The sequence below is a fragment of the Nitrospira sp. genome, from assembly GCA_029194535.1.
In the GTDB taxonomy this organism is placed as follows: domain Bacteria; phylum Nitrospirota; class Nitrospiria; order Nitrospirales; family Nitrospiraceae; genus Nitrospira_C.
This window is the reverse complement of record JARFXR010000001.1, coordinates 2,300,057-2,495,250: the sequence shown is the minus strand read 5'-3', so window position 1 is coordinate 2,495,250 and position 195,194 is coordinate 2,300,057. Positions and strand designations below refer to the sequence as shown.

At 59.5% G+C, this 195,194-nt stretch carries 165 protein-coding genes and 1 tRNA gene; 82 read left to right on the top strand and 84 right to left on the bottom strand.

The features are described 5' to 3' along the window. Positions 1-651: 651 nt before the first annotated feature. Entirely contained in the window at positions 652-1,362 is a 711-nt protein-coding gene (locus tag P0111_11430) for a lipid-binding SYLF domain-containing protein (GenBank protein MDF0644637.1), read from the bottom strand. A gap of 357 nt (positions 1,363-1,719) precedes the next feature. Here P0111_11430 and P0111_11425 point away from each other — a divergent pair, with 357 nt between their 5' ends. Next, positions 1,720-3,225 (top strand): M48 family metalloprotease, encoded by a 1,506-nt coding sequence (locus P0111_11425; protein MDF0644636.1) that lies wholly within the window; start codon positions 1,720-1,722, stop codon positions 3,223-3,225. Between the two features lie 14 nt (positions 3,226-3,239). Here P0111_11425 and P0111_11420 read toward each other — a convergent pair whose 3' ends face one another. The 3 genes from P0111_11420 to P0111_11410 form a co-directional block, all read right to left on the bottom strand. Next, positions 3,240-3,686 carry a response regulator transcription factor gene (locus P0111_11420; GenBank protein MDF0644635.1) on the bottom strand — a complete coding sequence of 149 codons (447 nt, stop codon included), beginning with the start codon at positions 3,684-3,686 and terminating at the stop codon, positions 3,240-3,242. Between the two features lie 93 nt (positions 3,687-3,779). Beyond that, positions 3,780-4,427 carry a response regulator transcription factor gene (locus tag P0111_11415; protein ID MDF0644634.1) on the bottom strand — a complete coding sequence of 216 codons (648 nt, stop codon included), beginning with the start codon at positions 4,425-4,427 and terminating at the stop codon, positions 3,780-3,782. Between the two features lie 33 nt (positions 4,428-4,460). Continuing rightward, a complete protein-coding gene (locus P0111_11410) occupies positions 4,461-5,870 on the bottom strand; it encodes a PAS domain-containing protein (protein ID MDF0644633.1) in 1,410 nt (469 codons plus the stop codon). 379 nt (positions 5,871-6,249) lie between these two features. Between P0111_11410 and P0111_11405 the strand changes: the two genes are divergently transcribed. From P0111_11405 to P0111_11350, 12 genes are all read left to right on the top strand, one after another. Further along, on the top strand, positions 6,250-7,755 hold the full coding sequence (locus tag P0111_11405) for a DUF4403 family protein (protein MDF0644632.1): 1,506 nt from the start codon (positions 6,250-6,252) through the stop codon (positions 7,753-7,755). 58 nt (positions 7,756-7,813) lie between these two features. Then, positions 7,814-8,212, top strand: a complete 399-nt coding sequence (locus tag P0111_11400) for a SemiSWEET family transporter (GenBank protein MDF0644631.1) — start codon at positions 7,814-7,816, stop codon at positions 8,210-8,212. Between the two features lie 9 nt (positions 8,213-8,221). Continuing rightward, positions 8,222-9,877 (top strand): phosphoglucomutase (alpha-D-glucose-1,6-bisphosphate-dependent), encoded by a 1,656-nt coding sequence (gene pgm, locus P0111_11395; protein MDF0644630.1) that lies wholly within the window; start codon positions 8,222-8,224, stop codon positions 9,875-9,877. Between the two features lie 68 nt (positions 9,878-9,945). Next, a complete protein-coding gene (gene pgi, locus P0111_11390; protein MDF0644629.1) occupies positions 9,946-11,589 on the top strand; it encodes a glucose-6-phosphate isomerase in 1,644 nt (547 codons plus the stop codon). Between the two features lie 200 nt (positions 11,590-11,789). Then, the gene (locus P0111_11385; GenBank protein ID MDF0644628.1) at positions 11,790-12,737 is read left to right on the top strand and encodes an SMP-30/gluconolactonase/LRE family protein; all 948 of its coding nucleotides are present in this window, start codon (positions 11,790-11,792) and stop codon (positions 12,735-12,737) included. Positions 12,738-12,796: 59 nt separating this feature from the next. Then, positions 12,797-12,967, top strand: coding sequence for a hypothetical protein (locus P0111_11380; GenBank protein ID MDF0644627.1), 171 nt, complete (start codon positions 12,797-12,799; stop codon positions 12,965-12,967). 91 nt (positions 12,968-13,058) lie between these two features. Further along, positions 13,059-15,893: a glucosidase gene (locus P0111_11375; GenBank protein ID MDF0644626.1), complete on the top strand. Its 2,835-nt coding sequence runs from the start codon at positions 13,059-13,061 to the stop codon at positions 15,891-15,893. A 42-nt stretch (positions 15,894-15,935) separates the two neighbouring features. Beyond that, positions 15,936-17,408: an alpha-amylase family glycosyl hydrolase gene (locus P0111_11370; GenBank protein MDF0644625.1), complete on the top strand. Its 1,473-nt coding sequence runs from the start codon at positions 15,936-15,938 to the stop codon at positions 17,406-17,408. 15 nt (positions 17,409-17,423) lie between these two features. Next, positions 17,424-18,623: a hypothetical protein gene (locus P0111_11365; GenBank protein MDF0644624.1), complete on the top strand. Its 1,200-nt coding sequence runs from the start codon at positions 17,424-17,426 to the stop codon at positions 18,621-18,623. A gap of 18 nt (positions 18,624-18,641) precedes the next feature. Next, entirely contained in the window at positions 18,642-19,427 is a 786-nt protein-coding gene (locus P0111_11360) for a hypothetical protein (protein ID MDF0644623.1), read from the top strand. A gap of 245 nt (positions 19,428-19,672) precedes the next feature. Further along, the gene (locus P0111_11355) at positions 19,673-20,416 is read left to right on the top strand and encodes a lipid-binding SYLF domain-containing protein (protein MDF0644622.1); all 744 of its coding nucleotides are present in this window, start codon (positions 19,673-19,675) and stop codon (positions 20,414-20,416) included. Between the two features lie 45 nt (positions 20,417-20,461). Next, a complete protein-coding gene (locus P0111_11350) occupies positions 20,462-21,445 on the top strand; it encodes a hypothetical protein (GenBank protein MDF0644621.1) in 984 nt (327 codons plus the stop codon). A 158-nt stretch (positions 21,446-21,603) separates the two neighbouring features. Here P0111_11350 and atpG read toward each other — a convergent pair whose 3' ends face one another. Continuing rightward, positions 21,604-22,500 (bottom strand): ATP synthase F1 subunit gamma, encoded by an 897-nt coding sequence (gene atpG / locus P0111_11345; GenBank protein ID MDF0644620.1) that lies wholly within the window; start codon positions 22,498-22,500, stop codon positions 21,604-21,606. A gap of 341 nt (positions 22,501-22,841) precedes the next feature. Here atpG and P0111_11340 point away from each other — a divergent pair, with 341 nt between their 5' ends. From P0111_11340 to P0111_11265, 16 genes are all read left to right on the top strand, one after another. Further along, positions 22,842-25,379, top strand: coding sequence for a phosphoketolase family protein (locus P0111_11340; GenBank protein ID MDF0644619.1), 2,538 nt, complete (start codon positions 22,842-22,844; stop codon positions 25,377-25,379). A gap of 58 nt (positions 25,380-25,437) precedes the next feature. Further along, the gene (gene ppk2 / locus P0111_11335; GenBank protein MDF0644618.1) at positions 25,438-26,247 is read left to right on the top strand and encodes a polyphosphate kinase 2; all 810 of its coding nucleotides are present in this window, start codon (positions 25,438-25,440) and stop codon (positions 26,245-26,247) included. A 29-nt stretch (positions 26,248-26,276) separates the two neighbouring features. Further along, positions 26,277-29,012 carry a glucosidase gene (locus tag P0111_11330; protein MDF0644617.1) on the top strand — a complete coding sequence of 912 codons (2,736 nt, stop codon included), beginning with the start codon at positions 26,277-26,279 and terminating at the stop codon, positions 29,010-29,012. 167 nt (positions 29,013-29,179) lie between these two features. Further along, complete coding sequence (locus P0111_11325; GenBank protein MDF0644616.1) at positions 29,180-29,485, top strand: hypothetical protein; 306 nt, start codon at positions 29,180-29,182, stop codon at positions 29,483-29,485. Then, positions 29,482-30,441: a hypothetical protein gene (locus P0111_11320; GenBank protein ID MDF0644615.1), complete on the top strand. Its 960-nt coding sequence runs from the start codon at positions 29,482-29,484 to the stop codon at positions 30,439-30,441. Before P0111_11325 ends, P0111_11320 begins: the two co-directional genes overlap by 4 nt. A gap of 344 nt (positions 30,442-30,785) precedes the next feature. Then, on the top strand, positions 30,786-32,597 hold the full coding sequence (locus P0111_11315) for a mechanosensitive ion channel family protein (GenBank protein MDF0644614.1): 1,812 nt from the start codon (positions 30,786-30,788) through the stop codon (positions 32,595-32,597). Between the two features lie 111 nt (positions 32,598-32,708). Then, positions 32,709-34,163 carry a patatin-like phospholipase family protein gene (locus P0111_11310; GenBank protein ID MDF0644613.1) on the top strand — a complete coding sequence of 485 codons (1,455 nt, stop codon included), beginning with the start codon at positions 32,709-32,711 and terminating at the stop codon, positions 34,161-34,163. A gap of 74 nt (positions 34,164-34,237) precedes the next feature. Further along, positions 34,238-35,545, top strand: a complete 1,308-nt coding sequence (locus P0111_11305; protein MDF0644612.1) for an outer membrane protein transport protein — start codon at positions 34,238-34,240, stop codon at positions 35,543-35,545. A gap of 78 nt (positions 35,546-35,623) precedes the next feature. Beyond that, the gene (locus P0111_11300; protein ID MDF0644611.1) at positions 35,624-36,400 is read left to right on the top strand and encodes a hypothetical protein; all 777 of its coding nucleotides are present in this window, start codon (positions 35,624-35,626) and stop codon (positions 36,398-36,400) included. 42 nt (positions 36,401-36,442) lie between these two features. After that, positions 36,443-38,815, top strand: coding sequence for an arylsulfatase (locus P0111_11295; GenBank protein MDF0644610.1), 2,373 nt, complete (start codon positions 36,443-36,445; stop codon positions 38,813-38,815). After that, the gene (locus tag P0111_11290) at positions 38,812-39,249 is read left to right on the top strand and encodes a hypothetical protein (protein ID MDF0644609.1); all 438 of its coding nucleotides are present in this window, start codon (positions 38,812-38,814) and stop codon (positions 39,247-39,249) included. Before P0111_11295 ends, P0111_11290 begins: the two co-directional genes overlap by 4 nt. A 100-nt stretch (positions 39,250-39,349) precedes the next feature. Next, entirely contained in the window at positions 39,350-40,183 is an 834-nt protein-coding gene (locus tag P0111_11285) for a hypothetical protein (GenBank protein ID MDF0644608.1), read from the top strand. Between the two features lie 52 nt (positions 40,184-40,235). Beyond that, the gene (locus tag P0111_11280; GenBank protein ID MDF0644607.1) at positions 40,236-44,270 is read left to right on the top strand and encodes a hypothetical protein; all 4,035 of its coding nucleotides are present in this window, start codon (positions 40,236-40,238) and stop codon (positions 44,268-44,270) included. A 169-nt stretch (positions 44,271-44,439) separates the two neighbouring features. Further along, positions 44,440-44,916: a hypothetical protein gene (locus P0111_11275; protein MDF0644606.1), complete on the top strand. Its 477-nt coding sequence runs from the start codon at positions 44,440-44,442 to the stop codon at positions 44,914-44,916. Between the two features lie 382 nt (positions 44,917-45,298). Further along, positions 45,299-46,171 carry a universal stress protein gene (locus P0111_11270; GenBank protein MDF0644605.1) on the top strand — a complete coding sequence of 291 codons (873 nt, stop codon included), beginning with the start codon at positions 45,299-45,301 and terminating at the stop codon, positions 46,169-46,171. A 151-nt stretch (positions 46,172-46,322) separates the two neighbouring features. Continuing rightward, positions 46,323-46,766, top strand: coding sequence for a hypothetical protein (locus tag P0111_11265; GenBank protein MDF0644604.1), 444 nt, complete (start codon positions 46,323-46,325; stop codon positions 46,764-46,766). Positions 46,767-46,799: 33 nt separating this feature from the next. Here P0111_11265 and P0111_11260 read toward each other — a convergent pair whose 3' ends face one another. After that, positions 46,800-46,997, bottom strand: coding sequence for a hypothetical protein (locus P0111_11260; protein MDF0644603.1), 198 nt, complete (start codon positions 46,995-46,997; stop codon positions 46,800-46,802). 339 nt (positions 46,998-47,336) lie between these two features. On the opposite strand from P0111_11260, the gene P0111_11255 reads away from it, so the two are divergent. Then, on the top strand, positions 47,337-48,425 hold the full coding sequence (locus tag P0111_11255) for a DUF1254 domain-containing protein (GenBank protein ID MDF0644602.1): 1,089 nt from the start codon (positions 47,337-47,339) through the stop codon (positions 48,423-48,425). A gap of 80 nt (positions 48,426-48,505) precedes the next feature. Continuing rightward, positions 48,506-50,074: an arylsulfatase gene (locus P0111_11250; GenBank protein MDF0644601.1), complete on the top strand. Its 1,569-nt coding sequence runs from the start codon at positions 48,506-48,508 to the stop codon at positions 50,072-50,074. Positions 50,075-50,351: 277 nt separating this feature from the next. Here the strand turns inward: P0111_11250 and P0111_11245 are convergent, their stop codons facing one another. The 3 genes from P0111_11245 to P0111_11235 form a co-directional block, all read right to left on the bottom strand. Continuing rightward, a complete protein-coding gene (locus tag P0111_11245) occupies positions 50,352-50,768 on the bottom strand; it encodes a type II toxin-antitoxin system VapC family toxin (GenBank protein ID MDF0644600.1) in 417 nt (138 codons plus the stop codon). Between the two features lie 8 nt (positions 50,769-50,776). Next, entirely contained in the window at positions 50,777-51,079 is a 303-nt protein-coding gene (locus P0111_11240) for a type II toxin-antitoxin system Phd/YefM family antitoxin (protein ID MDF0644599.1), read from the bottom strand. A 136-nt stretch (positions 51,080-51,215) separates the two neighbouring features. Next, a complete protein-coding gene (locus P0111_11235) occupies positions 51,216-51,491 on the bottom strand; it encodes a hypothetical protein (protein MDF0644598.1) in 276 nt (91 codons plus the stop codon). A 145-nt stretch (positions 51,492-51,636) separates the two neighbouring features. On the opposite strand from P0111_11235, the gene P0111_11230 reads away from it, so the two are divergent. After that, positions 51,637-53,340 (top strand): arylsulfatase, encoded by a 1,704-nt coding sequence (locus P0111_11230; GenBank protein MDF0644597.1) that lies wholly within the window; start codon positions 51,637-51,639, stop codon positions 53,338-53,340. Positions 53,341-53,431: 91 nt separating this feature from the next. Here P0111_11230 and P0111_11225 read toward each other — a convergent pair whose 3' ends face one another. Both P0111_11225 and P0111_11220 read right to left on the bottom strand, forming a co-directional pair. Continuing rightward, positions 53,432-53,824: a type II toxin-antitoxin system VapC family toxin gene (locus P0111_11225; protein ID MDF0644596.1), complete on the bottom strand. Its 393-nt coding sequence runs from the start codon at positions 53,822-53,824 to the stop codon at positions 53,432-53,434. Beyond that, a complete protein-coding gene (locus P0111_11220) occupies positions 53,821-54,051 on the bottom strand; it encodes a hypothetical protein (GenBank protein ID MDF0644595.1) in 231 nt (76 codons plus the stop codon). The genes P0111_11225 and P0111_11220 overlap by 4 nt, the downstream gene beginning before the upstream one ends. Before the next feature lie 246 nt (positions 54,052-54,297). On the opposite strand from P0111_11220, the gene P0111_11215 reads away from it, so the two are divergent. Then, entirely contained in the window at positions 54,298-54,885 is a 588-nt protein-coding gene (locus tag P0111_11215) for a hypothetical protein (GenBank protein MDF0644594.1), read from the top strand. A 14-nt stretch (positions 54,886-54,899) separates the two neighbouring features. On the opposite strand, the gene P0111_11210 is transcribed toward P0111_11215, so the two are convergent. The 4 genes from P0111_11210 to P0111_11195 form a co-directional block, all read right to left on the bottom strand. Continuing rightward, entirely contained in the window at positions 54,900-55,334 is a 435-nt protein-coding gene (locus P0111_11210) for a type II toxin-antitoxin system VapC family toxin (protein MDF0644593.1), read from the bottom strand. After that, on the bottom strand, positions 55,331-55,579 hold the full coding sequence (locus P0111_11205) for a ribbon-helix-helix domain-containing protein (protein MDF0644592.1): 249 nt from the start codon (positions 55,577-55,579) through the stop codon (positions 55,331-55,333). The genes P0111_11210 and P0111_11205 overlap by 4 nt, the downstream gene beginning before the upstream one ends. A gap of 159 nt (positions 55,580-55,738) precedes the next feature. Next, entirely contained in the window at positions 55,739-56,041 is a 303-nt protein-coding gene (locus P0111_11200; protein MDF0644591.1) for a HigA family addiction module antitoxin, read from the bottom strand. Positions 56,042-56,050: 9 nt separating this feature from the next. Beyond that, complete coding sequence (locus P0111_11195) at positions 56,051-56,329, bottom strand: type II toxin-antitoxin system RelE/ParE family toxin (GenBank protein MDF0644590.1); 279 nt, start codon at positions 56,327-56,329, stop codon at positions 56,051-56,053. A 105-nt stretch (positions 56,330-56,434) separates the two neighbouring features. On the opposite strand from P0111_11195, the gene P0111_11190 reads away from it, so the two are divergent. The 10 genes from P0111_11190 to P0111_11145 all read left to right on the top strand — a co-directional run bounded on the left by P0111_11190 (position 56,435) and on the right by P0111_11145 (position 64,936). Next, a complete protein-coding gene (locus tag P0111_11190; GenBank protein MDF0644589.1) occupies positions 56,435-57,436 on the top strand; it encodes an HAD family hydrolase in 1,002 nt (333 codons plus the stop codon). A gap of 205 nt (positions 57,437-57,641) precedes the next feature. After that, complete coding sequence (locus P0111_11185; protein MDF0644588.1) at positions 57,642-58,292, top strand: outer membrane beta-barrel protein; 651 nt, start codon at positions 57,642-57,644, stop codon at positions 58,290-58,292. A gap of 73 nt (positions 58,293-58,365) precedes the next feature. Further along, positions 58,366-58,794 carry an IS200/IS605 family transposase gene (gene tnpA / locus P0111_11180; protein MDF0644587.1) on the top strand — a complete coding sequence of 143 codons (429 nt, stop codon included), beginning with the start codon at positions 58,366-58,368 and terminating at the stop codon, positions 58,792-58,794. A gap of 382 nt (positions 58,795-59,176) precedes the next feature. Further along, positions 59,177-59,794, top strand: a complete 618-nt coding sequence (locus P0111_11175; protein ID MDF0644586.1) for a hypothetical protein — start codon at positions 59,177-59,179, stop codon at positions 59,792-59,794. 173 nt (positions 59,795-59,967) lie between these two features. After that, the gene (locus P0111_11170) at positions 59,968-60,588 is read left to right on the top strand and encodes a BON domain-containing protein (GenBank protein MDF0644585.1); all 621 of its coding nucleotides are present in this window, start codon (positions 59,968-59,970) and stop codon (positions 60,586-60,588) included. Between the two features lie 20 nt (positions 60,589-60,608). Further along, on the top strand, positions 60,609-61,592 hold the full coding sequence (locus tag P0111_11165; GenBank protein ID MDF0644584.1) for an HAD family hydrolase: 984 nt from the start codon (positions 60,609-60,611) through the stop codon (positions 61,590-61,592). Between the two features lie 42 nt (positions 61,593-61,634). Further along, a complete protein-coding gene (locus P0111_11160; protein MDF0644583.1) occupies positions 61,635-62,630 on the top strand; it encodes a hypothetical protein in 996 nt (331 codons plus the stop codon). 252 nt (positions 62,631-62,882) lie between these two features. Beyond that, complete coding sequence (locus P0111_11155) at positions 62,883-63,950, top strand: formylglycine-generating enzyme family protein (protein ID MDF0644582.1); 1,068 nt, start codon at positions 62,883-62,885, stop codon at positions 63,948-63,950. Next, positions 63,947-64,450 carry a hypothetical protein gene (locus tag P0111_11150; GenBank protein MDF0644581.1) on the top strand — a complete coding sequence of 168 codons (504 nt, stop codon included), beginning with the start codon at positions 63,947-63,949 and terminating at the stop codon, positions 64,448-64,450. The genes P0111_11155 and P0111_11150 overlap by 4 nt, the downstream gene beginning before the upstream one ends. A gap of 60 nt (positions 64,451-64,510) precedes the next feature. Then, positions 64,511-64,936, top strand: coding sequence for a hypothetical protein (locus tag P0111_11145; GenBank protein MDF0644580.1), 426 nt, complete (start codon positions 64,511-64,513; stop codon positions 64,934-64,936). A gap of 40 nt (positions 64,937-64,976) precedes the next feature. Here P0111_11145 and P0111_11140 read toward each other — a convergent pair whose 3' ends face one another. The 15 genes from P0111_11140 to P0111_11070 all read right to left on the bottom strand — a co-directional run bounded on the left by P0111_11140 (position 64,977) and on the right by P0111_11070 (position 89,434). Beyond that, on the bottom strand, positions 64,977-66,410 hold the full coding sequence (locus tag P0111_11140) for a sigma-54 dependent transcriptional regulator (protein ID MDF0644579.1): 1,434 nt from the start codon (positions 66,408-66,410) through the stop codon (positions 64,977-64,979). Between the two features lie 81 nt (positions 66,411-66,491). Continuing rightward, positions 66,492-68,813 (bottom strand): ATP-binding protein, encoded by a 2,322-nt coding sequence (locus tag P0111_11135; GenBank protein ID MDF0644578.1) that lies wholly within the window; start codon positions 68,811-68,813, stop codon positions 66,492-66,494. 11 nt (positions 68,814-68,824) lie between these two features. After that, positions 68,825-69,820 (bottom strand): ABC transporter substrate-binding protein, encoded by a 996-nt coding sequence (locus P0111_11130; GenBank protein MDF0644577.1) that lies wholly within the window; start codon positions 69,818-69,820, stop codon positions 68,825-68,827. A gap of 31 nt (positions 69,821-69,851) precedes the next feature. Further along, complete coding sequence (locus tag P0111_11125; GenBank protein MDF0644576.1) at positions 69,852-72,236, bottom strand: PAS domain S-box protein; 2,385 nt, start codon at positions 72,234-72,236, stop codon at positions 69,852-69,854. A gap of 179 nt (positions 72,237-72,415) precedes the next feature. Further along, on the bottom strand, positions 72,416-72,781 hold the full coding sequence (locus P0111_11120) for a hypothetical protein (GenBank protein ID MDF0644575.1): 366 nt from the start codon (positions 72,779-72,781) through the stop codon (positions 72,416-72,418). Then, a complete protein-coding gene (locus tag P0111_11115) occupies positions 72,778-72,957 on the bottom strand; it encodes a hypothetical protein (protein MDF0644574.1) in 180 nt (59 codons plus the stop codon). The genes P0111_11120 and P0111_11115 overlap by 4 nt, the downstream gene beginning before the upstream one ends. A 336-nt stretch (positions 72,958-73,293) precedes the next feature. Beyond that, on the bottom strand, positions 73,294-74,094 hold the full coding sequence (locus tag P0111_11110) for a DUF928 domain-containing protein (protein MDF0644573.1): 801 nt from the start codon (positions 74,092-74,094) through the stop codon (positions 73,294-73,296). Positions 74,095-74,151: 57 nt separating this feature from the next. Then, the gene (locus P0111_11105; protein MDF0644572.1) at positions 74,152-74,940 is read right to left on the bottom strand and encodes a DUF928 domain-containing protein; all 789 of its coding nucleotides are present in this window, start codon (positions 74,938-74,940) and stop codon (positions 74,152-74,154) included. 9 nt (positions 74,941-74,949) lie between these two features. Continuing rightward, positions 74,950-77,280, bottom strand: coding sequence for a CHAT domain-containing protein (locus P0111_11100; GenBank protein MDF0644571.1), 2,331 nt, complete (start codon positions 77,278-77,280; stop codon positions 74,950-74,952). A gap of 206 nt (positions 77,281-77,486) precedes the next feature. After that, positions 77,487-79,286 carry a ShlB/FhaC/HecB family hemolysin secretion/activation protein gene (locus tag P0111_11095; GenBank protein MDF0644570.1) on the bottom strand — a complete coding sequence of 600 codons (1,800 nt, stop codon included), beginning with the start codon at positions 79,284-79,286 and terminating at the stop codon, positions 77,487-77,489. A 1,283-nt stretch (positions 79,287-80,569) separates the two neighbouring features. Next, positions 80,570-80,896, bottom strand: a complete 327-nt coding sequence (locus P0111_11090) for a hypothetical protein (GenBank protein ID MDF0644569.1) — start codon at positions 80,894-80,896, stop codon at positions 80,570-80,572. A gap of 413 nt (positions 80,897-81,309) precedes the next feature. Continuing rightward, positions 81,310-85,530, bottom strand: coding sequence for a filamentous hemagglutinin N-terminal domain-containing protein (locus P0111_11085; protein ID MDF0644568.1), 4,221 nt, complete (start codon positions 85,528-85,530; stop codon positions 81,310-81,312). Between the two features lie 153 nt (positions 85,531-85,683). Beyond that, a complete protein-coding gene (locus P0111_11080) occupies positions 85,684-86,559 on the bottom strand; it encodes a DUF3015 family protein (protein MDF0644567.1) in 876 nt (291 codons plus the stop codon). A gap of 304 nt (positions 86,560-86,863) precedes the next feature. After that, a complete protein-coding gene (locus P0111_11075; GenBank protein MDF0644566.1) occupies positions 86,864-87,412 on the bottom strand; it encodes a hypothetical protein in 549 nt (182 codons plus the stop codon). A 39-nt stretch (positions 87,413-87,451) separates the two neighbouring features. Next, positions 87,452-89,434, bottom strand: a complete 1,983-nt coding sequence (locus P0111_11070) for a hypothetical protein (protein MDF0644565.1) — start codon at positions 89,432-89,434, stop codon at positions 87,452-87,454. A 492-nt stretch (positions 89,435-89,926) separates the two neighbouring features. On the opposite strand from P0111_11070, the gene P0111_11065 reads away from it, so the two are divergent. The 3 genes from P0111_11065 to P0111_11055 all read left to right on the top strand — a co-directional run bounded on the left by P0111_11065 (position 89,927) and on the right by P0111_11055 (position 91,607). Next, the gene (locus P0111_11065) at positions 89,927-90,145 is read left to right on the top strand and encodes a type II toxin-antitoxin system HicB family antitoxin (protein MDF0644564.1); all 219 of its coding nucleotides are present in this window, start codon (positions 89,927-89,929) and stop codon (positions 90,143-90,145) included. A 759-nt stretch (positions 90,146-90,904) separates the two neighbouring features. Beyond that, positions 90,905-91,168, top strand: coding sequence for an AbrB/MazE/SpoVT family DNA-binding domain-containing protein (locus tag P0111_11060; protein ID MDF0644563.1), 264 nt, complete (start codon positions 90,905-90,907; stop codon positions 91,166-91,168). Continuing rightward, positions 91,158-91,607, top strand: coding sequence for a PIN domain-containing protein (locus tag P0111_11055; GenBank protein ID MDF0644562.1), 450 nt, complete (start codon positions 91,158-91,160; stop codon positions 91,605-91,607). Before P0111_11060 ends, P0111_11055 begins: the two co-directional genes overlap by 11 nt. 195 nt (positions 91,608-91,802) lie before the next feature. Here P0111_11055 and P0111_11050 read toward each other — a convergent pair whose 3' ends face one another. Further along, positions 91,803-91,997: a hypothetical protein gene (locus tag P0111_11050; protein MDF0644561.1), complete on the bottom strand. Its 195-nt coding sequence runs from the start codon at positions 91,995-91,997 to the stop codon at positions 91,803-91,805. Further along, positions 91,985-92,482 carry a hypothetical protein gene (locus P0111_11045; protein MDF0644560.1) on the bottom strand — a complete coding sequence of 166 codons (498 nt, stop codon included), beginning with the start codon at positions 92,480-92,482 and terminating at the stop codon, positions 91,985-91,987. The genes P0111_11050 and P0111_11045 overlap by 13 nt, the downstream gene beginning before the upstream one ends. A 482-nt stretch (positions 92,483-92,964) precedes the next feature. Between P0111_11045 and P0111_11040 the strand changes: the two genes are divergently transcribed. The 3 genes from P0111_11040 to P0111_11030 all read left to right on the top strand — a co-directional run bounded on the left by P0111_11040 (position 92,965) and on the right by P0111_11030 (position 94,526). Next, a complete protein-coding gene (locus P0111_11040; protein ID MDF0644559.1) occupies positions 92,965-93,189 on the top strand; it encodes a DUF433 domain-containing protein in 225 nt (74 codons plus the stop codon). A gap of 853 nt (positions 93,190-94,042) precedes the next feature. Then, entirely contained in the window at positions 94,043-94,228 is a 186-nt protein-coding gene (locus P0111_11035; protein ID MDF0644558.1) for a hypothetical protein, read from the top strand. Next, on the top strand, positions 94,209-94,526 hold the full coding sequence (locus P0111_11030; GenBank protein MDF0644557.1) for a type II toxin-antitoxin system PemK/MazF family toxin: 318 nt from the start codon (positions 94,209-94,211) through the stop codon (positions 94,524-94,526). The genes P0111_11035 and P0111_11030 overlap by 20 nt, the downstream gene beginning before the upstream one ends. A gap of 79 nt (positions 94,527-94,605) precedes the next feature. Here P0111_11030 and P0111_11025 read toward each other — a convergent pair whose 3' ends face one another. The 3 genes from P0111_11025 to P0111_11015 form a co-directional block, all read right to left on the bottom strand. Then, complete coding sequence (locus P0111_11025) at positions 94,606-97,647, bottom strand: filamentous hemagglutinin N-terminal domain-containing protein (protein MDF0644556.1); 3,042 nt, start codon at positions 97,645-97,647, stop codon at positions 94,606-94,608. Positions 97,648-98,233: 586 nt separating this feature from the next. After that, positions 98,234-99,679, bottom strand: a complete 1,446-nt coding sequence (locus P0111_11020) for a S8 family serine peptidase (GenBank protein MDF0644555.1) — start codon at positions 99,677-99,679, stop codon at positions 98,234-98,236. Between the two features lie 241 nt (positions 99,680-99,920). Then, positions 99,921-100,043, bottom strand: coding sequence for a hypothetical protein (locus P0111_11015; GenBank protein ID MDF0644554.1), 123 nt, complete (start codon positions 100,041-100,043; stop codon positions 99,921-99,923). A gap of 360 nt (positions 100,044-100,403) precedes the next feature. Between P0111_11015 and P0111_11010 the strand changes: the two genes are divergently transcribed. Further along, positions 100,404-100,640 carry an antitoxin family protein gene (locus P0111_11010; protein ID MDF0644553.1) on the top strand — a complete coding sequence of 79 codons (237 nt, stop codon included), beginning with the start codon at positions 100,404-100,406 and terminating at the stop codon, positions 100,638-100,640. After that, positions 100,640-101,059: a type II toxin-antitoxin system VapC family toxin gene (locus P0111_11005; protein ID MDF0644552.1), complete on the top strand. Its 420-nt coding sequence runs from the start codon at positions 100,640-100,642 to the stop codon at positions 101,057-101,059. Before P0111_11010 ends, P0111_11005 begins: the two co-directional genes overlap by 1 nt. 484 nt (positions 101,060-101,543) lie before the next feature. Here P0111_11005 and P0111_11000 read toward each other — a convergent pair whose 3' ends face one another. The 10 genes from P0111_11000 to P0111_10955 all read right to left on the bottom strand — a co-directional run bounded on the left by P0111_11000 (position 101,544) and on the right by P0111_10955 (position 115,801). Next, positions 101,544-101,666: a hypothetical protein gene (locus P0111_11000; protein MDF0644551.1), complete on the bottom strand. Its 123-nt coding sequence runs from the start codon at positions 101,664-101,666 to the stop codon at positions 101,544-101,546. 257 nt (positions 101,667-101,923) lie between these two features. Beyond that, positions 101,924-102,115 (bottom strand): hypothetical protein, encoded by a 192-nt coding sequence (locus P0111_10995; GenBank protein ID MDF0644550.1) that lies wholly within the window; start codon positions 102,113-102,115, stop codon positions 101,924-101,926. A gap of 19 nt (positions 102,116-102,134) precedes the next feature. Then, positions 102,135-103,580, bottom strand: coding sequence for a hypothetical protein (locus P0111_10990; protein MDF0644549.1), 1,446 nt, complete (start codon positions 103,578-103,580; stop codon positions 102,135-102,137). A 536-nt stretch (positions 103,581-104,116) separates the two neighbouring features. Continuing rightward, complete coding sequence (locus tag P0111_10985; GenBank protein ID MDF0644548.1) at positions 104,117-104,647, bottom strand: DUF6036 family nucleotidyltransferase; 531 nt, start codon at positions 104,645-104,647, stop codon at positions 104,117-104,119. A gap of 1,123 nt (positions 104,648-105,770) precedes the next feature. Then, positions 105,771-107,930 carry an ATP-binding protein gene (locus P0111_10980; protein ID MDF0644547.1) on the bottom strand — a complete coding sequence of 720 codons (2,160 nt, stop codon included), beginning with the start codon at positions 107,928-107,930 and terminating at the stop codon, positions 105,771-105,773. 183 nt (positions 107,931-108,113) lie between these two features. Then, complete coding sequence (locus tag P0111_10975; protein MDF0644546.1) at positions 108,114-109,481, bottom strand: outer membrane protein transport protein; 1,368 nt, start codon at positions 109,479-109,481, stop codon at positions 108,114-108,116. A 9-nt stretch (positions 109,482-109,490) separates the two neighbouring features. After that, entirely contained in the window at positions 109,491-112,550 is a 3,060-nt protein-coding gene (locus tag P0111_10970; protein ID MDF0644545.1) for a Dyp-type peroxidase, read from the bottom strand. Between the two features lie 14 nt (positions 112,551-112,564). Next, positions 112,565-113,218 (bottom strand): hypothetical protein, encoded by a 654-nt coding sequence (locus P0111_10965; GenBank protein ID MDF0644544.1) that lies wholly within the window; start codon positions 113,216-113,218, stop codon positions 112,565-112,567. 66 nt (positions 113,219-113,284) lie between these two features. Further along, positions 113,285-114,052 carry a hypothetical protein gene (locus tag P0111_10960; protein MDF0644543.1) on the bottom strand — a complete coding sequence of 256 codons (768 nt, stop codon included), beginning with the start codon at positions 114,050-114,052 and terminating at the stop codon, positions 113,285-113,287. Positions 114,053-114,571: 519 nt separating this feature from the next. Continuing rightward, positions 114,572-115,801 carry an IS110 family transposase gene (locus P0111_10955; GenBank protein MDF0644542.1) on the bottom strand — a complete coding sequence of 410 codons (1,230 nt, stop codon included), beginning with the start codon at positions 115,799-115,801 and terminating at the stop codon, positions 114,572-114,574. A gap of 672 nt (positions 115,802-116,473) precedes the next feature. Between P0111_10955 and P0111_10950 the strand changes: the two genes are divergently transcribed. The 3 genes from P0111_10950 (at position 116,474) to sixA (ending at position 118,387) form a co-directional block, all read left to right on the top strand. Beyond that, positions 116,474-116,767: a type II toxin-antitoxin system prevent-host-death family antitoxin gene (locus tag P0111_10950; protein MDF0644541.1), complete on the top strand. Its 294-nt coding sequence runs from the start codon at positions 116,474-116,476 to the stop codon at positions 116,765-116,767. Positions 116,768-117,226: 459 nt separating this feature from the next. Next, the gene (locus P0111_10945) at positions 117,227-117,814 is read left to right on the top strand and encodes a hypothetical protein (GenBank protein ID MDF0644540.1); all 588 of its coding nucleotides are present in this window, start codon (positions 117,227-117,229) and stop codon (positions 117,812-117,814) included. Between the two features lie 36 nt (positions 117,815-117,850). Further along, entirely contained in the window at positions 117,851-118,387 is a 537-nt protein-coding gene (gene sixA, locus P0111_10940; GenBank protein ID MDF0644539.1) for a phosphohistidine phosphatase SixA, read from the top strand. Here sixA and P0111_10935 read toward each other — a convergent pair. The 3 genes from P0111_10935 to P0111_10925 are packed head-to-tail and all read right to left on the bottom strand — an operon-like array spanning position 118,384 to position 121,377. Continuing rightward, the gene (locus tag P0111_10935; GenBank protein ID MDF0644538.1) at positions 118,384-119,103 is read right to left on the bottom strand and encodes a thymidylate kinase; all 720 of its coding nucleotides are present in this window, start codon (positions 119,101-119,103) and stop codon (positions 118,384-118,386) included. The two genes, sixA and P0111_10935, sit on opposite strands and share 4 nt — an antisense overlap. Next, complete coding sequence (gene tmk, locus P0111_10930) at positions 119,081-119,830, bottom strand: dTMP kinase (GenBank protein ID MDF0644537.1); 750 nt, start codon at positions 119,828-119,830, stop codon at positions 119,081-119,083. The genes P0111_10935 and tmk overlap by 23 nt, the downstream gene beginning before the upstream one ends. Continuing rightward, positions 119,827-121,377: a Ppx/GppA phosphatase family protein gene (locus P0111_10925; GenBank protein MDF0644536.1), complete on the bottom strand. Its 1,551-nt coding sequence runs from the start codon at positions 121,375-121,377 to the stop codon at positions 119,827-119,829. Before P0111_10925 ends, tmk begins: the two co-directional genes overlap by 4 nt. Positions 121,378-121,538: 161 nt before the next feature. Here P0111_10925 and P0111_10920 point away from each other — a divergent pair, with 161 nt between their 5' ends. Beyond that, positions 121,539-122,417: an SDR family oxidoreductase gene (locus P0111_10920; protein ID MDF0644535.1), complete on the top strand. Its 879-nt coding sequence runs from the start codon at positions 121,539-121,541 to the stop codon at positions 122,415-122,417. 79 nt (positions 122,418-122,496) lie between these two features. Here the strand turns inward: P0111_10920 and P0111_10915 are convergent, their stop codons facing one another. The 5 genes from P0111_10915 to P0111_10895 form a co-directional block, all read right to left on the bottom strand. Continuing rightward, complete coding sequence (locus P0111_10915) at positions 122,497-122,931, bottom strand: hypothetical protein (protein ID MDF0644534.1); 435 nt, start codon at positions 122,929-122,931, stop codon at positions 122,497-122,499. A 157-nt stretch (positions 122,932-123,088) separates the two neighbouring features. Further along, on the bottom strand, positions 123,089-124,279 hold the full coding sequence (locus tag P0111_10910; GenBank protein ID MDF0644533.1) for a hypothetical protein: 1,191 nt from the start codon (positions 124,277-124,279) through the stop codon (positions 123,089-123,091). A gap of 4 nt (positions 124,280-124,283) precedes the next feature. After that, on the bottom strand, positions 124,284-124,496 hold the full coding sequence (locus P0111_10905; GenBank protein ID MDF0644532.1) for a hypothetical protein: 213 nt from the start codon (positions 124,494-124,496) through the stop codon (positions 124,284-124,286). A 97-nt stretch (positions 124,497-124,593) separates the two neighbouring features. Next, entirely contained in the window at positions 124,594-125,241 is a 648-nt protein-coding gene (locus tag P0111_10900) for a hypothetical protein (GenBank protein ID MDF0644531.1), read from the bottom strand. Positions 125,242-125,318: 77 nt separating this feature from the next. Further along, a complete protein-coding gene (locus tag P0111_10895; protein MDF0644530.1) occupies positions 125,319-126,041 on the bottom strand; it encodes a chlorite dismutase family protein in 723 nt (240 codons plus the stop codon). 345 nt (positions 126,042-126,386) lie between these two features. Here P0111_10895 and P0111_10890 point away from each other — a divergent pair, with 345 nt between their 5' ends. The 3 genes from P0111_10890 to thpR are packed head-to-tail and all read left to right on the top strand — an operon-like array spanning position 126,387 to position 128,964. Further along, on the top strand, positions 126,387-127,019 hold the full coding sequence (locus P0111_10890) for a hypothetical protein (protein MDF0644529.1): 633 nt from the start codon (positions 126,387-126,389) through the stop codon (positions 127,017-127,019). A gap of 27 nt (positions 127,020-127,046) precedes the next feature. After that, positions 127,047-128,342, top strand: coding sequence for a competence/damage-inducible protein A (locus P0111_10885; GenBank protein MDF0644528.1), 1,296 nt, complete (start codon positions 127,047-127,049; stop codon positions 128,340-128,342). Positions 128,343-128,358: 16 nt separating this feature from the next. Further along, entirely contained in the window at positions 128,359-128,964 is a 606-nt protein-coding gene (gene thpR / locus P0111_10880; protein ID MDF0644527.1) for an RNA 2',3'-cyclic phosphodiesterase, read from the top strand. Between the two features lie 159 nt (positions 128,965-129,123). Here the strand turns inward: thpR and P0111_10875 are convergent, their stop codons facing one another. Further along, the gene (locus P0111_10875) at positions 129,124-130,215 is read right to left on the bottom strand and encodes a response regulator (GenBank protein MDF0644526.1); all 1,092 of its coding nucleotides are present in this window, start codon (positions 130,213-130,215) and stop codon (positions 129,124-129,126) included. A 39-nt stretch (positions 130,216-130,254) separates the two neighbouring features. On the opposite strand from P0111_10875, the gene P0111_10870 reads away from it, so the two are divergent. The 11 genes from P0111_10870 to P0111_10820 all read left to right on the top strand — a co-directional run bounded on the left by P0111_10870 (position 130,255) and on the right by P0111_10820 (position 142,099). Next, on the top strand, positions 130,255-130,731 hold the full coding sequence (locus P0111_10870; protein ID MDF0644525.1) for a hypothetical protein: 477 nt from the start codon (positions 130,255-130,257) through the stop codon (positions 130,729-130,731). 171 nt (positions 130,732-130,902) lie between these two features. Next, complete coding sequence (gene recA, locus P0111_10865) at positions 130,903-131,997, top strand: recombinase RecA (protein ID MDF0644524.1); 1,095 nt, start codon at positions 130,903-130,905, stop codon at positions 131,995-131,997. Between the two features lie 111 nt (positions 131,998-132,108). Next, on the top strand, positions 132,109-132,615 hold the full coding sequence (locus tag P0111_10860; GenBank protein ID MDF0644523.1) for a RecX family transcriptional regulator: 507 nt from the start codon (positions 132,109-132,111) through the stop codon (positions 132,613-132,615). Then, entirely contained in the window at positions 132,596-135,232 is a 2,637-nt protein-coding gene (gene alaS, locus P0111_10855) for an alanine--tRNA ligase (GenBank protein MDF0644522.1), read from the top strand. Before P0111_10860 ends, alaS begins: the two co-directional genes overlap by 20 nt. A gap of 4 nt (positions 135,233-135,236) precedes the next feature. Next, a complete protein-coding gene (gene ruvX / locus P0111_10850) occupies positions 135,237-135,800 on the top strand; it encodes a Holliday junction resolvase RuvX (GenBank protein ID MDF0644521.1) in 564 nt (187 codons plus the stop codon). After that, positions 135,736-136,749 (top strand): endolytic transglycosylase MltG, encoded by a 1,014-nt coding sequence (mltG, locus tag P0111_10845; protein ID MDF0644520.1) that lies wholly within the window; start codon positions 135,736-135,738, stop codon positions 136,747-136,749. The genes ruvX and mltG overlap by 65 nt, the downstream gene beginning before the upstream one ends. A 52-nt stretch (positions 136,750-136,801) precedes the next feature. Next, entirely contained in the window at positions 136,802-137,479 is a 678-nt protein-coding gene (deoC, locus tag P0111_10840) for a deoxyribose-phosphate aldolase (GenBank protein ID MDF0644519.1), read from the top strand. 52 nt (positions 137,480-137,531) lie between these two features. After that, positions 137,532-138,683 carry a phosphopentomutase gene (locus P0111_10835; GenBank protein ID MDF0644518.1) on the top strand — a complete coding sequence of 384 codons (1,152 nt, stop codon included), beginning with the start codon at positions 137,532-137,534 and terminating at the stop codon, positions 138,681-138,683. A gap of 90 nt (positions 138,684-138,773) precedes the next feature. Further along, complete coding sequence (locus tag P0111_10830; GenBank protein MDF0644517.1) at positions 138,774-139,232, top strand: RidA family protein; 459 nt, start codon at positions 138,774-138,776, stop codon at positions 139,230-139,232. Between the two features lie 214 nt (positions 139,233-139,446). Next, the gene (locus P0111_10825; GenBank protein MDF0644516.1) at positions 139,447-141,120 is read left to right on the top strand and encodes an IPT/TIG domain-containing protein; all 1,674 of its coding nucleotides are present in this window, start codon (positions 139,447-139,449) and stop codon (positions 141,118-141,120) included. 4 nt (positions 141,121-141,124) lie between these two features. Continuing rightward, a complete protein-coding gene (locus P0111_10820; protein ID MDF0644515.1) occupies positions 141,125-142,099 on the top strand; it encodes a YCF48-related protein in 975 nt (324 codons plus the stop codon). A gap of 464 nt (positions 142,100-142,563) precedes the next feature. On the opposite strand, the gene P0111_10815 is transcribed toward P0111_10820, so the two are convergent. The 9 genes from P0111_10815 to P0111_10775 form a co-directional block, all read right to left on the bottom strand. Next, the gene (locus P0111_10815; GenBank protein ID MDF0644514.1) at positions 142,564-143,301 is read right to left on the bottom strand and encodes a 16S rRNA (uracil(1498)-N(3))-methyltransferase; all 738 of its coding nucleotides are present in this window, start codon (positions 143,299-143,301) and stop codon (positions 142,564-142,566) included. A 29-nt stretch (positions 143,302-143,330) separates the two neighbouring features. Further along, the gene (dnaJ, locus tag P0111_10810; protein MDF0644513.1) at positions 143,331-144,458 is read right to left on the bottom strand and encodes a molecular chaperone DnaJ; all 1,128 of its coding nucleotides are present in this window, start codon (positions 144,456-144,458) and stop codon (positions 143,331-143,333) included. Between the two features lie 76 nt (positions 144,459-144,534). Further along, positions 144,535-146,460, bottom strand: coding sequence for a molecular chaperone DnaK (dnaK, locus tag P0111_10805; GenBank protein ID MDF0644512.1), 1,926 nt, complete (start codon positions 146,458-146,460; stop codon positions 144,535-144,537). Positions 146,461-146,495: 35 nt separating this feature from the next. Then, positions 146,496-147,080, bottom strand: coding sequence for a nucleotide exchange factor GrpE (gene grpE, locus P0111_10800; protein MDF0644511.1), 585 nt, complete (start codon positions 147,078-147,080; stop codon positions 146,496-146,498). Between the two features lie 99 nt (positions 147,081-147,179). Beyond that, positions 147,180-147,977, bottom strand: coding sequence for a type III pantothenate kinase (locus P0111_10795; GenBank protein ID MDF0644510.1), 798 nt, complete (start codon positions 147,975-147,977; stop codon positions 147,180-147,182). An 11-nt stretch (positions 147,978-147,988) separates the two neighbouring features. Further along, a complete protein-coding gene (locus tag P0111_10790; protein MDF0644509.1) occupies positions 147,989-148,846 on the bottom strand; it encodes a biotin--[acetyl-CoA-carboxylase] ligase in 858 nt (285 codons plus the stop codon). 3 nt (positions 148,847-148,849) lie between these two features. Further along, positions 148,850-149,728, bottom strand: a complete 879-nt coding sequence (gene nadC / locus P0111_10785) for a carboxylating nicotinate-nucleotide diphosphorylase (GenBank protein MDF0644508.1) — start codon at positions 149,726-149,728, stop codon at positions 148,850-148,852. A 2-nt stretch (positions 149,729-149,730) separates the two neighbouring features. Further along, a complete protein-coding gene (locus P0111_10780) occupies positions 149,731-152,499 on the bottom strand; it encodes a valine--tRNA ligase (protein MDF0644507.1) in 2,769 nt (922 codons plus the stop codon). Positions 152,500-152,804: 305 nt separating this feature from the next. Next, positions 152,805-153,947 carry a response regulator gene (locus P0111_10775; protein MDF0644506.1) on the bottom strand — a complete coding sequence of 381 codons (1,143 nt, stop codon included), beginning with the start codon at positions 153,945-153,947 and terminating at the stop codon, positions 152,805-152,807. 112 nt (positions 153,948-154,059) lie between these two features. On the opposite strand from P0111_10775, the gene P0111_10770 reads away from it, so the two are divergent. Then, positions 154,060-154,779: an HAD-IA family hydrolase gene (locus tag P0111_10770; protein MDF0644505.1), complete on the top strand. Its 720-nt coding sequence runs from the start codon at positions 154,060-154,062 to the stop codon at positions 154,777-154,779. Here P0111_10770 and P0111_10765 read toward each other — a convergent pair. Continuing rightward, the gene (locus P0111_10765) at positions 154,774-155,493 is read right to left on the bottom strand and encodes an NAD-dependent deacylase (GenBank protein ID MDF0644504.1); all 720 of its coding nucleotides are present in this window, start codon (positions 155,491-155,493) and stop codon (positions 154,774-154,776) included. The two genes, P0111_10770 and P0111_10765, sit on opposite strands and share 6 nt — an antisense overlap. Before the next feature lie 91 nt (positions 155,494-155,584). Here P0111_10765 and P0111_10760 point away from each other — a divergent pair, with 91 nt between their 5' ends. Beyond that, a complete protein-coding gene (locus tag P0111_10760; GenBank protein ID MDF0644503.1) occupies positions 155,585-156,946 on the top strand; it encodes a 2-dehydropantoate 2-reductase in 1,362 nt (453 codons plus the stop codon). Between the two features lie 5 nt (positions 156,947-156,951). Here the strand turns inward: P0111_10760 and P0111_10755 are convergent, their stop codons facing one another. Continuing rightward, positions 156,952-158,277, bottom strand: a complete 1,326-nt coding sequence (locus tag P0111_10755; protein ID MDF0644502.1) for an MATE family efflux transporter — start codon at positions 158,275-158,277, stop codon at positions 156,952-156,954. 60 nt (positions 158,278-158,337) lie between these two features. Here P0111_10755 and P0111_10750 point away from each other — a divergent pair, with 60 nt between their 5' ends. Beyond that, entirely contained in the window at positions 158,338-159,861 is a 1,524-nt protein-coding gene (locus P0111_10750) for a DUF2779 domain-containing protein (protein MDF0644501.1), read from the top strand. Between the two features lie 61 nt (positions 159,862-159,922). Here the strand turns inward: P0111_10750 and P0111_10745 are convergent. Beyond that, a tRNA-Ser gene (locus P0111_10745) sits at positions 159,923-160,012 on the bottom strand. Between the two features lie 361 nt (positions 160,013-160,373). Here P0111_10745 and P0111_10740 point away from each other — a divergent pair. The 3 genes from P0111_10740 to P0111_10730 are packed head-to-tail and all read left to right on the top strand — an operon-like array spanning position 160,374 to position 172,111. Beyond that, positions 160,374-169,661 (top strand): amino acid adenylation domain-containing protein, encoded by a 9,288-nt coding sequence (locus tag P0111_10740; GenBank protein ID MDF0644500.1) that lies wholly within the window; start codon positions 160,374-160,376, stop codon positions 169,659-169,661. Further along, on the top strand, positions 169,658-171,328 hold the full coding sequence (locus P0111_10735) for a cyclic peptide export ABC transporter (protein ID MDF0644499.1): 1,671 nt from the start codon (positions 169,658-169,660) through the stop codon (positions 171,326-171,328). The genes P0111_10740 and P0111_10735 overlap by 4 nt, the downstream gene beginning before the upstream one ends. Before the next feature lie 15 nt (positions 171,329-171,343). Next, positions 171,344-172,111: a 4'-phosphopantetheinyl transferase superfamily protein gene (locus P0111_10730; protein MDF0644498.1), complete on the top strand. Its 768-nt coding sequence runs from the start codon at positions 171,344-171,346 to the stop codon at positions 172,109-172,111. 35 nt (positions 172,112-172,146) lie between these two features. On the opposite strand, the gene tadA is transcribed toward P0111_10730, so the two are convergent. The 10 genes from tadA to P0111_10680 all read right to left on the bottom strand — a co-directional run bounded on the left by tadA (position 172,147) and on the right by P0111_10680 (position 179,252). After that, positions 172,147-172,620 (bottom strand): tRNA adenosine(34) deaminase TadA, encoded by a 474-nt coding sequence (tadA, locus tag P0111_10725; protein ID MDF0644497.1) that lies wholly within the window; start codon positions 172,618-172,620, stop codon positions 172,147-172,149. Positions 172,621-172,713: 93 nt separating this feature from the next. Then, positions 172,714-173,733 carry an anti-sigma factor gene (locus tag P0111_10720; GenBank protein MDF0644496.1) on the bottom strand — a complete coding sequence of 340 codons (1,020 nt, stop codon included), beginning with the start codon at positions 173,731-173,733 and terminating at the stop codon, positions 172,714-172,716. Then, positions 173,730-174,332, bottom strand: coding sequence for a sigma-70 family RNA polymerase sigma factor (locus tag P0111_10715; GenBank protein ID MDF0644495.1), 603 nt, complete (start codon positions 174,330-174,332; stop codon positions 173,730-173,732). Before P0111_10715 ends, P0111_10720 begins: the two co-directional genes overlap by 4 nt. A gap of 151 nt (positions 174,333-174,483) precedes the next feature. Beyond that, a complete protein-coding gene (locus P0111_10710) occupies positions 174,484-175,563 on the bottom strand; it encodes a hypothetical protein (GenBank protein ID MDF0644494.1) in 1,080 nt (359 codons plus the stop codon). A 192-nt stretch (positions 175,564-175,755) separates the two neighbouring features. Next, the gene (locus P0111_10705; protein ID MDF0644493.1) at positions 175,756-175,956 is read right to left on the bottom strand and encodes a hypothetical protein; all 201 of its coding nucleotides are present in this window, start codon (positions 175,954-175,956) and stop codon (positions 175,756-175,758) included. Between the two features lie 18 nt (positions 175,957-175,974). Beyond that, on the bottom strand, positions 175,975-176,292 hold the full coding sequence (locus tag P0111_10700) for a tetratricopeptide repeat protein (GenBank protein ID MDF0644492.1): 318 nt from the start codon (positions 176,290-176,292) through the stop codon (positions 175,975-175,977). A gap of 217 nt (positions 176,293-176,509) precedes the next feature. Continuing rightward, on the bottom strand, positions 176,510-177,256 hold the full coding sequence (locus tag P0111_10695) for a hypothetical protein (GenBank protein ID MDF0644491.1): 747 nt from the start codon (positions 177,254-177,256) through the stop codon (positions 176,510-176,512). Between the two features lie 9 nt (positions 177,257-177,265). Next, positions 177,266-177,886, bottom strand: coding sequence for an acyloxyacyl hydrolase (locus P0111_10690; GenBank protein ID MDF0644490.1), 621 nt, complete (start codon positions 177,884-177,886; stop codon positions 177,266-177,268). 147 nt (positions 177,887-178,033) lie between these two features. Then, the gene (locus P0111_10685) at positions 178,034-178,795 is read right to left on the bottom strand and encodes a tetratricopeptide repeat protein (protein MDF0644489.1); all 762 of its coding nucleotides are present in this window, start codon (positions 178,793-178,795) and stop codon (positions 178,034-178,036) included. Between the two features lie 34 nt (positions 178,796-178,829). Next, entirely contained in the window at positions 178,830-179,252 is a 423-nt protein-coding gene (locus tag P0111_10680) for a hypothetical protein (protein ID MDF0644488.1), read from the bottom strand. A 182-nt stretch (positions 179,253-179,434) separates the two neighbouring features. Between P0111_10680 and P0111_10675 the strand changes: the two genes are divergently transcribed. After that, positions 179,435-181,138 (top strand): SagB/ThcOx family dehydrogenase, encoded by a 1,704-nt coding sequence (locus P0111_10675; GenBank protein ID MDF0644487.1) that lies wholly within the window; start codon positions 179,435-179,437, stop codon positions 181,136-181,138. A gap of 24 nt (positions 181,139-181,162) precedes the next feature. Beyond that, the gene (locus tag P0111_10670) at positions 181,163-182,017 is read left to right on the top strand and encodes a hypothetical protein (GenBank protein ID MDF0644486.1); all 855 of its coding nucleotides are present in this window, start codon (positions 181,163-181,165) and stop codon (positions 182,015-182,017) included. Positions 182,018-182,033: 16 nt separating this feature from the next. Here P0111_10670 and P0111_10665 read toward each other — a convergent pair whose 3' ends face one another. Together P0111_10665 and P0111_10660 are read right to left on the bottom strand one after the other, a co-directional pair. Beyond that, positions 182,034-182,483 carry a VanZ family protein gene (locus P0111_10665; GenBank protein ID MDF0644485.1) on the bottom strand — a complete coding sequence of 150 codons (450 nt, stop codon included), beginning with the start codon at positions 182,481-182,483 and terminating at the stop codon, positions 182,034-182,036. Positions 182,484-182,552: 69 nt separating this feature from the next. Next, a complete protein-coding gene (locus P0111_10660; protein ID MDF0644484.1) occupies positions 182,553-182,915 on the bottom strand; it encodes a response regulator in 363 nt (120 codons plus the stop codon). Positions 182,916-183,179: 264 nt separating this feature from the next. Between P0111_10660 and P0111_10655 the strand changes: the two genes are divergently transcribed. Next, positions 183,180-183,743: a DUF882 domain-containing protein gene (locus P0111_10655; protein ID MDF0644483.1), complete on the top strand. Its 564-nt coding sequence runs from the start codon at positions 183,180-183,182 to the stop codon at positions 183,741-183,743. Between the two features lie 46 nt (positions 183,744-183,789). After that, positions 183,790-184,335 (top strand): peptidylprolyl isomerase, encoded by a 546-nt coding sequence (locus P0111_10650; GenBank protein ID MDF0644482.1) that lies wholly within the window; start codon positions 183,790-183,792, stop codon positions 184,333-184,335. A 5-nt stretch (positions 184,336-184,340) separates the two neighbouring features. On the opposite strand, the gene glgB is transcribed toward P0111_10650, so the two are convergent. Continuing rightward, on the bottom strand, positions 184,341-186,548 hold the full coding sequence (gene glgB / locus P0111_10645) for a 1,4-alpha-glucan branching protein GlgB (GenBank protein MDF0644481.1): 2,208 nt from the start codon (positions 186,546-186,548) through the stop codon (positions 184,341-184,343). A gap of 106 nt (positions 186,549-186,654) precedes the next feature. Here glgB and P0111_10640 point away from each other — a divergent pair, with 106 nt between their 5' ends. After that, a complete protein-coding gene (locus P0111_10640; protein ID MDF0644480.1) occupies positions 186,655-187,992 on the top strand; it encodes an ArsB/NhaD family transporter in 1,338 nt (445 codons plus the stop codon). 53 nt (positions 187,993-188,045) lie between these two features. On the opposite strand, the gene P0111_10635 is transcribed toward P0111_10640, so the two are convergent. The 5 genes from P0111_10635 to P0111_10615 form a co-directional block, all read right to left on the bottom strand. Beyond that, positions 188,046-188,273 (bottom strand): hypothetical protein, encoded by a 228-nt coding sequence (locus P0111_10635; GenBank protein ID MDF0644479.1) that lies wholly within the window; start codon positions 188,271-188,273, stop codon positions 188,046-188,048. A 111-nt stretch (positions 188,274-188,384) separates the two neighbouring features. Next, on the bottom strand, positions 188,385-188,672 hold the full coding sequence (locus tag P0111_10630; protein MDF0644478.1) for a hypothetical protein: 288 nt from the start codon (positions 188,670-188,672) through the stop codon (positions 188,385-188,387). Between the two features lie 67 nt (positions 188,673-188,739). Continuing rightward, on the bottom strand, positions 188,740-190,995 hold the full coding sequence (locus P0111_10625) for a caspase family protein (GenBank protein MDF0644477.1): 2,256 nt from the start codon (positions 190,993-190,995) through the stop codon (positions 188,740-188,742). Between the two features lie 121 nt (positions 190,996-191,116). Then, on the bottom strand, positions 191,117-191,794 hold the full coding sequence (locus P0111_10620; GenBank protein ID MDF0644476.1) for a zf-HC2 domain-containing protein: 678 nt from the start codon (positions 191,792-191,794) through the stop codon (positions 191,117-191,119). After that, entirely contained in the window at positions 191,791-192,372 is a 582-nt protein-coding gene (locus tag P0111_10615; protein ID MDF0644475.1) for a sigma-70 family RNA polymerase sigma factor, read from the bottom strand. Before P0111_10615 ends, P0111_10620 begins: the two co-directional genes overlap by 4 nt. A gap of 178 nt (positions 192,373-192,550) precedes the next feature. Here P0111_10615 and P0111_10610 point away from each other — a divergent pair, with 178 nt between their 5' ends. Further along, positions 192,551-194,131: a DUF4384 domain-containing protein gene (locus P0111_10610; protein MDF0644474.1), complete on the top strand. Its 1,581-nt coding sequence runs from the start codon at positions 192,551-192,553 to the stop codon at positions 194,129-194,131. Positions 194,132-194,135: 4 nt separating this feature from the next. Continuing rightward, a complete protein-coding gene (locus P0111_10605) occupies positions 194,136-195,044 on the top strand; it encodes a hypothetical protein (protein MDF0644473.1) in 909 nt (302 codons plus the stop codon). Positions 195,045-195,194 lie beyond the last annotated feature (150 nt).

Here is a 195,194-nt window from a genome sequence, read left to right as displayed (position 1 = left end):
AAGAAGGCTAGGCTATGGGCTGGTTCGCACAAATAGACGTAGTGGTGTTGGGATATGAGGACCGTTTCGTGCTGCCTTTTGCTGATACTAGCGGTACTTTCCGATTCCGCACGCACGATCAGGAGCTTTTTCCCCCTCGAAGGGTGTCGCCAGTTGACAGAATTGAACGGGCGACATCAGCCGTTGCGGAAATGCAGCCGCGAAGGTTGGGAAAGGCCGTGTGTGAAAGTCCCCCTTGGTAAAGTGTTCACCAGATGTTCACCAAGAAGCCGGAACTGGTCGGTTTCGGCGGGAACAGATCGGATCTCGCGAAACAAGGGACCGCGCTAGGAGCCGCGATTCTATTGGAGAATGTGGAGTTTTGCGGGTGAAGGGGAGAAATGAGACTCGGCTTATGAGTCCGCTGCTCTACCAACTGAGCTACACCGCCATGTTGAGCGAGGGAAGCGAGAAATCGAATCTTGTTTATACCATTCGGATACTGATCTCGTAAAGGCGGCTAAGTGTGTCACTCCCGCGGAGACGGGAATTCAGTCAAAGCCTCCTCCTCAGCACTGATTGATCCAGGAGTAGATGCCCGCCTTCGCGTGCATGACGCGAAAGGAAGCCGTCCCCGCGACCGATCGGCGATGTGTGTAAACGATTTCTGGTCTACGGGATCAATCTGCCGAGCGTGGCACGGAGGCTGTCCGCGCCGGGATTGGTCACGGTCTTGTTGGCGAGAATCTCTTCAGGGTTGACCGGCGTCCCGTAATAGATCCGATTATCTTTGGAGGAGGCCGTAATGGCGAATCCCTGCAGGGCGAACCCCATGAACGCGCCCTTCGACCAGGCGAATGAGATCACGTCGAGCGCGGTGGTCCCCCCTTCCCCGAAGGCGCCGACTGTAAAGCCGCCGTCGACTCCCAGTCGTGCCGTGCCCTTTCCCGAGAAGCGCTCGAGAGCGGCAAAAGTCTGGACGATGAGAATCAGCTCCGACGAGTCCACCCCGACCTGGGGTCCGAAACTGGTCGAGCTCATCGTATAGAAGGCCGGCGGCGACCATCCCCCTTTTACGAGATCCCGCGCCAACAGCACGCCACGACCGCCGGATCCGCCGACGACCACGGCGCCGCGCCACAATTTAGGAACGATAAACACGGCCTTCATGCTGTCGGGTTTGAGCCGATAACCGGCGGCAAGGCCCGGTTCGGCCAGGAACCGTTCGAACGTCGATGTCGCCTGATCGACCAACTGTTGCTGCTCGGCGCTCTCCTCACTCGAATCAAGGGCAGCGCTGTTGCCCGGCCAGCTCACACAGAGCAGCAAGGCGATCATCGAGGCAGGGATAGTCGAGCATTTTGTAATCAGGCCGAATTTCACGCGGCACCTCCGGGCAAGCAAAGGGGCCAAGACTACCAAACAGATTTCACCCTCGCAAGGGCTGGACAGGACTTCTCCTCCTGTCATGGCGCATAAACGATTGAAGGAGGACAACAGATAGGGTCGTGGGTCAGTTTCCTCTTGCGTCATGCCCGCGAAGGCGGGCATCTACTCCTGGATCAATCAGTGCTGATGAGAAAGCCTTGACTGGATTCCCGCTTCCGCGGGAATGACAAACTTCGATGCTTCGGGTGGCAAACTGACCCATTACCAAAGTGACGCTTCGTCGTGAACAACATCGGTCAACTATGTTAGACTGCGGGCCGCTCTGAAGACCGGTCCATTCTGGAAGGTGGCATGAAGATGATGATGACGTCGTTATTCCGTTCGGCGCGGGGTATCTGTTTCGGCAGCTTGGCCATGGTTCTGCTGTTGATCGGGTCGAGCGCCTGTACGATCAACCCGGTCAGCGGATGGCCGGAGTTCACGCTGATTACCGCTGGACAGGAAAAACAGATCGGCGCGGAGGAAGCGAAAAAGGTCGAAGATGAAATGGGACTGCTCGATGATCGGGCCTTGACCGGGTATCTGGATCAGGTCGGACAGCGATTGGCGAAGGAGTCGCCGCGCCAGAACCTCGACTATCACTTCCACGCCGTCGATATGATCGAGCCTAATGCGTTCGCGCTTCCCGGAGGCTATATCTATGTCTCGCGCGGACTCTTGGCGCTGGTCAATTCGGAAGATGAGCTGGCCGGAGTCGTCGGACATGAGATCGGCCACGTCGCGGCCCGGCACAGTGTCCAGAAGATCTCGCGTCAGGGGCCCTTTGCGTTGATCACCAACTTCGTGTCCGGCATAACCGGCTTTTTCGTGCCGTTCGTCGGCAATGTGCTCGGAGGGATCGGCAACTTTGCGCAAAGCCTGGTGTTCTCCCCCTACAGCCGGTCGCAGGAATCCGAGGCGGACAAGGTCGGGCAAGAAATGGCGGCCAAGGCCGGTTGGAATCCTGAAGGTTTGGCGATCTTCCTGAATACGTTGGGGAGGGAAGAATCGTTGTTGAACGATGGACCTCGCAGGCCCAGCTTTTTTGATTCCCACCCGGCGACGCCCGATCGGGTCGAGAATACGACCAAATGGGCCAAAGACTTCAAGCAAGCGCCGCGTGACCCGATCACGCCCACTCACGATGCATTCCTGAAGCGATTCGAGGGACTCGTCGTGGGCCAGCGGGCCGCCAACGGCGTCATACACGGGCGCATCTTCCGCCATCCGGACCTGAATTTCTTCGTCGAATTTCCGGATCAATGGCAGGTGGAAAATACGCCGGTTCAGTTGGCGTCCGCGCCGAAAGAAGGCAACATGGGCATCCTCATTCGGGCGGTCGGAGAGGGGACCGATCCGATGGACGGCGCCCGCGCGTTGGAGAAAGCCGGCAAGTCTCCGGTCGTGGATAAAACGCGGCCGACCAGAGTGAACGGCCTCCCGGCGGCCACAGCGAAACTCGGAGACTCCAAGGTGACGGCGGACATTACCTGGATCGCGCACGGAGGGCTGATCTATCAGATCGTCGGGATCACCGAGACGAAACATTATGACGCGACGCATCCCGCCTTTGACGCCGTGACCCGGAGCTTCAGGCCGTTGCAGCCGGACGAGCGGGCGAGCATTCGCGAAAAGCGGTTGCGTCTCGTCACAGCACGGGCCGGGGAGACGCTCGAGGCGCTGGTAGAAAGATCCGGATCCAGCTGGAAACCCAAGCAAGTCGCGGTCGCCAATAATTTGCAAGAGACCGAACCGCTGCGCGACGGGCAACTCGTCAAGATCACGGTGGAAGAACCCTATGTCGGGAAACGGAAGTAGGCAACATTCCAGCGTCAGCCGAACCCGACCTGCGAAGGCGGCCGCATCGGCGACACGAAGGTGCGCCCCATCAAGGCTTCACGGACGGCCACCGGAAGGTCGGTGGCCAGTCGCGGTTTAACGACATATCCCATCGCTCCCGCCACAAAAGATTCTTCCACAAATTCCCGCTCCTCATGCACCGTCAGGATGACGATCTTCGCGTCGCGGTGCTCATCGGTCAGCAGCCGGGCGGCCTCCAGACCGTCGAGAGACGGCATCGAGATATCCACGATCAGCACGTCCGGTTGCAGTTCCGCCGCAGCCCGGATCAGATCGCGGCCGTTTCCCACCGTGCCGACGATATGGAATTCAGGCTCCAGGACGCGGACCACGATTTCGAGCATGGCCGGATTGTCGTCGGCCAGCACGATACGGGGGGCCGCCTTGCCGGGCTCAGCCGGTTGGTGAAATGAAGCCATCGGGACAGACTCATTGCGTAGTCGGGACGCAACTGATGTGTAACACCGACGAGCACCGGAGGAAACTGGCAAAACTGACAGGGCGGCAGGATTTTAATTGCGCCGGGAGGAGGGGACGAGGCTCTGTTTGAGCGCAAATTGATACAGCTCGGCGTTGTTCTTCACCTGAAACTGCTCCATGATCCGATACTTATGAAACGCGACGGTGCGGGGAGTCACGTCGAGTATGCCCGCCGCTTCCTTCATCGAATAGCCTTCGGCGAGAAGCTGGAGCACCTCACGCTGGCGCAGCGTCAGTCGGCTTGCCATCGGGCGGTGACCGGTCTCGACATCGGCCTCGACCATCCCGCCGGCCGCTCCCGAGCCGATGTAGACCTTGCCTTCCATCGCCGCGTGGATAGCGCTCGACAATTCTGAGGCGGTCGAGCTCTTGAGGAGATACCCCGAGGCGCCGATATGGAAGGCCTCCGTCATGAGATCCGGATCCTCGTTCATCGTGAGGAAGACGAGCTTGACCTCCGGCATCATGGTTTTCAGCCGGCGCCCGGCATCCAAGCCGTTGAGCAACGGCATGCCGATGTCCAGCACCACGACGTCCGGACGGAGCTTGCGCGCCGTGAGCAGCAGCGCGCGGCCGTCACCCACGGATCCCGCGATGTCGCACTCCGGTTCCAGCAACTTGGTGCAGGCCTCGACGAGGAGGCGGTGATCATCGGCGAAGAGGACTCGCGGCCGTTGCATGGCCAGCTCCTTTCCGTAGGCCGCCGGCCGCGGCTACATCGCGATTTGGACGACGATTCTGGTTCCGCGGGACGGCGAAGATTCGATCGAGATCCGTCCACCGGCCGTCCGCACGCGTTCCTGCATGCTGATCAGCCCCAGCCGTCCCTTGGCCGACGCCGCGTGCGGATCGAATCCCGCTCCTGCGTCCGACACGCACAGATGCAGCGCGCCTCGGTTCCCGATCAACTCGAGCTTCCCGTTCCGGACGCCGCTGTGTTTCACGAGATTGCTGAGCGCCTCCTGCGCGACGCGGAAGAGACAGAGCGCGGCCTCCTTGGGGATCGCGCGGGGCACGTCCCGGTGCAGACAGTCGATGCGCACCCGATGCTGTTCCGACAACTCGCGACAGAGTCCGTTGATGGCCGCCACCAGACCCAGGTGCTCGAGCTTGGCCGGATGGAGCCGGTGCGACAACCGATGGACATCCGACGCGATTTCCTGGGTCAACTTGTGCAGGCCTTCGACCTGCGCCGCCGGTTCGGCATTCGGGGACAGGTTCAGACGCTGCAGACCGATGGCCAGCAGCGCCAGCCGCTGGTTCAAATTATCATGCAACTCCCTGGCGATTCTGCGGCGCTCTTCCTCCTGCACGCCGAGGAGACGACCGGTCACTTCCTTGAGCGACGTTTCGGTGCGCTTGTAATCGGTGATATCGACCATGACGCCGATCAATTCCTTCGTCTGTGCGCCCTCGGCAATCACGTGAATCGCATTGCGCAGCCACACGGTGGTCCCTTCGGCCGTGACCATTCGGTAGTCCAGAGTCTGGTGCCGCTTTTCCTCGACCGAGCGACGGCAGGAGGCCAAGATCTTCAATTGATCGTCGGGATGAAGATGAGTCGCCCAGAAGTCCTGCCGATACCATTGCTCGCGGGAATACCCAAGGATGGCTTCAGCCTGCTTGCTGACGAACGTGAACCGAAGCGAGGCCGGCTCGGCTTTCCAGACGATCGCTTCGAGAGATTCGATCAAGGATCCGTAGCGCATGTCCTCCAGCTTGCGCGTGGTGATGTCGAGATGGGTGAGGACCGCTCCCCCTTCCTTTCGCCGGAGCGGCACGGCGGTCACGAGGAACCACTGCGGCCCCGACGATGACGACCACATGTATTCGAATTCGAACGAGGGCGAGGTTCCTGTGAGGACGTTCCGAACCCCGGCCCGGACCTGGGCATCCTGGTGTGATCCGGTCCGGGCGGATTCATGCCACCGATCAAGGCAGTTCACGCCGGTTTCGACAGCGGTGTGAGGGCAGCCCTCATTGGAGCGGGTGAACTCCCGCCAGGCCTCGTTGACTGCGACAATGGTCCCCTGCTCGTCGAGCACGGCCAGACGCTGTCCGAGGCTGGCGAGGATCGTCGAGGCCCACCCTTCGCCGGCGCGACGCGCGGAGCCGTCGTCCATTTCGCGAGCAGTCTCCGGCCGGGGACCGGGCTCCGTTGAGGGAAAACATGCCGAGCGACTTGCCGCGAGCTCCGGCGCTTTCCGGCGAGATGCAGTCATGCCCATCCATCGACCCCGTTGATCAGTCATTGGACTCGCGCGGCGCCTCACGAGGAATGAGGAAACGCCGGTGTGTCAGGGCACTATGAAGCCAAGCATGACCAAGTCATGCCGGGCAGTCAATAGAGAACCCGTAGGAATTATTTCTCTGTCGGGAAGCTTCTTCCTCCTACTGTCAGATTTGACAGTATTCCGTCGCAGGCCGCCCCTGTATAAGTAGTCAAATAATGTTGTAAATTCGGCTCTCGGAGGATCTACACAGACTATGGGAGGGCGGAACGTGAAACCACAGGGAAACCTTTTCGACATCGTGCACCGCTGTCGGAGATCGCGAGGGCAAATCTCGGCATGGCCGTTGAGCCTGCGCCGCATGCTGGTGGCGGCCGCATCTCTCGTCATCCTGGGGGGGCCGCCGGCCAAGGCCGACGACTATCTCGACATTCCGAAGCCGACCGACAAACTTGCGCCGCCGCCTCCTCCGCCGCAGGTCGGGGCGTCCGTCCTTTCGATCCCTGCCAAGGTCTCGCTTCAGGACTTGCTCGTCATCGCGGCGGATTCCTTTCCCGAAGTCATCGAGAACGAGGGGGAATGGCACGAGGGGCCGTCGGTCGAAGGCCAGCCTCCCTTCCAGTGGCAGTATCGGCTCCATCGAGGCCCGGTTCAGGTGCAGGTCGAGAACAACGAATTGGAGATGCTGTTCCCCGACATCCGATATCGAATCGCCGTGCGACGCACCAAGCCGAGCGGGGAGATCGAGGATTCCATCTGCGGATACAAGCCGGATGAGCCGCGACACATGAGCATGAAAGGCCGGTCGCACCTGCAATGGGCCGACGACTGGACGGTACGTTCGGCTACCAAGTTCGAAGAGCCGGTGTTTCCCGATCCCTGTGTCTCGACCGCCGCGGGCGCCGACGTCAGCACGATTGTGAAGACGACGGTGCAGGCGAGGCTTCCCGTACTGAGCAAGAAGATCGACGACAGGATTCAGGAGGGCAGCCGGCAGCGCCGCGGAGTAGAAAAGGCCTGGCGAACGCTGCTGGCGCCGACCGAACTGGCCCCGGAGCTGTGGCTGAATCTGCGGCCGGGACAAATCGCGGCCGGACCCATTATGGGAAACGAGGATCAGCAGGTCGTGGCCTCGCTCAATCTGCGGCTGGAGCCGATCGTCACGAGCGGGGCGATGCCGTCCGTCGGGGAGCGGCCCTTGCCCCCGCTCCAATTGGCGACCGGCGCGGCCGACGGGTTCCACCTCGCGATGCCGATGATGGTGGACTATGACTGGCTCAATGTCAGGGTCCGGAGGCAGCTCGTGGGACAGACGATCCCGGTGAGGATCGGCGACCCGGTCTCCATCACCTCCGCGCGGCTGTACGGCAGCGGAGCGAACCTGATTCTGGCTCTGGGCGTGACGGGAAGCGTGAAGGGGACGCTCTACGCCGCAGGGAAACCGGTGATCGACCCGACCACGCACGTTCTCAGGTTCGACGGATTCGACTTCACCATGGATACGCGGAACATTCTCGTCCGCACGGCCAATTGGCTGCTACGGGACGAAATCCTGGAGACCATCGAGCCGCAGACCAGGGTGGACCTCTCCGACCAGATGGCCTCGATGCGCCGCGCGTTGGACAAGGCCCTGCATCGTGAAGTGCTGCCCGGAGGTTGGCTCAACGGGATTGTGACCAAGGTCGAGCCGAGGGGTATCTATCCGATCGAGGGAGGAGTGGAAGCGCAGGTCGTCGCGGACGGAACGATCGAGCTCTTGCTGCCGCCGGCGCGATGAGGCGTTGTCGCGGTTCAGCGGGTCTGGTACTCTTCCTCCTCACAAAGGAGTCTCCTTCGTGATCCGCTTCAACCTGTCCGCCGTCTTGTTGGCGACGACCTACGCCTTTTCGGCCGGCACCGGACTGGCCGGTCAGGATATAGAGTCGGACGTCGAGGCCTTGGCCTCCTCCGCGATCACGATGAAGGAAGTGGTCGGCTTCATCGCGGGGTTCGGGACCACCTTTGCGGCGGTACCGGACCTCATCGTCATGCTCAAGCGGCGGTCCACCGTGGGAATGAATCCGACGATGGCGGCCATCATGGGCACGTTTCAATTCGTCTGGGTCTACTATGGGTTCCTGATCGCCTCCAGACCGGTCATCATCTGGAACATCGTCGCGGTCGTGATCAATTTCATCATGGTCGGAGCCTATTACTATTTTCTCCGGGGCGAACGGGCCCAAGTCGAAGGGTGACGGTGGCACATGGCACTCTCTCCATTGGCAGGCAAGCCGGCTCCCGGCGACATGTTGATCGACGTGGCCGAGCTCGAACGGCAGTATGAGGCGCGCCGGCCCGACGTCGACGACGGCAACCAGCTGGTGAGTTTCGGGACCAGCGGGCACCGCGGCTCGCCGTTGCGCGGTTCGTTCACCGAAGCCCACATTCTGGCCGTCACCCAAGCCATCTGCGAATTTCGCCTGCGGCAGGGAACGGACGGGCCCCTTTTCATGGGCAAGGATACGCATGCCGTGTCGAGTCCCGCCCAACGCACCGCCCTGGAAGTCCTGGCGGCCAATCGGATCGACACGGTGATCCAGCCCCAGGACGGAGTGACGCCGACTCCGGTCGTGTCGCGCGCGATTCTCTCTTACAATCGGAACCGCTCGGCCCATCTGGCCGACGGCATCGTCGTCACACCGTCGCACAATCCGCCGGAGGACGGCGGATTCAAGTACAACCCTCCCACCGGCGGGCCGGCGGACACGGACGTCACCGCGTGGATCCAGGATCGGGCCAATGCCCTGCTTCGAGCCGGCAACGCGGACGTGAAGCGAATGCCGTTCGAGCGGGCGATCAAGGCGCCGACCACGCATCAGGAGGATTTCATCCTGCCGTATGTGCGGGACTTGAGCCATGTGCTGGACATGGAGGCGATCCGCGCAGCGGGCATCCGGATCGGTGTGGATCCCCTCGGCGGCGCCGGCGCTCCGTATTGGGAGCCGATCGCCGCGCTCTACAAGTTGGATCTCTGCGTGGTGAATCCGACGATCGATCCGACCTTCGGATTCATGCGCGTCGATCATGACGGCAAGATCAGAATGGACTGCTCGAGCCCCTATGCGATGGCGGGGTTGGTCGGGCTGAAAGATCGATATCGGATCGCGTTCGCCAACGATCCGGACGCGGACCGTCACGGAATCGTGACGCCCGCGGCCGGCTTGCTGAACCCCAATCATTACCTGGCCGTGGCGATTCACTATCTGCTGACCCATCGCCCGCTGTGGAACGCGCAGGCCGGCGTGGGGAAGACGCTGGTCAGCAGCAGCCTGATCGACAGGGTGACCAAACGGTTGGGCCGGCGTCTCTACGAAACCCCGGTCGGGTTCAAATGGTTCGTCGCCGGGCTGTTCGACGGATCCTGTTGCTTCGGCGGAGAAGAGAGCGCCGGGGCGAGCTTCCTGAGGAAGGACGGAACCGTGTGGACCACGGACAAGGACGGCTTGATCATGGACTTGCTTGCGGTCGAGATGACGGCCTGCACGGGCAGGGATCCGGGAGAGCTGTACCGGGACTTGACGAAGGAGTGCGGGGCCCCGAGCTACACGCGGATCGACGCCCCTGCCACGCCCGAGCAGAAGGCCAGGCTCGGCAAGCTTTCGTCGGAGGCCGTGACGGCGACGGTGCTGGCCGGCGAGCCGATCACGGCGAAACTGACCAAGGCCCCTGGCAACGACGCGCCGATCGGCGGCCTCAAGGTCGTCACCGACAACGGATGGTTCGCCGCGCGCCCGTCCGGGACGGAGAATATCTATAAGATCTACGCCGAAAGTTTTCGCGACGACCGCCATCTCGCCGCAATCGTGACCGAAGCCCAGCAGATCGTGGACAAGGCGTTGGCGGCTCCGATCACGGCCTGATCCGCAGGCCGAACGACGGGGCGGATCCGAACTGAATCGCAGTGCAACAGAGAGGGAGAACAGGTGTCATGGCGACTACGATCCCATCCGTCGCTTCGCGCCCGGCATGGAAAGCTCTTGAGGCGCATCATCGGACCATGCGGGACATGCATCTCCGGACGTTGTTTGCGAACGATCCCGGCCGAGGCGAGCGTCTGACGGCCGAAGCGGCCGGCGTGTTTCTCGACTACTCCAAGAATCGCATCACCGACGACACGCTTGAGCTGCTCTGTGCGCTGGCGGACGAATGCGGCTTGCGCCGGCGGATCGATGCCATGTTCCGCGGCGAGCGAATCAATGAAACCGAACAGCGCGCGGTGTTGCACACGGCGCTTCGCATGCCGAAGGGCTCGTCCGTCGTAGTTGACGGAGTGAACGTCGTGGCCCAGGTCCATGCCGTGCTGGACCGGATGGCGGGATTTTGTACCGGCGTTCGGAACGGCGCTTGGAAGGGGCACACGGGGAAACGCATCCGCGCGATCGTCAACATCGGCATCGGCGGCTCAGACCTGGGCCCGGTGATGGCCTACGAGGCGCTGCGGCAGTACAGCGACCGGGACATGACCGTTCGGTTCGTCTCCAATATCGACGGCACGGACTTCGTCGAAGCGGTACGCGATCTCGATCCGGCGGAGACCCTCTTTATCATCTCTTCCAAGACGTTTACGACATTGGAAACGATGACGAACGCGCACAGCGCCCGCGCCTGGCTGTTGGCCGGTCTGGGCGGCGACGCCAAGGCCGTCGCCAAGCATTGCGTGGCCGTGTCGACCAATGCGGCGGAGGTGGCCAAGTTCGGTATCGATCCGGCCAACATGTTCGAGTTCTGGGATTGGGTCGGAGGGCGGTACTCGATGGACTCGGCGATCGGCCTGTCGACGATGCTGGCAGTCGGACCCGAACGGTTCCACGCGATGCTCTCCGGGTTTCACCAGATGGACGAACATTTCCGCACTGCGCCGTTCCGGCAGAATCTTCCGGTCTTGATGGGCCTGCTGGCGGTCTGGAACGGCAATTTCTTCGGCGCGGAAACGGTCGCGGTGTTGCCGTACGATCAGTATCTGAAGCGGTTTCCGGCGTATCTTCAGCAGTTGACGATGGAAAGCAACGGCAAGCATGTGACATTGGAGGGGATCAAGACGACGTACCAAACCGGCGCGGTTTACTGGGGCGAGCCGGGCACCAACGGGCAACACTCCTTCTACCAGTTGATCCATCAGGGGACGAAGCTGATCCCCTGCGACTTCATCGCCTGCATGAAGCCGCTCAATCCGCTGGGGCGGCACCATGATCTGCTGATTGCGAACGTGTTTGCGCAAAGCGAGGCTCTGGCGTTCGGCAAGACGGCGGAGGAGGTCCGGGCGGAAGGCGCGGCCGACCGCCTCGTGCCCCATCGAGTATTCGAGGGAAACCGGCCCTCCAATACGATTCTGTTGGAGCGACTGACACCGGAGGCCTTGGGTAAACTCGTGGCCCTGTACGAGCACTCCGTGTTCACTCAAGGAGCCCTGTGGGGGATCAACTGCTTCGATCAGTGGGGTGTCGAACTCGGCAAGGCTTTGGCGCAGCGCATCGCCCCGGAGTTGGAACGCGCGGAGGCCCCGGCGCCCGCCCACGACAGCTCGACCAATCATCTCATCCGCCGGTATCGGGCCGCGAAGACATCGCCGTAGCCGGGGGAAGACAAACTGTTTGCGAGGGGACTGTCGCCCTTCGGATCGACGACTGTCCCCGTTGCCCTTGGAGACCGGGACAGACGCCCGGCTTCGCCGGGCTACGGCGAGAGCCAGTCCCCCGCGGGCTTCCGATCGACGCGAGATCTCAGCTGGAGGATTGTTTCAACATCCTGATAGCCGGAAACGTAACGTTCGTGATGCGCCCAAATAGAGAGAAGCGGACGGAACGGCCGCATCGCGCCGGCGGCGCGGCCGTGATGAGCTGCGTAGTGACGCTCGTGGCCGGTATGGCCGTGGCATGGGCTGAGGACAGCGTCGTGGCGCCTGGGGCAGTTCTGCGGAAACTGGCCGGCGACTTTGAATTCACGGAAGGGCCGACGTGCGATGCCGAGGGCAACGTCTTTTTCACCGATCAACCCAACGATCGAATCATGCGGTGGAATGCGGAAGGCGGCCTCTCGACGTTTCTTCAGCCGGCCGGCCGCGCCAACGGCATGTATTTCGATTTCAAGGGGAACCTTATCGCGTGCGCCGACGAGAGAAATGCGCTCTGGTCCATCGCCCCGGACGGTCAGGTCACGGTCGTGCTCAGCGAGTATCGCGGAAAATCCCTCAATGGCCCCAACGATGTCTGGGTCCGTGCCGACGGGGCGATCTATTTTACCGATCCGTTCTATCGTCGGCGCTGGTGGAAACACGACAAGATGCCGCAGGACGGTCAGCACGTCTACTTTCTTTCGGCCGATCGCCGGCAACTGGTGCGGGTGACGGACGATCTGCAGCAGCCCAACGGCCTCATCGGGACGCCGGACGGAACAACACTCTATGTGGCGGATATCGGCGCCGGCAAGACCTATCGATACGACATGGAGCAGGACGGGCGATTGCGCGGGAAAAGATTGATCGCCGAGTACGGCTCCGACGGCATGACGTTGGACGAAGAGGGTCATCTCTACTTGACCGGCGACGGGGTACGGGTGGTGGACCGCGACGGGCGGCAGGTCGAGCAGATCGTCGTGCCGGAAGAAGCCTGGACGGCCAATGTCAGCTTCTGCGGACGGGACCGGCGCATGTTGTTCATCACAGCCGGCAAGGGGCTGTACGGTATCAAGCTGCGCGTCAGCGGCGCGAACGGTGCGAAGTGACAAACGAAACCGCCGGCCGGCGGGACCTCCATCAAGCAAGTGAGTGAGTGGTATTGGCGATGAAGGCCATCACGGTCGAACCCTCAAAGCCGGATTCCGCCCGGCTGCGTGACGTGCGGGAGCCGGACGAGCGTCTCGGTTCGGTGCTGGTGGAAGCCATTGCGGTCGGTCTGTGCGGCACGGATTTGGAGATCGTCCAGGGGAACTTCGGTCGTGGTGCAGTTCTCTAACGCGTGAATTCCGGTCGTCGGCTTGAATCGACGCAGAATGCGTCGGAGGAGCGGGAGACGGCGACCGATGATGAGGGAGGAGAATCGGAGCATGAGCGGGAGCAAATCGCGGGGAAGTGAGAAGAAAACCGTCGAGAAAAAGACCGTCTCGCAGACGGCGGATCGAGGCGCCCTGACACACGAGCATGAGCGGCTCGAAGCGGCGCGGACGCATAAGCTGGCCTGGAAAAAGTGGGGGCCCTACCTGAGCGAGCGGCAGTGGGGCACGGTGCGGGAGGATTACAGCGAATCCGGCAACGCCTGGGACTATTTTACGCACGACCAGTCACGGTCGCGCGCCTACCGTTGGGGAGAGGACGGGCTGGCCGGAATCTCCGACGACAAGCAACGGCTCTGTTTCGCCTTGGCGCTCTGGAACGGCCGTGATCCGATCCTGAAGGAGCGTCTGTTCGGCCTGACCAACAGCGAAGGCAACCACGGCGAGGATGTGAAGGAGTACTATTTCTATCTGGACAGCACACCGACGCATTCCTACATGAAATATCTCTACAAATACCCGCAGGCCGCCTATCCGTACGACGCGCTGGTCGACACCAACCGCCGGCGAGGACGGCAGGAGATGGAATACGAGCTGATCGATACCGGCGTGTTCGACGAAGACCGGTACTTCGACGTGTTCGTCGAATACGCCAAGGAAACCCCCGACGACATCCTGATCAAGATCAGCGTCAGCAACCGGGGCCCGGAGGCGGCGCCGCTGCACGTACTGCCGACATTGTGGTTCCGCAACACCTGGTCCTGGTCGAAGGGCGCCGCGAAACCGAGCATCGAGCAGCTGACCGGCTCCAAAGGCCTGACCATTGCCATGGCCGCGCACGAAGAATTGGGCAAACGCTATCTCACCTGCGAGGGCGACGTCCCGCTGCTGTTCACGGAAAACGAAACGAACATGCAGCGGCTGTTCAACAAGTCGAACGCCGGTCCCTATGTGAAAGACGGCATCAACGACTATCTCGTGGGCGGCCAGCAGGCGGCCGTCAATCCCTATCGGACCGGCACCAAGGTCGCCGCCGCCTACCGGATCGACGTTCCCGGCGGAGAGACGACGGTGATTCGCTTGCGGCTTTCGCACGCGGCGCCGCAGGACAATGCCGCCGCCGCCAAGTCCTTCCTGGTCCGCTTCGACAAGGTCGTGAGCGAGCGTCTCACTGAGGCGGATCAGTTCTATGCCGCCATTACTCCGGGAAAACTGAGCCGGGAAGAGGCCCTGGTGATGCGGCAATCCCTGGCGGGTTTGTTGTGGACCAAACAGTATTACTACTTCGATCTGGACAAGTGGTTGGAAGAACACGGGGTGGATCCGTTGATGCCGGCGAAGGCGCCGAATCTGCGTAATCGGCAATGGTTTCACATGCTCAACGACGATGTCATCTCCATGCCGGACAAATGGGAATATCCTTGGTACGCGGCCTGGGATCTGGCGTTCCACTGCGTGGCCCTGACGGCCGTGGACGCCGATTTCGCCAAGCAGCAACTGGACTTGATGCTCCACGACCTGTACATCCACCCCAACGGACAGGTTCCCGCCTACGAGTGGAACTTCGGAGACGTCAATCCTCCGGTGCATGCCTGGGCCACCTGGTTCGTCTACCAGGCCGACAAGCAGATCAGCGGACAGGGAGATCTGCAGTTCTTGAAGAACGGGTTTCAGAAGCTGGTTCTGAACTTCACCTGGTGGGTGAACCGGAAGGATCCCGGCGGGCGGAACGTGTTCGAAGGAGGCTTTCTGGGGTTGGACAACATCGGTGTCTTCGATCGGAGCGCGCCGCTGCCCACGGGCGGCTCGCTCGAGCAGGCGGACGGCACGGCCTGGATGGCGCTGTTCTCCCAAAACATGCTGGACATCGCGCTCGAGCTGGCGGCGCACGATCCGATCTATGAGGAAATGGCGCTCAAGTTCCTGCAGCATTTTCTGTGGATCGCCGCCGCGATGGATCGCATCGGCGAGCATCGCGATGAAATGTGGGATGAAGAAGACGGGTTTTTCTACGACTTGCTCAGGCTTCCCGACGGCCGGGCGACCAGGCTGAAAGTCCGGTCGATGGTCGGGTTGCTGCCGCTCTGCGCGTCGACCGTCTTCGACATGGACGTGGAAGCAAAGTTTCCGGACCTCCTCGAACGGGCGAGACAATTTCTCCGGCGGCATCCCGAGCTGATGGCCACCATCGCTCCGCCGAACAAGCCCGGCGTCAAGAATCGCCGGATTCTCTCGATTCTGGACGAACCGAAGCTGCGGCGCGTGCTGGAGAAGATGCTCGACGAGAATGAATTTCTGAGCCCGTTCGGGATCCGCTCTCTCTCGCAATACCACCGCGATCATCCGTATGTGTTCACGGTGCACGGTGAAGAGTATCGGGTGAACTATTTGCCCGCCGAATCGGACAGCGGCATGTTCGGCGGCAACTCCAATTGGCGCGGGCCCGTCTGGATGCCCGTCAACGTGTTGATCATCAGAGCCCTGCTGAACCTCTACGGGTACTACGGTAATGAGTTCACCGTGGAGTGTCCCGCCGGATCGGGCCGTCGGATGACGCTCTTCGAAGTGGCGCAAGAGATTACCAGGCGGTTGAGCCGGATCTTCGTCCGAGACAAGGAAGGGCGCAGGGCCGTGTTCGGCGGGGTCGAGAAATTTCAGAACGACCCGCACTGGCGGGATTGCCTCCTCTTTTACGAATACTTTCACGGAGACAACGGCGCAGGCCTCGGGGCGAGCCATCAAACCGGCTGGACCGGCCTCATCGGACGTCTGCTCCAAATCTACGGAGAGGTCAAGGCCGAGGACGTCCTCGAACAAGGTAAGCTCGGCACCTCGAGCCGCGTCGCCGGGTTGGCCCAAGGTCGAAAAAAGACCGGTCCGAAGACATGACCGGGACCGTGGATCGCATCCTGTGAACGAAAGGAGACGACGATGAAGACAGGCTGGCCGAGACGACCGGTGATCTATGAGATCAACACCTGGGTGTGGCTCTACGAGCTGAGTCGAAAGCACGGCAAGCCCGTCACGCTTGCCACCGTCCCTGACGCGGAATGGGACGGCCTCGGCGCCTACGGGTTCGATGCGGTCTGGTTCATGGGCGTGTGGGAACGCAGCCCGGGCGGTATCGCGATCTCCATGAAGAACGCCGGGCAGTTGGCGGATTTTCGCAGGGCCCTGCCTGATTTTTCTCCCGAGGACAACGTGGGATCGCCCTATTGCGTGCGCCGCTACGTCGTGGACGCCCAACTGGGAGGCCCGGAAGGATTGGCCGCCGCGAGAAAGAAACTGGCCGCCCGCGGGCTTCGGCTGATCTTGGATTTCGTGCCGAATCATGTGGCGCCGGATCATCCATGGGTGAACGAGCATCCCGAGTACTTCATTCAAGGAACCGACGACGACGCGGCCAGGCAGCCGGATGCGTTCGTGCGGCTGGAGGGCAAGGTCCTGGCCTGCGGACGCGATCCCTATTTTCCCGCTTGGTCCGACGTGCTGCAGTTGAACGCCTTTGATGCCGGATTGCGCAAGGCGGCGGTCGATACGGTCAACTCGATTGCCGATCAATGCGACGGCATGCGCTGCGACATGGCCATGCTCCTGATGAATCCCATCTTCGAGCGGACGTGGGGGGCGCGGGCCGGCGCCAGGCCGGCAACCGAGTATTGGCCGGAGCTGATCGCGGCGGTCCGAAAGCGTCATCCCCAGGTGTTGTTCATCGCCGAGGCCTACTGGGATCTGGAGTGGGACCTGCAACAGCAGGGGTTCGATTACTGCTACGACAAGCGACTCTACGATCGGCTGGAACACAACGCGGCCGAGACGGTGCGGTTGCATCTCTGCGCCGATCCGGCCTATCAGGAGCGACTCGTCCGCTTCGTCGAAAACCATGACGAACCGCGGGCTTCGGCGGCGTTCGAGACGGGCAAGGTGGAGGCCGCTGCCCTGACGGCGGCCTGCTTGCCGGGAGCCAGGCTGTTTCACGAAGGGCAGTTCGAGGGGCGCAGGGTGAGACTTCCGGTATTTCTCCGCCGCAGGCCGGATGAACCGACCGACCAGCGGCTGCAGCGCTTCTATCAGGCGCTCGTACGGTTGCTGCGCGCGGACGATCTGAGAAACGGGGAGTGGTCCTTGTGCGAGCGCCGAGGGTGGCCGGACAACCAGAGCTTCATGAACCTTCTGGCCTGGTGCTGGCGCAAAGGCGACCTGCGGCATTTGATCGTGGTGAATCTCTCTCCCGCAGCCGCGCAGGGAGATGTCTTGCTGCCGTGGAACGATCTCGCGGGTCGTTCGTGGAAGCTCAAAGATGTCGTCAGCGGCGACGTGTTCGACCGTCACGGCGACCAGCTGAGCAAAAGCGGGCTCTATGTCGATCTGAACGCGTGGAAGTTCCACGTGCTGACGTTCTGAGGAGATCGCCCCCTGATGTCCGACGCTCAGCCTGCCGTGTCCGATCGCTGCACTCCCTATACGTTGTTCGACGATGGACCCGCCCATCGTGTTGAAGAGAAGCTCGGCCTGTTCCGAGGCGGCCGCAGGCAGACAGGACGTCGTGTGTCGTTCGCCCTGCTCGTGGCATGGCTGCCGATGCTGTTGTTGGCTGCGGCACAGGGGTTGGCGATCGGACCGACGCGTCTGGAATCCTTTCTGATGGACTTCATCATCAACGTGCGGTTTCTGATTACCGTGCCGGTGTTGCTCCTCGGAGAAACCATTTGCGAAGGGCAACTCCGCAGCGTCGTGGGCCAGTTTATTGATGCGCGCCTGGTGAAGGACGAGGCGCGGAGGCAATTCGACGAGATCGTGCAACGCACCGTGCGCGTGAGCCGCTCAGGCCGTACGGACAGCCTCCTGGTGGGGGTGGCCTATCTGCACGGCCTGACCGCCCTCATCGTGCATCTGTATGGTCTCCATCACCCGACCTGGCGCGCGCCCATGATCGACGGGCATATCGCGATCTCGCTGGCCGGGTACTGGTACCTTCTGGTGGCCTTTCCCCTCTACGCCTTTCTCCTCTGGCGATGGCTGTTGCGTATCGGTTTGTGGTGGTGGTTCTTGCGTCAAGTGTCGAAACTCGACTTGCAGATTACGCCAAGCCATCGAGATGGAGCCGGAGGACTGGGCTTCTTGAGTGATTCCTTCCAGGCGTTCGCCCCCTTCGTGTTCGCCGAGGGAGCGATCATCGCGGGAACGGTGGCGGATTTCGTCATGTACGAGGGGGATACCCCGCTGCAATACCAGTGGCACGTCATCGGATTCGTCGTCGCCATGCTCATCCTGATTGTGGGGCCGTTGTTGACGTTCATGCGCCCGTTGTACAAGGCCAAGGAAGAAGCCATGCTGCGATACGGGGCCCTGGCGTCGCGCCTGATCCACATCGTCGAAGGCAAATGGGTTCAGGCGGCTCCAATGCGGGAGGACCTCGAATCGAGCATGCCGGACTTCCGTGCCGTCACCCACCTGGGGCAGTCGGTGACCGCGGTCCGCAACATGTCGATCCTTCCACTGCAGAAGGACGACGTGCTCAAGCTGATCGTGATGGCGTTGCTCCCGGTCCTGCCCGTGGCCGTGACCCAGATCCCGATGGGAGAGGTCTTCTCCCTGTTGATGAAGTTGGTGCTTTAGGAGCGAAGTGAGAGACCAATGATGAAACAGCTTGCATGGCATGGTGCCCTGGCGATCGTTCTCCTCTGTCTCACCGGCTGTCCTGGATCGGTCTATCTATGGGAAGTGAGAACCGAGTCGACGAGGAAGCCTCCCGAGTTTTCGGTCGCGGTGTTGAGGCGTGAACCGCTCGGCATCTTCGAAGCGCTCACGTCACCGGGACTCCACGGCAATGAGGTCGGTCTTGCCCTTTCTCTCAAGCGCGTGGTTGAGCGAGTGGCTCCGACCATGAATCTGGTATCTCCCATTGAGGTGGCCTCCCGCATCAATCGGCACGGCCTAGCGGGCGAGTATACCCGCATGAGGATGGACTACGAACAAAGCAATATACTTGACCGTGACCCTCTCAAGAAGATCGGACAAGTGCTGGGAGTCCGCTACATTCTCCAGCCTCGTCTGGCCGCCTTCACGCAGACCCTGTACGATCGGTGGAAGGTCCCGGCCTTGGAAATCAACGTCATACGGATTCGTTCGAGCATTCTGAGGCTCAGTTTGCAGATATGGGATACAGAGACAGGCGATCTCGTATGGGCGTCAACCGCGGAGGGCTCGTTTCAGGAGGAAGCGCTCTCGGAGGATCCGGTCTATTTGAGGGAAGCGGGCAGAATCACATGGGGCAGCATCATCTCGGATTTCGCGCGCGACAGAACGGCCTCCCGGTACTCTCCGACGAACAATCTTGTGGATTCGCTGATCGGGCCGGATATCGAGGAAGAATCGCACGCCGACGAGTCCGCCGCTTCCGCGCCGCCGGCGGGGCAATAGGGATCACGGACTGAGCGCGCTCGACGGTCGTCCGTTTGAACTGACCTTGCTTTTTGTGTATTGTGCGATGAGCGGTCTTGTCCGCTGGTGTTGCGTCCCAGAAGTTCCGGTACTAATCCGTTCGCCCTGAGCCTGTCGAAGGGCGCCCACTTTCAAAGAGTTCCGTTCATGGTTCGACAGGCTCACCACGAACGAACTTCTGGGACACAACGCTAGACGTCCGGAGATCGATGGATGGAATCAGGATGATTAACCAACAGGAGGTGATTGCCATGACGACAGGTTCACGACGGCTCGCCGTGCGGTTCAGATCGGTCGCGGCCGGTGCCGCGTTGTTCGGGATGCTGTGCGCATATGGCGCGACCGCGGCCGTGGCCGCCGACGCACCGGAGCAGCAAATGCTGGTGGACAAGGCGCTCCTGACGGTGGAGTCCTTTGCGGCGGACGACGGCATGAAGGGAGCGCTGAAAGAGTTGGGGAAGGAGGCCAAGGCGCTGTTCATCGTGCCGCAATTCATGCGGGGCGCCTTCATTTTCGGCGGGGCAGGGGGGAGCGGGGTGCTCTTGGTGAAAGATGACAAGACCGGAAAGTTCGGCGATCCCGTCTTCTATAACATCGGCTCCGCCAGCTTCGGACTGCAGATCGGCGCCGACGTTTCTGAAATGGTTCTCGTGGTGAGGACCCAAAAAGGGCTGGAAGAATTCTATACGAACGATTTCAAGCTGGGTGCGAATGCCGGAATCGCCGCCGGCCCGGTCGGCGCGGGAGTCTCGGCGAAAGGTATTTCTGCAGACATTGTGGCCTATGCGAAAAAGAAGGGCGTCTTCGGCGGACTCGCCGTGGACGGATCGGGCATCACGGTCTCGAACGATTCGAACAAGGCGTATTACGGGAGAGAAGTCCGGCCCACGGATATCGTCGTGAAGAAGGAGGTCGGAAATCCCAAAGCGTTGAAACTGCGGCATGCCGCCGACAAATTGGTGGATTAGCGCCAGCGAATGCGCCGGGAGGCAGGCTAGACGAGCGCGGGCAACGTGGAGCAAAGAGGAACCGCTGCGGCTCTAGCGCTCCTGTTGGTTGCGCTTGCGAGCGGCTATCCTGCAATGGGTGAGGTCGCGGCTGCCGAAGCTGTCGCCGAGAGCGAGCCGGCGCCCTCGACCGAAGTGGAGGAAGAGGTCGAGACGGAGATGGAGCCGGAGACCGGCACATCTCCCCCGGGCGAGGCTCCGAAACGAAAACGTCGCATCCTCAAGCGTCTCGGCCCGCAAGGATTGACGACTGAACAGGAGGCCGAGGCCGAACGACTCCGGAGACTGGGCGCCAAGTACGGAACCGACCCCACCGCCATCGTCGGCCGGGTCCAGCTATCCAGTCAATATCTCGATCTGCCTCAAAGCGCGAATGCCACCGCGACGGTCGCACGCGTCGATCTCCCGTTTCGAGGGAACTACCTGCTCCGGTTCGATATGCCGTTTCTCAAGACGGTCGATCCCAATCGTCCCGGAGCCACCAATCTGCGAGGCCTGAGCGATCTCAGCGTCACGGCAGCCTGGCGGGCCTACAATACGCCTGAATATGCCGTACTCGTCGGCGTGCTGACGACGTTACCGACTGCCGCAGAGCCGGGATTGGGCCTGGGAAAATATACGGTCGGTCCGGCCCTTGCCACGGCCCGGTTTGTTCCACAATGGGACTCGTTTCTGATCGGCTTAGTGCAATATCAGGCCGCGGTCGGCGGAGACCCATCGCGAAGCGACGTGTCGCTCTTCAGCACCACCGTCCAGGTGAATTCATTCTGGGCAAGGAAGTGGTGGACCGTTGTCAATGCCGTGGTGCAAGTCAATTTTGTGCAGAACGCGAAGAGCAGCATGACGATGGAATTCGAGGGCGGCAGGAATTTAGTCGGGACACTGGGGGCCTACGTGCGGCCGGGCGTCGGAATCTGGGGCCGTGATTTACCCGGCGCCTATGTCTGGAACATCGAGGTGGGAATCCGGTACATGTTCAAAACGTTCTAGAACCTATCTCACAATGGGTGTTCCGGTCAGAACTGGTCATGCCCGCGAAAGCGGGCATCCAGAATGACCTGAAAAGACTGGATTCCCGCCTGCGCGGGAATGACGACCACAGATTCCATCCCATCATGAATGAAATGTGAGACAGGTTCTAGTCATTATTATTTCAAGGCTTCGGCGCCGCCGACGATGTCCATCAGTTCTTTGGTGATGGCCGCCTGCCTGGTCTTGTTGTAGTAGATCGTCAATTTCTTGATCAGTTCTCCGGCGTTCCTTGTGGCGCCGTCCATGGCCGTCATGCGGGCTCCTTGTTCGGCGGCCGACGACTCCAAGAGGATGCGGTAGGCCTGGACGTGAAAATTCCGGTGCAGCAGCTGTTCCAGCAGCTCATCTTCGCTCGGTTCATACAAGTAGCCTCCGGGGAGTCCGTCGGTACCGGAGTCCGCTTCCTTGAGGTTCGAGATCTCCACGACCCAGTCGAGCGGAAGCAGCCGCTCCACGACGACGCGCTGTTGGATGGCCGACTTGAACTCGTTGTAAATCGCATAGACCGCGTCGACGCGGTCCATCGCGTAATTCTCAAGGGCCTGGAGTTCGTTGCCCAACAACATCCCGTGCTCGAACGAGAGCTTGTCGAAGATGTCCACGATCTCTCGACGCACCGTCCAACCGCGTCTCCTGAAAAAATCGCGTCCCTTCCTGCCGATGACGACGACCTGGACCTTGGCGCCGGCGGACTCGAATTCCTTCAAGGCGGTAGCGGCCGTTCGCAAGATGTTCGCGTTAAACGCGCCGCACAACCCCCGGTCGCTCGTGACGACGGCCACCTCGATCCGGTGACCTTCCCGCTTCTTGAGCAAAGGATGCGCGTCCCGATTCACGCGCCGGCTGAGCGCGCGAATTGCATCCCGCATCGTGAGCGCGTACGGCCTGGCAGCGAGAATACGGTCCTGCGTGCGCTTGAGTTTCGCCGCCGCGACCATTTTCATGGCTTTCGTAATCTTCTGGGTTTTCTTGACGGAATCGATTTTCCGCCGGACCGATTGAAGACTGGGCATGCTCCTCCCTCATCAAATATGACAACGCCCGCTTGTCACCGATGAGAAGTGCGACTTTAGCACCGAGAATCAGGACGCATCAAGGCGAGGGGGTTTAGGCTGCAGAGGCAGGAACATGCATTGAGGCAAGATGGGACTCTTGCGGCCTCCGCTAGGGCGGAAATCTCTACAACGCACTGTCGTGCAGAATTAGCTTCGTTCCCCTCAGTAGAGGAATGACGGGTGGCGGTCTTGCGGTTGTCTTCGTCCCTGGGATTATGGACAATACAGGAACACTGCGAGAGCGGGTTCGTTGCCGAGATCGAAGTGGACGAGGCGGCCTCAATTCTCAAGCGGATTGGATGCGGAGTAGACTCACGGCGACATCAGTGGTGAGTGCGCGACTCGGGTGCCGGCCGACGACGCTGCTGACTCGGAACGCAGACGCAACCTTGTTCTACCGACCCCGACAAAGCCAGAAGGAGTCATTCATGCAGAAATCGTTGTCTGAGAAGGAACTCAAAGTGATGGACGCCTATTGGCGCGCCGCGAATTACCTTTCGGTTGGGCAAATCTATCTCTATGACAATCCCCTGCTCAAGAAGCCCTTGAAGAAAGAGCATATCAAGCCTCGTTTGTTGGGACATTGGGGCACGACGCCCGGTCTGAATTTTATCTATGTCCATTTGAATCGAGTCATCAGACAACGAGATCTGAGCATGATCTATGTCACGGGGCCGGGGCACGGCGGCCCCGGGCTCGTGGCCAACGCCTATCTCGAAGGAACCTACAGCGAGGTCTATCCCGGCATTTCACGTGATGAGGAGGGTCTGAAGCGGCTGTTCAAGCAATTTTCGTTTCCAGGAGGCATCCCAAGCCATGTGGCGCCGGAGACGCCCGGGTCGATCCATGAAGGCGGGGAGTTGGGCTACGCGGTGTCGCACGCGTACGGAGCCGCCTTTGACAATCCGGATCTGATCGTGGCCTGTGTCGTCGGTGACGGAGAAGCGGAAACGGGACCGATGGCGACGTCTTGGCATTCCAATAAATTCCTCAACCCTGCCTCCGACGGAGCCGTGTTGCCGATCCTTCATCTGAACGGCTACAAGATCGCCAATCCCTGCGTGCTGGCCCGCATCAGTCACGAAGAACTGGACCAGCTGTTCCGAGGCTACGGATATACGCCGTACTTCGTCGAGGGCCATAAACCTGCCGACATGCACCGGCTCATGGCTGCCGCGGTAGACCGGTGCCTTGACGACATTCGTCGGATCCAGATCCGGGCGCGGAAGAGTGGCGTGAAGGAACGGCCGCGCTGGCCGATGATCATACTGCGTTCGCCCAAGGGATGGACCTGCCCGAAATCGATCGACGGGAAGCGAACCGAGGACTACTGGCGCTCGCATCAGGTGCCGATGGGTGAAATGCATGACAAGCCCGGGCACGTGAAGATCCTCGAAACTTGGATGAAGTCCTATCACCCGGAGCAGTTGTTCGATAAGCACGGCAGGCTCAATCCGGATCTGGCCGAACTGGCTCCGAAAGGCGAGCGTCGGATGAGCGCCAATCCGCACGCCAACGGAGGACTCCTGCTCCGGGAGCTGCGTCTGCCCGATTTCCGTGACTATGCGATTCCCGTGAAAACCCCCGGAGCCATCACCGCTGAATCGACCCGCGTGATGGGACAGTTTCTCCGCGACACCATGAGCCTGAACCGGGAGACCGGAAATTTCCGTCTCTTCAGCCCGGACGAGAACAATTCGAATCGTTGGCAGGATGTGCTGGAGGTCACCAACCGCGCCTGGGTGGCGGAGCGCTTCCCCTTCGACGACCATCTGGCGCCGGACGGTCGGGTGATGGAGATGCTCAGCGAGCACCAGTGCCAGGGGTGGCTGGAAGGGTATCTGCTGACAGGACGCCACGGCTTCTTCTCATGCTACGAGGCGTTCATTCACATCGTCGATTCCATGTTCAATCAACACGCCAAGTGGCTGAAAGTCTGCAACCACATTCCCTGGAGGCGTCCCATCGCCTCGCTCAATTATCTGCTCAGCTCCCATGTCTGGAGGCAGGATCACAACGGCTTCAGCCACCAGGACCCGGGATTCATCGACCATGTCGTGAACAAGAAAGCGGAAGTCGTGCGGGTCTATCTGCCTCCCGACGCCAACACGCTGCTGTCGGTCACGAATCACTGCCTGCGCAGCCGCAACTATGTGAATGTCGTCGTGGCCGGCAAGCAGCCGGCGCCTCAGTGGCTGTCGATGGACGAGGCCATCAAACATTGCACGGCCGGGATCGGCATCTGGGAATGGGCCAGCAGCGACAACGGGACGGAGCCGGACGTCGTGATGGCCTGCTGCGGCGATGTGCCGACGCTGGAAACATTGGCCGCCGTGGATCTGCTGCGCCGGCATCTGCCCGCGCTGAAAATCCGTGTCATCAACATCGTCGATTTAATGAAGCTGCAACCGCCCAGCGAGCACCCCCACGGTCTGTCCGACCGGGATTTCGACGCGCTGTTTACAAAGGACAAGCCGATCATTTTCGCGTTCCACGGCTACCCGTGGCTGATCCACCGCCTCACGTACCGGCGGACCAATCATGACAACCTGCATGTCCGAGGCTACAAGGAAGAAGGGACGACGAGCACCCCGTTCGACATGGTGGTGATGAATGATCTGGATCGGTTTCATCTCTTCGCCGACGTGATCGACCGTTTGCCGCAGTTGGGGTCGAGGGCCGCCTATGCCAAGCAGGCGGTTCGCGACAAGTTGATCGAGCACAAGCAATACATCGCGAAATACGGTGAAGACATGCCCGAGATTACGGGGTGGCGATGGGGGCATGGCGCTCCGTCGAAACGGCGCGGCGGTTCAACGGAGGCGGACAACGTGTGAGCCTCGATTCCGCCGGACGGCGGCCTCTGTCCACGTGAACGCACAAGGGAGACTGTGAATGGCGCAACGGAAGCACAACGATGGAGGGTCGAAGCTGAAACGCAAGGAATATGAGGAGGAACTGCGGAAGCTGCAGGCCGAGCTCTGTCATCTCCAGGCCTGGGTCAAACACAAAGGCCTGCGCGTCATCGTCGTGTTTGAGGGACGCGATGGAGCAGGCAAGGGAGGGACGATCCGGGCCATGACGGAGCGGGTCAGCCCTCGGGTCTTTCGGGTCGTCGCGCTGCCCGCCCCATCGGATCGGGAAAAAAGCCAGATGTACCTCCAGCGCTATATTCAACACTTCCCCGCCGTGGGCGAGATCGTCATTTTCGACCGCAGTTGGTACAATCGCGCCGGGGTCGAGTATGTCATGGGATTTTGCAACAAAGATGATCATCGCCGGTTTCTCGACCTCTGTCCGATCGTCGAACGATATATCGTGGACGGAGGCATCCTGCTCGTCAAGTACTGGCTGGAAGTCAGTAACGATGAACAAGAGCGGCGATTCGAGGCCCGCATCGAGGATCCGTTGCGCCAGTGGAAGCTGAGTCCCATGGATCTCCCCTCTCGTGAGAAGTGGTACGAATATTCGCGCGCCCGCGACCTGATGCTGGAAAAAACCGACACCAGGCATGCGCCGTGGTATATCGTACGATCGGACGACAAGCGGCGGGCCCGCCTCAACTGCATCAGCCACCTGCTGAGCCTGATTCCCTACAAGAAACTGCCGCGAGAAAGGATCCGGTTGCCGGGCCGCTTGAAAAAGCACAAATACGACGATCAGGCGTCATTGGAAGGTCGGCGATTCATACCGCAAAAATACTGAACGCACCGAACCAGCCTCAGGAGAGGACCATGAAAGGTGAAGACAAGAAGGTCACCGCCGAGCATGAGCGATTGCGCGCGGATGGTTCCGCATGGAAGCGCTGGGGGCCGTACCTCAGCGAACGCCAGTGGGGAACGGTGCGGGAGGACTACAGCGAGGGCGGCGACGCCTGGAACTATTTCACGCACGATCATGCCCGCTCCCGCGCGTACCGTTGGGGGGAGGACGGGCTGGCCGGGCTGTCCGACGAGCGCCAGCGACTCTGTTTTGCCCTAGCCCTGTGGAACGGGAAGGATCCTATTCTCAAGGAACGGCTCTTCGGTTTGACCAACAGCGAGGCCAACCACGGCGAAGACGTCAAGGAGTACTACTTCTATCTCGACAGCACGCCGACGCACTCCTATATGAAATTGCTCTACAAGTATCCCCACGCGGCCTATCCCTATGCCGATCTTGTGACGACGAATCAGCGGCGCAGCCGTGAGGAGATGGAGTATGAGTTGCTGGATACGGGTGTGTTCGACCAGAACCGCTACTTCGACGTGTTCGTCGAATATGCCAAGGCCGACCCGGATGATATCCTGATCCAGGTTACGGCGGTCAACCGAGGACCGGAGGCTGCCGAGTTACACCTCTTGCCGACCCTGTGGTTCCGCAACGACTGGGCTCAATGGCTGGCCAGGCCGGCCGAGAAGCCGGCGCTCAAGCAGGTCAAGAGCCCGAAAGGCACCAGCGCCCTGGTGGCCTCGCATCCGGCGCTTGGGGAGTACATCCTCTACTGCGACGGCGAGGTGCCGCTGCTCTTTACGGAGAACGAAACGAACAACAACCGGCTCTTTCCCGAGTATCCGAACGCGAGCCCTTATGTGAAGGACGGCATCAACAATTACGTGCTGCATGGTCAGCAGAACGCCATCAATCCCGACCGGATCGGCACAAAAGTCTCGCCTCATTACCGGTTCACGATCGGTCCCGACCGGTCGGCGACCGTGAAGTTGCGACTGGTCAAACAAGGCGGTTCCAAGGAGGATCCCGCGCCGTTCGGCGCGATGTTCGACGGCATTCTCAGCGAGCGTGTCAAGGAAGCCGACGAGTTCTATAAGGCGGTGACTCCTCCTTCCGTTTCTCCGGACGCAGCCAACGTGATGCGCCAAGCCCTTGCCGGCATGCTGTGGAGCAAGCAGTACTATTTTCTCGACGCCGATCAATGGCTGGGTGAGCATCGCGCGCATCCCCTGCATCGCGGGAGTCGCGACTTCCGCAATCGGGAATGGTTTCACATGATCAACCGCGACATCATTTCGATGCCGGACAAGTGGGAGTATCCCTGGTATGCCGCATGGGATCTGGCCTTCCATACGTTGCCGCTCTCGATCGTGGACCCCGACTTTGCCAAGCGGCAGATGGAACTGATGTTAAAGGGTGTCTATCAGCACCCCAGCGGGCAAATCCCGGCCTACGAATGGAACTTCAGCGACGTCAATCCTCCTGTGCATGCCTGGGCGACGCTGTTCCTTCACCGCGCGGAGTTGGCGCTTCGAGGCGAAGATGATATCGATTTCCTCAAATCGGCGTTCAACAAGCTATTGCTGAACTTCACCTGGTGGATGAATCGCAAGGACCGTTTCGGGAAGAACGTGTTTGAGGGCGGATTTCTCGGGCTCGACAACATCGGCGTGTTCGACCGGAGCGCTCCGTTGCCCACCGGCGGCCATCTGGAACAAGCGGACGGCACGGCCTGGATGGCGCTCTTCAGTCAGAACATGCTGGAGTTGGCCGTCGAGATCGCCCCGCACGATCGCACGTATCTCGACATGGTCCCCAAGTTCGTCGAGCACTTTCTCTATATCGCTGCAGCGATGAACAAGCCGGGATCAGACGGCATGTGGGACGAGGAAGACGGGTTTTATTACGATCTGTTGCGGTTGCCGGACGGGAGCGCCACGAGACTCAAGGTGCGTTCCATGGTGGGGCTGTTGCCGCTTTGCGCGACGTCGGTGATCGAAGAATGGCAGCGCGCAAGGGTTCCGGAGGCGGCGGCGCAATTTCAAGAGCGCATCCTGCAGATGCCGGAGCTTCTCCGCTCTATTCACCTCACCGGTCCCGGCCACCAGGGGGTGAACCATCGCGGGATCTTCGCGCTGGTCAATCAGGAACGCCTGCGCCGGATTCTCACGAAGATGCTGGATGAGAATGAATTCCTGAGTCCCTACGGCATCCGGTCGCTCTCAAAATTTCACCAGCAGCATCCCTATGTGTTCCACGTCGCGGGGCAGGAGTACCGGGTGGACTATCTGCCGGCTGAGTCGAACACCGGCATGTTCGGGGGCAACTCCAACTGGCGCGGGCCGGTCTGGATGCCGGTGAATGCCATGATCATCCGAGCCCTGTTGGCCTACCATCTCTATTACGGCGATAACTTTAAGATCGAGTGCCCGACCGGGTCCGGACGGATGATGAACCTGTTCGAGGTCAGCAAAGACATCGCCGACCGTCTGACCCGCATATTTCTGCGCGATACGCAGGGCAAACGTCCGGTGTACGGAGGCAGCAAGACATTTCAAGACGATCCTCACTGGCGGGACCACATTCTGTTCTACGAATATTTCCACGGGGACAATGGCGCGGGACTGGGCGCCAGTCATCAAACAGGATGGACCGGACTGGTGGCGAAGATGATCGAGCTCTATGGGAGGCTTGATCCTCAGACTTTCCTCCAGGAGGGGAAGCGTGGCGCCTTCGCTTCAGGCAAAACGGCCAAATAGGGGAGGGAGAGATTGGATCACGGAGCCATGTCCGGCAACGGCGGAGCGCCTGCAGATCCGAATAGACAGCGCCCCTCTTTTTCGGTACACTCCAACGCCCGAGGGGGAGGCCGGTGGAGGTCGAGTCAAGGATGCCCCCATGTCATAGTCGAACACAGGAGGACAGCATGCGGAAATGTTTCACCACGGGCCTGATGCTCTGCGGACTGATCTCGATGGTCGCCGGTTGTACGAATTACTACCGCGTGACCGATCCCTCTTCCGGGAAGAGCTACTACACGACAGAGGTCAAGGAGGCCGGCAAAGGCGGCGCCGTGAAGATCAAGGACGCAAAATCGGGAAGCATGGTGACCTTGCAATCGTCCGAGGTCAAGGAGATCACGTCGGATGAATATGAAGCCGCCATGAAGGCACCGTCGATGAAAGCCACGGCTCCCATGCCGTCTGTCGAAGCCCAGCCGGCCGCCAAATGATTCCATGCGATTCCCCTGTTGACGGCGTCTCTTCGCCGGTACAGACGCAGGTGGTGAAGCCGGCCATCACACGCATGCGCTCCTCGGCCTCTTGGACGACGTTCGTGTATCGGTGCTTCCGGACCGCGGCCTCTGTCCTTGCGGTGGTGATTGTCCTGGCAGGGTACGTCTTACCTGTTCTAGCCGAAGAACCCTCCTCAGAGGCTCCGTTCTCCGACAAGCTCATGATCCGCGGTGGATGGGCCTATGTTTTTGGGGCGACGGCCAATGTGTCGGTCGCCGGACCGGTGTTGGGACTCGGGGCCGCCGTGGACTTCACCAACACGCTCGGAGGGAACAGCAGCACCGATGCGTTCAGGATCGATGGGCTCTATCGGTTCAACGAGCGGCATGCTGTCGGCCTGTCCTGGTATCGCGTCGGATTGAGCGGGAACAAGGCCATCAACCAGGAAATTCAAGTCGGCGACAACATCGTGTCGGCCGGCGCGGCGACGCAGACCGGGCTGAGCTTCAACACCTATCGGTTGCTCTACAGCTATTCCTTCTATCGGAGCGACAAAGTTGAACTGGCCTTTTCTCCTGGTCTGTACATCATGAAGACCAACTTCAATTTTGCCGCACAGGGGACCATTAACGGCAAGGCGAGCAGCACCGCTCTCGTGAACGAGCAGGTGACGTTGCCTCTCCCGTCCGTCGGGTTCGTTCTGAATTACAACATCACGCCAAAATTGCAATTCCAAAACCGCTACGACTTCTTCTATCTCACCATCAATGATTACTCAGGAGCGATGTTCGAATTCTACGCCGGGCTTGAGTATCGGCTCCTCAAGCATTTCGCGATGGGCGCCGCGTACGACCGACTGCAGGCCGGCCTGAGGGGGGACGGTGACAAAGGCTTTACCGCCAATTTCAGCTATAACTTGGCCTATGTATACGCCACCATCTATCTCTTCTAGCCAGAGCATTGCTTGACCGCTGATGAATCAGTGTCCCGCAGGACACCCATCCGCTGATTCCCGCCCTGTTCCTCTTCCTTGCGCCGTTTCTTTTCTCATGCGATTCCGGGCCGGGACTATTCGGTCGATGAGTTGGGGACTGGCTCCCGCCGTAGCCTGGCGGAGGCGGATGCCTGTCCCGGTTCGGACGGGGACAGACCGCGCGCGGCCGCCTGCAGGGCGACGGGCGGGCAGACGCCGGGAAGGGTGTCAGGCATCGATCTCCGGTTTCCAGGGGAGTCGGACCGGAGACAACTTATGCAGATCCGGCAATCTCGTGATGCGACCGGCGGAAGGAGGATCGTATGAACCGCCTGAAAGGCAGTAGGCCTCTGATGGTGATCGGAAGCATAGTCGTTATGGTCGCCACGGTTACGATGGCGCCCGTGAGGGCCGATTCGGAAACCGTGCAGCCGACGTTCAAAGAACTCATGGAGCGAAAGACCAAGACGAATTCCGCGCCGGAAGGCGCGGCTGCCGGGATCCCGGACGATTCGCTGGGTCGAGGCACGCCGCGGTCGAGCGTCCAGGGTTATCTGCAGGCGGCTACGGAGCGTAACTACGCGCGGGCCGCAGAGTTCTTGGACCTCCGGAATCTGCCGCCCGGCCTGACCGAAAGCCAAGGGCCCGAGCTGGCGCGCCAACTGAAAATCGTGCTGGACCGGGCTCTCTGGATCGACATCGAAACGCTCAGCGCCAACCCGGATGGAGAGTCGAACGACAATCTGCCCGTGGTGCGCGAGCGGATCGGACATCTCTCGGCACAGGAGAAAAGCTACGATCTGCTCATGCAGCGGGTGCCGCGCGGGGACGGGGTCTATATCTGGAAATTTTCGAGCCTGACGGTGGCCGACATTCCCGAGCTGTATCAACAGTTCGGATATGGGCCGCTCGAGCATGTGCTTCCCTCTTGGTTGTTCGACGTCTCCATCCTGGGTGTGCATCTCGTGGTCTGGGCGGTGGCGGTGGTCCTCGGCATCCTGTTGATCCCGGTTGCACGGCTGGCGGCCTGGCTGCTCGCCGCCCTGCTGGGGGCCGTGCGGGCCGACCTGGCGCAGCAGTTCACGCAATATTTCAGAGGGCCGTTCGCGCTGTTGGTCTGGACGGTCATCGGGCGTGAAGTCATCGGCATGATCGGGCCGTCCGTGGCGGTTCGAGCGCTCGGGCAGGCTCGTACCGTCCAAGTGATCGCCTTGGCGTGGTTTCTCGTGCGGCTGATCGACTTCGTCGGGCATCGCATCGGCGTCAACCTCGATCAACAGGGGCTCAGCGGCTCCCGGGTCCTGCTCACGCCAGTGGCCAGATTGGTCAAGATCCTCGCCCTGGCGGGCGCGGTGCTGCTCTGGCTGGACAATGCGGGCTACAAGGTCACGACGCTGCTTGCCGGGCTCAGCATCAGCGGCGTAGCGGTGGCGTTGGCATCCCAGAAAAGTCTGGAGAACATCTTCGGCGCGCTGACGTTGTTTGCCTCTCGTCCCGTGAAGGTCGGGGATTTCTGCCGGTTCGGCGATCGGGTCGGGACCATCGAGGAGATCGGGCTCCGCGCAACCCGCGTCAGGACCTTGGAGCGAACGGTCATCACCGTCGCCAATGCCGAGTTCGCCAATATGCACCTGGACAATTATTCGGAGCGAGATCGCTTCTGGTATCACCCGACCCTTCAACTCCGATACGAAACGACGCCGGATCAGATCCGGTATGTCCTGGTGGAGATCCGCAAGATGCTCTATGGGCATCCCAAGATTCTTTCGGAGCCGCTGCATGTCCGATTTAAGGGGTTTGGAGTCTATTCCTTGGACGTCGACGTGTTTGCCTACATCGGAGTGACCGACTACCAAGAATCCTTGGAGATTGCGGAGGACTTGAATCTCCGCATCATGGACATCATCGAGGCGGCCGGGTCGGATTTTGCCGTCCCGGCCGAGGTGCAATACTCGTTGCCGGGGAAGCCGTTCGATGAGAATCGGGCGAAGGCCGTCGGCGCTGCAGTGAAGGAATGGAGATCGAAGCGGGAACTGTATCTGCCGGGCTTCCCGCCGGACAAGATCGCCGCGCTGAAGAACTCATTGGAGTATCCGCCGGAAGGGTCGCCGCAGTATACACCGGCAAGGGTCTGACAACGGTGTGGACGGGCGGCAGCGGTCTCAGGCAGGACCTGTCAGTTTTGACAGTTTCGACGAGCGGGGATTCATGGCAAAAGATCGTGAATGTCACCGAAAGAGGACGGAATGAAACAGCTCAGGATCGGACGCGTTTCATGGTTCGCGGTGGTGTTTCTCATGCTATTCGCCGGATGCGAATACGTCCGCCCGACATTGAACCGGCCGTTGGAAAAGTGGGATCCGACCGGCGGGTACCGGTTCACCAACGTCGGGCCGCCCGGTTCCGATAATACCGACAGTTTCTTATTCGTGGCCGCATTTTCCGGTGGCGGCACGCGCGCGTCGACGTTGGCATTCGGCGCGTTGCGTGAATTGGCTCACCAGGAGATTGTTTGGGAAGGCAAGAGGAAGCGTCTCCTCGACGAACTCGATCTTATTCACGCCCTGTCCGGCGGCACCTTTACAGGCGGCTACTATGCGCTCTACCGGGATCGAATCTTCCATGACTTCGAATACCGGTTCCTTCGGAAAAATTGGGAGGGCGAGCTGAAGGAGCGCGTCTTCAAATCGCCAAGCAATTGGTTCCGGCTGTGGTCCCCGTATTTCGGCCGCGCGCACCTGATGTCCGAACTTCTGGACGAAGCCCTTTTTGATCACAAGACCTATGCCGATCTGGCCGCGCTGCATCAGCGGCCGATGCTGATCATCCATGCGTCCGATATGGCCACCCTGGCGCGGTTTGAATTCACGCAATTCCAGTTCGATATTATCTGTTCCGATCTCAGCCAGCTGCCTATCGCCGATGCTTCCGCCGCCTCGGCCGCGCTTCCCCTCGTTCTGAGTCCGATCTCCTTGAAGAACTACGCGAATGATTGCAAGTATGAGGTGCCGGCATGGTTGGAGGAGGCGAAGAGGCGAGGCAAAATCGGAGGGCAGCGGGCTAACGAGTTGCTCTCTTATACGGACGTCAAGAAACGTCCCTACATCCACTTGCTCGATGGCGGTCTGTCGGACAATCTTGCGCTGCGGGGACTCATCGAAAACAGCGGCTTGCAGGGAGGGTTTGAAAAGTTATTGCTTGCCGCGGGTGTGAAGAATATCAAAAAATTCGTCATTCTGACCGTGAATGCTGAGACGTCTCCTGATGTGATGGAGTTCCGCAGCGATCATGTTCCGGTCATTTCCAAGGCCATGAGCTCATTGGTCGACATTCCGATCAATCGATATTCGTTCGATACCACCACGCTCATCAAGATGGGTGTGGAAAAGTGGCGGACGGAACTCCAGTTCAAACCGCGCCCTCCAGGGAGTCCTTTCGCCGAAGACGCCGACATCTATTTCATCAACGCCAGTTTAAATGAGATCGAGGATCCGGACGAGCGCATTTCGTTGATGAAGATTCCGACGACCCTGTATCTCAAGGACGAGCAGATCGATCGGTTGGTCACGGCGGCCGCCAAGCTGATCCGAAACGACAAGGAGTTTCAGCGGTTGATGAAGGACGTCGAAGCGCCGGCGCCTGTCGCATCGGAGCGGGCAGCTGAATCACCATCGGTCGATGCGGACGTTCGGCCGCAATAGCCGGCCGTGGCCACGTAGATTCGTCGAATTTCGTCCGACTTTCGGAAGAGAGAGGCCGAAAGGGAGGTGTCGCAATGGGCAAACTAGGATCTGCGGCGTTCTACGCCGGGTTTGTCGTCTGTGCTCTGGCCCTATTGTTCGAGCCGCCGGCGTGGGCCGGAGGCCTGTCCCTCTATGAGATCGCCACCGCGGACGTGGGCCTTGCCAGCGCCGGTTGGGCCTCTCGCGCCCAGGATCCGGCCACGTTGCTGAAGAATCCCGCCGGCATGAGCCGGCTCACGGGTAATCAGTTTCAGGCCGGTGCGCAACTGCTGCAGGCCGGCATCGGGTTCAGTCCCACGACCGGTACCACCGTGGAGGGGAACAGCGGCGGCAATCCGGTCGGCGTGCTGCCGAGCATGAGCCTGTTCTACGTTCACGGCCTGGGCCAGGACGTGAAGGTGGGGCTGGGCGTCTTTTCGAACTTTGGCCTCGGCATGAGCTACGACTCGGGATGGGTCGGCCGCTACTATGCGCTCGAAAATACGCTGATCGGAGTCAGCATGATGCCGGGGCTGAGCTATCGCATCAACGAGAAGCTGTCCATCGGCGCCGCGGCGAACGTCATGATCGGTTATCTGAACTACAGCGCCGCCGTCAACAATCGCGCGCTCCTCAACGTGCCGGACGGAAACATGCAGATGACGGACACGACGGTCGGGGCCGGCGGCAATGTCGGGCTGCTTTTCGAACCTCGCAAGGGCACCAGGTTCGGTGCCACCTACTATTCGCAGATCAAGCTCGACTTCGGAGCCACCCCCACTTTCACCAACCTGACCGGTCCCCTGGGAACGGCGCTCCAGAACCGCGGATTGTTGAACAGAGAACTCGATCTGGGCATGACCGTGCCGCAGTCGGTCATGGTCAGTTCCTACCACGAGTTTACCGACCACTGGGCCATGATGCTGGACTTCGGCTGGCAGGACTGGAGCCAGTTCGGCAAGGTGGATGTCGGCGTCACCGGAGGCAATGCAGATCCGAGTCTGACCACCAACATCAATTATCAGGACACCTTTCACGTGGCCTTGGGAAATCGCTATCGGGTCACGGAGGCCTGGCTCATCAACAGCGGGTTCGCCTGGGACAGCTCCATGCTCAAGGACCAGGACCGCACGGTCACGCTTCCGATCGGCCAACAGTTCCGGTTCGGGCTGGGCGCCGAATGGCAGGCCAGTCCCAAGCTCAACGTGGCGTTCAGTTATGAACTGGCCTACGGCGGCGACCTGCCGGTGAACCAGAATCGAGGTCCCCTGACCGGCGCGGTGGTCGGACAATTTCCCGGAACCTATATTAATTTCTTTCAGGTGAGCTTCATTTGGGGCAAGGGGGCCGGGCAAGCCTGACCGGCTCCTGACCAGTTGCCGGCGAATGGGCCCAGTTGACCGGTTGGAAGAAATTGCGACGAATGAACAGGCAGATGCATGAGCTATAACACGAGTGCGGAGCTGCTGCTCCTCGGCCTGTTCGTCGGCATGGTTCTGTGCCTGCTCATCGGGCAACGGCTGGGGCGCAGGGACCGGGCGCAGAACAGCGACTCGACGATCACGAGGCTGACCGCGGTGGAAGCCGCCATCTTCGGCTTGATGGGCCTGATGATTGCGTTCACCTTTTCCGGCGCGGCGGACCGTTTTGAATTGCGGCGACAGTTGGTCGTGGAGGAAGCCAATACCATCGGCACCTCTTACCTGCGTTTGGACCTGTTGCCCGCCGCCAGGCAACCGGCATTGCGCGACCAATATCGCCGATATTTGGAAGCGCGGATCGGTGTCATTCAGGCTCTACCTGACCTGGAGGCTTCCGGTAAGCAGGCGGCGATTGCGACCGGCGTTCAACGCGAGATCTGGTCGGGAACAGTCGCCGCTCTTGGCGAGATGGATCGCGAACTGACGGACCTCGTGCTATCCCCGGTGAATGCAATGATCGACGTCGCGACCAGGCGCAGCATCGCGGCACAGACGCATACGCCGAAGCTCATTATGACCATGCTGTTGCTGCTGAGCTTGTCCTGCTCGCTCTTGGCCGGGTATGTGCTGTCCGGCACCCAGGCACGCCATGTCCGGCTGCATCTGCTGGTGTTTGCGCTGGTGATGACCGTGACCATCTTTCTCATCGTCGATCTGGACTATCCGCGCTACGGGTTGATCAAAGTCGATTTCGCGGATCAAGCGCTGCTGGATGTCTTGGCCGGCATGAAGTGACGCGCCGGAGAGCATAGAAAGTGAATGGAAGGGGGAACCGCGATGAAGGTATGGATGATGAACCGCTTCAGTCTCATGCCGTCGCTGGCCCTGTCGATCATGATGATGGCGACGAATGTCGATGCTGCGGACCAGTTGGATCGGACGGTCTTGCCGATTCAACAGCCCAAGCGGCCTCTGTACAATGAGCTGGACGTGCGCAAGGCGAAGGCGCCGCCTCACTTCGAGGTCACGGCGCCGGCCGGTGCGCCGAATGTGCTCGTCGTGCTCGTCGACGATCTCGGCTTCGCCGGTACCAGTACGTTCGGAGGGCCGGTCGAAACGCCGGCCTTCGATCGCATTGCCAGAGAGGGATTGTATTACAACAATTTTCATACGACGGCCGTCTGTTCTCCGACCCGCGCCGCGCTCAAGAGCGGGCGCAATCATCACGTCAACAACATGGGCTCGATCATCGAAACCGGCACGGCGTTCCCTGGGAACACGGGACAGATCCCCAACAATGTCGCGCCGCTGGCCGAGATGTTGCGCTTGAACGGCTACAGCACGGGCGCGTTCGGCAAGTGGCATGAACTCGCCGCCTGGGAAGCGAACGTGTCGGGACCGTTCGACCGCTGGCCGACCCGCCAAGGCTTCGACAAGTTCTACGGCTTTCTCGGCGGTGAGACGAATCAATGGGCGCCGTTCATCTACGACGGTGTCCATCCGGTCGAACTGCCGGCGGACCCCGATTATCACTTTCTGACCGACATGACCGACCAGGCGGTGGCCTGGATCAAATACCAAAAAGCCCTCACGCCTGAAAAGCCCTTCTTTGCCTATTTTGCGCCGGGCGCCACGCATGCGCCGCATCATGTGCCTAAGGAGTGGATCGCGCGCTGGAAGGGCAAATTCGACGAGGGGTGGGACCAGCTGCGCGAGGAGATCCTCGCGCGTCAGATCGAACGGGGCGTCGTGCCCAACGGGACCGCGCTGGCACCGAAGCCGGAGGCCATCCGCGACTGGAAGAGCCTGAGCGATGACGAAAGAACACTGTTCACGCGTCAGTTTGAAGTGTTCGCCGCCTTCATCGAAATGACCGACCATGAAATCGGTCGAGTCGTCGAGGCCATCGGCGAGACCGGGCAGCTCGACAACACGCTCGTCTTTCTGATTTACGGCGACAATGGGACCAGCGCCGAGGGCGGCTCGAACGGCATGTACAGCGAGATGACCTACTTCAACGGGGTTCAAGAGCAAGTGGCGGACATGCTCAAACACCTCGACCAGTGGGGCGGACCCCACACCTACCCGCACATGGCGGCCGGCTGGGCCGTGGCGATGGACACTCCCTATCAATGGACCAAACAGATGGGATCCGATTTCGGCGGGACGAAGGTCGGCATGGCCGTCCGCTGGCCCAAGGGGATCACGTCCAAAGGGGAGCTGCGCACGCAGTTCACCCATGTGATCGACGTCGCGCCGACCATTCTCCAGGCCGCAGGTCTTCCGGAACCGAAGGTCGTGAACGGCACCATCCAACGTCCGATGGACGGGGTGAGCATGCTGTATTCCTTTGATCGTCCTCAGGCGAAGGATCGGCATACGACCCAGTACTTTGAAATGTTCGGCAACCGCGCCATGTATCGGGACGGTTGGCTCGCCAGGACCATCCATCGGGCGCCCTGGGAGCGGGAGCCTCGCCGGCCGCTGGCCGAGGACATCTGGGAACTGTATGACACCACGCGCGACTTCAGTCTGGTCCACGATCTCTCGGCGAAGTATCCCAAGAAACTGGCCGACCTGAAGGCGCTCTTCATGCGCGAGGCCGAGAAAAACCATGTCCTGCCGATCGACGACCGGGTATTCGAGCGGTTCATCCCGGCCACGGTCAGCCGGCCGGATCTGATGGCGGGTCGTACCTCCCTGACGCTGGCCGACGGCATGACGGGCATGACGGAAAACACGTTTCTCAACATCAAGAACCGGTCGAAAACGATCACGGCCGAAGTGGACGTCTCAGAGGGCGCCAAGGCGCAGGGCATCGTCATTGCGCAGGGCGGCCGCTTCGGCGGCTGGGCCTTGTACGTGAAGGACGGCGCGCCGGCCTATGATTACAACTTCCTGGGCCTGGAGCGCTTTACCGTCGCATCAGCGGAGACGTTGAAACCAGGCAAGTCTACGATCCGTTTTGAATTTGCCTACGACGGCGGGGGATTGGGCAAAGGCGGCACCGGCACCCTGTATATCAACGACCGCAAGGTGGGAGAAGGGCGCATTGGACGGACTCAACCCATGATCTTCTCGGCCGATGAGACTGCCGACGTCGGCATGGATCTCGCGACACCGGTGGTCGAGGTGGTCGGGGCCGAGGCAGCTTCACGGTTCACGGGCAAGGTTCAGCGCGTCATCATCGAACTGCCGGAACCGAAATGAACCACTATCGTGATATACCGCAGACATGGCGGTTTCTGTCCGGCCTCCTGCTCCTGGTTGCGTTGAGCGGATGCTCGCATGAACCGGTTCACTACGAGTCGAGCTGGGCGACGGTGCCGATCCAGGATCTCAACGCCGTTGTCGGCGAGTGGCGAGGTGTTCTCATGAAGGAACGCCGGATCCTGCCTGCAGGAGAGGTCACGCTGACGATTCGCGACAACGGCACGTATTACTTCGTCGGTCAGACTGCCTCCGATACGGTTCTCGGTAGCGGGCATATCGGAGTTCGGGATGGTCGTTTGGAGGGAGGCTCCGATCTCCGAACCCTCTCCGGCACTCTCCACGACAAGAAGGGAAAGCCGCTCCTCTTTATCCAGGCGGTCAACCGACAGACAGGAGACCGCTTTCACGGGGAATTGATGAGAACCGAATGATCGCCCAGATGGTGTGAGTGCCGTTGAGCGGGCGGTGCAGGACTCATGAAGTCGCAGAAGAGTCAGCAGAAGAGCCAGACGGAATTTCAAGGAGACGACGATGATGGAGCGCCGATTGCGAGCGAGACGTGCAGCTTGGTGCGGAATGTTGATCATGGTCGGATGGGCATGGTCGGCGGCGCTGCCGCCGGCCGTCTCGGCCCAGTCCTCGCCGCCGGCCTCCGCGGACCAAGGGCGGATGAGGCAGTCGGCTCAGGCGGTCGCGCCTGAGCCGGAAAAACACTCTGAAGTCATTCGTGTGCGTCCGACGGAAGGGTATATCGCCGGGTTCGGGGGCTATACGTTCGGTGGAACATTCAGTACCGACGGCATCGGCAACCTGGCCGGTGACAGTTTCGGCAACCGCAATCTTGCAGACTCCGGGGTCTATGGCGCCAAGGCCGGAGGATTCTTCTCCGATCAATTGAGTTGGTTCGGGGTGGAAATCGAAGCCTTCAATACGACGCCCAATATTGAGCAGCAGGGAGCCGCGCCGGGAAGCTACATGCGCGTCACGACCTTGGCCGTCAATGCGATCGTCCGGGCGCAGTTCTCATGCACCACGACGCTCGATCACACGGAACAGGTGACTCGTCGAGTGGAGATGCGGTACGAGCGGGAATTTTGCCGGTTGCAGCCGTACGCCGGGATCGGACTCGGTATCAATTGGACCTATATCTCCAATAGCAGCTTTACGGCTCGCGATAATTTTGTGCCCGGCCTCAACGTCCTCGGCGGATTGCGCTACTACGTAACCGACCGGATCGGCCTCTTTGCCGAATACAAATACAACCGGGCGACCTTTGATTTCGTCGCCGATACCGGGGCGCTGACCGGCTTTCAAGGCACCTACAGCATCAACCACATCGTGGGCGGACTGTCCTTCCACTATTAGCCCTCTCTATTGTTGCTCCTCCGGCATCCTGTGCCGTAGAGTGCCGACTGCTATGACAGGGGCCCGTTCCACCCGGCGCTATCCGCGCCTCCGCACCATCGGCTATGTCCTGTTAGGATCGGGCCTGGGTCTGATCCTCTTCGTGCTGTACCTTCAGACAGCGCATGCCTTCAGGCACGTGATCGTCCCTCTCGCGGACAGCCTGCTCCCAGGCGAACTTCGCGCGGAGAACGGATCGTTGACGCTTCCCGTTGCGGTCGACATCACGGGTCTTTCGTACCGGCGGCCTGACAGAGGCCTGACTGTCACCGTCGGCCGGCTTCGTCTCAGTTTGTCCGCCGTGCGGTCGCTCCGCGAGCGACTGCTGTTCATCGACGACGTCAGGATCGAGCATGCGGAAATCGGCATCGTCGTTTCCCCGAATGAAAGCGGAACAGTCGCAGACGTCTCCACCGCGAAGATTCCGTTGCCCTGGGCCGTTCGCCGCGGTCACATGGACGAGGGCGCTCTCTTCGTCAAGACGGACCAGACGGATGTCGCCGTCACGGAGGTGCAGATGACGGTGGAGGACATCGGATTGGGGCGAAGCGGCGCCGTCGATGGGCAAGGAGACATCATGGTTCGGCAACAGGCGAGCGGGAATCGCTGGGCAGGGCGAATGGCCGTGACCGGTTCAGTTGGACAGGACCAGAGCGGGAGGCGAATCGAATGGGACACGGCGAATGAAGTGATTGTTCGAGAGTCGCCCCTGAACGCGAACGGAATGCTGTCGGGCATCCTCTCGTTCGATCAGCGAATCACCGGCAACTACGACCTCGTGGCCGCGGCCCTGCAGGCCGAGGCGGTCGTCACCGCCCGCCTGGGAGAGCGTCGCCTGCTTGATGCGGCCGTGACGCTGCGGAGGATCGGATCGCCGGAAGGAACGGAAACGGATCTTGGAGTGAGGATTCACGAGGTGACGGAGCAGGCTCTCAATCTGCTGATGGACGAGCAACAGGCCTTTCGCCTTCGCGCCTCGCACGTCGGCGGATATATCGATGTCCATGCCGTTGGATCACGCTATGCGGTTCGCTCGGTCCTCGCCGGAGAGCAATTGCAGGTTCTGGTCGACCGGACCGTCACGCCTCCGTTGGATATCGACCTTGCCCAGACCGCGACGTTCGACAGTGATTCCCGCGATCTGACGTTGGAGATATTCGATATGCACGTGGCGGACCAGCGCAAGCTCTGGCTGACGGGAGAACTGAAGCGGACGCTGGCGTTTAAACTCGGCGCCGGCCCTGCCGAACGGGAAGATCCGGAACCGCTGAAACCCGCTCAGGCCGATTGGGCGATCACAGTCAACGATCTGAGTGTCGCCGACCTACGCCGTTGGTTCGATGCGTTCCGTTGGAACGGATTGGACGATCTGCAAGCGGGACGAGTGGGAGGGGTCATGACGGTGTCCGGGCGGAGCAGCGGGAACGCGGTGGATCTGTCCGTCCGGTTGAGAGTCTCGGATCTCGTCATGGACGTCGAAGGATCCGAGCCGGGACCGCCGGTGACGTTCGAGCATGTCGCCAGCGGGACGTTGACGAATTTCACCCGACTCAGAATTTCTTCGTTCGTGACGACGGCGTCGGTCTCCGGCGAACGCTCCAAGGGGACGTTGGAATGTGCCGGGACGATCAATCTGGCCGCTCCGGCCGCGGATCTCGACCTGCACGGCTCGCTCGTGCTGAACGATCTGCACGCGAGCGCGCTCAACCCCCTGCTGACTCGGTGGACAAAGGCCGGTTTCCACCATGGCCATTTCAACGGAACCGCACAGGCTTCGATGACCGGTGCGTCGCTCAACTGGGAAATCGATCTTCGGGGTCGTCAGATCAGTTTCAACCTCCCGAAGAAACCTCGCCCGACTCTTCCGGTGGAGCTAGTGCTCAGGCAAGCGGGGCTGGTCGATCGAACGGCCCGCGTGCTCAAGGTCGAGAGGGCCGTGCTGCAAGCGGTTCAACAATCTCGTCCGATCCTGACGGCGGTCTTGGATCATCCGATGCATCTGGCCTTGGGTCGAACGGAGCGAAGCCGCGCAGCCGCGCGGGAGGACGGCCCATTGGCCACTCTGGGGATCGACATCCATCAATTGGACATCGAGCAGCTCAGAGCGCGTCTCGAATTCCTGAAGCTCGCGGTCCTGGATCGGATCACGAGCGGATTCGTCGATGCGCAGCTGACGATCCGCTGGTGGGGAGACACGGAGCCTCTGGCCATCGGTGGAAATCTTGATCTCGAACGTGTGACCGTCGATGCCGATGTTGCGCGGATCAGCAAGCCCCTGACGTTGCGTACCCGAATCGAGGCTGTTGTGAAGAACCCGTCTCTCATTGAGCTGAATATGTTGAATATACGCGCGCTGGACGGCGCGGCTGCGCTGGCCGAGGCGCGTGTCAGCGGCACGGCCGACTTGGCCGAGGGGGCGATGGATCTCCGCACGCGGTTCCGCTCGGGGGATCTCACGGCGTTCCTCGTCCGGATGGGCCGGCTCGACACATCGAAACGCACAGTGATAGCCGGCGGTATCCTCACGGCCGAGGTGCGGGCATCGAGTCAGGGGGGCGGTTCCCCTATCTCTTTACGGATCGGTATTCGGTCCCGCAAACTTCGGCTCAAACCGCTTCCCCCGCACGTCATGACGTACGACGTCGACGTGCGGGGTACGGTGGAGGTGAACGGACCCAGGACGGCCGTCAAGCTGGATCCGCTGGCCTTCACATTCACGCATGCGACGAAGGCGGCGGGCACGATGACGGTGTGGGGGCACTGGCCGATTGTGGCATCTGAGGCCGAAGCGACGGCCCGCATCGTCGTCAAGAATCTGGACTGTGGGCCAGGCCTCGACCTGTACGGAGCGCTGCCGGGGCGTCATGCCGGTCCCGTCGCGCTGAACGCCGATTTGAGAGCCGCGCTGGATATGCGGAATGGGAACGTGACCGTGAGCGGAGAGGAAACCATCGGGCCGGTACGCGTCTCTCGAAAAGACGGAGGCCCTGGTGAAGCCACCGTTCGGCTCGAGCAGGACGTGAGCTGGCACGAGGCGACGCTGGCCCTCTCCAAGCTGACGCTGACGGCCGATCGACCCCACGGCACGACTGATCACGCGGCAGTGAGCGGTCGCTTCAGCTTTGGGAAACAATCGGCAGCCGAATTCGAAGGAAAGGTGGCTTCCTTGGATGCGGCCTGGTATGCCGCGCTGCTCTCGAAGCAGCCTCCCGGTACACAGTCCGTTGCGCCGATCTTATTCAAGCACCTCGACGGCGCGCTCTCGATCGGCACTGTCTCCTACGGACGTCTCATGATCGGTCCCGGCCGGCTGACGGTACGGGGAACGGAAGAGCGGATCCATCTGGCGGTTGATCCGACCGGTCTGGCCGACGGACAGGTCGAGGGGACGATGGCGTTGACCGGCCGGCAGGGGAGGGGTCGTCTCGAATGGACGGGCAAGGGCGAGGGCTTGAACATCGAAACGATTCTGAACACGATCGAACCGGGCGAGACGGCGCGCATGACCGGGGTCGGATCCTTTCGAACCTCCGGCAATATGGTTCCGGGTGGAACGCGGCCTGAGGAACAGATGAAGGGATCGCTCGACTTCACCATTACGGGGGGACAATTCACTCGCATGCCGCTTGCGAATTTTCTCGCAAGGGAAACCCATATCGAAGAATTCAACCGAATGGGATTCTCCGAATTCCGGGGAGAGGTACGTGGGGAGGCGGGCGACATTCACGTGAATCGGATCGGCGCGACCGGGTCTGTCTCCTCACTTGAGGGAAGCGGGAAAATCGGGTCGGACGGAACGCTCGATGGAATCGTCTTTGTCAAGATCGGCCCCACGTTCAGGCAGAACCTCAAGATCCCCTGCATGTCCGCCGTGCTGCTGTTGCCTGACGGCTTTGCGGCTCTGCCGTTCGCGGTACGCATCGGCGGCACTGCGAAGGCGCCGACCTATCGGGTCGATCCCTCTCCCTGGGACCAGGCGAAGGGCACAATCGCCGATTTCGCGGGAAAAATGAAGAATCTGGTTATGGGATGCCGCGAGCCGTCTTAGCCCCGCCCCCTGTCATTTTTGACAGTTTCTGGGGCTTGGTCAAAGTGATAAGAGTGTGATAAGTAAATGGCTCGTTTACTGTAATGTCGGTCCGATGACGGTCTGACACTGATGTGTCGCTCGTTCCGGCCCATCGTTCCTTAACTCCCATTTCAGAAAGGATTCGCTCATGTACAAGGTGATGTCGGTTGTGTTGGCTGGGGCCATGTTGACGGCCGTTCCGGTGTTTGCAGCAGAGGGGCAATCGGATACGAACATGGAGATCTTGAAGCAGAAGCTCAAGGCGGACAAGAAACTGCTGGTTGCCAGCAACATGGAACTGTCGGACGCGGAAGCCAAGCAGTTTTGGCCCATCTATGAGGCGTACCAGAAAGATTTGGAGGGCGTAAACCAGCAGCTTGGCAAGACCGTCATGGAGTATGCCGAGGCCTTCAACAAGGGGTCGATCTCGAACGATACCGCCAAGAAGCTGCTCGGCGAGGCGCTGTCGGTCGAAGAGCAGGAAACCAAGTTGAAGCGCACCTATGCGGAAAAGCTGGAGAAGGTCCTTCCGACCACAAAGGTCGCCCGGTATATCCAGATGGAGACCAAGATCCGCTCCCTGATCAAGTTCGAGATGGCCCAACAGATTCCGCTGGTGTACTGAGCAGGCATCCGGAGAGGCCGCGGGATGGTTAGAAACGCCGTCCGGTGCGGCCGCGAGAACACAGCCGGCGGACTTGTTCATCATCCCGCCAGCGTGGTGTCCCGTAAGCTCCGGTAATAGTCCGTTCGCCCTGAGCCGGTCGAAGGGCGCCCACTTTCAAGAAGTTCCGTTCATGGTTCGACAGGCTCGCCACGAACGAACTTCTGGGACTCAACACTAGGCGTGACCGAGAGTGCCCCCTTGCCTCCTAGTGGGGAAGGGGGCACTGTCTTACCGTTGTGGCGCAGGGCGGACGATCGACAAAACGACTAGGACCGAAGCTGGATCGTACGGTCGGTTCACTGGGGTAGGCTCATTGACGGCCTTGAAACAAGGAGGAAGCATGCCGGCAGCGGATTCCAACGACGTAGCGATTCTGCAACAGGTGTTTCATCCATCTGATTTTACTCCCGCCAGCGAAACGGCCTTTGCGCATGCATTGAAGGCCGCGCTCGTCGCCCAGGCCGATCTCACCATCCTGCACGTCTCCACGAAGGAGAAGTCGGACTGGACGGAATTCCCCGGTGTGCGGGCGACGTTGGAACGGTGGGGGCTCCTCCCGAACAACAGCTCGACGTCCGACGTCGCCAAGCTCGGCATCGGCGTCAAGAAGATTCAGGCGCGGCATGACGACCCCGTGGAATCCGTGACGGCCTATTTGAAGAGCCACAATGCGGACTTGATCGTCCTGGCTACGGATCAGAGCAAAGAACAAATTCAGTGGCTGAGCAAGTCGGTCGCCGAACCGATCGCGCGCAAGTCGCGCCTGATGACCTTGTTTATCCCGAAGGGTCTGAAGGGATTCATCTCGCTGGCGGACGGCTCCATCTCGCTGAGCAGCATCCTCATACCCGTCGCGACTGTTCCGCCCCCGCAGCCGGCCATCCAGGCCGCCGCGCGCCTGGCACGCCGACTGAACGTTCCGAGCGGCACATTCAATCTCCTGCATGTCGGAGACAAGACCAGCATGCCGGCCGTGAACCTTCCCGAGTTGCCTGGGTGGACGTCGAACGTGCTGACCAAACAGGGCGACGTGATCGACGTGATCGTCGGGACGGCGGAGGAGATCAAGGCCGACCTCATCGTCATGACCACCGATGGACGCAACGGTTTTCTGGACGCCTTGCGCGGGAGTCACAGCGAACGGATCCTCCGGCGAACGCCCTGTCCGCTCCTGGCGATCCCTGCCGGCGGGTTCATTTCATCGGTGATGTGACGCCGGAGCGGGCATCGTGAACCGGTTACAACAACCGGAGAGCCCGGCGCCACCGGCCGACTGAAGCCTGACCGACTCACCCGGATAGCGGGCGGCGATCGTGGCAGGCGAGCCTTCCGGGGTTGTGCCGATGGAGAAGGAGGCCGACGTCATGCCGAATCGACCAACAGCAGGTTGGTGGATTCTTTCTTTGGCGCTGCTGGTCGGCTGTGTGGGCGGCCCCGAGCACCAAGGCCCCTCCTGGAAACCGATACCGATTACCGAGGTGCAGATGGTCGTCGGTGAATGGGAAGGAACGGTCAAAAAGGAGCACGGCGCGCTCTTGGAGGGAGGAGGACGTCTCATGATCCGTGGCAACAACACCTACCTGTTTGCGGGTCAAACGTCGACCAGAGCCGCGGTCGGCAGCGGACCGCTTGAAGTACGAGACGGCCGATTGATCGGTGATACCGATCGCCGCGCGCTGACCCTGACGTTGTACGACCACAAGGGGCAAGAGGTGCTCGTCGTCGATGCGACGAATCATGAGACGGGCGAGCGGTACCGGGGAGAATTTCGGAGAGCGGAAGGGGCAACGGCGAAGCCGGCCCCATAGGCTGCGGGCGCCGACCGTTGCCGTCTCTCCCTGTTACTTCCAGATATTCTTGAGAAGGTCTGCAACGCCGGGACCTCCCTTGGATCCCATGAATTCGGCGAGAGCTTCCGGCATCTTGGACGTCTGTTCTGCACTCATCCCAAGTTTCGACATCACCGCGTGCGCCTCTTCCATACTTCCCACATTCTTGAACCCGCCCAACGCCTTGCTCTGATCAAGAATCCGGTCCATGTCGGGCACAGAATGGTACAGCCAAACATTCCGGTTGTTTCACATCGGCTCGGTATTTACCATAAGAGCCGGCATGCCGCCTACTGTCGATTGTGACAGAGCATCGATGGCGGGTAGTCGTCGGCCTGGGCGATTTGATGGTCCTGAGGGGTGACCACGACCACAGATCGACGTACATTGTGATGGACAATATGTCCGGTAGACCTCTCGGCGGCTGCTGTCACTTTTGACAGTTCCAAAGGGATGGGAGGACATGCTACCCCAGAGAACCGGGCCGTTACCTCTACCTACAGGTGTTGAGCCGTATTGCCACGAGGAACAACCAAAGGAGCGAACTCTATGACATCGAGAGATTCAGTCGAATCCTGCCGTATCCGATTCGGTCGGAATGCCATGAAGCATGTGGGCTTGGCCATGGCCGTTGTTTTGTTGACGGCGTCGGGTGCCTGGGCCAAGTCCGCTTCGCCCGCTCCAGCAAAGATGGTGCCGGTGACCGTCGATACTTTTATTCGCGCCGAGACGGATTTGTATTTTAGCAACATCGTCAAAGACAAGGGCTTCGGCAGGTTCACGCATAATCGCCAGCTCACGCCGATCGGCAAGCAACTGGTCGTGCGGTCGAATCGGGACACGCTGTATTCGGCCGCGGTGTTCGATCTTGATGCAGGACCGGTGACGATCGTGCTCCCCGAAGCCGGAACGCGCTTCATGTCGATGCAGGTCATCACGGAAGATCATCTCTCTCCGCTTGTCGTCTACAAACCGGGCAACTATACCTTGACGCGGGAGGAGATGGGCACGCGCTATGTCTTGGCGATGGTCCGTATCTTGGTCGACCCATCCGACACGGCGGATCTGGAGGAGGTTCATGCCCTCCAGGACGCGATCAAGGTCGAGCAGGCCGGCGCCGGGAAGTTCGACGTCCCGCGATGGGATCCTGTCGGTCAGAAGAAGATCCGCGATGCCTTGATTGTGCTCGGCGCGACGGTTCCCGATTCCAAGCATATGTTCGGCACGAAGGAACAGGTGACGCCGCTCCGACATCTGATCGGATCGGCGGTCGCATGGGGAGGGAATCCGGAGACCGAAGCCGCCTACATCAACGTAACGCCCACCCGCAACGACGGCACCGCCGTGTACAGATTGACCGTCAGGGAAGTGCCGGTCGATGGCTTTTGGTCGATCGCGGTGTACAACGCGAAGGGGTACATGGAAGCGAACAAGTACGAGGCCTACTCGTTGAACAGCATCACGGCGAAGAAGAGGCTCGACGGTTCAGTTGCGGTGCAGTTCGGTGGATGTAACGGCAAAATCGCCAACTGTCTTCCGATCATGAAGGGATGGAACTACATCGTGCGTCTCTATCGTCCTCATCCGGAAATATTGAACGGCGCCTGGGTGTTTCCAGAAGCAGAGCCGACGAAGTGAACTGTGACACGAACGATGAGCGACGAATAGACGAATCTCGGTATACCGGTGTAAGCGGAGTCCACCGATATGGAGGGATCATGACCACATCGACCGTGTCTTATTTCGTGCTGCGAGTAGGGTTCGCCTTCGTCCTGGTCTGGTCGCTTGCTATGTCGGACATCGCCAGCGCTCAGCCGCAAGCCAAACCGAACATCCTCGTGATCTGGGGCGATGACATCGGCCAGTTCAACGTCAGCGCCTATAACCGCGGGATGATGGGCTACAGGACGACCAATATCGACCGTCTCGCCAGGGAAGGGGCGCTGTTCACCGACTGGTACGGCCAGCAGTCCTGCACGGCGGGGCGCGCGGCCTTCATCACCGGGCAGTCGCCCATTCGCACGGGTCTCACCAAGGTCGGTCTTCCGGGCGCGCCCGAGGGCATGAAGAAGGAGGATCCCACGATCGCGACGCTTCTCCGGGCGCAGGGCTACATGACGGGTCAGTTCGGCAAGAATCATCTCGGTGACCGCGACGACATGCTGCCGACCATGCACGGGTTCGACGAGTTTTTCGGAAACCTCTATCACCTGAACGCGGAGGAGGAACCGGAAAACTCCGACTATCCGAAGAACCCGGAATTCAAAAAAAGGTTCGGCCCACGCGGCGTGATCCACAGCTTCGCTGATGGCCGCGTCACCGACACGGGACCGCTCACCAGGAAGCGTATGGAGACGATCGACGAGGAAGTGAACGCCAAGGCCCTCGATTTTATGGAACGGGCGAAGAAGGCCAACAAACCGTTCTTCCTCTGGTGGAATTCCACCCGCATGCACATCTTTACGCATCTGAAAAAGGAATCCGACGGCAAGACGGGGCTCGGCATCTATGCGGACGGCATGGTGGAACACGACGGCCATGTCGGCCTATTGCTGGACAAGCTCAAGGAACTGGGCCTCGAAGAGCACACCATCGTCATGTATTCCACGGACAACGGAGCGGAAACGTTCACCTGGCCGGACGGGGGCACCACGATGTTTCGCGGCGAGAAAAACACGCAATGGGAGGGCGGCTTCCGCGTGCCGACGGTGATCCGTTGGCCCGGCGTCATCAAGCCCGGGACGGTCATCAACGAGATCTGCGCGCATGAGGACATGCTGACGACGCTCGTGGCCGCAGCAGGCGATACCACAGCCAAAGAGGACCTGCTCAAAGGCCGCAAGATCGGTGATCGGACCTACAAGGTGCACCTCGACGGGTACGACCTCGCGCCGGCGCTGAAGGGCCAAGTCGCCTGGCCGCGGAAGGAATTTATCTATTGGACTGATGATGGCAGCGTCGCGGCCCTGCGCTATGAGAATTGGAAGATCACGTTCCTGCGCCAGGACGCTGAAGGACTCAAGGTCTGGCAGGAGCCCTTCACCCCTGTCCGCGCGCCGCTGCTCACCAACTTGCGGATGGATCCGTTCGAGCGCGCCGAGCACGAGAACGCGATGGGGTATCAACGCTGGTATCTGGATCGCATGTTCGTGATGGCTCCGGCGGGGGCGTACGTCGGGCAGTGGCTTCAGAGCTTTCGTGAATTTCCGCCCCGACAGAAACCCGGCAGCTTCAATCTCGACCGGGTCATGGAGGCGGTGAGCAAGCCGCAGGGGAGCGGCAATTGACGCCTCCACCTCAGAGGTGAACTCCCGACTTCCGAGGCGGCCTGCGGCTTATTGGGTTTTCCCAACGTAGCCGCTTGAACCGGGCGAAGTCATGATCGCAGGAGACGAGAGCCCAGGGACTGTCCCTCTGGAACGGGGACAGTCGCCAGCCCCCAGCGGACAAGAAGGGCGACAGTCCCCGCGTGGGGGCTGCTGTCCCCTTGGAAGCGGGACAGTCCCCAACAGTCGCGACGGGTCGCACGCCCGTTGCAGTTGAAGCGTTCATGGAGAGGACTGGTTACAACGAACTTGCGGCGTCCTCAAGACGCGCATCGGCAGTGAACAACTCGAGACCTTCTATGCGCCGGCGTGCCATGAGAAACGTTGCCAGATGAAGCGCGTCGAGCGTACGAAGGGCCCTGTTCTGTGCTACATGGCAGGCCAGATCACAGACCGTGGAGGTGAGTTCCCACAGCTCGCAGCGAGTCCACAGCGCGTCGAGTTCGCGCCGTGCATCGGCGAGGCGGCCTTCGGTGACAGTGCCTTGCTGTCGAAGCCTGTGCAGGGCGCGGGCCGATTCGACGAGAGACAAGCGGGATGTCACAAGCAAGGGAGCAGCAGCGATACAGGCTTCAATCTCCGGTGTCGTGCCGCGCTCAAGCGTGGCACGCAAGGCGACGGACGTGTCCAGGTAGAGGGATGTGCCAGGCTCCATGGGGCCGGTCAACGCCGATCCTGTCGAAGATCATCCAGCAACGCCTGTGCCGTACCCGTGGTCAGCCCGAGGCCTCGGCTGTGCCACGCCCAGTCGCCTTTCGCTTGCGCTGCCCTGCTGAGTTCACCGGAGGCGGCCAGCGCCTCCAACACGTCCTCCAGGGGTCCGGCAGCAGGTGTCTGCCGTCGTGCAGGATGGAGTTCTGCCACGACCTCGTCTCGCTCCGTCACCAACACCGTTTCCCCACCCTTGACCAGGCGGACGTACTCGGAGAGCTTCGCCTTGAGCTGTTTGATCCCAACGACCTTCATAGATCTATCGTAGTCACCGGTGGTCACATTGTCAATGGAGGATTGTGAACTGCGACGCATCCCAACGATGGCGAAGCCCACCATGGAGAGTGAGGCGGATCTGGTCAACTGACATAACAATGACGTGTCATCACGACTATCGGTGTCGCTTGCGGCCGAGCACGTTCCTGACGATCTCTTCGTTTTCCAGTACCGCGGCTATGGTAAGAGCTTTATCGAGTTTGATCCTGGGCGAACCCATCGTGTGGGTCCGCTCCCGGTGGCGATGTTTCGGCGAGGATGGTTTGAGCGATGCCCGCATGCCCGCGCGAAGCGTCCGATCAAGGAGGCGGTTCAACGAGGTGTCTTCCTTGCGCGCCTGGTCCTTGAGCTTTCGGAGTAGTTCGTCGTCGGTGCGGATGGTAGTGCGCATGGAGGCATCATAGCTTCACCGTGGTTGATGTCAAGGCATCACTGTACGGTGATATGTTCTGGCCCGAGTTGGGCGTAGACGAAAGCGCAAGAAAGGTCAACAGCATTGAATCTGTGAAGTGAACTCCAACTACGAGGAGGGGATCGTGAGTACGTCTGACACGTTACGCGGGTTGTTGCGGGTAGGGTACGGCGTCGTCTTGGCCTGGTCGCTCGCTCTCGTCGGCGTCGCCGCAGCGGAGACGAAACCGAACATCCTCGTCATCTTCGGCGACGACGTCGGAATCAGCAACATCAGCGCCTACAGCGGTGGGCTGATGGGCTACGAAACGCCTAACATCGACCGCATCGCCAGAGAGGGCATCCGGCTCCTTCATTACTACGGCGAGCAGTCGTGCACTGCCGGCCGCGCGGCCTTCCTCACGGGTCAGCACGGTATCCGCACGGGCCTCACCAAGGTGGGCTTTCCAGGCGCGCCGATGGGGATGAGTCAGCTCGATCCCTCCATCGGCGAGATCATGAAGCATCTGGGCTACGCCACCGGCCAGTTCGGCAAGAATCACGTCGGCGACCGCAACGAGACCCTGCCGACGGTCAACGGATTTGACGAGTTCTTCGGCAATCTCTACCACCTCAACGCGGAAGAGGAGCCGGAACTTCTCGATTATCCGAAAGACCCTGCCTTCAGAGCCAAGTGGGGGCCTCGCGGAGTGCTGAAGCTCAAGGCTTCCGACAAAGATGACTCGACCGTCGATCCCCGCTTCGGAAAGGTCGGTAAGCAGACCATCGAAGATACCGGCCCGTTGACCAAGAAACGGATGGAGACGATCGACGACGAAACATCGGCCGCAGCCATCGACTACATGAAGCGGCAGCACGCCGCAGGCAAACCGTTCTTCGTGTGGTTCAACTCAACGCGCATGCATCTGCGCACGCATGTCCGCGCCGAACATCGAGGCCGGTACCAGCACGGTGATAGCGAGTACATCGACGGGATGATCGAGCACGACGAGACAATCGGCTCGCTGCTCAAGGCGTTGGACAGCATGGGCATCGCGAAGGATACGATCGTCGTCTACACCAGCGACAACGGCCCCCACATGAACACGTGGCCGGACGGAGCGATGACGCACTTTCGTTCTGAGAAAAACACCAATTGGGAAGGCGCTTTTCGGGTGCCCTGCCTGGTTCGTTGGCCGGCCGTGATCAAGCCGGGCACGGTGACCAACGAGCTCATGAGCCACAACGACTGGATGCCGACACTCGCCTCGATCGCAGGGGAGCCCGGTCTGATCAATAAGCTTTTGGACGGTTACACCGCCAACGGGATGACCTACAAGGTGCACCTCGACGGGCACGACCAGTCCGTGTTCCTTCGCAATGTAAGCGGTACGGTGGCGAACAATAACGGCGTGAAGAGTGCCAGAGATAAGTTCTTCTACACGAATGATGACGGCCTACTCGTAGCCATGCGCGTCGGTGACTACAAGCTGGGCTTTGCCGAGCAGCGCATGCCAGGCACGATGGCGGTCTGGGGTGAACCGTTCACCACGCTGCGCCTGACGAAGATCTATAACCTCATGCAGGATCCCTTCGAACGGGCGGACATCACCTCCAACACCTACTGGGACTGGATCATGAACCACGTCCCCCAGGTCTACCAGGGGATGGAAGCAGTACCGAAGTTCGTTGCATCGTTTAAGGAGTTCCCACCACGTTCCTACCCGCCGAGCTTCAACCCGGCGAACATCATGGAAGAGACGCTGCGTGAGATCAAAGCCAAGCAGAAACTTGAGAAAGCGTTCCCCATGCTCCGGCAGGAGGGCGAGAAGGGCGTGGAGAAGGAGTAGGGAGCGATCCGATCGACAGGATGCTAACCCACGGAGGTCGTCGCAGCGGCGAATTCGCGATTGCAGCAGAAGCGGTCATGAATAATGCGGGTTAAATAATTACAATTTGCGCATGGTGTCCAGGAGCCGAGGCCAGCGCCGCATCACGGGTCAACAGCGGTGCTCCAAGTGCCTCAGCAAGTGCAATATAGGCGGCATCATAGGCGGTGACGTTGTGACGCAATTCCCATATCCTGAGTAAAAAGAGGTCATGTGGATATCGAGTCACTGGAAAATCGACAAGATCTTCCAGTGCATGAAGTCCACGGGAGGCGTCAAGCTCCCGGGCCCGCTCATACCGGCGAAGGACCTGCGCGACCTCGATATCGAGCAGATGGGGTGCGTGAAGGGTTTCGCCGGGATCGAATAATCGTTCGGCAATGTGGATTCCAGGAGAGGTATTCAACAATACCTCGATCACGACCGAAGCATCGACGACGATCAACGGCCTTCTCGTTCCGCTCGGACGGCCTTGGCTGGAGAAATTGTGAGTGCGACGGAAGGGCGGCGGGCGAGACGATTTTTCAATTCAGTGATCGTGGGCCGCTCCGCCACGCGCCGGACCTCTTGAATGAGGTAGTCAGACAGCGCGAGGCCCGCAAGGGCGGCTCGAGACTTGAGTTTCCGATGCAAGTCGTCCGGTACGTGGCGAAGCTGAATCATCTTGGACATGGGTGCAGCCTAGCTGCATGTGCTCAACATGTCAATGGTATTGTTTCAGGGCTGGAACGTCATGCCGCCCCTCTACGATCCGCTGGTGCCCTGATTCAACAAGGTCTCGCTGCCGGCGAATCGGGAAGGTGAATCGGGTGATACTGAAAAGGCCGCCAGAACCTGTCAGTTTTTCCAGTTCCGCCGGCTCCCAGATGTGCTACCTACCCCTCGATCCTCCACCGACAATGAAGAAGGGAGCAGAGCATGAGCGCTTCAAGAGGAATGGCACTCGGTAAACCGGCGTTGGTCATTATGTTGATAGGAGTGCTTGGCGCCTGCGCGGGCGGTTTGGTGGGAGGTAAGGAGAGGACGCACGCCTACTTCGACAAGCTCGAGCAAGAGACGTTGGCGCGGCTGGTGAAGGAACAACCGAAGGCCAAGCAAGAATTGGAAGAGTCAGTCGGCTATTTGGTGGCAGAGCAGGACGTGGTGAAGATTCCGACCATCGGATGGGCGACCGGGGCCGGTGTCGTGCTGGACAAAGCGACGGGCAAGCGGTCCTATCTGAGGATTCCCGAGATCCAGTTCGGTATGGGCTGGGGCGGACGGGTGGAAAAGATCGTCATGATCTTCCAGGACATCGACAAACTGCGCGATATTGCGGACGGCAAGTGGTACGCGGGCGCATCGGCTGAAGCGGCGGCCAAGGCGGGCGACGTGGGTGCTGCCGGGAGCGGAGGCACGGCTGATCTCTTGAAGAAGGGATATACATCCTATGTGTTGACCGACGCGGGCGTGTCGGCGACCGCGACGGTTGCCGCCTTGCGGGCGCAACCCTATTCAATCGAGTAAAACCCGCACCGGCGTTATCTCGGAGTCAGTGGGTTCATCCATTTAAGACCTGGAAATCGCGAGAAATCGCGATCGGTCGTGTGGAGGGTCGCGCCGTGCTCGATGGCGATTGATGCGAGCACAGCATCCATGATGAGCGGCCCGACAGTTTGCCCCTTGCGCATCAGTCCTTGGAGAATGTCCCAGTGACGGTCACCTGGTTCCAGAATTCCTGCCTGTGGTTGAGAGAGCCAAGCAGCCACCGCGGCTTCCGCCTCGGAGGTGGTGAGAGGACGTTCGAAGGCGCGAGGGTTCGTCGAAATTCTGAGGAAAGCCCAGAGCGTGAGCCAAGCAAATCGCACAAGCTCGGCCCCCGAGAGAGTGCTCTCCAGCCAGGCTTTGCTCGCTTCATACTGGTCGGACCGTGGCTGGTAGGCATGGAGGCGAAGGTTGGCATCAACGGGGATCATCGATAGAGTGGGCCTTCCACCTGCTCCAGCACATCGGCGACATTGTCTATGGTGAGTCCGGGCAAGAGCGTTCCCAGGTCGCGGGTCACCACCCTGAACGGCTCCTTGGAGAACCGGCTGTGCCTTATCGAAAGGCCGCGCCGTAGCATCTCATTCACAGTCTCTCGGAAGGAGCGACCGGAACGACGAGCCTCGGCCTTGAGCTTGGCGGCGACATCGTCATCGAGCGTCATGGTCGTACGCATACGTTGATGCTGACCCAAGAGCATCATGATGTCAAGTTGCCCGCCCTTCCCTCCGCACCGCGCTTGTGCTACTGGTGGACTGGTTTCTCGCCCATCCCTTTCCCTCACGGGGAGAGGATAATACGAGGAATAGCGCCCTGTTGTTTGAAAATGATGCGATCAAGCCACATGGCGGTGGACTCGCTTGTCGATCTCAGGTCCAACCGTCCGTTTCGCGATTCTGAGATCAAACTCGGTCTGGAGTCCAAGCCAAAGATCGGAAGAAACGCCAAAATACTTGGACAACCGAAGCGCCGTGTCGGCAGTAATGGCGCGTTTTCCATTGACGATCGCGCTGATGCGGCCTGGCGGGACAGCGATCTCACGAGCGAGCCGATTGATACTAACCCCCAGGGGTTTCATGAATTCTTCCAGCAGAATCTCACCAGGATGAATAGGATCGAGCAATCTTGTGCGCGCCATCGTCACACCTCAATGGTAATCGACAATCTCGACCTCGTGGGCATCCCCTTGCCTCCAGATAAAGCAAAGTCGCCACTTGTCATTGATGCGGATACTGTGTTGCCCCTTGCGGTCTCCTTTCAGCGCCTCAAGACGGTTTCCCGGAGGAACCTGCAGGTCCTGCAGCGACCGCGCGCGATGCAGGTACAGCAGCTTCCTACGCGCAATTCGCTCAATACTCCGAAACCGAGGGACTTCCACGTCGGCGAACAGGGCTTCGGTCTCCTGAGATCGAAAGGAGCAGATCATTCTCGATCAGTCTATTACGTGCCGCGTCATAGGTCAAGCAGATTTGGCCGGTAAGAGACGCATAGAAGAGATGAAAAGAGGATATGCAAAAGGAATGGAGGAACAATGAAAGCATCGAGAGCGCTCCTGACTCTGATCCTGGCGACTCTTACGATTGCGCTGGCGAGCGTGGTGGCGAAGGCAGCGGACGATCCTCTCCCCTCCTGGAACGACGGTCAGGTCAAAAAGACGATCACGGAATTTGTGGCTCGCGTGACGAAGGACGGCGGCCCTGATTTCATCCCTCCAGCGGAACGTATCGCGGTCTTCGATAACGATGGCACGCTCTGGGCCGAGCAGCCGATCTATTTTCAGTTGCAATTCGCGCTCGACCGCGTCAAGGCCCTGGCGCCGAAACATCCGGAGTGGAAACAAAAGCAGCCCTTCAAGGCCTTGCTCGAAGGCGACAGGAAGGCCTTCGCCGCGGGAGGGGAGAAGGCGATCTTAGACGTGATGGCCGTGTCCCATGCAGGGATGACGACGGACGAATTCGAAGCGACCGTCAAGGACTGGCTTGCCACAGCGAAGCATTCGCGATTCAAGCGGCCCTACACAGAGGTTGTGTACCAGCCGATGATCGAGCTGCTGAGCTACCTGCGAGGGAACGGATTCAAGACCTTCATCGCGTCCGGCGGCGGCGTGGAATTCATGCGTGCCTGGGTTGAAAGGGTGTATGGTATCGCCCCTGAGCAGGTCGTGGGCAGTACAGGAAAGCAGAAGTTCGAGATGCGCAACGGCAAGCCGGTGCTGTTGAAGCTGCCTGCCGTGGATTTTATCGACGACAAGGAGGGGAAGCCGGTCGGCATTCAGAAATTCATCGGCCGGCGACCGGTGTTCGCGTTCGGCAATTCAGACGGGGATCATCAGATGTTGCAGTGGACGGCCGCCGGGTCCAGCGCCCGATTCATGGGACTGGTCCATCATACGAATGCGGAGCGCGAGTGGGCCTATGACCGCGCGTCCCATGTCGGCAAACTGGACAAGGCCCTGGACGAGGCGAATGCGAAGGGCTGGACGGTCGTGGATATGAAAAAGGATTGGAAGCGCATCTTCCCGTTCGACCAGTGACAGCAACGACAAAACGAGAGGGGGACAATCTGATGATGCCACGATGGGCCAGGGCCGTGATCGTATCAGTGTGCGCCGGTGCCTGTGTGGTTGCGCTCAGAAATCGAGTAGTCGAATAGGGGCAAGCTGAAGGATTATCGGACAACCTGGAGTAAAGGCTACGAGAAGCATTCGTCCCATCGCCGGGCTTGTGGTCCTCGCGTCCATGGGCGTGATCTGCCCGCTTCCTTTCACGTTTGCCGGCGAGCTTGTGCGAGACGAGCCGATCCGTAAAGGACGGTGGGAGGTCCTCCTCTCCCCACAATACACATTGGCCAAGAATCTGGGGTTCGACGGAGGCACTACCGCGAAGGTCAACGATACGTGGGGATTTGGATTGCAGATCGGCTATAACTTCACCGAACACCTCAACCTGGCCGGCTACTTTTCCTGGACCCAGCCGGACTATCAGGCGGTCGTGCAACCGGCTCCCGGGAATTCCGGCCCCGCTCGTAACATCAGCGGCAGCCTGCAGATGAACACTTTCGGCGCCGTCCTTACCTACAACCTGCTCGCCCGTCCCCTGACTCCCTACGTCGAAGGGAGTCTGGCCGGCACATACATCAACACGGATATCGCCGATGGTCCGCCGGTCTCCGGATGCTACTGGGATCCGTGGTTCGGCTATATTTGCGGCACCGCGCAACCTACAAAATCCGGTACCTTTATGACCTATGGTCTGGGGGGTGGGTTGCGTTGGGACATCAATAGGTATCTCTTGATCCGCGGTGGGGTGAGGCAACAGTGGATCGATATATCCAATACAGGAATTCCAGGCTTTACGACGTTCAAGCTCGACATTGGGTTTAAGTTCTAATCCAGCGGGAGGTCCCCGCCTGTAAAGGCGGGGGTGTGAGCAGGGTCCCGCGTCTTCCGGTAGACTGGGATGCGTGAAACTGCACACAGCGGCGCACACGGTCTACAAAACGCAGTACCACATTGTGTGGGTGACCAGATACCGCCGCAAGATCCTTGTCGAGGGCGTGGCGGCGTATTTGCGGATGAAGCTACGGGAAGTCCAGAAGTATTATCCTGACTGGCACTTCACGGAGATAGGAATCGACAAGGATCATATGCATGTGCACATGGTGATCCCACCGAGGTACAGCGTGAGTTTTGCCGTGGAGACGATCAAGAAGAACACAAGCCGGAGGCTGCGAGAGAAATTTCGGTTTTTGGATAAGGTGTATTGGGATCGCGGCGGCATCTGGTCAACCGGGTACTTTGTGTCCACGGTCGGGATTACAGAAGAGATTATCAGGCGGTATGTCGCCCGCCAAGGGAAGGAAGACGCGGGACAAGCGCAGCTTGAATTCTGAGAGAACCCCGCCTGTAAAGGCGGGGGAATCTATTCGAGAGAAGTTTCACAAATTTGAGCAGAGGGTCAACTACCCGTTGCTTCATGTCCGCGAAAGTGGGCATCCAGTCCTCGATCCAGACAATATGCTGGGGAGAAGTCCGTGGCTGGATTCCCGCTTCCGCGGGAATGACCAACGGCAGTGCTGCTGATGGCAAGCTGACCTCCCGCCCGTCTCTGGTCAGGATGAGAAATCTTAAGCAGAAGTTTACAATTCTCACCATGCGCTCCATTCGACGCCGACTGGAGGAGCAGGTGACCGGAGTGGATATGCAAAGTGATAGGAAACAAGTCTTTCCGACCGAGCAGCGTTGCGGACGGTCGATCGAAAAGGGGAGGGCAATATGATGATGCCACAATGGGCCAGGGCCGCGATAGTATCGGTTTGCGCCGTTACCTCTTTCGTCGCGCTCACAGGATTTTTCGGCGCGAAGGGGGATAGCGCGGAAGAGAAACGGGCGAACATCCGCGACATGCAGCGCCAGACGCTTGCGGATCTGTACAAGGAGAAACCGGGCGTCCAGGCTAGGCTGGAAAAGGCGGCCGGCTACGCAGTCTTCAGCAACATGAATGTCAAGATCTTCATGGTCGGCAGCGGTAACGGATACGGCGTGGCGGTGGACAACGCCACCAAGAAGGAAATCTTTATGAAGATGCTCGAAGTAGGGGGTGGTGTCGGATTGGGAGTCTCGGACTTCAGGGCCGTGATGATCTTCCATGACAAGGACGCCTTTCAAAAGTTCGTCGATACGGGGATCGAGTTCACCGGAAAGGCCGGCGCGGAGGCCCAATCGGGAGACCAGGGGATGGCGATGCGTCACGAGGAGAAGCTCGCAACGGCCGGAGAAGAGAATGTCCAATTGTTCCAGGGAGTGGAAGTGTACCAAATGACCAAGAACGGGGTGATGGGGCAGGCGATGCTGTACGGGACAAAATATTGGAAGGATAGCGACCTGAATTGACATGCGGCCCGAGAGGAACGTGACGGTTCAGCCTGTCGAAGCCTGGAGATGCCGATGCTTGTCCGTGACGCCATGACCAAACGCGTGCCCCACTTGCGGAACATCCTGTTCGGCGGCAGGCTGTTGATCCTCATGCGACCCGAACGGGACAGAGGACAACCATGCGGTGATGGATGAAATGTGACGTGCAGTGGCTCTGCTCGTTCGGCCTGGTCGTGGCTGTTGTCTCCCTGCCTGGCTGCGGCGGCGGCAAGTACAAGGCCATGCTCGAAGCGGCGCAGAGCGAGCTGAGTCCTAGGACGATCGCGCATGACGATGCGCATAAGCTCCACATCCATGAGGCGCTGGTGGCGGAGCAGGGACTGTCCGGCCTGACTTTGTCGATCTTTGTCTTCATGGAGCGAGGCTATCTGGTCGGTCATGTGGACAGTCCGGAGCAAGCTGCAGCGGTATTGAAGACGGCCCGGCATGTTCAAGGTCTGCGATCTGTGGAGGGCTACTTGCCGGTGACGGCGCCGAGCGCCGAGGGCAACACCGTGTCGGACAAGGCCTCGGATGTCTCGCTGAAGGCCCAGGTCGTGTCGGCCATCGCGCTGGAACCGGGCGTCGTGAAGAGTCGGGTGCATGTCGAGGTCTTGGACGGGCGGGTCGTCCTCCTAGGAGTCGTCTCGGGAGAGCCGGAACGCCGTCATGCCGAAAAGGCCGCAGCGGGGGTCGATGGGGTCAAGGCCGTGACGAACTGGTTGCTGCTTCCCGAGGAACAGTACATGTCGATCCGGAAGAAAATGCGGTAGAGACAGGCGGAGGCCCGACGATGGTTCGAGCGACGATGATCATCTTGACCCTGTTCGTTGCGGCCGGATCGGCCGCGGCCGAGACGGACCGGCTGGCGTCATGGAATGAGGGTCCGGTAAAGAAGGCGCTGATCGACTTTGTCACACGGGTCACGACAGAAGGAAGTCCGGAATTTGTGGCGCCGGCCGAGCGCATTGCGGTGTTCGACAACGACGGCACCCTCTGGGCCGAGCAGCCCATCTATTTCCAAGTCCAGTTTGCCTTGGACCGAGTCAAGGCCCTTGCGCCCACGCACCCGGAGTGGAAGGACAAACAGCCGTTCAAGGGATTGCTGGAAGGCGACAAGAAGACCTTCGCCGCCGGAGGAGAGCGGGCGATCTTGGATGTCATGGCCGTGTCGCATGCGGGGATGACGACGGACGAATTCGAAGCGACGGTCAAGGAATGGCTGGCGTCGGCCAAGCACCCGCGGTTCCAGCGGCCGTACCACGAAGTGGTCTACCAGCCGATGATCGAACTGCTCGGCTACCTCCGCGCAAACGGATTCAAGACGTTCATCGTGTCCGGCGGCGGCGTCGAATTCATGCGGGCTTGGGTCGAGAAAGTCTACGGGATTCCTCCTGAACAGGTCGTCGGAAGCGTGGGGAAGGAGAAGTTTGAATTTCGGAACGGCAAGCCGGTGTTGTTGAAGTTGCCGGCCGTGGACTTCGTCGACGACAAGGAGGGCAAGCCGGTCGGCATTCAGAAATTCATCGGCCGGCGGCCCATATTGGCGTTCGGCAATTCCGACGGCGATCTCCAGATGTTGCAGTGGACGGCAGCCGGTTCCGGCGCGCGATTCATGGGCCTGGTCCACCACACGGATGCCGAGCGTGAATGGGCCTACGACCGTGGGACCCATATCGGCAAGCTGGACAAAGCGCTCGACGAAGCGACGGCGAAGGGCTGGTCGGTCGTCGATATGACGCGCGACTGGAAACAGGTGTTTCCGTTCGGCAAATGAGCCGGAGCCGCCGCAACCATGTCGAGGAGGAGCAGGGGGCGCTTGACCGGTGTGCGATGGGTGGGGGTGGCGGTTTCCCTGTCGGCGCAGGCGACTGCGGTACTGGCCGAAACCCACGTTGAAGGGCGGGCCTTGCTCTTTTATACCGACGACGTCGGGATTTTCTCGGCGACGCGCCGCCTGACCAGGGATGAAGATCCGACCCAGCCCGCGCTCGATTCCATCTTGACCAACCAAGGATCGGATGTCGTCTTCGAGCCGGATGGGATCGCTCGGACGTCCATGGACAGCCGATGGGGAACCACCCACTTGAGCATCCGGGGACAGGGATTCATCTATGCGGATAACCCACGATACAATCACGGCACGCTAAAGATTGACGCCGTTCAGGCCTTCTCGTCCGACACGCGCCTGCTTCTCAGATACTACTACGCCCCGAACCTCTTCCTCGGTGAAAACGAAGATCGCCGGCCCGGCGGCGTGGGGCTTGTGGACGAGGTGGTGACCAGTCAAATCGGCAGCGCGAGGATCGAGCAGCGTCTGACGAAGGATGTCGAAGTGCGGCTGTTGACCAGAGTCGGGATCCGGCGCTACAACGATTCGTTCGCGCAGCGAGACACGAACTTCTGGACGATCGGCCCGCATGTGGAGTGGCGGGTGTCCGAACGGGTGAAGCTGGGGCTCAGTTATCACTATGAGCGAGGTCTGGCCCAGGGGAGGAACGAGCCGCAGCTGCGGGATGACGTGTCCTACATCAACAACTACGTCAGCGCCGACGTGGACGTCGAGCTGATCAAGCGGCTTACGCTCTCTGCGGCGTTTCACTATGAGCGGAACGATTGGACGAGCGGGATCGTCGGAGACATCCGAAACGGCGCCCATGAAGACGTCATTCAGGGAGAAGTCATGCTCATCCATCAAGTCACCGAGTCGTTGCGGGCCATGGCGGGCTTTCAGCGGTCGAATCGCAAACAGAGTTTCGAGCCGGAATCGATCAAGAATACCAATGTGGGGATCGGCATCGCCGCGCAGTTTTGAACCGGGGACTGACAGCCTCCCCCGCGTCTGCCTGCCCGCCGCATGGCTTCGACAGACGGGCGGGTGCGGTCTGTCCTCGTCCGAACCGAGCGTTGCCCGTCCGAATCGGCGTCCGCACCGGGACAGGCACCGTCGTGGACGACGGAGCCGATCCCTAAGCAGCGCGGTGATCGAGGTGGTGCAGGTAGCCGCTCAAGGAGGCGGCATGATAGGCTTCAGACCCTGTGGTGTCGGGCTGAGGACGGAGAGCGCATGACTGGGAGAGCGAAGCAGAGGCGAAGATCATTCCTGTGGCCAGCCTTGGCCGCAGTCGCTTTGGCGGGGGCGGCAATAGGGGCGGGGTATGTCTGGTTGGAAGGACGGCCGCCCGCTACCGCTCCGGACGGCATGGTGTGGATTCCCGGCGGTACCTTCTGGATGGGGAGCGACGAGCCGATGTTTCGAGACGCCCGCCCGGTGCATCAGGTCGAGGTGGATGGATTCTTCATGGATCGGACGGAGGTCACCAACGAAGCGTTCGAGCGATTTGTGAAGGCCACCGGATATGTGACCCTGGCCGAGCGGGTGCCGAGCGCGGACGACTATCCGGGCGCACCGCCGGAGAATCTGGTGGCGGGGTCCGTGGTCTTTACCGCCCCGCCCGGTCCGGTCCCGCTGGACAATTATTTCAGATGGTGGAGTTATGTCACCGGCGCAAGCTGGCGCCATCCTCAGGGGAAGGAGAGCACCATCGCCGACAAGATGAATCATCCGGTCGTGCACGTGGCCTACGAGGATGCGACGGCGTTTGCCGCCTGGGCCGGGAAGCGTCTACCGACCGAAGCGGAATGGGAGTATGCCGCGCGCGGCGGTCTGGTCAAGAAATCCTACACGTGGGGCGATGAGTTCGAGCCGGACGGGAAGATGATGGCGAACTCGTTCCAAGGGCACTTCCCGGATCATAACAGCGCGCATGACGGCTTCATCACCACGGCGCCCGTCGGCTCCTTCCCGCCGAACGGCTTCGGCCTCTACGACATGGCCGGCAACGTCTGGGAATGGACGAGCGATTGGTACCGCCATGACTACTTTCATACGCTTGCCGAGGCCGGCGGGGTGCCGCGCAACCCTCAAGGTCCTCGGAACAGTTTCGATCCCAGCGAGCCGGGCGTGCAGAAAAAGGTCCACAAAGGCGGCTCCTATCTCTGCACCGATCAGTACTGTGCGCGGTACAGGCCCGGGGGCCGTGGGAAGGGCGAGCCGGACACCGGTACGTCGCATCTGGGGTTTCGCCTGGTCAAGGACGCGTTCGACCCAACTACACCAAGGAGGAGTACATGAGACGAGTAGGCCGCGCAGCGATCATCACCCTGGTAGTCACCACGGCGGTCGCCGGTCAAATGGTCGCGCCTGTGCATGGGCGAGCCGAGGACCCGAATATGTCGCCGTCCGATTATGAACTGCTGCGCTCGGACATCCGAACCAAGAAGGCGAGCCTCATCGCCGAACAGATCAAGTTCACGGACAAGGAAGCGGCAGTCTTCTGGCCGGCCTATCGCCAGTACGAGGTCGAGCTGGCGGGGATCCTCGACAAGAAGATCGCGCTCTTGAAAGACTATATGAGCCACCATGAGACGATGACCGATGAACAGGCCAAACAATTGGCCGAGAACGTCTTCCGTGTCGATCAGGAAACCCTCGATCTCCGCAGGAAATGCTTCAGCACGCTGGAGAAATCGATGCCGGCGAAGACGGTCGTGCGGTGGCTGCAACTGGAACGCCGCCTGCAACTGTATGTCGATGCGCAACTCGCGAAAGCGCTTCCCGCGATCAAGGAGTAGGAGTGGTCGCAGACGATCCACACAAGCAGAGAAGGTGCAATGACGGACAAGGAGACATTCATGCAGCGATTCGTCCGGTGGCCGCTCGCGATGCCGGTGCTTCTCTGGCTCTCACTGTCGTTGGGATGTGAGACGCCGCAACCCGCTCAACCGACGGCGTGGATGCCGGTGCAAATCACGGATATGTCCGGCGTGGCCGGGAAATGGGAGGGCATACTCCGTCGGGTGCCGCAGAACAAGCGCAACGACTTGGTGGCCCTCATCATCGAACCGGACGGGCGATTCCGCTTTACCAGCGTCCGGACGATCGGAATCTTGAGCGGAGAAGGCGCCTTCACGCTGAAGGACGGGAAACTGACGTTCCGCTCGGAGCGCGGCACGATCAACGCCGGGCTCTTCGAGGCAGACGGAAAACGGATGCTCAAGGCCGAAGGGGTGGGCACGGACGGCATGGAATACCACACGGAGATGATGCCGATGCGGTAGGAGCGCAGGGCTCGGGTCCGGTGCAGCGCGCCGACATCGGTCAATTCGATTCTTGCTTCGGCGGTCTGCCGTGGATCTGTTTCTGACGGAGCAGTTTCGTAAAGTAGGTGCGCTGCAGGCCCAACTCCGCCGAGGCCCTTGTCTGGTTCCAGTCGTTCCGTTTCAGCGCTTCCTCGATCACCCGCCGGCTGTAGGCTTCGGTCATATCGTGATAATGGCGAGAGGTCGGCATCGGCGCGCCTTCCGGCGAGGTGGAAGGTTCCGGGGTCGACAGGTGCAGATGCTCGGGCTCAATCCGTTCTCCCGGCGAGAGAATATAGGCCCGCGTCAGCACATTCTCCAACTCCCGGATGTTGCCCGGCCAGCGGTATTCGCTCAAGAGGCGGAGCGCCGCGTCGCTCAACGAGGCGCGTTTCTGGATGCCGAGCCGTCCGGAGGCACGGGCGAGAAAATAGCGCGCCAGGGCCGGCAGGTCGTCCATGCGTTCGCGCAGCGGCGGCAGGCTCACGCTGATCACTTCGAGCCGGTAGAAGAGATCTTCGCGGAACGTGCCCTGCTTGATCGCCTGCCTGAGGTCCTTGTTCGTCGCGGCGAGGAACCGGACGTCGGTCTTGACCGACTGGGTGCCGCCGACCCGGTAGAACGTCTGGTCCTGCAGGACGCGCAGCAGATGACTCTGCATGGACAACGACATGTCGCCGATCTCGTCGAGGAAGAGGGTCCCGCCTTCCGCCACCTCGATCTTGCCGGGCTCGCGCTTCACCGCCCCGGTAAACGCGCCCTTTTCGTGACCGAACAGCTCGTTCTCCAGCAGATCTTTTGGAATGGCCGCGCAGTTGACGGCAATGAAGGGCTTGTCCTTGCGCGGACTCCAGGCGTGAATGGCGCGGGCCACCACTTCCTTCCCCGTCCCCGTCTCTCCCAGGACCAAGATGGTCACATTGGAGGGAGCCGCCTGCTTGGCTACCTTCAGTTGAGCCTGCAGCGCGCTGTTCTCCCCGACGAGCGAGCCGTGCGTGTCCTCCACTTCCCGCTTGAGCTGGCGGAGCTGCCGCCGCAGTGAGATGGCGGCCAAGGCCTTGTTGATCACCACGGTCAGATGCTCACCCGTGAAGGGTTTCGTCACGAAGTCGACGGCACCCAGTTGCATGGCCTGCACAGCCAGCTCGATCGTTCCGAACGCGGTGAGCATGATGATGGGGGGGTCGGTCGGCCCCATTCCGACCGTCGCAGGATCAATGCCCGCCCGGTCCTTGTCCGTCTTCTCCCGCAACTGCTGGAGGATGTCGAATCCTGAGAGTCCCGGCAGCTGGATGTCGAGCAGGACCAGATCCGGCTCGTCGCGCTGAATCACGCGCAGGCCTTCGTCGCCCTTGTCGGCGGTCAGCGGCTCGTGCCCCATCCAGGTGAGACGATTCTCCAGGCCGAGAAGAATATCCTGATCGTCATCCACGACGAGAATGCGTGCGCGCATGATTACCTCTCTGAATAGAGTGCTGCGTGAGACGGTTCACTTGTCGCCATCCTTTTCGCCGTTCGACCCGTAATTAGGAACCTACGCCTCAGGAGGCTGCGGTTCAGGAGCCATGGCCGGCAAGGCGATGTAAAAGCGCGTGCCGAGGCCCGGTGTGCTTTCCACCCAGATGGTGCCGCCGTGCATCGCCACGAGATTCTTGGTGATGAACAGCCCCAATTGCGCTCCCTGGGAGGAGGGGATGGACGACGGCACGCGTGAAAATTCCTCGAATACCCGTTGGAGATGCTCCGGCTCGATGCCGCAACCGGTGTCGGCGACACAGATCCGAACGTCTCCGCGATCCGCCTGCGTGATGCTCACGGTCACCGTCCCGTCGCGCGGCGTGAATTTGATTGCGTTCCCGATCAGATTCCAGAAGATCTGTTCGACCTTGTCCCGGTCCCCCTGCACCTTCGGCAAGTTCTCGGTGAACGTCAGGCCCATCGTAATCGCCTTTTCCGCTGCGACGGTCCGGAGACTCTCGACCACCAGATCGGCGATCTCTCGCACGCAGAGAGGCTCCATGTTCAGCACTTCCCGGTTCAGGTCGAGTCGCGACCAGTTCAGCAACTGATTGATGATGCGGGTCAACCGGTCGAGATTGTGGCCGATGCGGTTCAAGTAGGTCGTTTGTCGATCCGTCAGGGGACCCGTGACGCCGTCGAGCATGTTGTCGGCGAAACTGCGGATGGCCGTCATGGGAGTCCGCAATTCGTGCGAGGCGACCGAGAAGAACACCGACCGGCGATGGTCGTGCTCCTGGAGGAGCCGGTTGGCGGCGGAGAGTTCTTTCGTGCGGGCTTCGATCCGGTATTCCAGATGCTGAGTCAGCTGCGCCAGGTGCGCATAGGTTCTCGCGTTGTCGATGGCGGAGGCCACATGGCCGGCGATCGTCAGGAGGATCTCGAGGTCTTCCTGGGAGCAGGGTTGAGAGCCGCGGTCTCCGCCGAGAAATCCGAGCGTCTGGTTGTGGCTCTGGAGCGGCACGAGGGCGAAGGAGGTGACATCGACCCGGTTGGCGAGTTCCAGGATCGACGGATGCATGCGCTCGCGCACCGTCGCGATATCGTGGACGAGCACCGGTTTGGCATGCAGCATCAGCTCGGCCATCAACGTCCCGTCTTCCCTGATCGGCACCGTGAGGTATCTGGCCGCTTCGGCGATTTCGTCCGTCACGCCGGCTACCTGCGCAACATAGGCCGTGTCGCGGTCTTCGTGCCGGAGCATCAGGACCATTCTGGAGAACTTGAGGTTCGAGATGAGCAGCTGCAGCACGGTATCCAGTAACGCGTGCATCTCCAGCGTGCTGGCGATCGCCGCGCTGGTCTGGTGCACGGTCGTCAGCTGGCTGATCTGACGCCGAATCGTGTCCATGTTCGCGGTGATCGCGAGATTGCGTTCGTAGAGCGCCCGCGTCATCAAGTTGAACGTCTGTGTCAATTGACCGACCTCGTCGTTGGTCGAGGGGACGAGCGTCGAGGGGGAGCGACCCTCCGTGAGCTGGCGGGCGACTCCGGCCAGACTTCTCAGCGGAGTCGTCACGCGCCGGGCCAGGAGGTGAGCCCCAAGAATGCCGCCTCCGATCAATGCCGCGGTCAGGAGCAGGACGTTCCTGACCATGCCGGCTACGGCGGTCCGAACTTGGGCGTCGCTCACGCCGATCTGCACCATGCCGAGATAGGCGGGTTTGGCCCGGTCTTTGCCGCGGGACTGAGTCTCCTCGAATTGGTGCGGCAGAGGCGACAAGGACGGATCGGAGACCGGCCGGCGGAACACCGGCAGGGCGAAGTCGTAGAGATGCTGCTCGAAGGGGGAAAGGAGCCAGGACCGTTCCTCCTCGGCTGAAGAGGGGAGGAGGGTCATGTGCTCCTTGGACAACGACACGGGAGTCATACGGGGAACCGTGATGGGTGTTTGTGCGACCTCCAGCGCGAGCTGCTCGTCCGGGTACAACCGGCGCTCCTGCGAAAAGGTGAGACTGCCGGATGATTCTTTCACCAGCTTGTTTTGCTGGGCCAGGATCATATGATCCGCCCCGCGGATGACGACGTAGACGACGTCCTCGACCGCCATGAGGCTTTCGGTGAATTGCCGGAGCGTCGCGCGATCTTCCGCGATCAAGCCGCCGTAGCGGAATTGTCCGTTGTTCACCACGCTGGTGAGGAGAATGGTGCCGAGCTGCTGGAGGTCTTGGATCATCGCCGCCCGTCTGGTTTCGATGAAGTACCAGGTCAGCGTCGAACAGGCGACGATCAGAATCAGGCTGAAGAAGGCGACAAATTTGGTGCGTAGGCTGACGAATCTGGAGGCGGACGGCTGGACCGAAGTTCCGGCGGCCTGTGGCGATTGAGGCGTGCTCATCGCATGGGTCCTCAATAGGCTTCGTCTATAAGGTGACTGACATCCCGGGGAAATTCAATCCCGAGGAATCGGGCGATCTTCATGTTCACGGTAATCTTGAGCCGCTCGATGGGGATCGGCTTCAGGGGGAGCCGTTTGTCGCCGTCCAGGATCCGTCTCGCGAGTAGGCCTGTCTCGCGCCCCACTTCTCCGTAGGTCACCGAGAAACTCAGCAGGGCGCCGAGCCTGGTCAGCTCGGGTGAGAATCCGATCACCGGGATGCCCCGCGCCTGGGCCGATTCAAGGATGAAGCCGATCGACTCGTTCGTCAGGACGGTCGAGTCCGGCATCAGCCACAGGGTCTCATTGAAGGTCAACAGCGTGCGCAGTTGTTGCGGCACGTCCCTTTCGCTTTCGACCGGCAGGCTCTTGAGTTCGACGGAGAGGGCGGCGGCCTGCTGTTCGGCCTCCCGAATTTTGCCGGTGCTCTTGCGCGGATCGTAGAGCGTGCCGAATTTCCGCCTGCCGGGCAGGAAGGTTCGGATGAGTTTCAATTGGCGTTCAACGGGGATCTCCAGCAGGGTGCCCGTGAGGTTCGGGGAGACCAGATTGTGGCGCTGGGGATCCAGTACCATCATATAGACGATCGGCGTATCGAGAATTTCCATCTTGGCCGCCTGAGCGGCCTTCAGTCCGACGGCCACGACCAGGGAGGCCTCGGATGCGCGGATTTTGCGCGCGAGCTTCCGTCCCAGGTCAAGATCTCCCTGCAGATCGAATTCCACGTAGACGGCATTGGACGGGGCGGTGGCTTTGAATCCCTCGATAGCCTGGTCGTAGGCGGCGATGCTGGAGGATTTCAGGATGGCGATGTCCGGCGCCTGCGCGTCGGCGGGCCGGATCGACCAGACCGGAGCGATGAGTGTGAGAAGCAGTCCCGCGCGGATGAAGACCGACCGGACGGCTCGGATGCCGGAACGGGCGGGAGGCGGAGCGACGCGTTCGATGTTGGCATCCTGCGATCTCATCGATGGCTGACCCTTTATGCGACGGCTGTCGCTATCGTGCTGTCGATCCCGGATTCGATTTGTTCTCCTGCCCCTCCGTGTCGGCGATGCCACCCATCGTACCCAGCACATGGATCGGTCTCCGGTCTTGATCCCGGACGATCCGGCCGGTCCAGACGATGCGCTGGGTGCCGCCATGCTGTTTCCTGATGCGATGTTCCAGCACGAGGTCGTCGCGCTGTTGGTCCGTGACTGCGGAGAGCGCGGTGGCGAACGCCGCTCGATCCTCCGAAAAGACCAGCGCCAGCCAGTCGCGCGTCGTGAGCATGGTGGCTTCGGTTACGCCGTTGAAAAAACGGTTGATGTGCGGCGACCAGCAGATCCGCCCGGTCACCAGATCCCAGTTCCAGACACCGATGTCGATGGCCTGCAGGGCGAGCCGCAGCAGGACATCCTGGCCTTTCAGGGTCTCTTCCATCCGCTTGCGGTCGGTAATGTCGGTCGAGATGCCGCACATAGCGTAGGGAATGCCCCCCTGGTCGTGAAGCGGCAGCTTGATGGAAATGTAGGTGCGGGGGCCGTCGATATGGGGGGCGATTTCTTCATACTCGATCGTGGTGTTCCGGTTGAGCACTTCGAGGTCGTTCTTGCGGAAGGCGTCGGCGACGTCGCGCGGGAAGATCTCGTGGTCGCTTCGCCCGATGATCTGTTCCGTGGTCAGGTTGAAAATCTGCTCGAACCGGCGATTGATCAGGAGATACCGGCCGGCTGGATCCTTGATATAGATCACCGCAGTGGTGTTGTCGGCCACGCTTCGCAGCAATTGTTCATTGCGGCGGATGGTCTCTTCTGTTCGCCGGCGATCCATGATGGACTGGAGGGACCCCGCCATGCGCACCACGGTTCCGCTCTCGTCCCACAGGGCCTGGCCTCGGGCGCGAAACCAATGGTAGCCGTCGTGTTTCGTCTGCAGCCGGTATTCGATGTCGTATGGCACGCGCCGGTCGATGTGCGCGGCGAGGGCGGCAAAGACGCGGCCGCGGTCCTCCGGATGAAGCTTGCTCGCCCAACTGTCCAGGATGTCGGGAAAGTCTTGGTCGGCGTAGCCCAGCATTTCTTTGAAGCGGGCTGAGTACCAGATGTGGGTCTGAGGAGAGGTCCAATGTTGTCCGGGGGCCGGTTGCCCGTCCCAGAACCCATCGCTGGAGCCGCGAATCACCAATTCGAGCCGCTCTTCGCTCTCTCGAAGCGCCCGCTGTGCGGTCATCCGCTCCGTGATGTCCTGGAAGACGATGACGGATCCGATTACGTCATTCTCCTCCTTGAGGGGCGTGCTCACATATTCTACAGGCAGCGCGGTGCCGTCCTTTTTCCAGAAGACTTCATCAACGACGCGACGGATTTTCCCGTCCCTCATTGCGGCGTGGATCGGGCACTGTTCCACCGGGTACGGAACGCCGTCCGGTTTTGTGTGATGCATGATGCGATGCATGGGCTGCCCGACCAATTCCTCGACCCGATAGCCCAGCATGGCGGCGGCGCTGCGATTGACAAAGGTCGTGCGTCCGTCGAGATCGAGGCCGTAGATGCCTTCTCCGGCATGCGTCAGAATCAGCGTCTGCCGGTGTCGCAGCTGATCGAGCGCCTGTTCGATCCGTTTACGGGCTGAGATATCGCGGATAATGCCGCTGTAGTAGTTGCCGCCGTGCGTCTGCCATGTCGCCAGGGACAGTTCGATGGGAAATTCGGTGCCGTCCTTCCTGAGCCCGTACAACTCGATGATGGAACCGATGACCCGGCTTTGTCCCGTCGCCTCCATGCGGGCCAGGCCCAGTTGGTGGGCCTGCCGGTAACGGGACGGCATCAGCATGGTCAACGGCTGCCCGACCGCCTCCTCCGGCGCATGCCCGAACAGGACGGAAGCGGCGCGGTTCCACGACACAATCGTCCCTCGTCCGTCTGCCAATATGATGGCGTCGGAGGCGGACTCCACCAGCGAGCGGAACCGGTCCTCGCTTTCGCTGAGGAGATGTTCCACCCGGTGCATCTTCACCGAGAGTTCCTTGACCCCGATTGCGCGACGCAGCGTCTGGCGGAGTTCCTCATGGTTGTACGGTTTGGTGAGGTAGGTGAACGCCCCCTCGATCAGCGAACCGACGGTGCGTTCCTGGGCGATGTGAGCCGTGAGGATGATGACCGGCACGGACGCGTCCAGACGCTGCATCTCCTTGAGCACGTCGGACCCATCTCCGTCCGGCAGCCCGAGGTCCAGAAGGACGGCATTGAAGCGCTGTTCGCGGACTTGGGCAAGGGCCGCCGCACAACAATCGGCCACGGTGACGTCGTAGCCGTCGTGCTGGAGCAGGTCCTGCAAGCCGATCACGATATCGGGGTTGTCTTCGACGACAAGGATCCGATAGGGGCTCGTCTGTTCCATGTCATTCTCACCGTATCGGACCGTGCGGGCCGTATTTCTGAAGGAGGCGCAGTGATCGATCCTCTGTGGTGAAATCCGTTGTGCCACAGAAGAGAAAAGCAAGTCTTGTGCTTGCGCGCGATTGTCGAACGTGCGTGAGGGTGGAAGCAAGATGTGCGGCGCGGGAGGACGCCGCCGGCCTAGGTCGCGTCATTCACGGCGGAGCCGGCCGGTCGGCCGGCCGGTCGGATGGGGATGCGGGGGCGCCCCCGTTTCAACGGGGCCAGTCGCTGGGGAAATGCGCCGCCGTTACTCTCTTCCATCTGCGAGACGGAGTCGTCGAGCGCTTCGGTGATGAGACGAGCCAACGTGCCGTGACCGGTCCAGTACACCGCATTGCGTAACCGTTCGAGCAGCTCCAGGGACAGAGTGATTGTGACACGTTGCTTGCGCTGCCTTCCTGCGGTGGGACGTAACGAGACTCCGTCCACTCGCAACGGCCGCTCATCAGCGAGGAGTCGCGGCGGTTCCTGAGCAGGACTGTGCGGATAAGGCAGGCCGTTCATGCTGCGATGGTTCGGCGCGTGGAGCTGGTCTTGTCGATGTCATCCCGCTGGGGCGTCACCTCCGGGGCCGAGGTCGCATGATCGGGTTCCTCGCCCCACAGCACGACAACGGCCATGGCCCAGATCAGCCCAACCAGTCCGGTCAGCAACGCTCCAACGACAAGATCCTGTGTCATCGCGTGGATCCTTTCTTCAATGGCTCGTCTTCAAGGGCTCGGAGGGCCTGGTGGCCTGACAGACTTACTGCGGAGATGGTCAGCAATCCCTGTGCCATCACCGGCTCGTGCCCGGAGCAAGACGAATGCGAAAGAATCCGATGGTTTTTCTACCGACATGCCTCTGAAGGCGCGACCGTGTCGTTTGGCTTGTGAATCGAAAAGGATTCTCAGCTGAATCCAAATGGATCGGCGATCATCGAGAGCCGGCAAACGGCGGGGAGTCAGCCGAGGCGACATGGGCAACTTCAGATCAGGAAATCGACCGAGCACAATCCGCCGGACGAGAGGATATGGCTATCGTTGTTGAGCTTGGATCGATCGTAGATCCCATTCAGCGACGCCGTTGAGGCCGACCTGTTTCAGGAGACCGGCGCGCAACCTCCTCAGCGAGGCGTCGGTCGGGTCGGCATCGATCAAGGCGCAGAGACATCCCATCGCATCGTACCAGAAGCCGGCACGTGCGTTCTCCTTGACCGTGTGCACCGAGCAGGTGATGATCTTGGCGTCCAACGCGATGAGACAGTCGCTCATTTCACAACGCTCAATGACGCCGCCGCCGACGATGTCCTTGGAGGGAGACGAAGGATCGCGCACGACCGAAACGTACCAGCGGTATTGGATATTCGGATCGAGTACGAGGCCCAGGTCCTTGATCGAAATGGAAAAGATCCCCGGCTGTTTCGGAGTGGGGATCGGCGCTTCGTACAGCGGTCTCACCGAGTGATTGTCGATGAGTGTGAACCGCATTTCGTGAGGCGTCGGCTTGGACAGAAACCAGTTGAGGACGGGGGCCTGGCTCGACGTGAATCCCACATGATCGGGCACGAGTGCCTGGACTTCCGGATCCGTTCCCTCCGTGCCGCGCAGCTCTCCGCCGACGCGCGCGCGAGGCGTGAATTTCTTCGGCAGCTGATAGAGGGGAATCTCGTCGATCGAGACTCGTTTGACTGTGGCAGCTTGCTGTTCGGAGAAGGCGGTCTGAGCGGTTGCGCCGCTCAACCCGATCATGAGGAGCATGAGCGAGGAGAGCAGCGCGCGGAATGACGAGGAACCGGTCGAGGCGTTTGGAGACCAATTGTGATGTGTAGCGTTCATGGTGGCGGCCCTCACATTAGGTGTGCGGCTCGATGTTCATGAGAGAGAGTCCTCCTGCTACCGGCTGGTCGACGGAAGCGCCTGCAGGTCCCAGGCGGCCACGCCGTGGAGGCCGACCTGCGTCAACAAAGACGCGCGAAGCTTTCTGAGCGAGGCGTCGGCCGGATCCGCGTCGATCAAGGCACAGAGACAGCCCATGGCGTCGTACCACAGTCCCGCCCGCGCGTTTTCCGCCACGGACTGCGTGGAGCAGGTCATGCGAGCATCCATGACGATCAAGCAGTCGCTGAGCTCGCAGCGTTCGATAATGCCGCCGGTCACGATGTCCGGCCAGGGAGCCTGCCGGACGATCGACACGTACCAGCGATACTGTACGCCCGGCTTCAGGACCAGATCCAGGTCCTTGGTGCGGATGGAAAAGATGCCCGCCTCTTTTGGAGACGGGATCGGCGCTTCGAAGATGGGCCTCACCGATTTGTCGTCGACCAACGTGAACCGCACTTCGTGCGGCGTCGGTTTGGACAGATACCAGTTGAGCACCGGCGTCTCCTGAGACGTAAAGCCGACATGATCCGGCACGAGCGGCTGGACGACCAGTTCCGCGCTGTCGGCTGCCCGATCCGTTCCGCCGAGGCGGGCACGCGGCATGTATTTCTTCGGAGGCACATAGAGGATACGCGGCTCGTTCGATGAGCCGGAATCGACCGAGGCCGGCCAGACGGCCGGCACGGCCTGGCAGATCAAGCCGACGAGCAGCAGCGCCGTCAGCCCTTGGCGACGAGCTCCAACTAGACCGGTGGCGGCGGGCGGGGTGGTGGTTGCGGAATGGCGACACAGAGACGGCATGAATGTGCTCTACAGCCAGTTGTTCAACAGGAGAAAGGGCGACCAGTATGCCGGATGTTGATAGATGCGGTCACCCAGGAGTTTGATCTGTGCCCGCTGCATCGCCACGGCCTTGTTGACCGAGGGATTGCGGAGTTGACGATAGAATTCAGAAATCAACGTCGAGGAGGCCTCGTCGTTGATGAACCACAGGGTCGCGAGCGCGCTTCGGGCGCCGGCCTTGATCGCGACGCCGGCCAACCCCAAGGCCGCGCGATCATCGCCTACGCCGGTCTGGCAGGCGCTCAACGCGAGCAACTCAAGTGGATCCTCTCGATAGCGAAAGAGCCCGATGATCTGGTCCAGTTTGGCCATGGTCAACTTACCGTCGAACGTCAGCAAGAACGAATCGTTGACGTCGGTCGAAAACTTCCCGTGTGTGGCGATATGCAGGATGCCATACCGTCCTTCACGCAATTCCTGTTCCAGGCGTGAAGCGCGAAAGTCTTCGTCAAGCAATTGATCCCCGCCATAGAGGTTGTGGATCGAATCTACCTCCTCGGCGACGTAGGGTAAGGCCGGAAACCCTTGGACGCTCTTGGTCAACCCGGTCGCGAGGAAGCGGACTTTCTCACGGGTCAGCGGTTTCGGGTCTGTCATGGTGATCCCAGGCGTGATGGCGAGCGCGAATTTCTGAATCAAAAAGGATTCGCCGTCGTGGAGGGCGGCCATGGGAATCGTCCGCAGGGGTCCATCCGGCACGATGACCAACGTCGTGATGTGTTCCTGCTTCAACTGTGTCTCGAGCGGCCTGATCAGCCAGTCGTACAACTGCTGGGCATGAGGAAGGTACTCGCGGGTCGTCCGCTTCTCTACGCGACGTCGGAAGTCCCGCACCTCTTGAGTCACGGTCTCGACCGCCACCGGCACGGCCGTACGGTAGAATCCGGAGGGCAGCGTGACCAACAGCTCGATCCGCTTGCCGAACAGGATCGGGTAGATGGCCGCGGTATCGGGCGAGAGGCGGTCGAAGGTCGTCATGCGGGACCGGATCGCATCGACGCAGCCGTCCTTGAAATAATCCCGCAGCTCGGCAGCCTTGAAGGCCTCCACGGCGTCTCGGGCTGCGAGCAGGTAGCCTTCCGCAATCTTCTGGTCTTCCGTCCGTGACGCCCGTTGCAGAAGCAGATCGGCAAATTCGAAGAACAACGGCTTGATCGATTCCTGGTTCGACAGCGAGGCTTCGGCCGCCGCCTGGCTCACTTCGAACCGGATCGGTTGCAGGGTCGTCGCTGCCTGTCGATAGGCGGCAAGGGCTTCATCAATCTGATCCATCGAAGCCAGCAGCCTCGCCAGTTGCCATTGCCAGCGGTAAAGGGATTCCGGCGCATCCACCGATTGTGCCGCGAAGACGGCCCGCCTGGTCAGCGGCAGCGCATCGTCGGTCCTGGCCTCCAGTTCGTACAGATGCCCCATGTAGCCCAAGGCATAGGAGAGGGTTCGCGTGTCCTTCAACTGTTCGGATACGGTGATGGCTTCCTGCAACGCGCCGGCCGATCGGAGGAGTAGCGGCTTGCGGATGTCGGGGAGGGCCGGCAGCAGGGTTTGGTAGACCAGACCGATGTTGATGAAGCCGACGGCCTTGTCCCGGGAAACGGGCAGGTCCTTGAGTTGATTGAGCGCCTCGTCAACCCACTGTCTGGCAGTGTCAGACTTGCCGAGCCGCAAGGAAATTCTGGCGGCATTCACGCGACTGTTCACGGCCAGCATCGGAAGCCCGGCCTCCCGAGCCACAGCCACACAGTCCGTGAAGGCTTCCAGCGCCTGCGTGTCCTGCCGTTTGAGGGCGTAGAGCACGCCAAGGTCGTTCAAGATGGCAGCGGAGACCGCCGGGGTCGGCTGCCGCCGCGCCACTTCCTCGGCTTGAGCGAGATACTGCGCGGCCGGATCCAGCTGCCGGGCTGTGAGGTACGCCCGCCCGATCTGGTCGAGTACCGTCGCATGCCAGGCATGGTCGGATCCCTGCTGCGCCAGGGCGAGAGCGAGCTCGAGAGATTGGATCGCCTGCGTGCTTTGTCCCAAGGCTTGGGTGGCTTGCGCGGCGGACACCAGCGCGCGACTTTCACCATCGGCCGATCCTGCCTCATGATACTGCGTGGCCGCCGCCCGCCAATGGGTCAGGGCTTCCTCGAAGGCGCCCCGTTGATAGGCCTGCGCTCCCTGTTGCATGAGGGATTCCGGCGTCCCCTGGTTCGCGGTAGCGGCGAAGAGCAGGAAAGGAATCAGCACCATGCACGCGAGCAACGCGGACGCAGGCCACCGGACCTGATGGAGGCTGCCTTGTCTAGTTTGGGCGTTCACATTGTTCTCACAATCAAGTGTCGTGCCATTCGGTCAGCGTTTAGGGGACTGTCGCCGTGAGTGCTGAGTCCGAAGTCCTGAGTGTTGAGTTACCCCCATAGCCCCAATATCCCTAAAACAGCTAATCATCAGTCTCATATGGACTCTACACTGCCTATAAAAGGGACAGGCACCCGCCTTCGCCAGGCTATGGCGGGAGCCAGTCCCTAGAACAGATTAATCACCAGCCCCATGTGGACCCCATAGTCCTGCAGCGTGTTGCCGACACGATTCGGAGGGTCACGGACGAGCTTGTAACCCCAGTAGACCTCATAGTTTGCACGATCATGAGGGAGGATGCTCCAGCGGAGCCCGGCGCCGACGCTGGCCAGCGTATTCGGGTTTCCGATCGCTTCACTGGTCGTCTTATTCGCGCCCAGACTCCAGCCGTTTCCCACGTCGGCGAACGGCGCGAGTTGGAAGATCGGTTCGCCGCTGGCCCGACGCCAGAGCGGAAAACGTGACTCGACCGACGCGATGAAGGCGTTGTCTCTCAGCAGCGTCACCTCCCGATAGCCTCGCACGCTGTAGCGCCCGCCGACCGAGACCTGCTCAAGCGGAAACAGGGGGGAATTCGACAACTGCAGGTCCATGCGGCCGAGAAGCTGCATGCCGAACAGCTTGTCTCCGAACTGTTTGATGCCCTGCATCTGGCCCAGCCAGGAGAAAAACTGGCCGTCCGGCAGGTTCTTGTCCGCGTTGATGGTGGCGCCCAAGACGTTGAGGCCGACGCTGAAGCGGGAGCGCGCCGCCACCACCGTGTCCGGCGTGCGGTGAGTCCAGTCTTGAGCGAACCGCAGAGCGGACACAGTGGCCGCGCCGTTCTGAAATCCCGGGAACAGATCGAACGGGATGTCGGAGAAAATGAAGCTCTGGGTAAAGAGATGCTCGCCGATGATCGACAACGCCACCTCGTCCGTCACCGTGCGGTAGATTGGTTGGCGAAGACTCAGGCCGATGATTTCGGTATTGGTCTTAATATCCAACGGCTTGAACGGTTGCTCGATCAGAGTGTAATCGGTGCGCCGGTAGTAGGGCGAAAAGGTCGTGTCATAGCGGTTCAACGGAATCGCGTAGGAGGTATCGATGATGGGAAAGGCCCCGGCAGACCCGCCGAACGTCAAGCTGAAGGGGTCGCCGTGCCCGGTCACATTGTCGTACACCACCGTGCCCAAGCCGCGGAACTCTCCCACCAAGGGCACCTGGTAATTGTTCCCTTCGATGTAGGCATGGAACGGATTGCGGTCCGTCACTTTGAGATTCAGCCGGCTCTCTCCCGGCGCGTCTCCCGGACGCAGCTCCGCATTGATGCGCTCGATGCGCCGGTCCTGCTGCAAGAGCTGCAACTGTTCCTGCAGCGGTTCCATGCTGACCGGTGTGCGGACACCCTTCTCGACTCGATTGCGCAAGTAGGAATCGGCGAAAAATCGGTTGCCGCTCACGTCGATGCGAGTCAGCTTGCCCTCGATGACCTGCACGGAAATGATCCCGTCTTTGACATCCTGGTCGGGAATGATTGCGCCGGATGTGATATAGCCGGCGTTGATGTACTTGACCGTCAGAGCCAGACGCAACCGCTCGAGAGCTTCGGTCGTCAACGTGCGGTTTTCGAACGGCGCCGTTACTTCGTCGAGCTGAGCCTCGGTAAAAACCGTGCTCCCGACCACTCTGATGTCTTTGACGAACACCTTGATCTGTCCCAACCGCTGCTCGGCCGGTTCCTCCGGCGGCAGCGGCGGAGGTGGCAGGACCGGACTGGGAGGACGAGGGGGCTCAGGACGCTCGAATTCTTTCTTCAACGGCGCCGGGGGTTCGCCGGACCGGCCGCTCGGATCGAAGATCGGCGGAGCGATCTGAGCATGAGAGATCGAGGCAACCAACAATGATCCCATGAGGCTTCCCCATCCGATGACCGGCTGCAGAGATCGGCCAGGTTGTCCCGTCTGTCCGGCCGCTCGTCCCGTCATGATCCACAGCCTGTCGGCAGGTGATCGTAGGACGATATCGCGGAGTTACTGCATGATGGGATAAGGGCGACACAGAGTGGGGCAGTCGTTCTTAAGAAGCGCGAAAGTGCCAGCGGCCGTTTGCCATCTTGCATGGTGGTCATCAAGAATTCCCCGCCTTGCATGAGCTCGGCCAGCAGGATGTTGAAAAAGCCCTCCGGCTGTGTTCTCGCGTCGCTCAGAGGCTCAACGTACGGCAGAGAGTACGATTCGCCACTTCGCTCGCTGCGGCCTTGCCGGAAGGCCTTTTTGAACATCCTGGGAGCGCTTCCGACTTGCGATAGCGATCCTGCCCGGCCTGTGTTTTCGAGGTCAAAACAGTCTTTCGACAGCCTGCTAGGGTTGGGGACTGGCTCCCGCCGTAGCCTAGCGAAAGCGGGTGCCAGTCCCGGTTCGGACGGGGACAGACGCCACGCGCCCGCCTGCCGAAGCCATGCGGCGGGCAGGCAGACGCGGGGAAGGGTGTCAGTCCCCGAGATCCTCATTTCGCGACGAACCGTCCTGAATAATGCGCGCTAGTGAAAATGCCGCAATCCCCCTTGGGAATAGGGTCGAACGGCTCTGGCGCGTCTGCTTAGCCAGTTGTTGGAAACTCACTCGTGTTGCCATTGTCGGAACGTCCATCCTGAACTCAACATTTCTGAAATGAACCATCGCTGCCTCAAACCTCGTCTGAGGTAGCTGGTTGTCCGAACTCTCCGCCGAAACCCATCGTGATCAGATCTGTGAATTGAGGAAAATGCAATGCGCAGGCCTTGGACGTAAAGATGATGGCTCGTGAAGGGACGATGGTTCAGAAGGCGCGCAACCTGGCCAAATGGACCGGATATGAGTGAATCTATTGAAGTGAGCGTCGCCCGGGAAGGGGAGGAGAGATTGACTTGTTTACAAGTTCATGGAACCTAAAAGTATTCTCGGTGAATCTAAAAGGATTCAGGTAGAAGCGGGACTGAATAGAACCTATCTCAAATTCCATTCATGATGGGATGGGATCTGTGGTCGTCATTCCCGCGCAGGCGGGAATCCAGTCTTTTCAGGTCATTCTGGATGCCCGCTTTCGCGGGCATGACCAGTTCTGACCGGAACACCCATTGTGAGATAGGTTCTAGTGGAACAAGGTGTCAGGAACTGAGTGAAAACCGGGAAACGGTTCCTGACACCCTTGCGCTTACCGCAAAAGTGGAAGGACCGGCTACCACCGTCAGTTGCATGTGGAGGTAGCCTTTCCGTCCTAGGTGAGTCAGTTATTTCCGCCAGATCGGGATTGGCTTTTCGCTGAGCAGGACGTGTTCATAGCCGACCCCATGATGCATAGCTGCCGCAGGGATGGTGTAGGAAAACTCTAAATACAGCTTGGTCAAATTCTTGGGCAATTCGGGCAGACTTATCTGCTGCACCATGGGACCAACATGACAGTTCAGTACATCCCAGTCACCTTCCGTAGCGCCGATCCGGATATCGAATCCCAATATTTCTTCGCCGTTAGTCTTCCAAGCAATAATGACGTCCTCCTGAATGGGTATCGTTGTTTGGCTCGTAATCTCCACTGCGGCTGTCAGCGTCGTTGCCATGTCAAGCCTCCCTCGGTTTAACTCAGCTCCCGTATGGCTCGAACTCCGTTTGGTGATACGTCCGTCGCCTATGTACCGCAGGTGAAGGGAACGGGGGTTGTACTGAACAGTTGGCCATTCTTCACATATTGCGTTCTCACGTAGAGCGTCGGACTACCAGTTACGCTAATCGTCACTTTGTTGTCCTGCAACTGACCTGGAGGGAAATTGCCGACTATCCATGCGCCGTTGTACTTATTGTACGATCCCGATTGGGTTCCGACCTGAAACTTATACTGTGTGACTGTCCCCGGCCCGTCCGTGGTGTTCCACACGAACAGAAAGGGCCCTGTACCACCACCCCTGGAATGGTATCCACTCGGGATATCAAAATGCATGACTCTACCTCCTGGTTTGTTTGTGTGATGCACTTGCTACGATCCGCAGCCTGCTACCCAGTCATCTTCAACGAGTTGTGCCGCTACTGCCCAAGCAGAGGGGAGGCGGCGCAGCGAAACGATCGTTGGGTCAGAGGATTCAGACGGGAGCCCTCGGTTTCCGGCCTGCATTGCCGATCCTGCCTCCGATGACCCCAAGGCCAACGGACTTGTCAGCCAGCCGCCGGGCTCAGTCGGCAGGGTGTCGCGACCCGCCACGACAAAGCTGCTGACTTCCCCACGCGCGATCGCCGCACAGCGCTGGCTGAGCAACGCCGTCACTTGAAGGGGCGCTTTTCCGAGCGGCTGAATCTTGCCGCCGGCTGGGGCGATCGGTGCTTGAATCGTGACCGTGCCTTGTTGGCCGAACTGCGAGGAGGCGCTCACGACACTGGTGGCATCCGGCAAAAAGAGCCCGCCGTTGGTGATCGTGATGTTGATGTTGCCGCCCGGCCCCTGCACCGCCTGCGCGAGGATCTGACTGTTCTGCAAAATCACAAATTGCGGATCGATATTCACGCTCCCACCTCCGCCGGTGCCGTCGAGGACCGAGGCGCTGATCGTGCTGTTGGACAGTTCTACCGTGCCGTTGGGGTTCGTCGTGATCTTAATGATGCCGCCGCTGGAGTTATTCGCTTCGGTCGTGACCGAGCTGTTGACGGCGGTAAAAATCTGATTCGCGGTAATAGCGATGTTCCCAGCTATCCCCGTGCCCGTGCTGCTGCTCGAAATCTGCGCGTTATTCTGAAGCGTGACAGACTGGGCGTAGACCGTGATATCGCCTGCGGCCCCAATGCCTTGCGTGGTCGTGAAGATGCCACTGGATTGACCGGAGCTATCCTGCCCGGCTATGGCGATCAAATTGGCTTGCGTACCTGGCCCATTGAGTCCCTGAACAACCACGGTGCCTGCTGCGCCGGTCGCTGGAGGGAAAATTGGATCGTCAAGGAAACTGCTGCTCGTTATTCTTCCTCCATCAGCCAAGGTCAGATTGTTTGTGTTGATCGTCACGGAACCTGCATTGCCCGATGAGCCTGTGCTCGTTGAAATAACTCCGGCTATGACTCCTCCAAATCCGTTAGGCCCTTGGGTGACTGTCAGACTCGGGGTAGTCACGGTGATTTGACCACCATTGCCGCTACTACCAAATAGGACATCGCTCGTCACGCGACTGCCCGATACCAGGAACGAGTCCGTCGCGTTTAGCGTCACGTTGCCCGCGTTTCCGGGACTGTTAAGTGCGGCAGTTGTGATTGCACTTCCCTCCGTGAGCGACAGCCGAACAGTTTCAATGCCGATGTTCCCTGCTGTCCCTCCGGTAAGAGTTTGGGTTTCGCTCCGGAGACTGCTGAGTCCTGATAGCGTCACATCGCTTGCTTGGCTGCCAGGACCGGTGAGTCCAAGGACAGAGATGCTTCCACCGTGACCAGGCCCAGACGTGCTGGCTTCGACTTGTCCCGGAGCGCCCTCAGTTGCGCTCAATGTGAATTGCCCTGCCTGAAAGCTGATATCACCAGCGTTTCCTGGTCCAATGGTCAGCGTCGAGATGTCGCCCCCAGCAACGTTAATCGTCGGAGCACTTAGGAGAACGTGACCGCCGCTGCCTGCACCAGGTTGTACAGAGTTCGCGCTCGCGTTGATGAATGAATCAACAGCGCTGATTGTGTTTTGTGCCGATATGTGGATGCTACCTCCAGCACCCTCTCCAGAAGTGCTTGCTGAAATCGTTGCAAAATTGGTGAGTGAGACCGTATCGGACACTACAGTGATATTCCCCGCATTTCCTGAACCTGAGGTCGTGGCCGACAACGCGCCCTCGTTAGAGAGCATGACGGAGTTGCCGTTCACGAAGATGTTCCCGCCTGCGCCGGAACCTTGTGTGTTGGTGAACAGACCGCTGCCTGTGCCGTCGATGACGACCGATTGCGCTGGGCTGGCGACGCCTTGGATGGTGATGTTGCCGGCGTTGCCGGTGGGAGGAGGAATAATCTCTCCCTCGAAAATCGGTGTTTGGCGCACGACACTGCTGCTGGTGAGCTGGCCGCCGTTGTTGACTGTGACGGCATCCGCATGCAGCGAGATCGAGCCTGCTTGCCCGGCAAATTCGGTCGAGGTCGAGATGATGCCACCATTCACGTTGATCGTCGGAGCCCGGAGGTCAATGGTCCCAGCGTTCCCATAGGCCAGGAGCTGACTGCTACTGTCGATTCTCGCTCCGCTGGACACTTCGATGGAATGAGCTGTAACCGCGATATTTCCCGCGTTGCCAGCGAAGGTTGGGTCGTCAAGACCGCTGATCGTATTCGAGAAGATTCCGCTCGTCAGCGTGCCTCCAAACGGATCTGTTCCCTGACCGGTTACGACGACGGATGCAGTGGCATTGACCGTGATGTCGCCCCCGCGACCGAGCCCCAGCGCCGATGAACTTACGATCTGGCTTCCCTCTGACACGGTCAGGTTTTGGACATTCATCACGATCGGACCGGATGCCCCGTTGGCGTTGGACAACGTCGTGATCGAACTTGTGCCGGACATCGTGAGATTCTGAGTAGACAACTCCAGTCGTCCCGTATCGGAAATGGACCCGCCAATGTCGATTCTGCTGCCAGAAGAAAGGGCAATGGAGGAATCCGCGGTGATTGCGATTTTCGGAGTGTTTGCGGCTGCCGGATCTGAGTCAAGGAAGGTGGTGCTATTGATTCTTGCTTGATCGCTAAGTGTCAGACTTCCTGTGTGAATCGTGATCGTGCCGGTGCCGCCGGAAGTGTTCTCATTTGTAATGAAACTCGTTGTGCCGAAATCGTTCGTTCCGACGAGAGTGATTGAATCCGTTGCGGTGATGGCAATGTTTCCGGTCGGCGCGCCGCTTCCGCTCACGATGTTAATCTTCCCTCCGCTGAGCAGATTTAGATTCGTCGCCTCGATCGTGATGTCTCCGGCACGAACTCCTTCACCGAAACCAAACATGCGAGTCTCAACTGCGCCCATGTCTAGTAGGTTGATGACCGGGGCCCGGAGCGTTATCGACCCGGTTGATGCCAGCCCCAATGAATCACTGAGTATTTCGCTGGGGTTGCCAAGCTCGTCGGCTCCACGGACTGAGACTGTATCAGTTGCCGTCACGGTGATATTTCCCGGAGTCCCTGCGTCGGTGCTGTTCGTATAGACAAGGGAACCGTCCGCGATTTCGATGGTCCGGCCGGTAACTTCGATGTTGCCGCTTCGTCCCGCACCTCTGGCCCAGGCGAATAATCCGCTCTGGTGATTAAGCGAAACTTCGTCGGTCACATTGATGCTGATTGCTGTGGGCGCTCCGTCATTGGCGCCGGTTGTATGGGCGATCAGGATCGCTCCCTGGTCCATCACGAACCGGCCCCCACGAATGCGGACGGTCCCCCCGCCGTCACCCGACACGTCAACGACTGCTCCTTGGGAGAGCGAAATGGGGCCCATTGCCATGCTTGGATCGGGGAGGAAGTCCACGGTTGAAATCTCTCCCGCTGACGCGACGCTCACCAGGTTGATCTGCCCGCTGGGGGCTGAGAGGCTACCGCCGGTCATCGTCACGCCGTCAGGAGCAGAGGCGGTCAGTCCTGTGTCCGGATCGGTAAAGGTGAAACCGGTTTTCCCTCCGACTAGTGAGAGTCCTGTTCCGGTTGCCACAGCAAGTTGGCTGCCCTGTATGGCGATGGCGGCGGGATTCGAGCCCAGAAAGCCGAAGGAGGCGACTGGGGCAGTGGTCAATACACTTGTTGTTGCAGGATTTGCGTGGAAGATTCCACTCACGCCATCGACCTCAACGAGACGGAGGTAATCGGCAGTGGTAAACGTCGCCATCCCACCGATATTCAAAGTCGCAGTTGGCCCGAAGAGAACGCCGGCGGGGTTCATGAGAAAGAGGTTCGCGCCGGGATAGAAGGTCGCGCTGTCGATCGTCCCGAAGATAGCGGAGGGGTTTCCGCCGGTCACCCGGCTGAGAATGTTGCTCATCGCACCGTTGGGGAGTAGGTTGGACGTTTGAAATTGCGCGATATCTCCCGTGGCCACGCTGAACTGACCGAAACTGTGGAACAAGTTTGTGCCCACCGTGGTTCCGCCCCGAATGCCGTAGGTGTTGCCGCCGCTGGGCGGCAGCACTTGGGTGCCGAGCCCGGCAGGGCCCGGTGTCGGCGTGAGCGAAGTGGCAGCGCGGGCAGAGGGGCTTGAATGATGGTCCATAAGAAGTAGTCCGATGCATAAAACCACGCAACCGACTTGTCGAAGAAGTATGTCTCGCGGGTGTTTCCCTAGATCCCAGCGCGGCATATCCGGTCCCTCCAATGAGTTCCTAAGAAGCGGTGACGGTGCACGATCGCTCCCTAGAGTTCAAGTTCACCTCTCCCTTTGATTGCTCCATGCCACCTGGAGTGCGCTAACGAGCTGCTCCGGTGCTTCAATCCCAGCGGATATACGGTATTGCTCTTGAGCTAAAGCAAAGAAAGTCGTCTCCTGGCTTTGCGAGACTTTCAGTAGGGCGGCCAGCGAAGCAAGGTGCTCACCTTTGCCTCTTGCCATTTCCTGGGCAATGCTGCTTCCGTTGGCCAACGCAAAGAGTTTGACTTTCGCGTTTGTAGCTACTTGACCGTCTTCGGTGACGCAAGAAGGACAGCCGAACATCTTTGCGGTGGAGTAAGTTGTGGAACAGAGGACGCTCAAGTCTGACTTTGGCACACATCCAGGACATGGCAGTGGAGACCCATCCACGAGCTCGTTTGCCGAAAGGTCCGGCGGCGTTCCAGATGTGATGATTTGAGCTCCGCTATTGAGATCCACGTAGCTGCCGGCTTTGAGCGTAATGGTCACTTCGCTTTTTACCCAACGGAGACTGGTTCCCGGATTCTTCTGCGCCCCGGTCTTTTTCGAGAAGGCAGTTGCGCAGGTACTCGAACATGTCACCGAGTGACTGAGCGTCGAGCCAACCTGCTCATAGGTGGAAACCTTGTAAAAGCTTCTGGACGTTATCGAATTCCCGGCAACGGCCCCGAAGTTTCCGTTCAAGTAGGTATTGTAGTATTTGGTGGAATTCGGCTGCTGAGCGTCTTGCTGTTCAAGAACGATCGTGAAGGTCTTGTCCCCACCCGTGTTGGTAATTCTGGCGTTGGTAATCTGAAGGGAGTCGTGGGTCAGATCAGTCAGTGCTTGAGGGAATTCGACACGCGCGTAAGCACCTCGGCCTGAGCCTGAAGAGACGGGAGCTACAGTGAGCACTCCGTAAGAACCTCCGATGTTTATACATTTAGTCGGATCATTGCAGTTAGCGGGGGCCGGGTTCGGCGGTACCTGTCCGTCAATCGTGACGTTGATGTTCCCCGCGTACGAGAGGGATCTGGTGAATGTAGTCACCGGAAGGCATAAAAAAAGGAAAAGCACTACAAGCGTCCATTCTCGACGAAACCTCATATCGCCTCCCTTATTTAGGTGAATGAATTTGCCAGCTAGTCAGTGTTGAAACAGGCCAGGGCTGTAATCGACCCAGACTCTCGGCTGTGCGCTTAATCTCCTTCAAATGCGCTCAAGGGATCAGCGGATTGCTCCGTGACAACGCTTGTTTGACAACCCGGTTCACCGTCGCTGAAAGTGGCTGATCCGGGGAAACTTCCAGCGCTTGCTTAGCCAAGGGGCCGCCAATGGCTCCCAAAGCCGTTGCAGCTCGAATTTGATATTGGGTTTTCAACTGTGACACGTGGAAACTAATGTACTCGCTCTCGGTGAGTCGCAGCGGAGCATCAGAATGTAACGAAGAATATTTCCGGAGGTCTGCGTAGCGTCGTTGGAGAAAGCGGGTCACAGGTGCCAATTCAATCATCGTGGGGCCGTCTTGCAGTGCAGCCGAGAGGAATGGCACGGCTTTGGGACCAAGTCGGACCACTGCCTGGAGCTGACGGGGAGTGCATTCCTCGCATTGCAACCAGTTCAGGACTATACGATGAACAGCGATGGTTCGTTCTTCCGTTGAGGGAGGAGCCAGCTGGGCACTGACAATCTCACCATTTGAGAAGTTCATCATTACCACGTAGGCGGTTGTTAGTAGACGACGTGTACCGCCGGGATGTCTCATCATGATTCAACCTTGTGACCTTTCGCCATGGCCCACGCGATTTCAGTTGATGTCAAGCGTCAGAGCTGGACATGTTGCAGTACGCATGGAGTCCAGACAATCTCTGGGTGACAACCCATCCAAGGGTCTCGTTGCTAAGGTGTGTCGATGAATGGCTGATAGATGGTTGACATTCGACCTAAAGCTCTGTCCTTTGGTCAACACGCTACGAATTGGACTGCCGGACCACATGAGAAATTTGCAGGCTGGTTCCAGATAGCCAGGCTGTCCCACTGATGCAGGGGGCAGACAGCGGCCGAGGCCGCTAGCCCACTCAAGGGGTTCGGTAATGTCGCCGCCCGCATCGTTGAGATCTTGTAGAAAGAGGGCGTGGCCGAGCTCATGAGCCAAGGTGGTGGAATTGGCGATCGACGTGCTGATGAGGATGTCGTTGTACCGGTGTAAGTCAAGGTGATCATTGCTTGCGCCGTTTGGGGGGATGTCACAAGCCCATCCGTTAGCGTGGACAGGTATTCCATTGATATCGGCTTCCTTTGAGAGTTGCACAAAGAATACCCTCACTGTCGTAGGCCTTTCGTCTGGTTTGATATCAAAATGAGGATAGAGTAAGTCTCGGTCGGCGCAGCCGGCCTCATACAGTACGGGGTTGGAAGCCTTGCTCGTAATTTCCGGCGTGTCAAATGTAATGCCCGAACGCATGTTGTCGAGAATCGTTCTGGCTTCGGTCAGCCAATTCTCGGCGAGTGATTGGGTGGTCGGCGGCACGGCAGGACATGGGAACTGCTCTATTCGTTCAGGACATGGAGCAGCGGAATGTTCCCAGGCGATATAAAAATGAATGGGGATCTTAAGCATACTATTCGTACCCTTAACCTCGGCTTTCGCCTTGTCGCCCAGTCTGTCAGTCCAACTTGTAACCGGAGTCACAAGTTTCATGCCTCTGCCTTGCGAAAACACCGAGATCTCAGGACTGCATTGTTCGGTGGTACCGGAGTAAGTTTCCGCCGTACAAGATCCATCGTCCCTCAACCTGTTCTCTCTCATTTTGAAAATTGTTGCAGACTTAAAGGCCTCGGGCTCAATCCACCTCCCGGCTGTTGTTTCTCCGATCACAGGAATGCGTCCGTTTGCTAATACCATTGCCTCTTCCGTAAAGCTCACTCCCATGGCTTCGTTTTCGAGCAGTTGAATCTGATCGACAGGATCCGAATGTACGGGGTCTGGGGACAGGCTCAAACACCACATAACGTGATAGCCGATCTTACGGTGGCTCAGTACAGTCTTGCCGCTGGTTACAGATACCGTTAGTTCAACCGCTGCAAGCTCCCGGCCGTGCGGCGTGCCGGCTTTCCTAGCCTCGCGGTCCAATCTCTCGAGAGCGGCTCTATCGAACGACAAGCTGATGTTACCCGCCGGAAACGCGATGGCCGACCGCATATCCAATATGGCGTCAATCAGTCTAGTCGGTGTTAGACGATGCTTCATGCTTGTTTCAGGGATTCCACTGATGCGTGCAACTTTTCTCCCCATAAAGAAACGCTCTTTGCTCTTTCCGATCAAGAATCGGCTTGGGTTAGTGAGGGATTGTTCGCCCACTCCTGTAAAGTTCAGCTCCGTATTTGGAGGCAGTCCTTCAATGTCGAGGTTGGCTGATTCGATGACGTCGCCGCGCAGATCAATGCGGAGGTCTATAGGGCCAGACGATCCAGCGTCACAGCCAGGAATTTCACATCCGATAAGGAATGGTATTGGATGTGGGCCTGGTGGAATTTCAGGAATCGGGCGATTGAAGAATTCAAGCAATTCGTTGAGACAAGCCGTGAATTCGGACCCGAAGGATGCCGGAAGCCCATTAGCAGAATCTGAAGCGGAAGCTCTCGAAGTGCCATGACCAAACGTAAAGATTATTATAAGCGGGATTACCGTACGTGTCAGGAACTGTTTCCAATACACCCAGCCAGGCGAAGGAACTGATTGCTGAGCGGGTGGTGAGGTATAACTATTCCGGTGAAGGTGAAGCGCCATGACGTGGTACCCCGTTTCGTCTAGGTGCGAATCAGCTGCCTAGCTATGCCTTTCGTGAGAAATGCTCAATAACCCTTTCGACTAGGGGCGATGGCCTCTGCTTCTTCATCCCAAGCTGTCGCTGTTATCCCTCCAATTCCCCCCACAGCTTGTAAAAGCCGGGTCGTGGGTCAGTTTCCTCCTGCGTCACGCCCTCGAAGGCGGGCATCCACGCCTCGATCAGGCCTCAATGCTGAGGAGAAGGCCTTGACTGGATTCCCGCTTCCGTGGGAATGACACAGTTCAGTCCTGCTAATTGCGTACTGACCCACTATCAAAAGCCGTATTATCTGGTTTGTCCGGTTCATCTCGTTTGTCTTGTCTCATCCTCATTCCCAATTGCCACCGTCCAGAACTCTGCAGCCTGCACTCAGCACTGAGCATTGTTTCTGATACTCATAGCCTCCCCAAATTCCGTCTGATCTGCTATCGTAGGAGTGACGGAGGTGCTGAATGAAAACGTTCACGGCATATGTGGAATGGGATCCGGAAACAAAGCTGTATGTTGGCTTCGTACCGGGTATCGCCGGTGCCCATACGCAGGGGAAAACCCTGGATGATTTGCAGAGAAATCTCAAGGAGGTGTTGGAGCTGTGTCTTGAAGAGTCCCACGCGACGGGTGAAGATCTCCCACGATTCATCGGGCTGCAGCAGATTGAGGTGGCCGGGTGAGCCGGCTTCCGATTGTCGATTGCAAGACTATGGAAAAAGTGCTGTTTCGCCTCGGATTTTCGGTGGTAAGGCAAAAGGGGAGCCATATATTCTACCGGCATTCCGACGGGCGGAGCACCACCGTGCCTCACCACCCGGGAAGTGATCTGGCTCGGCCGTTGATTCGAGAGATTCTGCGAGAAATTGACTGTACGCCTGAGCAGTTCCGTCATGAGCTCGATACCCTCTGCGTTCACTCCTCTGATTCCAAATTCCTCATTCTCGATCAGCCTCCGTCCATCACTCAGGACCCAGCACTCAGATCTCAGCACCTAGCAGTCAAGGCTCAGCACTTCTTCTCTATTCCTGCCAGATGATCTCGACGACGATGTAGACCAGCGCCGCCATGAGGGCGTGGGCGGGAAGCAAGCTCACTCCGATGTCCATGGGAACCTCGCTGGTGATTCGATTCACTGCTGCCATCGCGAGATTGCAATGGGTAGGCCAACGGGAGTTTTCGCGCGAATCAATTGCTCTTTCAGCGTGAGACTGCAATGTGAACAAGGAGATCTGCCTGTGCGGGGATTCACAACCCGGTGACGGAAGGATCTACCGGTATCAGGCCGAAAGGACCTAAAAGCATTCGCGATGGATCGAAAGTGATTCAGTAAGCAAGTCAGCGAATGACGAATGAAAAAGGCTGTCGACGTTGAATTGCAACCATAAGTCAGATAAAGTCAGAAAATCTGAAGTAGTCAGAATATAGAAAGGAGCCTGTCCATGGCGCTTGTCAAAGTCTGGGGAAAGGGTCAGCTCACGATTCCTGCGTCGATCCGGAAGGAGTTGAATCTGAAGGAAGAGACTCCATTAACTCTCGTCAAGGTCGGCAACGTGATCCTCATGACACCAAAAGTGCTGGAAATTGATGCGTTGGCCAAGCAGGCAAGAAAGGAAATGAAAAAGGCCGGACTGTCGATTGAGGAGATCCTGGCGGATCTTGACAGAGAGCGAGACCGTTATAACAAGGAACGATATGGAACGTAAGCGCTGGACGATTGTCCTTGATACCAGCGCGCTGATCGCAGGAGTGTACTCTTCGACTGGAGCCGCGCATGAAGTACTGCGTCTATGCGAAGCCGGAGTTGTTCAAGCCACAGTCTCTAGGCAAGTCCTGGTGGAAGCGGGTCGCAATGTATCACAGAAGATGCCAAGTCTATTGCCGGAGTACCGCGCCTTCCTCAAGCAACTTGCACCTGCAGTCAGGGAGGATCCAACACGGGAATCTGTTCAACAAGCGGCCAATGTGATCCATCACAAGGATGCCCCTATTCTCGCCGCGGCGATGCAAGCATCGGTGGACTTCCTCATCACCTGGAACACGAAACACTTTCAGAAGAAGGCCGTTCGTGCCTACGTCCAATTCCCGATCCTCACACCAGGGGAATTTCTCGAAGTCTTCCGCCAGTCCTTACTGAAAGAATGATAAAGCGGGATGGTCCACACGGATCAAGCAGCATGCTCGTGGATCAGAACGAATTCGAGGGCAGAGAACGTTGTCAGTAGTCGGTACCGCCGTGACATATACGTGCTGAGAGACGAAAACGAGCGAGGCTGTGCTCCCTGATCGATGGTGGACACAAGGTCGCTGGAGGCAGGGCGGCCCATTTTCTCAATCGTCTCAGTGCCGCTCGTTGGTCAATTCCAATTCCCAGATCCGGACCTGCTTGCCGCGACTGCGGTACAACGGGGCCGCCATCCGCTGCATCTGGACGACCGCCCGCACCTTCTCAGGAAATGGCAAGGCTGCCAGCCGAGCTCGGCGCTGTTCCTTTGCCTGGAAGAGCTTCTCGATCTCCGGCGTTATCCGATCCATTCCTTCCATCTTCCTTCCAGATTATGCCGGCGGAGGATCATTGTGAGATAGTCTTCATCCAGCGTGGCCTGCTCGCGCAAGATCCGCACTCGTTCACGATCCTTGGCTCGACCGGTCTGGAGACATATCGCCACCAGGTGTTCGACTCGGAGGACCCTCGTGGGGACTGATTGATACAACATCTCATGCGCGTCTCGTAACGCCTCTTCTAAGACCGTGTTATACGCAGGGAGGAATTGGACCGGCACCCCCTCGATGACGACACATTCGCCCTCTTCGATATACCCCTTCGCGCGCAGCACGGTATAGAGCTGGGTGAGGGTCAGTACTCCGGCTTTCATCTCCGGCAGCAACACGAAAATGTCGAGGTCGAATGTCAGGAGCGGTTCGACGTAAAAGGTCGCCCCCATCGCACCGCCGATGGCGTAACGGCCCAACACGCCATCGCGCTCAAGCTCGTTCAGGACTTGGAGTGTTCGATCCATATGGTCAGATCAGTTGCGATCCTACCTTGTTTCAGCGTCAAAAGAAACGACGTGGAGAGAAGATGGAATGAACTCAGGCTAGCAGAACAGACAACTTGGTTGTGGGAGAAGCACTGACGTGTGTCATTCCCGCTTCCGCGGGAATGACACACGTCAGTCCTTCTGATGGCAAACTAACCCACTACCCGAAAGGCTGAGCGCTTGAGTCTCAACACCATGGCGCTCGTCAAAGTCCGGGGAAAGGGAAATTGATCCATTGGTCTAGAAGGCCAGAAAGGAAGTGAAGAAAGCCGGCCTTGCCCTCGATGACAATATAGACGACTGGGAGAGGCAGTGCGAGCGCGACAACAAAGACCGCTCTAGGCAATGAAATAGAGTGATGGAACGCAGGCGTATTGCCAACTGTGACTCATACGATCATGCCGTAGCTTGCTAGGAAGTGCCAGCTTTGCTAGGCTTGGTTTGCTTTTCAGGAGGACAACATGGCCGAAAATATCATTGTGTCGGATCCCGCAGTCATGATGGGAAAACCTGTAGTCGCAGGAACGCGGATTACCGTAGAACTCATCATCGAGAAGCTCGCGGCAGGCGAGAGCATTGAGCAGATCTTGGAGGCCCATCCTCGGCTGACCCGTCAGGCAATCCAGGCAGCCCTGGCGTTTGCCGCCGACGTGTTACGAACTGACGTTGTGTACCCTGTGACCTAGGCGTCTGTGTGAATCTGCTCGCGGACGAAAGTGTCGACCAGTCAATCGTGCGTCGTCTCCGAGAGGATGGCCATCGAGTCTGGTCGGTTGCCGAAATGGAGCCCGGTATCAGTGATGATGCGGTCCTTGAGCAAGCCAATCGAGAACAGGCCGTCTTGGTTACAGCCGATAAGGGGTTTGGCGACCTCGTATTTCGACAACGTCGAACAAATGCGGGAGTCGTGTTGCTCCGCTTAGCCGGACTTTCATCAGCAAGCAAAGCCAAACTCGTTGCCTCGTGCTTCCATTCACATCCCGCAGAATTAGCGGGGGCCTTTACGGTGATCTCGCCGATTGCGATTCGCATACGGAACGTAAGAGGGAAGACATCAACCTGATGATTTCTCAAAGCATGACCATAGGAGACAGGTGAGAGTATTTCACATGCATTCATGTTGTTGAGAGCGTTCCCTCGCACGCCTCAATTCAATCTCCGAATCAGAACTGCAGTAGGCTCCACAACTACTGATCCAATCGTCGGTGACAAGCTGCGCCACCTTGGCTTGGTGAGGGGAGCCGGCGCAGGGACACAAACAGCGATCCGTCGGAGTGAGTCGCGATTGCAGGCGCATCGGCTTCCACCGAGATTCCTCCCTCGGCGGGGATGGACGCCAAGGGGCTCGTCAGCCACCCGCCCTGGTTAGGACTAAGGCACTGACAGGCCACGGGAAAGCGATTTGGGCTTGTTCCTGAGAATGCTGGCAATTCCTCAACGAAAAATCAGCCGCTTCACACACAACGTGGGAGGGATTGCCCGCTGAGGAGGGACCGTCGGCGGCTTGCGTGCGCGCGGGGAAAATGCTACGGTTCGCACATGACGCAATTAGCAAAAAAACTCGATAGCAAGCTCGCAAGCTGGCGTCCCGAGATCGCTGCGCAAGTGGAGCAGATTGTCACCGAAGTTATAGAGTTGGCCGACGCGAATGCGGTCGATCTTTTGCCCTCTCGCGCCGTCGTGCAAGAAGTTCTCGATTCGCTCGATGAAGACCAGGCCGGGTGAGATCTGGCTAGCCGATCTCGGCTTGGCTGCCAAAGTCCGTCCCGTGCTGGTCGTTTCGCGGCATGACCCCGATGCTCCTCGCGCCCTTACGATCTATCTTCCACTCACAACCCAGCACCGCGGCAGTCCATACGAAGTTCCCGTGGGATCACTCCAGTTTCTCGATCAGGCGTCTGTCGTCAATGTTCAAGGAGTAGGAGCAGTAATCGAACCTCGCCTGGTACGCAAGCTCGGCAGCTTGCCGGCCGACACCTTCACCAAGGTCAAAGAGGCCCTACGCTTTATCTGTGATTTGTAGGTCCGAGCGTTTTGCCAACTCAGCTATGATCCGTTGATCCGTAAGCCGTCCAAATCAGCCCAACTCCGTACTCAGATCCCTACGAAGATTCGCAGCCTGCGATCCAATCTTCCTCTGAAAGGATCTGTGCCACTTGGCTTGGAGAGGGGAGCCGGCGCAGGGACACGAACAGCGACCCGTCGGAGTGAGTTGCGATCGCCGGCACACCGGCCTCCACCGAGATTCCTCCCTCGGCGGGGATGGACGCCAAGGGGCTCGTCAGCCACCCGCCTGGTTCGGTCGGCAAGGTGTCGCGGCCTGCCACGACAAAGCTGCTGACTTCTCCGCGTGCGATGGCCGCGCAACGCTGACTGAGCAACGCGGTCACTTGTAGCGGAGTGCTGTTCAGAGGCTGGATCTTGCCGCCAGCCGGGGCATTGGGAGATTGGATAATCACGCTACCGCTTTGGCCGAATTGCGAGGAGGCGCTCACGACGCTTGTGGCATCCGGTAAAAAGAGCCCATCATTGGTGATCGTGATGTTGATGTTGCCGCCCGGCCCTTGCACCGCCTGCGCCAGGATCTGACTGTTCTGTAGAATCACAAATTGCGGATCGATGTTCACGCTCCCGCCCCCGCCGGTGCCGTCGAGCACCGACGCGCTGATCCTGCTGTTCGAGAGTTGCACCGTGCCGCTGGGCTCGGTCGTGATCTTGATGATGCCGCCACCCGATTGATTGGCCTCCGTCGTGACCGAGCTGTTCGCCATGGTGAACTGATTACCGGCACTGATATCGATGTTGCCAGTATTACCTGGGCCGGTGCTGCTGCTGGAGATAGTTGCGCCATTTGACATAGTGACCGATCGACCAGCAGTAAGAGATATGTTCCCGCCGGAGCCAGAATCTGGGGTAGTTCCGACCGTGCGGCTAAAAACTCCGACCGAGTCTCCGTTGCTCAACGTACCAGACATCGCGATCTGGTTTGTTGTTTGAATCATGATGTTGCCGCCGTGACCAGAATTTGTTGTGCCACTATTAATTTGTGAGCCGTTCCCCATAATTAGAAAACCGGTCGTAATGTTGATGTTTCCAGCGTTGCCACAGGCACCTGAACAGAATTCGCTTCCAACTGTCTGTGTGAAGATTCCACTGGGATGGATATTGGTAATACCGAAAAATCCTCCAAAGTCCGGGAAGGGGAACTCACCGGATATTTCCATTGTACCGGCATTGATGGTTACAGTACCTCCGGAGCCGCTGGTTGCGGTACTTGTGTTGATTCGGCCTTGTTCCATTGTCAGTTTCGGCGTCGTCACGGTAATGTTGCCAGCGACGCCTTGGGTGCCCGCTCCGCCCACCGAATTGCTGAACAAACCACTAGGATTGAAATGCCCAAACTCATTGGCTATCCCCGCAAGACTGACGTGATCAGTGGCATTCACAACGATATCCCCTGCCTTAAAGTCACCGAAAGTGCTCGTGTTCCAATTGCTCCCGTTTCTCATCTCCAATATGCGACCGGTAAAGTCAATTCCACTACCTGGTCCTCCAAATGCATTAAATGTTTGAAATTGTGAATTGTCCGTAGCAATAAGACTGTCGGCATCAATTGTGATGGCGCCCCCTCGACCCAGCGCGCTAGCCGCCACCTGAGTGTTGACCATGTTGATATCATGAACATTGAGCGTGATATCGCCACCCAATTGAGTCTCGTCGAAGGCAGTCGTCGCGTGCGTATCTAGAATGACGTTCTTCGTCTGAAGACTATTCGCCGTAATCGTAAGTTTTCCAGCAGAAGTGCTGGGTTCCAAGCCAAGTAGTTCAGCATTCTGCGTGCCGGTGCTGAGGTATGTGTTGGTCAGTTCGATGTGATTGCTGGCCGTGATTGTGACATCACCTCCGAGTCCGGCTCCTTGAGGACCGGTATCAATGAAATACCAGGTTGGTCCAGTGCTCGGGCTCGTCACGGTCAGGTTGCCCGTCGTGATGTTCACGTTTCCAGCACGTCCGTCACCGGTCGAATGAGTATCAATCAAGGCAAACAATGTGAGGTCGGGGTCGGTCGAGGTAGCTCGCATGTTAGCGGACGTGATTTGAACCTCACCGGCATTTCCGGTTCCGCTTGTCGTAGCAGAGATAGCAGTCACGGCACGCGTATCTGAAATCGTCACGTCGCCAGTCATCTTAATATTGACAGCAACGGGTGCTGCATTGCCATCGATGGTATTCGCTAAGATAGTGGCGTCATCTATCACGAGCTGGCCTCCGCGGATCTGCACCATACCAGCGGCGTTTGCCGACACATCCAAAAGTGAACCGCCAGACAGGGTAACATTTCCCATACTGCTGAATGACTGACCGTTAACGTTTGGGCCGGTTTGAAATGTGGAGTAGAGCACTTCGCCGGGCGATGCCACACTCACAAGATTAATATGACCACCGGGTGCCGAAAGCTTGGCTGACTGAACAGCTCCGTTATGCAACGTGCCTCCCTGAATCGTCGTATCACCACCAACTAAAGAAATGCTTTGATTCGGCTGGACGGAGAGTTGGCTGCCCTGCACGGTGATGGCAGCGGGGTTTGTTCCAAGGAATCCGAAGGCAGCGACAGGGGCTGTAGTCAGAATACTGTTGGCTGAAGGATTGGCGTAGAACATTCCAGCTCCAGCGTTGACTTCGGCGAGTCTCAGGTAATCTGCTGTCGTGAAGGTCGCCATCCCTCCCACATTCAACGTCGCGTTCGGACCGAAGATCACTCCAGCCGGATTCATTAGAAACAGGTTCGCATTTCCAAATCCGGTTGTCTGGATCGTCCCGAAGATGTTGGATGGATTTCCTCCAGTCACCCTGCTGAGTATGTTTGAAGTGGCTAGTCCGGAATCGTTCAAAAAGTTAGCGATGTTGTTGGTCGGAACGTTGAAATCACCCAAACTGTGAAACAGATTGGTTCCCGCTCTCGTGCCACCCGTAATGTCGTACTGCACCTTGCCTATTGGAGGGGTCTGGGAAAGGTTAACCTGTGTGTTAAGCCCAGATGGTGTGATAGGGGGCGCGGCATGGGTGTCCACACTCTGGAAGGAAAATAGTAGCCATAAGGATCCAATGACAATAGAGCAACAACCTTGGAAATAAGTCTCCATGCATGGCTTCACCGTGGAACCTCTCAGATGGCCGGGTGACATAAAGGCCATTTCTCCCTGATTCAGTTCCTGCCAAATGAGCAGGAACTGAATCAGGTTTTCACGGAATCATCGTTGTCAGTTACTGCTATTCCCTCTACCGAATACACTGACAACTGCAGGCCCCATTGTTATTGACTGTTTGGCATCTCCTTGTCGGAAATTGCCCACATATCTTACCCGCTGTATCGAGGCTGCATCGTTGACCGCTCGTACAGCCAGGGTAAGAAAGTTGGCTTATATCAACGCCAACACACATGACAGGATCTTCGACACAATCTTTCTTCTTCTCTCCACTTGGTTCCCCATCTGTTTTTGGTTCTTGACCTTTGCCTTGCATAACTGGTGCGTCGGCTGCCGAAAGTACTGTTTCATCTGCGAATGCTGGCTGAATGGTAAATGACGTGCCCGAACCAAGGCTTCCCATGACGATCACCAAGAAGAGCGTCCCGAACAGAACTCGGAAATCAAGACTTGCACAAACCGAATTCGGTATCATCTCCTACTCCTTTTGTAAGGTGAACTGCTCTTGATGGCACCTTATGGGCTACAGCTCATCAATGATTGCCCGTAAATCAGGCATCACCCCAATTCTGTCAGCATTTGGATCGGCCTGGGTCGAATTCTCTGAATGTGTTGCAGTAGTCGCATTGCTCAGCACACTCCGCATTTCATCCGCAGATAGGGTCCTATTAAGATTTGATTTAGCGTAACCCTGAACCGCCAGCGCCGCTCCCGCAATGATGGCAGAAGCCCCAGACGTATATCCGAAACCAGAGACCCAAGTCTGAGGACCGGCTAGATCGTAGGGGACACAAATCTGGCTCCCCCACGCAAAGCAATTGATCCTGCTTCCATAGTTGCTTTGCAGAACTCGAACATAACCCGATCTGCCTGCCGGTGCGTCAACTGCGGCCACCATGATCGCTCCTGAGTCTTTCCCCCAGTGAGGAGCGGCATATGGGTCAAACTGATCCAGATCCAATCCCCCATTACCGGCTGCCTCAACTACAATGATCCCCTTATTGAAAGTGGCGGTCTGAATCAATTCAAACAATAGAGGATCGACTTCCACTGGAAGATTCTGATACCAATCCAACTTGTCTTGTCCGGGATAATATCCTTTCGCGTCGACCTGAAGTTCCAATAGCATCACGTCACCGTAATCAAGTTTCTCGATAGCTGCTAGGATGGCCTGATACCGATCCGGATATTGCGCGTCTGGGTCAGGCCATATGGACGATACCATCTTGGTTCGTATGTATGGAGTAATTCCCACACAGCCAATCCCGTTATCCTGCGCAGCTACTATGCCCAATACAGCAGTCCCATGAGCAAGGTCTTGGTTAACACCATGAATTAACTGAATGCCGGCTGGAAGGTCTTGGTGATTGAGATGCCAGCCTTGTTCCACATCTGCAAATCGAAGGCTAACTCCGGAGCCATCCCCACCTTGCATTGTCCATGCATACTCAGCATCGATTCCGTCAGGTGCTGGTCCAAGATATGTTTGCCTCGGCCCAAATGGTAGATTTCCTGCCCGGTTCACTAGAGGAGAAGGCGTAGGCCCACCTTCGATGTAGGCTATTTCGGTGGTGTTCCATGCATCCAGTTTCTTTGCAATCCCCTCTACATACTTGCTGGACGGACACTCGACAACAAAGTAGTTTTCCAATTTTGCTGGCCGAAACGGCCCATCTAGGCTCTTGGTCTTATCTGCCAGCAAGCGACACCTGCGAGGGGAGAGCCTCGTAACAAGCCGTTGCATTCTGATTTCTGGGAAAGACTTCAAGAGCTGCTTCCATGGTCCCAGTTTGCCTTCCTTAAGATACTTTTGGAATGTGGAGTCTTTGTCTGGGATTTTCATGTCGGGATAAAACTTTACTACGACACGGGGAACATAATTCGTCGGCCATCGAGCCCCACTCTTTCTTCGAAGGTCTTTTTTCTTGGTCTGTTTTCTCGTGGAAGCCCGGAGAGATTCAGGTGGCATGTGAACCTCCTACTAGCCAGTCATTTCTTCGCTTCTGCGCCTAGTGAAGTCAACCCTGGTAGTTTCATAGGTGGTTTGCCGCAATAACCCTTTCGCGTGGGGTCGTTGGACGCTTGTAAAAGCCGTATTTTATAGTTTGTCTCGTTTGTTTAGCTTGTTCCGTCAATGTCGAACTCAACAGCCGAAGCCAAACAAACTGAACGAACCGGGACAGGCACCGGCTTCGCCGGAGCCAGTCCCTCTACTCCTGCCAGATGTTCTCGACGACAATATAGATCAGCGCCGCCATCACCAAGTTGGCCATGATCGGTGTTACTCCGATATCCATGATCTCCTCCCATGGTGAGACATCTACATGACCCAATAGCAATGGCCAGGCCAGGTGCGGATGCAGCGAGCCACTTCAGTGCTGGATGCGCAAAACCGCAAATGAGAAAAGGCGATTCGGCGTTCGGCTCAGTCGAGGACCTTGCCTGAGTTTCTGAGATGGCTGAGGACGAGGAACGTAAAAGAATTCAGACTGAATCCAAAGTGATTCATCGAGATGGGAGATTGCGGCATGTCGAATTCGAGCTGAGGTGTGGCTTAAGAGGAGTCTTTATTTTTAGCAGGAGGTGGCTGGGATCCACCAGAAAAAGTGCGATTTCTCCGTAGATTAGGTACAATGTGCCTCACTGAAGACTGACGCAGCGGCAACCAGCCGCTGAAGCGAGGAACGATCACGATGCGACAAACAGTCAAAGCTCGCTATCATGACGGCGTGCTGGAACCGCTAGAACCGCTCACTCTCGCCGATGAAGCTGAAGTTCAGGTGACAGTGGAGACGGTTTCTTCGGTGAGCGCCGAGGAGATTCTCCACCGAGCAGCGAATGTCTATCAGGGCTTGCCGCCGGAGCAAGTTAAAGAAGTTGAGACCATCGCGTTGAACCGCCGACACTTCTTTCGTGAGCCGGCTGCCTGATGGCCCAGCGGCTCGCACTCCTCGATACCGATATTCTCTCTGAACTTTTGAAGCGGAATCCGGCGGTGACTCAACGAGCCGGGCTGTACTTGACTGAGCATGATCGGTTAGGTTTCTCCATCATCACACGCTATGAGATTCTGCGTGGGCTTAGAGCCAAGCAAGCCCGCACCCAAGAGTTGGCCTTCCAGGCTCTGTGTGAAGTCAGCCTCATCCTCCCCTTAACTGATCGTGTAACCGAATGTGCCGCCACCTTGTATGCCGAACTGTATCGGCGTGGAGAGTTGCTACCTGATGCCGATCTCCTCATTGCGGCAACTGCCTTGGAGGGCCAACGCATTCTGGCCACGAACAACATCCTACACTTCAAGCGCATTCCGAATCTGATCATCGAGAATTGGAAGCAGGAGGCCGGTTGAAGCCAATAGTTATGTCTATCTGTTTTCGTCTGAGATGAAAGTGCCAGAACCGTTTATTCTTTCGCATTTTTCGGCCATACCGTCATCTGGATCTGTCTTTGCCACGCGAGAAAGGCGAGAGAAGCGCGAAAAGCGAAATGAGCGTGAGAAGCGAGAAGAGTTAGCCGCCACTTCTGAACGGGGCCAGCAAGGGAGGCTCGTTGTGTGACTCTCACCAGTCCCGTTCGCCTCCCGCACGCCCATTCCTCATTCCGAACGAGGTGCAATCAACTCCGAACCCCGAACTCAACATTCAGAACTTCTTCCATTATCCTGCAAGACGGTCAAAACGTTCGCCGATTAGGCCGCAGTGAGCGAGAGGTCGAGTCGTAGACTGCTTTCCCCCGCCCACCCATCGACTGCGGGAACAGTCGTTTTCCCGGGGCCGTACATCGAGGCCTTGAGAGATACGAGAACGACTCCAGCGGGCGATTTCAACATCTTGCTACTCTTGCCAGATCATTCCGATGACGACATAGACCAGCGCCGCCATCAGCAAGTTGGCCATGATCAGTGTTACTCCGATATCCATGATCTCCTCCCATGGTGAGACATCTACATGACCCAATAGCAATGGCCAGGCCAGGTGCGGATGCAGCGAGCCACTTCAGTGCTGGATGCGCAAAACCGCAAATCAGAAAAGGCGATTCGGCGTTCGGCTCAGTCGAGGGACTTGCCTGAGTTTCTGAGATGGCGGAGGACGCGGAACGTAAAAGAATTCAGACTGAACCCAAAGTGATTCATCCGAGGCGGGAGATTGCGGCATGTCGAATTCGAGCTGAGGTGTGGCTTAAGAGACGCCGCTATTTGTAGTTCGCGGAGAAACTAGTCCGGTGAGCCCACTCGATAGGTGATCCACCAGCCTGATGCTCCAATTTCAATCCGGTCAATCTGTACGATCTTCCGTTTTACGTTCGGCGCCACTGCGAGTTCAGCCGAGAGTTGGAGGTTTTTCTCCTCGAACGTCATGTTTGGCTTTTCATCCTGGATGAACGTCTTCTTTTCTTCTAATGCCATCGAATCCTCCGGTGTACGGCTATTCAAACAACACGAAATCGACGGCGCGCATAACAGCAGGTTCGGATGAGAGCGACCGGGATGCTTCATCAGCTGCTTTGATGGCCGCTTGTCGCTCTTGTTCCAGGAAATTGACATCTACTTCTGGGTTCTTCTCCGACAGCCCCGCGAGATACGACTCAAGTGTGCTGGACGTTTTCCTCGCCAGGCTGATGTAGTCCACGACATCCTGGAATCCTCCTCGGCTAACGGGCCTGCCTGCCACCACTTCTGTGTCTCTTTGAAGAACTCCGGGCGCAGAGAATTCATACAACGAAAACGGATATGAGACGGGAAGCTTCTGAGCGAGGGCATCGAGGTCCCGGCGAAGCTGCTCTGCCTCGGATCCTTTGGTGTCCTTCAACGTCTTGTACAGATGGGCATATGTGGCCAGTCGGTAAGTACTGGAGGTTGGATTCTGCGACGGGATCGTTCGCTCGGCGCCTAATTGAGCCAAAGTTGATATGGGCGATCCCAATCGACCTCCCTCCAAGATAGGCAGGTCAAACCCCACGTAGCCGATGACCAGTGGACGCGGGAACGTCTCGCTTAAGGTAATGGACCGGCTGGTTGCCGCCGCAAACTTTACCTTCCCTCCTGGCAGTTCATCGGAGACTAACTGGTTGAGTGCAGCGAGGGTATCGGCATAGTTCTTTTCGGGCTCGCCCTGCGTCAGTCCCGGTAGCTCGACAGGCTTATTGGCTCCCCCACGTGCTTCTCCAGAAACGGAGTCGTCGTTATTGACCGTGGCCGTGATCTGACCGGTGCTGTACACACGACTCACCACTCTCAAAAATTGCTGTTGATTATTCTGAGACGCGTACTGCCGTAGGATGCGTCGATTTTCATTCGCCCAGGTTTGTACCAGACTTAACAGGTGCACATGATCCAAACCATAGGTGAAGGAGTCAGCAATGGTCAGCGTGCCGCTTGCCTTTCCCGCATGCATCAGACCAATAGCCAAGGGCACACCTTGGACCGGAACCGCCAGATTGAGCCCGGAGCCGGACGACGCCGAAAAACTATACGTCGGAAATGCGGCACGTGGCGCCAGCCCCCACTGATGCTTGCCTTCACGGTCAAGCGTCTGCCACATGGCGGGTGGAATCATTTCGTCGCTGATTCCATAGCGGGAATTGTAGAACTTCGTAAAGTCGCTTGAGTAGAGCCGAACCAGATGCTGGTCCAAAGCCAGGAACCCTTTTTCTCTATATGTCCTTACTTGATCTTCGATCGGCGTGCTGACGAGCAAGACATCGCCGGGTTGCAGATCTTCCGTCAAGGGGTAGACTGGGATGACCTGGCTGGCCCGGATAACGAGGGCCCAGTCTTTGGCCACCTTTTCAAGCTGTTGGTTCCGAAGTGCTCCGGTGCAACCGAAAATCACCAACGGCAGCACACACAAACTGATCAGGCGCAGGAGCATAGAAGTCTCATGGCTAGGTGAGGTGTCGTAGGAGTGTCAGCATCTCATGGACACGCCATGCACACGATATGCTCTTCTGCGTCGTTCGACAAGCAATTCCGAGCAACCCCTGGCGTTCATGTCCAGCGAATCATATGGACCTACTGTCTTGCCGGTAGACAATTTCCTAGTCCTGCCAGATGATCCCGACGACGATATAGATCAGCGCCGCCATCACTGCGTTCACCAAGAATAAGATTACGCCGATGTCCATGAGAGCCTCCGTTGCCGATTGGGGTTACTGCTGCATGTATCGAAGTGCAATCAGCAGGCCAGGAGAAGTCCGAGAAGGCTCCGCCTGCATTGCACGTGCGTGGCTGCACCGAAGACAAGGAAATCCGCCGCGCGTGACCAAGCACATGGAGAGAGAAGGATCTATGTACCGGACGGGATGGGCTCTAAAAGAGTTTGGGATGAATCAAAAGCGATTCATGGAGAGGGGAGGCTGTGTGTTTTGTGGAAGCGGGGCAGCCACCGGCCGGAAGGGTGGTTGTCCTTTACGATTGCCCGGCGGAAAGACTTTGACAGAAGAGATCAACCGTCGTTCGAAAAAGGAACAGCACCGTATCGCGAGGGGAGGCGGCAATGGCCGCACCCGCCGCTGCGCGGATCTGATCGGCTGTGAGATGAAACCGTTTGACTACAAAAGCAGCGTCGTCCAGGTCAATCTCCGTTCCCCGCCGCAACTTGGCAATGACGTAGTCGAGAGGAGCCATCAGTCTTACTCGAAGATTTGCGTGATGCACCAAGTCGCTTGCGCGATCTCGGTACCCAACCGGCATCGCGATGACCGACCACCCGGAAAAATTGGTGGTGAGGTCGGCTGGAATCTGATGTTGATTCAGGAATTCGGCTAAAGGCTCAACAGCCCCAACAAGCTCCGCATCCACATCCCGGGTCACACGGTCCTGGTAACCATACGCCTGCAGAGCCAACGCTCCCACGAGCAAGACATCTACCGGGTCGCTGGTTTGGCCGGCATACGTTCTCAGTAAGCCGACAATATACTCAACGGTGAGCGCAGACAAAGGAGAGAGCCTCGGCAAACGCCCGATAATCGCGGGAGTCGATAGGACCCGGATCCGACGGAAGCGGCGTTCTGTTCAAAAGATGGGTGATCAGGCGTCTGTATTGCGTGTACCAACGGCAAGCATTTCGATACGCGGCTTCAACAGCGGGATCAGATGCCCAAGGCGAGAGATCAAGTTGATCATTGACAAGGATTTCGAGCCATAGCATCCGTCGGCCTCGTGCGGTCTTCACGGCCTCGGCAATGGAGTCCGTGCCGAGATAGGCCGGCAATAGGCGGAGAGGGTTTTCGACTGGACTAAGTCGAGCTTCCTCGTGCATGGCGCGAGTCTACCACAGCGCTTGATCCGTCAGGAAGCGCCGGACACCTTGGCGGACGAGTAGAAGGATAGGCACCGGCCGGGAGGCTCGCGGGTCCCAAAAGGAAGGCCGCGCTGTCAGTAATGAGGACAGCGCGGCCTTAGTGGCGCAGAGGCGACCTGCGGACTCTGGAAGGGTCAGGACCAGAACCAGCCTGGACGGCGGCCGTCTCGCGACGGTCGAACATCCGGTGGTCGGCTCCGCGCCGGAAGCTCACAGGAGTTCTGAGATTGCCGTGCTGAGTTTCGGTCATGATTCAGAGGACATTTATCTTGTTCTCGGAGGGCCAAAGGCCGCCAACTCAGGAATCACCACTCAGGACTCCGTCGATCAGTCCTGCCAGATCTTGGTAATCACAATGTAAATGAGAACGGCCATCAGTGTATTGCCGAGGATCAGGATCACCGCGAAGTCCATGATGGATCTCCTTCTCGTCCTGTGGTCCGACGATGGATTGTCTGCGTGACCCTTGCTCTCGGATAGAGCAATACATATGCCATCACCTAGGCCATGGGATCGGGGACATGTCGGTTGATCCATACACAGCGTCATTGGTCGCAGTTTTAGGGGCGATTCGCATTTATCTCGTCACATGCCTGTCACGACGGAGTGAATCGATACGGCACAAACTGAATCTGTTCGTCCTGTAACGGCATCAGATTTGATCCAGGAGATGTAAATCAGGAATCAAGATTACGATTGAGGACTTTCTGTCAACGCTCCGCGGTGAGTCTGCTGAATGCTGAGCCGGAACTCAGCACGTCACCTGATTGTTTCCTGTGTCGAATAGAAGGGAAGCGTGAAGTAGAACGACGTGCCTTGACCGACCATGCTTTCAACCCAGATGCAGCCGCCATGCAACTCGACGAGACTCTTGGCGATCGCTAGACCCAACCCGGCTCCTCTGGCCTCCGCTGATGTGGTCGTTCCTCGGAAGAATTTCTCGAAGACTTTCGGCAACTCGGCAGGCGGGATGCCGCAGCCGGTGTCGGACACACAGATCCGCAGAAAGTCGCTGTCATCGTGGACCTGTGCCTCCACGGCAATCCGTCCCCCCGCCGGGGTAAATTTGATCGCGTTGCCGATGAGATTCGTCAGAATCTGCGTGAGCTTGTCCCGGTCCGCATGAACAGCCGGCAGAGTCGCAAGAGAGTGCGATTCGATGGTCACGGATTTGCCGGCCGCGAGCGACTGCAATCCTTCAACCAGCTCGTTCATCCAGCCGACGATCGGGATCGACTCCCGTCTGAGCTCGACCCGGCCGGCCTCGATGCGCGAGAGATCGAGCAGATCGACGATCATTCTGGTCAGCCGGTCGATGTTGAATTGGATGCGGCGCAGATACTGCGATTGCTTGTCGTTCACGGCGCCCGTCACGCCGTCCAGCATATTCTCGACATAGGTGCGAATCGACGTCATCGGCGTGCGCAGTTCGTGCGACACCATGGACACGAACGAGGACTTCAGTTGATTCAACTCTTGTAACTGCTTGTTCGCCGTCTCGAGCTGGATCGTCCTCTCAAGGACTTTCTGCTCAAGCCCGGTGTTCAGCTCCTCAATCTCCCGATACGCCGCGACGTTGTCCAAGGCGATGGCCAGTTGATTGGCGAAGGTGACCATCACTTCAAGATCATCCTGGGTCAAACTGTGTGCCTGGCCTCGATCTACAGTGAGAGACCCGAGGATCCACCCCTTGACCTTCAGAGGAACAGTAATAAAGGACTTGGTTCCTGTTCTCGTCGCCAGTTCCCGGTACAGTGGGTGGAGTTGATCCAAGACTTGGGATATCTCATGAATCAGGATCGGTTGTCCCTGCTGTAAGACGATGCCTTCGAAACTAGCTGGGTCTGTGACAGGAATTTCAAGCTGTTCGGCAAAGCGGGCTACTTCTGAGGAGACGCCTACAAGGCGTGCGCTGTGAGCAACTTGTCGTAGCGGATCATAGAAGACGATCATGACCCGGTCAAAGGTCAGTTTATGGATCAATGTTTCCATGGCGTGACGAACGAGGGTCTCTCGATCACGGCTGGATGTGAAGGCAAGGCCGACCTCGTACAGGGTAGTGAGATGATCGACTCGTCGCCGCAATTCGACCGCCGTCTGCTGGAGTTCAAGGTACGCTTTTTCGAGTTCCTCATGCCGAGTGTTCAGTGAGGAAGTTTGTTCCTCGATAACGCGCTCTCGTCCGCCAATCTCATCCTTTAACACCTTACGCGCCACACCCGTAGCAATCCGTTTGCCTGGGTACCATCTCGTCGGCTCAGTCCAACGGACCTCCCATTCACAGTAGTCATCTCCTTCCACAATGCATCGCCGGTCGACCATCGTGGCCTGTTCCAAGTGATGCACCTTTTCGGGAACGATCGACACGCCGACTTTCAGGGCATTGCACCAAATTTTGGCACAGGCGCGGCGATATGGTCCAAATTGCCGTAAGGCCCGATCCATCAGCGTCATCCTGAGAATCGCATAGTCGTCGGCGACTTCGATGCCATGCAGATCGTAAGAATCCTTCGCGTAATGTTGAATCCAGCGAGCGGCGCCTCGGTAGATGCTCTTGACCGAGAATGGACGCATGAGGGTTTGCATGATGGGTGGAATCAGCTTTTCACGTCCCATGTGGAATTGGAAGTCCGGATCGCCGGAGAGCTCCACGCAAAACTCAACCAGATAGGCGGTAAATTCATTGGAATAGGATGTCCAGGGATTCTTCAAGAATTGCGCCGTGACATGGTAGGCGCGATCTGGGATCCGCGCATTGAGACGTTGAATCAAGTCTTCGACTGCTCGCTTTCCGGCATCTGTCCCGTGAGTTCGCGCGACTGATTCCTCCAGGTATTCCACGTTGGATCGGATCGATACGCCTGTCATGTCTCGAATCGAGCTGCCGTCGACGTCCTTCCCGAACGGACGAAATTCCATAAACGGACGCTCGAGTATCCGATGCGCCTTTGGATACAGCATTGGTGTTGTAGCGGACGGAGCATGGGCGCGAATGTCAGGGGTATCCCAAGGAGGGCTAGAGTGGAGACTCTCCATTCGGTCAGGTGCTGACCCTTGATGCTTGTCGGTAGCCAATACTTCCTCTCGATGTGTTCATTTTCTTCAGAAGTTTATTCGGAGATTCAAGACACCGGCGTGCAAGATCGTATCATATGTGCCGTTGATTACGGGGCGGAGATTGTTCGTGATCGTCCTGGATTCGTAAAGCTGGTTCTTATACGCCACATCCAACCCGATGCCCTTTATGCCGACAGGACCCAACAGTGGAGTGTTGCATTTGATAATTCCGAGAAATCGTCCCCGGTCTTTACAGAGAAAGCCGAGACCTACGGAGAAGGAATTGTAATTGGCGTCGGGCACGGCTGGCTCAAACGTCTGTTCGGGAACAGGCGTTTGTGAACGAATATATCCGAACCGAGCGGCGACTTCCCATTCAGGGAGCACGTCTGGCCCCAGCCACTTATACTCGGTGCCTACGCGGGGGATAAACACGCCGCTCCAACCGCGTGGCTCCGGCAGCGTAGTCCCATTGCTGAGCTGGATGTTCAGTTGCTTCATGCTGTGCCAGTCAGCGTAATCAAGATCAAACTCCAATTTCCATTCGTGCTCTGCATCGCGTACCGGCCAGTAGGCCACAGCTCCCGTGTAGACATTTGGCAGAGTGAGGTCCACTCTAGCATCTGCGAGTAACCCACCGTTCACCAGGAAGTTTCCGTTGAGATTTAACGTGGTCTGGCTACGGTACACAAAGGCCAAGTTCAAACGTGGTTTGCCGGCTTCGTTTCGCCAGGGCGTCAGCATCACACCAATGTTGTAACCGACGGCGGTATCTTTCAGGTTCAACTCCAGACTTGTCGAAGGAGGAATGAATGAGTTCACCTGGACCGCGCCTTCTCCGGCAAAATTGGCAAAGGTATAGATATCAAGACCGGCACCAATGGAGAGATAGTCGTTGAACCGGTAGGCCATGGTCGGCTTGATATCAAGCAACGGCAAGGTTGCAAAGGTATCCAACGCTGAAAACGGCACATTCTGCGGCCAATTAATGATGAGCCCATAGGGGGAGTTGACGCCGACCCCCAAGGTCAAATTCTTTAGGAAACCAATGTCATAGCGATCTAGGCCTGCCGTGAGGTAAAAATTCGTCGGTGGCGGCCAGGCGATGGATCCGTCCAGGTTGCCCTTGTAGTTGCCGCCGGTGGGGCTGGTGTAGTTGTAGGACCCTCCAACCAAGAGGAGTCCTCCGTAAAATTGGACTCCCTGCAGTTGCGTCATGCCGGCAGGATTGTAGTAGATTGCGGATGGGTCGTCTGCCTGAGCGGCAAAGGCGGTCCCCTGCCCAGACGCAGCCGCACCTTGATCCAGCACACGAAAGGCTTCTCCCCGGGCTATGGCGGGCATTGACAACATAAGCAGCAATGCCAGAGATAACCACGGTAATGCCGCACTCGAGCCTGTTGCGTTTCGCATGCTGTCACCTCATGCCTGGAACTCCAGGTAGAAGTGTTTCGGAAACAAGTCGATCGGGTCGAACGGATCGTCGATCGCCCTTCGGAGATCCTTGAGTTGAAGCAGACGCGTGAACAATTCCTGGAACACAACCGGTATCAAACAACGGCCCATACATTCATGTCCGTCGTACCCGAAGAACAAATAGTCACGCTGGTTCCGATCGGTCCTGAACTCGTTCGGCTGCTTGAACGGTCCTTCGGCATCGAACATGGCCGGCAGGGTCGCGGCAAAAACCACCGTGCCCTTCTTGATTGTCGTCTGTCGTGGGGTCCCAACCGCGATTTCCGTGTCGCTCGTGCACATTCGAAATAGGAGATGGTTTTGTGGGTTGAATCTCATGGCTTCAAAGGTGTACCGGAGCACGAGAGCCTTATCGTTGAGCCTTGCGGCCTCCTGAGCCTCTTTGAGCTGCCGCGGGCGGCGGATCAGTTGGTCGATCGTCCTGGCGACGGCCTTCAGGGTGGTTTCCACCACCCCGACCGTGAGCCCCATGATGTTGCGTCTGACAAAGTGCGGAGCAAATGCGGGCTGCGCCTTCTGTTCCTCCAAGATGAGCTGTTTCAACACGGACTCCGTCCGCATGTCATATTCCTGGATCAGGCCGTCCAGATAGGGGTTCATTTCCGCTGCGGCCCTATCTGCAGCCTGTGACCATTCCGGAATTCCCCTCAGGTTCAGAAACAGGTCACGGTAGATATCGCGCAACCAGCGTTTGAAGCTTTCCGGATCCGGACCGGGCACTCCGAAATATCTCGCATTGATGCCGAGCGGAATGGGCCAGGCGAGATCCTGAATCACATCAATCTTTCCCGATTTGCGCTGCTTGAGATCGTTGAAAATCGGATCAAGGATCGCGGTGATGATCTGACCGAGCTGGTGAGTGACGGGGCTGTCTTGGACGGCCTTGGCGAGGATGGGCATCTCCCTCTGATACAGCGGGTCCGACAGCTCCCTGCCGAGAATAAACGGACCTCGTGGCGGATGCCCAGGCGGAAGATCCATCTGCTTCCGGTACAGCGCCACACTAAACTCAGGATGTCTCCTCCCGTCGAGCACTTCGACGACGTCCGCGTACTTCGTGATGACGGCAATCGGAGGGTTGGCAGTGTAAATTGGATTTCCGAATACTTTATACCCGTCCATTGTAAAAATTGTCCCTTGCGGTCCATCGGCCATCTCTCGCAATTCTTGCAACATTTCTTTTGGACGATAGACCAGCCAGCTCCTGATCATCTGCCCCTGCTCCTCAGATCGTTTGGCGGGGTCTCGATACCGTGTCGAGATCAATTCGAATTCTCTCCGGAAGGAAGACAGATCGCCCTGCACAAGCGACTTCAACGCGGTTAGGCTGGGAAGAAAGAAATACTCTCCACCTCGCGTCGTGACGAACTCCGGGAGATTCAGCGCCCAAGGTCGCCGCGTTCCAGCGGGCACTGTGAACTTCCGAGCGGTTTCATTGAATGAGAAAATCGTGACAATCGCCGAAACGCCGTCGGGGTGGGGGGTTATCTCTACCTTCTCAACTTGAAGCGATAGCGCTAACTTCTCCGGAAACCCAGCCGTCCTGTCCAGTTTGATTCCGGAGGATGGTTTGTAAGTAATCTCGATCGTGGTGGGGTTACGGACGACTGCTGTGACGGCGCCGGCGATGCCGCCTGCGAGACACATTCTTGTGAGAATGTCAGAATAGGTCTGCGGAGCATGGGAGGGGGTCACATCCCGTTGATCTCGATTGTTCCCAAGGAGTGGATCGCGGTCGGTTCGATCCAAGCGAAACGGATCGCCGTCGTTGACCCAGTTGCGCTGAACGAACTCGAATTGCCTTTCGATATCGGACACCAGGGCTATGAACACCAGACCGCGATCTTCGGTCTCGTCGTCTTTTGTTTGTATCGGCCGCCCATAGGGTAAACTGCGCCGGATCATCCGGTGTCTCGTGCTCATCGATTCAAGAATCAGATTGCCGTGTGTGTCCAGCTTTAAATCCCGCGGATTGGTCCTGCGAATGTGCGCGCCGACGGGACAATGGATCCCCTTGTCATCGACCGTTCCGGTGTTTTCATCCACAAACGCAAAGGCGTTGATTGTTTCATCGGTCGTGAACGCAGGATCATCACGTTCCCAGGATCGATCGACGGGACAACCGCTCGGCCAGCGACCGACCATGAGGGCTGCCAACCGGTCTTTGGCCGCCGTATCCCCGAAGACGAATTTCGCCTCTTCTTTCATTTGTGCATGGAACTTGGCCACGTCTTGATGGAGCTTTCGCAGGACGAGATAGGTCCCGTTGGTTCCGAGTTCCGGAGGAATCAGCGGCTGATTGATGCGATCGAGCTCATCTTTGTAACCCAGAAGAAACTCACCGAGTTTCAAAGGTGCAAAGGAATCCGCCAGGTTTGCGTCGGCTCTCGAAGGTTTGATCCGCTTTCCCCCGTATGGTTCGATGGGAGGCCCTGGATTCGTTCCCTCGATCCACGGCTGGCTGATTCCATCCTTGAAGCCAAAATGTTCTTTGTTGCCCGGGAGACCGTCCGCCTCCATCCTCGCCAGCAAGGTCACTCCCGCTGGAAACCCGGTTGTGCGCTCAATCTGGTCGTGAGCCTTCTTCTCGAGGTCATCGCAGTGCGTCCTGTCGGCGCCGTGGATGATGGCGAGGATGTGGACCTGGGGTGAGCCGAGCGGTCGCTCCCAGTTTTCCGGCGCGCTTCCGCCGAAATCACAGAGCACACCCGCCCGATTCTTCATGCCCTGTTGGAATTCCGGTGGAAAACTGTCGAGAGAGGTCGGTGACAGGCCGAGTGCCCGGAACCCCTGAAACGTGACTGCGATGTTTACCATTGACTGGGGCCTCTCGTGGACTTTGCGTTTCTCGGTGGTAATGAATTCGAGGAGAGCATCAAGCCATTGCAGTGCCTGTTCGACGAGGTCCACTCGGTAGAACAAATAGGTTGCGTAGCCGGCATCGTATTTACTCAGGATATTGCCTTGGACATCCTGAAGGTCTAGTAGGGGTTGCTCCGGGCTCATGGCGGAACCTCCGATCAGTGCTTATCGAAATCTTCGGGAGTGGGCAGCGCCAGCTCTGTCAAAAAGGCGTGAATCTTTCCTCTGGCGTCGTCGAGGCTTTTTGGCGTGATCATCCGGGCGCCAAGGGGCTGCTGGAGTTGAGAGTATTGTTTGCAGCACTCCGAAATGGCTTCAACCGTATCGGCCAGTTCCGGGAGCAACCTGGCGATCGCGTGTTCCGTTCTCCCTTTCCAATAGAGAGCCCGCTTCACTTCCTTGACCGTATGCCGCGGATACGCGGAATAGTAGTACTCGGCGGGGACCATGTGATCGCGTACATATTGAATGAACGGCCCTACGGGTCTTGCGCCGGGCCAGCCGATGCAATTTCCGAAAATCATATTGAGCGGGCCTTCGTCCCGCTCCGCGAATTCAGCCAAATACCCTTCAAGATCACCATCAAAATTGCTCGTAAATAGCAGCCGAGTGCCTCCATCCAAAATGACCCACCGCGCGTAGTGAATGGATTCGATCTGTTCAATCGGGCTCGAATCACCGGCCTGCTCCGCACGTTTCCGGAGATCGAAGATCATTCGTAACCGCTCGGCCCCTCCCGGGTTCAGCGGAGCGATAGCCGTCAATTCCGTGACGTTGTTGCAGAGCTGAATTCCTTTGCGAATTTCAGGCATCCGTCACCTCCTCCTGCCCGGGACCTTGTGATGTTTGAAGTCATCTCCGCAAGCTCCATGATGTACTTAGGAATACTTGGAGCGATTTGTCCTGAGCTCATCCTGATAGGCGGCGTACTCGAAGTTGAGCTGTGGGGCAAGGTCAGGCCTGTTTGTCTGCATCCAATCTAGGGCCGCCTTTTTCCCGATGATGTACGCCACCGAATAATCCTCCCAATACATATAATGATTGAGGGGAGTCCACCGTAAGAGTAGATGCCAAGGATTCCACCAGTGGCCCAGGCTGATCTCCTTGTCCAGAAAGACGGCCTCGCAATAGGCTGTGTTGAGTGGTTTCAGGGGGTATCCGACGATGTCCTGCGGGTCGAAAATGTTGATCCAGAGACCGTTGGGATTCTGCATGCGAATTGCCTTCTGGAAGCATTTCTCCGTATCCATCTTGTAACGAAGGGTATAGAGCGATAGAGGGCAACCGAGAGAGAAGAAATTCGCCAATCGCAACTGCGCCGGCCACCAACAGTTCCCGTTCCGACGCGCATCGTACAGTGCATCGGAAGCGATGACAGAGCCCAGGCTGTGCCCGACGATCGTCACAGGCGCCGGATTCTGCCCTGTAGCTTCGGTCGCCATCGTTTCGCTCATACATTCGGCAATCGTGGCAGTGATGATGTCGTGGATGCGCGCGTACTTGTTGTCACCGGGGGATTTGATATAGGCGATCAAGTCCCCCTGATACACGACAGCAAGTTTTCTGAGTCGGGACCAATACTTCAGCTGATGTAGCCAACTCTTGGGATTAGAAGGCACGTCCGTCAGAATTAGTCTCCACGGCAACTTTGCCCTCATCGACTTGCCTTTGATACGCATGGTAGGGAACAAATCATTCCACAACCTGTCTTGCTGTGGTTGAGTGACGTCGGACCACAAGGCCTCCTTAAAGTTGAGCGACTCTGGAGGGGGTATTATTCCCATGAGACGAGATACTGTCCCGGAGAAGGTGTGGAAGATCCGAGGTTGTATCCACTCGCTAAAACCCCCTGGTTCATCCCCGATCCCATGGACGAAAACTATGTGATGTGGGACCATGGACAGATAGTTTCCGAGGGTTGCCGAAGTCCGGAGGATCAGTTCAGGAGCGATGCGTGCGTCTTTTCCCTCCAGCAATCCACAGGCCAGGGTATCCGGCCCGAGTGTTAGGCGCCTAATTACCTGGTTTCAGGAGCCTTCACATCATGACTGCTCACTCGCGCCAACTACATGCCGAAGTAATAGGCTGAATCTCTTTGGGTACAGCTAGGATCGAATTTGATGCTAATTGCCAGACTAGACCCTGCTTCGAAAATGCCGCCGCTGTTACGCCACTGGTTCGAGGATCACGTGATGTCCCAACCGCTCCAGTTGCTTGACATGTCGGCGCGTGGCCTGTTCCCGCTCCCGCTGATCGAGATAGTTTGCCCCGAGCTCGTGGTACGGAACCCCGTGCTTCAGCATATGATAGACCATCACAAGGATTGTGTGGGCCACGGCCACCACGGCCTTCTTGTGCCCTCGATGACGCATGATGCGCCGATAGCGGGCTGCGAGCCGACTCTCTTTGACCCGGACGGCGGCCAGCGCCGCTTCCACTAACGTGGCGCGCAGCCAACGGTTGCCCTTCCGGGGCGTGCCGCTCGTATGCTTGCCCGCGCTTTCGTGGTGACCTGGGCAGAGACCAGCCCAACTGACCAGATGACGATCTGACGGAAAGAGGCGGAGGTCGAGGCCGATCTCCGCCACGACCCCTTCAATCGTTCGCTGGTTCACCCCCGGGATCGCATCCAGAGGGGTCAGCCTCGCCCCGAACGGGCGCAGTTGCTCCGCGATCGGCTCACTGAGCCGGACGATCGCCCCCTCCAAGTAATCGAGATGTGCTAACAGTTCACTGACCAGCAACGCGTGATGCCGCCGAAAGCGTCCAACCAGGGCCTGTCGCAGCGCCGGCAACTTGGCGCGCAGACGGCCTCTGGCCAGCTCGTCCAGCACGTCAGGATCCGTGGTGCCGGCCGCCAGAGCGTCCAGCATCGCGCGACCCGACACGCCGAGAATATCCCTGGCGACCGAGGCCAGCTTCACGCCGGTATCCTCCAGCACCTTGTGCAGCCGCTGTGCTTCGCGGGCGCGTTCTTGGGTGAGCACCTTGCGAGAGCGGACCAGGTCCCGCAACTCTCGGATCGGCGCCGGCGGGACGAAGCTCCCCCGCAAGAGCCCGCACTCCAGCCATTGCGCGATCCAGACACAGTCCTGCACGTCGGTCTTCCGCCCCGGCACGTTGTGCATATGGGCGGCGTTGACCAAGAGACAGCGGAAGGCGTCTTCAAGCACATAGTAGACCGGCTTCCAGTAGACACCGGTGTTCTCCATGGCGACGTGGGTGACGCGGTGCGCCGTCAGCCAGGCGCGCAGCGCTAGCAGGTCCGCAGTCATCGTGGCAACCGTACGGATGTGCTGCTGGCGGGCGCCATCAGGGCCTGGCACCCGCACACACACCGCCACCGTTTTTTTGTGCACATCCAGTCCAGCGCAACGCTCAATCAACGCATCCATGGCAACCTCCTTCCGGTTAAGGGGGCCGGGGCCCGGAGGAGCCTGCTGGTGAACGATTCTGCTTCTCGTGCTCGTGGCAACACTGCGGGGTGCCGCACGCTCCCGCGTCAGACTATCTCTCGGACTCACGGGTACCAAGGGTCTCCGACGTCACCCGGGCCACGGCCCCCTGTAGGATAGTGCATTTTCATGTTGCAGGGTGAGCCAATCGCTCATGAGGACTATCTCAAAATTCGTCCATGACGGGATGGGGTCTGCTGTCGTCATTCCCGCGCAGGCGGGAATCCAGACTATTCAGGTCACTCTGGATGCCCGCTTTCGCGGGCATGACCGGTTCTTACCGGAATACCCATTTTGGGATAGGTTCTAGAACGGATTCTCGGATGGTTGGATCTTTCCGTCGGTTCCGATAGACATCGCCTGATGTCTCTTACTCTCCCATCCTCTTGTGAGCCGGCTCTCATGGAGCGCTTTCTCAAAGTCGAAGCTACGGCCCTCTGGTCGGTCCGAGCAGCGCAGCAGGAAAGAACTGCCGCTTGATTCCGGTCATTCGCCACGCGTGATGCCGTACATATCTGCTGAAGGAAAGTTCTGTGGTTTCTTCCGTGCTTGTGGAGATGTATCGTTATGGACTATAGTGGTCATATAAACTAGTACAATGAGGTCTGATCTATGAAACGAACGGGGGTCTCAACGCTCAAGGCTACGTTGAGTGCCTGCCTGGCCAGAGTGAAGGCAGGTGACGAAGTGCTTGTCATGGAAAGGGGAAAACCGATCGCCAAGCTTGTTCCCTTGCGCAAAGGCACTGACGGCACCGCGGCTCATCTGGAGGACCTTGCTCGCGCCGGATTGGTCCGTGTGGGAACCAGCAAGTTGCCGGCCGGATTCTGGAAAATGCCACGGCCGAAGGATCGAAAGCGGCGAGGGTTGAAGGCCCTCCTGGCTGACCGAGCAGTGGGACGATGAGGTTTTGGGACGCCTCGGCTCTTATCCCGCTCTGCCTCCATGAGCGACAAACCGGTTTCCTCAAGAAACTTGTTCAGGAAGATGAGGAAATCGTGGCTTGGTGGGCGTCGCCCGTCGAATGCCTTTCCGCCCTCGCCCGGTTGAGAAGAGAACGTTGTCTCAGTGTCGCTGAGGAAGGACAGGCACAGGCGATCTTACGGGCGCTTATGGAGGCTTGGACGGAGGTTGAACCCAGCGGGCATGTCCGAGAACAAGCAGGGCGTGTGCTGCGGCTCCATCCATTGCGGGCAGCCGATGCCCTCCAGTTAGCCGCGGCGCTGGTGTGGTGTCAGGGGAATCCAGACAATCACTCGTTTGTGTGTCTGGATCAGCGATTAAGGGATGCAGCTCGACGGGAGGGATTCCTTCTCCTTCCCAGTAGCTAGGTAGACCCTTGCGTAACCACACTCAGAGTGCCACATGATTCCCAATCTCCCATCCTCCTGCGAACCGGCTCTCTTGGAGCGATTTCTCAAAGCCGAGGCCATGGCCCTCTGGTCCGTGCGGGCGGCGCAGGTGAGGGACGTACCCCCCGGCGTCTTGACGTTCCTCCGCCGGCATGAGGAAGAGGAAGCCGAGCATCTTCGTGAATTCGAGGCTCGGCTCGGGGTGATCTCGCACCGGCGGGAGAAGCTCCCACGGGTGCCCAGCCAATGGTGGGCACTGGTCATTCACCTCTACGGCTACGAGACGCTCGGATTGGAGTTTGCCAAGCTCCTGGTGCAGGTACAGCCGGAGCTGCAGTCGATTCTCGAGGATGAGCTGGTCCACGTCGAATTCTTCGAGGGAGAAGTGCGGAATTTGCTGGCTCAAGGAGGACGAGGTGCCGTGGAGGCTAGGAAATCCGCGCAAGCCTGGTGGCGGAGATTGCCACCCACCGTCGATCGGTATCTCGAAGGAGAACAGCTGGCTCCGTACCGAACAGAATTGAAACGTCTCATCCTGGCGTCGATTGAAAAACGGTTTACGGCTCTTGGACTCGTCTTGGAAGAGCGAACGGAATCATAATAGGGGTAACGGGCTACTGGGGTAGTGGGAGGGGATATGGATTGTGTCTTGATTCGGCATGGCATCGCGATCGATCGGGAGGAATGGGAAGGACCGGATGAGGATCGTCCCCTCACGGATCGAGGGGCGAAGCGAGTGGCTCAGGTGGCGGAAGGACTCAGGTGGCTTGAACTGCAGCCGACGCACGTGCTGGCCAGCCCCTTGCTGCGCGCGATCGAGACGGCGAAGATTCTACAAGAGACGCACCGCGTCCGGTCCGCCGTGCAGATCGCCGATGAATTGCTGCCCGACGCCTCTCCGGAGCGTTTGTTGACGCGCTTGTCGGATCTGCCGCCTGAATCCTGTGTGTTCTGCGTCGGTCATGAACCCCATCTGGGGCTGATCGCGTCGCTGATGCTCACGGGCAAGCCGTCGATGGGATTTCCCTTCAAAAAAGCCGGCGCCTGTCTTATTGAGATCGCGATGCCGCTCAAGCCGGGCCGAGGCATCCTGCGCTGGTGGATGGAGCCGAGCCACCTGCGCGGGCTCGGCAGAAAGAAACGCAGAGGCGACAAGCTGCCGCTGAAGACTTAAGATTTGGGGAGCGCGCCTTCTTCCCTGATCGGAGCAGGCATCGTGGTGCGGGCCAAGCCTCCCTGCCTCAAGAGCTGCTGAATCTTGCTTCGTAACTCGTCCTGAATCTCCTCAGGCGACTTTCTGGCGTCTACCACTTCGAACTTGAATTCCTCCGCCATCTTGTCGAATTCTCCGATGAGCAGCGATTGGTATTTCTTGAAGCTGTCGTAGAGGTCGGCGCCCAATCTGAGATCCATTCCCGATTCCCAGTAGTTCATCGCCTTGGTTTCGATCACACGCAAGACCAGTGTTTCCACGTCGATGCGGAGATAGCAGACGAGGTCCGGCACAAGCGCGAAGCCGAAGACGTCCCGGATCCATTTACGGTCGTTACTGCGGACGAAGTCTCGTGCGAAGGCCGTGAAGATGTAGCGGTCCGCCAGGACGATGAAGCCGGATCGGAGAGCCGGAATGATCTGGTGTTCCAGCCGATCGGCGAAGTCGGTCGCATAGAGCAGGCTCAGCGACCAGCGATCGATGATGTTGCCCTCCTTGGCGACCTCGATCGTCTTGGACATCAGGTTTGACCTGGTCCAACCGGTGGTGATGACCCCATAGCCCTGCACTTCGAGCCATTCCTGCAACATCTCGATGTGCGTGGAGCGGCCGACCCCGTCCGTGCCCTCGATGGCGATCAGTTTGCCTTTGAGATCACTCGGATTTAGGTACGTCAAACCGTCGCCAAAATAGTGAGCGTCTCCCATGAGTCCCCCGTCTCGGTTTGTAGTCCTTCAACGCCTCATCCACCAGGGCCCGCATGCCGTCCTGCTGGGCGGCAATGTCTTTCGTGGCATCCATCGGGATGAGTTGATATTCGTCCACGATCTTGTCGTATTGCGAGAGGATCCGCGACTGAAAAATGCGGAAGCTTTCGGTCACGTCCTGGCTCAGGTTCATGTCCATCCCCGCCTCGTAGTACTTGAACTGGCCGCGCGTGCCGCCGAGCAGGCGAGAGATGGCGACTTCGATAGGAACTTTGAAATAGAAGGCCATGTCCGGCCGGATCGCGAAGCTGTAGAGTTTGCGCACCCACTCGGGGGAGACCCCGCGCACCACGTCGCGCGCAAAGGCCGTGTACATGTAGCGGTCGGCCAGCACCAGCATGCCGGCTTTGAGCGGCGGCAAGATCTCATGATAGAGGCGGCTCGCGAAATCGGTCGCATGCAGCAAGCTGAAGGTGGTCGGCGTGAGGCTCTTGTTCTTCTTGCCGCGCTTGGTCGTGTCCTTGACCAGTTCCGAGGAATTCCATTCGGTGAAGAAGACCTTGTGGCCTTTCGATTCGAGCCACTTGTGGAGCAACAAGAGCTGCGTGCTCTTGCCGGAGCCGTCGATACCCTCGACGATGATCAGCTTTCCGGGATAGGGGTGGGGGGCGTTGGAAGGCGCGGTCTGGTCGATCATGCGTTGTCCTCTTGTGCCGAAAGAATGAAGTGGACCCGTCTGCGGAATACCCGTTCGAAGAGGTCCGCGCGGCCTCGCGCCGCCCAGGCTTCCAATTCCGCGTCGCCGGTGACGTGAGCGGTGATGGTGACGGTACGGCCGAGTCTGACGTCCACGGAGCGCACGACGGAAAATCGCGTGCGGTCGAGCGCATCCGCGATCCGGAGCAGCGAGGCCAGAAGGCGCACGGTGCGCTGGCGCTTCGCCGGCAGCGCCTCGTATCCTTCATGTTTGGTCTGCGGCAAGGCACGCCGATGATACCGGGCCACGTTGGCGATGATCTGCAGCTCATCGACCGAGAGGCCGCCCAGGCCGCTGTGGGTGATCAGATAGTAGGCGTGCTTGTGATGCTGGCGTTCGTTGATGAGATAACCCACGTCGTGGAGAATGGCGGCGTACTCCAGCCAGTCCCGTTCGGCCTGGCCGAGCCCGTGCAGCCGCTTGGTCTGATCGAACAGACGCAACGCCAGGCCGGCGACGTGCAGACTGTGCGCTTCGGGAGCCTGACAGCGGCGGGCAAACGCCATGACGTTTCGCCTGCGCAGATCGGGAATCTCCGCTTCTGCTTTGAGCCGTTCCTTGTGGCGGACGACAAAATCGTAGATGACGCCTTCGCGGATGGCTTTGTCGCAGAGCACCATCTCGTCGCGTTCCGTGAGTTCCATCACGCGGCGCAGCACGATGGCGGCGGGAAACAACGTGTCCACCCGCTTGGTGTCCAGGCCTGCGATGGCTAGGCGCTCCTTGATGGTCAAGCGTCGAAGTTCCTGCTCGAGTTCCTTGATGTCCTTGAGGCTGACCGTGGCGAGGTTGAGCTGGGGGAGCGGCCGCCCGGTCTTTTTCAAATGAATGACTTCGGTCAGATTGCCGGCCATGCCGGAGGTAGCGATGAAGGAGTCGAATCGCTTGGGCTTGAACGAATCGAGCGCCTCCTTCAATCGCTCGGTGACCAGATCTTCGAGCGCGTGCAACATGCCGTCCGAAGGAGGCGTGCGTTTCAAAAATTGGTCGGCGAGCCTGATGGCGCCGAGCTTGAGGCTCTTCACATGCAGCAGTTGGTCGCGGTTACCCACCATGAGCTCGACCGAACCGCCGCCCACGTCGACCGCCAGCACTGGTTGGTCCCCCATGGGCACGCTGTTCTTCACGGCGAGGAAGATTAGGCGGGCCTCTTCATTTCCGGACACCACCCTGATGGTGAGGCGGAGCTGCTCTGCGACCAGATCGATGAAATCGCCGCCGTTCTTGGCTTCGCGCACGGCGCTGGTGGCCACGGCCACGATTCGGTCATAGCCCTTGTTGCGGGCGAGGGTGACGAGCTGGCGCAGGACCTCCAGTCCGCGCGTGATGGCCTCATCGGAGAGCCGCTGCGATTCGAACGTCCCGTCGCCCAGCCGGGCCATATTCTTGAAGCGGTCGACAATCTTGTAGTTCCCGTCCGGCTGGACTTCAGCCAATACCATATGGATGGAATTGGTGCCGATATCGATGACGGCTAGCTTAGTCATGAATCACTGCTGCAAAATCAATAGGTTGGAGTTGAAGCCTTCGCCGGCCTCTGTATAGAATCGTCAAACCCGACCGCGACGATAAAGAATGAGCGGAGGCCTGTCAAGGCCATGATTGGTTAAATTATTGTGAAATTTCAACTACTTTGAGGAGAATTCCTATGAGACTGCAGTCTCCGCCTCGATTCATCGTGCTCACCGGTGCCTCGACCGGTATCGGTGCCGCCTGCGCCTTGGCCTGCGTGAGTCACGGTATGACCGTCTTCGCCGGAGTGCGATCTCGGGAAGCCGGCGAGGCGCTGCGTCGGCAGGGAGGAGAGCGTCTCATCCCGGTTCATCTTGATGTCACCGACCCGGAATCGATCCGGCAAGCGGAAAGGGTTGTACGTGGAACCGTGGGCCTGACAGGCCTGAGCGGCCTGGTGAATAACGCCGGCATCGCCGTGGGCAGCCCGTTGGAAGTCGTTCCGATCGACGCCCTGCGGAGACAACTCGACGTGAACGTGATCGGGCAGATCATGGTCACGCAGGCGTTCCTGCCGCTGCTCCGGCTCGCGCGCGGCCGGATCGTCAACATGGGTTCCATCGCGGGACGCGGAACGATCCCGGTCATGGGGCCATATTCAGCTTCGAAACATGCCCTGGAGGCGTTGACAGATGCGCTGCGTCTGGAATTGCAACCCTGGGGCATTCGCGTTGCGATCATCGAACCAGGCGCCATTGCGACACCGATCTGGGAGAAGTCGACGAAGACCGGCGATGAGATCGCCGTCTCGGTCGGTCCGGCCGCGATGGCTCTCTATGGAGATCTGGTGGCACGGGTCAAGGATACGGTCGCGCAAGCGGCGAGGAGGGCGATCTCACCGGATGTTGTGGCGCAGACGGTGCTCCATGCCCTGACCGCCTCGAAACCGAAGACCCGATATCTCGTGGGGCTCGATGCGAAAATCCGCAGTCTGATGCTCAAGTGGCTTCCCGATCGGGCGCAGGATTGGATGCTTACGAAGGTGTTGACGCTGCCCGCGTGGAATTCCAAGTAGCGCGAGGCAGCGAAGCGGGAAGCGAAAAACTCGAAACGCGAGACTCGAAACTTCAACGCCTCAAGATTCTTCGCGGACCTCAGCCGACTAGATCGGGATTGAGGCGATTCAAGGAACGGATGGACATGGCCTTGATCTCGTTGTAGATGATTGTGCGGCCGGCCTGGCGCAGCCTCGTGAATATGCCTTCGACGATCACTTGATCGCCTTCACGCACTTCCGCCTGACCGAGACCGATCACCTTGACCGTTCCCGCGTGGTCTTTGAGGAGAAATCCGTAGGCGGGTTGACCTTGGCGATTGGTCGCGAGCTGGACATTGGTGACTTCGCCGCTTACGACGACCTCCTGACGGTCGTATTGTTCGGGATGGGAGATCAACTCGGCCAGATCCAACATGCCGGAGGCGGAGACTGTCGGCGGAGCCGCAAGAATTCCAAACAGGAAGACGGCATACCAGAGTCGAGCGGCAAGAGGTCGGGTGGAACGCTGCGAATGCTGCGTCACAAATCGCATGGTGCCTCCTAACGAATACCGCTACTATACCGTGGCCTTTCCAGTTTGAACAGAGTCCAATTTCCTGTTGCGGTATCTTCTCTGACGCCGGTCGGCGATCATAGGCCGGCTTGAATCGATGAGGCCGTAGACACGTCGACGGCGCGGGTCAAAGCACTCACCACTTCCCCCCGCCATAGAGATCGGGATGTTGTTCCCCGAACATGCTCTTGAGCACGTGCTCTCTCATGTCGTTGGCCGGGTCGGTGGATTTCTTCTCGAGCTGCTTCGTGTCTTCTTCCTGATCGTGGGGTTTGGGGGTGACGCGGGCCAGCAGCGTCTCGTCGATGGATTCCGGCGAGCTGTCCGTGTCGCCCAGAATGGCCGCCAGCCGCTGGAGGCCGAAGAGGTTTCTGGTGACTTCCGACAGAACGGCGTTCGAGCTGGCGCCCTGGACGAGCGACAACCAGAACTTAGTTTCCACGTCCTCGGCGAGGGTTCCTCCAACCAACAATGTCAGTTTTTCGATGAGGTTCGCTTCCGTGCGCTCCAGGCCGTCATAGGTGGAGACCGATCGCTGGACGGGCCGCGCGGCCAGTACGGTGAAGGTCTCTTTCCACAAGTCGATCGGCGTGGATGCCGGTCCAGTCCCGGTGGCGGCCCCCTGCAGCGCGGCCTGCAGGGCCTGCAGGTACGCCGTCATGTGTTTGACCTTGCGCGCCGCCAGGCTGCCGGCGGGAATGCCCCAGATATGGGCGATTTCATGATCCTGAAGCGGCTGATAATCGGCCGTCTGGCGTTCGCGGGCGGCCAACGCCAACCGCTTCCGGTACCGCTCGGCGAAGCGGAGTTGGACCTGCATCTCGATGCCGAGTCTCTGTTGCTGATAGTCCTCAAGGGGAATCTCCTGCGCCTCCCACCGCTGTTCCAACATGCGGACGGCCGGTCTGTGAACGGCGGTGCGGGCCTGGGATTGCAGAGCCTGCAGGCCATCGGGCTGCAGATTGAATCGAGTCGTCAAGAGGTGAGCGGCCCGCTCGGCCATCAGCTCCCGCAGCCGCAACAACGTGGTGAGGCACTCGCTCTGCAGCCAGGTTCGTTCGCGCTTCAACCGGACTTGGCGGAAATACTGGTCGCGCTTGTCCCGGACCGCCTTTACGGCCTCTTGGGTCAGAATATTGTAAGTCGGCTTTGTGCCGGCCACACACCTGGGATCCGGCCGATCCATCGTCATGTAGTTGATTTCTTCATCCGAGACGTCGAAATGCTGCAACAGAATCAGATGGAGCATGATCCGGGCCTGGATCGGCAGCGCATCGATGACCGATTCGATGAGAGACGGCGTGAGCGGCGATGTGGCGGTGGACATGGTGTTAGGCGGTTCCCGTTCTTTGAGCTTCCAAGTAGCTGGCGACGTATTCCCGCACTTGCTGGACCGAGCCGTTGACGTACAGTTCTCTCGGAATTTCCACCCGGGTCAATGTCGCCGGGTTGATCCCGCGCTCCGAGGCGTAGTCCTCGTCGATATAGAGGCTCACCGAACCGTCGGCGTGTCTGATGGCGTAGAGGGCGTTGTTGTCGGCCATGGGAGTGACGAACGTCCGTCGGGATGCCGTCGAAACTGATCTACAGGTAACATATGCGCGAGCGCGCTGTCAAAGATCGGATCTGACTACAACTCATTCATTTCGTGAGGAGAATCCGCCTTCGCCAGACGACATAGCACGTCGACAGGACGATCGCGACAAGGAGGGTGTTTCGGATGCGTCCCGACCCGAAACAGGTGAGATTGACCAGACCGTTGGTGAAGCCGTAGGCGGCGTATATGAGGTACAGGAAGAGGGACCAACGCGCGAGTTTCATGAATCCCACCCCGACACCCAGATGCAAGGCGGGGGAGATGGCTTTGGTCAGGAACCCTGTAACACCTTCCAGCTTGGTGCAGTAGAAGGGCAGGAGATAGTCGAGATTCTTGAGGATGATCCAAGTGTCGTTGACCGCGCTGACAACGAGGAGCAATCCGAGAAACCGGATGTCGTGCCCTCTCGACCAGACCCGCTGCCAGGTGCGGAGCCAGTTCGATGTCTCGACGCTTGGACCCAGAAAGGCATCGTAGCTTTGAAAGGCCCACCACGGCAGCGCCAGGAGCATGAAGAAAAAGACTTCGGCCGCCCGCCCGGACACGCGGCCCAGCGCCAAGCTAAGGCCGATGAGCAGCAGGGTGACCGAGAAACTCGCCAAACCGGCGCCGACACGCTGTTGAAAGAGATGGCCGCTGCCCGGGAGAATCGCCGACAGGACGGCGGCGCGTTGATCGGCGTGGTCGTACATGCGGAAAATGCGAAGGCCTTCGACCCGCGGATCGAAGGCCTTCGTCTCTCGTTGAACCAGGTCTGTAGTCCGACGGCTCAGCCGCCGAGGGTGTCGAGCGTCTCCTTGAGGCTCCGGCGGATGCAGGTAAAGATCGGGGTGTCGCGCAGGGTATAGCGGGACCCTTCCGTTTCTCTGAGGGCCATCACCAGGTCCAGGAAATCTTCCGGCTTGTCGCTCTCGAACGCCACCACCCATTCCTGATCATCCAAACCGAACGAGTAGGTCGTGTTGAGCTTGACGGACGGGAACCGGTGCCCGACTTCAATGTGCTCGTCCATCATGCCCTGGCGGGCCGCCTTCGTCAGGAGGAACCATTCACGGGTCTTCAAGAACGGATACACGAAGATGTATTTGCTCTTGCCGGGGACGACCGTCAGCCGCTTGCTCTCCTGTCCTTCGTGCGAATGGTTGTCCACATAGATCGAGCGCTTGGTCATGGACAGGTAGGAATAGGGAGTGGAGAGATACTTGCCTAGGCCGGATGCCATGATCTTGGTGCTCATTTCCTGGAAGAGCTCCAAATCGTAACTGATTCGCCAGAGCATGATGTCGCAATCGCCGCGGATGCCGACGGCGGAATAGGCGATCACCAGCACCTTGCCCTGGTAGTCTTCGACGGCGCGGAGAAACTCTTGCTTGCCCCTCGTTCGCTCGTCTTCCGGGAGCCGCCGCCACGCCGGATCGACCTTGTAGAAAACAAAGTTCACATACTGGCGCTTGGGGGGTTGCGGTGGTGCTTGTTGCTCCGGGGCTGCCATGGACTCCTCCGTGTAACGATAACGTCTTAATAAGGCGGATTTAGCGTGCGGACTGCAGTGTTTATCACTTCGACTTTTGCTTTGTCAACGGGGCCGGGAACGTGTCGGCGGCTCGTTGACAGGGCTCCGGCGATCTGTTACTGCCAGCATGGCGAACCGTGGAAATTTCCACTCCCGGCGGCGCCCCATGTGTCGGGTTCAGATCTCCCACTGGGGCATTGCGTGGTCGCTGCGCGTGATCGCTGCGATGGTTCGCTGCGGATGCGCGCGAGACGACCGTCGACCATGGGACGGCGGGCCGGCGATTCGGAACGGGACAGAGAGCGACAGCCGACGGAGGGGACCATGGGTCGCCATCGTTCAATGTATCGGTATCGGCTTCGATCGGACGCGACGCGGACGATGGTTGCGGCCATGCTGTTGACGCTGAGCGGTTTCGGGACGCCGGCGGGGGCGATCGAGGTCGCCCCGACCAACGAGCAGGTGCGCGCGGCGCTGGCTCGCGGCAAGGACGCGGCTGAACGCCATGATCCGCCCGATAGTTTTTATGTGCGCTTCGGCTCGACGGACGCGGTCCATCCGAGCGGATTCCTGATCACCAAGCTGGGTTCGTTGTCCGTGTTGGCGACCCATATGGCGCTTCGCGGAGCGGAACCCAGCGACGCGGACATCATGCAGGTGTTGGAAACCAAGACCATGCTGGTCAGCACCGTCATCTTCGGTGATATGCCGACGATTGCCGCAGAGAGTTACATGGTGTTTGATCAGAGTGGGCGGACGATCAATCCCGTGACCGTGCGATTCGACGGGCAGGGCAGCCGTAGCGCGGCCTGGCCGGACAGCCCCCGCTTCAAGGCCAAAGTGATTGCATCCTTCAACTATGCGGATTTCGATCCGAATGCCCCCACGACCCTGACCGTTTTTCCGGCCAACGGGGGTGAAGTGAGTTTTGCCCTCGATTTCTCACAATTCCCCTAACGGACGCGCCGGCGCTCGATCGACAATATGCCGCCAAGACGCCCCGCGCCGCCGCTGCACCTTGCCGAAACCATCGCCGTCGGGTCGGAACTCCTGGTCGGCGGACGAACCGACTCCAATTCATTGCGGATCGCGGAGGAATTCGGCCGCCTCGGCATCGCGGTCCGTTTCAAATCGATCGTCGGAGACGACCGCAAGGACATTCGAACCGCAGTGGGAACGGCTGCCCGCCGGGCCGGCGTCATTGTACTGACGGGCGGGCTCGGACCGACCGTGGACGACTGCACGCGCGAAGCTGTCGCGGACGTGACAGGCCGGCGGTTGACTCTGCGCAAGGACGCGTCCGAAGCACTCAAGGCTCGGCTTGCTGAATGGGGGCGAATCCCCAACGCCGGCCAGCGCCGGCAGGCCTTGATACCGGCCGGCGCGACGGTCATCCGCAACCCGGTGGGCTCCGCCCCGGGCTTCTGGATGAAATGGAACGGCGCTTTGCTGATTTCCCTGCCCGGGGTTCCGTGGGAAATGGAAGCGATGCTGCGGGACTCCGTCCTGGCGCTCTTGGCCTCAGAATTGACTGACGCAGGCGCGAGCGTGTCTCCCCTCACGCGTCTGGTGTTCCACACGTTCGGACTTCCGGAAGCGGAGGTCGATGCGAAGCTGAAGGGGTTCATCAAACCTGCGACGCCGGTGGACTTGGGACTCTTGGCGTCGCCGATGGGCGTCTTGGTCTCTCTGACGACGAGGCCGTCACCACCCCTGAGCAAGGTGATGTTGCAACGGTTGGCCGATGGGGTGCGGTCGCGGCTCGCCGATTGGCTCTATACCGAGGGGCAAGACAGCATGGAGGAGGTGGTCGGTCGGCTTCTGACGGAGCAGCACAAGACCGTGGCTGTGGCGGAATCCTGCACGGGAGGGCTGATCGGTCATCGGTTGACGCAGGTGCCGGGCTCGTCAGCCTACGTCGATTGCGGCGTGATGTGTTACAGCAACCGTGCCAAGACCGACCTGCTCGGAGTATCGCCGCTATTGATTGCACGGCACGGCGCAGTCAGCGCAGAGGTGGCGTCCGCCATGGCACGGGGGATGAGAGAGCGAAGCGGCGTCTCGGTGGCTCTGAGCGTGACCGGCATCGCCGGCCCGGGAGGAGGCACGGCGACCAAGCCCGTGGGATTGGTCTATCTCGGGCTCGACACGGAGGATGGCCGGTCGATCACCAAGGAGTATCGTTTCAGCGGCGACCGCTCGGTCGTCAAACAACGGGCCTCCCAGGCGGCGTTGGATGTGCTCCGGCGCTGGCTCCTGGAGCGGGCGGAGCCCGCTTGAGCAGACAGACAATCGCATGATTCGCGCATTCCTTGCCGTCGTACCGGATGCCGAGCTGCTCGGGCGTCTTGCCCTGGTGCAGCAGGACCTCAAGCGGCGTCTGGGGCGGGATCTGCCTCGCAGCGTCCGGCTCTCCTGGGTACCGCCCGCGGCTATCCATCTCACGATGAAGTTTCTGGGCGACATCCCCGACGACCTCGCGCCGGTGCTCCATGACGCGATGGTTCAAACCATGAGCGGCCATAGGTCCCTGTCGATTCCACTGGAGCGGCTGGGAGCCTTCCCGGATACCAGGCGGCCGAGAGTGCTCTGGGCCGGTCCTGGCGAGTCGTGGGAGCGTGGCGAGGACGATCGGCGACTCGTCACGATGCACCAAGCGATCGAGGCATGCTGTCAGATTGTCGATCTCGCTCCGGACGCAAGGCCGATGGCTCCGCACCTGACGTTGGCGCGGGTCAGGGAAGGCAATCGTCAGCTCGGCTCACTGTTGGCTCGTGTCGGCAAGCTGGACGAACCGATCATGCCGGGGCCGCTCATGGCAAATTCTGTAGTATTGATGCGCAGCGAGTTGCACCCGACCGGTTCGGTCTACACACCACTGTGGGAGGTCCGCCTCGGCTAGACGTCATTTTAGAACCCCGAATCCGTGTTTCGACAAGCTCAGGACGAACGAAATACCATGAGGTTTTGCGGGGCATCCGGTTACCCTAAGCCCGCCGAGAGGTGAACGGAGGGTTTAGGGTTTGAGGGGGGAAGAAGGGCCGTTCCGACCAGGAGACGGCTAGGCTTGAGGAGGTTGCTCGCGCATGGTTTTACAGAACAGTTCGGTCAGAGCCGGGTCGAACGCGGTGCCGGCTTGGCGTTCAATCTCGTCGATCGCGGCCTTGACTGTGAGCGGAGTCGCTCCCGGCCGTTCGGCGGTGAGCTCGTCAAAGCCCTGAGCGAGTGAGACGATGCGCGCCAGGAGGGGGATACGCTCGCCCTGCAATCCGAAGGGGTGACCCGTGCCGTCCCATCGTTCGTGATGGAGGGCGATGATTTGCACGGCGTCGATCGGCAGGCCCAAAGCGCGTCCGATCCGAGCGCCAAGGTCGGTGCGGTGGCCGTCGCGGCTGGATTCATGCTGCAGAGCGTGACCCTCCGCCGCCTGGATGAGGTCCAGATCGTGAGCCAGTGCGCCGAGCGATAGGATATTTTGCTCGGGCAACGACAGCTGTAGTTGATTCGCGGTGAGCGAGGCATAGAAACTCACGCGATTGCCATGATTCACCAGATACCGGTCCCGTGCCTCCAATAGGTCGGAGAGCAACTGAATCGGCGAGGTCGTTTCACCGATGTGGGCCGGCTGCAGAATTGCTCCATTCTTTTGAGACGCGGCATAGGCGGCACCCAGTCTGCGCCAGGCGGCGGAGCAGCCCGGTTCCGGTCCCCAGAGCGCCCGGTCCTCGGCCAACAGGCTGCGCAGGCTATCGAGACGCTGTTTTTTTTGCGCGGTCTGCAGGCTGATCGTGAGCAATTCCGAAGTGTTGAAGGGCTTCAACAGAAACCCGGCTGCTCCATGACGGATACAGTCCATGGCGGACTGGAGCGAGCCGAAGGCGGTCACCATAATGACTTCGACTTGCGCGTGGGTCCGCTTGATTTCGGTGAGCAGGTCGGCGCCGGAGCCGTCGGGCAGGCGGAGGTCCAAGGTCACGAGATCCACGCCGTGGTCGTTGAGAACGGCCATGGCGGTGCGCCCGTTGTCTGCGGTCAAGATGTTGAAATTCTGGCGAAGCGTCTGGGTCAGCGCCGCGCGAGGCGCGGCTTCGTCGTCGACAATGAGCACGGTCGGTTTCACGTCGGGTGAGCAGGGCATGGCGGTAGACGGCATGCTTTTACCTGTAAGCTGAACACCCGACTTCGTCAAGGAATGAGCGAATCTCTGTCGCCGGTGCTTGACCTTGATTGGATCACGGAATACAGTAAAGCCATGCGTGTTGGGTTACGGATGTGGATTCCGCTCATGCTGGCGAGTTCGCTTGTTATCGCGCCTGTATGGGCCGGCGATGCCGATACCTTCGATCCGGAGCAACCGTTCGACTCGCTGCGCAATCGGCTGTTGTTCGAATCGCTGGCCGATCACGCCTTGGACCTTCTGAGGGATCACCTCGAAATTTCCGCAGATGCGCCGGCCGGGAACAGCAGAGACGAAGGACGTCAATCCCTCCGCTTCAGGTTTTACCCTGAGGGAAAATCCAAGTCCGATCAATACTTCGCCGCCGAAGGATGGCTGGGACCGTCATCTGATGCGCGGCGACAGGAGCTGCATTTCCAGTTCTCCCTTCCCGGTTCCTCGAAGAAATCTTCGAAGCAATCCGACTGGTTTCAGCGGGACAACGTACTGTAAGCGGTCTCGCGGACCTGTTGTGCGCCCGAATGCGGCCATTGTCCGATAGCGCGGGTCGTAAAACGGCTGCGGCGGGGAATCTTCGCTAGGCTTCTTCCGGCCGGTTTCGGTATAATCCGCCCTCTCCCATTCCATTACATGGACTGATCAGATTGACTAGGAGGACCGCTCATGGCCGAAAAAGACGACAAGAAGCGCGCGCTTGATTTGGCCCTGTCCCAGATCGAAAAACAGTATGGGAAGGGAGCCATCATGAAGCTGGGGGATGCGGAGGCTGCCGAGGCCGTTCCGGCCATCTCCACCGGCTCATTGGGGCTCGATATCGCCCTCGGCGTCGGCGGGTTCCCTCGCGGCCGAGTCATCGAGATTTTCGGCCCGGAGGCATCCGGGAAGACGACGCTCACCCTGCATGCGATTGCCGAAGTGCAGAAGACGGGCGGCGTGTCAGCCTTCATCGACGCCGAACATGCCTTGGATCTCACCTACGCCAGAAAACTCGGGGTCCAGGCCGATGATTTACTCGTCTCGCAGCCGGACACGGGCGAACAGGCCTTGGAGATCGCCGAAACGCTGGTGAGAAGCGGCGCGATCGATCTGATCGTGGTCGATTCGGTGGCGGCACTCACTCCGCGGGCGGAGATCGAAGGCGAAATGGGCGACGCGCATATGGGCCTGCAAGCCCGGCTGATGTCCCAAGCCCTCCGAAAGCTGACCGCCGCGATCGCGAAGTCGCAGACGACGGTGATTTTCATCAACCAGATCCGCATGAAACTGGGCGTCATGTTCGGGAACCCTGAAACGACGACCGGCGGCAACGCCCTGAAGTTCTATTCCTCCGTCCGGCTCGACATCCGCCGCATCGAGTCGCTCAAGGAAGGGCAGGAGGTGGTGGGAAGCCGGGTTCGTGTGAAGGTGGTCAAGAACAAGATGGCGCCGCCGTTCAAGCAGGCGGAGTTCGACATCTTGTTCGCACAGGGCATTTCCAAGAGCGGGGAGCTGGTCGATTTGGGTGTGGATCGGAAAGTGCTGGAGAAATCCGGAGCCTGGTATTCCTATCGCGGCGAGCGCCTCGGGCAGGGTCGGGATGCGGTCCGGGATTTTCTTCAGACGAATCAGCCGCTGGCGCGTGAGATTGAAGCGAAGTTGCGCGAACTGGCCGGTCTGCCGGGCCGAGGGACGGAGAAATCCGCCCCTGCGCCGGCGAAGGAAGAGCGGCGCGCAGAGGAAAAGCGCGAAGAGCGGCGACCGCACAAGGTCGGCGTGTGATGCAACAGGCTCCCACCGCAGCCTGGCGAAGGCGGGTGCCTGTCTCGGCTCCAACAGAGGGTCCGCGTTCAGACGGGGAGAGTCGCCGGTCGGAGAGACGAGCGCCCCCAGATGAGTAAGCCCACGAAGGACCCGGCGCTTCAATGTTCCGATCCGTGGCTTCAAATTTCGGTGCGGTACCTGGCGCGGTTCGATCGGACCACGAAGCAGGTCGAGGAGTTTCTTCGGGCGAGAGGCGCATCGCCGATTCAGATCACCCGCACGGTCCGGCGCCTGGCGACGCTTCGGTACCTGGATGATTCCGCTTATGCCGAACGGTGGATTGCGTCCCGATTGTCGAGAGGTCCGTTCGGAACGGTCCGGCTGAGAGTCGAGCTGCTCCGGAGGGGGCTCCCCGAGGCAGTGATCGATGCCGCGCTGCGTCGTGCGCTGGGTGAAGTCGATCAGGACGCGCTAGCCCGCAGGGCGGTGGGTCTGAAGCAGCGTCGCGGCAGCCGGCTGAGCCGGCAACAAATGCTCCGCCTCCTACGTCAGCGGGGTTTTGAAGAAGACGTCATCTCCCGTATTATGGGAGAATGGCCTGGGACGGAGAGGGGCGATGATGAACAACAGCGCTGATGAACTGCGACGGGGTTTCCACCGGTACTTCGAAGAACATGGGCATCGGTCCCTTCCAAGCTCGCCGTTGATTCCGCAAGCGGACCCCACCTTGCTCTTCACCAACGCGGGCATGAACCAATTCAAGCGGGTGTTCCTGGGCGAGGAAAGCCGCCCCTACAAGCGGGCGGTGACGGTGCAGAAGTGTCTCCGGGCCGGCGGCAAACACAACGACTTAGAGAATGTGGGTTACACCCGCCGGCACCATACCTTCTTCGAAATGCTCGGCAATTTTTCGTTCGGCGACTATTTCAAAGCCGACGCCATCTCGTTTGCCTGGGAGTTCCTGACCAAGACCGTGGGGCTGGATCGTTCCCGCCTGTGGGTCACGATCTTCCGAGAAGATGATGAGGCCGACGAACTCTGGCGGAAGATCGGCGTGTCCCCCTCGCGCATCATGCGCTTCGGCGAGAAGGACAACTTCTGGCAAATGGCGGACACCGGCCCTTGCGGACCTTGTTCGGAAATTCACTTCGATCAGGGGACGGCGGTTCCCGGCGACGAGACGCCGAATGGGGCGGGAGATCGGGTCATTGAAATCTGGAACCTCGTGTTCATGCAGTACAACCGCGACGCCGCCGGCACGCTGCATCCACTCCCGAAACCGAGCATAGACACCGGGATGGGGCTGGAACGGTTGGCCGCCGTCGCTCAAGGCGTCCATAGCAACTACGACAGCGATCTCTTCACGCCGCTGCTCGCGGCAATCGGCCGTCGCGCCGGAATCGCGTATGGAAGCAAGGAAGAGGCGGACCGGTCGATGCGGGTCATCGCCGACCATTTGCGGTCCGTGACCTTTCTGATGACCGACGGCGTGCTGCCCTCCAACGAAGGGCGCGGGTATGTCTTGCGCCGCATCGTGCGCCGAGCCGCGAGGCACGGCCGGTTGCTCGGGATCGTCGAACCGTTTCTGCACGAGCTGACCGCGGCGGTCGTGGAAAACATGGGTGAAGCCTACCCTGAATTGAGAAGCTCGGCGGGAACAGTGGCCGAGGCAACAAGGGGAGAAGAAGAACGGTTCATCGCCACCTTGGACCAGGGATTACCGATCCTAACCGATCTGGTGGACGAGACCAGATCGACCGGCCGCATGATGCTGGCCGGCGCCGATGTGTTCAAACTGTACGATACCTACGGGTTTCCGTTGGATTTGATCGGTGAAGCCTGCCGTGAGCAGGGCATGACGCTGGACGAGCAGGGGTTCGACCGCGCGATCGAAGAACAGCGAAATCGCGCGCGCAAGACCGGAGGATTCGAACAGGAAACGACGAGGCCCGGACTGGCCGAGCTGGCCGGGCAGGTCGGCGCGACCACGTTCGTCGGCTATGACCGATTGGAATCCGACAGTGTGTTGCTGGCCATTTTGAAAGGCGACCGGATCGTCACGGAGGCGGCGGAAGGCGACGAAGTCGAAGTCGTGCTCGATGTCACGCCGTTTTATGCGGAGGGCGGCGGCCAGGTAGGCGATCAGGGTGCGCTGCTGGGCCTGGAAGGACGCCTGGACGTCAAGGATACGACGAGGCCGGCGCCGGCGCTCATCCTTCACAAGGGGACGGTGAGCAAGGGACGGATCAAGCAGGGCGAGCCGCTTCGGGTGCAGGTGAACGGCACGACCAGGCAGGATGCGGCGCGCAACCATACGGCGACTCATTTGGTGCATGCGGCTTTGCGCGAATTGCTGGGACCCCACGTCAAGCAGTACGGGTCGTTGGTGGCGCCCAACCGGTTGCGGTTCGACTTCGCGCATTTCCGGCCACTGTCCTCCCGCGACATCGACGAGATCGAAACGACCGTCAACAGCGAGATCAGAAACAATGAGACCGTACGCACCGAGGTCATGAGCATTCAGGACGCCGTGGCGAACGGCGCGCTGGCGTTCTTCGGCGACAAGTACGGCGAGCAGGTGCGGGTGGTCACGGTCGAATCGTTCAGCAAGGAGCTGTGCGGAGGCACCCATTGCCGCCAGACCGGTGAGATCGGCCTCTTCAGAATCGTTTCCGAAACCGGAGTCGCGGCCGGCGTCAGGCGGATAGAAGCGCAAACCGGCAGCGGCGCGCTGGCCATGTGGAGAAAGCTTGAGGCGGAGGTGCGGGAGTTGTCCGATCTCTTGAAGGTCGCACAACCTGAACTGGTGTCCAAGACGCGCAAGCTGATGACCCAGCTCAAGGACAAGGAGCGGGAGCTCGAAGAACTGAAGTTGAAGATGGCGAGCGGCTCTTCCGTCGCCTCCACGGTGAAGACGGTCGCCGGCGTCTCCGTGCATGTCCAACGTGCGGACGGCATGGACATGAATGGTCTACGTGCCCTGGCCGATCAGATTCGTGACAAACTGCGGAGCGGCATCGTGGCGCTGGGAGCGGCGACGGACGATGGCAAGGTTGCGTTACTTGTGGTGGTGACCAAGGATCTGTCCGGCAAGATCAAGGCCGGCGACCTGATCAAGGTCATGGCGGCCGAAGTGGGTGGAACCGGCGGCGGGCGGCCGGAGATGGCTCAGGCAGGAGGGAAGGATCCGGCCAAACTGGATCGCGCGCTGGAAATGGTCTTTGATCTGGTTGAACGGGCGCAGCAGCGGTAAACTTATGCAAGGCCGACGTATCTTGGCCCTCGATTACGGAACCAAGCGGATCGGGGTCGCCCTCAGCGATGAGCTGGGCTGGACCGCGCAGCCGCTCGAGACGTTTGAGCGCCGTACCCTTGATCGGGATATCGCACATGTCGCGTCGTTGGTCGGTTCTCATGAAGTCGGACAGGTGGTCCTGGGATTTCCGCTTCAGTTGGACGGACGGGAAGGGCCGGCAGTTCAGGCGATGCGGCAATTCGCCGACCGTCTGGAACAAGGCCTGCCGGTGCCGGTCGTCCTCTGGGACGAGCGGATGACGACCAAGGCGGCGGAGGACTTGCTGATCGCCGCTGATGTGAGCCGGAAGAAGCGCAAAGGCGCCGTCGATCGCGTGGCCGCCGCAATCTTGTTGCAGAGCTATCTGGCAAGCCTGGCGTCGCCCCCTTCTGGCGCAGGCGGCGGTTCCGATTACGAGGAGGCAACGCTCGCACAGGCTCATGACATCCCGGATTACCCTCATGCTGCTCCTGTCCGTGGTCGTCGCGCTGGGCGTGGCCGCCTATCGCGTGATGAAATGGGCTGAAGCGCCGGTCGTTTCCGGTCAGGACCATCCCTCTTCCAAAATCGTGACGATTCCGGATGGCTCCACGTTTTTCCAAGTCGCGACCTTGCTCGAACAGGAAGGGTTGATCAAGAGCCGTCCTGCTTTTGTTCTGCTCGGACGGTCACAGTCGGCGGACCGGCGGATCCGTGCCGGGGAGTACGAGCTCAACGCGGCCATGGCGCCGGCGGAGATTCTTGCCAAGCTGCTCAGCGGTCAGGTGGTCCTGCACTCGATCACCATACCGGAAGGGCTGACCTTGGCACAGATGGCCCTGTTGATGGAGCAGCATGAGGTCGCGGACCGGGCCGACTTTCTGAGGCTGGCGCGGGATGGTCCCTTCATCGCATCGCTGGGTCTGAGGGTGGACAGCCTGGAAGGCTATCTCTTTCCGGATACGTACAAGTTTCCCAAGGCGGTCCGAACGAAGGACGTCCTCACGACCATGGTAGAGCATTTTCGACAGGCGTACCGTCCGGAGTTGCAGGCGAGGGCGGACGACCTGAGGATGACCCAACATGAGGTGGTCACGCTTGCCTCGGTCATCGAGAAAGAAACCGGGGCGGACGCGGAGCGAGCGGAGATCTCCGCGGTCTTTCACAACCGGTTGCGCAAGCACATTCCGTTGCAGAGTGATCCGACGGTCATTTACGGTTTGACCGGATTCGACGGCAATATCCGGAAGAAGGATCTCTCCAGCCCGAGCCCCTACAATACCTACAGGGTCGTGGGCTTGCCGCCAGGCCCGATCGCCAGTCCGGGTCTGAGAGCCATCGAAGCGGCGTTGTATCCCTCGAATTCACGCGCCCTGTATTTCGTGTCGCGCAACGACGGTACCCACCATTTCTCCTCGACACTCTCCGAGCATAATCAGGCGGTCGAGAAGTATCAGAAACGTCCGTTCAGACGCGGTGCGCTGCCGCGCACCTAATCCCATCCGGGTCGAGGTCCCTGTTCACCAATCGATGCGGGAAAGGAGCATGATGAGCGATGGATCGTGGAATCTGCCTGCGTTGATCGACCATACGATTCTGCGTCCAGAGGCGACCAGGCACGATGTGTTGCGCCTCTGCGACGAGGCCCGGATGCACGGCTTCCCGGTGATCTTCGTCCCACCGTGCTATGTCGGGGAGGCGGTGGAGGCCGTGGCCGGCGCCGCGATTCGGGTGGGCATTCCGGTCGGCTTCCCGCTCGGCGGCCACTCGACTGCGGCGAAGGTCGCGGAAGCCGTGGACGGGGTGGCGCGGGGCGCCACGGTGGTTGACATGGTCATCAACATCAGCCGTCTGAAATCGGGCGACGTTGATGCCGTCCGTCGGGATATTGCCGAGGTCGTTGCGGCGACGGTCTCCGCCGAGCACAAAGTCATCATCGAGACCTGCTACCTCACGCTGCAAGAAAAGATCACGGCCTGCCGGCTGGCCTTGGAGGCACGGGCGGACTACGTGAAAACTTCGACGGGATTTGGACCAGCCGGGGCGACCGTGGCCGACGTGAAATTGATGAAGGAGCAGGTTGGTGGGAAGGCCAGGGTCAAAGCGTCCGGCGGCATCAGAAACTGGGCCGCCACGCGGGCCTTGCTGGAGGCAGGAGCCGATCGAATCGGCACGAGCGCCGGCCTGGCGATTGTCGCGGAGTGGAAACAGAAGCGTCGCGCGTGACGAACTGCACGACGTTTCGCCCTGCAGCGGCTTCTGCTATAGTGCGCGCATCATGCAGCGCGTCATTCTGTTCGTACTCGGAGGGTTCGGAGTCGGTGCCCTGCCGGACGCCGACGACTATGCCGACGCCGGGACCAATACCTTAGCGTATCTTGCCGAGGAGACCGGCGGAGTGAACCTTCCCACGCTGGAATCGTTGGGTCTGGGCCACTTGGGCGGTGTCCGCGGTGTGCGAGTGATGGCACAACCCAGCGGCTGCTTCGGCCGACTTGCGTTCCAATCCACCGGCAGCGATTCGCTCCTGGGAAACTGGGAACTGGCCGGATGCATCATCACTGAGAAAGCGACCGACTATTCGAGCGGTTATCCCGAAAAACTTCAGACCGAGCTGGAGCAGATTTTCGGAAAAACCTTGGGCAATCAGGTTGCCTTCGGTCCTGCGCTGCTCCGGGAACTGGCCACGCAGCACCTGTCGTCGAAAGCGCCGATCCTATGGACCGATGGCCGGCGGACCTGCCATGTCGCCGCACATGAGACCGTGCTGGCGGCAGACCATCTTCTGCGATTGTGCCGAGAGGCCCGCAGGGCCGTGAAGGAGCCGTGGGGAATTTGGCGGGTTGTGGCCCATCCCATGACGGGACAACCGGGAGCCTGGCGCTACAAACCCGGCCGGCGTGATTTTGCGATTGAGCCGCCGGCTCAAACCATGTTGGACGTGCTAGGCCGTGCCAATCAGATTCTAATCGGTGTGGGAAAAGTCGGGGATCTGTTCAGCGGTAGGGGATTTACCAGGACGCTACAGTCGGCGTCGTGGAGCGCGGCATTCGACGAAGTCGACGGCATGCTCAACAAAGTGCCGCGTGGCCTGATCTATGCCGGACTGGATGTCTTTGACGACGAGCCGGCCGGGTCCGTGACATCGCTCCATGAATTCGATCGACGGCTTCCTCATGTGCTCGAGCAGCTGCGGCCGGGGGATCTTCTCATCGTGACCGGGGATCACGGACGGCATCCAGCCAAGAAACATCGTCTACCGACCAGGGAATATGTGCCGCTGCTGGTCACCGGGCCGAAGCTGGCTCAGGGAGTCAATCTCGGCGTGCGCCCGAGTGCCGCCGACCTTGGACAGACCGTCGTGGAAGCACTTCTCGGGGAGGCGTTGCCGGTAGGAGAGAGTTTCCTGGACGCGCTGCAGGCGGGATAGCTCCTAGTGCTGAGTGCCTGGTTCTGAGTGCTGAGTTTCAAATTCGCTGACCCAAAGTCAGAATTCATACCTCGGAACTATGAGACGAGCATGTCCTACGAAGAGAAATTGAAGGAGATCGGCGTCGAATTGCCGCAAGCTCCGAAGCCGGTCGCCACCTATGTATCGGCGGTGCGGGCGGGCGATCTGTTGTTCTTGTCCGGCGTGCTGCCGATGCACCAGGGGCAGTTGGCCTGGTCGGGAAAACTCGGTCGCGAATTGCGCGTCGAGCAGGGAGCCGAGGCGGCCAGAACGGCGCTGCTCAACGCCCTTGCGATCGTCAAGCAGGAACTCGGCTCGCTGGATCGGATCGTACGCGTCGTCAAAGTTGTGGGGTATGTCGCGTCCGCCGACGGATTTACCGATCAGCCTCAGGTGCTCAACGGCGCATCCGATCTGCTTGTGGCGATTTTTGGCGAGAAGGGGCGTCACGCCAGAGTGGCGGTCGGGGCGATGGAGTTGCCCCGCGGCGCCGCAATCGAGATCGAGCTCATTATCCAAGTGGCCTGATCGCTGCTCTGTCCGACGTCACCGCTCGTCCGAACATCGCCGCCGCGTCGGCTTGACACCCGAAAAAACCGCTTGCTATAGTCCGATTGCCGCGTTGATTCACGTTGTACCCCCGAACTTCCCTCCTTCTCCGGTGCGTGGGGTTCTCGTGCCACGCAGAGCCTTGTATTCTCCTCTGGTTATGGGCTCACTGAAGGGACGAACATTGCGCTCGTTGAAGACGCTAGTGAGCCTGGGGGGAGTTGTCCTCCTGTCGTGGCACGCAGCCGCGCTGGCCGCGCCGCCGGAAACTGCCCTCCATGTCGAGCCCTCGACAGGAGTTCCCGGTGCCACGGTTACCATTGTCGGACATGGGCTGGGCGCGTTTAAGTCGATGCAAGCCAACCAGGTGACGTTCGGAGGAATTCCGGCGCTGATCCAGCGTTGGGATCCCGACGTTGTCGAGGTCAAGGTTCCGTCGAAGGCGCAGACAGGTCCGGTTGAGGTGAGGATCGGGAAGAAAAAGTTGCGCGCCGGAACCTTCACCTCCGTCTTTCCGAAAATTACCTCCATCAATCCCGCCGCCATCGAGCCGGGCCACACAGTCGAAATCGTCGGCGAACACTTTGGGGTCACCGCCGGTCCTCGTGATCCGAACACGATGTTCGGAGTCAATGATGTGCTGATCGGGGGCGTCACCGTCAGGCCGCGGCGATGGAAAGATGAAAAGATCGAGGTGGAAGTTCCAGCCAACGCGAAGTCCGGCGAAGTGGTGGTGCGATTGTCCTCGTCCGATCCGCTTCCCGACGGGTCCTGTTGCGCCCCGGTGCAATACGTCCTGAGCAATCCCGTGTCCTTGAAGGTGATTCCTGTGGTACAGGTGGATCCGTTGCATGGACCGGCTGGGACGAAGGTGGTCTTGTTCGGTCAGGAATTCGGCACGGCCAGGGAAGCAGGCGATGATGTATTGATCGGCGGGCGTCCGGCTGCCGTGGTGCAGTGGACCGATCGGTCGATCGTGGCGCACGTACCCATGAACGCTGAGACAGGACCGGTCGTGCTCAAGCGAAAGGGACAGGAGCGGACTGTCGCGACCTTTACGGTGGAGACCCCCAAGGCCACAGGCGTTTCGCCGACGGGCGCCCCCATCGGAACCATGATCAGGATTCGAGGCGAGCATTTCGGAGCCTATTCGGAAAGCGGCTCCACCCCCTACAATTATGTGGACTTCGATACCGGGCAGAACCGCGTGGAAATCGGCGGTGTGCCGGCGGTGATTTACCGTTGGCACGACGACCGGATCGACGTCTGGGTGCCGTTCAGCGCGAAGAGCGGTCCGGTAGTCGTCAAGCGAGGGGCTCCGAAGCCGAATGCCGACGGGTCCTGTTGCACCGAGGTTGGGATCGTCTCAACCGAAGCAGGAACCTTCGCCGTCGTTGTGCCGGTGATCGAATCGTTCTCGCCTGCCTCCGCAGGACTGGACGACATCGTGACCATCAAAGGGTCTGGATTCGGGACCTTCATCAAGACGACTGAAGCGACTCAACCGGGACTCGCCGAAGGGGCGTTTAAGCTCCATCAAATGGAGCTCGGCGAAAACGTCTCCCGCACGGAGGTCCTGTTCAACAACATCGGAGCTATCGTCGTGTCGTGGACCGACACGGAAATCAAGGTTCGTGTTCCCCACCGTCACCTCTTCGGAATCGGGAAGCAGGGGCAGTTCAATCCCGATCTCTCGACCGGGCCTCTCGTGATTCGGCGCGGATCCTGGGACATGCTGCCCGACGGGACCTGTTGTACCGCCAAGAAGTGGCTGACCTTGGAGGCAGGGACATTCACGATCGAAGCCAAGGGCATGCCGGACCAGAGCTTCTTTGAAACCAGGCCGGAAGGCAGCACCAACGATTGATCAGATGCGCCTCTCGTTCGGTCCTATGAGCATCACCCGGCTCCTCCTTCTCATCCTCGTCCTTGGTTTTTCGTCACACGCCTCATCCGAGCCGATTCTGAAAACCGTCCCGCAGAAAACCGGCACGGAAGTGACACTGATGGGCTTGTACTTTCGCAATCCCCAGGTCGGATGGGCTGTGGGAGCAGGGGGTACTGTGCTCAAGACGATTGACGGGGGGCAGAAGTGGAAGAAAATTCCGAGCGGCACGACAGCTTTATTGACGGGAGTGTTGTTTGTCGACGACAAACGGGGGTGGATCGTCGGAGCGAATGGGACGATTAGACACAGCACCGACGGCGGGGCCACTTGGGCGCCGCAACCGATCGATACCCAGACGCCTCTGTACGGTCTCTCATTCGTGTCGCCGCAGGAAGGATGGGTCGTCGGTGGGAATGGAACGATTCTCCACACGACCGATGGCGGCGACAGTTGGGCAGACCAATCCAGTACCACTTCCGCAGCGCTCTACGCCGTACAGTTTGTGACCCCGCGTCGGGGAACTGCGGTCGGCGCTGTCGGGACGGTCCTCGCGACAGAGGACGGAGGGGCAACCTGGGTTGCGCAGGAGACTCAAGGTTCGGTCACTCTGTTCGATGTCTTCTTTTCGGATTCCACGACCGGGTGGGCTGTCGGCAATGCCGGCGCCATGTTCCACACGACGGACGGAGGGGGTCGTTGGGTCGATCGCACGTTGCCCTGTACCAAGACCTGCACGAGATTGACCGATCTGCTTCGCATTCGGTTCACCGACCCCAAGACAGGCTGGATCGTCGGCGAACGCGGCATGGTTTATCACACGACGGACAACGGATTTACCTGGACCGAACAGGGGTCGATCGCAGGTGTCTCCCTCTTCGGTTTGGCGTTTCCCGATCCATTGCATGGCTGGACCGGCGGGGAAAAAGGGACGATCGTGCAGCTGAAGATCGGCAAATAAGGGACTGGCGGAGCGGGTCCTGCCATCGATCATGGCTCGTACTCGCACCCCGCCCGGTGTGGGGACCCCGCTGCGTGCGAGCCATTGATCGATGTCACCCGCTACTCGCTTGGCTCGCAGAGCGCTCTGTTGGGTTCGACTTCAGATGCACTGGAGAAGGCGAGGAGAGACTGGACTCGCCTCAGTTCAGCAAGTACGGGGCCCGGTTCCGGCACAAGTCGCGTGCCGGCCATCTCATGCCGCTTTTACAAACTACCTGAACGAACTACCCCTTTGAGTAATCCGCCCCGATTAGCCTGATTCAGGTTCCTTCCCTGCTCGATAACTGTCATTCAGGAACGACAGCAAGCACTGCGCTCGCGATTCCATTCGTGCGGGACACGGAATGGAACGGATGGCACGGCCAGGCAGATACGAAGCCCAGTGTGGTTGAACGAAGAATGGAATGAGTAGGCGTTCCTTCGCTATCCCAATTCGCCCAATCGAGACTGCACAATGCTGATTGCGACGATCGCCGCGGTCTCTGCGCGAAGGATGCGTGCGCCGATCGTCACCGCCTGAAAACCGATGTCGGCGGCCTGGCGAAGTTCTCCCGAATCCCATCCGCCTTCCGGGCCGATCAGCAACAGAATGGCCTGGTCCGTCCCATCAGGCAGGAGAACCGACGTGAGGGAAGGTTCCGCCGATCGTTCAGCCAACACGAATTTCGTGGCAAAAGGGTAAGAGGCTATCGCCTTGGACAACTCAGTCGGCGCGGCGATCGTCGGAACAGTCCAGCGCTCCGACTGTTGCGCCGCTTCGAGTGCGATGCGTTCCCATCTCGCGCGCTGGTGCTCGACCCGATCGGGATGGATCTTCACCACCGCATTCTTGGTTTGAACGGGGACGATGTGATCCACGCCCAGCTCAGTGGCCTTCTGGATCACCCAATCCATCTTCTCTCCTTTCAGAAGAGCCTGGATAAGGATGAGCGACGGGCTTTCCCGCACCGGCGCAAGAGTCGTTGCGACGATGTGACACTCCAGACTCTGCGCCGTGACCTTCATGATCGTCGTTCGATACCGCCGACACCTGTCGTCGGTGAGAACGAGCGTTTCGCCAAGCTGAAGCCGGAGACTATCGCGCAGGTGTTTGAGGAGCGGCCCTTCAATACGGACCACAAGCGGCGTAACGGCGTCGGAAGCCACGAAGAAGGTGGGCATAGGAACAGCAGACTGGTGGAGAGGCGATCTTACTCGAAGAACGTCTTCATCTTATCGAAAAACCCGTCGCCGTCCGGTTCCATGGACATGCCGCTCTCTTTCCCGAATTCGGTGAGCAGTTCCTTTTGACGGCCTGTGAGCTTCGTGGGGATCTGGATCTTGATGGTATAGAGCTGATCGCCGGTCGTCTGTCCTTTGAGGCTTGGAATGCCCAAGCCTTTGAGGCGCAGAACCTTGTCCGGCTGGCTGCCCGCCGGAACTTTCAGGACGGTCGGGCCTTTGAGTGTGGGCACCTCGATCTTGCCCCCGAGAATGGCGGTCACGAAGTTGATCGGCACGTCGCAGAGAATGTCGTTGCCCTTGCGTACGAAGACCGGATGAGGCTTGACGGTGATCGCGACATAGAGATCTCCGGGAGGCCCTCCGTTGACTCCGTGCTCGCCTTCGTTGGCGAGGCGCAGGCGCATGCCGGTCTCGATGCCGGGTGGAATATGGACGGCGATGGTCCGTTCGCGGTAGATCCGCTGGCGGCCTTGGCAGGCGGGACAGGGCTCGGTCACGATGCGGCCCGCGCCGTCGCACTGACCGCAGGGACGACTGACGCTGAAGAAGCCTTGCTGGAGTCGAATCTGTCCGGCGCCTTTGCAGCTGGGGCAGGTCTTGATCGCCGCGGTAGATTTGGCTCCGGTTCCCTTGCAATCGCCACAGGATTCCCAACGGGGAATCTTCAGCTTGGCGTCCTTACCGTAGACCGCTTCCTCGAACGTCAGTTCGAGGTTGTATTGCAAATCGTTGCCGCGCTCGGGACGTGCCCCGCCCCGTTGCCCTCCGAAGAAATCCTCGAAAATGTCGTTGAAGACGTCTCCGAAGCCTCCGCCACGGCCGAAATCGAAGCCCTCGAATCCGGTGCCGCCTTGCGTGCCGGCATGCCCGAACATGTCGTAACGTTTGCGCTTTTCCTGATCGCTGAGATGCTCGTAGGCCTCGTTGATCTCCTTGAACTTCTCTTCGGCGTGCTTTTTCTGTTGGTCGCCGGTTTGGAGATCGGGATGGTACTGACGGGCGAGCTTACGGTAGGCCTTCTTGACCTCGTCCTCGCTCGCCGTCCGCTCGACACCTAATGTTTCGTAGAAATCGCGTTTCGCCACGGAAGGCATCATCCAGTATGGATCGCGTAGAAAGACCGGGCCCCGCGTTTTGGCGAAGCCCGGTCTCACTGCTGAGTATTTTAACTTACTTCTTGTCTTTGTCCACTTCTTCGAACTCGGCGTCCACGACCTTCTCGTCGGTCTTGGCGCCGTTGTGCTGCTGGCCCGACGCATCGCCCGCACCGGCGCTTGCCGAGGTATTGGCCGACGCCTTCTTGTACATTTCTTCGGCCAGTTTGTGCGATGCGGTCGTCAACGCCTGCGTGGCGGATTCGATCGCATCGGCATCCTGGCCTTCCATGGCCTTTTTCAAATTGGCGATGGCTTCCTCGATCTTGGATTTTTCTTCCGGCGCGATCTTGTCGCCGTGCTCGGAGAGATTCTTCTCCGTCTGATAGAGAAGGTTGTCCGCCTGATTTTTGGCTTCGGCGGCCTTGCGGCGCTTCTTGTCGTCCTCGGTATGCGCCTGCGCGTCTTTGACGAGCTTCTCCACTTCCTCCTTGCTGAGACCGCTGGAGGCCGTGATCTTGATGGACTGTTCCTTTTGCGTCGCCAAGTCCTTCGCCGAGACATGGACGATACCGTTGGCGTCGATATCGAACGTGACCTCAATCTGCGGCATTCCGCGGGGAGCGGAAGGAATGCCGACCAAGTCGAACTGGCCGAGCAGCTTGTTGTCGTTGGCCATCTCACGTTCGCCCTGAAACACGCGGATGGTCACCGCCGTCTGGTTGTCTGCAGCGGTTGAAAAGACCTGGCTCTTCTTGGTCGGAACGGTCGTGTTCCGCTCGATGAGCTTGGTGAAGACCCCACCGAGGGTCTCGATGCCCAGCGAGAGAGGCGTCACGTCCAGCAACAAGACGTCTTTGACGTCGCCCTTGAGCACGCCGCCCTGAATGCCGGCGCCGATGGCCACGACTTCGTCCGGGTTGACGCCTCGGTGCGGTTCCTTGCCGAAGAAATCCTTGACGACCTGAATGACCTTCGGCATCCGGGTCATGCCGCCGACGAGCACCACTTCGTTGATGTCGCGCGGCGACACGCCGGCGTCGGCCAGCGCCTTTTTACAAGGATCGATCGTCCGCTGGATCAGGTCGTCGACGAGCTGCTCGAGCTTGGCCCTCGTCAACTTGATGACCATGTGCTTAGGTCCGCTGGCATCCGCGGTGATGAACGGGAGGTTGATCTCGGTTTCCTGGGAGGACGACAATTCGATCTTGGCCCGTTCGGCCGCTTCCTTGAGACGCTGCAGCGCCATCCGATCCTTCCGCAGATCGATGCCCTGGTCCTTCTTGAACTCGTCGACCAGCCAGTCCATGACGCGGAGGTCGAAGTCGTCGCCGCCTAAATAGGTATCGCCGTTCGTGGACTTGACTTCGAAGACGCCTTCGCCGATTTCGAGCACCGACACGTCGAACGTGCCGCCGCCGAGGTCATACACGGCGATCCGTTCGTCCTTCTTCTTGTCGAGCCCGTAGGCCAACGACGCCGCGGTGGGCTCGTTGATGATTCTGAGCACGTTCAACCCGGCGATCTGTCCCGCATCCTTGGTGGCTTGCCGCTGGCTGTCGTCGAAATAGGCCGGCACCGTCACGACGGCCTCGGTGACCTTCTCGCCGAGATAGTCCTCGGCGGTTTGCCGCATCTTCTGCAGGATCATGGCGGAAATTTCCGGCGGGCTGTAGCGTTTGCCGCGAAGTTCGACGTGCGCATCGCCGTTGTCGGCTTCGACGACCTTGTAGGGCAGGCGCTTCAGGGCCTCCTGGACTTCCTTGCTGCGGAACTTGCGTCCCATGAGGCGCTTGACGGAGAAAATCGTATTTTCCGGATTGGTGATGGCCTGTCGTTTAGCGATCTGGCCGACCAGCCGTTCGGCCTTGTCCGTGATGGCGACGACGGACGGGGTGGTCCGGCTGCCTTCCGCGTTCGCGATGACCACGGGGTCGCCCCCGCTCATGATGGCCACGCAGGAATTGGTGGTCCCTAAATCGATGCCGATGACTTTACCCATGTGTATGTGCTCCTTCCGCTCTCACAGTGATTTCATCAGTTGATGTCATCCGTTCCATCCGCCGCCTCGCCCGTCGACACCGTCACCATGGCGGCTCTCAAGATGCGATCATGCAAGCGATAGCCTCGTTGAAACTCCTCCACCACATGCTGGGCGGGCACGCTGTCTGACGGTACGGAGGCCACGGCTTGATGGGCGGAAGGGTCGAAGGGTTTGCCGACCGTTTCTATGGCCTGTACTCCGAACCTCCCCAGCACCGTGAGCAATTGTTTCAGGGTCAAGTCGACGCCTTGAATCAGAGAATCGTTGCTCCCGTCGGTCTTGGCCGCCTTGATGGCCCGTTCCAGATTGTCGACCGTCGGTAAGAGTTCCTTGAGCAGCTGTTCGTTGCCGAACCTGATCTGTTCTCGCTGGTCCCGCTGGGCCAGGCGTTTGTAGTTGTCGAACTCGGCGGCGTGCCGCAGATATTTGTCGTTGAGCGCTTTCAGCTCTTCAGCCTTGGCGACCAACGCCTGTTGCAACGCCGCTTCGCCCGATTCTCCGGATGCTGCGGGCGAGTCGATGACACCATCTTCATCTAAGTTGTCAATTATATTGGCGTTCTTATCGTTTTCAGACACTGGTGCACCTCTTGCCGCTAAGAGGTAGTCACCTATGACATAAAGTCAACAGGCGCCTGAAAAATTACTTGGATGGCCGCATGGGTTGAACTTCGCGGGTCAAACTTCGATGGAGGGGGAGGAAGTTCCGTGCGCGCGACCGTAGAGCAAGCGCAATCCTTCCAGGGTCAGCAGCGGTTCCACCTTTTGAATGGACAGGGTTTCCGGTGCGACGATGGCGCTCAGCCCACCGGTCGCGATGACGAGGGTCTGACGTCCGAGTTCCTGTTCAATGCGCCGCACGAGGGCATCAACCAGGCCTGCGTAGCCGAACAGCAGACCGGCTTGGACGCTCGCCGTCGTATCCGTTCCGATGACGGTCTTCGGCTTCGTCAACTCCACTTTGGATAACTTTGCCGCCCGCGCGAACAACGCTTCCGCAGAAATGCTCAGACCAGGGGCGATGACCCCGCCCAAATATTCGGCGCTTGCCGTGATCGCGCAAAAGGTGGTGGCGGTGCCGAAGTCAACCACGATGAGGTCCCGCCGGTACTTGTGATAGGCCGCCGCCGCGTTCACGAGACGATCGCTTCCGATTTCCTTGGGATTGGCGTAACGAAGGGTCAGACCCAGATCCATCTCGGCACCGACGACCAGAGCCCGCTGGCGAAAATAGACACCGATCAGCTCTTCGAAGGTTCCGGTAAGGGCTGGAACAACGCTCGAGACGATGGCTCCGGTCATGCGTTCCAGGGGAATGCCGACGGACGTGAGCAAACTGGTGAACAGGATGCCGTATTCGTCGGAGGTCTTTTTCGAGTCGGTCGCCAGACGCCAGTGGGCGATAAGCCGAGGTCCGTCGTAGACCCCCCAGACGATGTTGGTGTTGCCGATGTCGACGACCAGGAGCATGCGCATATTGTACGGCACTATCCTGCAGTTTCTCCAGGCCGCACGTGAACGATGTCCGCTGCGCGAAGGGAGCGAATGTCGGGACGCCGTCTGCCCGTCGAGAGGGTGTCTCTGACGACTTGCAGGGAGCCGTCCGTCCCAATGGTCTTGGCGATTCCGGTGAATTCCTCTCCTCCGGCGAGCGAAACTCGGACACGGCGCCCCAAAGTGACGCACCGGCGTGCGTAAGCCATAGCGATCCGCCGGCTGCCTTCAGCCGTCAATTCAACCAAACAATGCTCGAGTTCGAGGAGCAGTCGGCTCACCAGATGATGGCGGTCCAGCAGACGACCGGTTTCCTGACGGATTGTGGTGGAGACAGCTCGGAGTTCTGGAGGAAAATCATCGCTGGTGCCGTTGACGTTGAGCCCGATTCCGATCACCTGAAACGAGCCGGACGAGGCGGTGGAACCGCTCTCGCAGAGGATTCCTCCGATCTTGCGCTCCTGGACCAACAGATCGTTTGGCCACTTCAGTGTCGTCTGAAGCCAGGCCGCTACTTCAATCGCCTCCGCGGCGCCGAGGGCGGTCGCCAGGGGCAGCCAGGACAGCCATTGAGAGAAGCGCGTCGGCGGCACCGAGGTCTTGACGATCACAGAACAATAGAGGTTGACTCCCGGAGGGGAAAACCAGGTGCGTCCCAAGCGACCGCGTCCCTGTGTCTGCTCTTCGGCCACGACGACCGTCCCGTGCTCCGCTCCTGCCTGAGCCAGTGCGAATGCCTCCCGGTTCGTCGAATCCACTTGCTGATGGAGTTCAATTCTGGCGCCGAACGCCTCGGTGGCGAGCAGACTTCGGATACCGTCGCGAGTGAGCGGAGGTGAGAGTGGCGTCACCGGTCAGGATCGCCTTTTCGTGTGCGACGCGGCCTTCAGTTCCAGGCTCAATGTCGCGGCGGGAGCCGAGTGGGTGAGTGCGCCGATAGAGATACGATCGGCTCCGGCCGCCGCCATGGCGCGTACATTCTTGAGGGTGATCCCGCCCGAGACTTCGACCAGCGCACGGCCGGCGATCAGTTTGACGGATTTTCTGACTTCGGTGACGGACATGTTGTCCAACAAAATGATGTCGGCTTTGCCCTCCAGCGCCTGTTTGACGTGCCGGATCGACTCCACTTCCACGATCACCGGTTTCCTGGGCCGTGCTCCGGCTCTGGCAACCAGGCACGCACTCAAAATAGGCGCCCGTTTGCCACGCAGGAGGGCCAGATGATTGTCCTTGATGAGCAGGCCGTCCGCTAGGGACCGGCGATGGTTGACGCCGCCACCCATGGCCACCGCCCACTTCTGGATCGTTCTCCATCCCGGAAGCGTCTTGCGCGTATCCATGATGCTGACGGAGTACCCTTGCACGGCGCGACAGAACCGGCGAGTCAGCGTGGCGATGCCGGAGAGATGCTGGAGAAAATTCAGCGCAACTCGCTCCGCCCTGAGAATCGACCGCCCGTCACCCGTGATGGTCATGAGGACGTCGCCGGCCTTGGCCGGCGTGCCGTCGCGCCTGACCACGGATAATCGAAGCGAAGGATCGACCGCCAGAAAGGTTTGTACCGCGGGAGTCATGCCCGCGACCACGATCTCTTCTTGAGCGACGATGCGGGCACGGGCTTCAATCGGGACGGAGAACAGACACTCTGTCGTGACGTCTCCTTCAGCGAGATCCTCGACGATTCCCATGCGGACCGCACGCCTGATGTCTGCAGCCGGCGGAGGCACCATCGTCAGGCTTCCAGCATCGCCCGCAGCTGAGTGGCACTGCTGGCGAGGATGCTCTGGTCGCCGCGGAGTGTGCGGAGTCGCTGCTGGTGGTCGGCAATGACTTCGGGCGGCGCCTTGGCGCTAAATTCCGCGTTGCCCAATTTTCCTTGCAACCGACCGATCTCCTTGGCCTGCTCGTCCTGCTGCTTGAGGAGGCGATCCAGCGCTTTTTGGACATCGACGTCGTCGGCCACCGTGACCGCGACGGCGAGCCCTTCCGTGACCATCCGCAGCCGCTTGACGATCGAGACGTTTGGATCCGGCTCGATCGTTCCTCGACCCAGATGCGCAATGTACGGATGAAGGGCCTCCACCTGTCGCCGCCGGACCGGGTCGTCGTGCGTGACGACGAATCGGATCGGCTGCGCCGGAGGATAGCTCAGCAGCGCCCGCGCGGTGCGGAGCAGACTCACGGTCTGGTCGAGCAGCGTAAAGCGCTCCTCCATGTCGGGCGCCGCCCAAGAAGCGACGGGAACCGGATACGGCTTCGTCATGACGCTGTCCCCTTCGTGGGGGAGAGCCTGCCAAATCTCCTCTGTGAGGAAAGGCATGAACGGATGTAGGAGGCGCATGATCGTCTCGAGTGTGTCGGCGAGCGTCTGCCTGGTCGCTTGTGCCTCGTCCGTCGCCGCCTCTTGAAGCGCAGGTTTGATCAGCTCCAGGTACCAGTCACAGTACTCATGCCAGATGAACTGATACAGCGCCATGGACGCCCGATCGAAACGGTAGGTCTCCAACTCGTTGCTGACGAGCTGGACGGTGTGGTTCAGGCGGCTCATGACCCAGCGATCGGGAAAGGATCGCTCGGAAACGGGCTTCGACTTGCGGGGCTTGTCGAGATGCATATGGGCAAAACGAGCTGCGTTCCAGATCTTGTTCGCGAAATTTCGGTACCCTTCGATCCGGTCTTCGGCGAGACGAACATCACGACCGGGGGATGCCATCGAAGCCAGCGTAAAGCGCAGCGCATCGGTGCCGTATTGGTCCATCACGTGAAGCGGATCAATTACATTGCCTTTCGATTTGCTCATCTTCTGTCCCTCGGCATCCCGCACGAGGGCGTGAATGTAGACGTCGCGAAAGGGCACATCTCCCATGAACTTCAGTCCGAGCATGATCATGCGGGCGACCCAGAAAAAGAGGATGTCGAGGCCGGTTACCAACGTCGAGGTGGGGTAGTAGGTCTTCAGTTCAGGTGTCTGATCGGGCCATCCGAAGGTCGAGAACGGCCAGAGACCGGACGAGAACCATGTGTCGAGCACGTCGGGATCGCGCAGCAGTTTCACGCCCCCGCAGGTAGAGCAATTCGCGGGGGCGGAACGCGCGACGATCGGGCGGGCAGTCTTGGAGAGGACGAGCCTCTCGCGGCCGCCTGTTTCGCCGGAAGGTCCCTGGATCTGATGCGTGAAAATCGAGCCGGCGTTGCACGCCAGGCAATACCAGGCCGGGATCTGGTGCCCCCACCAGATTTGCCGCGACACGCACCAATCCTTGATCTCCCTCATCCAGCCGAGATAGTTGTTTTTCCACCCCTCGGGGATTATCCGAATTTTTCCGGTTTCTACCGCCTGGATGGCCGGCTCCGCGAGCGGATGGATTTTCACGAACCACTGGGGAGACAGATAGGGCTCGACGATCGTCTTGCAGCGATAGCAATGACCGAGGGCCATTTTGTGGTCCTCGGTTTTCTCAAGAAGGCCATACTCGGTGAGTGCGGTGACGATCAGCGCCCTGGCTTTCTGGACCGGCTTCCCTTCCAGTTGACTGCGGAGGTCATCCTCCACTTGGGCTTCACGCAATCCGGAAGAATCCATTCTGGCCTGTTCGTCGTATAGGGAGAGCCGCGGAAGTCGATGTCGTTCGCCGGCTTCAAAGTCGTTGAAGTCATGTGCGGGGGTGATCTTGACCGCCCCGGTCCCGAATTCTAAATCGACCAGCATCGGATCGGCGACGACCGGAATCCGGCGCGCGGTGAGGGGGAGCAAGACATGGCGCCCCACCAGGTGGCGATGGCGGCGATCCTCGGGATGGACCGCCACGGCCATATCACCCAACAGGGTCTCTGGTCTTGTCGTGGCGACCGTCAGCGACAGGGCGGGCTCGTCCGCCAGCGGGTAGCGGATGTGATAGAGCTTGCCCTTGACCTCCTCATGCTCGACCTCAATGTCCGATAGGGCGGTCAGACAGCGCGGACACCAATTGATGAGCCGTTCGCCTCGGTACATCAGTCCGTCTTCGTGGAGGCGGACGAACACCTCGGTGACGGCTTTCGAGAGTCCTTCATCCATTGTGAAGCGGAGCCGGTCCCAATCGCAGGACTCGCCGAGCTGTTTCTGCTGGTTGATGATCTTGTTTCCTGACGTGGCCTTCCACTGCCAGACTCGTTCAATGAAGCGTTCGCGGCCGAGCGTTTCCCTGGACGATCCCTCCGCCAGCAGTTGCTTCTCCACGACGTTTTGGGTGGCGATGCCGGCGTGATCGGTGCCGGGAAGCCACAGCGTGTTTCGTCCCTGCATCCGCCGCCAACGGATCAGAATGTCCTGGAGGGAATGATTCAGCGCATGGCCGACGTGCAGCGAGCCCGTGACGTTCGGCGGAGGAATGACGATGGAATAGGGCCGGCCGGGGCGGTCAGGCGACGTGTGGAAATAGCCTCGGTCGATCCATGTTTGGTACCACCGTGCCTCCACCGTTTTGGGGTCGTAGGTCTTGTCGAGTTGGCGGGTCGTCATGCATGCCGTTGCAATAGGCGGACGCATCTTAGCATGCGGATGAACCCCTCTCAAGATTCCAGCGGGGCGCGCATGCTTGAGCAGCCGGAGTCCCTGTGCTATACAGTCGCGCAGCGAGCCGGAAGGAGTTCCGGTTGGAATTCACACATCTCTTCAGTCAGTAGGGAGAGCATCCATGGCCACCGGTCGAGAAAAGGATCGTAAGACGAGGAAGAAGCACCGTAAGAATGTGAAGCGGATGAAGGCGCTGGCTCAGGCTCGGCGTGGTAAAAAGGGAAAGAGGGGCTAGCGGTTGTCTCTGACCGTCATGCGGCTTCGGTCAGTCGTTTGAGTTCGTTCTTGACCTGCTCTTCGGCAATTCCGGGAACCAGCTCCAACACCGTCTGCTGAACGTGGTCGTTCGCCGCTGCGCGGACCAAGTCCTCGGCCAACGCCTCCGCTTTTGCGGTTGCCGTTTTCCGTATCTCTTGTGTGATCTCGTCGTCGATTGATCTCAGGTGTTCCCGCAAGGCCGCGGGCACGGCGACCTTGATGGCTTCTTCCTGTTCCCGGACCAGCAGATCGACCTGGTCCTTGATCAATGGAGTCGCGATTTCGACAAGGCCGTTTCGGAGGATCGGTTCGAGCGCCGGCAATTCCCGGGAGAGCACATTGGGCAATTCTTTCTTGATCAACGGCTCCAGGAGTTCGGCCAACCGTTCCTGCGTGAGCGTCGCAGCCAGTTGCTGCTTTGCTTCGACCTCGACCGCTTTGGATACCTGCACGGCCAGGTCTTTGGCGATCATGCCCGGTAGGATGTCCGCGATTTTCGTCTCCGCCTTTTCCGTCATGGATTGCATGAGCTGTCCGAATAGCCCTTTAATCGGGTCTTCGGGTTCGGGAGCCGGGGTCTTGGCCGAGGGAGTGGAGGTCATGGCAGCTTCCTTCTGTACGGGCGGCGGTATCACCTGGGCGACAATTTCTCCGGTCTGGTCGTCATCGGCAAGGGAGCCGGTGACATCATCGTCATCGGAATCGGTGGCGCTGGACATCGGCGGCCATACGCGCCGCTTCTTCTTGGTCCCATTCGCCGGTGCCGGCTTGCTGCGATCGAGATCTTTGATGAGATCGAGCAGGTGCTCGGTTTGAAACGGCTTCTTGAGGAACGCCTTGACGCCCAGAGCCCGCAAATGAGATTCATCGAGGCGATCCGCCGCGCCGACCAGGGAAATGATGAAGGTCTCGGAAAGCGTATCCAGCTTGTGAACTTCCTTGCAGAATCCAGAAAAGGTCATGTTGTCGAGGTGATAATCGGCGATAATCAGATTGGGACCTTGCTTGCGGGCAGCCTCCAGGGCCGTCGGACCGTCCTGGAAACCAATGACTTCGTAGCCTTCAGGCGTGGAGATCTGTTCGACCATGCGACGCACGGCCGGGCTGCTGTCGATAATGAAGATGGTGGATGACACACAACCCTCCAATTTTATTGAACTATATCGAAGCTAGCAGGGGGCATATTCTTTGTCAAGAAAATGGCCGATCGATGCTGCTTCTTGCTCCATCCTCCGTTGAGAATTGCCGATGAGCACGCGGGTGCGAGTCGTCTTTTTTGATGCAGCCGACACCCTGTTCCACGTGAACGGGGCGGTGGAAGAAATCTATCTCCGCCATGCGGTGGAGTTTGGATTCAAGGAAACGAGTGATTCCCTGACGGCGATCAAACAGGCGTTCAGCCGGGCGTTTCGCGAAGCGCCACCGCCGGTCTTTGCCGCGACTGAACCTGCGCAGATCAAGCAAAGTGAACGTCTTTGGTGGTTCGATATCGTCCACAGCGTCTTCTATCGAGTAGGACTTTTTGAGCGGTTCGACGACTTTTTCGACCGGGTCTTCGACGTCTTCGAAAATCCGACCTCCTGGAGGCTGTTTCCCGAGACGCGGGCGACATTGGATCGGTTGCGGACGCAGGGCGTCGAACTCGGTATCATTTCCAATTTCGATTCACGCATCTTCGCCCTGTTGCGGGGGCTGGAGATCGCGCAGGCGTTCGATACAGTGACGATTTCCAGCCTCGCGCGCGCGGCAAAACCTTCGGCCAAGATCTTCCGGCTGGCGATCGACAAGCATGCGGTGGATCCGGGCGAGGCGCTCCATGTGGGAGACAGCCCGAGGGACGATGCGGAGGGGGCAGCGAAGGCGGGGTTGAACGCGCTTCTCCTTGACCGATGCGGCCGATATCAAGGCTCGAACTTGCCGACGATCAGAACACTCGACGAAATTCCCGCCTATCTGGCCGGTCTATAGCAGAAGCGGCACGATCTCCTTGGCGCGGCCGCGCAGGACCAGGTTGACAAGCTCGGATTGCGGCGTCGGCTCCGGATTGATTTCCGCCACGAACGCACCGGCCTTCTTGGCTACCGCCGCGAATCCGGCCGCCGGATAGACGACTCCGGATGTTCCGATCACGAGCAGGAGGTCGCACCGGTTGAGCGCTGCGTCGCATTGCGTGAGGTCTTCATGCCGGAGCGGCTCACCGAACCAGACGATATGCGGGCGCAGGAGACCGCTGCAGTGCCGACAGAGAGGGAGCAGTGGTATCGGGACGGCACGATTTTCTTCGATCCGCCCGCAGGAGGTGCAGCGGACCATCCAAATGTTGCCGTGGATTTCCGTGAGTTGTTCCGATCCGGCGGATCGGTGTAGTCCGTCGATGTTCTGCGTGATAAGCCAAAAGCAGCCGGCTCGTCGTTCAAGCTCCGCGACGGCGTGGTGAGCCGGATTCGGCTGCTTGGAGGCGATGAGCTCTCTGCGCCAGTTGTACCATTCCCAGACCAGCCGCGGATCGCGGGCAAAGGCTTCGGGTGTGGCGAGGTCCTCCGCTCGGAAGTTACGCCACAATCCGTCGTTGCCGCGAAACGTCGGCACCCCGCTGTCCGAGGAGATGCCCGCGCCGGTCAACACGGTGACGGCCTCGGCTGCGGCGAGTGTGGACTTTAGGATGGCGAGGTCCGACTTCAAGGGAGCGTTCTCGTTCCGGACGCCGAGCGCTGCGTCATCGTGCGCACCATGTTATAGTAGCGGCACAGTGAAGGCAATTACCGGGGACGGCATGACACACATCATGGTAGTCGGCGCTGGTTCGGTCGGAGGCTACTTCGGCGTCCAACTGGCCAAGGCGAATCCGGACGTGACTTTCCTCCTGCGGCCCAAGACGCTCTCCGCCGTCAAACAGCATGGATTGACGGTGCGGAGCGCGGGCGGCACTGTCACGGTGCGCCCTCGAGCATCCTCCGATCCTCGAGACCTTCCACGACCGGATCTTATCATCCTTGGCGTGAAGGCCTATGATCTCGACGAGGTGATGGACCAACTCGAGCCGGTGATCGACGACCACACGGTGCTGCTCACGCTTCAAAACGGGATCGACACCGAAGACCGCATCCTTGCCCGCCTCAAGCGAGACTGCGTGGTCGGCGGGGTGGCCTTCATCTATTCCAAGATCGCGGAGCCGGGTGTTATCGACCACTACAAGAAAGGGGCGGTCGCCATCGGGGAATTGATGGGACACGAGAGCGAACGTCTGCTGCGCATTCGTGATGTATTCGCCGCGGCGGGCGTGCCCTGTCAGCTGTCCAAGGATATCCGGCGCAGCAAGTGGGAAAAGATGTGCTGGAACTGCGTCTTCAATCCGATCACCGTCTTGATCGACGACAAGGTCGCGCAGGCATTGGATCATCCAGAAATGACGGGCGTTATCCGCCAGATCGTCGGGGAGGTCGCGGCGGTCTCGGCCGCTGTGAAAGTACCGCTGCCGCCGGATATGGCGGATCGAGTCGTGAAATGGACAGAGGAGATTCGGGACATTCATACCTCGATGTACGATGATTGGAAAGCCGGGCGGCGTACCGAGATTCGGAATCTGAACGGTTACATTGTGGATCAAGGCCGGACGTTCGGCATCCCCACACCCGTGAATGAAGCGTTGACCGCCATGATCAAGACCATCACGGAAAAGGCGAAGAGCGGCCCGGAGGTCGTCCGCATCGACGGCGCCGTCGTTCAAGCTGTGTCGTTGGAGCGATCGACTCTGCGCCAGTTGCCGGCGGAGCACCAGGTGGAAGACATCGGCACGATCATGCCCGGCATGCACGGTCGGGCGATTCGAGTCAATGGATTGCTCGAGCTGCCGGCCCTTTCCCTGGGGGCCGATCACGTCACCTTCCATTCCTTCGACGGTAAGTATGCGGCGACGCTCACGCTGCCGCAAGCCAAAGAATACGGGTTCATCCTGTACGAACTCGACGGTAAGTCGCTCCCTGAATCGAAGGGGGGGCCGTTTCGGCTGCTCACTCCAGGACTCGGGGATCTTTGCGCGAACGTCAAGGGATTGGGCCGTATCGAGGTGAGGGCTGGGAAGGGCCGCGATACCAGACCACCCGAGCGCCCGCCTCAGTGTGCTCCGCCGCGCTGATCGGCTCAACGGATCACTTGAATGGCCTTCCACCGCTCGGAGCGGTATCGCCACAGCATCAACCCCATCCGCAACGTCCAGTCCGCGATCATGGCCAGCCAGACATAGAGGACCTCCAGCTGCAACCAGAGACCGGTCACGATGGCAAACGGCACGCGAACGGCCCACATGCCGATCGTCGTGGCGACCATAATGAAGTGGGTATCGCCGGCCCCGCGCAGGGATCCGGCCAGAACCATGGTCAAGGCCAGGGGTACTTGCAGCAAGGCCACGATTTTCAGAAACACCGTACCTAGCTCGATCACCGCCTCATCATTCGTGAACGCGCGAAGCAGTACGTAGGGGAAAAAGAAGAAGACGACACCCATCATGGCCATGACGAGGGAGGCCAAGCGGTTAGCCTCCCAGTTCTCCAGTTTCGCGCGCGTATACTTTCCCGCACCGATACTTTGGCCGACCATGGTCGCGGCGGCAATGGCGAAGCCGTAGCCCGGCAGGAAGGATAGGGATTCGATCGAGAGACCGACTTGATGTGCTGCATAGGAGACGGTGCCGTACCCCAACACGATTTTGGTGTACAGCAAGATGCCGGCTTGCTGTACGATTCGCTCACCTGAGACCGGTGCTCCCACCTGCCAAATGGTTCGGAGGAAGTCCATGCGAATCTGCTTTCGTCCGTGGAGGAGCGGTCGACAGCGGCGAAACAAATAGAGCGAACCGGCCGCTTCGGCGAACCCGACCGCAACCGCGGCACCTTGCACACCGAGCGCGGGGAGCCCCCATCGGCCATAAATCAATGGATACGCGAGGGTGACGTGGAGGAGGTTCACGGTGATCATCGCGTACATCGGCGTCTTCGTGTCGCCGGTGCCTTGCAGGATGGACGACATCACCTGAAGCAGGACCGTGAACGGCATGACCAGAAAAATGAGCGTAGAGTAGGGGAGCGCGAGCGCCACGACGTCCGGTGCCGCGCCTAGGACCTCCATGGCCGACCGATTCAAGAGAAAACCGGAGACCATGAGGACCAGCGAAACGGCGATGGAGAGGCCGAGAAATTCCCGTGCGGCCTGGCTTGCGTCTTTCCGTCGCCGCGCGCCCCACAGTTGAGCGATGATCACGTTCGTGCCGACGGAAAGGCCGGACACGAGCGTTGTAGCGATGAAGGCCAACAGTTGACCAAGACCGACCGCCGCGATCGGAGCAGCACCGAGCCCGCCGACCAGAAACACAGCGACAATGCCTTCGGTTCGTTGCAGCAAGCTGCTGACGGTGACCGGAAGCGCAAGGGTGATGACGGAGCGTCTGATCTGAGTGACACCGTCGGCCATGGGGCGCTATCCTAACAGACTACCGAGCCGGACAGTCGGGTCTTCGTCCGGGCGACACTTATGAACGGAATGGAGGGGCACACCGATTCATCGGAATGTGCGGCACCGCCGCGGCTCTCGAAGTCCAAGTTCCTGGCCGGTCTTCAATGCCTCAAGCGGGTCTATCTGGAAGTTCACCGGCCCTACCTCGCGACCCCTCCGGACAGCGCCACGCAGGCCTTACTGAACATGGGACAGGAGATCGGCGTTGTGGCGCAACGCCGCTTCCCCGGCGGCGTACTCGTCGCCGCGGGTGTCCGCCGACGCGAGGCAGCCTTGGCACGGACGGCGGCTTTGCTCGAGGATCCGAGCGTGCCCGCGATTTTCGAGGCGGCGTTCGAATGCAACGGCGTGTTTGTGCGCGTCGATATTCTGGAGCGGACGCCCGCTGATGAAGGTGGTGAACCGGGCTGGCGCCTGATCGAGGTGAAATCGTCAACGAAGGTCAAGGATGTTCACCTCTCTGACCTGGCCGTCCAAAGCTACGTGCTTCTGCAGGCGGGGATCCGGCTTGTCGGGTCCTGTCTGATGCACATCAACACGGGGTATCGCTATCGAGGAGGGGATCTCGATCTGGAGCAACTGTTTGCGATCGAGGACGTCTCGGAAGCCGTCACCAGACGAAGAGCCGAGGTTTCCGGCCTGCTGGCCGTCATGAAGGAGCGACTGAGGGCTCTCGAGCCGCCGGCCGTCGAACCGGATCACCATTGTCTCAGTCCCTACGAATGTCCGTTCTGGGCGCACTGCACGAAAGACAAACCGGACCGATGGATCTATCGACTGTCGGGACCCAAGGTTGCAGTCGATGGATTGGCTCAACAAGGCATCATGACGATCGACGAGATTCCGGCGGAGGCACCTCTGGCTCTCATCCAACGCCGGATGAAAGACAACGTCGAGTGGATTTCGCCGAAACTCAAGGCCGCGCTCGAGTCGATTCGCTATCCGGTTCATCACCTGGATTTTGAGACGATCATGCCGGCCATTCCTCGGTTTTCGCTCACCAGACCGTACCAATCGATTCCCATGCAATGGTCGAATCACATCGAGTACGAATCCGGCGCAGCGGTGCATCACGAGTTTCTTCATGATCAGCCGACGGAGCCGAGACGACGTTGGGCCGAGTCGTTGCTCGAGTCTTTGGGAGAACAGGGGACCATCTGTGTCTATTCGGCATACGAACAGGCGGTGGTCAAGCAATTGATGGAGGATTTTCCGGAGTTTCGGTCCGCCTTTCGGGGAGTGCTCAAGCGTCTCTGGGACCTGCAGGCCGTGATCCGAGCCCACTATTACCACCCGGATTTTTGGGGCTCGTATTCGCTCAAGTCGGTGTTGCCGGCTATGGTGCCGTCCATGAGCTACGACGACCTGACAATTCGGGATGGGGGACAAGCAGCAGCGGCTTACTATTACATGGTCTTTATTGAGACTGATTGGATCGAGCAGGCGGCGACCAGGGATGCCTTGATGCGCTATTGCACGCGCGATACCTGGGCCCTGCTCCAAGTGCGAAAGGCCCTGAGGCAGAAAGCGAAAGCGTCTTGAGAAGTCTGCGGCGATGCATTCGACGAATCGCCGATGTGATGTCTACTGTGTCGTGCCTAGTTGGCGGAGAGGGTGGGATTCGAACCCACGGTCCCGTTACCGGGACAGCAGTTTTCGAGACTGCCCGATTCGGCCGCTCTCGCACCTCTCCGTTCGCTGGTGAGACTCACTTCCGGCAGGACCGCTAGGTCTCCGTTCGCTTCAGCAGCAGCGGGGAGCTTACCGTGCAAGGCGTCATTTTTCAATGGGGTTTTCTGCGGGGTGCAAATCGTCTCCATGGCCAAGATTAGGTTTTGTGCTTTGGTTTTACCCGTTTATGTACTATATCTTGTGTACTATTACAGGCTTTGGGACCTCTTGCCGTGCGGTAATACTCACGCGGCGTTCGGCGAGACTCCGGAGGCGGTTCGTCGATACTCGCCTGGTCAGTTCGACGCCGTGCGACGCTATATGATCCCAATCCTACATAATCGTATGCGCGGACATCTCACCCATACCGGATCGCTTGCCGCATGTTGATGCAGGTGCCGAGCTCGATTCCCCGGCTGGACGAACTCTTCTTGTGGCGCTGCGGCCGTGATCCGCAGGCAACGGCGTATGCCTATGTTCGCGATGATCTTGAATTGGGCGAACACTATACATATGAGCGGCTTGCCAAACAGGTCGGCCAACTCGCCACGCAGCTTCGCCGACGCGCGGAGCCCGGCACAAGAACCCTTCTGCTGTTTTCTCCGGGGCTTGACGTGGTCTGTGCGTTCTGGGCAGCAATTCTCGCCGGCCTGGTTCCGGTTCCTGCGCCTCCGCCCGATCCACTCAGGTCAAAGAACAGCCTTCCCGGATTGCTGGCCATTCTCGAGGATGCGTCCGTCTCGTTGATCTTGACCACGTCGGGGGTCGAAACCACACTTGCGCATTTGTCCACCGAAATCGGCGTCGCCCTCCCGCCTTCCTTCACCCTCGATCAACCTCAAGAGCCCCTGCCATCGGAAAAGCAGAATCAGATCCGGCAGGCGGAACAGGGATCTTCAATCGCCTATCTGCAATACACCTCAGGATCGACGACCAGACCGCGCGGGGTGATGATTTCTCACGGCAACGTACTGGCGCAATGCCATGGGTTGACCGTATCGACGGCGGTCGGAGCAGGAAGCCGATCGCTCTGCTGGCTGCCGTATTTTCATGACTACGGACTTGTGCACGGGATCATCGGGCCGTTTTATGCCGGCATACCGGCGTTTCTGATGTCTCCGGTGACGTTTATCCGTCGGCCGCTTCGATGGCTCGAGGCTGTCGACCGTTGGAAGATTTCCCACAGCGGCGCCCCCAATTTTGCCTATGAAGCTTGCGTCCAAGCAGTGACCAAACGGCCAGATTGGACCGCCGAACTGAGCGGCTGGGCCGTAGCCAGTTGCGGTGCGGAACCGATCCGTTCTTCCACGATTGAGGAATTCTGCGGCGCTTTCGCCCCGCACGGCTTCAAACAGACGGCGCTGATGCCGGCCTATGGTTTGGCCGAAGCGACACTGGTTGTCACGAGCGCTCATGTTGACGAGGCTCCGCTGATCTTGTCGGTCGCGGCCGAGAAGCTGGAGATCAACCGTGTGGAACCGAAGGCCGGTCGTGGAGAGGGCATTCGCACGCTGGTCGGTTGTGGGCGGCCGCTTCCTGATGTGCGGATCCGGATCGTTAATCCGACGACCTTGGTCGACTGTCCACCGGACGAAGTGGGTGAAGTGTGGGTGTCGGGACCCAACATCTCGGAGGGCTACTGGAACAGGACGGAACTCAACGATGAGACCTTCGTCTCGGGCGGAGAGGATCGGACGCGACGGTATCTCCGTACGGGGGATCTGGGCTTTCAGCATGGCGGCCAGCTTTTCATCGCAGGGAGACTCAAGGACCTCATCATCCTGAACGGTCGAAATCTCTATCCGCAGGATTTGGAACTGGCGGTGGACGGTTGTCATGTCGGGCTGCGGCGCGGCGGTTGTGCGGCCTTCACGATCGAAGGAGAGCGGACTGAACAGCTCGTGGTCGTACAGGAACTCGAGCGCGTCCGGGATCTGGATACCGATGCGGTCGCCACTTCCATACGGACCGCGATCGCCGAACTCTGCGGCGCTCCGGTCCATGCCGTCGTCTTCGTCCGTTCCGGCGCCATTCCAAGAACCTCGAGCGGAAAAGTCCGGCGTCGCGCCTGTCGAGCCGCCTACCTGACCCGAACACTTGCGGTCGTGGCCTCGCATACGGCGACGGATGTGACAGATCCTGTTTTAGAGGGGGAAGCGCGACCGCTACCGCTGGCGGGGGATGACCGCGAAGCGGCTTTGATCCACGCATTCGCAGATTGTGCCGGCGTCGCTTCCGATCAAGTCCGGCTGGACAGGCCGATGGTCGGCTACGGACTCGATTCCCTCAAAATCACGATGTTCAAGCACCGGCTCGAGTCGGACTTCGGCATCGACGTGACATTCGGTCAACTCTTCGGACAGTGCACGCTCAGGGACCTCGCCCGGATGGGCAACGCACGGGCATTATCCTCCCGCCAACAGCCGGAGGAAGCCGACTCCAGGCTGCCTGGCCTCCGGCGGCGCCAGTTGCAAGCGGTCGGGGACGTTGAACCCGTTCGGCCTAGCAACCTCTCACCGGGTCAGCGGAGGCTGTGGTTCATCGAGCAGATGCATCCCGGAGGGGCGCTCAATCACATCGTGCTTGCGATTCGGCTCTGCGGCCTGCTTCATCGCAGCCGGCTTCAGGACAGCCTGACGGAACTCGTCCGTCGTCACCGGCTGCTGCGGGCCGGCTACTCCGTGGCGGCCGACGAGGTTCAGGAACAAGTCATGACAGAGGTGGATGTCCGGATGCGCCACTTCTCCTTGGCAGACCTTCCGACAGGGAGCCTGGATGACGAAGTTCGAAGGTGGATCAAGGAGGAGACGCTCGTCCCGTTCGACCTGCGCACGCCTCCTCTCCTGCGGGCTCTGCTCCTGGATCGAGGACAGGATGAGCACATATTGGTGCTGACCGTCCATCGACTCATCGCCGACGGATGGTCGTTGCGCGTGCTCATGAGGGAGTTGGCGGCGATCTACAATGCGGACGGCGAAGTAAGCGGGCTTCCGCTCCCGTCGGAGCAAGGATACCGGGAGTATGTCGAGACCCAGCGAGAGGGGACTTCACCGGAACCGGTTTCGCACTTGGATTATTGGACACGTCTCCTCGCTCACTACCCATCCGTACTTCAGATCCCTACGGATCGCACTCGGCCGCGGGTACGGCGATACCTCGGCGGCGCCCGTTACCGCATGCCTGACAAGTCGTTGCTTGAGGAGGTCGAGCTGTTCTGCCGACGGGAAGGGGTCACAAGGTTCATGCTGCTCTACGCAGCATTTGCGGTTTGGCTCCAGCGGTGCGCAAGAACCGACGACATCGCCGTAGGATCGGTGGTGGCCAATCGGCGGCTGTCCGGATGGGAACAAGCGATCGGATATTTCGCCAATACCGTCGTGTTGCGCCTGGATCTGGCCGCAGTCGGCACCGTGCGCGATCTCTTGAGCCGCTCGCGAAGCGTTGTGGCGGGGGCGTACGACCATCAAGACGTGCCGTTCGAGCGGGTTCTGGAAGCCTTGAATGCCCAAGGAAACGGATCTCCGGCCGTTCCCTTCAACGTCATGATCGTCTGGGAGGACGATCCTTTGGCCGACCTGGCATTTCGTGATCTTCGAGCCAGCCACCTGCCCGTCGATGATGTCGCGGTCGAGTTCGACCTGACCCTGCTCGTCTTGAACCGGCGGGAGGGGCTCGAATTCATCATGTTGTACGACAAGGAGATTTTCGACGGCTCGACCATCGATCGGATGCTCGACCAGATCCTGGTGCTGGTGCAGGCGATGGTCGCTCATCCGGCAATGCTCGTCTCCGAGTTGCCGTTGCTGGATGAAGCGGAACGCCGGCTGGTGCTGGAAGATTGGAACGTCACCGGCGCCGAGCTTGCCTGCGAGGACACGATTGCGGACCTGCTCGCGCGCCATGCCCAAGTTTCGCCCGACCACCCGGCCGTCCTGTGCGGAGAGACCCGGCTGTCCTATCGTGACTTGGACGTCCAGTCGACGGCGCTGGCTCGCGTTATCTGTGGGGTGACGAAGGGAAAACCTGTGCGCGTGGGACTGTGTGTCGAGCGTTCCGTAGACAGCCTTGTGGGTCTCTTCGGCATCCTGAAAGCCGGCGCCGCGTATGTTCCGGTGGATCCTGGTGCTCCGGAGCAACGTCAACGCCTGATCTTTGAAGATGCCGGAGTCAGCCTCGTGATCACGCAGCGGCATCTGCGGATGCAACTTCCCTTCGCCGACGACAAGGTGATCGAATTGGAGGGGCTCCAGGAGCCCGGCGCATCGGCGATGCCGACCGGGCCGTTGTCGGCCATACAGCCCGATCAGCTGGCCTATATCATCTATACCTCCGGTTCGACCGGTCGCCCCAAAGGGGTCGAGGTCACGCATCGGGCTCTGCAGCATTCCCTGGCGGCACGGCTGCACTACTATGGAACGGGGGCGGAACGGTGCCTCCTGACCTTTCCCCTGGCGTTCGACGGATCAATTACGAGCATCTTCTGGTCCACCTTGTACGGTGGGACATTGATCGTTCCCCCGGAAGACGCCGCGCGCGACGCCGATCAGCTGGTGGCACTGATCGCGGGGCATGCGGTCACGCACATGGTGCTCATACCTTCGCTGTACGAAGTGATGTTGCGCGAGGGGTCGCCGTCGTTGTTGCAGACGTTGCGGGTCGTGGTCACAGCGGGAGAGAGTTTGCATCCGGACGTGGTGCACCGTCACTACGAGCGACTCCCGAACGTGTCGCTCTATAACGAGTACGGCCCCACGGAGGCGACAGTCTGGACGACCGTGTATCAGACGAACGGCACGGAACAAGGCGTACGGGTACCCATTGGAAGACCCATTGCCAATGCGACGGTCTATCTGCTGAATCCTTCGTTGCAGCCGGTTCCGGTCGGCGTCATTGGTGAACTGTATCTCGGAGGATCCGGGCTCGCCCGCGGATACCATAACCAGCCGGAGTTGACCCGGGAGAGGTTCGTAGACAATCCCTTCCGGCCCGGGACGCGTCTGTACAGAACCGGTGATCTCGGCCTCTTCCGGCAGGACGGCAACATTGAATTCATCGGCCGGGAAGACGAGCAAGTCAAGATTCGCGGGTATCGGATCGAACTGGGCGAGGTCGAGGGCAATCTGCGAACGCTGCCCGGTATCCACGACGCCGTCGCGGTCGTGCAGGCGGCACCGGCGGCGGGGCCGATGCTGGTTGCGTTCGTGACCGTCGATCACAAACCGGCTCCAGCGAGTTCCTATCTCCTGGGTCTGCTCCGGCGAAAGGTGCCCTCATACATGGTACCGGCGGCGATCGCGGTGCTGGACGCGCTCCCGTTGCTTCCCAGCGGAAAGGTCGACCGTACCGCGTTGCGACAGCGGATCGAGGCGACGCAGCCGAGCGGCGCGTCGCCGGCTCGGCCCCGCGATCAGATTGAACAAAGCCTCATTGAACTCTGGTCCGAGATCCTCGGCCGGCCCGCTCCGGATGTTCACGAGAGTTTTTTCACCCTCGGCGGTCACTCGCTGCTGGCGAGCCAGGTGGTGTCCCGTGTTCGCGAGGTCTTCCGCGTGGAGCTTCCCATCAGATCGCTGTTCGACGATCCGACCATCGCGGGTTTGGCCGACCGGATCAGAGCCGAGCAGAGCCGGGCCAACGCTCGACCGCCGTTGCCGCCCATCATTCCGGTTTCACGGGCAAAACCGCTTCCGCTGTCCTATTCCCAACAGCGGATGTGGTTCATTCAACAGCTCGCCCCAGAAGCCACCGCCTACAATCTGTTGTTCGTCTCACGGCAAAAAGGTTCGCTCAAAGTTCCGATATTGCGCCAGGTGGTCGATCGATTGTCCAGCCGCCATGAAGCCTTCCGAACGACGTTTTCCATGACCGCCGCCGGGCCGGTGCAGCGAATCGCTCCCTGGCAGTCTCCTCACCTCGTAGAAATCGACCTGCGCCGGTTGCCGAAGGAGATGCGCGAGCAGGAGGCGCGCCGCATCGCTCAGGAAGAGGGAAGACGCCCATTCGACTTAGAGCGAGGGCCGCTTGCACGCATCTCGATGGTGAAGCTCGATCAGGACGACCATATCCTGATTCTCAATCTGCATCACATCGTCGGTGACCAATGGTCGTTCGGCATTCTCGGGCGGGACTTCGCCTCGTTCTACAACGCGCTGAGCCAGGATCTCCCGCTGCCAGAAATGCCGCTGGCCGTGCAGTACGCGGACTATGCGGTGTGGCAACGCCGTTGTCTGACGGACGAGGTCCTCAAAGATCAGGGAGACTATTGGAAGCAGGCGTTGGCAGACCTGGCCACCGTCAACATACCGACGGACTATCCGCGGCCGGCGATGCAGACGTTCCGTGGCGCCTATTGCGCGATAGACATTCCCGATTCGACGATTGAGACGCTCAAGAAATTCGGCGCGCGAAACAGGGTCACGTCCTTCATGACCATGCTGGCCTGTTTCCAGCTGCTGTTGAGCCGCTATTCTGGGCAAACCGACATCGCGATCGGCTCGCCGATTGCGAATCGGACGCAAATGGCCATGGAGCAGTTGATCGGCACCTTCGTCAACACGCTGGTCATCAGATTGGATCTCGGCGGCGATCCCCCCTTTGTCGAACTGGTCGAACGAGTCAAGGAGGCCTCGCTCGGCGCATTTACCAACCAGGACTATCCATTCGATCGCTTGGTGGATACGTTGCAAACGGCGCGGGATCCCAGCATGCCCCCGCTGATCCAGGTGCTGTTCAACATGGTGAACGCCCCGATCGGGGACATTCAGCTCTACGGCCTCAAGTGGGAGCCGTTCGAAGTCGATCCGGGATCCGCCCAGTTCGACCTGAGTCTGACGATCGAGCTCGAGGTGGCCAAGAAGGCGTACCTCACGTTCAATACCGACCTGTTCAAGCGGGAGACGGCCGTGCGTCTGCTGCGGCACTTCTTGACTCTCTTGCATGATGCCCTCCGGCGTCCGGACGTACACATCTCAGAGCTGGCCATGCTCGGCAAGCCCGAGCGGACGCAGTTGCTCATGGAGTGGAACAGAACGGCTGCTCCGTACCCCCATACCCAGTGTTTCCCCGAACTCTTTGAAGCGCAGGTCCAACGAACTCCCGATGCCGTCGCGGTATCGATGGACGGCACCGGCCTGTCCTATCACGAACTGAACGTCAAGGCGAACCGGCTGGCCAGGCAGTTGATCCGCGCCGGAGTGCAACCCAAGACCCTCGTCGGACTGTGCCTGGATCGCTCCATCGAGATGGTGGCGGGTCTCCTCGCCATCATGAAGGCGGGCGGGTGTTATGTGCCGTTGGATCCGGACTATCCACGCGACAGACTCCGCTTCATGATCGAGGATTCAGGCGCGCCGGTTGTCCTTACGACATCCACACTCGCCGAACGATTCGTAGGTCAGCGCTGTCGTCCGATCTGTCTCGACCGTGAAGCCGCCGACGCCCGACATGAGGCGGACGACAACCTGGCTCCCATGGCGACGACTCAGGACTTGGCCTACGTGCTGTACACGTCCGGGTCCACCGGCCACCCCAAGGGTGTGCAGATTCGACAAGGGTCGTTGATGAATTTCCTGTGGGCGATGAAACGCCAACCCGGATGCGCCGCCGCCGACGTCATGCTTTCCGTGACGACCTTGTCGTTCGATATCGCGGCGCTTGAGATCTATCTACCCCTGTTGGTGGGAGCACGAGTTGAATTGGTGAGCCGGGCCGTAGCCATGGACGGCTGGCGCCTGATGCGTGCGCTGGAAGCGATGCAACCGACGATCATGCAGGCGACGCCCGCCACATGGCGTCTTTTGGTCGAATCCGGCTGGTCTGGAAGCTCCGTTCTGACAGCGCTCTGCGGAGGCGAGGCACTTCCTCCCGATCTGGCCTCCCAGCTTCTCAAGCGAACCAAGGCATTGTGGAACATGTACGGTCCGACCGAAACCACCGTGTGGTCGACGATGGATCGGGTGACGCCGGACGAGGCCGAGATTACGATCGGCCGGCCGATCGCGAACACGGAAGTCTATGTGCTGGATGCACACTTGCATCCCGTGCCCATCGGCGTGCCGGGAGAACTGTTCATCGGGGGAGCGGGACTGGCGCAAGGCTATCATCGACGATCCGATCTGACCCGGGACCGATTCATTCCGCATCCGTTTTCAAGCGACCCTGAAGCCAGGATTTATCGGACCGGTGATCTGGCCCGATACCGCGAAGACGGCAAACTGATCCACATGGGACGGTTGGATACCCAGGTCAAGGTCCGTGGCTTCCGGATCGAACTGGAAGAAATCCAATCGGTGTTGAGCCGTCATCCGAAGATCCGGCAGACAGTCGTCATCACCAGGGCCGATCAGCACGGTTTCAACCAACTTGCCGCTTACGTGGTGGCGGCGGCAGGAGCCGTACCGGCTGCCGATGAACTGCGGGCCTATGCGCGGGCCTTCATGCCGGAGTACATGGTTCCCTCATATTTTGTCATGATGGACAGGCTGCCGCTCACCGCCAACAACAAAATCGACGTGCGGGCATTGCCCGAGCCCGAGACATCCGGCCGTACCGAAGGGGTCGCCCGCATCGCTCCAAGAAACAGTATGGAACTGCAATTGACCGCCCTCTGGCAGCAGGTGCTGGACATGCAGGCAATCGGCATCCACGACAATTTTTTCGATTTGGGCGGCCATTCCTTCAAGGCGGCTCAGCTGTTCTTCCAACTGGAAGCCGTGTTCGGCAGGCAGTTGCCGCTCGCCACGCTGTTTCAAGCGCCGACCATCGCGGATCTTGCGGCGGTGCTCACTCAGGCCAATTGGACGCCGCCCTGGCAATCGTTGGTGGCCATTCAAGCGGAAGGCGTGTTGACGCCGCTGTTCATGGTGCCAGGCGTCGGAGGAAACGTCCTGGTCTTCGCCAAGCTGGCTAAACTGTTGGGAGCCGATCAGCCGATTTATGGTCTTCAGGCGCGCGGCTTGGACGGCAAGGAAGCGCCCTTTACTTCTGTGCCGAATATGGCGGCTCACTATGTCCAGGCAATCAAGCAGGTCCATCCGCAGGGACCGTTCCTGATCGCCGGGGTGTGCACGGGGGGGCTGATCGCCTATGAGATGGCTCGGCAGCTACGGGCGGAGAAAAAGGAGACCACCATCTTCATGCTCGATACCTGGCATCCCGACTCTTATGCGCGCTATCGGCGACGATTGCTCAATCCTGTCTTCATGGGCGCCGTCGTTCTGGGAAAGATCTGCTCGGACATCCGGACGATCGTGCGCCTGCCTCTTCGAGAATGGTGGCCCACCATGAAACGAAAGGGACAGGTCTTGAAGGGCCTGATCGATCAATCCGTCACGGAGCACATTATGGATCAGGATTTTCAGATTCAGCGTCTGACAAAGGCGACCTTGGTCGCCGTGTCACGATACTGCGTGGAACCGATGGACGGCTGCATCGTCAATGTCGTCGCATCCAGGAACATTGTCCGGGAAGGTGTGGCCGACACCCGCCATGGGTGGCAGGACTTGGGAGGCCATCATAGCGGCCGCATCTACCTTCCGGCCGAAAACTCCGGGCGCATGTTCGTGTCTCCCTATGTGGAAGAATTGGCCGGCCACATGCAACGCCGCTTCCGGGGCCATACCGACGCGGGACCGAGCGGGGAACAAGCGAACATGGTGAGGGAGTCGCGATGACTCTGCATTTTCCCCGGTTCTTGTATTTTCTGGTGCAGCGCTCCAGATCAATTTTATTGGCGATGGTGGGCGTCGGCGTGCTCTCAGGCCTGTGCAGCGCGGCCGTGCTGGCGCTGATCAATCGGGTGCTCCAGCACCGCCAAGACGAGGGCGCGCTCCTGGCAGCGGGCTTCGTCGGCGTCGTCATGGGCAAGTTGCTCACGCAAATAGCCTCGCAGCTGATGTTGACCCGTTTTTCCCAGGACATGACGCTGGAGCTCTCCCTGAAGCTGTGTGACAAGATCCTGAAGGCGCCGTTCCATCGCATTGAAGCGCAAGGTCCATCGAATATCCTGGTCACGCTCAGCGACGACGTGAGCATGCTGGCCTGGTCGATCCAATGTTTGCCGAATTTGGCGATGAACGGCGCGATCGTGGCCGGGTGCGGAATCTACCTCGCATGGTTATCCCTGCCGACGTTTCTCCTCGTCGTCACGGCCACCTTGCTGGGGGCATGGGGTTATCGTTGGCTGCATATGAGGGCGTTCGCGACGATCTATTCCTCCCGCGAGGCGCGCGCGCAGCTTTTCCGGCAACTTCGCTCGCTGACAGAGGGCATCAAGGAGTTGATGATGCATCGCAGCCGCCGGAAGGAGTTTCTTGATCTGGAGCTGTACGGAGCGGCTGATCGATGCCGGGTCAGCAGCATCGAGGCGTCCCGACAATACGCGTTCGCCGAAGCCTGGTCCCAATTGGCGTTCTATACGATGATCGGCGTGATTCTGTTCGTCTTTCCCCTCCTGTTTTCGCTGTCTCCCGAATCGCTGATCGGCTATGTGGTGGTACTGCTGTATATGATGGCGCCGATTTGGGGCATCATCGGTGTGTTGCCGACGTTGGAAAAGGGACAAGTCGCGTTCGACAATATTCAAAAACTCGGCGTCTCGCTTGACGAATGGGTCAAACCGGACGTCGTCGATTCGAATGAGGAGTTGCAGGCGACTCCCGTCGTCGAACTGCGGGGAGTCGTCTTCACCTATGCGAGCGACGTCCGGCGAGAGCATTGTTTTTCGCTCGGGCCGATCGACATCGAGATCGAACCCGGGGAACTCGTCTTCGTCATCGGTGGAAACGGCAGCGGAAAATCAACCTTTGTCAAAGTCCTCTCCGGGTTGTATCCTCCCCAACAGGGAGAGATTCGTCTCGGCGGGCAGGTCGTCACCGACGCCAATCGGGCCTGGTATCGCGATCATTATTCCGTGGTGTTTTCGGATTTTTTCCTGTTCGATAAGTTGCTCGGTCTCGATGAATCGTCGGTCGAAGCCGAGGCGCATTCGTATCTTACCCGGCTGCAGATCGACCACAAGGTCACCATCAGCGGGCGTAGATTCTCGACGACCGAACTTTCACAGGGACAACGCAAACGACTGGCGCTCGTAACCGCCTACCTGGAGAATCGGGCGATCTATATCTTCGACGAATGGGCGGCCGATCAGGATCCCGAGTACAAAGAGGTATTCTATCGGCAGCTGTTGCCGGATTTGCGGGCTCGCGGCAAGAGCGTCGTCGTCATCACGCACGACGACCGGTATTTCCATCTAGGCGACCGGGTCATCAAGTTGGAGGAAGGACGTATCGTCGACGCCAGTATGGTCGGACTGCCGGCTCGTCCGACCGTGAGATCATAAGCCATGGACAGGCACGTGCCGGTCCGTCCCCCGTCCATTCCTTTGACTCCCTCCGACCGTATCCTCGACACCGTTGAATCCACCCTACAGATCAAAGACGGCACCATTCATGTGTGGCAATGCGGTCTGGACGACGCCGACTCATGTCTTGATCCGCTCCACTCCTATCTCGACGCAGAAGAGCGATTGCGCGCATCGCGTTTTGTTCACGAAACGGACAGACGACGATACATCGCGGCTCATGGCTGTCTCCGTGCATTGCTCGCCCGATATGCCGGAAGACCGCCGGCCGCATTGCCGCTTGGACGGAGCCGGGCAGGGAAGCCGATGCTGCTGCCGGGGTCCGATTTCTCCACCGTCTCTTTCAATATGTCCCATTCGCATGGCCGGATGTTATTGGCGGTCGCGAAGCATAGGGAGGTGGGGGCGGATCTGGAACTGGTGCGCGAGGATGTCGAGGCGCTCAAGCTGGCCGAGCGGTTCTACACGCAGGCGGAATATGCCGCCCTCACGGCACAGCCGTCGGCGCAGCGGACGCGCCGGTTCTTTCAGTATTGGGTGGCAAAAGAAGCGGTCCTGAAGGGGCAGGGGAGAGGTCTCCCTTCGTTGGGAGAGTGTGAAGTCGACTTCAGCGGCCGGGAACGGCAGGCCGAGATCCTCATTCTTGCCGGCTCGAATATGGACAAGGGATGGCGTGTCCAGTGGCCGTCATGCGGACTCGGATGGGCCGCCGCAGTCGCGTTCCATGGAACGGCGATCCTGCAAGGCATGCCGGAACGGTAGCGTCGGATCAGGCGCGTGTCCTCACCTTCCACCGACTATCCAGCGCTCCGCAACCCCCGAAAAAACTCCTGGAGCAGGGCCTGGCTTTCCTCTTCGAGGACGCGCCCCGTCACGGCCACATGATGATTGAGACGAGGGTTGTCGGTGAAATCAAGGACGGATCCGCAGGCGCCGCCCTTCGCATCTCTGGCGCCGTAGACCACGCGCGGAATTCTGGCGAGGATGACGGCGCCGAGACACATCGGGCAAGGCTCGACCGTCACGTACAACGTCGTATCGAGCAGCCGCCAGGTCCCGGACCGTTTGGCTGCCTCCCGGATGATGATCAGTTCGGCATGTGCGGTCGGGTCCTGCCAGCTTTCTCGGAAGTTATGCGACGAGGCGAGCACCTCCGTCCCCTGCACCAGTACCGCGGCGATGGGAACTTCTCCGACGGCGGTCGCGCATGCGGCGAGGGCCAGCGCCATCCTCATGAAATGCGTGTCTTGATCGGCGGAGGAATCCGGCATGCAGTGTGTCCGGGTCACATATTCACGACAAGGCTTCTCAGGGGCGGTTGTAGCGGGCTTCGTAGAGAGCGTCAAGAGGAGGACCGGCGGGGATCAAGACTGACTGACCAGATACAGGGCTCCGGTCGGCTGCGGTCGCCCGCCCGGAGGTTCCAAACTTACTGCGAATTTCCTGGTTCGCTCGAAATCGGGAAGGCGTTTGACCATGAGATGTGCGGTTTCTCCCGAGTCCATATGGAAGGTGCCGAGGCTCTTGGGCTTTTGATCGATCGCCCACAGCTGATACATCGTCCCGTTGAGGCATTCCGGAAGATTGACCGCGTACATCCACATTTTTTGGGTCTTCTCATCATACAGGAGGAGGCCGGACGCAGTCCTGGCCACCTCCGATCCGCTCAACGACACCACGCGGATGTTCGGCTGCCTGAGAAGCACCGCCAACTCATCCTGCGGCGTTCGTGCGCGGCCGGCCGCGGTCGTCCGGGAGGCGAGTTCCTGCTCCAAGCCCTCAAGTTCGGTCTCTCGTGCGATGAGTTGCTCCTTCAATTCCGCAATCTCATGCGTGCGGCGCTCGCTGTCGCGCTCCAGCGAGGCGAAGGTCCGATCCCGCTCGGCCATGACCCGCTGCAGGCTCACGAGCTTGGTCGTTTGATCCTGCAGGGCGACCTCCAATTGTTCTATCTTGGCCGTGTCGGACGACAGTCGAGTCGTAAAGGTCCATCCCACATAGCCCGCCACCGTGGCCAGCAGCACTGCGGCGATGCCGATTGCCCACGGCAGGGAGACCGAGCGGGCCGGTGTGATGGGTGGGAACAGGTGATTCATCCATTCGCCTGGTTCAAGACTTGATTTCGGTTCGTCCGTTTGCCCGTCCTCCAGGGCCGCGGCAAGCGGATTACGGGACGCCATGATTTTCGCCTTGAGCGTGCGTGCCGGCGTAGTCTGAACCAGACCGAGGGGCAGTATCGCCGCGACAACCTGATACTCCTTCAAGGCATGATGACAGGATGCACATCCAGAGAGGAGATGCGCCTCCAGCGTTTGGCGCTCGACTCGATCCAACGCACCGGTGGCGTACAGCGGCACAGAGTCTTCTATTTCTTCATGAGTCATTCGTCATCACCTTGATCCCAGCAGTGGCGGAGCGTGTCCCGCAATTTGGACATGCCGAGTTTGATACGTGTCTTGACCGTCCCGAGAGGCTGATTCAACCGTGCGGCAATTTCCATGTGGGATAGGCCTTCATAATACGCCAATTCGATAGCCTGCTGCTGGGCAGCCGGCAGACTCGTCATGGCCGACCCGACGGCAAGGCGCAGTTCCTGATCCGTCTGAGTTTCGAACGGGCTGGATCCCGTATCTCTCACCTGCGACGCCGCATCCTGCTCCAGCGGGCCGGTCGTCTGTTGACGGCGCGCCGCCCTGGCCCGCAGACGATCAATGGCGCGGCTTCGGGTCAACGTAATCAGCCAGGCCACCGGCGTGCCTCGACCCACATCGTAGCGGGCCACTTTTCGCCAGACCTCCAAGTAGACGTCTTGAAGTAACTCCTCGGCCTCTTCGCGGCTGCCGAGAATGCGAAGGGCGAGGGTATAGAGCAAGGTGCTCGATAGATCATAGAGTTGACTGAATGCTTGTTGGTCCCCCTTGACGATGCGGGCGAACAACGTCGGGTCGATTGTCGAGGTGGCGCGTCGAGTGGGTGTATCCATACGCTGCGAATCAGACGGTCGGCCTGAGATGTGATCACCTCTCGCCCGCAACCACTATAGCATCTACGAACGGATTGGCCAAAAGGATCTGTATTTAAGTATTGGAGAACGTTGATGAAAAATTCGATCAGTCGGTTGAAGGTCCAGGGAATTAGAGGTAGCGGACGAGATAGCGGGCGGCATCGGCGGCGCCGCTGAAGGAAGGCGCCGCTGCCGGCATGTGTTGGTCTTCGACGACCTCAAAGGTCTCCTCCCATCGCCCAGCCTGAAAGTCCTCTCGCGATAGCTCGCATGAGCGGCCGTACTGTCCGAGAAACTCGACCAAAGGTTGCTCATCGGCAAAATTATGGCGCCGAACGTAGATCACGGGGACGCGCGCCGCGACGGCTTCCACCACGGTGCCGTATCCCGGCTTCGTCATGATCACGTCGACCGATGGAATGAGCGAGCGGAAACTGTAGGGCAGCGAGCCGAGGGGGAAGATCCGCGACGACCGGCGGGTGATCGGACCGTCCACAATGAAGCGGTATCCAGACATGGATTCCATAGCCTCCCAAGGAAGAGAGGTCAACGGAACGCCTCCGAAGCCGACCAGCACCAGCCGCTCGTCGTCGAGAAGTTCCAGTCGCTTCCGTAGCGCCTCATGTACCGGAACGGCCAGTTCCGAAATGGCGCCGATATCCGTCACGTCGCGGAGGGGAGAAAGAGGTAGCCCTGGGGCGATGCGGAGCGCTGAACCGGCCGTGGCATAATGGCCACCGATCTCGGTCAGGATGTCATGCTGGTCCGGCCTGGTCCCATCAATGAAGGGAGTCAGGATGTCGTGCCACGTGAGATTGGCCAAGCAGACGGTCGGGACTCCGGCTTTCGCGCCGGCACGGAGAGCCAAATACGGCGTGTCCGCCACAATCACGCGCGGACCAACCGAGCGAATCGCCTCCACTTCCCGACGCAGGCGTGATGACCAGTCGGCATGGAACCTGGCGTGAGCCTCCCAGGTGGCGGCCACGTCGATATGCATCGGACCTTGCTGAATGCAGCCGATGTCCTGTTGAACCGGCTGCAGGGTCCAGGGAACTCTCAGACGGTCCGTAAAGAACGAAGCCGGTACCAGCGTCCGGAGAATGACCGTGAGATCCGGGATCAGGGCGCCCAACGTATTGAGCACCGGGACGACCTGAGCGGCGTGGCCATAACCATGTCCTGAAATCGCCGCCCAGATTATCGACATGAGGACGTCGTGAATCGGGTCAGTCCGGATACAGGATGTGCGAGAGCGGGTGCAGAATGCGCCGGCGCGGAAAGCCGCCGTCTTCCGAAGACACGGGGGATGAGGGGTGGAAAAGGCAACGGGGCAAGACGCCGGCTGCGGAGTGTGAACAGCAGGTGTCCGAGCCGCAACATCGCCGAGGAGCGCCGGGGCTCAACTGTTTGTGTAGTCTGATTCAAGGGGCGCGATGTTGTATTCCAACTCGAGATCGAATTCTTCGACCAGCTGGTTGAATGTCTGCGCCCCCATGTCGGAGCGGACCTCGTTCATGACCAGATCAATGACAGGAGCCGCGTGCGGTCCGTACTGTGTCACGGCCGATTCGATCCGTTTCCTCGCCTCGTCGATCGTCATGCGCTCACCGAATTCACGTCAAGGTAGCGTTCGAAGCAACCCCTGCATTTCCGGAACCAGATCGACTCCCCCGTTGGACCGGCCGGACAACGCTGCGTCGATCCCGGCCCGCAGGGCCGATTTGGCCTCATCCGGCTTATTGAGTCCGATCAGCGCGCGTCCAAGCGCGAGGTGTGAGGCCACGTGGACCGGGTCCAATTGCACCGCCACCTTCAGATGAGTCGCGGCTTCCTCGTAACTTCCCTTTTCTTGGAGAAGTTTGTTGCCCAAACCGTATCTGCCGAGGAATCCATTGGGATTCTTGGCTACCATCTGGCGAAAGGCTTCGATGTCCATGCGAGGTCTCCATTCCGGCGCATCATACCATCGGCGCTGTGCTGCAGCCAGTCCCAACATGCTGTGACCGACAGATGCGGAAAGCTCTCGTAGTGGAGCCCCACAGCTTGAGCCTACTCCGCCGAAGCATGTCCTCCTTTGCCAAGGCTTCGGAAGACAACCGTTGCGCCTCCCTCGACGGCCTAACAGCCGTGGTTTCCTGCGCAGGCGGGTGAAGCTAGCGGCCCGATTGGGTGAACACGGGAACCACCGGGACCGGTGGAGAGCCCGAGTGTTTGGGTTTGACGGACACCGACCTGATGGGATTGTCGGGAAGCGGGGCGCTGCTGGCGGTATAAAATGAGCTGTCCTGCACCAGCTGCTCCATGACCACGGTCAAGCAGGATTCGGTGACGAGGCCCTTCAGTTCGTCGATCATCAGCGGGGTCGCTCCGAAGAGGTGAAATCGGCTCGTGCCCGCCGACCGTCCTTCATATCGCTTGATCTGTCCGTCCCATCGCTCGAGCTCAAGCGTCATGTGGGAGGTATAGTCGTATTCCAAAGGAATCACGGGTGTGAGCAGGAACATCGACGCTCCGATCACGATGCCCTTCCAGGCCGCGGCGCCGGAATGCGGGTCCACAGCCTCGTTGATTACCAGTCGGGCGTGGATGGTTTTCCCCTGCGTCGATGCGCCGATATTCTCCGTGGAATCCAATCTGGAAAACAGTCCGATCTCCCGCAAGGAGCCCAGAAACCGCCGGTCTGTGTCCTGCGAGGGATTCTGCGGGGAGCCGTTCCTGATCAACTGGACGCGATCCAACAAGAGCGGAACCTGTTCCTGTTGCAAGATGGTTCGAACCGTTCCGTGAGGGGCGCGCGACGCAGCGTCGTCGGCCAATTCAATCCAACGTGAGCAAGAGCTGAACAACAGCAGCACCGCCAACAGGCTGACACAGGTATTACCGGCTTGCATGCTTTTCACCCAAGCCTCCTAGAAGTAAAATGAGAATCCGATAAACGGGAGACTGGCATTGAGGCCCACGTTTGGATATCTCGTGCCCGCATTGGAAATGTGCTGAAAGCGATAGCCGGCGTTGAGCGCCATCCGCGGCGTGACAAACCACGACAGACCAACACCGGCGGTCAGGAGGAAATTGAAGCGGGCGGATTCCTCTGGAACATAGCCGACCAGATCCGTGTAAAACGGCCCTCCGGCGAATTCGATATAGGGACGAAGCGAATGGTACCCGCTGAAGAGATACTTGATCTTCGGGGTAAAGCCGATGCCGTGGGTCAGCACCGGCTCCTGAAACTGGATGTACACGATTTCCGCTCCAAGGAGGATCTGACCCTGGTACCAGCTTTTCCCGATCGGATCGGTCAAGACCATGCTCCACGAAGGCATGAGCGCGGGGCCTTGTTGTTTCGTCGAATGGTCGCTGGTGAGACGGACGGATATCAGATAGCCCGCCGTGAAACCCACTTCCTGAGTGCCGAACCGTAGTCCGGATCCAGACCCGGATCCAGACTCTTGGGCCCGCGCGAGCGACGGCATGATTCCAGCGGTCAGCAGAAGGATGAAAACGATGATGCCCCGTCGAGGTCGTGTCATTCAGCATCTCGGCCCTGTGTCGGCAGGGGAGTTGGCCGGCGTCTATCGCACCGTGAGCGGTGAGGCCTACAGTAACAAAGTATTGCGGGAAGTCCAGAAAGTGAGTGAAACCAGCATGAAAAATCCCGATGCGGAAAGGAGGAGGGATTACGACGACCGCAGCTGTGTCAGGCGGCGGACGTCGTCCCCTTCATCCGGGAGGTGATAGCGGCGGTCGATCATGATCACCCGTTCGAGGCAGCGGCGCGCCGCGACGGCGTCGCCTCGCTGCTGGTACACCGATGCGAGCAGGCGGATCACGGCGGCCTCGGCCGGCTCGTGTCCGAGCCGCACGTAATGCTCGGAGGCATTGTTCAGGCAACGCTCCGCGCCGGTCAGCTCGCCGCGCTGAAGATAGCACTTGCCCATCTGGCTATACGTCACGGCGAGCCCTTCTTCGTTGCCCACGATGCGGTGGTGGTCAAGAGCGAGGCGGAATGACGCGTCCGCCTGCTCCCATTGTTCATCCCGGGCATCCTGCAGCGCGAGATTGTTGTAGAGAATGCCCAACGCCCGATGGTCATTCAGCCCCAACAGCATATCCAGGGCTTCCAAATAATATGGTCGGGCCTTCTCCTGATGATCCGTACCCACGTGCAGATTGCCGAGATTGACCAGCGTGTGCGCAATCGCGTGGGCGTCCGGCTCCTCGCGCTGGATGGCGAGCACCTCCCGATAACATTGTTCCGCTCGATCCGGGTCGTTGAGCAGCGCACAGGTGTTGCCCAAATTGCCGAGCGAATCCGACAAACCGCGGCGGTTGCCGGTGCGGCGGTCCTCGTCGACCGCAGCCTCCCACGCTTCGCGCGCATGGACGAGATCCCCGCGGTGAAGGAAAATCCGAGCCCGGTGCTTATGGTCCTCAGCCATGATCGAGGAGCATGACGCCGCGGAACGGCTGGCCCTAGTCTCCGCCCTTCGGTGTGTCTATTCTGAACTCGACCGCGATCTCGTCTTCTTCCAGCAGGCCGAGCCCCGCGCGAAACGATTCGCGCAGTTCGGTCACACAGTCGATATCACGTGGGTCCTTGCCGGCGGGCGAACCGAGGTAGGACTCGCACAGCGTGAGGCCGGTCCGGAAATGACGAGGAATCGTTTCTTCGGTGACTTGCTGCCAGGTGATGTAGATGCAGAACGCTTGGAAGGCATCGGCGTTCGGATGCGCCGCCGCGAGGACGAGCAACTGCTCGTAGGCCTCGCGCGCCGAGGCTCCGGCGGAGGAGGAAAACCGATCTTCGAGATCCGCCGCCGTGAGCCACGCACGGCCGAGTTGCGCTTGCGATCGTTCAAAGGCTTCCCGGGCGGCCAGAGCGGCGTCAAACTGCATCGCGAGAGCATACTCACGGCGCCCGGTCAGGTCAATGTGTGAAGCGATCGCCCATGCATTTACTTCGGTCTGGGCGATTTGTACACTAGCCCGCATCCGCAATGAACGAAAGCCATTCCCCGATATCGCCGTCAGAGCCTCCGGCTTCCGATCCGATCGACCAGGTCGTCCGGTATCACAACATGACGAAGCATCACTTCCATCGCTATGCCCGCTCGTTAGGCTATCTGGATTGGGGGAATCAACCGGATCCCTTTCGACGCTATGCAGGAGCCGAGCTTATTCGACTTCCCTTGCTCGCCCCCGACGAGGATCCGGCGTCGCCCCCCTACCGCGCGCTGTTTGATGCCCGTGACATCGTCGTCCACCCGCTGACCCAGCGGAGTCTGTCCCGATTCCTTGAGTTGGCGCTCGCGCTCTCGGCATGGAAACGGGCGGGAGAATCGGAATGGGCGCTGCGGAGCAATCCGTCATCCGGCAATCTGCATCCGACCGAGGGCTACGTCCTCCTGCCGACCACACGCGAGCCGGAACTTGCGGCCGGCCTGTATCACTATGCACCCAGAGAACATGGGCTGGAGCGACGGGCTGAGTATTCAGCCGATCGGGTGGCCCACCTCCTTGCGCCGTTTCCGGCGCAAGCATTCATTTTGGGATTGACTTCGGTCCATTGGCGAGAGGCCTGGAAGTATGGTGAGCGCGCGTTCCGCTATTGTCAACACGACGTTGGTCACGCGATCGGGGCAGCCCGGATCTCTGCCGCCACCCTGGGGTGGCGAATGGTGTTGTTGGACGGCGCCGCACAGGATACCGCGGGGGTTCTGCTTGGAACCAACCGTCGAGAAGATTTCCAGGATGCCGAACCGGAGCATCCCAACTGTCTTGCCGTCATTTGGCCTTGTGGATTGCCAACACGCGTGTCGTCGTCAATGGTGGAGGACGTAGCTGAAATTCCGTTGTTACTTGATTCGGAAACCGTGGCGCAGCTTGCCGGCGGATCCTGGTACGGCAAGGCCAACCGGCTAAGCCGCGATCACGGGGTGCATTGGGGTATTATCGATGAAGTCGCCGAAGCGTCCTGGAAGACGCAAGTTCAAACGTCGGTTCTTCGACTTCCTACAGGTTTTGCCCCGCCGTCCGATGCGCTTCAGGCGTCACGAAAGACGAGCGATGCGGAGCCAAGTGCCGGCACGATTATCCGTCGGCGCCGAAGTGCCGTGGCCTTCGACGGCAGGACGTCGATTTCCTCGGCCAGCTTCTTCCGCATGCTGCGGCTCGTGATGCCGGGAGGGGGCAACGGGCAGTTGGACCGCCTCGTGCCGTGGGATGTCTGGCCGTATGAGCCGGCGGTTCATCTCATGCTGTTCGTGCACCGGATCGACGGCCTCACGCCTGGGCTGTATTTCCTTCTCCGCGACCCCGCCAAGCTGTCGTTCATCCAGGAGGCCATGAATCCCGAGCTGGTGTGGAGCAAGGCGCCGGGGGCGCCGGATGATCTGCCTCTCTATTGGTTGCTGGAAGGGGATGCGAAGAAACTCGCCGTCCAAGTGAGCTGTCATCAGGACATCGCCGGCGACGGCGCATTTTCTTTCGGCATGTTGGCCGAGTTCGAGGGACGCTTGCGAAAAGACGGCGCCTGGTGGTATCCACGATTGTTCTGGGAATCGGGGTTGCTGGGCCAAGTTCTCTACCTTGAGGCGGAAGAAGCGGGAGTGCGGGCGACCGGTATCGGATGTTTTTTCGACGATCCGGTTCACGAGATCCTTGCTGTGAAGCCGATGGTCCTCCAGTCTCTCTATCACTTCACCGTCGGTGGGCCGATCGAAGATCGGCGCCTGTTGACTTTGCCGCCATACTACCATCTTCAGAGAAACATAGCTTATTAATCAGCACGATAGAGGCGGTTATCCATGTTCAAGATTAAGAAAAAACTCGGCAAGTCCAAGCCGCCGGAACTCTACAACATCATCGAGGACTATTCGGAATTTGATGCGCCGGGCAATGTGACCGTCTGCGCCATGACGCTCGCGGAAGACGTATCGGTGCACGCCAGAATCCTCTCGGAAAGCTATGACGTCCCGCTGGACCAGATGACCGCGCTCCTGGCGGAGGGCGGCGTCTACATCTACCCGCACATCGGGGGGCTGGTAACGCAGGGACTCTTTTGTTGTTTCATCGACCCGACCGGAGCCTCAGCGAAGCAGACCTGGGTCCTGGACCTCATGCAATTCGCGGAGGCCGAACAGTTGAGTCGGGCCAAATCCTGTGCGTTGCAGGAAGCGGCGATGGAAGTCTTCCGCCGCACGCTTCCGGGCGAATTGAAAGCGAAGCTGGAACAGAAGAATCTAGGATTGGACTACCGCACGCTCAGCTCCCAGGTGGCTAAGGGCGGCGACATCAAGTACATCGATTTCCGGAAAGATTGGTCTCCACATTTCAAGCGTCTCTGCATCATGCCGGACGGACGGCTGGTGGAGACGGGCGGTCTGCAGGAGTTCGCCCACCTGCATGGGATCACCGAAGTGCAGGCGAGAGCGCTGATCGGCGAGGGAGGCATCCTGGAAGTCGGCGAGGAAGTTCTGGCCTGTCAGATCGTCAACGGACAGCCGGCTGTCGCGCGATTCAGCGCGAAAAACTACGCGAAAGCAAGAGAACTGGTGCGCACGAAGGACCTCCACCTGATGGACGCACTCAGCGAGGTCGGTTACAACGATCCCGCCATGATGCGCGGGCTTGTGCGCAAGGAATTGACCGGTGGTCGCTAACGAAGATTCCGTCAAATCACTTCGTGTGATGACGAACCCATCGGATGGGGATAGGAGGAGCTTTGGGGCCAGTCGAGAGTCTCAGGCGATTTTTCCACATGTTCCAGAGGAGCGTTCCCACTACGGCTCCGCTGACATTGCAGACGATATCTACCGGCGAAGGACGCCGATTGTGTGAGTACACCTGGTAGAGTTCAACGGTGCAGGAAAGGAGCAAGGCGACTACGAAGAGTACTGTGTGCGTAGAGAGATCTGCCGAATCCTTGTGTTGGAGAAAGAGTACGGCGAAGGGGACATAGAGTGCGATGTTGGCAAGAATATCGAGCCAAAATTCAATCGTGCGAATCTCCGACAGGGGTGGGACCCAGACCACATACTCCCAGTGGGAATGCGCCACAAAGACGGAGCCGTATGCCCCGCTTGCCAGAATGAGGAATGTGTAAAGAATCAGGAGTATCAGCCACATGACTGTCGGGGGATGCTGACGTTTGCCGACGGATAAGCAGGATTGAGAATATCTGCCGGACAGTACTACCTAGCGGGTAAGCTCTTCCTTGACGGCATCGACTAACTTGTTCAAATCGAACGGCTTTTCAAATACCCGTCTGGCGCCGAACAGTTTGGCGACATCCAGAAAGTTACGATCGCCCTGAGCTCCGGTCATGGCGATGACCTTGGCGTCCACATACTCGCGCGTCAACTGCAGCGTCGCTTCCAGGCCGTCCGTCCCAGGCATGAGAATGTCCATGATGACCAGATCGACCAGATTTTTCTGATAGACGTGCAAGCCCTCTTGTCCGTCCCGCGCCTCGATGACCTGGTACCTGGCTCTCTCCAAGACCTCTTTCAAGAGATGGCGGATTGAGTCTTCATCGTCGATGACAAGAATCGTGGCCATGATGATCAACGCTCCTTGAGCCCACTGAATACTACCCGCATTGGCGCCAGCTGTCTAGGAAGAATACGATTGCGCGCGGGGAAGCATGAATTGCGTGGGGATCAGCCACGTCAGACCGCGATCGCAGACGGCGATATCGCGATGTTCGGACGAGGGCCACAATATCAACGCGGAGGGCTTGACCTGATTCGTCGATATTTGCTACAAAGACGTGACACTCATACCACCGCGACCCTCACCCTCCTTATCATTCCGGAGATTGTCGTGTCGTACCAGGACTGGCTCTGGACGCGCCGAGCCTTGCTAAAGACCTCTCTTGTCGGACTGCTTGCCGTCGGCGGACGGTTCCTCTGTCCTTCGACGGCACAGGCCAGGACATTGCCGGAAGGCGAACTGGATTTTTACAACGTCCATACCGACGAGCGGCTGCATGTCCGGTACCGAAACGAGGCGGGCGAGTACGACCTGGCCGCGCTGGACGAGGTCAATCATGTGCTCCGGTGTCACCATACCGGCGAGGTCGCTGCGATGGATATCCGCCTGCTCGAACATGTGAACCTTGTACAGAAGGCCTTGGGTGGAAACGGCGAAATCCACGTCATCTCCGGATATCGGTCGCCGGAATACAATGCTCTGTTGGTCAAACGGAGCCGACGCGCAGTACGACACAGTTATCACATCGAAGGGCAAGCACTGGATTTCTACATCCCCGGCACTCCGCTCCGCGCGATTCGCCAAGCCGCAATGACACTGCAGTATGGAGGCGTGGGATTCTATCCGAGAGCCGGCTTCGTGCATCTCGACTGCGGCCCTGTCCGGTTCTGGTAACCGGCCCGCCGACCGTGCCGCTCCTACGAACAGGGAGGAAATTGTGATGTTTTCGTATCACCGGATGGCCCGGGCCTCCGGCTCCGCCGTCGCGCTCGTGGCTTTACTGGCCACCGCCTCCTTCGCATCGGCCGCCGAACAAAGCCGGAGGCCGGTCGTCATCAAAGCCGGCACTCAGGTCTCCCTCGAATACACATTGCGATTGGAAGATCAGACCGTCTTGGAGTCGAACGTGGGAAAGGCTCCGATGGTGTATCGTCAAGGAGCACATGAAATCGTTCCAGGGCTGGAGCAATCGCTCGAAGGGCATGCCAAGGGCGACAGCGCGCGAATTGTCGTGCAACCGGCTGATGGATATGGAGACGTCGATCCGAAAGCCGTCCAAGAGGTCAAGAAGAGTCTCATTCCGGAGGCAGCTAGGAAAGTCGGCGCTCAGCTCGAGGCGAAAGGGCCGGACGGGGAGTCGCTCTTTCCACGCGTAACCGCGATGACCGATGACACGGTTACGCTGGATTTCAATCATCCGCTCGCGGGGAAAGTGCTCGTGTTCGACGTGACGGTATTGGACGTGCAGCCCGTTCCGCGGAAGTGAGGCCGCTAGCAGTCTGAATGCCGGCGTAGGTACAAGACCGAGAGCGGAGGCAAGATAAGACTCAGCGAAGCCGGGAAGCCATGGCTCGGGATCTCCTGCGAGCGCAATCCACCAGCGTTACCAAGATCGCTGCCACCGTAAACCGAGGAGTCGGTATTGAGCAACTCTCGGTAATAACCGGTTCTGGGGACGCCGATGCGGTACGCATGGCGGGGAACCGGAGTGAAGTTGCAGACGCAGAGCAATTGCACTTCTGAATCTTTGGCCTTTCGGAGAAAGGCCACGACGGAATGGGTGGCGTCATGAAAGTCGATCCACTGAAACCCCGCCCAGTCGTGATCGATTTCGTGCAGCGGCGGCTGCTCCCTGTACAGCCGGTTTAAGTCTCTGACGAGCCGCTGGAGCCCTGCGTGGGGAGCGAACTCGCGCAGATGCCAGTCCAGGCTGCGATCGTGGTTCCACTCCCTCCACTGGCCGAACTCTCCTCCCATGAAGAGCATTTTCTTGCCTGGATGGGCGTACATGAATCCGTACATGGCCCGCAGATTGGCGAATCGTTGCCAGTCGTCTCCCGGCATCTTGTCGAGCAGCGCCCCCTTGCCGTGGACGACCTCATCGTGCGAGAGCGGCAGGAGAAAGTTCTCGCTGAAGGCGTACAGCAAGCCGAACGTGAGTTGACTCTGATGGTACAAGCGGTGCACGGGCTCATGGTGGAAATAGTCGAGGGTGTCGTGCATCCAGCCCATGTTCCATTTGAAGGTGAACCCGAGGCCGCCGGTGTAGGTCGGACGGGAAACCCCGGCCCACGATGTCGATTCCTCCGCCACCATGATGGCGCCTGGAAAGTCTCGATGGACGAGCACGTTCAGGTCCTTTAAGAACAGCACGGCGTCGAGATTTTCATGGCCGCCGAACTGGTTCGGAATCCACTCTCCGGGCTTCCTCCCATAGTCGAGATACAGCATGGACGCGACCGCGTCCACGCGCAATCCGTCGATATGATACCGATCCATCCAAAATAGGGCGCTGTTCATCAGGAAGTTGCGCACTTCGACTCGGCCGTAGTTGAAGATGCGGCTGTGCCAGTCCGGATGGTAGCCGAGGCGGGGATCGGCGTGGTCGTACAGATGGGTGCCGTCGAACTGGGAGAGCCCGTGCGCATCGTCGGGAAAGTGCGCCGGAGCCCAATCCATCAGGATGCCGATGCCGTTCTGGTGCGCCCGGTCGACGAAGGCCATGAAGTCTTCGGCCGATCCGTAACGGCTCGTCGCTGCGAAATAGCCGGTGGCCTGGTATCCCCACGAGCCGTCGAACGGATGTTCGGTGAGCGGCAACAATTCCAAATGGGTAAATCCCATCTCTTTTGCATAGGGAATCAGCCGGTCCGCCAGTTCACGATAGCTGAGCCATCGGTTGTCCTCTTCGAGAATTCTCATCCACGAGCCGAGATGGACTTCATAAACGGAGAGGGGTGCACCGAGCGGATCCCAGTTCACCCGCGCGTCCATCCACGACTGATCGTTCCACGCGTAGGTTGCGGTATCCGTCACGACGGAAGCGGTCTTGGGCCGGAGTTCCGAGGCGAAGGCATAGGGATCGGCCTTGAGCAGAATCGTGTCTTGCCCGCGCGGACGGATTTCATACTTGTAGAGGGTTCCGAATCCCAGGTCGGGAATGAAGAGTTCCCACAATCCGGTCGAGCCGCGGTTGGCCATCGGATGGCGTCGGCCGTCCCATTGATTGAAATCGCCGACGACGCTGACGCGGGCTGCGTTGGGAGCCCACACGACAAAGTGGACACCGGAGACTCCGCGGACCTCGCGCAGATGCGCCCCCATCGTTTCATAGGCCCGGTAAAATGTTCCTTCTGAGAATAAGTGCAACTGGTAATCCGTGAGCAACGGCGCAAAGGCATAGGCATCGTATCGGTCGGAGACTCGTCCGTGGCGATCGAGGACACGCAATCGATACGGCCTGTTCGACAATGGGCCGGGGACGAGGCATTCGAACAGCCCGCTTTCGTGGACGCGCCGCATCGAGATCGGTTCGGCTCCCTCCAGGAGCACCGAAACACTCTCGGCTTCAGGGTCGAAGCCGCGAATGACGACCGCGCCGGAGCCGTCGCCCGAGGCGTGCGCGCCAAGCAGCACGTGGGGGTCCCAAAGCTTTCCCTGCACCAACTGTTCAATATGTTCAAGAGAAAATTGCGACATGATCGACAGACCTCATTTTCATCCGCTATGGTACGTGGATCGAGCCTCGATAGGAAAGAGGAAAAGCTGATGAGTCCAGATTCGTGGTGAACCGGTTGTGAGCAAAATGTCCGACGTCTCCATTGCCCTCCTCATCTTCGGCCTGACGTACCTCCTCATCATCACGGAGCGTGTTCATAAGACCATCATTGCCCTCTTCGGTGCCGCGCTGATGATCGCGCTGGGCGTGGTCACACAGGAGGAAGCCTTCCACTCGCACGAGTTCGGTGTTGACTATAGCGTGATTTTTCTTCTGATCGGCATGATGGTCATCGTGAACATCGTCCGTGAAACGGGACTGTTCGAGGTGATAGCCATCTGGACCGCTCAGCAGTCCGATGCGAAGCCCTTCCGGATGCTCCTCCTGCTGGCCGTCGTCACGGCCGTGCTGTCCGCCACATTGGACAATGTGACGACCGTGCTTCTGATGGCGCCGGTCACCCTATCGATCACGAAACGGCTCGAACTCAACCCCGTGGCGTTTCTGATCGTCGAAGCCATGGCCTCGAACATCGGCGGTACCGGCACGCTGGTGGGCGATCCGCCGAACATGATGATCGCCAGCAAGGCGGAACTCGGATATCTGGATTTTCTCGTCCGCTTGGGCCCGATCGTCGTCATCATCATGGCGGTCTTTCTCGGCGCGCTGTGGTTGTTCGCCGGGCGGTCCATGAGCGTCGATCCTCATCTCAGAGCCGCGGTGCTGAAACTTCGGATCGACGACGCGGTGCAGGACCGCATCATGCTCCGCCGGTCAGTCTGGCTGTTGACCGCTGTCAATCTGACGTTTTGCATGCATGAGTGGCTGCGTCTGGAGCCGGCCACCATTGCTTTACTGGGTGCCAGTCTCTTCATGTTGCTTGGGCACAGACGCGGTTCGAGCGGGGCTTCGGAAGAGCTGTCTTATCTGACCGATGTGGAATGGAAGACCATCTTTTTTTTCATCGGATTGTTCGTTCTGGTCGGCGGGCTGGTGAAGGTCGGGATCATCCGGTCTGCCGCAGGTCTGTTGGTCGCCTATACCAGCGACAATTTGACGGCGACCACCATGGCGATCCTCTGGGGTTCAGCGGCGCTCTCTTCCGTGGTCGATAACATTCCGTACGTCGCGGCGATGAATCCGCTGATCGTGGACTTGGCCAGATCCCATCATCCTTCGCTGGTCGATCATGCGGCCCTGGTTCACCAACCGGATATTGTGCCGTTATGGTGGGCGCTGGCGCTCGGCGCGTGCCTGGGTGGAAACGCCACGATCATCGGCGCAAGCGCCAATGTCATCATCGTGGACGTGGCTCGGAAAGCCGGGTACGGAATCTCCTTTTGGCAATTCGCCAGGATCGGCATGCCGGTCACCATCGGATCGATGCTGCTCTGTTCGATCTACCTGTGGTGGCTCTTCCTGTGACGGATCCTATCCCGAACGACGAACTCATCGTTCGTTCGTCCACTCCCGCTCAGTCATGCCGACGGAGCGATGGTCCCCCGGCCGTAGAGCATCAACCGATCGTAGGAGGTCGTGCAGTCAGGACAATAGGTGCGGGACAATAGAATATCTTCCGCATGGACGAGATGTCGCTTGGCGTACTCGGTGATCGTGCACCATTCGTGACCGGTGGACCCGACCCAGTGCTCGTCCTTCACCTTCCGACAGACCTCACAACAGAACGCAACGTGGATTTCCGACATCGCAATCTCCTTCCCACTTGGGTCATATGGGATTGATGCCCATGGCCTCACCGTCGCGACGTCATCGGTACCATGTCGACAGCGGCGAGGGGTCACGAGGAAGCGGACGTACTAGACGTCCGGATTCGGAGGACGCAAGAGGGTGCGATCGTCGCCGGTCTGACAAAACTTCTGCAGACGTTCGACCGCCAGGCCGATGATGGCCGGAGGGTATAGATCAAGATAGCAGACGGGAAGCGAGAGTCCCTCAAAGAGCAAACTCTTGGAAAGGTCCGACTCGAATTCACAGGCCCAGAGCGTCAGGGTGCTGCCCAAAACCTGCATCAAGACGCAGAGGCACAGGAAGCCGAAGGTCAAAACCGTGAGGAGACGCCGCTGAGATTCGCGAGTCAGGGGCATGGAACGTCCTCAAGAGTGGGGCGCAGTGTAGGGACTTTCCAGCGCCCCTGTCAATGTCCTCGTCGAGTCACCCTTCGACCTTGATCGTGATGGAGGTCGCGGCCCAGTCCGGAGGCGGACCGGCAGGGGCGGCCGGCTCCGGATCCGACATGACCGCAGCATCCGCCGACGCGGGCAACTCAGGATGCGCGACGGCCGGTACTGTCGGGACCGGCTCCGGTTGCGGTTCTCCGGCAGCCTGCCCCGGTACGTGAGGCGTCGGGTCAAAGACGGGAATGATGCCGCGCGCCGCTCTCGTCGTCAGACTGTCTCTGATGCCGCCGATCTCAGCGGAGACTGCGCGGGTGCCGACGGTCGGAGCGCCCTTGACGGCCGCGCCGGCTTGGATGTTCCTGATGCGCTGGCGAAGCAGCTGGGCCGTGTCGAGATCCGTGCTGCTGAAGACACGGACCGTATCCGTTCCCTTGGGCGGAACATAGTCCCAATAGAACCCGGCCTTGTTGCCGTTCTGCAACGAGTCGGGAATCATGATCATTTCGCCGGCCCGCACGCGTCCTTCGGGATAGAAACCCGATTTTGAGTAATCGTTTGGGAACAGGAGATTGACGCCACCCTCCGCGTCCACGTCCACAACCGTCAGGTACGAATCCGCGCTGACTTTGATCTCGAGTTGAAGACTGTTCTCAGAGGTGCGGGGTTTGCCGGATTTCCGAATGCGATATTTGGCCGGCTGTGTATTGGCCGCGACGACGGCGATGCCGCGCGTACCGACGGAGGGCTTTGCCGGCGGCGGCGCATTGGCGACCCGGACGTCGATTCGCAATTGCGATGAGGGATTGTCCAGCGTGAGTAGTTCCGAGGCGGTGGCGGAGCGCGACACGACCATGGCCACACCCGCGCCCCAGTTGTCGGCGTCACCGGCGAATGAACCGACCAATTGCAACCCGTCAGCTGCGAAGAGCTTCATCTCGTTGTCCTGGGCCTGGACCAAATAACGGGGCGACTGATCCGGTCCCACGATCGCGACATGGGGAATGTACCTCACCAGGACATCCTCGATGTGCCTGCGCTTGCCGTCGGCCACCTCGAGGATGTGAATGGGAATCTTGTCGCCCGTCGGAGCAGGGAGAAACGCCACGGCGCGCGCATGATCGGGAATCTTCTTGTCGGCCGGTTGATATTTAGCCTTGGCGTCTTGACCTGCCAGTTGAGTGACCGTCGCGATCGCGACGGCGTGCCCTGGGACGAATGCGGTGTCCCCCGGCGGGTAGACGGCCCAGGTCGATCCGGGCACGGCGCCGAGCAACAGGCCGTTGACTAACGTCATCGACCCGGCTTCGCCCGACTTGACCTCGATCCAGGCCAAACGCGGATTCGAGCCGCCGGCGGTTGAGGTTCCCGGCGCGCCGGAAGAGCCCAACAGCGGAGTTTCCAGCAGATCCGGCGGAGCTTCGAGTTGGGGTTCGGGCATCGAGGCGCGGCCGAAATGCAGTTGGATGCGCTTGAGCTCTGTTTCAACCCCGCGAAAGACCTCCCGTGGCGACGCGGTGGAGGGCGAGGAACGAAGACTCCGTGAGAGCGCATAAGAAAAGAAGCCGTGATACCGTCCCTCCACCGGACCGTCCAACGCCTCCTGATGCGAAGCGGCGCCGGTCATGAGCACGTAGCGAGCGGGCAGCGTCTGAACCCCGCCCCTCGTCCTGACCTCCGATCCGGGAGTCGGCCGGTAGAGGTCGAGTCTGGTGTCTTGAGGGATGGAACGGGTTCGGATGTCGAGCGAGCGGGTCGCCGTGCCTGAATGGCAGGAGTCGAGGACGATGAAGGCGCGGCTGGTCGGCAGACGTTTGAAAATGGCCTCCAGCTCGTCATCCGTAATGTCGGGAATCGTGCCGCTTCGCCCATCCTGTGGGACGAGTGTTTCGTCGAGATGGTCCTCCGGCTCATCGCCGTTGAGATCCGCCACCTGCGAGCCGTGTCCGGAATAATGGATGTACACCATGTCTTGCGCCACGGTCTCGCCTACGAACTGATTGAGCGCCGCCAAGATTCCCGCGCGCGTGGCTTGCTCGTCGGTGAGCAGGCGGATGTGCTGTTCCGAGAAGCCCCATCGGGTGATGAGAATCTGTCTCATCGTCTCGATATCGTTCAATGAACCTTGCAGTTTGGGCACGGCCCGGTACTTGTTGATGCCGATCAGCAGCGCTCGCTTCGTGCCGACGTCCGTGCCTCCCGTGGTCTGGCCTGCGGCTTGATCGTGAAGCGCGCCCGCCAAGATCAGGAGGAGCGCGGTCAACAAGACGCTGGAGCGGGAGCGAGCCTTCATGAGATCACCTTTGAGCCTCTTTTCGGTTATGGGACTTTGAACAGGGCCGGTGCACGGATGCCTTTTCTTCGCGCCATGTCGCGACCCCTCTGGTCATTCGTCGTCGCCATGCGTGAAGGGTTCACGGAACCACGGCCTCGGCGCGCGAGACGACGCGATCTTGCGCCCGCAACATGTCCAGGATCCGACGGGACATTGCAGGATCCACCGCCTTGACCTCGAGCAGATACGAGCCTCCGGTTGTGGGACCGTCGACGATGCGCCCGTGGACTCGTTCGACTGCCTCGCGGATTTGCGCCTCGGTCGCGTGGTCGTGGAACCGAACGGTAAACCGCGCGGCGGGGCTGTCGATCGATCTGGTGCTCACCGGCTCGCGTTCCGGCGGCATCGTCACCCAGAGCAGCAAGCCAAACTGCACGGCAAGCAGCGCCGTCGCCAGGGAAGGAACCCACGGAACGTCGAAGAGCGAGCGGAACCAGCGATCGAGGGACGCGAGGCCGCTCCCGCCGCGACCGGCCTCGCGGGCGGAGTGGCCTGTGTCCAACGCCACTTTGGTCAGCACGGTCTTGGCCAGGGACGGACTCGGTTCCGGCTGGGACGCATACGCCTCGTGAATATTTCGCCGCAGGTCCGTCCATTCGCTCAGTTCTCTCCGGCAATCGAAGCAGGATTCTAAATGTCGGGCGACCAGACGGCGGTCTTCTTCTCCCAACGTCTCGTTGGCGTACCAGGGGAGCAGGGTCGCTTCCGGATGGACCCCGGCCGGTATGCGCTCTGGCTCGTTCGTACGCCCGTTCATACGATGGGTGCCTTCTGGTTCAGCCGATCCAGCGCTCGTTTGAGATGCTGCTTGGCGTAGAAGACTCGGGTCTTGACGGTGTTGGACGGGATGCCCAACATCGTCGCGATCTCGTCGTAGGGCAGTTCCTCGTAGAAGACGAGGCGCAAGACTTCCTGATGCTCACGCGACAGGGTGGCCAGCGCCCGCTTCGTCAAGGACTCGACTTGTTTTCGGTGGATCCCCTCCAGCGGGCTCTCGCAGGTGTTCGGGATCTCGGCGACCTCGTCGAGATCGACTTCGCGCTGCCAGCGTCCCGTACGTCGCAGGGCGTCCAGCGACTTATGGCGCGCGATGCCGAAAATCCAGGTGGATAGGCGTGACGTACCGGAAAAGGTTCCGGCACCCCGCCAGATGGCGATCATGGTTTCCCCGACCACGTCCTCGGCGACCGTCTGGTCGTTGACGAGGCTGTGCACGTACTGATACAGGCGCTTCTCATACAGATGGTAGAGACGTTCAAAGGCGGCTTGTTCGCCGGCTGCCACGGCACCAAGGAGGTCACTTTCCGAATCCTCACGGTCGTGAGTCGTGTCCATGGCCACCTAAGTTCAGTCTGCCGTCTGTACCGGCTCGGGAGGTCTTTGCTGTAGCATATTTGCCTTGGCCCCTCAATAGGACAGCCTTTGATTGACCAGCCTTCCGGGGCGGTCTACAATGCGCTGAACCTTTTGCTGTATCGTCGCGACGTACGGAACAGCATAGGGGAAATCAGACGTGGTGAAACTCTACTGGCAGGGCATGCGAGAGGCGAGAGCGGGTCGGGGAGTCGGACTTGCTCTGCTCGGGCCGCTTGTTCTCAGTTCTTGCGCCGCCGCCCCGTTTCTGGTTCCCATTGCCTTCGAATTCGCCAAGAATCTCTTCCAGACCGGCCTGCAGAATTACGGATCCAAACATCGCGATAACCTGAGTAATCTGGTGAATCGACTCTCCGGCCCCTATATGCAGGGGCTCCCTCCAATGGCGATGGGAGGACCGGGAATGCCCGGTCAACCGGGCCAACTGGGGCAGCCGGGTGTCGGAATGCAGCCAGGTTTTCAAGGACAACCGGGAATGCCGCCGACGCAATACCCAGGGCAGGCAGCCTATCCGGGACAAATGGGTGGCTATGATCCCAATATGGCGGGCATGGCCTCCACCGGTGCCGCAGCATATCCCGGATCACCGGTCAATCCCTATGGAAGTGCGCAAGGCCTTCCAGGCCAACCGGGAATGAATCCGTTCGATCCGAGCAATCCATATGCTGCTTCCTCCGGCCAGCAGATGAATCCATACGGGACGACGGGAGCGAATCCGTACGGCACGCCGAATCCGTACGGAAATTCGAATCCCTACGGCGCACAAAATCCCTATGGTTCCCCGAATCCCTACGGACAACCCACGAACCCCTACGGGACGACGAATCCATACGGAGCGTCTCCCTCACAGATGCAGCCGGGCTACGATCCGAACAATCCGTACGGAGCAGGTGGAACGATGCCAGGCTATGGCCAAGCTCAGCAAGGCTATGGCCAAGCTCAGCAAAGCTATGGCCAGGTCCAGCAAGGTTACGGCCAAGTTCAGCCAGGCTACGGTCAGGTTCCGCAGGGGTATGGGGCCGCCTCAACCTATGGAACGCAGCAGCAGGGGTACGCCAACTACGGGATGTCCGGCCAATCCTATGGAGGGCAGCCGTACGGAGCGGCCGGAATCTATCCTCGCTCAGTGGACGGCGAGGCGGTCGCCGTTGATGTGGCGCTGGTCAGGCAGAAACAGACGGCCGCCGGAAAAGAAGTCGTCTTGATGAACGACGGGGAAACGCTCAAGGACGGCGGGGCCAATAAGGAAGCAGGCGACCGCTTCAAGATCGTTGCGCGCACCAACTGCGATTGCTATCTCTATATCATCTCGATCGACGGATCGGGCTGGGCCGAAACGGTCTTCCCGGCCAAGGGCGCCGCGACAGCCAACCCGGTCAAGCAGGACCAGGAGTATAGCTTCCCCGAGTCGAACTACTGGTACACCTTGGACCAGGTGAAGGGGATTGAAACGTTCTTCGTCGTCGCGTCGCGGAACCGCCGAGCCGATCTGGAGGAAAGCATGGCGGAACTGGCCGCCGAGGTTCGGCCGTCGACTCCCATTGTGGCGAAGGTCGAGGAACCACCGGTCATTCCCCGCGGCGTCGGCTCCGTACAGACCCGCGGCATCGTGAAAGTCCAGGACGACACCGGCGCCAAGGTCCAGGTCACACCGCTCTCCTACGCGGCGAATCCGCCTATCCAGGATGTGACAGTCACCCGATGGTTCAATCACGAGTAGCAGCATGACGACGTCGTCCAGACGAATGAAGCGCGGTGCGGTTCTAGCCATTGCGGGGCTCTGTCTGAATGTCTTCCTGGCCTTCGCAGAGTCCTCGGCTCAGGTGTTTCCACCTCGTCAACCGCAGCCCTCCGCTCCGGTACCGACGCCGCGCCCTCCCGCTCAGATGCCGGGCCAGGCGGCCATGCCTCCGCAGCCGGGCGCCACGACAAGGAGCATTCCCCTCACAGTGATTCTCGGTGATCCGACCAAGTCGTTCATCCAGCTCACCAACATGCGGAGCCCATTCGACACGAATTTCGCCTTGGGTCGAGGACTGACTGGACGGATTACCTTGGAGAAATACACGCATGAAGCGGGCAACGGCCAGAAGGTGTTTGTGCACGTCACCGGAGTCTCCAATCCCCCCATGGTGACATTGGAGGGTCCGGAGATCCGGTACCAATTTCTGTTTCCGGTCATCCAGTTGAAAACTTATTACAAAGACTATTCCGGCGAAGGGGACACGGCCCTCGGCGATCTCGTCGCGGAAAAAGTCGTGGTCGACGTCTTTCTCACCCCGACGATCGACCAGCGGCGTCTGCCCACCTATCATTCCGTGCGCATTGCCGTGATCGGCGCCGTCAAGGAAGCGGACAAGTGCACGCATTTCTTCGACATGATCTTTCCCGTGAATATCTGCAAGATCGGAGCGGAGTATTTCAAACAGATCCAACCGGCCCTTGAGAACGGCATAAGGGAAGTCTTGCTCCAGCCGCCGACACGCATGCAATTCGAACAGCAAATCTACCAATTCATCCGCGCGGAACTCTTGTCGAAAGCCGGCATCAACCCGATGAGCCCGGCGCAAGTCGAGATCTTGCAGGGGGAACTTCGAGCAGGGGACTACCTCGCCACGTACCTGCCGCGCTAGGAGTCTGTCCGAGTAAGCCTTCGTGGCGAGGCGAAGGAGGTGCAGGCAGATGAGCGGCGCAAGGCTCGGAAAAACCGGAAGCGTATTCGCTGGAATACGTTGAGGATTTTTTCGGGCCGAGAACGATGCAGATACCTGCAGATCGTTTGC

Bases quoted from the DNA above. Each gene is read 5' to 3' on its own strand.
- P0111_11425 (MDF0644636.1), top strand. From the start codon at position 1,720: ATGAAGATGATGATGACGTCGTTATTCCGTTCGGCGCGGGGTATCTGT.
- P0111_11420 (MDF0644635.1), bottom strand. From the start codon at position 3,686: ATGGCTTCATTTCACCAACCGGCTGAGCCCGGCAAGGCGGCCCCCCGT.
- P0111_11415 (MDF0644634.1), bottom strand. From the start codon at position 4,427: ATGCAACGGCCGCGAGTCCTCTTCGCCGATGATCACCGCCTCCTCGTC.
- P0111_11410 (MDF0644633.1), bottom strand. From the start codon at position 5,870: ATGGACGACGGCTCCGCGCGTCGCGCCGGCGAAGGGTGGGCCTCGACG.
- pgm (MDF0644630.1), top strand. From the start codon at position 8,222: ATGGCACTCTCTCCATTGGCAGGCAAGCCGGCTCCCGGCGACATGTTG.
- pgi (MDF0644629.1), top strand. From the start codon at position 9,946: ATGGCGACTACGATCCCATCCGTCGCTTCGCGCCCGGCATGGAAAGCT.
- P0111_11385 (MDF0644628.1), top strand. From the start codon at position 11,790: ATGCGCCCAAATAGAGAGAAGCGGACGGAACGGCCGCATCGCGCCGGC.
- P0111_11380 (MDF0644627.1), top strand. From the start codon at position 12,797: ATGAAGGCCATCACGGTCGAACCCTCAAAGCCGGATTCCGCCCGGCTG.
- P0111_11375 (MDF0644626.1), top strand. From the start codon at position 13,059: ATGAGCGGGAGCAAATCGCGGGGAAGTGAGAAGAAAACCGTCGAGAAA.
- P0111_11370 (MDF0644625.1), top strand. From the start codon at position 15,936: ATGAAGACAGGCTGGCCGAGACGACCGGTGATCTATGAGATCAACACC.
- P0111_11365 (MDF0644624.1), top strand. From the start codon at position 17,424: ATGTCCGACGCTCAGCCTGCCGTGTCCGATCGCTGCACTCCCTATACG.
- P0111_11360 (MDF0644623.1), top strand. From the start codon at position 18,642: ATGATGAAACAGCTTGCATGGCATGGTGCCCTGGCGATCGTTCTCCTC.
- P0111_11355 (MDF0644622.1), top strand. From the start codon at position 19,673: ATGATTAACCAACAGGAGGTGATTGCCATGACGACAGGTTCACGACGG.
- atpG (MDF0644620.1), bottom strand. From the start codon at position 22,500: ATGCCCAGTCTTCAATCGGTCCGGCGGAAAATCGATTCCGTCAAGAAA.
- P0111_11340 (MDF0644619.1), top strand. From the start codon at position 22,842: ATGCGGAGTAGACTCACGGCGACATCAGTGGTGAGTGCGCGACTCGGG.
- ppk2 (MDF0644618.1), top strand. From the start codon at position 25,438: ATGGCGCAACGGAAGCACAACGATGGAGGGTCGAAGCTGAAACGCAAG.
- P0111_11330 (MDF0644617.1), top strand. From the start codon at position 26,277: ATGAAAGGTGAAGACAAGAAGGTCACCGCCGAGCATGAGCGATTGCGC.
- P0111_11325 (MDF0644616.1), top strand. From the start codon at position 29,180: ATGCGGAAATGTTTCACCACGGGCCTGATGCTCTGCGGACTGATCTCG.
- P0111_11320 (MDF0644615.1), top strand. From the start codon at position 29,482: ATGATTCCATGCGATTCCCCTGTTGACGGCGTCTCTTCGCCGGTACAG.
- P0111_11315 (MDF0644614.1), top strand. From the start codon at position 30,786: ATGAACCGCCTGAAAGGCAGTAGGCCTCTGATGGTGATCGGAAGCATA.
- P0111_11310 (MDF0644613.1), top strand. From the start codon at position 32,709: ATGAAACAGCTCAGGATCGGACGCGTTTCATGGTTCGCGGTGGTGTTT.
- P0111_11305 (MDF0644612.1), top strand. From the start codon at position 34,238: ATGGGCAAACTAGGATCTGCGGCGTTCTACGCCGGGTTTGTCGTCTGT.
- P0111_11300 (MDF0644611.1), top strand. From the start codon at position 35,624: ATGAGCTATAACACGAGTGCGGAGCTGCTGCTCCTCGGCCTGTTCGTC.
- P0111_11295 (MDF0644610.1), top strand. From the start codon at position 36,443: ATGAAGGTATGGATGATGAACCGCTTCAGTCTCATGCCGTCGCTGGCC.
- P0111_11290 (MDF0644609.1), top strand. From the start codon at position 38,812: ATGAACCACTATCGTGATATACCGCAGACATGGCGGTTTCTGTCCGGC.
- P0111_11285 (MDF0644608.1), top strand. From the start codon at position 39,350: ATGATGGAGCGCCGATTGCGAGCGAGACGTGCAGCTTGGTGCGGAATG.
- P0111_11280 (MDF0644607.1), top strand. From the start codon at position 40,236: ATGACAGGGGCCCGTTCCACCCGGCGCTATCCGCGCCTCCGCACCATC.
- P0111_11275 (MDF0644606.1), top strand. From the start codon at position 44,440: ATGTACAAGGTGATGTCGGTTGTGTTGGCTGGGGCCATGTTGACGGCC.
- P0111_11270 (MDF0644605.1), top strand. From the start codon at position 45,299: ATGCCGGCAGCGGATTCCAACGACGTAGCGATTCTGCAACAGGTGTTT.
- P0111_11265 (MDF0644604.1), top strand. From the start codon at position 46,323: ATGCCGAATCGACCAACAGCAGGTTGGTGGATTCTTTCTTTGGCGCTG.
- P0111_11260 (MDF0644603.1), bottom strand. From the start codon at position 46,997: ATGGACCGGATTCTTGATCAGAGCAAGGCGTTGGGCGGGTTCAAGAAT.
- P0111_11255 (MDF0644602.1), top strand. From the start codon at position 47,337: ATGACATCGAGAGATTCAGTCGAATCCTGCCGTATCCGATTCGGTCGG.
- P0111_11250 (MDF0644601.1), top strand. From the start codon at position 48,506: ATGACCACATCGACCGTGTCTTATTTCGTGCTGCGAGTAGGGTTCGCC.
- P0111_11245 (MDF0644600.1), bottom strand. From the start codon at position 50,768: ATGGAGCCTGGCACATCCCTCTACCTGGACACGTCCGTCGCCTTGCGT.
- P0111_11240 (MDF0644599.1), bottom strand. From the start codon at position 51,079: ATGAAGGTCGTTGGGATCAAACAGCTCAAGGCGAAGCTCTCCGAGTAC.
- P0111_11235 (MDF0644598.1), bottom strand. From the start codon at position 51,491: ATGCGCACTACCATCCGCACCGACGACGAACTACTCCGAAAGCTCAAG.
- P0111_11220 (MDF0644595.1), bottom strand. From the start codon at position 54,051: ATGTCCAAGATGATTCAGCTTCGCCACGTACCGGACGACTTGCATCGG.
- P0111_11215 (MDF0644594.1), top strand. From the start codon at position 54,298: ATGAGCGCTTCAAGAGGAATGGCACTCGGTAAACCGGCGTTGGTCATT.
- P0111_11210 (MDF0644593.1), bottom strand. From the start codon at position 55,334: ATGATCCCCGTTGATGCCAACCTTCGCCTCCATGCCTACCAGCCACGG.
- P0111_11205 (MDF0644592.1), bottom strand. From the start codon at position 55,579: ATGCGTACGACCATGACGCTCGATGACGATGTCGCCGCCAAGCTCAAG.
- P0111_11200 (MDF0644591.1), bottom strand. From the start codon at position 56,041: ATGGCGCGCACAAGATTGCTCGATCCTATTCATCCTGGTGAGATTCTG.
- P0111_11195 (MDF0644590.1), bottom strand. From the start codon at position 56,329: ATGATCTGCTCCTTTCGATCTCAGGAGACCGAAGCCCTGTTCGCCGAC.
- P0111_11190 (MDF0644589.1), top strand. From the start codon at position 56,435: ATGAAAGCATCGAGAGCGCTCCTGACTCTGATCCTGGCGACTCTTACG.
- P0111_11185 (MDF0644588.1), top strand. From the start codon at position 57,642: ATGGGCGTGATCTGCCCGCTTCCTTTCACGTTTGCCGGCGAGCTTGTG.
- P0111_11175 (MDF0644586.1), top strand. From the start codon at position 59,177: ATGATGATGCCACAATGGGCCAGGGCCGCGATAGTATCGGTTTGCGCC.
- P0111_11170 (MDF0644585.1), top strand. From the start codon at position 59,968: ATGAAATGTGACGTGCAGTGGCTCTGCTCGTTCGGCCTGGTCGTGGCT.
- P0111_11165 (MDF0644584.1), top strand. From the start codon at position 60,609: ATGGTTCGAGCGACGATGATCATCTTGACCCTGTTCGTTGCGGCCGGA.
- P0111_11155 (MDF0644582.1), top strand. From the start codon at position 62,883: ATGACTGGGAGAGCGAAGCAGAGGCGAAGATCATTCCTGTGGCCAGCC.
- P0111_11150 (MDF0644581.1), top strand. From the start codon at position 63,947: ATGAGACGAGTAGGCCGCGCAGCGATCATCACCCTGGTAGTCACCACG.
- P0111_11145 (MDF0644580.1), top strand. From the start codon at position 64,511: ATGCAGCGATTCGTCCGGTGGCCGCTCGCGATGCCGGTGCTTCTCTGG.
- P0111_11140 (MDF0644579.1), bottom strand. From the start codon at position 66,410: ATGCGCGCACGCATTCTCGTCGTGGATGACGATCAGGATATTCTTCTC.
- P0111_11135 (MDF0644578.1), bottom strand. From the start codon at position 68,813: ATGAGCACGCCTCAATCGCCACAGGCCGCCGGAACTTCGGTCCAGCCG.
- P0111_11130 (MDF0644577.1), bottom strand. From the start codon at position 69,820: ATGAGATCGCAGGATGCCAACATCGAACGCGTCGCTCCGCCTCCCGCC.
- P0111_11125 (MDF0644576.1), bottom strand. From the start codon at position 72,236: ATGGAACAGACGAGCCCCTATCGGATCCTTGTCGTCGAAGACAACCCC.
- P0111_11120 (MDF0644575.1), bottom strand. From the start codon at position 72,781: ATGAACGGCCTGCCTTATCCGCACAGTCCTGCTCAGGAACCGCCGCGA.
- P0111_11115 (MDF0644574.1), bottom strand. From the start codon at position 72,957: ATGACACAGGATCTTGTCGTTGGAGCGTTGCTGACCGGACTGGTTGGG.
- P0111_11110 (MDF0644573.1), bottom strand. From the start codon at position 74,094: ATGAACGCTACACATCACAATTGGTCTCCAAACGCCTCGACCGGTTCC.
- P0111_11105 (MDF0644572.1), bottom strand. From the start codon at position 74,940: ATGCCGTCTCTGTGTCGCCATTCCGCAACCACCACCCCGCCCGCCGCC.
- P0111_11095 (MDF0644570.1), bottom strand. From the start codon at position 79,286: ATGACGGGACGAGCGGCCGGACAGACGGGACAACCTGGCCGATCTCTG.
- P0111_11090 (MDF0644569.1), bottom strand. From the start codon at position 80,896: ATGGCAACGACGCTGACAGCCGCAGTGGAGATTACGAGCCAAACAACG.
- P0111_11085 (MDF0644568.1), bottom strand. From the start codon at position 85,530: ATGGACCATCATTCAAGCCCCTCTGCCCGCGCTGCCACTTCGCTCACG.
- P0111_11075 (MDF0644566.1), bottom strand. From the start codon at position 87,412: ATGATGAGACATCCCGGCGGTACACGTCGTCTACTAACAACCGCCTAC.
- P0111_11070 (MDF0644565.1), bottom strand. From the start codon at position 89,434: ATGGCGCTTCACCTTCACCGGAATAGTTATACCTCACCACCCGCTCAG.
- P0111_11065 (MDF0644564.1), top strand. From the start codon at position 89,927: ATGAAAACGTTCACGGCATATGTGGAATGGGATCCGGAAACAAAGCTG.
- P0111_11060 (MDF0644563.1), top strand. From the start codon at position 90,905: ATGGCGCTTGTCAAAGTCTGGGGAAAGGGTCAGCTCACGATTCCTGCG.
- P0111_11055 (MDF0644562.1), top strand. From the start codon at position 91,158: ATGGAACGTAAGCGCTGGACGATTGTCCTTGATACCAGCGCGCTGATC.
- P0111_11050 (MDF0644561.1), bottom strand. From the start codon at position 91,997: ATGGATCGGATAACGCCGGAGATCGAGAAGCTCTTCCAGGCAAAGGAA.
- P0111_11045 (MDF0644560.1), bottom strand. From the start codon at position 92,482: ATGGATCGAACACTCCAAGTCCTGAACGAGCTTGAGCGCGATGGCGTG.
- P0111_11040 (MDF0644559.1), top strand. From the start codon at position 92,965: ATGGCCGAAAATATCATTGTGTCGGATCCCGCAGTCATGATGGGAAAA.
- P0111_11035 (MDF0644558.1), top strand. From the start codon at position 94,043: ATGACGCAATTAGCAAAAAAACTCGATAGCAAGCTCGCAAGCTGGCGT.
- P0111_11030 (MDF0644557.1), top strand. From the start codon at position 94,209: ATGAAGACCAGGCCGGGTGAGATCTGGCTAGCCGATCTCGGCTTGGCT.
- P0111_11025 (MDF0644556.1), bottom strand. From the start codon at position 97,647: ATGGAGACTTATTTCCAAGGTTGTTGCTCTATTGTCATTGGATCCTTA.
- P0111_11020 (MDF0644555.1), bottom strand. From the start codon at position 99,679: ATGCCACCTGAATCTCTCCGGGCTTCCACGAGAAAACAGACCAAGAAA.
- P0111_11010 (MDF0644553.1), top strand. From the start codon at position 100,404: ATGCGACAAACAGTCAAAGCTCGCTATCATGACGGCGTGCTGGAACCG.
- P0111_11005 (MDF0644552.1), top strand. From the start codon at position 100,640: ATGGCCCAGCGGCTCGCACTCCTCGATACCGATATTCTCTCTGAACTT.
- P0111_10995 (MDF0644550.1), bottom strand. From the start codon at position 102,115: ATGGCATTAGAAGAAAAGAAGACGTTCATCCAGGATGAAAAGCCAAAC.
- P0111_10990 (MDF0644549.1), bottom strand. From the start codon at position 103,580: ATGCTCCTGCGCCTGATCAGTTTGTGTGTGCTGCCGTTGGTGATTTTC.
- P0111_10980 (MDF0644547.1), bottom strand. From the start codon at position 107,930: ATGGAATTTCGTCCGTTCGGGAAGGACGTCGACGGCAGCTCGATTCGA.
- P0111_10975 (MDF0644546.1), bottom strand. From the start codon at position 109,481: ATGCGAAACGCAACAGGCTCGAGTGCGGCATTACCGTGGTTATCTCTG.
- P0111_10970 (MDF0644545.1), bottom strand. From the start codon at position 112,550: ATGAGCCCGGAGCAACCCCTACTAGACCTTCAGGATGTCCAAGGCAAT.
- P0111_10965 (MDF0644544.1), bottom strand. From the start codon at position 113,218: ATGCCTGAAATTCGCAAAGGAATTCAGCTCTGCAACAACGTCACGGAA.
- P0111_10955 (MDF0644542.1), bottom strand. From the start codon at position 115,801: ATGGATGCGTTGATTGAGCGTTGCGCTGGACTGGATGTGCACAAAAAA.
- P0111_10950 (MDF0644541.1), top strand. From the start codon at position 116,474: ATGAAACGAACGGGGGTCTCAACGCTCAAGGCTACGTTGAGTGCCTGC.
- P0111_10945 (MDF0644540.1), top strand. From the start codon at position 117,227: ATGATTCCCAATCTCCCATCCTCCTGCGAACCGGCTCTCTTGGAGCGA.
- sixA (MDF0644539.1), top strand. From the start codon at position 117,851: ATGGATTGTGTCTTGATTCGGCATGGCATCGCGATCGATCGGGAGGAA.
- tmk (MDF0644537.1), bottom strand. From the start codon at position 119,830: ATGATCGACCAGACCGCGCCTTCCAACGCCCCCCACCCCTATCCCGGA.
- P0111_10925 (MDF0644536.1), bottom strand. From the start codon at position 121,377: ATGACTAAGCTAGCCGTCATCGATATCGGCACCAATTCCATCCATATG.
- P0111_10920 (MDF0644535.1), top strand. From the start codon at position 121,539: ATGAGACTGCAGTCTCCGCCTCGATTCATCGTGCTCACCGGTGCCTCG.
- P0111_10915 (MDF0644534.1), bottom strand. From the start codon at position 122,931: ATGCGATTTGTGACGCAGCATTCGCAGCGTTCCACCCGACCTCTTGCC.
- P0111_10910 (MDF0644533.1), bottom strand. From the start codon at position 124,279: ATGTCCACCGCCACATCGCCGCTCACGCCGTCTCTCATCGAATCGGTC.
- P0111_10905 (MDF0644532.1), bottom strand. From the start codon at position 124,496: ATGGCCGACAACAACGCCCTCTACGCCATCAGACACGCCGACGGTTCG.
- P0111_10900 (MDF0644531.1), bottom strand. From the start codon at position 125,241: ATGTACGACCACGCCGATCAACGCGCCGCCGTCCTGTCGGCGATTCTC.
- P0111_10895 (MDF0644530.1), bottom strand. From the start codon at position 126,041: ATGGCAGCCCCGGAGCAACAAGCACCACCGCAACCCCCCAAGCGCCAG.
- P0111_10890 (MDF0644529.1), top strand. From the start codon at position 126,387: ATGGGTCGCCATCGTTCAATGTATCGGTATCGGCTTCGATCGGACGCG.
- P0111_10885 (MDF0644528.1), top strand. From the start codon at position 127,047: ATGCCGCCAAGACGCCCCGCGCCGCCGCTGCACCTTGCCGAAACCATC.
- thpR (MDF0644527.1), top strand. From the start codon at position 128,359: ATGATTCGCGCATTCCTTGCCGTCGTACCGGATGCCGAGCTGCTCGGG.
- P0111_10875 (MDF0644526.1), bottom strand. From the start codon at position 130,215: ATGCCGTCTACCGCCATGCCCTGCTCACCCGACGTGAAACCGACCGTG.
- P0111_10870 (MDF0644525.1), top strand. From the start codon at position 130,255: ATGAGCGAATCTCTGTCGCCGGTGCTTGACCTTGATTGGATCACGGAA.
- recA (MDF0644524.1), top strand. From the start codon at position 130,903: ATGGCCGAAAAAGACGACAAGAAGCGCGCGCTTGATTTGGCCCTGTCC.
- P0111_10860 (MDF0644523.1), top strand. From the start codon at position 132,109: ATGAGTAAGCCCACGAAGGACCCGGCGCTTCAATGTTCCGATCCGTGG.
- alaS (MDF0644522.1), top strand. From the start codon at position 132,596: ATGATGAACAACAGCGCTGATGAACTGCGACGGGGTTTCCACCGGTAC.
- ruvX (MDF0644521.1), top strand. From the start codon at position 135,237: ATGCAAGGCCGACGTATCTTGGCCCTCGATTACGGAACCAAGCGGATC.
- mltG (MDF0644520.1), top strand. From the start codon at position 135,736: ATGCTGCTCCTGTCCGTGGTCGTCGCGCTGGGCGTGGCCGCCTATCGC.
- deoC (MDF0644519.1), top strand. From the start codon at position 136,802: ATGAGCGATGGATCGTGGAATCTGCCTGCGTTGATCGACCATACGATT.
- P0111_10835 (MDF0644518.1), top strand. From the start codon at position 137,532: ATGCAGCGCGTCATTCTGTTCGTACTCGGAGGGTTCGGAGTCGGTGCC.
- P0111_10830 (MDF0644517.1), top strand. From the start codon at position 138,774: ATGTCCTACGAAGAGAAATTGAAGGAGATCGGCGTCGAATTGCCGCAA.
- P0111_10820 (MDF0644515.1), top strand. From the start codon at position 141,125: ATGCGCCTCTCGTTCGGTCCTATGAGCATCACCCGGCTCCTCCTTCTC.
- P0111_10815 (MDF0644514.1), bottom strand. From the start codon at position 143,301: ATGCCCACCTTCTTCGTGGCTTCCGACGCCGTTACGCCGCTTGTGGTC.
- dnaJ (MDF0644513.1), bottom strand. From the start codon at position 144,458: ATGCCTTCCGTGGCGAAACGCGATTTCTACGAAACATTAGGTGTCGAG.
- dnaK (MDF0644512.1), bottom strand. From the start codon at position 146,460: ATGGGTAAAGTCATCGGCATCGATTTAGGGACCACCAATTCCTGCGTG.
- P0111_10795 (MDF0644510.1), bottom strand. From the start codon at position 147,977: ATGCGCATGCTCCTGGTCGTCGACATCGGCAACACCAACATCGTCTGG.
- nadC (MDF0644508.1), bottom strand. From the start codon at position 149,728: ATGGTGCCTCCGCCGGCTGCAGACATCAGGCGTGCGGTCCGCATGGGA.
- P0111_10780 (MDF0644507.1), bottom strand. From the start codon at position 152,499: ATGACGACCCGCCAACTCGACAAGACCTACGACCCCAAAACGGTGGAG.
- P0111_10770 (MDF0644505.1), top strand. From the start codon at position 154,060: ATGAGCACGCGGGTGCGAGTCGTCTTTTTTGATGCAGCCGACACCCTG.
- P0111_10760 (MDF0644503.1), top strand. From the start codon at position 155,585: ATGACACACATCATGGTAGTCGGCGCTGGTTCGGTCGGAGGCTACTTC.
- P0111_10755 (MDF0644502.1), bottom strand. From the start codon at position 158,277: ATGGCCGACGGTGTCACTCAGATCAGACGCTCCGTCATCACCCTTGCG.
- P0111_10750 (MDF0644501.1), top strand. From the start codon at position 158,338: ATGAACGGAATGGAGGGGCACACCGATTCATCGGAATGTGCGGCACCG.
- P0111_10740 (MDF0644500.1), top strand. From the start codon at position 160,374: ATGTTGATGCAGGTGCCGAGCTCGATTCCCCGGCTGGACGAACTCTTC.
- P0111_10735 (MDF0644499.1), top strand. From the start codon at position 169,658: ATGACTCTGCATTTTCCCCGGTTCTTGTATTTTCTGGTGCAGCGCTCC.
- tadA (MDF0644497.1), bottom strand. From the start codon at position 172,620: ATGCCGGATTCCTCCGCCGATCAAGACACGCATTTCATGAGGATGGCG.
- P0111_10720 (MDF0644496.1), bottom strand. From the start codon at position 173,733: ATGACTCATGAAGAAATAGAAGACTCTGTGCCGCTGTACGCCACCGGT.
- P0111_10715 (MDF0644495.1), bottom strand. From the start codon at position 174,332: ATGGATACACCCACTCGACGCGCCACCTCGACAATCGACCCGACGTTG.
- P0111_10710 (MDF0644494.1), bottom strand. From the start codon at position 175,563: ATGTCGATAATCTGGGCGGCGATTTCAGGACATGGTTATGGCCACGCC.
- P0111_10705 (MDF0644493.1), bottom strand. From the start codon at position 175,956: ATGACGATCGACGAGGCGAGGAAACGGATCGAATCGGCCGTGACACAG.
- P0111_10700 (MDF0644492.1), bottom strand. From the start codon at position 176,292: ATGGACATCGAAGCCTTTCGCCAGATGGTAGCCAAGAATCCCAATGGA.
- P0111_10690 (MDF0644490.1), bottom strand. From the start codon at position 177,886: ATGACACGACCTCGACGGGGCATCATCGTTTTCATCCTTCTGCTGACC.
- P0111_10685 (MDF0644489.1), bottom strand. From the start codon at position 178,795: ATGGCTGAGGACCATAAGCACCGGGCTCGGATTTTCCTTCACCGCGGG.
- P0111_10680 (MDF0644488.1), bottom strand. From the start codon at position 179,252: ATGCAGTTTGACGCCGCTCTGGCCGCCCGGGAAGCCTTTGAACGATCG.
- P0111_10675 (MDF0644487.1), top strand. From the start codon at position 179,435: ATGACGAAGCATCACTTCCATCGCTATGCCCGCTCGTTAGGCTATCTG.
- P0111_10670 (MDF0644486.1), top strand. From the start codon at position 181,163: ATGTTCAAGATTAAGAAAAAACTCGGCAAGTCCAAGCCGCCGGAACTC.
- P0111_10665 (MDF0644485.1), bottom strand. From the start codon at position 182,483: ATGTGGCTGATACTCCTGATTCTTTACACATTCCTCATTCTGGCAAGC.
- P0111_10660 (MDF0644484.1), bottom strand. From the start codon at position 182,915: ATGGCCACGATTCTTGTCATCGACGATGAAGACTCAATCCGCCATCTC.
- P0111_10650 (MDF0644482.1), top strand. From the start codon at position 183,790: ATGTTTTCGTATCACCGGATGGCCCGGGCCTCCGGCTCCGCCGTCGCG.
- glgB (MDF0644481.1), bottom strand. From the start codon at position 186,548: ATGTCGCAATTTTCTCTTGAACATATTGAACAGTTGGTGCAGGGAAAG.
- P0111_10640 (MDF0644480.1), top strand. From the start codon at position 186,655: ATGTCCGACGTCTCCATTGCCCTCCTCATCTTCGGCCTGACGTACCTC.
- P0111_10635 (MDF0644479.1), bottom strand. From the start codon at position 188,273: ATGTCGGAAATCCACGTTGCGTTCTGTTGTGAGGTCTGTCGGAAGGTG.
- P0111_10630 (MDF0644478.1), bottom strand. From the start codon at position 188,672: ATGCCCCTGACTCGCGAATCTCAGCGGCGTCTCCTCACGGTTTTGACC.
- P0111_10625 (MDF0644477.1), bottom strand. From the start codon at position 190,995: ATGAAGGCTCGCTCCCGCTCCAGCGTCTTGTTGACCGCGCTCCTCCTG.
- P0111_10620 (MDF0644476.1), bottom strand. From the start codon at position 191,794: ATGAACGGGCGTACGAACGAGCCAGAGCGCATACCGGCCGGGGTCCAT.
- P0111_10615 (MDF0644475.1), bottom strand. From the start codon at position 192,372: ATGGACACGACTCACGACCGTGAGGATTCGGAAAGTGACCTCCTTGGT.
- P0111_10605 (MDF0644473.1), top strand. From the start codon at position 194,136: ATGACGACGTCGTCCAGACGAATGAAGCGCGGTGCGGTTCTAGCCATT.